This is a genomic window from Pelagicoccus sp. SDUM812003, from assembly GCF_031127815.1.
Lineage (GTDB): Bacteria > Verrucomicrobiota > Verrucomicrobiia > Opitutales > Opitutaceae > Pelagicoccus.
The window spans coordinates 344,355-530,217 of the sequence record NZ_JARXHY010000003.1; the positions used below are offsets into that span (position 1 = coordinate 344,355).

The following is a 185,863-nucleotide window of genomic DNA, read 5'->3' on the forward strand; positions in this document are numbered from 1 at the left end:
GAGAGCCAGGTCGCTCGCAGCTTCACCACCGGCGAGGACAAGCAGATCGAGCGTGAGACCAGCGGAGAGCAGGGCGGCGCGGCAGGCGTCACCGCCAATACGCCGGCAAACGCCACCGCCCCGAACGTTTCCAATCTAAAGGAGCGCGAGGACAGCAAGAAGACGCGAACCGAAAGCTACGAGATCAACGAGCGCGTGGTCAGCAGCGTGCAAAACCCAGGCTCCATCAAGCGACTGACCGCTTCCCTTCTGGTGGCCCGTCGCATGGAGGTCAGCGGAAACGAAAGCCGCCCCGTCGAGCGCACCCCGCAAGAGCTCGAGGAGCTTCGAGACATCGTGGTGAACGCTCTCGGCATCCAGCTCGCCCCTGGCCAGAGCTCGGCAGACTTCGTCACCGTCAAGGAAATGACCTTCGCCGCGGATCCCTTCATGATCAAGGAGGAGGTTCTGGAGCAGGATGCCAACATCCAGCGTTGGATCGAGATCGGCCGCAGCGGCGTCGGCGCCATTCTCGGCATCGGGGTGATCCTCTTCTTCCTGCAGATGCTCAAGCGCCACAAGCCGGAAAAAATTTCCATCGAAGTCATGCAGCCGGAGCAAATGCTGCAAAGCCGCAAGATGGAGGACACCAGCGTGGTTACTCCGGAGATGCTCAACGAGCTCATCCGCCAGAAGCCGGCCAACATCGGTGTCTCCCTCCGCGAATGGATCGATCAGGAGGTCGCTAAAAAGTAGTCGCCATGCCAGCTCTTGAATACAAAGGAATGAATCGTATCCAGCGTTTGGCGACGTTTCTCGTCGTCATCGGACCGGAAGCGGCCGCTCATATTCTCAAGGAGTTCGACGACGAATCCATCGAGCTGATCTGTAAGGAGATGACCTCCATCAGCGCCATCGAGGAATCGACGCAAAAGGCCGCGGTGGAGGAGTTTTCCAGCTTCATCCTTTCCAGCTACGGATCGCTTTTGGGCGGACCGCTCTACACCCGCCGAGCGCTGGAAATCGCCAAGGGCGACTTCAAGGCGACCAGCATTTTGGAACGTATCGCTCCGACCAGCAACTCGGCGGAGGTGATCAAGGAAATCGAACAGATGGAGCCGCGTCAGATCTTCAACATGATCAAGACCGAGCAGGCTCAGACCATCGCCTTCGTGCTGTCCTACCTGGAACGCGACAAGGCGGGCCCGATCATTGGCATGTTCAACCAGGAGGTGCGCGAGGAGGTTATCGAGCGCTTGGGCATCATGGAGCCGACCTCGCTGGAGCTGATCAACAAGGTGGCGAACACGCTGAGCAAGAATTTGGATACCAAGCAGAAGACCACCCTCAACAAGAGCGGCGGCATTCGCATGGTGGCCGACTTGCTCAACACCTTGGAGAAGGAGGACAGCAAGCACATCCTGGCCAACATCGAGGAAAGAAATCCAAGCCTCGGAGCGGAGATTCGCAAGAAGATGTTCAGCTTCGAAGACCTGGTCCGCCTGGAGCTGCCAGACCTGCAGCGCATCATGCGCGAAGTGGATTCGGGAGATCTGATCATCGCCCTCAAGTCCGCCACCGAAGCCCTCAAGGAGGCAGTCATGGGCGCGGTTTCCAAGCGGGCCGCGGAAACCTTGGCGGAAGAACTCGAAATGATGGGCCCGGTCAAGCTGACCGAAGTCGAAGCAGCTCAGGAACGCGTGATCCAAGTGGTGCGCCGCCTGGAAGAACAGGAGGAGATCAGCCTAGATGGTGGCGGAGCAACAGTCTAAGATGCATCGATTGGTGCTCGATCAGCCGCTCGTCTCCTTGTCCATCAGCTATGATGGTCAGGAGAAAGTCGCGACCGCCCGTCACAAGGCGGAAGTCGACGCGTCCTACAAGTCTGGATACGAAGACGCGAGCTCGCAGTACAATCAGCAGATCCTCGACTTCCGTTCCGAGATCAACGCCCTGCGCGAAGGAACGTTTTCGCAGCTCGAACAGAAGTTTCAAACCATCGTCTCCGAAGCTCGCGAAGCTCTCATGACGCTGACCTACGAGTGCGTGAAGCAGACGCTCGGCGGCTTCGAGATGGTGCCGGAGGCAGTGGAGAAGATCGTTGAATCCGTAGTGGAGGAATCCGGTCTAAACGAAGAGCAGATGATCGTGCGTCTCCATTCCTCGGATATCGCTTTGCTGGAGGACCTCGAGAAGGACCTAAAAGCTCGGCACCCAGGTCTCGAGTTTGTAGCAGACGACACGCTTTCTCGCGGGGATTGCATGCTCAGCAGCCGGTTCGGAAAGATTGACGGGCTGATGTCCACCAAGCTCGAAAAGCTGCAAGGAGGGCTGACCCCATCATGAACCGCATGCTGCCAACCTGGGCCTCCGACATCGGAATGCGGGTCGGAGCCGTGGAAAGCCTCAACCATCTAGGCAAGGTCGCTCAGGTGACGGGCTTGATCATCGAGTCCGAAGGTCCGCAAGCGAGCTTGGGCGACATCTGCGAAATTTCCTCTCCAGGGGCCGCGCTGAGCGTGATGGCGGAGGTGGTCGGGTTCCGCGAGCACCGCATCCTGCTCATGCCGCTTGACGATATGGCGGGCGTGCATCCGGGATGTCATGTGAAATTGAGTACAGGGCTGAACAAGGTGCCGATGGGCAACGAGGTGCTGGGCCGCGTGCTGGATGGCATGGGCCGCCCTATCGATGGCCTCAACTCCATCCACTACCGCCAGACCAGTAGCATGAAGGGAAACGTGCCCAATCCTCTGCTACGCAAACGCATCACCGAACCGTTCAACACCGGCGTCAAATCCATCGACCTCTTCTCGCCAGTGGGCGAGGGACAGCGCATGGGCATTTTCGCCGGTTCGGGTGTGGGCAAGTCCACCTTGCTCGGCATGTTGGCCCGAGGATCCAATGCCGATGTCAACGTCATCGCCCTGGTGGGCGAGCGTGGTCGAGAGCTGCGCGAGTTCATCGAAAAGGATCTCGGACCGGAAGGCATGGCCCGCACCGTGGTGGTGGTGGCGACTTCGGATCAATCGGCGCCCTTGCGTCTGCGAGCCGCTAATCTGGCCACCAGCATCGCTGAAAACTTTCGCGACGCGGGCAAGCGGGTGCTGCTGCTCATGGATTCGGTGACTCGTTTCGCCATGGCCCAACGCGAGGTCGGCCTCGCGGTCGGGGAGCCGCCTGCCAGCCGAGGGTACACGCCATCGGTTTTCTCGACGCTGCCACGTCTGCTGGAACGCTCCGGCAACTCCGAGCACGGCTCCATCACCGCTTTCTACACCGTGCTGGTGGAGGGGGACGACTTGAACGAACCGATTTCCGATACCGTTCGCGGTATCCTCGACGGACACATCGTGCTGTCGCGGCAGCTGGCTACCGCCAACCATTTCCCGGCGGTTGACGTCCTAGAGAGTATCAGTCGTTTGAGGACGGATATCTCGTCGGAGCGGGAGCTCGAAATCGCCGCGGTCGCTCGCGACTTTCTCGCTCTGTATCGAAAGAATGAGGACATCGTGAATCTCGGAGCCTACGCCCCGGGCACCAATCCTCGCATCGATGCGGCCATCCGCGTGAACGAGCGCGTCATGTCCTATCTGAAACAGGGCCACCTAGAGATGGTCGCCCGCGATGAAAGCTACCAAACCCTGGCCAAACTGCTGAAATGAAGAAGTTTCGATTCAATCTGGAATCCCTCCTTCAGATCCGTGAATGGGAGGAGCGAAAGGCCCAGCAAGCGTTCGCTGAGGCCATCGCTCGCGTCACCGAGGCTCAACGAGCCATCGAGTCCGCTCAGGGAGAAAAGGAAAACGCCTACCTTGCCTGGCAAACCGTAGGCGATCGCCGTTTCTCGCCGGCGGAACGCATCGCTTTGCAAGCCCAGGTCGCGGAGGTCGAAGGGCGCATCGCCCAGGCCGAGCAGCGCCTGGCCGAGCTGGAGGAAGCCCGCAGGGAGACGATGGAGGCTCTGAAGGTGGCCTCGCGCAACAAGCGGGTTGTGGAGAATCTGAAGGAAAAGCGGTTGCAGGAGTATCGAGCCGAATCGCTGAAACAAGAATCGATGGAGATTGAAGACATCTTCAATGGGCGGAGGAGCGCCTAGTAGTTATCATGCAAATACTATCGAAACCATGGTTCATCGCGCTTTTAGGCCTGATCCTAGCGATCGGGACCCAACTGATTGCCCTCAAGCTTTCCTGGCAGGAGCTCTTCCCGGAGAAAAAGCACAAGGCGGTGGTGGTGACGCGTGAGGAGCCGAAAGCCTACGAGTGGGGCTTTTCGTCAGACTACATCATGCAGCTCAAAAACGAGCTGGAGAACCGTTTGCTGGCCTTGGATGCCCGCGAGCAGGATCTGGTCGCCTACGAAGGACGCTTGGCCGCCGACCGGGCGGAGATCGAAGACATCAAGAAGCAGGTCGAGCTGATGCGCGACGAATTGATGGACGGGGTGGTGAAGCTCGAGGCGGACGAGCAGGACAACCTCAAGCGTCTGGCCAAAACCTACTCCACCCTGACTCCCGACGCCGCGGTTAACATCTTTCGCGAACTCGACGACTCCACCGTGGTGAAGATCCTTTTCTTTATGAAAACCGACACCGTGGGCGCCATTCTGCAGGAGATGGCCACCGCGAACGGTGCCACCGCCGACCAGCTGCGTCGGGCGGCCAAAATTTCGGACATGCTGCGGCTGTTTACCGATAATACCAAAAACAATCTTCAACAAAACATATAATGCCAATAGAGCCATCCAGCGTATCGAAACCGGTGATACGCGAAGTTGAACAGACAGCCGGAAGCGCAGCTTACCGGAATTCGATGCAAGGAAGCTCTACCGGAGGCAAGGATCGCCACCTTAGCAGCATCTGGGAAAAAGCCATCTCCGGCGCCCAGAAGCTTTTCGGATTGGATTCGTCCAAGCCGCAGGAAACGGACGAACACGCGGATCGCGAAGACCAAAGCGAAACAACCACGCGAAGCGCCCGTCAGGAATCTCTGAATACGACGCCTGGCTTTGCGAACCACTCCTTTGGCCGATTTGGACGAAACTCGTTTTCAAGCAGCGCGTTTAGCTCTGTATCCGCAAACCAATCGCGCTACAGCGCGGAAGACGGCGCGGGCGACGATCTGTCCTTGCCCTCGTTCGAGGCCAGCGAGCAGCGCCCTCGCGAAGGCGAACGAAGCGATTTCGCGGCAGCCAAGGAGTCGCCCCAGCCCAAGGAGAAAGCGAATGCCGATACCGAGCTGGAAGACGAGGCGGACGAAGAAAGCAAGGCTGCCAAGAGCAAGCCGGTGGCTGCTCCTTTGCCGGCGATGAGCGCCAGCCGAACCCATCTTGCCCAGGCCACTCAGGCCGCCGCATCCTCCACCGTTCAGCAATCCAGTTCGGAGACGCCGGTTCCGGCCGCCGCCGATGCGAGCGCGGCTTCTGACGCGACAAAGGCGAACGTGGCCAACGCCCCAGCGGCTACCCCAAATCAATCTCCGAGCGCGACTCCGGCAGTCGCGACCGCCCAGCCGACCGCTTCCAACGCTGGTCCCGCGTCGGCCCAAGCCGCCGCCCAAGCCTCAGAGGCAAGCGCCAACGTCGTCCCGACGCCGGCCGCTTCCGCTCAGGCCCTCGCCGATGGCAGCTCCACCGCGAAAGTCGCTCGCGAGTCGACCCCCAGCCGTTCGACGTTGGACAAGCCTTTGGTGGACGCCAAGCCCATCGCCCCGGCGCCAACGGAGTCCAAGCCTGCTGCTCAAGCGTCCGTTCCTTCTGCCGCTGCTGATGCGGCTCTGAAGACCGACGCTACCGCGAAACCGGCTCCTGTTTCGGGCCAGACCGTGGATGCGGGCGCGAAGGCTGCGGATGCGAAATCGGCTAGTCTCTTGGCCGCTGATTCGCTGAGCATCGACGCCGACAAGGCGAAGGGAGCGATCTCCGCCGCCATGGAACGCGGCGCCGCCAGCACGAGACCGCAGGCTGCTCCGGCGAGCGAAACCCCATTGCAGACCGCCCAGTTCGGCCAGCCAGCGAACGCTGACGCCAAGGCCCCTGCCTCCGCATCGGCGCCTCGCGTAGGCGCCCCGACTGGTGAGGCCGCGCGTGCCGTGGAAACGAATACGACCGCAGAGACGGCCAAGGATTCCGCGACCGCCGCAGCGGACGCTTCGCGCAAGGAAGCATCGGCCCACGGAGCATCCCGGGCCGCTGCCGCTCGCGCTCATGTTTCTGAAAACGGCTTGGCGAATCGCTCTCAGACCGCTGCGGAAAACGCTGCAGCGGGAGAGGCGGCGAATGCTGCCGCTAACGCCAAAGCTCAGAGTTCTGCCGCCACCGGTTTGCGTGACGCTATTGCAGGCGCCGCCAATCGCCCTGTGGCAAACGGAAACGCCGCTCGTTCCGCCACTCCCAACGGAGCTGCGAACGCCGGCCAAGTGAATGGCGTTTCAAATGCCCAAGGGGCGACTGCCCAAGCGGCTCCGGGCGCCATGAACGTCACCCCAGGGCAGCAAGGTCAAGGACAGTCGGGCCAGCAGGGTGGATCTGACACCGCCGCCAAGCAGGAGCTCGGCGCCGCCATGAAACAGGCCGCCTCGGCCAAGGGGGGCGAAAAGCTCTCCGGCGACGATTCGCAAGCCTTTGAATTGAAGTCGAATGCGGCCGATGGCAGCAGACGAGCGGAAGCCGCGGCCAAAACCAAGCAGACGTCGTACGTCAGCAAGACCGCCGAGGAGATGAAGGAGGTGATCAGCGCCATGACCAAGAGCATCGATCGCCTGACCAGCAACAAGGCGGGCGTGATGAATCTGCGCATCAACTTCGACCAGGGCGGCAGCATGACGCTGAAGATTTCCATGGAGGGCGGTCAGGTGACCACCAACATGCAAACCGACGTGCAAGGACTGGAATCCGCGATCAAAGCCCATTGGCCTGAGCTCGCCAACGACTGGAGCCAGAAGGGCGTTCGCCTGAACATGCCTCACTTCCAGCAGGCCCCCGGCCAACAGCAGAACGGTCCCGGCGGCAGTTTCGAATCCTGGAACGACGCCAATCAGCAGCAGGATCGCCAGTACGCGTCCTTCAATTCCAACGAACGAGGAGCAAACGGCCAGTCCGGCTCCGGAAATCGATCCGCCACAGGTCGCGCCAACCCGTCCGCTGGAGCGGAAACGGAGATCGCTTCCCAGCCCGCACAGTCCGATGCGGACGAGGCGAGCGGCGAACGCGAACTGAAGACCTACGCATAGAAACCAGCTTTCAAACGACGCTTTTCGAACACGCGTACACTGTTCGAGACAAGAAGCGAGTCCCGGTTAGGGGCTCGCTTTTTTGCGTTCTGACGCCGCCCGGTCCCTAGCTCGATCGACTGCGTGAAGACGCATGGCGGAGCGCGCTCGCCTTGCAGCGGCGCAAAGCTTTCCCGGCGCCGGGGGCAAATATTGCCGTGCCCGATTAGCAGGGTAGGCGAGGAATAAAAAACGGTTTTTATAGCGTTCAAGAACAACGACTTAAGCTGCGGTGTGGTTGGATTGGCATCGCCGTTGCTTAGATGGGTCCTGTCTCGAAACAAGTACGCGTAACTCAGACAACCCAAACCGATCCAATCCCATAAATGGCCATCGAAGCGACAAGCACCGGAGCTCAAGGACTCGAGAACGTTATCACGTCGAGAGACCCGCGGTCGACCGAACAAAGAGTCGAGCAAAAGCAGCTCGGACAGGAGGACTTCTTCAAGCTCCTCACCACCCAGCTCTCCTCTCAGGACCCTCTCAAGCCGATGGAGGACACCGCTTTCATCGCCCAGATGGCGAACTTCAGCCAACTGGAAATGACTTCCCAGCTCACCTCGAGTTTCGAGAAGTTCACCAGCATCCAGCAGTTCGCCGCCGCCCAGAACTACATCGGCAAGACGGTGAGCCTTTCCACCGGCGAGGTCGGGCAGGTGACGGCGGTCGAGAATAAGGACGACCAGACGCTGCTCTTCTTTGACGGCAAGAACACCGATGGCCGCGATGTGAATACGGTCTACAAGGTCGAGGCTGGCAACGCCTCCAGCGACGGCGGATCCAACGCCGGCGGCGACGACGGCGCTTCGGACGATACCACCGCCGACGGCTAACCCAATTTCCTCCCACCCATTTCCAACTAAAAACCAATTTAAGAGAGACTAAACTATCATGGCATTCGGAGCACTCAGCAGCGGAATCAGCGCCCTCACCAGCTTTTCTAAGGGCATGGAGGTGATCGGAAACAACATCGCGAACGTGAACACGGTTTCCTTCAAATCCTCCCGTATCAAATACTCGGAAACCTTCAACCAGGTGCTGCAGCAGTCCGCGCCATCGCCAAACGGCACCGAGGGTTCCAACGTCCAGGCCTCCCAAGTCGGTCTCGGTGTGCAGGTTGAGGGTATCGTGGGCCAGTTCCACCAGGGCGGCCTCTCCGCGACCAACCAGCTCACCGACCTCGCCATCTCCGGCGAAGGCTTCTTCCTCGTCAACGATCCGCGAAACAACGATGCCGAGTACGCCACCCGCGGCGGCGACTTCCGTATCGACGACAACGGCTACCTCGTCACTTCCAGCGGCATGCGCGTCCAGGGCATGACTGGCGGATCCATCGGCTTCGAGGTGGACGTCAACGCGGACGGCGAATGGTCCTTCGTGCCGAATCTCGACTCTCAAACCGGCACCATCGATCCCTTCGAGATCGGCGACATTCGCCTCGACTACAACAAGGACGACGCCGGCGTGGTTGGTTCCCAGCACTTGGAAGGAAACATGCCTCGCGAAGCGGTCATGTTCACCAACGAACTCATTTCCCACAACGCTAACGAAGTGGCCACCTGGGGCTCCATCGGCGTTGACGACGCCACGGGCGACATGAAATTCATCTACGGCGCCGACGAGCTCTCGGCCCATCGCGTGGGCGCTTTCGTCATGAGCGAAGACGGCGGAAACATCGAAGGCGTCACCGGCTGGCACGCCTTCATGGAAAGCGCCGTGGCGGACCTGACCGCCTTGCGCAACAAGAGCGTGGAAGGCGTCAACGGCGGAGGCGTGGTCACCGACGCCGAGATCAAGCAGGCCGTGAGCAGCGACTTCTTCTACCGCATGTTCAGTGGTCAGATCGAAACCCAGAACACCGCCAACGCGGCCAACGCAGACAACGTGATCGCGGCCTACAACGCGGCCAACGGTACCACGCATACCGCCGCCGACATGCTGGCCGACGCCAGCTTGGAAACGGCCGCCCTGGCAGCTTACAACCCCTCCGAGGCCAATCTCGCCGCGGCCTACAACACCGCGAACGGCACCAGCATCACCGCCGCGGACTTCGCCACCGATCCCTCTCTTCGAGCCGGGGCCATCACCGCCTGGAACGCGGCCAATCCCGGTTCTCCCTACCTGTCGCAGATGAACGTGCGACCCATCGAGATCGACGGAAATGCCGTGCAGCACCTCTTTGTGGACAATGGCGACTTGAGCTGGGACTCGACCATCGATTTCCAAGGCACCGTCAACAACGTCGTCTCCACCTACCCGAATAGTCTGAGCGAGGCCGAGGCCCTCATCGCCCAGGTCCGGGCCGACAAGACGCCTGACCTGAGCCGCTTCGCCATCGACTCCGAAGGCAGCATCAAGTACTTCCTTTCCAACGGTGACAGCTTCGAGCGCGGACGCGTCATGCTGGTCGACTTCAACGACAAGACCGCCCTCATCCGCGAAGGCCAGAACCTCTACAGCAGCTTCGGAGCGGCCGGTCTGAAGGCGGCGGCCGACAACAACGACGGCTTGCACGTGGCGGGCCGCAACGGTCTCGGCCTCATCAAGCAGGGCGCCCTCGAGCTCTCCAACGTGGATCTCACCAACGAGTTCGCCAACATGATCACCACCCAGCGTGGCTTCCAGGCTGGCTCGCGCATCATCACCGTTTCGGACGACATCCTGCAGGAAGTCGTGAACCTGAAGCGATAGGCTTTCCCAACCAACTAACCTAGTAGTAAGTAGTAACTAACCCGCAACGACTGAGAATATGGCAGAAGAAACAGAAGCTTCAGAAGCCCCAAAACAGTCCGCGAAGGGTGGAGGAGGTAGCGGGATGCTTCCCGCCCTCCTCGTTATCGTGCTCATGCCGATAATCTCCTTTGCGATGTTTAAGTTTATGATCATCCCCATGATCAAGGCTGAGCTGCCTGAACCGGGCATGGAGCCGGAGTTGACGGCGGAGGATTTGGATATCTCCTACGACACCTCGGGCGAGGAGTACAAAGTGACCTTCGAGCCGGTGGTGACCAACGTGAAAGGCACCAGCCAGACCCGCTTCGTGCAGGTGATCTTTTCGGTCTACAGCGCCAATCCGCACCTTCAGGAAGAGGTCGACAAGAAAACCGACCGCATGAAGGACGTGGCGATCAGCGTCTTGGGCAACCTCACGCTGGCCGACTTGGAGCGACGCGAGATGAAGAACATCGTGCGCAACCAGCTCAAGCAAGGGTTCAACCACGTGCTGGGCGAGCCGCTTGTCGAGGACATCTCCTTTTCCCAATTCGTAGTTCAATAGGATTCCTGTCATGAGTGGCGAAACGGACGAGAACGGGGAACTTCTAAACCAAACCGACATCGACGCTCTCATCGCGGAGGCGATGGAGGAGCCCGAGGAGATCATCTACGATCCCGAAGGCAACAAGGTGAAGGCTCCCAAGGGCACGCGCATCGAGCCCTACGACTTCCGCAACCCCATCTTCCTCACCGAAGTGGAGCTGCGCCGCGTCCGTATCCGCCACGAGGAGTTCATCCGCTACCTGGCGGCCCGACTTTCCATCTTCCTGCGCCTGGAATACTCGCTGAAGATGTCGCGCCTCTCCACGCTGACCTACAGCAAGTTTACCGAAACCATCCCCAATCCCGCCCACGTGGTGCTCTTCAAGATCGAGCAGCTCTTCGGGGTGGGCGTCATCGACATCAACCCCCGCCTGGCCCTCACCATGGTGGACCGCATGCTAGGCGGCAAGGGCCACTCCGTGCAGGGCGAGCGCTACCTCACCGAGATCGAGACCAACCTGGTCGACGACGTGGTGGGCATCGTGCTGGAGGAATGGTGCCGCCAGTGGAAGACCGAGCAGGAGCTCGACACCTCCATCATCGGCCATGAGAGCAACGGCCGCTTCCTGGAAACCTCGCCCGCGGACGCCATCATGCTGGTGCTGTCCATGGAAGCTGGAGTGGGGGACTGCTCCGAAACCATCCAGATCGGCCTGCCCTACTACACGCTCGAGCCCATCATCAAGAAGATGCACGAGGCCAAAGAGCGCGATCTGGGGCTCGACAACTCCGGAGCCGAAAGCTCCTGGCAATCCAGTTTCAACGACATCAGCATCCCGGTGCAGGCTGAGTGGGACGGCGACAGCCTCACCACCAAGGAAGTGCTCAATCTTCGCCCCGGGGATGTCATCCGTTTTCCCAAGACAGTTTTGAAAAACACCCGCGTTCGCTTGGCCAACACCGTCCGATTCACCGGAGAGATCGGCCTGGAGAACAATCGGGTAGCCGTGAAAATTAACAAGAAGGTGGAGGAAGAATCCGAAGAATGAACATGTTGGAAGAGACAAAGGACCTTGGGCTCCTGATGGACGTGCGCGTCAAGCTGACGGTGCGTCTGGGTTCCTGCAGAATGCCCATGAAGGAAGTTATGGAGCTGACCCCCGGCTCCGTCATCCAGCTCAACCAGGAAGCCAAAGATCCTGTCGGGCTGTACGTGAACGAGAAGCTCATCGCCTACGGCGAAGTAGTGGTGGTCGAGGACAACTTCGGCATCAAGATCACCGAAATGGCCAGCGGCTAGCCGCTTGCCGAGCTCTCAGAGGAATTTGGAGAGCAACTGACTTTAGAGAAAAGGCCGCCCTGCGTTTGGGGCGGCCTTTTTTCATGCTCCCGGACCCCGAGGGCCGGATCTCCTCGATGTCCGCCCCGACCTACCCCGTAGGGAAAATTAGGAATTTGAGGACTAGACCCCAGTGGGAAACTTCTGCCTAGTCGGCAGGCGGAGGGGGAACTTAAATAAAAAAAGCACTTTTATCGCTTTGATCTACAGTGGCTTACGTTCGGTGAAAACTCGTTGGCACCTAGGTTGCTAAGTTCGAGGCGCACCAACCACCGCTTACATCCTATGTCCACTCGTACCATTCTTGCTGCCCTTTGTTTCCTCGCAGCGACCGCTTTCGATGCCCCGCTCTGGGCAGCCATCGATGCGGACCAGATCATCGAGCCGCGTCAGTCGACGGAGGCGGCCGGACAGGGGGCTCAAGACGACGAAGCGATGCAGGGGCTCTTCTCCAATGGGGACGCCTCTTTCGGAGCGATGATTTCCATCCTGGGTTACGTTCTGATCGTAGGGGCGCTCGCGGTGGCGGTTTGGTATCTCTTCAAGCGCGGCATGATCCGCAAGCCCTTCGCCAAAGGAGAGGGCAAGCTGAAGATCGCGGAAACCCGCATGCTGGGCAATCGCCAGTTCATCATGGTGGTGGAATACGAGCAGCAGAAGCTTCTGCTTGGAGTGGGTCCGGGCAAGATCGACTACCTGACCAACCTCAGCGGCGTGCCGGCGGACTTCTCGCAGCTCGATCAGATGCAGGTGAAGAACGAAGGAGGAGCTCAGTGAGCCGCCTCGGAGCAATCGTTTTGCTTTTTCTCGGCCTTTCGTGCTTCGGCGTGAACGCGGTCGCCCAGACGGCTCCCGCCGCTCCCTCGGGGCCAGGTCTGCAGCTGAGCGTGAACATGGGCGGCGAGGACTCCCAGCAAGATGTAGGGGCCGCCATTCAGGTCGTCCTCTTGATGACTCTGCTCACGCTGGGACCCTCCATTGTGGTTCTGATGACCAGCTTCACCCGCATCATCATCGTGCTGGGCTTCGTTCGCACCGCCATGGGCGTACATCAGGCGCCCTCCAATCAGATCATCGTCGGTCTGGCGTTGGTCATCACCTTCTTCATCATGCAGCCGATTCTCACCGAGGTGAACGAGAACGCCCTGCAGCCGCTGATGGCCAAGGAGATCACCACCGCGGAAGCCTTCGAAGTCGGAGCCGCTCCGCTGCGCGAGTTCATGCTCAACCAAACCAAGCTCAGCGACGTGGAGTTCTTTCTCGACCTCTCTTCCGCCGGTCCCACCGCCGCTTCCGAACTGCCCATGCGCGTAGTGGTGCCCGCCTTCGTGATGAGCGAGATCCGCACCGCGTTCCAGATGGGCTTTCTCATCTTCCTACCCTTCATCATGATCGACTTCCTGGTCGGCACCACGCTGATGGCCATGGGTATGATGATGATGCCTCCGGTGGTCATTTCCCTTCCTTTCAAGCTGCTGCTCTTCGTTCTCGTGGACGGGTGGACGCTTGTAATCAAATCCTTGGTACAAAGCTTCAACATATGAATCTCGAAACCGCTATCGAACTCTTCCGCCAGGCGGTGACCAACGCCCTTATGCTGGTGGCTCCTATCTTGATCACCACCATTGTGGTCGGTCTGGTCATCAGCCTGTTCCAATCGGTCACTAGCATCCAGGAGCAGACCCTGTCGTTCGCTCCCAAGCTCTTCGCCGTCGGCGGCGTGCTCATCGTCGGGTCGGCTTGGCTGATGCGCACCCTCATGAGCTTCACCATCGAGGTGTACCAGAAGATTCCCGAAATCGGATTCTAATACCTTTCACCGACGTATCCAAATGTTCACTATAGGAGACATACTCGTTTTCATGATGGTCCTGGCCCGAGTGCTGGGCATGTTCATGATCGCGCCCGTCTTCTCGCATAAGACCATACCAGCCATCGCCAAGGTCACTCTCGCGGCGGCCTTCGGCTTCATGGCGATGCCGCTGGTAGGGGATCTGGATACGCAACCGATATCGATTCTCGAACTGGTTGTTTGGACCGCCAAGGAGATCGCGGTCGGGCTGAGCATCGGCATCGCCATCCGCATGATCTTCTTCGTTCTGGATTTCGCGGCCCATGTCTTGACCATGCAGATCGGCTTGATGCCAGGGCCTGAGTTCGACCCGTCCAGCGCCTCCAGCCAAGGCAATCCACTGGGGACCATCATCTATTTCTTCGGATTGATGATGCTGCTCTCCGGCACCGAATACGACATCCTGCGCGCCTTCATCATGAGCTTCGAAGTCGCCCCGATCGGCTACTTCACTCCCAACAGCTTCGCCGCGGATACGCTCGTGCTCAAAACGGCCGACATCTTCAAGATCGGCGTGCTCATGAGCGCTCCGGTCATCGCGGTGAACTTCCTTATCAATCTCATTTTCGCCACCCTAGGAAAGGTGGTGCCCAAGCTGAACGTTTTCATTCTCAGCTTCTCGGTGAGAATCTTCATCGGAACGTCGGTGCTGGTGGTGACGATCGGACTGATCGCCCACTACGCGATGAACTACCTGCACGAAACCCCTGAGATGATGCTGCGCTTCATCTTCTTCAGACCGGAGGCCTAGACGACATGGCAGACGCTGACAAAGAATCGAAGACAGAGGATCCAACAGCCAAGCGCCTCAGCGAGGCCATGAAGGAGGGTAACTTCGCCAAGGCCCAGGAGATTGGCACGACCTTTACCCTGCTTGCCGCCTTGCTGGTGGTGATGCTGGTCGGGGAACGCGTGGCCTCGGGCGCCTTCGATATCAGCTCCTTGGTTTGGGGAAATCTGGGAAATATCAGCCTGCGGGCCGACAACATTGCCTTCTTCTCGAAAGAGGTCCTCATCGCTCTGGGCAAGCTCAGCGCTCCCTTTCTCATCGCAGGTTTCGTCGCCGCTGTATTGGCTGGTGGTCTACAGTCCGGCTTCCGTCTTACGCCCAAGGCCCTGAAGGTCAGCTTCAACAAGCTCAACCCCATCAACGGCGCCAAGCAGCTCGTTTCAAAGGACGTGCTGGTCAAGTTTGGCATCGACCTGCTCAAACTCGCAGCCATCGCTCTGGTGCTTTGGGTGGCCATCAAGAAGATCGTAGCGGACCCGATTTTCTACGCGGCCATCGATATCCGCCACGTCGGGGAGTTTATCACCGAAACCTTCATCTACGTTTTCATCCGTCTCACCGCTTTGGTCGGCATCATCGCCATCATCAGCTTCCTCTACCAGAAGCACAAGACCAAGGAGCAGATGAAGATGACCAAGGAGGAAGTGAAGCAGGAGCGCAAGGACCAGGACATGAGCCCCGAGGTGCGCAAGGCCCGTATGCAGATGGCCATGCGTTTGATGCAAGGGCAGATGCTGGAGGATGTTGAGACTGCCGATGTTGTAGTGACAAATCCAACACACTACGCCGTGGCCTTGAAGTACGAGCGTGGCGTGGATCAGGCTCCGGTGGTTTTGGCTAAGGGCGAAAACGCCTTCGCTCGAAGAATCAAGGAAGTCGCTGCCTCGCATGGCGTGCCCGTCGTGGAAAACAAGATGGTCGCTCGCATGCTGTACAAGGTGGCTCAGGTCGGCTCGGCCATTCCGGTCGAGATGTTCCAATCGGTAGCGGAGATTCTGGCCTTCGTCTACAAGACCCATCGTTACTATTTCCACCAGCTTAAGCGCCGCCGCGCAGAAAAGAGGGCAGCTAAATGAGTGACTCGAATGGGGTAAGTTTCAAGGGCGTCTTCTCCATGATGAAGCGCGGCGAAACCGCGGTGGTTTTCGGCCTCTTCGGCACTATCATGCTGTTGGTCCTGCCGTTGCCCGCGATCATGCTGGACATGCTGCTGGCGGCGAGCATCGGCTCCTCCTTGCTGATTCTTTTGATCATCGTCTACGTCAAGGAACCGTCAGAGTTCTCCGGCTTTCCAACGGTTTTGCTGGCGATCACCCTGTTCCGGCTGGGGCTCAACGTGGCGTCGACGCGACTTATCCTACTGGATGGATACGCGGGCAACGTGATCGAATCCTTCGGCTCCTTTGTAGTGAGAAACAACTACGTCGTGGGCACGGTGGTCTTCCTGATCCTTGTCGCCATCAACTTCATCGTCATCACCAAGGGTTCCGGCCGTATCGCGGAAGTGGCCGCTCGCTTCACCTTGGATGCCATGCCGGGAAAGCAGATGGCAATCGATGCCGAGTTGAACGCCGGTATCATCGACGAAGTCAAGGCCACCCAGCGCCGCGAAAAGGTGCAGAAGGAGGCCGACTTCTACGGTTCGATGGACGGCGCCAGCAAGTTCGTGCGAGGCGACGCCACGGCGGGTATCTTGATCACTGTGATCAACGTGCTGGGAGGTATCGCCATCGGCATGTGGCAGCAGGAGCTCGGCTTTCAGGAAGCCCTGCAGAAGTTCACCTTGCTCTCCATTGGAGACGGTCTGGTCAGCCAAATTCCGGCGCTGATCATCTCCATGGCGGCTGGTTTGCTGGTCACGCGCAACTCTGGCGAGGACGAGGATCTCGGCTCGCAAATCGGTGGGCAAGTCGCCGCGTATCCCAAGGCTTTGGGCGTGTTGGCGGCCATGCTCGCGATCTTCGGTCTTATCCCAGGCATGCCGCTGCTGCCGTTTCTCGCGATGTCGCTGCTGTGCGGCGGCGGGGCCTACGCCATGCAGCAGCTGCAGGGGAAGCGCAGGATCGCGGAAAAACAGAAAGAGCTGGAGGAGGCGAATCGAGCGAAAGCCGCTGGCCGCTCCCAAGGAGCGTCGGGCGGTGACCCGCAATCGGATTCCAAGCACCTTCCGGCTGAATTTGAAAAACTAATCGAAGTAGACGTGTTTGCTCTAGAAATCGGATTCAATCTTCTCTCATTGGCGGACAAGGCCCAAGGCGGCGATCTGCTGGAACGTGTCACCGGCGTGCGCAAGACCATCGCTGGCGAACTGGGCATCGTGGTGCCGCCCATCGCGGTGCGCGACAACATGGAGCTGGAAGGGCAGGAGTACCGCTTCCTGCTGCACAACAAGGAGATCGCTCGCGGCGAAGTGGTGACCAGTCGCTGGATGGCCATGAACGTTTCCGGCAGCGAGGTGGAGCTCAACGGCATCCCGACCAAGGAGCCGGTCTTCGGTATCGACGCGGTCTGGATCGACGAAGACGAGAAGAAGACGGCCGAGATCAATGGCTATTCCGTGGTGGACGCCGCTTCGGTTTTGATCACCCATCTCTCGGAAGCCCTCAAGAATCACGCCCACCACCTGCTGTCTCGTCAGGATGTGCAGAAGCTGGTCGACCACGTGCAGGAGTCCCACCCAGCTCTGGTGTCGGAGCTGATCCCTGATCTTGTATCCGTAGGGATAATACATCGCGTGTTGCAGAACCTTTTGAAGGAAAACGTCGGTATCCGAAATCTCACGCTGATCCTGGAGGCCATAGGCGACTTCGCTCACATTTCCAAGAATCCGGACGATCTTTCCGAATACGTGCGTCGCCGCACGGGCGAGTTCTTCGTCTCCGACTATGAAGCGGAGAAGGGCGTGTTGAAAGCGATCACCATGGATCCCCGTCTCGAGCAGATTCTTGCTACGAAGATCCAAAGAACGAATACGGACTACACGCTGTCGCTGGATCCCCAGATGGCCCAATATCTTCTACGGGAGCTAGCCATCAAGGCTAACGATCAGATCGAAAACGGCTACCTGCCCATCCTGGTGACCGCGGCCGAGATCCGTCTTCCCTTCAAGCGCTTCTTCGAGCCGTCGCTGCCGAAGCTGAACATCCTTTCCTATCAGGAGCTCCCGTCGAGCACCGAGATCAACAACCACGCGATCATCCTCTTCCCGGACTTCGCCCAGCAGAACTTGCAGAAGCAGATGAGAGCGGAAGGGGCCTCGGCCTCGGCCCAGGCAGGTCCTTTCGCCGCCGCCCAAGCGAACTAGCCGAAGTCCATAGAGTCACCGAATTTCCATGAGCCAGAATCAGCCCAGCCCAACCACACAGATAAAGCTTCTCGTGAACAGCGCCAGCGAAGCGGTGAGCGTGCTGCGTGAACGCTACGGCGACGCGGCTCGCGTGCTCTCGGTGAAGCAGGTGGAAGTCGGGGGGCTGAAGCGACTCATCAGCAAGCCGCGCCTGGAGGTCATTGTCGAAGTGCCTTCGCAGGAGAAGGCGGTTCCAGCGACCAAGCCGCAGAAAGCGTCGACCCCAGCTCCCTCCCAGCACGCCGCTCCCAAGGCCGAAACTCCCAAGCCCGCTGAGGCCAAGGAGCAGCGACCTGAGCAGGTCGGCCAGGGTGACGAGAGGTCGCATGAGGATGCTCCTCAGCCCAAAGGCAAGGCACTGGGAAACCTTTACGCCAAGCGAAACGTCCCGGAAAAGCCCGCCAGCAGCGGCTATTTTTCCGACTTCGAAGACAGCGCCCCGCCAGCGACCGAGGAGCCGCAGGCGAGCGCGGCCAGCCCTGCGGAAGCCCCGCTAGGCAGCGCCGCCAATCCGGTGAAGCGCGGAACCTTGGACGCGGTCAAGCGCGCCACCTCCATGCTGGAGTCGGTCGGCTTCGATCGTACCTTGATCGAGCGCATGCGCAGCGAGATCGATTTCAAGGATGTCGGATCCCAGTCCGCCATGGATCTCTATGCCAAGATCTGCGATTGGCTACGTAGTCGTTTTCCGAATACGAAGAACGATGCAGTCGGGACGCGACGCGCGTTTTTCGGTTGTAGTGGCGTGGGTAAGACAGCGGCGTTGAGCAAAATGCTTTCAGGCGACGTTTTCGCCAGAGGATTGACGCCGACGGTGCTCAAGGTGGATTCCGATCTGCCCAATCCCAGCGATGCGCTGGAGGTCTTTTGCGAGATCATGGGAGCCACCTTGGCCCGGTCTTTGGAAGAGGTGGAAACGGTGTCCGAAGAGTCGCCTCTCCTGATCGACATGCCAGGCTTTTCGCTCTCCAGTCAGGACTCTATCAATACATGCAGAGATACCTTAGACGAGCTTGAGGTCGATGAGCGCATCCTCGTGGTCAATGCTGCCTACGAAGCGGAATTGATTGCCGAGATGATGTCGGCAGGCGAGATGGTCGGCGCGACGCGCGTGGTCTTCACTCATCTAGAGGAAACGCGGAAGGTGGGCAAACTGTGGAAGTTTTTGTTAAACGGAAGGATCAAACCGCTTTTCTTTTGCGTAGGTCCGAATCCAGCTGGTGAATACACCATGGAACCATTCAGCTACTTGCTCGAGCGTTCGTTTCCGAATGGACGTCAACTCGCTTCGGCGGGGCGGCGCGGCAGGAGCGAGGCGGATCGGTCGGAGGCCCGGGAGGCGCCGGTTAGTCGATGAAATATATGATGTTACTTGGAGGAATGTTCGGATTCGTCGGCATGTTCGTCGTCGGTCTGGCAGTGGGAAAGCATCCGCTTTCCGCTCTGACGCAAGCGAGCGTGGGAAGCGTCGCTGGCGGGCTGCTGTTCTTCTGGGTCTCAGGAATTTGGATAAGGAATGTAAGGCAAATGCTCATGGAGAAGCGTCAGGCTGCCGTCGCGGCGGTGGCAGAAGCCGAAGAGAGAAAACGGCATGACGCTAAAGAGCGCGGATCGAAACCCGTATAAATACCCAACCAACCATGAATGATGTTAGCGTGAAGGAGAGAAAGAAGGACAGTTCAAATGGAAAGAAGGCCCGCGCCGCGAAAGCGTACGCGGCGTCGGATGCGTCCAAGCCCCCTGTCCAGCAGGCGGAGCTTTTCGAGACGTACATGCCCTTGGTGCGCTCGATTGTGGCCCGCATCAAAATCAATCTCCCCCCTCATATCGACGAGCAGGATCTGCACAGCGTCGGTATCACTGGCTTGATCAACGCTCTTAAGAAGTACGACCCTGCCCAGAAGAAGTCTTTCGGTTCCTATGCCGCCATGCGCATTCGAGGAGCCATCCTCGACGAGCTGCGCCGCATGGACTGGATGCCCCGCAACGCCCGTACCAATTTCAAGAAGCTGCGCAAGACCGTCGACGAGCTGGAGCAGCGCCTTGGCCGTCCAGCGAAGGAGGAGGAGGTCCGCAAGGAGCTCGGTCTCACCCACAAGGAGTACGAGGCCCTCATGGCGGAAACTCGTCCAGTGAGCTTCCTGCCGCTCGACAACCCGGCCTCCGCCGGCGGCGACGATGGCGAAGGGGCGGACCTCTACGAGGTGATTCCCGACGATTCGGTGGTGCCGGTGACCTCCAAGATGGAGAAGGACGAGGTGACTCGTCTGGTGGCGGAGCGCATCAACCAGTTGCCCGAGACGCCGAGAAAGGTTTTGGCCATGTATTACTTCCAGGACATGCGCCTGGCGGAAATCGCGGAAGTCTTTGGCCTGACGGAATCTCGCATCTGCCAGATCCACTCACAGGCCATCATAAGCCTTAGAAGCTACATCACCAGCGTGATGCATAAGTAATTTTCTCCACCGAGAGAGTAAAGTTATCCCGCAAGACTCCGATAGCAGAGTCCTGAAGTCATGTTTGTAATCATAGGAGGTGTAATTGTTGTCGCCGCGGCCATCGGAGCGTTTCTGATGTCCGGAGGAAGCTTGCTGCTCCTGTGGCACCCTGCGGAAATCATCGCCATCGGCGGGATCACGGTTGGGGTGGCGATCATCAGCGCTCCGAAGGATGTGCTTATCCATACCATTCATGCGGTGCTGGGCACCTTGAAGGGAAACGGTCCCGGCAAGGATGACTACCTCGATCTGATGAAGATCATGTACGAGCTCTTCATGCTCGGCCGCCGAAACGGACTGCTGGCTCTGGACGAGCACGTGAGCTCCCCCGAATCGAGCTCCATCTTCCAGAACTACCCCAAGTTTCTGGCCGACAAGGACAAGGTGACCTTTCTCTGCTCGGCCCTGCGGCCCATCATCGACGGCAAGATCAAGCCCGACCAGCTCGAGCCGCTGCTCAAGGCGGAAATCGATGCCAAGAAGCAGGCGGCCCATGGCCCCATCAACGTGCTCCACCTGTTGGGCGACTCCCTCCCTGGAATCGGGATCGTGGCGGCGGTTATGGGTATCATCCTGACCATGAGCTTCCTTGACCAAGGGGTGATGGTGATCGGTGGCAAGATTTCCGCGGCTCTCTCGGGTACCTTCCTGGGGATCTTCGCAGCGTACGGATTTATTAACCCGCTCTGCAACATCATCGAGTTCGGAAACGAAGCCGAAGAGGCCTACTACATTTGCATGTCCCGCTCCATCGGTGCCTTCGCTCGCGGACTGGCCCCCATCATGGCGGTCGAGCTCGCTCGTCGCAGCCTCGAGGCGAGCCTAGTGCCGAGCGCGGATGATTTGGAAAACATCCTCAAGTCGTCGACCTCCTAGTTGGAATCGAGCGTATGAAGCAGCTTGGCACACACCACGGCGGAGCATGGAAGGTGGCGTACGCGGACTTCGTGACCGCGATGATGGCTCTTTTCATGGTGCTTTGGCTGACCTCGCAGGACGAGAGCCTCAAGCGCGACCTGGCCAAGTATTTCCAGGATCCCTACAATACGCCGATGGACAACTCCATGGGGGTCTTGAACAACAAGGCCAACGACGGAGGTGTGAAAAAGGAGCAGGCCGGCCAGGCCAAGGGCAAGGCGGAGATCTCCGATTTCAAGGTGCTCTACGAGATGGCTCAAGAGTTCATGCGCCTGCTCAACATCGACAGCGTCAACCCGGACCAGAAGCCGGTGGACCTGGATGTGACCAGCGATGGCCTGCGCGTCACGCTCTACGACCGCGACGCCCATCCCTTTTTCGTGGAAAACACCGCCGACTACACGCCCTGGGGCTCTTTCGTGATCGAGACGCTCGCTTGGCTGGTGCAGCGACACAATTTCATGGTGCGGGTCGACGGCTACGTTTCCGAAGGATTTCAAGGCGACGGCTGGGAATACACCGCCTGGGAGCTTTCCAGCGACCGAGCCAATAGCACGCGCCGCCTTCTGGAGCGCTACGGGGTGCGCGCCGGCCAGTTTAAAAGCGTCACCGCTCACGGCACGCGGGAGCCGCTGCCATTCATGCACCCCACTGCTGAAGCCAACGACCGCGTCTCGATAAGCCTTGTCTTGTCGGAGGTCTTCAACATCTTGGATGCCCGCCAGAAGGAGGCCGAGGAGTTCGGCCGGTAGACTTTCAAATGGATAGCTATCTATCAGGTAGAGAACGTGTTGGAGATTCCCCGAAATCGAGGGAAGACCCCAAGCAACTCGGGCAGAAGCCCCTGGGCGAGCTTGTGCTGCCCGAAGCGGCCGACGCCGAGCTCAAGGAGGACTGCGGAGAGGGCGGCAGTCGCGTGGCCTACGTCACCGAAAACGGCCGCGTGACCAAGATCGTGGTCACCTGCAACTGCGGGCAGGTCACCGAAATCGATTGCCGCTACGAGGACTAGCTCCTGCAGAAGCTGCCCCACGGATGGAGGCAATATTTGCCCCACGACGAGATGTGTTTTGTAAGGCGATGCTTATGAGGTAGTTGTGCAGTTGGCATATGCGATGCTTTGGAAGCGTCCAAATGCTAAACGGTGTCTATCAGAATGCGGCTGCGATGACGGGTCTTGAGGCCTGGAACAATTCCATCGCCCAAAACATCGCCCAATCTTCGACTCCTGGCTACAAGAAGGCCGAAATCTCCTTCGATGGCGTGGAGAGCGGAAAGATTGGAGTGAAAGGCGCTTTCGGCGACGTCTTGCAGCGCGCTTCGATCCAGACCCGCGGGGTCAGCTCGGTGGACTTCACCAGCGGAAACATCAAGATCACCAACAGCGAGTTCGATTTCGCTCTAGAAGGAGATGGCTTCTTCGAACTCCGCGCCCCCGATGGCCAGCTCGTCTACACTCGCGATGGTCAGTTCAAGCTCAACGACGACGGAGAGCTGGTCAGCAAGCAAGGTTTCCACGTCATGTCGGACACCCGCAACATCATCCAGCTCGTGCCCGACGGAGGACGCCTGCAATCCGCGAAGGACGGGACGCTTCGCCAAAACGGCCAGAAGATCGCCGAGCTGAGCATTCGCGGCATCTCCGATCCGGAAAACCTGATCCGTTCCCACGGAGGTTTCGTGCTGGGACCGAACAGCAACCAGATCACGCGCCACCTGGAAGATCCCTTCATTCGCCATGGCGCCCTCGAGCAGAGCAACGTCTCCTCCACAACCGAGATGATCAACCTGATCAACGTCTCGCGCTCCTTCCAAGTAAACCAGAAAGTGATCCAGGAGCATGATTCCGTACTCGAAAAAGCGATACGAGCCCTAGGAGCTTCCTGATAGGCTGTAACCATTTACCTGATACTAAATTCAACGGAACTAAACGACTATGAGCATCTCACTTTACTCGGCAGCCAGTGGCATGGAGGCCCAGCAGACAAACCTCAACGTCATTTCCAACAACATCGCCAACGTGAGCACCACCGGCTTCAAGAAGAGCAAGGTGGAGTTTCAGGACATGTTCTACCAGGTGCCCAAGTCGGTTGGAGCGGATTCGGGTGGCAACATTCTTCCCACGGGCATTCAGGTTGGTACCGGTACTCAAGTCGTATCCACTTCTAAAGTATTTACCCAAGGCCAGGTCAGTCAGACCGGCGACCAGATGGACGTGGCCATCGTAGGTGACGGCTTCTTCCGCATGACCGGTCCGGAAGGCGAAACGCTCTACACTCGCGACGGCGCCTTCAAGATCGGGCCGGAGGGCACCATCACCAACAGCCAAGGCATGGCCGCGCTCGACTTTCCCACGCCTCCCGCTGGCGCCACCAAGGTGGTGATCAACGAGTCCGGCGGCATCACCTTCCTCTCCGACAACGGCGAGGTGCAGGGCCGTGACCAGATCCAGCTGGCTCGATTCAGAAATCCGTCCGGCCTTTTGGGGCTGGGAGGAAACCTCTTCCGTGAAACCGAAGCCAGCGGCGCTCCCACCATCCAGGATCCAGGCGCCGATGGAACGGGGACCCTGCAGCAGGGCTATCTCGAAACCTCCAATGTCAATATCGTGGAGGAGATGGTTAACATGATCCTCGCTCAGCGAGCATATGAAATCAACTCCAAGTCCATTCAGACTTCCGATTCCATGATGCAGCAAGTCGCTCAGCTCAAGCGCTAGTCATGAAAAACTCGATACAGTTCAGGCTCATCTTCGGCGTCTGTCTCGCTTTCGCCATCTACGCGGCCGTTGCTCGCGCCTCTCTCGACGATATCCTCGCTCCGCTTCCAGTGGAGTCCGTGGCGCCCATCAGCAAGCAGTCGCTTTTCGTTCAGCGCGCTCAGCAGCCTGCCAAGGACGAGCTGGTAGAACGCCAGGTGGCCGCTCAGGAGCAGAATCCGAATTTCAGCGCCATCCTCACCGCCGACGTGCACGAGGCGGTGACTGTGGCCTTGGAGGACCGCCTTCGTCCCAATGGAGACATCACGCTGATCCCATTGCGCGACCTGCCGGACCTGACCAAGTACTCGCATCCTTTCAACGTGAATCTGATCAACATCCCCAGCCGCCTCAACCGTGGAAACGTGCTCATTCGCTTCCAGGTGGAAAACGAGGAAGGCGTGCTGGGCGAATGGAGCATCCCGTTCCGGGCCCACCTCTACACCGACGTTTGGTTTCCTCGAGCTCATCTGCGTCGCGGCGACATCGCTTCCGCCTCCGATTTCGAGGCCCGTCAGATCGACATGCTGGTCGAGCCGGACGCCGTGCCGGCCGCTCTCGAGTACCTGCTCCGGCACGAGTACGGACGCGACATCGTTCCGGGCAAGGCCTTGCAGTGGAACGACCTCGTCGAGCGCTCGCTTATCCGAAAGGGCGAGCTGGTCGAGGTGGTCGCGGTGAATGGACTGCTATCGATCTCCATGCGAGCGGTGGCGCGTCAGGATGGATCGAATGGAGATCTCATCGTGCTGCGAAACCTCGAGTCGTCCAAGGAGTTTTCAGCGAGAGTTGTCGGCGAGAATCGCGCCGAGGTCGTATTTTAAGCAATCAATCCAATCCATCTCATGCGTATTTCAATTCTACTTACACTCGTACTCGCTTTTGCCGCGACAGGCTCTGCCAAGTCGCTTTGGACTTCCAAGAAGAACAACGAAGCTGGCATGTACGCCGATCGCCTCGCCACCCGCATCGGCGATATCCTGATGGTTCAAATCGACGAGGAGACCATCGTGAATCGTAGTTCATCCAAGAATACGTCTTCGACGACCAACGTCTCTCATGGCCTCTCCTCTCTCGTCATTCCAAACACCGTCAACGTGCCCGATCCAGCCGAAGGCGGCGCAGATCTGCCCAAGATCGCGTTTTCGCCCACCGACTCCTTCAGCGGTACCGGCAGCGTGGCGGACTCCAACGTGATCGAAGCCAAGATCGCAGTCCTGGTGGTTGACGTGCTCCCTAACGGGAATCTGGTCATCGAAGGCGCTCGCAAGATGGAAACGTCAAAGGAAACTCAATACATCGTGATGCGCGGAATCGTGCGCGGCGATGACGTTTCCACCAACAACACCGTCATGTCGTACAACGTCGTGAACGCTTCCATCGAAGTGATCGGCGACGGCGAGCTCATGACCGCCCAGCGCAAGGGTTGGATCAACCAGCTGCTTGACGCGGTGAACGTATTCTAGCCCGCATTCCTACAACCTACCTCATCTTTCTGCACACAGTGAACTTTCTAGCCCGCGCCATTGTCATTTTATGCGTATCCGCCAGTGTCCTACACGCGGCTCGCGTCAAGGATCTGGTAACCGTCGAAGGAGGCCGAGACAACCAATTGGTCGGTTACGGTCTAGTGGTCGGTCTCGCCGGCGACGGCGATAGCGCCTCGCCCATGACCATAAACGCGGTGGCGAACTCTTTGAAGCGTTTCGGCCTCACGGTAGACCCCGAGGAATTGAAGGCGGACAACGTGGCTGCGGTGATGATCACAGCGGACATCCCTCCATTCGCTCGCGAGGGCACCCGCATCGACGTCACGGTCTCCTCCATTGGAGACGCCGAGAGCTTGCAAGGGGGCGTTCTTCTGCAGACCCCGCTGGTGGGCGCGGACGACGAAGTGTACGCGGTGGCCCAAGGGCAGATCGCGGTCGGCGGCTTCATCGGTGGAGCCGCAGGTCCTGGAGGGGCCACGGTGCAGAAGAATCATCCGACGGTGGGCATGATCGCCAACGGGGCCATCGTGGAACGGTCCATTCCCATGGAAGTGGGAGAGGGCGGCTTCGTGCGCTTCCTCTTGCGCAACCCCGACTACAGCACCGCGTCGCGTCTGGCGGAAGCCATCAACGTCATTTTCCCCACCAGCACCATCGCCTTGGACTCCGCTGCGGTGCAGGTGACCATCCCCGAGATCTACTTGGGTCGAGAGGTCGATTTCATTTCCTCCATCGGAGGCATCAACGTGGATCCGGACACGCCCGCTCGCATCGTGATCAACGAGCGGACCGGCACCATCGTGGCCACCGCTGGGGTGCGCATTTCGACGGTCGCGGTCAGCCACGGATCGCTCAGCATCACTATCGCCCGTTCGCAAAACGTCTCTCAGCCAGGGGCCTTCGCGAACGTGGGCGACACGGTGGAGACCGAAGGTACCGAGGTGGAGGTGACCGAGGAGCTGGGCGCGTTTCACGTGATCCCGGAGTACCCGACCATCCAGCAGGTCACCGCGGCCCTGAACGCCATGGGCGTTTCCACCCGCGAGATGATGTCGATCTTTCAAGCCATGAAAAGCGCCGGCGCCCTGCAGGCCGAGCTTGTCATCAAATAATCACTACAAGGAACGAGAAAACGAGACTATGGACGTAACAACTTCAGCGATGGCCGGTCTGACCGGTCAGCAGTGGAAGGAGCAGATGCTGACCGGCAACGCTTCCCGAAAAGAGCAGGTTGACCAGCTCGCTGCCGAGTTTGAGGGCGTCCTTATTCGCAACTTTCTTGACGAAGCATTGAAGCCCATGACCGAGGAAGCGGGCTTTTTCGGAGCCAAGGGCAGCCCGATGTACGAACATTTGATCAAGGATTCGCTGGCCAACAGCATCACCCAGTCGGGCTCGCTCGGCTTCTCATCGGTGCTGCAAGCCACGTTGTTTCCAGAAAATCTAAACGCGGAGGGAAACGATTCCCATGAGTAATGTAATTGAAGAAAAGGATTGGGATCCTCTGGTCGAGCTTTTGCGCCACGAAGTGCAGGAGTATGGAGGTTTGTATAATTTGCTGGAGCGTCAGCAGCAGGAGATCTTCAAGCGTGATCCGGAGCTGGTGATGAAGACCAACGAGGACATCGAGTCCTACATGACCAACATGGGCGTCTTGCGCGAGCAGCGCGAGACCATGGTGCGCGGCATGGCTCGGGCTTGCAAGGTGGACGAGGAGCAGCCGCTCTCCCAGATGCTCGCTCACTTCCCGGATTTCATGCGCCCCATGCTGCAGGCCTTGGTGGACGAAGTGAACCACATGGTGCGTCGCACCCGCCAGAAGGCTCGACAGAACTTCATGCTGCTCTCCCGCACCATGGAGATTTCCCACGAAACCTTCCAGTCGCTGCAGCCGGAGAACTACAACAAGACCTACACCAAGAAGGGACGAGTCGGGGTCAAGACCGCCGCTCCGCCTTCTCGCTATCGAGCTTTTGTATAAGCTTTTTCGCTACACCTGCACGCAACGACCCACTAACCCATGTCCAACAACATTTTTGGCCAACTTTCAAACGCTACCAAGGCGCTCACCGCGCACCGGTACGGCGTGACGACTGCTGGTAACAACATGGCGAACGTAAACAATCCTGAATACGCTCGCCAGCGTGTCGTCATCGGCGAGGACGGGGTTGTGCAGACCTTGGCCGGCCCTCAGGGGACTGGTGTGGAGGTGCAGGGGTTCGAACACATGCGCGATTTGGTCCTGGACCGCGAAGTGATGCGCGAAACCAGCCTGAACGCCTCGCTCGAAGCCCAGCAGTCAGCTCTGGCCAAGGCGGAAAGCGCCATCGGCCAGGAGATCACGCGATCCGGCGACTCGGCGTTCATCGACGGGGCGACCTCCGACGGTGGCGGCTCGGGTGGCATCGCGGAAACGCTGAACAATTTCTTCAACGCCATGCACTCGCTCTCCGCCAATCCCGGTTCGGACGCGGAGAAGGAGGCCATGCTGCAGAAGGCCCAGATCCTTACGGAAAAGCTCAACGTCACCGCGGAGCGCTTCACCGACCTGCAGGACGATCTCGAGCTTCAGATCAGCACCGATCTCGGCGAAGCGAATCAGTTGATCGAAGAGATCGCCCGTCTGAACACGGAGATCGCTCGGGCCGAATCCACCCAGCAGGGACAGGCCCTCAGCTTGCGCGACCATCGCCAGGCCCTTCTGGAGGACCTGTCCAGCAAGATGCAGGTGCGCTCCGAGGAGATCCCGGGAAGCAGCGGTCAGATTCGCGTCTACATACCCACCGTGGGCGGCAAGTCGCCCACCATAGACCTGGTGGAGCGAGGCCGCTTCAAGCAGGTTGAGATGGATCTCAGCGGCATTTCTCCCAAGTTTGGCATCGTAGACGAGAATGTTGAGATCGACGTCAGAGGAGGAAGTATCCACGGATCCATACAAGCGATGGAAGGACCGATCTCCACCTATGCGCGCGGCCTCGACGACCTTGCGCTCGCGTTGGCTACCGAAGTGAACGGTCTCTATACCGGGGGAGATGTGACGCGCTCGAATTTCTTCAACGAGACCAGCGTCGCCAGCATCGCGGAAACCATCGCCACGGAGCTCGGTGAATCCGTATCCGCCAGCGACCTGCAAACTGCCATCGATGCGGATGGCTCGACCGATGTGGACGGCCAAGTGGCGGCGGCAGCGGCTTACATCGTAGCCAACACCACCACCTCCTCCTCGGCGTCCACCATCGAGGGCATGATCTCCAGCGTCCGCCGCAAGGAGCTCTCGGCCGCGAACATCCGGCTGGATGACGGACTCTCCGCCAGCACCATGCGCACGACCAACGACTCCGCCCAGGAGAAGGGCGACGGCTCGCTGATCCTCGCCATCGCGGAGCTGGACGAGACCCGCCTCGACGGAAGCAGCAGCCGCGGCAGCGATTTGCAGAACCGGACCATGAGCTCCTTCTATCGTTCCATCGTCACCGATATGGGCGAAAGCTCGGCCAAGGTGGAAAGCCGCCTCGATGACGAGAAAATCGTTTTCAATCTGCTCAAGGAGCAGCGCGACTCCGTCTCCGGCGTCTCCCTCGACGAGGAAATGACCGACATGATGAAGTTTCAGCGCGCCTACGAAGCGACGGGTAAGCTGATCCGGGCCATCGACGAGATGCTCGATGTGATCGTGAACCGGCTGATCTAATCCATTTTCTGAATACGCAAGAACCATCTATTCCCACTAAAGATGAGAGTCACCACCAACACCTACCCTGATACGCTGCTGCGCCACCTGCAGCGGGTCACGAAGGACATGAATCACCTCAACGAGCAGGTGGCGACGGGGCAGCGCTTTTCCAAGGTTTCGGAGGACTCCGCGTCCGCCAACCGAGTGCTCGACATGCAGGAGGAGAAGGGAAAGATCACCCAGTTCTCTCGCAACGCAGCTCGAGCTCAGAACATCAACAACACCACGATTTCGCAGCTGCAGAACTTCATCGACATATCCGACCGAGTGAGCGAGATCGCCACCCTTGCGGACGGGATCAAGGGGCCGGACGGCCTGAGGGCCTACGCGGAGGAAGTCGACGAGCTGATCGAGCACGCCATGCAGAGCGCCAACGCCAGCTTCAACGGGGAGTTCATCTTCGCTGGCACCGACAGCGACAACCGGCCGTTCGAAGTGGTCGACATGCGCGACGACAGCGGCAACTCCTACTCGAAGAACCTCGGAACGGGAGTGATCACCATGACCGATTCAGGCGGCGCCACCTCCACCGTCGCCAGCTTTCCGGACGACGGGGAAATCGTCTCGGTGGAATATGTCGGGGCGGCCGAAGGCACAAAGTTTCACGTTTCCGAGTCCGGAACCATCAAGCCCTTCACTGACGGAGCCACCAATCAGAAGTTCAGGGACTTCATCAACCGCATGATTACCCTGAGAGACGAGCTGGCAGCCGGCACTCCGTCCGGATCCGCTACTCGGGAGAGTCTGGAGAGTTCGGAGGATGATCTCATCTTCGCCCTCAGCCGGCAGGGTTCGGTGCAAATGCGCATCGAATTCGATCTGAAGCTTAACGAACAGCGCTTCACCGACCTGGAAGAGAACATCTCTGCCGAGGCCGATGTGGACATCGCTCAAACTGTGGTTAGGTTAACCCAAGTGCAAAACGCGTACCAAGCCTCGCTGAAAAGCGCCGGCCAGGTGCTCAACCAGTCGCTGCTGGACTACCTCTAAAGCCCGCCTAACCACCAAGACCGAATAGGAAATGAAAGTCGCACCTGAAACACAGTCCAAAAAGGACGTCTGGATCAAGCCCATGGAGTTCGATCTGCCCAGCGGATTGATCGGCATCGAAGACGCCACCCGCTACGAGCTCCTCATCAACGAGGAAGAGGCTCCCTTCATGTGGATCCGAAGCGTGACCCACCACGAGCTCGGCTTCGTGGTGGTGGAGCCCCATCAGATCGTGTCCGACTACGATGTGGAGATCGGAGACGAGGACGCCAAGACGCTCGGCATCGAAAACGCCGACGACGCGCTGGTGCTCAACATCGTGACGCTGCGGGACAACGATATCGAGGCCGCCACGGTCAACCTGATCGCGCCCATCGTGATCAATCGAAAGACGGGGCAGGGCAAGCAGGTCATCGCGGTCAACTACATGAAGTTTTCAGCCCGACATCCGCTGCTCGCGGACAGCGCTGTGAGTTCATCCTAAATCGAAACAGAGAAAACCAAGGAAGGACTCTCAGATGCTTATACTTTCCCGAAAAGTGAACGAGGCGATCGTGATCGCCGACAATATCGAGATAAGAATCACCCGTGTCGACGGAGACACGGTGAAGCTCGGAATCGACGCTCCGCGTTCGATCCCGATCGTGCGCAAGGAACTCTTCGAGGAGATGCAAAAGGCCAACAAGGAAGCGATCGCGACGCCGACTCCGGTGGCAGCGGGTGTGGGAGCCCCTGCAAAACCGAAGCTCAGCGGACTCGCTCAGAGCCTAGCCTCCAAGAGGAAGCCAAAACCTAACGCGGAGTAGGGGGCGCGGCGCGGCGTCTACGCCCGCCTGTCGAACCGCTTCGCACAGCTTGAGAAAATCCTAAAGGAATAGGTCGTAGTATGGTTATCAATACAAATTCGAATGCAGTGGATGCAGCCGCGAGCTTGCAGCGAAATTCCGCGATGCTCAGCCGCAGTCTTTCCCGCCTCAGCGCCGGATCGAAAATCATCAAGCCTTCCGATGACGCCGCAGGGCTGTCCATTTCGGAAAAGCTGAACGCTCAGTCGTCGCGCATCGCCGCGGCCAAGACCAATACGCAAACCGCCATGTCTCTCTTGCAGACCTCGGACGGTTTCATGGAGGGCATGTACAAGACGCTCAACCGCATGAGCGAGTTGGCGGTGATGGCTCAGGACGTGACCACCACCGCGGACGACAAGGCGCTTTATCAGACGGAGTTCGATTCGCTCAAGGATCAGCTGCGCAGCGTGATCGGCGATGGGGACACCTGGTCGATCGGCACCGCGGAGCCCATGGGCACCTTCAACGGCATTTCGCTTTTCAGCGGCTCGCCCAATCTCACCACGGTGGTCGGAGCCTCGAAAGGCCAGGAGATGACTATCGAGATGATCGACCTGACCGGCGCTCCCATGTCGGAGATTCTGGACGAGTCCTCCCCCATGACGCTTGGAGGTCCTAATGTTTTGGATACGATCGATCAAGCCGTTCGCCTTATCGCCGAGGAACGCTCGAAGGTAGGATCGGTGCAGTCTCGCATCGAACTTGTGAACTCGCAGCTTAACGTGCAGAGCGAGAACCTGCAGGCGGCGAACTCGCGCATCCGCGATATCGACGTGGCCGAGGAATCGACCCAGCTGGCGAAGTATCAGATCTTGAACCAAGCGGGCACCTCGATGCTGGCACAGGCGAACTCCCTGCCGGAAACGGTGCTCAGATTGCTCGGGTAGAGAATTCGATAGCGTATTCGAATTTTCAGACAAATCAGCGACCCCACCGAACCCACCCACAGACAATGATTTCAGCCGTCGAAAAATACCTCGAAACCCTACTCGCCTTCGTGCCACGCCAAACTGGAGGGCGTTTTTCGAAGGATTACATCTCCTTGATTCACGTGCCCGCTCACGGACCGGAGAAGGTGTATTCACTCGTCATGGACGAACAGCGTCCACTCTTCACGCTGGCCCAGTACAAGGAGACGGTTTGGGAGCTGGTCGAAGCCAGTCAGGGCGAGATGAAATCCCCGCAGATCGACGCCTTGCAGGCGGAGGTGACTCCGGATCATCCCGCGTTCATCTTTCTGGATCACGACAGCGTCAGCCGTTGCGAGACCTATGGCGATGGCGGGGCGGGCCTCGACTACTACCTCATGCTCTGGCAGATGGACGGCGAATCGGGCGTGGTGGAGTGCTACGAGCCGTACGTGCGCGACAATCAGGCGTGGCTGACCGTAGTCGGCGCATTGCAGGTTTTGTCGAGCGAATTTGAATACGCTCTGCAGGAGCGAGAATAAGGAAGGAGGGAGCTCCAATGACTCAGCAACACTCAACTCGACGCACCCTAAACGGGAAAAAGTTTCTCGGAGTACGTTTCGCTAGCTGCGCCTGCTACGGGCGTCTCTACATGAACGACGCAGGTACGGCCTATGTGGGGAACTGTCCGCGCTGCAATACGCCCTATCAGGTGCGCATCGGCTCAAACGGCACCAGCTCCCGCATGTTCATCGCCCAGTGCCGCTAGTAGATCCCGCTTGCTCAAAGGCGCTTCGAACGCTTTGCTCCTACTCCAGTGGCGATTCTCATAGTTGGACTTGTTGCGGCGCTGTCGCTATTGATCCTGCCTCGTTTCATTGGGACGAAGCTGGATAAGACCTTGGTCCAGTACGGTATCCTGGAAAAGCGCTTCGGTCTGAGCCAGAAGGTGACGCGAAGCGTCTGGGGAAAGGGTATCGGAGAACGCCATACCCTAGCGGGTCACTATCGCGGATACGACGTTTCGCTCTATCACCACTTTCATGGAAAAGGGAAACGTCGCCAGGAATGGACCTCCCTGGTGTTCGAAACGCTTTTCGCCGGAGGTTTCGAGCTCCGTATCGGTTTTAAGGATACGTCGCCTCAGGCCCGCTTCGCCTCGCTCGAAAATGGAGCCTCTCGCGAGCTGCCTGCCGGGGTCTCGCTAGCGTGCAATGACGACGCGTTTCTGGAGGCGCTTGCAAGGGAGACGGTTGCGGATCGTCTGGCGTCGTTGAGCTCCGCCGGGATTCCTGGAGCGATTCTCTTGAGCAAAGGGTTTCTCGAGTATCGCGAGGCCGGCCAAATGGTGGACGAGGCGATGCGTCTTCGCTTCCAGCAAGCCTTTCTGGTCCTGGCAGAGCTTGCGGACGCGCTTTCGGTGCATTTAGCCAAGCGTCAGAAAGGATGAGGACAAACAGACGCGCCGTGCTGGGCGCGGATCTGTTTGTCCTCAACTGGCTAGCCTAGGCTAGGGAAACGCGGATGCCGCCGTTTTGAGCGGATTTGTAGATCGCTTCGATGATGCGCATGTCCTGCAGCCCTTCCTCTCCGCCGGTGGTGGTGGGGATGCCGTCGTAGATGGAGCGGGAAATGGCATCCATGTGCGCGGCTTGCTGCGAATGGTCGCCGAAGTCGAAGACCTCCTTGCCGAGGTTGCCCTCGATGCCTCGGTAGTAGTAGGCGGGCGAGAGCTCTGCTGTATGATAGTTTGAATACGCGACGTAGAGCCGCTCGCAGCGATAGTTGTAGGAGCTGTGACAGGCTGCTACGACGCCGCTTGGAAACTCCATTTCCCAAAGGATCGTTTCCTCCACGCTGTAGTAGGTTTCGGGATCGGTCTTGTATTCGCGAGCGGTGACGGCGATCGGCTCTTCGTCGGTGCAGTAGCGAGCGGCCTGTATGCAATAAATCCCTACATCCATCAAAGGCCCTCCTCCCGATAGCTCCTTGTGCAAGCGCCAGTGGCTCAGGTCCTTCATACGGAAGCCGAATTCGGACTGGATGGAGGTCACCGGGCCGAGAGGCAAGGTTTTGGCGGCTTCGCGAAGGGCGTCGTGGTGCGGGTCGTGGTGCAGGCGGTAGCCGACATTGAGTGTGACGCCATTGGCTTTGCAGGCGTCGATCATCTTCTCGCATTCAGCGACCGACACCGCCATGGGCTTCTCGCAGATCACATGCTTGCCCGCTTCCGCGGCGCGAATCGAGTACTCGGCATGCATGGCGTTTGGCAATACCACATATACAGCGTCGATGGCGTCGTCGTCAGCGATCTGGTCGAAGGTTTCGTAGGTGTAGATGTGCTGATCGTCGATCTGGTACTCCTTGCCGTACTTCTTCCGTTTGCTTGAGGTGCCGGATATGAGGCCAGCGAGGTGGCTGCGCTTGGTTTGCTGCAGGGCAGGCGCGAGCTCGCCGATGGCGTACATGCCGAGGCCGGCGAGCGCGATTCCCAGCGAAGGGCCCGCTTCGGGGGCCGTTTGCAGGGCTGGGTTCTTGGTTTCCTTTTCGTTTCGTGGCCAGTTGTAGTAGAGGGCGGCGAGGCCGAGTCCGGCTCCGGCGGCTCCTACGAAATGGCGACGAGTGAGTTTGTTGGATTTTGGGTCAGGCATATTAGGGGGTTTCTAGGGAAAATCCACTGCTTGGGAAGTGGAATCGACCTCTGGCTCATTAGTCGGAGTGGCAAAAGCGGTTGCTTCAGGGAGGGCATTAGCGATGGTTCAGCGTTTCGCTTATTTCGATGCGTGCGCTCAAGCTCCAGTTTTTCCTTCTTTTCGGCTCCTTGGCGTCGGTGCAGCCTTATGTGGCCTTGCTTTTCAGGGAACGCGGCATGGACGCGGAGGATATCGGCTACTCCCTCGGCATGGCCGGATGGGCGATCGTTTTGAGCCCCGCGTTGATCACTTTGATCGCCGATACTCGGATGTCGCCGCGGCGGCTGGTGACGGTCTTGAGCCTTTGCACGGGCTTTGCCTTGCTCGCTCTGCTCTGGGCCCAGACCTACTGGGCGCTCACGGCGTTCTACTTTCTCTACTCGCTCGGGGTGACGGCCATGATTCCGCTGCAGGACGGCATCACCTTCGGCGTGCAGAAGATGCGTCAGGAAGAGGCAGGGCCGGAGCTGCACTACAATCAGATCCGGGTTTGGGGCACGGTGGGCTACATGGCCCTGCTTGTGATGCTGTTTTATCCCATCAAGCTCAGCGGCTCGGTGACGCTGGGCGTCTGGTTTGGCATCGGCTGCTTCGCATTGCTGGCCTTTAACGCCATGGCCTTGCCGGATCGCGGGAGACGGGAAACTGCGAAGCGGGCCCAGGGCCTGCCCACGAGCGACGCCTTGAAGGCCCTGCTGGGCAAGGACACGCTGTTCTTTTCCGCCAGCATGTTTCTGCTGCTGGCCTGTTCGGCGGCCTATCACACCATGTACCCGGTCTACCTGGCGGAAGATCTGGGGCTGGCCCGCCACTGGGTGGGCATCGTCATCATGTCCGGGGCCTTGCTGGAGGTGTACTTCATCGTGAAACTATCCACCTGGCAGCGTCGCTGGGGGCATCGAGCGGTCATGCTGGCCGGCATCTGGCTCACTATCCTCCGCTTCGCCCTGATGTTCGCATTTCCCAATCTGCCGGTCGCCATCGGGACTCAAGTCTTTCACGGGGCGATGATTTGCTCCATGATGGTGATACCGCCGACCTACATCAACGGTTTGGCGACGGAGTCGAATCGCAATTCCATCCAGGGCGTCTACACCATGTTGATCATCGGCGTCTCGCGCTTCGTGGGCACCGCTCTGTCCGGGCATGTGGCGTCGGTCGATCAGCGCCACGTCTACCTGCTTTGCGCCGCGTTGAGCGTGGCGGCCCTCGGTTTCATGTGGAAGGGATTTCGCCCCGAGGTGGTGCAAGAGCCGGCGTAGGTCCGGGGGCTTGCTCCGGGGGGAGCGCTTGGAGGCGTAGCTCCTCCATTGATGATTTGGGATACGGGAAAGGCGTGGCTCGGCGGCCACGCCCTACTTTTGAAGTGAATGAAAGGGAATCGCTCAGGCTTCCTGCTTGGGCTCCTCTTCCTTGGGGGCGGGGGCTTCGACCTTGGCCAAGGTTTTCTTGAGCACGTTGGCGACTTCGCTGTCGGCGGCGTCCGCCTTTTCCATGCGGGAGAGCGCCTCCTTGATGGTGCGCTCCGCGGATTCGCGCATCACTTGGTCCGGTTCTTCCAGATTGAGGTTTTCGTTCACGAACTCGGGCAGGAAGTGGGGCTGCTGGGTGCAGTAGAAGGCGCAGCCTAGGTGGAAGAGGTGCTGGGCGGAGGGGCGAAGGCCGCGAGCTCCGCGGCTTTCCCAGGTCTTGACCAGCTTCAGTCCGTCCTCGAGCAGGTCGGATGCCTTGTCGTGGATCTCCTGCTGCTTCTCGGCGCTCTGGCCGCCGATGATGAGCCCGAACGCGTGGCAGAGGGAGCGACGGGCGCTGAGCGATACCTCCGCTGCCAGAAGGTTGTTTTCCTCGTGTCCCTTTACGATGCGCAGGGCGAACTCGGAGGAGGAAATGGTCTCCTGGATGGATTCCTTGGACGGCTGGGCTCGGCTGAGCAGGTTGGCCCGGTTGGCGTGGGCGGACGCCATTTCCATGGCCAGGCGCGGGTCGTCCTTTTGCTTGATCTTGGCCAGCACGCGAATGGTTTCGTCGAAGGAGGCGACCGCCTGCTGCAGGTTGCTCTTGTCGGAGCTCCACATCAGGGCCCGACCTACGCTGGATCGGATATTCGCCACCAGGGAGCCGATGGCGAACTCCTCGACCGGCTGATCCTCCAGAATGCGCAGGGCGGCCTCGAAGGCGTTGATGGTGCGGACTTCCGGTTTCGCCGGGTTGCTCTGGCGAGCGAAGGCGTTTCCGAGGTTCAGGTAGGTGGCGGCGAGCTGGTGGCGGAAGCGGGCGTTCTCCTTCCAGGGGAGTTTCTCCAGGATGCTGATGGCCTGGTGAAAGCAGTTCTCCGCTTGGGCCAGGGCTTCCTTCTGTCCGGTGCGGAACTGGGTATGCCCGATGTTTCCCCAGACCGCGGCGATGTCCGCCAAGTGGGAGGGATTGGGCTCTTTGATCGCTTCGAAGTGCTTGAGCGCTTCCTGGTAGCCTTGGATTCCAGCCTCGATGCCCTCCTTGGTATGGGTGTTCACCTGGGCGTTGGCCTTGCCCATCACGGCCCAGCCGCGCAGGTGCTGCTTTTCGGTCCCCTCCTCTAGGGAGGCGTCGTCGAGCAAGGCGAGGGCTTCGTCGAAACCTTTGATGGCCTCTTCGATGGCGCGAGGATCGCGCTGGGCGGTGGCGTCCGCCTTGGCGATGGCTTTGCGTGCGGGTTCGAAAGGAGAGGGCGTTTCGGGGCTTGGGTCTTCGTTTTCTGCTTTATCCACCATGGTATGAAAGAGGGTTTTGTTCGGGACGGTTTTAGAAAGCCGCGTAGGTTGAGGAAGGCGGCCCTTCATGGCGAGGATTAGTTGGGTTGAGGCCCGGCTCTGGCGTTTTATCGAGCGGGAATCTTGTGGATTTCCACCGTGGCGTGCACCACGTTGAGGGCCTTCGGTATGCGTTGCTTGTACTGTTCGGGGGCCAGCGGACTGGCGCTAGCGATCGTGATCTGGGCGTTGTTGAGACCGGGACCGATGGACCAGAGGTGCAGGTCGGTCACGCTGGCGTCGGCGCCTGCCACCGCTGCCCGCAGGGTTTCGAGTCGCTCGTCGCTCGCTTGGTGATCGAGCAGGGTTTGGCTGGTGGAGCGTATCAGGCCGAGGGACCAGTTCGCTACCAGAAGCGAACCGACGATGCCCATCAAGGGATCCATCCAAATCCAGCCGAAGTACTTGGCGGCCAGCAAGGCCACGATGGCGGTGACGGAAGTGAGGGCGTCGGCCATGACGTGCAAGTAGGCCGAGCGAAGGTTGTGGTCGTGATGGTGATGATCCCCTTCGTGATGATGATGATGGCCGTGCTGGTGGTGGTCGTCCTCGTGGTGGTGATGCTCCTCTTCGCCATGGTGGTGGTGATGGTGGTGCCCTTTTTCTCCGAGCAGCAGCATGCTGGCGCCGTTGACCACCAGTCCGATGATCGCTACGGCGATGGCCCAGTTGAAGGCGATCGACACGGGGTTGAGCAATCGTTCGACGCTTTCCCAAGCCATCATCACCGCGAAACCGGCGAGCAGCAGGGCGCCTGTGTAGCCACCGAGGGCGTTCACTTTTCCGGTGCCAAAGGAAAAGCGCGGGTTGGCGGCGTTTCTGCGAGCGTAGATGTAGGCGAAGGCGTTGATGGCGAGGGCGGCGGCGTGCGAGGCCATATGCAAGCCATCGGCTAGCAATGCCATGGAGCCGAAGTAGACGCCTGCTCCGATTTCGATGATCATCATGGCGAAGGTGATCGCGATGACGATCAGGGTGCGGCGTTCGCCGTCCTGGCGTTCTTCCTGTCCGAAGGTGTGGGAGTGCTGAAGGTCTGATATGCTGCGCATGGAAAAACCGACCTTTTACGGACCTTCGCAGCTGCAGGCAAGCATTGCGCTGAACGGTTTTTTCGTCAGATGCCTAGGCGTTTCGTTGTTGGGGAAAACTCGATACAGGCAAGTCGGCTTCAGTCGCAGACCGCTTGGGGGCGGGTAGAAACGCACCAGCGATCGACCGCTTTGGCGAGGCTCTCGAACTTGAGCGGCTTGGTTAGGTAGTCGTCCATGCCAGCTTCCACGCAGACTTCGCGGTCGCCTTCCATGGCGCCTGCAGTGATGGCTACGATGGGCACGCGGGTCTGGGAGCTTTGCTTGCTTTCGTAATCCCTGATCGCGCGGGTCGCCTCCAGGCCGCTCATTTCCGGCATTTGGCAGTCCATGAAAATGGCGTCGTAGGGCAGCGTCCGCGCCATGTCGACCGCTTCGATTCCGTTGGCGGCGATATCGACGCGGCAGTTGAGGCGTTCCAGCAGACGCGTGGCGAGCTTCTGATTGATGGCGTGGTCCTCCGCCAGCAGCACCCGAAAGGGTTTCGTTTCGCTGGCCGGTTCGCTTTGCTTGGATCCGGAGTCTAGGTGGGCGGGACCTTGGGGGAGGGAGGGCTGGTCGGCCTCCTGTTTCGGGGTGTAGTCCAAGGCTTGGGTCAGGGCGGCGTGAAGCAGCTGCGGGCGAATGAGTGGCTTGAGAAGGTGGGACTGGAACCCGTCGGAGAGCAGTCGCTTCAGCTTTAGACGATGAGCCGCGGAGCCTAGGGCGATCAGGCGCGGTGGTGGGGTCGAACCGGACTGCTGGATGCGTTTCCCCAGTTCGGCGCTGTCCATGTCGGGAAGGAAATAGTCGAGGATCGCCACCGTGAAGGGCTGCCCGGCGCGTTGCGCTTCGGCTAGGGCCGCCAAGGCTTCGTGTCCGTTTTCGGCCACCTCGCAAGGGATGGACCAGTCCGCCAGCTGGTGGCGCAGAAGGTCGCGGTTGATCTTGTGATCGTCCACCACCAGTATTCTCTGCTGGCGCAGACTGGCGGATAGTTCGAGCGTCTGCGGCGGTCTGGCTTGGGTCTTTCGGGGCAAGGTGAACCAGAAGGTCGAGCCTTCGCCTTCCACGCTGCGCAGGCCGATTTCTCCTCCCATCAGCTCCACCAGCTTCTTGGAAATCGCCAGCCCCAGGCCGGAGCCGCCGAATCGCCGAGTGGTGGAGGAGTCCGCCTGGGTGAAGCTGGAGAAGAGCCGGCTTTGCTTTTCGGCAGGGATGCCGATGCCTGTATCCTCCACTTCGATACGGATGAATTCGCTATTCTCCGGATGCGCGCCGATGCGGGTGAGCACGTGCCCTTGGTCGGTGAACTTGATGGCGTTGTTCGCGAGATTGAGAATCACTTGGCGCACGCGCCCCAGGTCTCCCACCATGTCGCGGCAGAAGTCCTTTTCGAACAGGACCGCGATCTCCACGCCCTTCTTTTCCGCCACTGGCGAAAGCAGGTCGGCCACTTCGTCGATGGCTTGGCTCAGATCGTATTCGATGTCTTCGATCTCCAGCTTGCTCGCCTCGATCTTGGAAATGTCGAGGATGTCGTTGATGAGTCCCAGCAGCACGTGGCTGGAGTTTCGGATCGACTCCGCGAAGTCGCGCTGGTCGTCGTCGAGACGAGAGTCGAGAAGCAAGTTGGTGAAGCCGATGACGCCGTTCATCGGAGTGCGAATCTCGTGGGACATGGTGGCGAGAAACTCGCTTTTGGCCCGGTTGGCGGATTGAGCTTCCTCTTCCAGCCGCTTGGCCTCGTTGAGCGATTCCACCAGCAAGGCGTTGGCCTCTTCGACCGCTTCCTTGGCGGCTCGCAGCTCGGACTCGGAGCGCTTGCGATCGGTGACGTCGATCATGACGCCTCTCAGTTGCGTCGGTTTTCCGTCCTTGGTTTCCACCGACACCAGATCCTGCAGCCAGATCTCTTGGCCGTCGCGGGTGATCATTCTGTATTCGAATTCGTGCGACAGGCCTTTTCTCGTGTGTTCTTCGCAAAACGCCAGCACCCGCTGGCGATCGTCCGGATGGAGGTGGTCCTTCCAGAAGTCTGCTTGGGTGGTCCAGTCCTCGAGCGGGTAGCCAACCAGTCGGGCCGCTTGCTGGCTGACGAAGGAGAACTGGTAGTTTTTCGGATCCGCTTCCCACACGATGCCGTCCACCTGGTTCACCAGTTCGGAAAAGCGCTGCTCGCTGCGAGCGAGCTCGGAGGTGCGCTGCTGCACGATGCGCTCGGTGCGTTCGTTGGCTTGTTCCAACTCCGCCTGCTGGCGGGCTTGCACCTTGAGCTCGCGCACGCTTTCCAGGCAGTTTCGCACGATGAAGATGTCCTCGAAGACCACCCAGGCCGCGTGCTCGATCCAGCGCCACGGGCTGGAGGTGAGCACGCCGAAGACCGAGGCGGGCCACCAGACCCCGCGCACGAAGTGGTCCAAGGCCACCACCACGGTGGCGGAGGCGATGACTTTCCAGTCTCGGTAGAAGCTGAGAAAGGCGATGGAGCCGAAGACGTGGAAATGCGTCTCGATGCGACCCCCGGTCAGGTGGATGAGAAGGGCGGAGAAGAGGGCCTGCGAAATGGCGATGACATGGCGAGTGACGCTTTCGCCCGGTCGCGTCACGCTGAGATAGATCGGCAGGCTGGCGATGGCTCCGCCGAGGAAGATGGCCGCCCAGACGTTGAGATGGATCGAGGGAGTGGCGCCGCTCCATTCCAGCGGGGTGAAGAAAAGCGCCGCCGCGATGCCGCCGACCCATTGCGCTGCCATGAGCTTGGCGAACCAGCGGTCGGTGCGGGCGTGAATGGTTTCGCTTCGATGCTGAAAGATCTGCTGGGCCCGGTGTTCCAGGCGATTGTCGAGAAGATGGAGAGGCATGAGGGGAAGAGGTAGTGGGGATCAGGGATCGGGCGTTTCCAGCGAGCAGCCGAAGACCGGGGTCTGGCACAGCTCGCGCGGCTCGAGGGTGCGGGCGATGCGCTGCAGATCGGAAAGCCCCACGCTGGAGCCGGAATGCCCGCGCGAGGAGGTGATGCCGCCTTCGAAGCGCAGCTGGTTGTCCGCGTCGTAGAGGGCGATGGAGCCGGAAAGGCTCGCCCCGAGGTGTCGGGCGATGGAGCCGTCTTCGTCGGACAGAATGGTGGTATGAGGAAGCTTCGCCAGGGCTTCCCGGTAGCTGCGACCCTTCGAGGCGAGTTCGCTTCCTTGGGCAAGCTGCTCCGACAGCACGGCTACGATCTGGATGGAATCGGGATTTTTGGCCAGCAAGCGGTCGATCTGCTCGATGGTCGCTCGGGAGCAGGCGCATTCCGGATGCAGCGAAAGCGCCAGCAAGTAAGGCAGATCCGGGGAACGATGGTCTTGAAGCGCTTCAGGAAGAGCGGCTGGAGCCCGGTAGAGGGCCCCGGTGTTGAACTCGTGGTTGAGCAGCAGCCATGACCCGGAAGCGATTCCGACGCTCCATAGAAGGACCATTCCGAGCAGCGAGGCCCGGGCTTTTTTGCTTTGGATAGACATTTCTTGGCGATACGGAGCCAATGCGAGGGATACCCCTCATTTGGATCCGTATCTCCTTGTTTCGGAGCTGGGGCCGCCTTTTTAAGAATTATTTTGCGAATGCGGGTTCGTGTTTTGAAACAGTCCAGCATAAGCCGAATCGATCGATCTAGTGTGTTTTCGTAGGTAGGTTCATGCGTGGCGGAAAGCTCGTAGTATTGTCTTGTCAGGCCTTTTTTCGGTCCACAGTTTCAAGCTTCCATGCCTGATCCAGCGTTTGATTCCCTGAGCGAGTTTTTGTCTGTCGCCACAGAGGTATCGCTGTTGCTGGCTTCGAATCAGCTGGGAGATGTGGACGAGACGGTGACCGAGGCCTTGGCCATTTTAGGCCGCTACGCCAACGTGGAGCGCTCCTACGTATTCACTTTCAATTACGACGAGCATCTCAGCTACTACGATTTCGAGTGGTGCGCCGATGGAGTGGAGCCGCAGATCCAGCAGATCCCCACGGTGGAGATGGATATCCTAGCGGACTGGATCGCGGCCTTTCAGAAGGGAGACTACGTGTACATCCCTTCGGTGCCGGAGATGGAGCGAGGCGATCTGCGCGAGGTGCTGATGGAGCAGGAGATCAAGTCGCTGGTGGTGTATCCGATGTTTCATGGCGAGGATTTGCTGGGCTTCGTGGGCTTCGATTCGGTAGGCAGCTTCCGTCAGTGGGACAAGGAGCATTTCGACCTGTTGAAGATCGCCTGCGATACCATTGGGTCCACCTTGAGCAACGCTCGGTATCGGGACGAGCTGCTACGCTCCAAGCTGGAGGCCGATCGGGCCACCAAGTGCAAGAACGAGTTTCTCGCCAACGTGAGCCATGAGCTGCGTTCCCCGCTCAACAGCGTGATCGGCTTCAGCGAGTTGATCGAGCTGGAGCTCTCGGCGAAGCGCTACGAGAACATCCCCGAATTCATCAACCTGGTGAAATCCAGCGGCAAGCACCTCTTGAACCTGATCAACGACATTCTCGACCTGTCGCGGGTGGAAACCGGGCAGATGCTTCTGGACAAGCAGCTCACCGACCTGCGCGAGCTGGTGGGGCTGGTCTGGGACCTGGTTAAACTGGAGGCGAAGCAACGCGGGATCAGGCTCGTCTATGATCCACCCGAAAAGCCGGTCTACGCGGAGGTGGATGCGACTCGAGTGAGGCAGGTGATCTACAACCTCTTTTCGAACGCTCTCAAATTCACCAAGGCGGGCAAGTCTGTAGGGATATCGCTGATACAGGACCCTGGCAGCGTGTTGATCGAGGTCTGGGACGAGGGCAGAGGAATCCCGCACTCGCACCTCGAGCAGATTTTTGAACCTTTCGAGCAGGTGACGCCCGAAGATTCCAGCGTGCACTCCGGTGCCGGACTCGGGCTCGCGATCGTGAACAGCATCGTCACGGAGCATCAGGGAGAGATTTCGGTGGAGAGCGAGGTGGGAGTGGGCACGCGTTTCTCGGTGCGTCTGCCGGCGGGAAACCTCAGCCTGGTGGAGGATCAGGTCGCGAAATCCGCTCCAGTCGGCGGCGGACTGCCGAGCGAGGATGGAAATGGGAAAGCGGTGCTTTGCGTTGACGATATCGAGGCGAACCGCCGCCTGATCATCGAGAGCCTCGGACGGGCGGGCTACCGGGTGGAGGCGGCTGGCACCGGACGGGAAGCGTTGGAGCGGATCGAGTCCGATCGCTTCGACGTGGTTCTGCTGGATCTGAAACTGCCGGACATCAGCGGGTTCGACGTATTTCGTTTCATCAAGCGTCGCTGGAGCTCACTGCCGGTTTTGGCGGTCACCGCTTCATTGACCGACGACGTTCGCGAATCGATCAACCAGGCCGGCTTCGACGGCTGCCATGCCAAGCCCATCGTGATCGCGGACTTGCTTAGCTCGGTCAATCGATTCGCCTCCCGAGAGGGCAGAAGCGCCTGCTAGAGCGCCGACGCTTCGGCCCTGATGTGGCCGGGAAGGAGCCTAGGCCTCGTCGCCTTGCTGGCGCTCGCCGGCCAGCCGATCCAACAGCATCATCGCTTCCGGGTTCGCGTTGGCTCGCTTGATCTTCTCGATCATGTCCGAAACGGTTTTTTCCTCCTCCACTTGTTCGTCCACGAACCACTTGAGGAAGGAGACGGTCGCGTAGTCGTCGCAGTCGTGGGCGATCTTGTAGAGGCGATTGATCGCGGCGGTCACCTTTTGCTCCTGAGCCAGGCTGGCCTTGAAGACCGCGAGCGGCGAATCGAAGGTGTAGGCTGGGGCCTCGATGGCGGGCAGGACGATGGTGGCCCCGCGATCGAGCAGGTAGGTGTAGAACTTCATGGCATGCTCGCGCTCTTCGCCGCTTTGCATGGCCATCCACTGAGCGAAGCCGTCCCAGGCGTTGGCCTCGAAGTAGGAGGACATGGAGAGGTAGGAATAGAAGGCCTGGAACTCCATGCCGATCTGAGCGTTGAGAGCGTCGCGTAATTCTTCGTTGAGAGTCATGCCGCGCAGCTTGGGTACCTTTGGGGCCGTCTGCAACCGTTCTGCGAAAGCGGGCTCCTCTTTTGCTCTTTTGCGGAATCGGACGGCGGCCGAAGCGGAATCCAAGGCGATTTTGTAAAGCTCTGTTAATCTCTGTCTATTAGTTGCTAAAACGGGCAGATGCAGCGCCTTTCCCTCGAACCCGCTCTTCTCCTTCCGATTTTAGGGTTCGACTCATTATGCCCGACCCGGATGCACCCACCACGCCAGACGTCGATCGCTGCATCGACTGCTATCTAGACTCCTTCCTGAATGGCGTTCGAAAGGAGGACTACCGGCATTTTCTGGCGGTGTTCGACTACCCGGATATGCGCTGCCTATACGTGAACGGCACGGCGCATGTGTTGCTCAGCCCATGCAGCCAGGAAGGTATCGTGGGGACCTTTTGCCTTCACGACATCGTGGCCTTGGACGATCAGGCGAGATTCGACTCGGCGGTCTACCCGCGTCTGCGCATCCTAGGCGCTTGGAGCGGCCAAATCGGCTTGAGGGACCTGTGGGGCAGCGAACTGACAGCCAAGGTCGAACTGTCCATCAAGGCCCATACCGGCAGCTGCTCCGGCAAATACGTCTGCATGAAGGCGGAGCCGGTGGGAGCGGCCAGCTTCGACGCTATGGCGGGCTGGATGGATCGCGAGCTGTTGGCCGCTCTGCTGGAGAACAGCCAGGACGCCATCTACTTCAAGGACCGGCATAGCCGATTCATTCGGGCCAGCCGCATGCTGATCGAGCGATTCGGATTGGAGCATCCGCACGAGGTTATCGGAAAGACGGACTGCGACTTCTACGACCTGTCGCACGCCGCCGACGCCTTTCTGGACGAGCAGCGGATCCTGGAGAGCGGTGTGCCGCTGCTGGACAAGATCGAGACCGAGACCTGGCCGGACGGCTCCGAAACCTGGGTTTCCTCATCCAAACTGCCCTTGCGCGACTCCCGCGGGGAAGTGATCGGCACCTTTGGCATTTCTCGCGACATCACGCTACGGAAGCTCAGCGAGGACAAGCGAAAGGAGTTGGAAACGAAACTCCTCGTTTCGCAGCGCCTCGAGGCTATCGGCTCGCTGGCGGCCGGCGTGGCTCACGAAATCAACACCCCGACGCAGTTCGTTTCGGACAACATCGCCTTCATCCGGGATTCCTACGACGAGATGGAGAAGCTCTTTTCGGCCTTCGACGCTTTTCTGGAAAAGGCCAAGAGCATTCCTGAGCTGCAGGAATGCTGCGACCGCATCGACGCTCTCAAGGAAGCCACGGAGATCGACTACATTCGGGAGGAGATGCCCGAGACCATCAATCAAACCGCTTCAGGACTCCACCAGATCGCTCGCATCGTGCGCTCGCTCAAGGAGTTTTCCCATCCCTCGCAGCCTGGCAAATCGAAGGCCGACCTCAACCGGGCCATCGAAAACACTGTCAACATCTCGCGCGGCGAGTGGAAGAACGTCGCGGAAGTGAAGCTGCAGCTCGACCCGGACTTGCCGGAAATCGATTGCGTGGTCGACGAGATCAACCAGGTCGTGCTCAACCTTATCGTGAACGCGAGCCACGCGGTCGAAGCGGCGGATAGGGGAATGGGAACGATAGAAGTCAGGACCATGAGGGATGAGAATTATGCGTGTATCGAAGTTAGCGATACGGGCACGGGAATTCCGTTCGAGATCAGGGATCGGCTCTTCGAACCGTTTTTCACCACCAAGGGGATCGGGGAAGGCACCGGCCAAGGGCTGGCCATGGCTCGAAACATCGTAGTGAAGTCCCACCATGGGCGAATCGATTTCGAGTCCGATCTCGGGCACGGCACCACCTTTCGCGTCCATCTGCCCATTCAGCAGACGAACAAGGTCGCAAGCGAAGATCAGGAGGAAGTCGGATCATGAAGGTACTGTTTGTTGATGATAACAAGAGCGTCCTTGCGGCGTTTCGTCGAAACCTGCGAAAGCGCTACGACGTTGCGACCGCGGAAGGCGCGGCCGAGGCTTTGCGCATGCTAGAGAACGATGGTCCCTTCGACATCATCGTCTCGGACATGAAGATGCCGGGCATGGACGGGGTGAGCTTCCTCGAGAAGACCATCGAGATCTCGCCGGGCTCGGTGCGCATCATGTTGACGGGAAACGCGGAGCAGGACACGCCGGTCGAAGCGGTGAACCGTGGCCATGTCTACAAGTTTCTCAACAAGCCATGCTCGGTCGATGACCTGGTGGTGGCTCTCAAGGAGGCGGAAGGACACCACAAGGTGCAGCAGGTCGAGCAGCAGATGCTCGAGCAGACGGTATCGGGCTGCGTCAAGGTGCTTACCGACGTGCTCGGTCTGGTGGCTCCGTTCGCCTTGGGCAGAGGTCAACGACTCAAGGATTGCCTCGTTCCGTTTCTCAAGGTCATCAAGCTCAAGGGGCTTTGGCAGTACGAGGTCGCGGCTCTGCTTTCTTCCGTTGGCTATACCTCAGTACCCAGCGAGTTGATACTGAAGCTGGAGCGAGGGCAGAAGCTGAATGTGCACGAGTCCAGCGTTATCAGAAAGATACCGGAAATTGGATACGAGCTGGTGTCCGCCATACCTCGTTTGGAACGTGTCGCGAAAATGATCCGCTACCAGAGGAAAAGCTACAATGGAAGCGGTTTTCCGGAGGACAATGTATCGGAGCAGTCGATACCGCTCGGGGCCCGTTTGCTGCGCGTTTTCGAGGATCGTATCGATCTCGAGCGCGATGGCATTTCCGGTCAGGCTGCTTTTGACATCATGAGCAAAAGCCATGGCCTGTACGACCCGAAGATTCTCGGGCTTTGCTTCAAGTACTATCCCAACTACCTGACGACCTCCATTTCCAAGGACAAGGATGTGCTGACGGTGGACCTTAAGAGCTTGAAGCCTGGCATGTGCATGGTGTCGGATCTTTCCACCAAGGATGGAATCCTGCTGGTGGAGGCTGGCAACTGGCTGACCGGAGCGACGATCCAGCGTATCCGAAACTATCATACGCTGGAGCAGGTTGACGGACCGTTCTACGTTCAGTTGCCCGACGAGGCTTAGGACGGTCTCGAAACGCGAGAAGGCGGCCCGTCTAACAAGGCCGCCTCCTACAGACTGTGTGTTCCGAAAGTATGGCAAGACTCTACCAGTCTTTCGGAATCTCCGCCACCCCGAGAGGGATTTCCTCTGCTCTGAGAGGGATTCTTGTAGATGTTTCGTCGGAGACCGGCTCTAGCGGCGCTATTGACAAGCATCGCTTCCATGCTCATTAGCCTGTACCATAAGAAACCGATTCTCATTTGCTCTGCTCTGTTTGATCACGCTGTTCGCGGCCGCGACCCAGCGAGGCGACAGCCACGAGCTTAGAGACGAATCGGACTCGACCTTGCTCGTCGCCGCTTCTAGCGACTCGGAAGAGGCGGTAGTCAACCCGCAAACCAGCGCCCTCGTCCGTCAGGCGCTTAGCCGTAAGCAAGAAGAGCCTGTCGACGATCTTGGCGACGCGCTCCCTTCCGAATCCGTACAGTCGCCCTCGCGCCACGGCATTAGCATTCGGGGCTTGCGAGCGCCTTGTCTCCAGAATCTAGGCGAGCGGATTTCCAGAACCTTAGCCTGTCGTTCTCCTCCGACTCCGGTTAGCGAGTCCGCTGGGTCGCATTGCGCTTAGCGATGCGACGTCTGACAGCGTCCTGCAGCCTGTTAGCTGCGATTGCCAGTTAGAATCTATCCTGACAAAGGAAGCTCCGAACTGGCTGAGTTTCTCCACGCAGGCGAAGTGACTACCTTCGACCTGGGAGCGACCGAGGCTGAGCATCTTGGCGAGACGCCTATTTAGACTTCGCGTCTCGACGAATCGCATCATTCACCAACGCCGCAAGCTGAGGGGAATGCGCACGTTGCCATTCAAGAAATGGGCGCCGAAGGGATGTCGATCGATAGGCAGCTTCGATGCGTTCCGGCACCCAAATGAACACCGTATACGGATAATCAATACATCAATGAATTTTCATCGCATCCATCACTTTTTTCTTTCGCTTCTAACTCCTCCCGTGAACAAGGAAAACCTCACGGCCTACTACTCAAGCGCGTCCGACGGAGAGCTTTCTAGGCTAAAGCCATCGGAGCTCACTCCAGAAGCCCTGCCTCTCTGGAAGGCTGAAATGGCGCGCCGCCAGGCTGCTCGCCGCACGAAGGCGATGGTGAAATGAGCGCCGCCAGATCCCCCACCCAACGCCGCGCCTTTGCGTCTGCCGCCCCGGTTTTAGGGGCGGCTCCTGTCGAGGAGCAAAAGGAAGAATCGCCAAGCCCGGCGCATTTGGCGGGGCAAGACATCGCGAAGGGTATCGAACGATTGGCAGACCGAGCCAACGATGGCGATCTCACCTTGCAGCAGGCGATGGACCAGCTCAATCCCGCTCCTCCGCTTCTGGTTTGCGCGTTGTTCGCGCTGCCGTTTTGTCAGCCGGTTCCCACGGTCGGGTTGGGTCTGCCGTTCGGTTTGGCAATCGCCTGCGTGGGAGTTGCCTTGGCTTTGGGAAAGGAGCCTCGTCTCCCTCGTTGGCTTGCCCAACGTCAGTTGCCCAGCCAAGTCTTTCCTGCGATCTTGCGGTTCGCCGCCCGGCTTACGCGATGGGCGGAGTCCAAGCTCAAGCGGCGGGGATCCTGGCTTGTGGCTGCTCCGCTAGCCCGAATATGGGCGCTTGCCCTCGTCCTTGGCGCTGTGCTGCTGTCGCTTCCCTTGCCGATCCCTTTCAGCAATTTTTTCCCCGCGGCTAGCATCCTCGCCATCAGCCTTGGCTGGCTCAAGGGGGATGGGTTGGCCATCGGAGTCGGCCTCGTGTCCCTGCTCCTAGCGGTCGTCTTTCTGTTGGCTTTGGCTCTTCTGGGGAGGATCGGCCTCAGCCTGGTTGATTCCGCTCGATCCGTTCTTTTCGAAGAAACCATCGCCACCGCGTTTGTCCTTCATGGGCAAACACCGTTTTGAGACAAGATGTCATGGAAAACCTGATACTTTTTCCGTTGTCGGAGTACTGGTGGCTCTACGCCGGGTTCTTGTTCTTCGTGGTGGCGATGCTTGCATTGGATCTTGGAGTGTTTCACCGGCATGCGCACGTGGTCTCTCTCAAGGAAGCGACCGCTTGGAGCCTGACGTGGATTTCGTTGGCCTTTCTCTTTTGCATCGGCCTTTGGCGGTATGCTCATTGGAAGTTTCCGCAATACGAGCCTCTGTTGACGACCTTGGCCGATTCGGGAGTGACGGGAGCTGCGGCTTTGGAGGAGAGCGCGAGGCTGGCAGATCAAGTCGCTCTCGAATTCCTTACGGGATTTGTCGTGGAGAAGGCTTTGTCGGTGGACAACATTTTCGTATTTGCGGTGGTGTTTTCCTTCTTCGCAATCCCCGCTAAGGATCAGCACCGCGTTTTGTTCTACGGAATTTTCGGAGCCCTGCTGATGCGGATGCTTTTCATTGCCGCTGGTTCGGCTCTGATGCAGTACCATTGGGTAGTGTGGGCGTTCGGTGGGCTCCTCACGCTTACCGGAATCAAGATTCTCCTTTTGCCGGAGAAACCGCTGCAGCCGGATCGGAACCCGCTGATACGTCTCACGAAGCGATTTTTCAGGATCACTCCCCAACTGGAAGGCGAACGCTTTTTCGTCCGTCGCGATGGCAAGCTCTTCGCCACTCCCTTGTTCGTGTGTCTGATCTTTGTCGAGGCGACGGACATCGTTTTTGCCTTTGACTCCGTGCCAGCGATTTTCGCCATCACGCGAGAGCCCATGATTGTGCTGACCTCGAACGTATTCGCAATTCTAGGACTTCGAGCCCTGTTCTTTCTGCTAGCGGGCGTCATGGACCGATTTCACCTGCTGCGGTACGGGCTAGGACTGGTACTGGTCTTCGTAGGCCTTAAGATGGTGTGGCTCAACGAGGCTTTCGGTGGAAAGTTTCCCATCGCTTGGTCCTTGGGGATCATCGCGGTGATTCTGACAAGCTCCGTCGCTGCCTCGCTGCTTTTTCCGCCTCGTCGCGTCCATTGCCCGAAACCTGTGACTCCCGAAACAGGTTCTTGAGGCGGGTTATTTCAGAGCGCCGTAGATCGTTAAGACTCCCATGGTCAAAGTCATGATGCCGATCACGATCTTGAGGGTGTCTTCTCGCGTCTTCTTAATCGCAAAGACAGAGAAGGGCACTGATGCGAGAGCGCCAGCGCGCATCGGTATCAGCAAGCGATACCCGCTTGATCGCGACGCTATGTTGTCTCGCACGGGATACGCTGTTGTGATGGTCGGGATGGCTGGGCGGTGGCGGTACGTCGCCCTTTTTTCCTCCTGCCGCGTTTTATATAGATGAGCGTGCCGGAGAGGCTGAGGATGGAGGGGCTGAGTCCCGCGAGACACCAGAGAACCTGTGTCGTCACGCCGCCGAAGCTGCCGAAGTGCAGCGGCTCGAAGGCGTCCGTCACCTGGGCCCAGAATCCGGCTTCCCGGAGGTCGGAGGAGTGGGTCACTTCACCAGTTTCGGCTGACACCCAAATGGTGCTGCCGTAGAGACTGCGGAAGGAGCTCGCCCCAGGGTGTTGTCCGTAGAGGTAGAACATCGGTTCCTCCTCGGTTGGGAAGTAGATGTAGTTGAGGGCGTAGCCGGGGATGCTTTGCTCGGCGATGGCGCTCAGGGAGTCGATGCGTTCGGTGGTGCCGGCGTATTCGTTTGCCATGGGCTCCTCCTCTTCGTGAGCGTGTTCGATAAGCTCGTGGGCGATGTGGGCGATGTTCCAATAGGCGCCGGTGATGCCCAGTATCAGGTTCATGGGCACGGTAGCGATGCCGACGGCTTTATGAATATCCGAAAAGAGGATCCGAGCGCTCGCGCCCCAGCGAAGGCGAAAGAGCGCCTTGAAGAACGGACGATGTAGATAAATGCCGGATACGCCGAGAATGATGTATCCCAGAGCGAAGAAAGCCGCGATGCCCATGCCCCAATGGTCTGCGAAGAAAGTGTAGTGGAGTCGGACGAACCAACCGTAGATCGTTTCATCGTAGGGCAGAGGGCGCTCCGATGTTTTCGCAGTGTAAGGATCAATATAGAGAACGTACCAGTCGTCGGTGTCGCGCTTCATCAGGTAGGCGCGGTCTCGGTATTCGCTATCGGTGTTGAACAGCCAGCCGCGTATCCAAAAGTCGGGGAAGGCTTTCTCGACCCTCGTGGTGAGTTCCGAGGTGGCGAGACGCTGGGAATCGGACGAGAGTGGCGCGTTGAGTACTTCGTCCGGATGGAGCGTTTTCGCGATTTCCTGGTGGAAGACCAGTACGCTGCCAGTCAGGCCGATGACCAGAAGACCGAGACCGCAGACAAGTCCGAGCCAGGAATGGAGTTTCCAGAATTTCTTTCGCATGGATGGAAAAGGGGAAGTCCACCTGCGCCGGAGACGCAGGTGGACGGTGTTTGTTTTTTATTATGGGAAAGGGTGGGCCTGGGAGGTCGCCTCAGCGCGGCGACCTACAGATGGTGCTGCTGTAGGACCGGGCGCCGACCGGACAGATCGGGTCAACGCTAGTACTTCCACTTCAGGGAGAAGATGACGTTGCGCGGCTCGCCGTAGTTAGGGTAGTCGAGGTTCGCGAGGTAGATCTCGTCGAAAGCGTTTTTGGCGCTGAGCGTGGCGGAGAAGTTCTCGTTGAACTCGTAGTTGAGGTGGATGTTGGCCAAGGCGTAGGCGTCTTGGGTCACGATGGCGCTGCCTTCGGTCGGATGGGTGCTGCTGCCTTGGATCTCGCTCTGCCATGTGAGCCCGCCACCGATGGCCAGGCGACGCCACTTGCCCGGGAACTGGTAGTGGCTGGAGAACTGGAAGAGGTGCTTCGGCAGGTTAGTCCAGATAAGATCGGTCTCGTGGCGAGATGTGTCGTTGAGCGTGTATCCGAAAATCACTGACCAGTCCTGGTTGACCTGTCCCGAGAGCTGCAACTCCACGCCTTCGCTCTTGGTGCCGTCGACGCCGTAGTACACGTACTTGCCGTTGGGAAGCGGGTCGATGTAGCTAGGATCGCGAACCGCGTAGTTGTCTTGGGAGGCTTCGAAGAGGGCGGCGGTGAAGGTGGCTCGCCCGTCGGCGAAGCTGGACTTTATGCCGACTTCCAGGTTGGTGCCCTCAACCGGATCGAGAATGGCGCCGTTTTCGTCGACGTAGCTTTGCGGTTCAAAGATGGAGGTGTAGCTCGCGTAGAGCGTGGTGTTTTGATTGAGGTCGTAGGTGAAGCCGATGTAGGGCGTGAACTCGCCGTCGACGTCGTATTCTGAGGAAACGCTGGTGACGACGCCATCGATGTCGCGCTGGAACTCCTTTGTATCCCAATTTGAAATACGGCCGCCAAGAATCGCGGAAAGCGAATCTGTGAGGCGGAGGCGAGTGGAGGCGTAAACGCCAAGCTGCTCGGTTTGCTCGATGGTGTAGCTATCGAGGTAGTTGAACGTGAGCTCGGGGGCGGAACCGTCCCAAGTGTAGAAATTAGGAATGAAGTAGGTCCAGGTGTAGCCAGCGTCATTGTTGCGAGAGACGCCCTCGTATTCGGAGTAGCTCGCGCCAAAGACCAGATCGTGTTCGCGTTCGAACAATCTGAATACACCGTTGGTGTAGAGATCCAGGCTGTCGCGCACGTCGTCGCCGTCCCAGTAGGTGCCGCTGAGCATGACCCCGCTGCCGTCCTCCTTGTCGAGCCAGCTGCCGCCGTAGGTGTTTTGATAGACGCTCTTGCTGACCACGTCGCCGGTGGTGTGGTTGTAAGCCGCCTTGAGCTGCCAGTCGCTGCCGAACTGCTGCTCTAGGTTGACGAAAGCGGTGTTGGACTCGCGCTGCCACTTGGCCCAGTTGGTGGCGAAGTTGGTGGTGTGAGGAAGGTCTGATGTCGAGCCGTCAGCGGAGAAGTAGGGAATGGTGCCCCAGACCGAGGCGGTTGGATCGTTGTCCTGCGTCTGGTAGCCGAAGGTGAGTGAGGTGGTATCGGTGATGTCGCCCGTGAAGGTGGCCAGCAGAGCGAGCTTGTCCTCGTGGTAGCGATCGCGGAAGCTGTCGCGGTCGGTGTAAGCGGCGACCACGCGGCCGCGGTACTGGCCTTCCGAAGAGAGCGGCGTGTTCACGTCGACCTCGGTGCGGTAGTAGTCCCAGGATCCGACGGTTTGGCGAACCGATGCGGCGAAGCTGCGCTCGGCCTGCTTGCGGTGAAAGTTAACGGTGCCCGAAGGCTCGCCGGAGCCGCTGAAAAGTCCGTTTGCTCCGCGTAGGATTTCCACGCGTTGGTACAGGGCGGTGTCGTACTCTTGGTTAGTATCGTTGCTGTAGGTCGGAATGCCGTCGACCTGGAAGTCGGTGATTTGGAATCCGCGGGAGAAGTAGAGCGGGCGCTGCGTATCGTAGAGAGAAACGTTCACACCAGTCACGTTGCGCATGACGTCGTCCATGCTGAACATGGATTCGTGCTCTAGCCGCGAACTATCGATCAGGCTGATCGACTGTGGCGTCTCGCGTTCGCTGAGGGGCAGCCGCGTGGCGGCCCCGATGGTGTCGTAGTGGTCGCCGAAGACGGTGAAGCTCGAGAGGACAACGTAATCTTCCTCGCTCTCGCTTGTCTGAGCCAAGACCCCAGCGGGTAGGCTCAAGGCGCTGACGGAACATCCCAGGATGAGAGTTTTGAAGTGGTTCATATCTGAATCTCGTTTGTACTTGCTAAGCGGCGACTGCCCGAACGCGGGCGGCGCCATCATGCGCAGAATAGCGCTTCGGACGGTCGCGGCGCCGCTCCCATACGGATTCTTACGACCCCCAGCGGGATAAAAGCGGGTCTGGCGACGCTGGGGTGACGCCTAGTTGACGGGTGGCGGGTGACGGTAGAACGGGCGGCTGGAAGAGGTTTTCGCCTGTCGCTATTGGTGACAGAGCAGGACGAATATCAAGAGCAGCAGCAAGGGACCGGCGAAACAAATGAGTAGACGGAATCTTTCGGTAGCGCGTTCTGTCATGGGGATTCTTGCGCGTTTCGCGGTACGCAGTCAGGTCGAGAGCTTTCCTAGTGTCTGCGAGAAAACCGCTTCCGAATAATGGTCCGTGGCTGGTTCGATTGCGAGGAGCTGAGCGTCGTCGGGGCCTGCAATGTAAAGAATGGGGCGCTTGGCGGAGCGTGCATCGCAGTGGAGGCTGCGAGCGGCCCTGAGTCCGAGTTGGAAGGAGGCGAGCTCGGAATAAACTCCGATCGCGTCGTCGCTGAGTTCGATGGTTTCTATTTGAATCCGGCGTCGATGAGTGGACTCGCAGTTGGCTAGGGTGACCTCGATGGCTGCGTCATTCTCGGCGAGGAGTTGGAGGAATGTGGCAAGGGAATAGGGATGAAGCGAAAGCAGCGTCGCGGTGTCGGGAACGGCGGGGAACTGATCGAGCGCTAGGTGAACGGCCTCGTCTTCTTCTGGAGATTCGATGAGCGTTTTGATGTAGTGTGCCCATTCGCTAGGAGGAACTGTCTGCGGGGCGCAGATTTGGAGAAACTCTTGGCCGTGGGGATTGCGAAACTCGATGCGTCCCGGGGAGCTGCAGCAGTCGCAAGTTTGCACGCGTCCGGCTAGAGAAGCATGCGAGTCGGGACGAATCAGCAGCCGATTGTCTCCCGATCCCGCGAAACCTCTCTCGTGGTTCCAATTAAGAATAGGCGGCTTGGTGAGGGCGACCAGACGAGCGAAGGCGTGCTTGGTCTGGAGGTAGATGGATTCAAAGTTCTCGGCAGAGAGGTCGAAGGTGTGTATCCAGTTTCTTGGGATCGTTATTCGTCCATCCGCATCGGTCCGAAAGCAGATCGGCGCGTGGGCTTGTTGATGGCTGGCCGGGGCAGGTGTTGTCGGGAGTCGGTCCATTTGTGAGTCGGAGTGCGAGTGGGGAGGATCTGAGCGCAGACGTTTGCCTGAGGGCAGAAGCTCGCGATGCGACCTGCGAGCTTCCAAGCAGCGTCGCAGGCGAGAGCAGCTTCGATGGGGATGCAAAGTGTGATGCAGGTGCCCTCGGATGCGGGTTTCTGGGCGATCGAGAGGGAGACCGGAAGCTTGAGGTCCACAGCGCAGGCGCGGGCGATTTTTGCTAGATCGAATCCTGGGTGTTCGCGAGAGTTGGCGATTTCGCAGCGTATTTGATGAATGGATGCATTCATGGTTCTTGTTAGCTGCGGGGAGTTGGCAGCCCGCAGAATTGGGGATATCATAGCTGAACCAAGCTCGTTTCGCTGCCCCGAGAAGGATTCATAAGACCCTGAGAAGGATAAAAGGAGAGATCGGCGTCGCTGGAGCGCCGCCTAGGTGGCGGGTGACGGGGTGGCGGGGTGCGGGCGAAAAGCGAGCCCGGAGGTCCCGCTCCGCCGTGTTTCGTTCAACCGAAAAAGCGGCACCAGCTGAGGGCGAAACCTGTGTATACGAGAATCAATGACGCGGCGGTGGCAACGGTAGCGATGATTTTGCCGATGAGGCCAAAGGCTTCTCCGGTGTGAAGGAAGCGCACCCAGACGCGGGCTTGCATGCCAGCGCTGCGCTCTTCGAAGCGGGTGGCTTGCAGAATGTCGCCAGTGATGGGGTCGACCGATATCGGAGTGTAGCCGGCGCTCTGAAAGGGAGCAGGCAGGTAGACGGCTACATTGAGCGGCTGCAGGCCTTGTTCTGGCTGGCTGGAGTGAGGCAAGTTTATCCAGAGCAGATTGTATTCGGGAAATGCGGATGCGATCTTGTCGGCGATTTCCTGATACGGAAGGGGAGTGGCGTCTACGGGATGGTCCGGCAAGGCGGGCGGCTTGACCATGAGCATGCGAAAGTCTCGGAACTGCGGTGGCTCCTCTCCGAGGACTTGGAATACTAGCTTGTGGCCCCAGCCGAAGGAAATGACCACGGCGGTGCCTACAAGGACGATTAGCACAGGAAGGTTCCAGATTCCGAATACGTTGTGCCGGTTGAAATCGCGGGCTTTGCCTCGGACCTTTTTGTTGAAGAAGAGGGCTTTTTTGAAGAGGCGCGACTTCATGGCCCGCGGGAACCAAAGATAGAGGCCGGTGAGGCAGAGGATGAGGAAGGCGAGGTTGGATACGCCGGTTATGAGGCGTCCGGTGGAAGTGGGGCCTTCTTTGGCTCCCAGCCAGCGGTGCCACTCCTCGATGGTGTGCAGCACGTGGTGGGCGGGACCGGCTTGGGATTCGGCGAAGGCGCCGGTGTAGGGATTCGCGTAGATGAGGCGATCGCGGCCTTGCAGGATCTTGTAGGCTTTGTCGGCTTCTGGAAAGGTTTGAATGGCGGTCGCCTTGAAGTCGGGGAACTCCTCCGACAGGCGGGCCAGCAGTTCGTCGATGCTGAGAGCAGGAGGAGCGTCGGCGGGGACCTCTACTGCGCTTAGATCTCGATCCATCCAGTCCAAGATTTCCGCTTCGAAGGCGATGGCGATACCGGTAGCTGACATGATGGCGATGACGGTACCCGCTGCGATGCCTGAGAGCAGATGTATCCAGAATATGGTTTTTCGGAACATAGGTTAAGAGAAGAAAGCCCACGAATCTCACGATCGGTCACGAAAAGGTTTTTGTTTGAGTTCCGTTCGTGGTTGACCGTGTGATCCGTGGGTCGGTTATTTAAGTGGCGCCTACTCTCAGAATTTGATCGAGGTGGAGAGGCGTATGTCGCGGCCAGGGGCGGCGAGTCCGGCCACTCTCTCGAGTTGTCCGTTGTAGCCAGCGGTTGCCTGGTCGACGTAATATTTGTCGAAGGCGTTGTCGATGGTGAGCGTTACGGCGATATGGTCTTCCTCGCCGGTCACCCACTGGGCGTAGAAATCGTGCACGGCGTAGGACGGCTTGTAAGCGAGGGGCTCGGGGGACTCGTCGTACTCTTCGACGAAGTTGAGGGACCAGCCGACGTTGAGCTGCAGCTCGGAAAACGTATAGCCTGTATTGGCGTTCCAAGTACGACCGTAGGAGCTACCGAGGCCGAAGTCTGTATCGACGAGCGCTTCTCCATCGAGCTCCGGATCCGAGTGCGAGACTCCGAGGCTAGAGGTGAAGGCGCCTTGGCGTAGGCCGAAAGTGAAGTCGTAGCCCTCGACTTCGAGGTCGCCTGCGTTGTCGCGAACACCACTGGACACGATGACGTCATTGATGGTCTGCTGGTAGAGCGTGCCGTTGGCGAAGTAGGTTCCATTGTCGTACTGGAAGCCGATTTCCGCGTTCTCAGCCCACTCAGGATCGATGGATGCGTGGTTGGTGACGCCACCTTCGTTGGCTGTGATGAGGTCGATCGGCGTGACGCCGCGAAAGGCGGTGCCGTAGCTTACGTTTAGATCGAGCTTCTCCGTCGCGGCGAAGCTGATCCCGAGATTGGGGCTGAAGCCAGCATCCCTAAAGGTTTGGCCGTCCTTGTCCTGGTATTTGTATTCGTCCCAGCGGATACCGAAGGATGCTTGGACCTGTTCGGTCACTTGCCACTCGTCTTGAGCGTAGAAGCCGAGGATCTCGATGGTCTCGTCTGGAATGGTTTGGTAAACCAGTGGCGGTAGGCCGATGGGCGAGGAGAATGGAGGGCGCAGAGTGGTTTGTCCCTTCCCGGTGAAGTACGCGGTATCGTCGCGGAAGTTGAGGCCGTAGTTCACGGTGTGGTCGCCGTAGGCGGAGGTGTTGGAAAGGTCGAAGCCGAGGCTTTCGTAGCCCATCTCGTATTGGCCGGTGCGGTCGATGCTGTTGTCTGTATGGTAGAGCTTGGCGTTGAGATCGACGTTTCGGTCTGAAGCGACGAATCCGTAGCCAAGGGTCGCGGTCTGGCGGTCGAACTCCATGTAGACCGGGTCATTCGGAGCTCGCGGGTGATTGAAGTCGCCGTAGAAGTTGGGGCGATGGCGGAAGGTGCCCTCGTTGCTGCGGTCTTCGAAACTGAATTCGAGCGTTTGATTTGCGTCGATCTGCCCATCGAGCTTGAGGAAGGCTCGGTTGGTGTCGCTGCTGGTGAGCTCCACCGTGTCTCCGTTTCCATCCTTGTAGTCGTTGGATTCTGAATACGTGTAGGCGAAGACGCCCGAGAGACTGGCGCTGAGCTGGCTGTAGAGGGCTCCGGTGAGCTTGAGTTGGTCGCCGTTGCTGCCGTAGCTGGCTTTGGTGAAGGATCCGAAGGTGTCGCTACCCTCAAGGAAGTCGTTGGCTCCCTTGTTCTCGAAGCGGATCGCTCCCGCAAGAGCTCCCGGTCCGACGGAGGCTGCTCCAGCGCCCGGCTCCGCTTCGGCGAACTTGAGCAGTTCCGGCTCGATGGAGTACTGGCCCTGGTGGTGGGAAAGGTAGCCCGCTTGGGTGGCTCCGTCGACGGAGACGGCGAGCATCTTGTCCTCGATGCCGCGCACGTAGATCTTCTCCGCGGCGGATATACCGCCCCCGACCATGATGGAAGGATCTTGGGAGAAGATGTCGGAGAGGTCGTTTGCCTGAAGGCGCTCCAGGTCCTTGTCGGTGACGTGGACGATCTTCTGGGCTCCGAAGGCGTATGTTTCGCCGGATACGACGAAGGGAGTGAGGTCGAAGACCTCGTCCTCATCCGACTGGGCGAAGGAGAGAGTCGCGAAGCCGAAGCAGGAAACTGCGGCCAGCGATTTGAATAGGAGGTTTGTAGTCATGAGCTTATCGCTTTGGAATTCGAGCCCGCGACTATGGCCGATCAATTACATTTCCGCAGCCCCGAGAGGGATTAGTTGCGCCCGAGGAGGGATTTTCATAACGGGGACTGTGACGTCTAAGCCGCTCGGTTTGGTCGGATCTTGCCCGAGATCCAGCTGACGAGGCCTATGAATAATAAGGACGCTCCAACGGTAGGGAGGAGGACCGCGAGGGCGATGGTGAGCCAGGCCATCCACTTGGGCGCGGTCTTCGGAGGAGTTTTTCTGGGAGCTCCCGTCGCGCCGCTCGGACGCCGTCGCCACCACATCCAAATCCCGGTGACGCACATGGCGATCAGTATCAGGCAGCTCAATACGGCCAGTATCTTCGTGCCCAATCCGAATATGCTTCCCACGTGGATAGGATAGAAGAGCAACAGGACCTTTGACATGAACGGCAGGTCCTCGCTGGTGGCGACTAGGAGCAGCTCGCCGGTGTACTGGTCGATGAAGGTGGCTCCCAGCTTGGCGAAGGGAACTGAAATGTCGGTTGTGATGCTAAAGGCGTCGTCGGTATCGTGGTGGGGAAACTCCATGCCGTAGCCTCGTCCCTCGTAGGAATAGGCGTCGTTCGCGGTCTTCCAGACTTCGTCAGCGGATATGCGGGTTTGCAGGCTGTGGTCCTCGACGTGAGCGGATTTGGGCGGGCTTATGTAGAACTCGGGAAAGCCTCCGGAGAGCGCGGTTCCGATTCGCAAGCCCGTTCCCCAGATGTTGGTGAAGAAAAGTCCCGTGCCCATGATGGCCAGCAGGAAGAAAGAGAGGTATACGCCCGGGATGGTATGCCAATCGCGCAGGAGGGTTCGCTTGGACCCCCTGGAGCGTGGGATCCATACGCCTTTGATCTTCTCTTTCTTGCGGGGCCACCAGAGATAGAGTCCTGAAAGAACGGATACGATGCCCCAGCAGGTGGCCGTTTCCACGACCAATCGCCCGATTGTGCCGCTCATGAGACGGCGATGAATGTCGAGAATGACGCGAAAGAAACCCTCGTCGCTGGGATGGTGTCCGAGGATTTCCCCTTTGTAAGGGTCGAAATAGACGTAGCTCGTTTCCTCGGCTCCGTCGGCCTTGTGGGTCTCGACGTAAGCGATCCATGCTCTGTCAGGTTCTTTGGATACGCTGAGGTAGTGCAGCTCCGCCTCAGGGAGCTCTGCTGCGATCGCTGATTCGAGGGTCGAGTGAGGGACTGCGGAACCGCCCGGCTCGACGAAGAGCGTTTCGGAGTGAAGGAGTCGCTCGATCTCGTCCTTGAACACGTAGAGGGCGCCGGTGATGGCGACGATGATAAGAACAGGCGAGACAAGCAGGCCCGCCCAGAAGTGCCAGCGCCAGACAAGCTGGTAGATCTTGCCGGGCCGGCGCTTTGGCTTCGCGAGTTCGGATGCGGAGGCGGTGTCGGAATACATGACTGCGGGTGGAGCGGCTGCTCGATGAGATGGTCGAAGAATACCGCTGTTGTTGGATGTAGTCCGCCCCTGGAGGGATAACGTTTGCTCCGGGAAGGATTACTTTTCGCTTCGTCTTCCGAGACTGAGGGGTGGTGGGGCGCCAGCGAAGCGTGCCCTTCCTGTCCGCTTCCCCGTAGGACTAGGATCTTTGAGTTTATGCGCTCGTTCTCGAGTCCGGAAGTTGAATGAAAAATGAAATAAATCCGAGAGGTGGAGGTACTTGCCTTCTGTGAGCTAATAAACACCGCGCGAACAACCTGTAACCTCGAACAGGAAGAATTATAACATCATGAAAATATGGATACGATGATTTGCGAATCTTGCCTTTGCCGCCTTAACCCCTTAGCCCCGCATGGGCAGGTAAGAAGTACGAACAAGGAGCTGTATTACGTGCTCTCTTTTACAACGGAGAAACCTTGGGCACGGTCGCGACCCCGACTTCGATGCCTGGACGTGGCGTGGATGTCATCTAAGTGATTTCGAATGGCCAGGTGGAACAGCTGAGGGTGACCACGGTGGCTCCGGGTGATCGCAACTACCATGGAGGCAAGTGGAAGGTCTACGTGGTTACAAGGGAGGAATCTGGACCGGCCTCCCTCTTCACATCCGCAGAGGAGTCCGAAGCGTCTTTGGTCGCTGGAGAACTTTCGATGCTGAGAAGGCCGGATGCCGACTTCCAGTGTCTGGTGCTCCGAAAGACCAAGAGCTGAAGCGGAAGGTCCGAGTTTTAGAGAAGCCAAACACTTTCGCGTGTTTGGCTTTTCCTGCTGAACGGGGCCCAGGCGGGAGGCAGGTTTGTCACCTGCCTCGACTATTCGGTCTGCGCGATTCGTCCCTAGGACGCCAGCAGCTCCGCAAGGTCTTGATCCGGAGTGGTGATCGGCTTGATGCCGTAGTTTTCGACTAAGAAGTCCAGCACCTTCGGCGAGATGAATGCTGGAAGGGAGGGGCCGAGACGAATGTCCTTTATGCCGAGGTAGAGCAGGGTCAGCAGAATGGAAACCGCTTTCTGCTCGTACCACGAGAGCACCATGGACAGCGGCAGATCGTTCACCTCGCAGTCGAACGCCTTGCTGAGCTCCACCGCGATTTGGATGGCGGAGTAGGCGTCGTTGCACTGCCCAATGTCGAGCAGGCGGGGGATTCCTCCGATATCGCCGAGCTGTTGATTGAAGAAGCGGAACTTACCGCAAGCCAGGGTGAGGATCACCGAATCTTCCGGCGTCTTGGAGACGAATTCCGAATAGTAGTCGCGTCCGCCTTTGGCCCCGTCGCAGCCCCCGACCAGGAAGAAATGCTTGATGGCGCCGGACTTCACGCCTTCCACCACTTTGTCGGCCACGCCGAGCACAGCGTTGCGGGCGAAGCCCACGGTGACCGAGCCAGCGTCGAGGTCCTTGGTGTATCCGTCCATCTGCAGGGCCATTTCGACGACTTCGGAAAAGTCGTCCTCCGCCACGTGCTTGATGCCCGGCCAGCCGACGAGGCCGGTGGTGAAAACGCGATCTGCATAGTGCGCACCCGGTTTTTGGATACAGTTTGTGGTGAAGAGGATGGGGCCGGGGAAGTCGCCGAACTCCAGGCGCTGGTTGTGCCAAGCTGTTCCGAAATGCCCTATGAAGTGAGGGTACTTTTTTAGCTCGGGGTAGCCGTGGCAGGGCAGCATCTCGCCGTGGGTGTAGACGTCGATGCCTTTGCCCTCGGTTTGCTTGAGCAGCGTCTCCAGATTTAGCAGGTCGTGCCCGGTTATGAGGATGCATTTGTTCCTGCGATATCCAAGCGGAACGGAGGTGGGAACCGGGTGACCGAAGCGGCTCGTGTTGCCGGCGTCCAGGATCTCCATGGCCCGGAGGTTGATCTCCCCGGCTTTGAGCGCTGCCTGCACGCAGTCTTCGAGCGTCAGGTTTTCCGCTCCCAGAGCGGCGAGGGCTTCGTAGACGAAGCCGGAGATCGCGGCATCGCGTTGGCCCAGCTTGGCCGCGTGGTCCCCGTAGGCGGCGATTCCCTTGACGCCGTAGAGGAGGATCTGCTTAAGAGAGCGGATGTCCTCGTCAGTATCCAATTTCTGGATAAATTGCAACTGTTTCCCTTGCTCCGCGAGCGCCTGCCAGTCCTCCATGGGGACGAAGCGAACGGAAGGGTGATCGAAATCGGCCGCTCCGGCGCGCTCCCTGAGGCGCTCCATCAGGTCATCCCTTCGCTGGACTGTCTCATGCACCAGGGCGGCGATGCGCTCCGGATCGAAGTCGACGTTGGTCAGCGTCGAGAAGATCCCCCCAAGCACGAAGGTATCGAGCTCCTCGTCCTGGATGCCCACTCGTCGCGCTTCGAGGGCGACCGGTGCGATGCCCTGCAGGGCGTAGATCAAGGCGTCCTGCAAGGAGGATACGTCTTCGCTTTTTCCGCAAACGCCGGCGATGTTGCAGGCGAGTCCGCGGGATGTCTGTTCACACTGATTACAAAACATTTCTTTTGCTATACTTTGGATGGTTGGGAGGGAGTGGCGGCAGAATAGGGGTTGGGGTGGGAAAAATCCTTGATCTCGGTCAAGAAACGCGAATCCGTCGCCGGAAAGTGGAGCGAAGCCTGGGTTGCCAAATGGGGCGTCTTTGGCATGAAACTCGCGGTCAATTCATGCAGATGGCAAATTTGGAGAAACAGATCGCCCGTAGCGCCCTTTTCCAGGGCTTGAGCGAGTCGGACCTCGGACGCTTGGCAGGTATCTGCTCGCCGAAGACGGTGGGCAAGGGAAAGCTCGTGGTCGTAGAGGGACAGGCCGCCTCCGGCTTCTATCTGGTGGCCAAGGGGCAGGTTAAGGTGTTCAAGAGCAGCAGCGAAGGACGGGAGAAGATCTTGCACGTCTTCGGCCCTGGGGAGAGCTTTGGCGAGGTGACGGTGTTCTGCGGAAAGCCTTATCCGGCCTCCGTGATGGCGATGGAGAACTCGACGCTGCTGCTGGTGCCGCGCAAGCGTTTCGTAGAGCTCGTGGAGGGCGACCCTTCGCTCTCGCTCAACATGATGGCCAATCTCGCCCTGAAGCTTCGCCGCTTCTCCTCCCAGATCGAGGACCTGGCCTTGCGCGAAGTGCCGGCACGCATCGCCTCTCACCTACTGTTCCTGTCGGAGTCGCAGGGTGGAGCCGAAACGGTTATCCTCGGCATGCCCAAAGGGCAGCTGGCCAACCTGCTGGGAACCACTCCCGAGACTTTGTCCCGGGTCTTTACCAGTCTAGGCAACTCCGGCCTCGTCCGGGCCGAGGGACGCTCCGTCCACCTGCTCGACCTGCCCGGGCTGAGAAAAGCGGCCAAGCCCTAGTCGTGATCCTAAGGGAGGTCGCCGCAGGCAGAGGTCAGTCTTGCACGGAGCCTTGCCCCCTTTCGACTCTACTAGCTGCGGAAGCGTCGGTAGGCGAGGGCGAACCCGGTGTAGACGAGGACCAGCGATGCGGCGCTCGCGAGGGTCGCGACGATTTTTCCGGGAACTCCGTAGCCCGCTCCGGTGTGGAGAAAGCGAGCCCAAACGCGGGCTCGGAGACCGGGGCTGCGATCTTGGAAGCGGGTGAACTGGAGGATTTCGCCCGTATAGGGGTCGACCTCGACCGGCGTCCATGCTCGACTGGGCATGAAGTCGGGACGGGTGAGGTAGAGCTCTATGGGCTCTGTGGCTGGAGGTCGATCGGGGGCGGCTGTCATTGGGATGCCGATACACTGCCAATCGGGGAACCTCGCTTTGGTGGAGGCGATGAGCTGGTCGTAGGGAAGGAGGTCGGCGTCCGCGGGCGGAGTGGGAAGGCGGGCGGGAGGCGTGGCCATCATGCCAAAGGTTCGCGATTCGGTGGGCGTCTCGCCATGCAGAAGAAAGGGGAGATTATGCCCCCATTCATAGGAGATGACGACTGCGGTGCCGGCTAGGATGACGAGAAAGGGGAGACTCCAGATTCCAAATACATTATGCCAATTGAAGTCGCGGGCTTTGCTGGCGTTTTTCTTTTTGAGAAGTAGGGCATTTTTGAAGAGTCGCCACTTGAGCGCTCGCGGCATCCAGAGGTAGAGGCCAGTGATGCAGAGGAGGAGAAAGGCGAGGTTGCAGGCTCCGTTGATATGGCGTCCGATGAGCCAGGTGTCCTCGCCGTCCATGCCGAGGAATCGGTGCCACATCTCGAGCTCGTGAAGAATCAGGTGGGCGGTTTGGGCTCTCGTGTCGGCTATTTCGCCCGTGTAGGGGTTGATGTAGAGCGGGTCTTCCCAGTCGAGGAGAAACTGGTATGCCTCGCTGGGATCGCTGGGGACGCGAAGGAAGTTGAAGGCGTAGTCGGGACGTTTGGCACGGACGATGGCTTGTAGTTGTTCGATGGATAAAGGGCTTGCGTCAGGAGGTGGGACGATTTGGGAGACTTCGCGATCGGCCCAAGCTAGGATCTCCTCTTCGAAGGCTATGCCTATGCCGGTGATGGACATGATCGCGATCACCGTGCCAGAGGTCAACGCAGAGGCGAGGTGTATCCAGAATATGGTTTTCCGGAGCATGAAATGGAAGCTCGTAAGTTGTTTTGGGGAGAGGTTGGGGCTGGACGGGAGAAGGCCGCCTCGACGGGCGAGACGGCCTTGAGATCAATGAAGGGAGAGTTTTTAGAATTTGTAGGAGGCGGAGAGTCGGACGTCGCGACCTGGCTCGTAAGCCCCGATGATGGACTCGTAGCCGGGGAGGGAGGAGAAGTCCTCCATGCTGCCGTGGCTGCGGTAGAGCTTGTCGAAGACGTTTTTGACGGTGAGATTGAACGTCACGTTTTTGACCCGTTCGGGTGACCAGCGCAGATAGAAGTCGTGAGTGCTGTATCCAGGTTTGTCGATGCTACCGGTTGTGTCTCCGTACGCGGCGGACGGGATAAGAATGTCGATGTCGTCGACCCCTTCAACAAGACGGACGTTCCAACCGAGGTCTAGCTGAGTGTTGACTTTCCAGAAGGCATCGAGGACCCAAGCGTTGCCCATGGTGGCAGCGATGGAGCCGTACTGGTATCGAGTCGCTTGGTGTCCGTTTACGGTTGTATCCGAATTGTCATACAACAGGCTAATGTTGTAGGCGTCCGCGCTGTAGCTCGCGCGGGCGTAGAAGCCTCTGGTTTCGAGTTCGCCGAGGTTGGTATAGAAATTGCCCCAAGGCACGGAACGTTGGGCATCCTTGCTCGCTTCTTCGGTGTTCACGATGATGTCGTCGATCGTGTTGTTGAATAGGCCGAGCTCGAAGGAGATGCCGTCCCGATAGTAGTTGATGGCAATCTCGTTGTTGCGAGCGGATTCGCCTTTGAGGTTGGGATCATTGGCAGATCCGAGTCTGGAGCCAGCTTGCCAGAGCTTGAAGGCGTCGTTGATTTCCGGTCCGCGGTAGGCGCTGGCGCTGCCGGCAGTCAGCGTGATTTCCGGAGTGATTGAGTAAGCGACACCGAGGTTTGGACTGAACCCATCGTTGGAGAGCGTCTGGCCGACGAGGTCGTTGAGCTCGTAGTCGTCGAAGCGGGCGCCCAGGGTGATGACTAGGTCTTCGGATGCTTGGATGCGGTCCTGGGCGAATACGCCTCTCACCTTGGCCTGCTCTCGACCGGCGTAGGCTTCGCCGACGGTGCCGGAGACGATATGGTCTTCCCGGTAGTCGACTCCGTAGGTAATCTCGTGGTTGGATAGGTTTTGGGTGTTTGCGAGGTAGAGCTGGGTGCTCTCGATGTTGCCCATGTAGGGATCTTCGTCTCCTTGGCGGATTTCCCCTTCGGTGAAGCTGAGGCGCGTTTCGAGGTTGAGCCAGTCGACGTTGTCGGAATCGAGCTGATAGTTGAGTACGGCGGTGTCGCGTTCGGACTCGAGGTAGATGAGGGGGTTGTTGGGCGCGATGAAGGACCACTCGGGCCGACGGAGATGGTCGCCATCTTCTTGTATGTTTTCGAAGCTAAGCTCTATGCGTTGACCGTTGCTGAGTTCGCCGACGAGCTTGCTGAACAGGACCTCATGATCGCTGTTTGAGCCCGGGGAGACGTTTCCTTTCGCATCCTCGAGATCATCGTGTTCGGAAGTGACGTAGCTGACGAGACCGCTCCATGTGTCATTGAAATTTCCATACAGCGTTGCGCTGGCCTTGAAGCCGTCGGTGTTGCTGTAGTAGCCGGATTTGAGGAGGGCGCCGAAGCGCTGATCTTGACGGAGCAGGTCGGAAGGATCTTTGGTAACGAAACGGATGGCTCCTCCGAGGGCTCCCGGACCGTCGGTTGCGTTTCCGATGCCGGACTGGATTTCGATTCGTTTGAGGAGCTCTGGCTCGAGAAGGTTTCGCCCGAGGTGGTGGAAGAGGGCGCCTGATTGGGTAGCTCCGTCGACGCTGACGTTGAGCATGGCTTCGCCGATGCTGCGCACGTATATCTTTTGGGCCACTGCGGTGGAGCCGCCGACGGTGATGCTCGGGTCGAGGGAGAGAGCGTCCTCGAGATCGGTGGCCTGGCGTTGGGAAAGATCGCGCTCGGTGATTTGCAGCGTGTTGCGCACGCCGTCGGCTTCGACGGTGAAGGGAGCAAGCTCGACGATGGTGTCGGAGCTTTGAGCCGAGAGGGGCGAAGTAAGGGCGAGCGCTCCTGATGCGGCTGGGAGCAGGACGCGTTTAGCGTTTTGAAAAAGGCTATTGTTCATGGGAAATAGATTTATGAATACAGAGACGCGAGTCGTAGGGCTCGGCCGGTGTAGGCAGCGAAGCTTAGCGCTTTGAAGGTTTCGACTCCGCTCTGAGACGGATTTTTGAGACCCCGAGAGGGATTAAGGAGAGCGCTGCTTGAAGGTGCAGGGAATCGCCCTCATTCCTGTGACTTCGCATTGAAGGGCAGTCCTGAAGAGGTGAAAGGGGACGGAGCGAGCGTCGTACTCTACACGTTGGCTCTTTGGCGAAGAAGAGCTGCCGTCAGAAAAAGCGTACCTGCGAAGAGGACTACGGATCCAGCTATAAGAAGCTCGGAGAGGTAGGCGACGGGTGGCTGGGCCAATTTCGTAAGCAAGGCCTGAAGAAAGAGGGCGCCTTCGGTGATGGCGAAACCGATCAGCAATCCGCAAATGCCGAGAGCGCTGGCTTTTCCGCGTTTCATCCAACGGTTTTGCAGAGCCCATAGAATGAGGGCGGGGGTGACGATGCCAAGAAACACCAGATGGAGGAAGCCGATGGCGGAAAAGCGGTCGATGGAAAAGCTGATGAAACCCGGCAGACTGGCGAAGAGCTGTAGGAAAAACTTGGCTACAAAGCAAACCATGGCTAGGAGGGCGAGGGCGCGAGCCAGCGGTTGGAGGTCTGCTTGGCGATAGGCTGCTATGATGCTTGGTAGAAGGGTGGACAGGCCGATGAGCTGGGCGCAGCCGCTAAGCAAGGCGACGGCGCCGACCCAGATGGGGACCTGTATCCACAATGCGGATAAGGTCACGTTTCCTGCGGTTCCGATCGAAAGCCACCAGAGAGCCTTATTGAGGCGGTTTTGCGGTAGGGATGGTGACAGGTTTTCTATCGCTTTGAGTAGAGCTGCGATGAGGAAGAAGAGGAACCAGCCGTTGTATTGGAAGTGAAGATAGAAGTAGATGGCGAAGGTGTACCAAGGGGATTCGCGCAGGTCCATGGCGGCCATCGGTCCAAGCGCGAGCGGGCCTAGGGACGAGAGCAGCATAAAGACCAGACTGGTCTTGAGAAAGCCGCTGGGGGCCTGGCCAGGAGGAGCGTCTTTCCAAAGCAGGATCGCGAAGCAGGCGGAGCCAGCGAGATGGAGAGTGGAAAACGAAATGCTCGCGGCGGCGTAGCCTTGGAAGGGGAAGGATGCGAGCATGCCGAGGTTCGCCACCTGCAGGACGATGAAGAGCTGGCGTATTTGGCGATGTCTCGACGGGTGGAGGAAGAGAACGATGGCTATGCCGATAAAGGCGTTGAAAACCCAGCCGAGGAACGCGATGTGCGAGTGGGCGTGCAGCAGGTAGCGATAGGTCACTCCGAGCTGCGGTGAGATGGCGTACCAACGCAGGTAAAGCCCGATGCCTGCAGCGATCACGAAGAACACCGCTGCGACTTGAAACGCTCTGCGGGCCAATGCTTCGGAGGGGCTGGGATCGGGTTTGGGTGCAGCGCTCATTTTTGTCACTGTCTCTGGGAGAGCTTCGGATTGCAAGGTGTCGCTCGATTCTGGATACGCCAATGGCGAGTCGGCGGACGAAGCGCGAGCGGTCCCGACAGCAGGCTTGTTTCTCTACGGGAGGGCGAATTCCCTGAGCGTCGGGTGGCTGGCCGGCCTAAACGGTGAGCTTGCGGGCTCGGCAGAGATTGCCGCTGTGGGCGGCCACGCGAGCGCACTTGCCGCAGATGAACTTCGGTTTGCAGACGATCAGCTGGATCTCGTCGAGGTGTTCCTTGATGGCGACTTTCTTCAAGCCGCAGAGCGATTTGCCTTTTAGTTTCATTGGGCTTTTTGGCGAAGAATGGATTCCTGTCGAAGCAGGACGCTTGGATTGATGCCGTACGCCTCCTTGAAGGCGCGGGCGAAGTGACTGGGGTTGCTGTAGCCGACGGCGTTGGCGACTTCTATCACGCTGGAGCTACCCGCTTGCAGAATGTCGCGGGCACGCTCCATGCGCACTTGTCTTAGATATCCGAATACGGTGGTGCCGAAGCGTTCCTTGAAGCCGCGCTTGAGCTTGAACTCGTTCAGATGGGAGGCTCGGCTGAGCTGGGCGATGCTGTGATCCTCGTGGTAGCGCGTTTCGAGGATGCGGGCCACTGTGTTGAGAGACGATTCCTCGCGGGCCATCTTCGCGTTGGAGACCGCAGCGCAGGGAGAGAAGATCGGCTGGTCGAGCAGCATGGCGAGCCATTCCAAGGTTTTTGATTCGATCAGGAGCCGGCTGCGTGTAGTCGATCCGTCGATACTCGACAGCTCCTGGCCCAGCGCTAGGAGCCGCCCGCTCGCCGGCTCGCTCGCCATGAACGGGCGATCCTTGTCGAGGAGCTGGGGCGACACGGTGTGGGAGAATCCGGTCAAGCTCTCGGTCGCTTGAAGATCGCACTCGATCCAGATCAGCCGGCAGTTCCCCGCGCGAGTGAAGCTGGTCCGGCAGCCGGCCGGCTTCAGCAGCACCCAGCTGCCCGATTCGATCCGCTGGTGGTTCCGCCCGTCGATGCTTAGACCCAAGATACCTTCGGCCAGGTAGAGGATTTGCAGGTGCTCGGCAACCGGCCAGAGGCTGCTAGCGTTCGAGGCGCCATCCGGCAAGGTGGTCCTCAGCAAGCTCATGCCCGGACGCTGCTCGAATCGGTCCACGGCCGCCAAGGCGTCGCCGAACGCGACCATCGGCCGCGAAGGGGCCTTGAACGGACAGTAGGTCGTTTTTCGCTGAGCCTCGGCGCTGCTTTGCGGTTTCATGGTGCGACATCTTTTTGAGAGGAAGTCGCAATAAGCCCGGCTCAGGGCATCCTGTCAAACGTGAAAATGAGACACATTCGCAAGAAATTGCCTGAGCGGTGAGGCCCTGGGTTCTTGCGGGGGACGCTGAACCGCTGGCGCTTGGGCTGTGGTTTAGGGTGAAAACGGCATGTTTTCCGAGGAAAGGGTCCACTTTCGATTTGCCCCGAAATGCGAAACACCAATGCTTTGCGTTCCTTTCGAAACTCCAACACGAAATAACGACAGATATGGCAATCGCGACCGGCACCAAGGCACCTGACTTTACTTTGAAAAGCAAAAACGACGACGGTTTGGCCGACGTCACTCTCAGCGAAAACTACGGCAAGACCGCCACGGTCCTCCTTTTCTTCCCCTTGGCATTCACCAGCGTGTGCGAATCCGAACTTTGCGGCATTCGCGATTCGCTGGCCGATTACGAGGGGCTCAACGCAAAGGTTTACGGCATCAGCGTGGACAGCCCGTTCTCCCAGGAAGCCTTCGCCAAGGCGAACGGTCTGAATTTCCCGCTGTTGAGCGATTTCAACAAGGAGGTCAGCAAGGCCTACGACGTGCTCTTCGAGGATCTGCTCGGCTTCCAGGGCGTGTCCAAGCGGGCGGCCTTCGTGATCAGCAAGGATGGCGAGGTGGTCTACAGCGAATCGAGCGACGATCCCAAGAAATTGCCTGACTTCGAGGCGATCAAGGCGGCTCTCGCCTAGGGGGCCACGACACTTTCGGGGACGGCGTCTTGGGGCGGCGTCCTCATTTCCTACACAGACTGCAGAATCTCACCGATAGACCGCGGCGTGGCGACGCTCGCGGCGTGTTTACGAAAAGACAGATACGACAAATGAGCGAACTACCAAATCCGCTGAATTCTCTGAAAACGTTCGATTCCGGCCTCGAGGGCGAATCCTTCTACTACTCGCTTCCTTCTCTGGAAGAGAGCGGAATCGGTCCGATTTCCAAGCTGCCGGTATCCATTCGGGTGGTACTGGAATCGGTCTTGCGCAATTGCGATGGCAAGCGGGTGACGGAGGAGGATGTGAAGACCTTGGCGAACTGGAACGCCGAGGACCCTGCCAACGTGGAGATCCCGTTCGTGCTCTCTCGTATCGTGCTGCAGGACTTCACCGGCGTGCCGCTGCTGGTGGACTTGGCCGCCATGCGCAGCGCGGTGGCGGAAGTGGGCTCGGACCCGTCGATGATCGAGCCGCTGGTGCCGGTCGATCTCGTGGTCGACCACTCGGTGCAGGTCGACAAGTCGGGCACGGCGGATTCGTTTTTGCAGAACATGGCCATCGAGTTCCAGCGCAACATGGAGCGCTACGAGTTTCTCAAGTGGGGCCAGCAAGCGTTCGAGACCTTTCAGGTGGTGCCTCCTGGCATCGGCATCGTTCACCAGGTCAATCTCGAGTACCTCGCCAAGGTGGTTCATGCCAAGGAAGTCGACGGCGGAAACGTCTTCTACCCGGACACCCTGGTGGGAACCGACTCCCATACCACCATGATCAACGGCATTGGCGTCGTGGGCTGGGGTGTGGGTGGCATCGAGGCGGAGTCCGGCATGCTCGGCCAGCCGGTCTATTTCCTCACGCCTGAAGTCATCGGAGTGAATCTCACTGGAGCGCTCAAGGAAGGCGTCACCGCCACCGACTTGACCCTTCGCATCACCGAGCTGCTGCGCAAGGAGAAGGTCGTCGGCAAGTTCGTGGAGTTCCACGGAGAAGGCGCTCGCCAGCTTTCGCTCGCGGACCGCGCCACCATCGCCAACATGGCTCCGGAATACGGGGCTACCATGGGCTATTTCCCGGTCGACGAAAAGTCGCTGCAGTACCTCGAAGCGACTGGCCGCGATCCCAAGCACGTGGCGTCGGTCAAGGCTTACCTCGAAGCTCAGGGCCTCTTCGGCATTCCGGAAGCGGGTTCCTTGAACTACACCAAGGTGGTCGAGCTCGACATGAGCACCATCGACCCCAGCGTGGCGGGACCCAAGCGTCCGCAGGATCGTATCGACGTGAAGGACCTCGGAAACGCCTTCGAAAAACTCTTCACCCAGAGCGGATCCGAAGGTGGCTTCGGTCGCGCTTCGGAAGACCGCGCGACCAAGGTGACGGTCGAGAGCGACGACGCTATGAACGGTCAGGAGATCGGCCATGGCTCCGTGCTGATCGCGGCCATCACTTCCTGCACCAACACCTCCAACCCCAGCGTGATGCTGGCGGCGGGACTGCTCGCCAAGAAAGCGGTCGAGAAGGGGCTCACGGTCAATCCCACGGTGAAGACCAGCTTGGCTCCGGGCTCCCGCGTGGTCACCGACTACTTGAACGAAACCGGCCTGCAGGACTACCTCGACAAGATCGGTTTCAACCTGGTGGGCTACGGCTGCACCACCTGTATCGGAAACTCCGGCCCGCTGGCCGATCCGATCGAAGCGGCCATCGCCAAGGGCGAGCTGGTGGCGGCTTCCGTGCTTTCGGGAAATCGCAATTTCGAAGCCCGCGTTCACGGCTCCATCAAGTCGAACTTTCTCATGTCGCCGCCGCTGGTGGTGGCGTACGCTCTCGCGGGACGCGTCGATCTGGATCTCACCAGCGACCCCATCGGAACCGGCAGCGATGGGCAGCCAGTCTACCTCAAGGACCTCTGGCCCAGCAACGCGGAGATCGAGGCCGCCATCGTCAAGGGCCTCAAGCCGGAGATGTTTCACAAGCAGTACTCCAGCGTGGCCAATGCCAACCCGGAATGGCTCAAGATCGAGTCCTCCACCGGCGAGCTCTACGAGTGGAACGACGAATCGACCTACATCCACCAGCCCCCGTTCTTCGATGGTTTCTCTATGGAAGTGGGCAAGATCGAGCCCATCGTGGGCATGCGCCCGCTGGCCATCCTTGGCGATTCCGTCACCACCGACCACATTTCTCCCGCGGGGGCGTTCAAGCCGGAAACCCCTGCCGGAAAGTTCCTGCTCTCCAAGGGCGTGGAGCCGAAGGATTTCAACTCCTACGGCAGCCGTCGCGGAAACGACCTCATCATGACCCGCGGCACCTTCGCCAACGTGCGGGTGAACAACCTGATGGCCGATGGCAAGGAAGGCGGATTCACCAAGATCATGCCGGAGGGAGCTCCCTCTACCATCTTCGACGCCTGCCAGGAGTACAAGAAGCGCGGCACCCCGCTCATCGTTTTCGCCGGCATCGACTACGGCATGGGCAGCTCGCGCGACTGGGCGGCCAAGGGCACCAATCTCCTGGGAGTGAAAGCGGTCGTGGCTCGTTCCTACGAGCGTATCCACCGCTCGAACCTCATCGGCATGGGCGTGCTTCCGCTCGAGTTCCTCGATGGCCAAAGCGCTCAGACGCTCGGCCTCGACGGTTCCGAAGTGGTTTCCCTGCCGCAGCTCGGAGACGACCTGAAGCCGGGCCAGACGCTCACCGCGGTGGTGGAGCGCTCCGGCGGCGCCAAGGAGGAAATCGAACTCAAAGTGCGCGTTGATACCGCGATCGAAGTAGAATATATTCGCAACGGTGGTATTTTACCTTACGTCTTGAGGGACATTCTTAAATCCTCGAAATAGGTTTCCTTTTATCTGCATCCGAAAGACCCAAGAGCTTTCATTCACATGCCCGACGAAACACCCGTTTTTCTAGTCGATCCGTACTCCAATCCGGTTGCGATTCGCATCTCGGGTCGAGCGTCGTTTCAGAACGTGGTCCCGCTGAAGGAGTTCCTCAAGAATGCCTACGCCAACGGCAAGCGGGATTTCGTTTTCGATTTCAGTCAATGCGCCGGCATGGACAGCACCGTGCTCGGCGTCTTGGCGGGTTGCGCTCTGGAGCTGAGGCGCCTGACTCCCAAGGGGTCGCTGGTGCTCTCCCGCTTGAGCGACCGCAACCTGGAGCTGGTCAAGAACCTCGGCCTGCACCGCATCGCCACAGTGGATACGGGAGGCGCGGGCAGCGGCTCCGGCGGGGCGACCACCGCCCTGTCAGCTGAGCAGCTGACCGAGTTGGAAAACGCCCGACTTTGTTTGGAAGCCCATGAGAATCTGGTGGAAGCGGATTCGGAAAACCGAGAGAAGTTTCAGGACGTCATCGCATATCTAAAGAACCGGGTCGAAGACGAATCCTAGATGCTCGCGCTCCTGCTTGGCCTGGCCACCCTCGCTGCACTCTTCTTCGTCTGGCTTTACTTTCGTGAGCTGAAGCGAAGCGCGGAGTACCTCGAGCGGTCGCAGCTGGTGCAGCAGGAGAAGCTCATCGTGGTGGACTTCATGCACGACATGGTGCAGGCCATCGGCGAAGGGCTCGGCAAGGAGGAGCTGTTTCAACGCATCGCCCATGCCTCCATCGTGAGCACCGGCGCCCTGAGCGCTTGCGTCTTCGAAAAAGGGGAGGACGGCAAGCTGCGCAGCGTAGCGGTCGAGGGCCTCTATCCACCGCACGGTCCGTTGCCGGAACCGGAAACGGCGCGGGCGTCCACCCGAGCCCGCTTCATCGAGCGCGTCATGCGCTCGGAGGAATTTTCCGTGGGAGAGGGGCTGATCGGAGGCGTGGCCAAAAGCGGTCGGGCGGTGCTGGTGGAGGATGGACGAAATGATCCGCGCCTCACGCGCCACGACGATCCGTCGTTGGCGGTTTCCACCATCATCTGCGCCCCCATCACCTTCTCGGGCGAGGTGCTCGGCGTGCTCTCGGTCTGCAATTCGGCGGACGGTCTGCCCTTTTCATCCACCGACTTTTCGGTGGTGAAATCGCTGGCGGAACAGGCGGGCGTGGCCATCAACAACAACCAGTTCGTGACGCTGCAGCTCGAGCGCAAGCAGATCGACGTGGACCTGGCCATCGCTCGCAACGTGCAGCAGATGCTGCTCCCGCAAAGGCTGCCGGAGCTGCAAGGACTGGATCTGGACGCTCGCTACCTGTCGTCGCACAGCATCGGTGGAGATCTCTTCGACGTGGTGCGGCTGGATGAAACGACCTTGGGAGTGGCGGTGGCCGATGTATCGGGAAAAGGGATACCTGCGTCCATCATCATGGCGATCTGCCGCACCAACCTGCACCGCGTGGCGCAGATCGAGCGCTCTCCCAAGACGGTTTTGCTGGAAGTGAACGAGGCCATGTCGGGCGAGCTCCGTCAGGGCATGTTCGTCACCGTGCTCTACGCGGTGATCGATCTGGCCAAAGGCTGCATCACCTACGCGAGGGCGGGGCACGAGCGGCCGCTGCACTGTCGCCACGATCGTCAGCGTGACATCTTCGTGACGGAGTATCCGACAAGCGAAGGCATGCCGGTCGGCATGTTCGATCAGGATCTCTTTCGTGAAAGCCTCGAAGAGCGCACCTTGCCCTTCGAGCGAGGCGAGGTGTTCGTGGCTTACACCGATGGGGTGATCGAGACCATGAACGCGGTGCAGAAGGAGTATTCCGCCTCGCGCCTGGCCGATGTGGTGAAAGGCTCTCGCAAGCGAAGCGCATTGGAGATCAACGATGCCATCATCGGAAGCCTAGGGCGCTTTAGCGGAAAGAAGACCTACGGCGACGATGTGACGATGGTCACCGTGAAACGCTTGTAGACGCGCGCATCAGGAAGGTTGATCGAGCGGGGCAAAACGCTTGTGCGGGATGCGGACATCGATAGGGTTCGGCTCATGCCCCATAATCCTGCGCCCCTGACAAAGGATGGCTCCAAGCTGTCCCTGACCGAGTACGTCGGTTTCGCTCTTGGCGATACCGCGTCCAACTTCTTCTTCAAGTTCTTCGGCTTCTTCCTGCTCTACTACTACACCGATGTGTTCGGCATCGACGCGAAGGCGGCGGGCACCATGTTTTTCGTCACGCGCTTGATCGATGCCATCACGGATCCCGCCATGGGCGCTTTGGCGGACCGAACCAAGACCCGCTGGGGCAAGTATCGTCCCTATCTGCTGTGGATGGCGGTACCGTATGGGATTTGCGGATACCTGCTGTTCGCGAATCCGGACTTGAGCGAAGCGGGAAAGCTCGTTTACGCCTACATCACCTATTCGCTCATGATGCTCGTCTACACGGCGATCAACGTGCCGTACTCCTCGTTGATGGGAGTGCTCAGCCCGTCGCCGCGGGTGCGGACCATCGCCTCGAGTTTCCGCTTTGCGGGCGCCTTTGGCGGAGGCCTTTTGATCACGACCTTCGTGCGACCGCTGGTGAAGGCCTTGGGGGGCGAGGACGAGGTATTGGGATTTCAATACACCATGATTCTGTTCGCGGCCCTTTCCATCGTGCTGTTCTGGATCACCTTCGCCACGACACGAGAGCGTGTGCAGCCGCCTGAGGATCAGGAGAACAATCTTAAGGAGGAGCTTGGGGAATTGCTGAAGAACAAGCCCTGGCTGCTGCTGTTCGTGGCCGCGGTCTTTTCCACGACCTTCATCGTGATGCAGAATATGGTGACGCTGCACTATTTCAAATACAACGTGGGAGCCGACGATGTCCCGGTCTTTTGGATCCTCGATCGCTCGTCGCTCTTCATGAGCGTGGGCATGCTTATGATGATGGCTGGGGCGATCGCCATGGGGTTCGTCAGCCAGTACCTCGACAAGAAATGGCTTTCGGTCTGGTTGACGGGGCTGACCTCGCTATGCTTGGTCGGATTCTATTTTGTTCCAGAAAGCAACTACGGTCTGCTGCTTGGTCTGAATGCTCTCACCTCGTTCATGATGGGACCGACTTCCGCCTTGGTCTGGGCCATGTACGGCGACGTAGCGGACTACGGCGAATACAAGTACCGCAGACGGTCCACGGGACTGATCCACTCCGCGACCCTGTTCTCGCTGAAAACCGGGAGCATGATCGCTGGGGCCTTGGCGGGTTGGATGCTGTATTCCTTTGGTTTCGAGGCGAACCAGGTTCAGGGTGAGCGCAGCCTGCTGGGCATCAAGCTCATGTTTTCCATCATCCCGGCCATTTTCGCTTTGGGGAAAGCCGCGGCGCTCTTCGTGTATCCACTGGATGCTGCCTACATGAAAAGGATTGAGATCGAGCTGGCCCAGCGCAAGGGAGGATGACTTCCGATTTGCGAGCACTCGAGGGTTGTATCCAGCAATGCCGCCTCCTATGAGCTGGTACATCATGAGATTTCGCCTGTCCCTGATTGCAATCGTCCTGCTCTGCGCGTCCGCCGCTCGAGGCCAGGACGCGATCGTTCAAAACAGCGAGGAGGAGGCTCCGTCCTGGAAGGACGTGGTGCGTACCTACGAGCCCATCTACGTCGGCTACACCTTTGACGAGGATGATCAGGCTTTCATGGACTTCTCGTTGTCGGTCATGACGCCGGCTTCGATCCTTTTGCCGTGGAGGTCGTGGAATCCGCAAAACAAGTTTCCCGACCGCGTCGGGTCCTACCAGCGCACCGCTAGCAAGTGGCAGCCGCGCATGTACATCGCATTCAGCGGACGAGCGGGCCAGTACATCGGTACGCGAGAGTCCTCTCCGGTGGTGGGCAAGCGTTTCAATCCGCTCTTCAGCCTGCGCTGGTGGCAGGAGGACACGGAAAACCGTTCGCCTGAGAACGCAACCGGACGGGAATTGGGGTTGTACGACTACTTCGAGCTCTCCTACGGACATGAGTCGAACGGTCAGAGCATCGGCGATGTCGAGGACCCTCAGACGCCGGAGGAGATGGACCTGGGGCGCTTGCGCTACGAGGCTCGCCGTCGCGAGGCCGAGATCGTGGACGGCGATACGGACATCGCTCGGGACGACTTGAGCCGTGGCTGGGACTACATCGGAGCCCGCTGGGCGAACAGCTGGAAGCATGATAACCACACCTGGTACCTCCAGCTCGACGGGCGCTACTACCTCTCCGATGGCCTGTTGCAGGGAGAGGCCGAAGAGTACAACCTTTGGGAAAACGACGGCGATTGGCTGGCCCGCTACGATGGCGAAATCACCCGCAGCAAGGTGGACGGATTGAGGGCCACTCTGCGCTACCGCTCGCAGAGTTTGAATCGAATCCTTGATGCCAACGAGGCGTCGATCGAAGTGCGCACTGGATACGAGGATCCTTTCGAACGTCTCACGGTGAAGCTAGAGCTTGGGTTCAAATACACGTCCTTGTGGTACCGATATGGATACAACAGCGATCTGGTAAACTACTACCACAAGGACGAGAGCTGGGGCATCGCCATTCGCATCCGCCAGTTCTAGGGCTGAGGCGAGGGCTGCTGCTCAGTTTTCGTCGGCCGCGGAAAAGGTGGTCCGAAAGAAGATGGGAAAGACCTCCTCCTCGAACGTGATCGTGGTATGAGGCTCGGCGGGAAAGAATGCTCCTGAGCTCTGCCAGGTTTGCAGGTCGTACGAGTGTTCTATGCGGTAGTCGTATTCAGAACGCGGAGTCGAGACGGTGATCGTTGGCGATTGGTTGGCAGTTCGGAGCAGCGTCACCGGAAAGTGGGGCTCATCGGCTTTCAGATCGTAGGCGTACTCTTCGCGCAACGTGTATCCATCGGAGTCGTGGTCCAGATCGGGCGGGGAGTCGAGCGGAAGCCGGATGCTGCCTAGCCACGCTTGAAACCGTTCTTCCGCATTAGCGATCGGGTAAGCGCGGTCGCCTGCGGGGTAGATGTCGGGCCATGCGGGAGGTTGCATTCCCTCACCGAGGTAGAAGCTAGGATGAGGCGGCTGGTTGTATCCAGAGTTTTGCCACGCGATGGCGACGCGATACTGTCGATCGTGCATGAGGGTGACGAAGCGATGCTCCGTCGGTTCGGTGGTGGTGTAGATGCGAAGCTTTGCATTGTCTTCCGTTCGCCAGACGACCTCCTCGCGCCAGTCGCCGAATAGGTCGGCGCTTAAGGCGGGAGTGGCCTTGGTGCCATTGTTGGAGGTGGCCCCTTGAGCCACGAGCAGGGCGTCCAGGCTTTCGGTTTCCCAGTTCCACTTGGAGATGACATTGCGGTCCAGCATCTCGCGCAGCAGGTCGCCGTCCCAATAGCAGGCGAAGTTGACCGCGCTGGGGCGCCGCTCGGAAATGAAGGTCCCGCTGGCGTTGTAGAGGCCGCTGCGGGTGCTCCATGTCTCGTATCCGAGGTGGTTCGGGTCGATGTCCGATGCCATGCCGCGACCTACGTCGTCGCCGCCGGCATCGATGCTATAGATGATTTCGCCGGTCGCGGCATCGTGCAGTTCGGAGCCGTGACCGTTGTATTGGCTGGGGGATTCGTGCACCATCCAGATTTCGAGACCGTCGCGCGTCGGATCCATGTCCGATAGATGCAGGGCGTCTCCGTGCCCGAGCGTCGTGTTGTAGAGGCCGGTGCCGTCATGGTCGATGCTGCAGGCGCCGTAGACGATTTCGTCGAATTGGTCCCCATCCAAGTCGCCGATGGTCAGGCTATGGGCGCCTTGGCTTGCGTAGTCGGAAAACGCTTCGTCGGTATCGAAGGTCCATCGATTGACCAGTTCGCCATCGCTCCAGTCCCAGGCGGCGACCACGGTACGGGTGTAGTAGCCGCGGCACATGATCAGGCTGGGGCGTTCGCCATCCAGGTAGGCGACGCCGGCCAGAAAGCGATCCACGCGGTTTCCGTAGCCATCTCCCCAGTCGGTGACGCGTCCGCGTTGCGGCACGTAGTCGACGGATTTAAGTATGCTGCCGTCTTGCCCGTTGAAGAGGGTGAGAAACTCCGGTCCCTCCAGGATGCGCCCGCTGCCGTTTCGGTAGTCCGCTTCGGCGTCGCCGATGACCTCTCCGGTTCCGCTGACGGTGGCGTCGGCAGTTTTGCAGGCGATTTCGGCGAAGCCGTCACCGTCGAAGTCGTAGGCGATGAACTGCGTGTAGTGGGCTCCGGCTCGGATGTTGCGTCCGAGGTCGATGCGCCAGAGTTGGGTTCCGTCCATTTCGTAGGCGTCCAAATAGACATTGCCGGTATAGCCGTCCCGGGAGTTGTCCTGAGCGTTGGAGGGGTCCCATTTCACGATGATTTCGTATTGGCCATCGTTGTCGAGATCGGCCGCCGAGCAATCGTTTGGCGAGTAGCTGTAGTTCTGGTTGTCTGGCGTCACGCCGCCAGCCGGTCTCGAAAGCGGGATCTCCAGATACTGCTGCGTGGGAGCGTCCTTGGGAAGCGAATACGCCTCGGAAGGAGGCTGCAGCGTCGCCTGGCTGATGGGGCGCACGAAGTACCGGGTGTCCTTCTGCCCATCGTAGTCGTTGTCGATGAAGCAGGTGGCGTTCTGGAGGGGATGCTCGCTGATGCGGGTAGGCAAGCCGCCGTCGACTGCTCGGTAGACGTGAAATTGGGTATCCTCTTCGTCGGTCGCGAGCAGGCGCCAGCTGAGGAAGCTGCGGTCTTCGGCCGTCTTTACGGCGATCAGTCCTCGGTCGAGAGCTTCCATCTGGTGAGCAGCGGCTTGGCTGGCGGTTGGCAGGTGGGTGCAGCAGATCAGCGCGAGCGTGCTCGCCAGAGGTCGGGGGCGCAGTGAAGGCATAGTCGAATGGTCGGTGGTTGAGGTCCGAGCAGCGATGGGGTGAGAGGCGAGCCTGCGGAGCCGAGCGTGAAGCGCCAGCCCGGTTCCCTTTGACTGTCAACCTCGGTCCGGGGCGCGGGCGATGAACTGCGCGACTGAAGCGAGCCCGGTGTGCAATCGCCCTTCGTTCACCGGACGCTTGACGGTCCGGCTCAGCAGGATTTCGCAACCTTCGAAGTCCTCGCGCAGGGAGTCGAGCGTGACCAGAAGATCGGGATCCTTGGGGCCTCCTGTGCCGAGCTCGAGCTGCTCGGGCGTATAGGCTTCCAGAAGAATGATGCTGCCAGGGCGCAGGGCGGCGAGGCAGCGCTGGTAGAGCCCTTTGCGCCAGGCGCTAGGGAAGTGGGCGAAGATGGAAACCAGCGATCGGTAGCGATCCTTTCCCAGGTCGCAGTCGCTCAAGTCCGCCACTACGGTTTCGATGGAGACGCCCTCCTGCTCGGAGAGGGCCTGAGCTTTGCCCAGTCCTACCGAGGAGCTGTCGATGCCGGTGACGCGCAGCCCTTGCTTGGCCAGGAAAACGGCGTTGCGCCCCTCGCCCTCCGCTAGACTGAGGGTCGGGCTCGCTAGCCGGTACGCGTTTTCCGCCAGGAAGGCGTTCGGCTCGATGCCGTAGGCGTAGCCCTCTTGGGCGTAGCGTTGGTCCCAAATGGAAGTCATAGCGATGAGGGAGATTGGTCCGCGGTAAAATTCGAGTCAATCGCCGCGTGCAGGGGGAGGGGCGAGGATTTGTTTTTGAGAGAATCGGCAAAGCGTGCAGGTTGAAGGCGCCAAGCGACGATGTTTAGTGAATTCGAAGAGCGTTTCAACCAAGCGATCGAGCTGATCGGGGACCTGCATGGAAACATGGCGGTGTTGTCCCGGATCGATGGTCTTCTGAAGGACTACAACTCCAACCTGTCCGAAATCGAAACCTTGATCGAGTCCGACGGGGCCATCGCGGGATCGATCATCAAGATCAGCAACAGCGTGCTCTACGGGCTAGCTCAGCCCAACGACTCGGTGGGGGAGGCTCTGCAGACGGTGGGCTTCGATCAGGCCTTGAAGCTGGTGAGCATGGCCCTCTCCAAGCAGGTGTTCATGCGCGACTTGGACGCCTACGGAGTGAGCGCCAACGACTATTGGCGGCAGAGCTACTTCACCGCGATTTTCATGGAGAACGAGGCGAAGCGCTTCGGGTTGGAGGAAAGCGACGCCTATCTGCTCGGTCTGCTGCACGGAATCGGTCGCGTGGTGATCAACGAGCTGCTGCACGTCAACGAGGTGGAGGTCTTCTGGGATCGCTACCTGCCGCTTTCGCAATGGGAGCGCTCAATGGTGGGCTTCACCAACGAGATCGCCGGTTCGCTGCTGCTGAAGAACTGGGAGTTTTCCACTGCCGTCTATGGCCGCATCGGAAACCAGTTTCGCAAGGAGGAGATCGCGAAGGATACCTTGCTGGCCATGCTGCACTACACGCGGCAGATGTCGCTCAACGTGGACGACGAGCAGCGCTTGCGAGACTATCTCGTTCCGGAAAACCATTTCTACCTCCGCCGTACGAGAAGCACCAGGGCTCAAATCAAGGGAGCGGTGCGCAAAGCTCGCGAAGAGATGAACGCGGTCTACGAAAGCATAAGGGATTGTTGAGATGGAACTTCGAAATTTGAACGAGCCGGAGCGGCCTGTATTTAGAATTTTGATACTCGACGACAGCGCCTCGACGAGAGGTCTGGCCAAAGCCGCCATCGAACGCAACCTGCCGTGCGAGGTCATGATGTGCCGCACGTTCGAGGCTTTGCTCGAGGCGACCAAGGAACAGGCTCCGGATCTGTTTCTGCTGGAGGTTTCCATGGATGGAGTCTCGGGGGAGGAGCTGGCCAGGAAGCTCAAGGACGACCCGCTCACCGCGGAAATCCCCATCGTGTTTCTCTCCGCCCTCAAGCAGCCCGCCCGCCGCGTGGCGGCTCTCAAAGCCGGTGGCGTAGACTACATCGACAAGCCCTTCTATCCGGAGGAGCTGGTGGCTCGCCTGCGCAATCACATGAACATGCACCGGCTTCGCTTGGAAAAGCAGGAGCAGATCGCGGAGCAGCAGGCATTGCTTCGGGTGCTGTGCCATGACCTGGTGAATCCGGTTTTCGGGGCCCACAGCCTGTTGGATCTCAAACGTGAGCTCGGCAAGGTCGACGACCGCACCCTTAAGATCGTGCTGGATTGCTGCAAGAGCGCCATGGACATCATCGAAAACGTGCGAGCCGAGCACAAGCTGGTGGCCGCCGACAAGCAGTTTGGAGAGGAAAGGGCCATCGCTTACCTGCGGGAGTGTTTCGAGGAATCTCAGCGCACGCTGCAGGGCAAGTTCGAGAAGAAGGACGTGACCTTGCGGGTGGTCTACAACATCGACGCCGCCTTGCCGATCAAGCGCGTGGTGCTGGTGCACAGCGTGCTGAACAACCTGCTGACCAACGCTCTGAAGTTCTCCTATCCAGGCTCCCTGGTTTCGATGGCGGCCCGCTTGGAGCAGAGCGAGGACGGCAGGCAGTGCGTGATCGAAGTGAAGGATCAAGGCATTGGCATGCCGCCGGAGATCCTCGAAAAGGTTTTCCAGGAAGGGGCCAAGGTTTCTCGAACGGGCACCGCCGACGAAAAGGGCACCGGATTCGGCATGCCGCTGGTCAAGCGCTACGTCGAACGAGCGGGCGGCTCGGTGCGCATCGAATCGAAGGCTGCGGATCCGGCCCTGCCGGAGCTCAAGAGCGGCACTACCGTCTTCCTGACCTTTCCGGTGGTCGAGTAGGCGGTGCGGGCCGGTCGAACGCTGAGCTAGATCTTTAGTTTCACGCCGGCTCGGTTGATCAGGCCGGTGATGGCGATGATCATGAGAGCGAAGAAAAACGATTTGAGCAGGCCGATCGCTCCATGGGTCAAGGAGTCCGGCAGTTCGATTCCCAACCAGTGCGAGATGGGATAGACCAGATAAGGTACGAGATAGCAAGTGAGTGTGGCCACGCCGGCGGGTCGGATCCAGCGGTACCATGCGGAGATGTTTTTTGTATCCATAAGCCAATACATGAAAGCGAAGGCGAGGGCGGTGATCCCCGTGCAGATCTGAGTCCAAGCCGGAGTTCCTAGTATTTTTGAGATGCCCCAAAACGGCCTAAAAGCGAGACCGGCGACCAAGGCGAGGACGCCGAAAGTGACGAGGAAACCGATAAACGCGGCGGATCCGCGTTTTTGGAGAACCTGCAGGTAGAGTGTCGATACCAGAACGCCAGCCGTAGTGAGGGCGGGGAGCGCTCCATCGGTTATGATCCAGACATGATCTCGAACTAAGGCTGCCGATTCCAGCATCCCAGCAAAGGCTGCGATGTTCAGCAGAGACAGGAATGCCCAGCCCGTTGCCACCCAAACGGTTTTTCCACCGGATAGGAGATAGAGAAACGCGGCTAGCAGGTAGGACCATCCGATGAGGCCTAGGATCCCCCACCAATGCGGCTCGAGCCAGTTGTATCCGTTTTCCGGATCGCTTCGAAATGTCGCGGCGAGAAACGCGAGCAGCAGCAGGCCGCCCGCTTTGAGTCCGAGGATCGTTTTCTGGCCAAGCCCCCGTTTCGGATAGACGTTCCAGATCAGAAAGAACCCGATGGTCATCAAGACCTGCCAGAGCGGTTTGGGAAGCGGGGCGCTTGGCGCGTGGTAGCTGTCGAGATTCACCATCAGAATACCCATCACGAGCAAGGCAGCGCTGCGGCTGGCGATGTGCCGGGCGATGCTGGTTTGGCTTTCGCCCTTGCGTTTGCGCTGGTCGATCGCGAAAGGAATCGAGAGCCCTACGATGAAAAGAAAGGCGGGGAAAATGACGTCGGAAAAGCCAAGCGCATCGACGTCCGCGGGCATGTGCTCCAGCCAGTGCGGCACGGCGCTGAGCGTCCAGAAGTCGTTCACCCAGATCATGAGCAGCATAGTGATCGCTCGCAGAGCGTCGATGGATTGTATTCGAAAAGTGGATGTCATGGATGAGGGCTATTTCTATGGCTTAGGGAAAAGCGTGTTCAATGTATCGATCGGACCGCGCTGCTGCTGCTCGACCGAATCGGGGTCGGCGTAGATCTCCATGAATCGCTCCGCGGACGACCAGTAGGTGAGAAGGATTCCGAGGTGGCGCTCGGCGAGGACTGGGTTTGAGCGCTTGCGAAAGCTCAGGGCTTGCTCCAGCTGGGCTAAGCCGACCTGGGGCTTGTTCCAAGGACAGGCCAAGACGTGAAAGCCTTTCAGGGCGAAGTAGGGTGGCGTGGCTTCGGCCCGCTCGTAGTGCCAGTCGCAAATAACGACATCCTTCGGGATGAGATCGATGGCGGGATGCGTGTCGTTGGCGCTCGCTTCCCACATGCCAAGACCGGTTGTATCCGCATTGAGGAGACGGTCGCCCCATATCCAAAGGGAACGGCCGGATGCGGCGAGGTGGTCGCGCACACGAGTGACCTCGTCGGCAAAGAGCTTCGCTTTGTTCTTTCCTGCGCAGCGCGGGCAGCGCTCGTCGCCGATGTAGAAGACCTCGTCCATGCCAGCGTGAAAGCTGCTGGCCTCGAAGGCCTCCATCAGCTCGTCCACCAAGGCGAATACCACGTCGTGGACGTCCGGGTGAAGAGGACAGTAGCTTTTGCAATAGAGCCCGTCCTCGTTTGGCCACTCATAGGTTTCCGGCATTTTCACGTGCGGCGTCTCATCGAATTCTGGATACACGGCGAGCAGTCGACCTGTCGTTTCGGCCCAGGATTGATGGCCTAGCAGGTTGATTTGCGGAATCAGCTCGATATCGTTTCGCCGTCCGCATTCCACCAGCCGCTTCACATGCTCCAAAGTGAGAGGGTTCTCGGACTGAAGTTCCGGGTGGCTGGTGTAGGCGAATCGGTAGTCGATGCGAAGCACGAGCGTGTTGAGGCCGCGCGGGACCAGCTCTGTCTCCACGAATTCGATGAATTGGCTCAAGCTGGCAGGATTCGGAGCTGCGATCGCCAGTCCGCGAACGGGCAGCGAACGGCTGGTTTCGTTTGCCCAGAGCGAAGCGAAGCTAGCGACGATGAGCGCGAGTGAGGCGAAAAAGCGCATGGTAAAAACGGGGTTGGGGCTGTGCGATGAGACGGCGTCGGAGGGAAGTATAGCAGAATCGAGTAGGAAAAGGATATGCGATATCGGCGTAGGATTTAGCGGATCCGATCTTTATTTGGGTGCAAAAAAGGCGAGCCGTGGCGGGCTCGCCTTTGCAAAGCAGATCAAGTCGCGCCGAAGCGAGCGCTCGCCTCCGCTTATCCGATGATGGACTTGAGCGAGGCGACGAGGCGTTCCAGATTCGCGCTGGTGATGCCTGCCACGTTGATGCGGCCGCTGTTCACAATGTAAATCGCGTGTTTTTCGCGCAGTTCCATGGCTTGTTCCTTGGTGAGTCCGGTGAAGGAGAACATGCCTTTTTGCTTGATGAGAAAGCTGAAGTCGCGGCTCACCCCGGCAGCTTTGAGAGCGTCCACGAACTGCTGTCGCACCCCGGCGATGCGGCCGCGCATGGCGGCCACTTCCTGATGCCATTTTGCAGTTAGGGTTTCGTCAGAGAGAATGGTGGTGACGATGCCGCCGCCGTGGGCCGGAGGATTGGAATAGTTGGTGCGCACCGAAACCTTTAGCTGGCTGGCCACCTTCTCGGTAGCGGCGCTGTCGCCCGTGACCACGTGCAAGGCGCCGACGCGATCCTGGTAAAGGCCGAGATTCTTGGAGAAGGATTGGCAAACGAAGACCGGAAGGCCGCTCTTTGCGATGATGCGGGCTGCGGCCGCGTCGGTGTCGATATCGATGCCGAAGCCCTGATAGGCGAAATCGACCAGAGGTATCCAGCCTTTGGATGCGGCGATCTTGGCGACTTCCTCCCATTGTTCCGGCTCAAGGTCGGCGCCAGTCGGGTTGTGGCAACAGCCATGCAGTACCACTACGTCGCCTGCGGGGATCTTGGAGATGGCGTCGATAAACGCGGCGTAGTCGAGGCTGAGGCTAGCGTTGTCGAAGTAGGTGTAGCTCTCCGTTTGCAAGCCTGCTGAGCCGAAGATGCCGCCGTGGTTGGCCCAGGTGGGGTTGCTGAGCCAGACTGTTTTCGTATCCAGATTTTTAGCGATGAAGTCGGCGGCTACCCGGAGAGCTCCGGTACCGCCAGGGGTTTGCAGGGAAACCGTCTGGTCGCGAAGCTGCTTCGCCAGCTCGCTGCCGAAGCAAAGGTTTTGCGTTAGCCGAGCGTATTCGGGGCTGCCGGTGATCGGCAGGTAGCTTTTCGTTTTGGAATTGGTCAGCAGACGTGTTTCAGCCTCCTTCACGGTGTCGAGCACTGGAGTGACGCCATTGTCGTCGACGAAGACGCCGACGCTCAGGTTGATCTTGTCCGGATTTGCGTCTGCCTTGAAGGCCTCAGTGAGGCTGAGGATCGGGTCGGCCGGAGCGAGGGAGACTGAGTCGAAGTAGGACATTGTCTGATAGGTTTCGTTAGATTGCGGAGCGCTTGGTCAGCGTCCTGCGGCAATAGGCAGCGGAGGAGGCTAGGGCTTGGCGCGCAACTGTCAATGTCGAGGGAGCTAGAGAATGCGAGGCAAAATTCGCTCGTTCCGATAGGCGCGATTTGAGGAATTAGGGAGCGCTGATTTTGTGGAACGCAGGGTAGGTTTCGGGGGTGATTTGGATGCGAACGCGATCGCGTTCGGAGTCGATGGGGCTTCGTGAGACGCTGAGATCTGGGCTGTCTAGACTCTTGCTGATCCAGTTCTGCAGATCGGAGCTCTCCGATAGGGCGAACGTGGCGGCGAGTTCGTCTTTAAGCATGGGGAACGAGTAGACGAAAGTGGGCTTGTTGTTCTGGAGGACTATCTCGATGCGAATGGGACTTGAAGCGTTGGGGGCATTGGGATCGAAGCCTGCGATGAACTCGACCAGATTGGGAAGTTTGTCCTGATCGGGATCTGCCTGGGGGCCCGAAATGCTATCGTCGGCCCGTTCGCTTTGGTCGCTCCAGTGGGCGGCCCTCCAGCTTTCGTAGGGATCGTAACCCTCTTCGGCCTCGACCGCGACTTCGTACCAGAGGGACTTTGTCGCTTCGCCGATGACGAGCCGGCTGCTTGTTTCGTCGACCTCGGAAAGCGAGATTTCGGTGGTCCGCTGCCCCTGTTCGTCGAGGGCCCACGCTCGGACCCGTGCCGTGGGATAGGGGAGGGTGTGCGAAGCGGGAATGGCTTCGGTGAGCGAGGGAGCTTGCCCCCAATTTTGACCCACGGAACGCTTTGTTTCGTCGGTCCATTGCATTCCGGTGTTTTCGGTGAGTCCCGTGGCCACGATCAGAATGGAGGCGCTTGCTGCGGTTTGATCGAAAGCGCCTTTTCGGGTGGTCAAGGTCAAGGTAGCCCAGTCCTCTTGCGTATCTCCGAACTGGATACCGATATTGCCAAGTTCGAAATCGCGACCCGCGATGTAGCCCACTACGCTGCGGGTCTGAGGGGTGTTTATGGTAACTACGCCTTTATCAGAGCGGGATTGGTCCCAGCGAAGCTGTTCGGTGTCAGATGCGTAGATCGGACCGGAGGGCGCTTCAGGCGGTAGATCAAGTCCGGTGGCGCCTTCACCAATGGAGAGGGCGATGCGTTGCGTGGCCACGAGTTCCGGAGGGATGCCGAGCTTGCGTCCGTCGCCGACGTTCCAGGCCGCGCCTTGAGTGGCGACGATGTTGGCTTCGATCTCCGGGGTGAACGTCATGAGGAGTTGTGTTTGGGCCGCGGATACGTGACCTTTTCTAAACATGGCGGCAGCGGCCATGGCGTTCGCCATGGAGCTGGGGTGGGCGTTCATGTTGAAGTAGTTGTTCCAGTAGCCTTGGTCCCACGAGTCGCCCCTGGCGTAGTCGAAAAAGTAGATGCCATCCCAGTCCTGCAGGGCCCCATAGGCTCCCGCCAGCAGCGGTCCCTCCGACGCGAAGGGGTTCGGGTAGGCGTGCCGGTATTCTGATACCGTGTGTGGATAGCCGTCGACGCGTTGTCGGGCTAGGTCGGCAAGAGTCGAGTCGGCCAGGGAGTTGACCATGGAGACAGGGTTGACGTACCAGTTTTGCGGATCCCAATCGGCTCCCGGAAATACCGGGTGCTGCCAGTAGGCATGCGTATCCACTAAATCGTACACGCCTTGGATATTTGGCGTGGAATTCATAATGGTGGTGCCGTTGACCAAACCACCATAGTCGAGGTCATCCTTCACGTAGTTCCTCAAATCGGTCCAGTAGTCGGTGGCGAGGTCAGTGAGGAAACGAGTCCAGTCCAAGGAGCGATTAGGCAAGTAGGAGCCGCCGTGCTGGTTTATGCTAATGTTGCTTTGTTCGAGGGATTCTCCTTCGGGGAGCGAAGCGCTGAGGTCGGCCCCGGTTTTCAATGAAATGCCGGAGAAGTAGATCGTTCCGGTTCGTTCGACGAAGTTGGAGAAGCTGACTCGTAGGTTTTGGTCGGATACGTTTGCAATGAATGGATAGCTGTATTGTTTCCATTCGGTAGTGACTTCTAGATTGTTCCACGAATGAACGCCGGAGTATGGATCGTAGTTTAAGCCAATAGTAGCGGCGATGGTTCGCATTTCATCCGCGCGTATCCAGAAACTGAAAGTGTAGAGTTGGTCTTTCTCGATCGATATGTCGGTTTGGTTTAGCTGGGCGTGCCAATCCGTACTGGAGGTGGCGTCGATATTGAAGCGAAGGGCCTGTCTACCCTCGAATTCTCCCGTTGATACCCTTGCTTGGGCGACGTTGCCATGGGTGCCGGCGAACCAGCCTTCGGTGCTGGACTGGAAGGTCGGATTCGTGAGAAGTTCCGGGCCGAGGTCTTCGCTTTGGCCTGACCAGGCTTAGAGCATATCGGCGGTGGATGCATAGCGGTTTTGCAGCCACTCGTTCCACTTGGTTTGTAGTTGGTTTTGATATACGTCTGGCCAGAGTTCGACGGCTCCACCGAAGTATTGGTGGAAAATGCCGTTCTCATTGTTTATTTCCACCACTGCGATTGCTGGGTCTTCCGAGTAGGTGAGTCCGGTATAGGGATTTCTGTGCGTAAGGAGCTTTTGGATATACTCCTTCTCTAGGTCACGAAAGGTGGGATCGACGAAGCCGAGAATATGGCGTTGCTTCCAATCGAGGTCGGATTCTACATTCGGATCGAGTCCATCCGCGACTTTGAATTCGCGGGAGTTGATCATATTGAGATTGGAGTAGATGCCGTGGGCTTTGAGCTGGGCGATGAAGTAGTCGAGCTTCTCGAGGTTTGCAGCGTGCAGGTTGCGCGAGTTGCCTTGGCTGTAGTCGATGATCGATCCGCCGCCCCAGTTGTTGTCCATATGGTGGAAGCGTACGATGTTGAAACCGAACTTGGCGAGGCGACCCGCGATAGCCTCGGCTTCCTCGTGAGTAGGGAAGCAGGAGTCTGCGGTGATGTTGACGCCCCAGAAGCGGATGCGTTCGCCGCCAGCGGAGAAATGGGCGTTTTCGTCGACCTCGATGTAGCCGAATTTTCCGGCGGGGGTGTGATTTAAATTGGAGAGGTCGGTGATGCCTGGGGCCTTGTCGTCCCACGGCAGGGTGAAGGGGATGAGCTCGCCGCCGCGAGCGAGCGCGACGATTGCGCATGCGACGAGGGAAACGATGCAGGGGGTGGTTCTCATGGGGTTGTTTTGGGATTGTCGGGTCTTTGGGGTGGTTTCATACTGAAAACGCCACGCGGCCATGTGAAGGGCAAAAGATCGCGAGCGTCAGACGGGTTTGGAGCAATCGATGCTTTACCTATCGAACCAGAGTCCTACGTTGCGGGATTCACTCGAAAGTACCAACAATCAAGACCCCCTAAAGAACATCATGGCAAGAGCAAGCGCCCGTCACATTCTCGTAGCGACTGAAGACCAGTGCAACGATCTGAAATCGAAAATCGAAGGAGGCGCCAGCTTCGCTGACATGGCGAAGGAGCACTCCCAATGTCCTTCTGGCAGCCGAGGCGGCGAGCTGGGCGAGTTTGGCCGCGGTCAAATGGTGCCTGAGTTCGACAAAGTGGTATTCTCCGCTCCGGTGAACGAGGTGCAAGGCCCGGTGCGTACTCAGTTCGGCTACCACCTGTTGGAGGTCACGGCTCGCAGCGAATAGCGGCGACAAGACTTTTTCGAAGAAGCGATCTCGCCGTGGCGGGGTCGCTTTTTTCGTCTCAGCTCTCGTTCCCCTCGAAAGCGATGGGGAGGGTGAGGATGGCAGTCGCTCCCTTTCCAATCCCGTCGCTTCGGATCGAGATGTATCCGCCGAGCACGCGGGCGGTGTTGGCGCAGCTGTGCAGACCGAAGCCGTGACCGAGTTGCTTGGTCGTGAAACCGTGGCTGAAAAGGCGGTCGATGTTTTCCGGAGCGATGCCGATACCGTTGTCCTGAATCATGAGACTGAGCCGATTGTTCGCTTCGTCTCTTTGGTAGGATAGAGTGAGGACGCCCAGATCGGGTGATTGTTCGCGGATGGCGTCGAGAGCGTTGGAGATGAGGTTGAGCACGATTTCCAGCACGCGGTGCTTGTCGTTCACAACGATCAGCCGCTCCGGGAGCTCGCTGTTGATCTCCAATCGCTGAGCGTTGGGGTCGCGGCCGAGGATGGTGAGAGCGGTCTCGCAGGTTTCCACCAGATCAAACTCCTGAGTGAGGCTCTGGGTTTTTGCGTGGGACTGCTGGGCGGAGATGATGCGCTTCACGTGATCGACGTCCTGCCCCATGATGTTGACTTCGCAGATGAGTTCGGACACCTCGTTTTGCAGCGCTTGAGACAGCTGTATCAAGTAACTGGGCACGTTTTTCCCTTTCGGGTTCTTCGTCAGAAAATCATCGATATCCTGAGCGTTGGCCTCGAGCAGCGTCGCCAGTCGGGCCAGTCGCTTCACTTTCGATTGCGACAGCTTGTCTGAGAGCACGTTCAGGCTCACGTTGATGCTATTGAGCACGTTGCCAACGTTGTGCAGCACGTTGGTGGCGATTTCCGCTTTGCCCGCGGTGCGGGCTGTTTCCATGAGCTGATCTTGCATGTCCTGCAAGCGATGGAGCGTATCGCTGAGCGATTTGGTGGTGCTCTGGAGTTCTACCGTTTTCACCTCGAGCTCGCTGTTTTGCGCCTCCAGGCGCTCGGCTTGTCGTTCCAGCTCCGAATTCTTCTCTTCCACTTCGCGCGTGCGCTCCTTGACCACCTGCTCGAGATAGCGGCTGCGCTCGATCTGGACTCGGTTGTAGTAGCGCACGATGGCGATGACGAGAACGATGAGCGCGCCTGTGAAGGAGGCGATGGACCAAGGGCGCTGGTACCAGGGCGCTTCGATCACAAAGTGGTAGTGGTTGCCGTAGGCGAAGTGACCGAGAGCGTCGCTGGCATTCACTTGTATGGTGTAGCGTCCGGGATCGAGGTTTGTTATTTCACGTTGGGTGACGTCGTTGAAAGGGCCCCAATCGCGATCGAAGGGTTCGACGTGGATCTGGTACTGATGGTGCAAGCTGGCGATCAGCGAAGGGTAGGTGACGGATATTTTGAGCGAGTTCTGGTTTGGACCGAGAACGATGGGCTCGTTCTCGTCGGGGCGGAAGATGGGGAGTCGTTCGCCGTCGTTGAGTGAAACGAGCTGGTGGAGACGTGGACGGATATCGGTCTCGGTATCGGCTTGGTAGGGATCGGCCGAGTAGATGAGTCCGAAGGTTCCTCCAGCCCAGAGGTGTCCTTCGTCGTCGATGAGGATGCACTGGGCCCGGGTATCCAGAGCGTTTCCAATGCTGGAAATGTCCCTGATGATGGGCGGGGCAGGCCGTTTCACGGTTTGGCTGCTTCGGGCGTTGAGGGCGACCACAGCGGATTCCGGGTCTTCTCCATAGACTTGTTCAAAGCCGAAAGGGGGACCTCCGACATAGTAGTCCATCTCCGGATCGGGTTCGAAGCGCCTGGCCTCCGGATCCCATTTCAAGCAAGGGTGTCCGTTCACATAGATGTGGTCGCCGATGCGCACGGGAGTTCTCCACATGCCGCTTTCGTCCGTGGGCAGGTCCATGAGCTGGTAGCTGCCGCCTGATTCGTCCAGATCGATCAACGCCAGCTGAGGGGCGCTGCCGAGGCTTCCGAAAAGCTGACCGCCCCTTGATTCGGCGATGGAGAAGACTTCTACGGTGGGTCCTTCCAGCTGGCTGGTTTTCTCCCACTTGCCATTTCGTAGTTCGAATCGCCCGACTCCCCGAAAATTTGCTGCGAGCATGACGTCAGGATAGTCGCTTGGTTGATGGAAGTTAGCGGCCCCGAAGGCGTCGAGGGCGGAGATGGCGCCGTCGCTATCCATGACATGGCTGGTGGCGCCGGCGATGAACATGTGATCGCGGTAGACGGCGAGGTCGCGAACTTCCTCGTTGTCGATAACGATCTGGAAGAGCTCGTCCATCTGGGTCGCTTGAGAGTTGCTGACGTAGAGCCCCTTGCTGGTGCCCAGGTAGATGCGATCGCGAAACTTCACCACGGACAGGACCTCGTCGTTGAGGCCATGGTGCTCATTGAGCAGCAAGGTGGCCGGGTTGAAGGGGATGCGGGTGATGTTGTTGACCGTTTTCACCCAAAGACCTTTTTGCGAGTCGACTGCGAGCTGCTCGATGCTGGCGTCATCCAGTCCGTGTTCCTTGCTGAATTGAAGCAGGCTTTCTCCTTGCTCGTCGATAACGATAACGCCTTTCGACGTGGTGCCGATCGCGAGGGTGTTGGGCGACGTCTCGATGACGCTGGCGATTCGGATCTGGTGGTTCTCGACGGATTGCAAGCCCCCCCATCTCCAGGTGCTTTGGCCGTCGAATCCGATGATGCTATACTCCTTGGTCAACATCCAGACCCCGCCTTCTGCACGAGGCGTGATATCGGTGACCCATTCGTAGACTCCGGAGTTGTCTAGAAAGTGATCGGCGTCGACCAGCTGACCGGTTTGCCAGTCCCATCGGTTGAGGAGGTTATCATTTCCCCCGGTGACGAAGAGTTCGTCTCCAATGCTGAAACAAGTGGTCGCCCAGTTGGGCAATTCGTGCAGTTGGACGTTTCTGTCGGAATCCACTTCCACCAGTTTGGTTCCGTGCAGTCCGAAGAAATGACCCCGCGTATGGGCCACTGTTCTGAGTCCGTCGATCCCGGGAAAGTAGCTCTCCGGAGGCGTGAGCAGGTCTACGCGGTAGCCGCCAAGCTCGTCGGGTTCAAGTGTGGCAAGCCCTTGCGAACAGCCGACGAGCATCCTGCCTTCGGGTAGCGAAATGCTGTGGTAGGCCCACTGGATTTCGGAGACGTGATCCCAGTGGGTGCCATCGAAAATGTATACTCCCGTGCTGGAAAGCACCGCCATGCGATTGTCGGGAAACCCTGCCAGCTGAAAAATGTCGCCCCGAATTCCGCTGTAGCGTGGAGAGAAGTTTTCGGTTCTGGGAATGCCCCAACGCGATAGCTCTTCTCCGAGCGTGTTCTGGGGAGCGGCGTAGGAGATGCTGTCGCCGCTGAGGGCAGCGGTGAAGAGGGCGCCAAGGATCAGCGTCCGGAAAACGAGGGGTTTGCAATACCGGTTGATATGGAAAGTATTGGCTGAAATCAGGCCTAGTGAAGCGCTAGCGAGCCGCTTTCTAGGCTTTTGACGAGAGATTCAAAAAATCGTCGGATCGTTGGGGCTGGGTCGGTTTTTGGGTGAGCGGAGACTGGGGGCTAGTTACGAGATATAGTTGGAAGCGCTCCTTGAGGCGAGTCGTCGGCGCGTGATCCGTTTCCCATTTGCAAACAATGCTGCGCATGCTGGCTGAGCAAGCGTTTAGGTGTTGTAGGCGATGGGCAGGGTGAGGGTGGCGGTCGCCCCCTTGCCGAGTCCTTCGCTGGTGATGGTAAGGTCGCCCCCCAGCACTCGGGCGGTGTTGGCGCAGCTATGCAGACCGAAGCCGTGTCCGTGCTCCTTGGTGGTGAACCCGTGGTTGAAGAGGCGATCGATGTTTTCCGGGGAGATGCCTACGCCGTTGTCCTTCACGATGAGGCGTACGCGCTTGTTGGTCTCGTCGAGCTCGTAGGAGAGGGTGAGGATTCCTAGCTCGGGCGATCGCTCGCCGATGGCGTCGATGGCGTTGGAAATGAGGTTGAGCACGATTTCCAGCACGCGGTGCTTGTCGTTTCTTACGATGAGCTGTTCGGGGAGCTCGTTGTTGATTTCCAGGAGGTGGGCGTTCTGGTCTCGACCGAGGATGGTGAGGGCGGTTTCGCAGGTTTCCACCAGGTCGAATTCCTGGGTGAGGCTTTGGGTCTTGGCGTGGGATTGCTGAGCGGCGATGATGCGCTTCACGTGCTCGACGTCCTCCTCCATGGTGTTGAGCTCGTAGGAAACTTCGGAAACCTCGTCGCGCAGCGATTGGGCTAGGTGTATCAGATAACTGGGTACCTTCTGTCCGCGAGGATCCTGAGTGAGGAAGGATTCGATGTTTTCGCTGTTCGCCTCGAGCAGTTTCGCCAGCTTGGAGAGGCGGTCCACCTTGGAGTTGGACACTTTGTTGGAAAGCACGGTGAGGCTGACGTTGATGCTGTTGAGCACGTTGCCCACGTTGTGCAGCACGTTGGTGGCGATCTCCGCCTTGCCTGCGGTGCGGGCGGTTTCCATGAGCTGGTCCTGCATTTCCTGCAGGCGGTGGAGGGTTTCGGTGAGCGATTCGGTGGTGCTCTGCAGCTCTTCGGTCTTTTCTCCCAGCTCCTCGTTTTGCGTTTCCAGCTTCAGGGCCTGCTCCTTAAGGGCTTCGTTTTTCTCCTCCACTTCCTTGGTGCGCTCGCGAACGAGCTGCTCCAGCTGATGGCTGCGCTCTATCTGAAACCGATTGTAGTAGCGAACGATGCCGACCACGATCAGGATCGCGCCGAACAAGTAGGCGGCGTAGGCCCAAGGCTTTTGGTACCACGGGGCCTTCACGGTGAAGTGGTAGGTGTGCGAACTGGAGGAGTGTCCGTAGGCGTCGCTGGCGTTGGCGTAGATGAAGTAGTCCCCTGGGGGAAGGTTGTTGATCGAGCGTCGAGAACTGTCCGAGAAGGGGGGGGATTGTTCGTCGAGGGGCTCGATGACGATCTGGTACTGGTGGTGCGTGGTGGCGGAGAGGGAAGGGTACTCGATCGCGATTTCGAGAGAGTTCTGGTCCGGTTCGAGTATGAGCGGATTATCGGCAAAAGCGGAAACCCGGAAGGTCTGCTGATCGTTCGTTGAAGTGATTTTGTGGATACGTGGCCGGATTTCCAGAGAGGATTTTCCTCGAAACGGATCGTTGGAAAACACGAGCCCGAACTCGCCGCCGGCCCAGAGGTTTCCGTGATGGTCGTAGAGGATGCTGACCGCTCGCGTGTCGATTGCGTTTCCAATGCTGGAGATGTCGCCGAAAATGCGACGTGTCGGTCGGGGCACGGTTTTGCTGCTTCGACCGTCGAGGGCGACCACTGCGGTTTCCTCGTTTCTCCCGTAGACATGTTCGAATCCGTATGGCGGTAGCCCGACATAGTAGTACATTTGCGGATCGGGCACGAATTCTCGGGAGGCGCTGTCCCATTTCAGGCAGGGATGACCGTTTGCGTAGACTTCGCCATCGATGGTCACTAAGGCTATCCAGATGCCGCTTTCGTTTATGGGGAGGTCGATCATGCGGTAGCTCCCCACCTCCTCTTCGAGCTCGATGAGAGCGACCTTGTTGAAACCGGTGCTGGCGAAAAGTTGACCGTCTTCGGATTCCGCGATGGTTAGAAAGTCCCTTTCAGGCCCTTCCAGGCGGCCGATTTTTGTCCAGCGGTCGTTTCGTTTTTCGTAGCGCGTGATGCCGCGGAAATTCACGCCGAGCATGACATCGGGGTATTTGCTCGGCTGGTAGAAGGAGGTGGCTCCGTCGGGATCGAGCAGGTAGATCGAGCCATCCGAGGTCATTGCGCGCGCCACGGCTCCGGAGATGAAGAGGTGCTCGTCGTAGGTGGAGAGATGGTAAACCTCTTCGCGATCGAGCACGCGCACGAAAAGCTCGTCCATGGATCGCGCTTCGTCATTGCTGGTATACAGGCCCGTGCTGGTGCCGATGTAGATCCGATCTCGGAATTCCTCGAGCGTGAAGATGGGGTCGCTCAATCCGTGTTCTTCGTTGAAGAGCACGGTGGGGGGATGCGACGGGATGCGGGTGATGCTGTTGGACGTCCTCACCCAGAGCCCTTGCTGGGAATCGACGCCGATCTTTTTCACGTTCACGTCGTCCAGGCCCTGCTGCTTGGTGTGCTGCAGAAGCACTTCGCCGTTTTCGTCGATGAGCAAGGCGCCGAGGGAAGAGGTGCCGATCGCCAAGGTATTGGGGGAGGCCTCGACAAAACAGGAGATGCGGGCGTCCATCTTTCGCAGGGTGGTCGAACCTTTCCATCGCCAGGTGCGAGTGCCGTCGAAGCCGATGATGGTGTCCTGCTGACCGCGGATCCAGACTCCGCCTTCCGCTCTAGGCGTCGTTTCGAGAAACCACTCGTAGACGCCGGAGCTGTCGAGGTGGCGCGAATCGTCGATCAGCTGCCGCGTTTCCCAATCCCACCGATTCAACAGCGAGGTGAGCCCGCCTGTGACGTAGACGTCGTCGCCGATGGCGAAGATGCTGGTGGCCCAATTGGGGAGCTGGTGGTACTGGGTCTCTCCCTCAGGGGTGGCGATGATGAGGTGGGTGCCGGCCAGCCCGAAACAGTGGCCCTTCGCGTACGCCACATGCTCCATGCTCGGAAGGTTGGGCGGGTAGGTCTCCTTCGGGGTCAGTATCTCCACGGCGTATCCGCCAAACTCGTCCGGCTCGATTGTGGCCAGTCCCGCTGCGAAGGAAACCAAGGTGCGCCCGTCTGGAAGCGTAAGGCTGTCGCTCGTCCAGGAGAGGTCTGGCACGTGTTCCCAGTGGGTTCCGTCGAAGGTGTAGATGCCGATTGAGGTCAAGGCGCTGAAATGTCCGTTCGGCAAGGTCGACAGGTTGAGAATGTCCCCTCGGATGCCGGTGAAGCGCGGGTAGAACGTTTCGGTTCTGGGGATGCCCCACTGGGCGAATTCGTCCTCCAGTAGTTCGGCCGCCTGGGTGGCGACCGATATCGGACCGCACAGAAGCAGAACTAGCTGCAAGAGGTAGTTCGGCAGCAGGCGCTTGCGCGAAAAGCCATGGTTCTGATCGATAGGCAAGTATCAGCCGTTTGCGCTGCGGATAAAGCGTTTCGATAGGGCCAGCGGTCATTTTAACAGCGGATTTAAGCTAGGCCTCGCTGAACAAGTTCAAGCGGGCCATCGGCGATGGCGTCGATCCGCCATCAATGGCTGTGCCAGTATGACGCGCCCGTGCCAGCCCGGTGTGAAATCCTGTTTCACCGCTGGTAGAGGTTTGGTTTGTAAAGCGTTGATGTCCAGGGTATAGCTCTGGCGATTTCGGATGGCATCCTCCATGCACCAAGGCAGGTAGTTTTTTAACCCTGAAATGAGGAGGAATTGATTATGACACTTGTACGAAGAAACACTTGGCCCAGCGATCCGTTCTTCGAAATGGACCGCCTTTTCAATCGCGCCTTTGGCAACAGCGACCTTTGGCCGAGCGCCTTCAAGGCCCCAGCCGAGCGCGATTTTCCGCTGGACGTTTACGGCGACGAGGAACGCTACTACGTGGTCGCCGAGATGCCAGGCGTCGCTAAGGACGCGGTCGACCTGAAGGTCGAGAATTCGGTGCTGACCATCTCGGTCAAAGCCGAAAGCAAGGGCGATGGTTCGGAGAGCGTGCGCTACTTGAGCCGCAACATCACGGTGGGCGAGGATATCGATATGGATCTGGTCTCCGCCAAGATGGAGAACGGACTGCTGACGGTGACCTTGCCGAAGGCGGAAGAGCGCAAGCCCCGCAAGATCGCGATCAAGTAACCCGATTGGAAAAGGAGGAAATGATGAACCAGGAAATCACTCGCGCCCAGGATTCGCAGAGAGAGGAAAGCAAGCCTCAGTATCGAAAGCCTCGATACACTGTTCTCAATGAGGAAAACGCTTATCGCTTGGACGTCCAACTGCCGGGCGTCGCCAAGGACGCGGCCCGCATCACCTTGGACGGCAACTTGCTGACGGTGGAAGCGGACGCCCCCTCGATTGGCGAGGAAGGCTGGCAGGCGTTTCGTCGCGAGATCCCGCAAGGCGGCTTCAAGCTGAGTTTGGAGCTGAACGTGGACATCGACGGAGACGCGATTTCCGCCAAGGCGTCTGAAGGCGTTTTGACGGTGATGCTTCCGCTGGCGGCCAAGGCTGCCAAGCGCACCATTGCTATCGACTAGCTGAAGTCGGACGCGCCTCGCAGAGTCTTTCCCCGCGAGGCGCTTTGCAGTTTGGGAAAGAAGGAAAACGAGCGGCCGACTGCGTCCGGTCCCGGTGAGGGCGGGCGCGGCGGCTGTTCCAATTGTTTACCATGTCGGTTGCGTTCAAAGACTACTATTCGATTCTCGGCGTGGCCAAGACCGCTTCTGCTGAAGAGATCAAGAAAGCGTTTCGCAAGCTCGCTCGCGAGTGTCATCCGGACCTGGCGAAGGAAGCTGACAAGGCGTCGGCGGAGGCTCGCTTCAAGGAGATCAACGAGGCTTACGAAGTGCTGAAGGATCCAAAGAAGCGCGCCAAGTACGACCAGCTCGGCGCGGATTGGAATCGGTATCAGGATAATGGAGACGCTGATGCGGGCCCTGGCTTTGGAGCGGGTAGCGGCGGTCGCCGCTACGAGTACCATTTTGGCGGTACCGGATTTAGCGACTTCTTCGAACGCTTTTTCGGCGGGCGGGGCATGGACCCGTTCGAGGACATGGGGTTCGGCATGAGAGGGGCGGACTTTTCTCGTGGCGAAACAGGGCGACGTCGGGTTCGCGGTCAGGATGTGGAGGCCGAGATTCTCGTCACCTTGGAGGAGGCCAACAAGGGGTCGCGGCGCCGCATTTCCCTGCGCAAGCAGAAAACCGATACGGGAAAGTCGGAGATCGAAACTTTGAACGTGCGCATCCCGGCCGGAGTGCGCGATGGCCAGCGCATCCGTCTGGCGGGACAGGGAGAGCCGTCTCCAGCTGGAGGGGAAGCGGGCGACCTGTTTTTGAAGGTGCGATTCGCCCAGCACCCGTATTTCAGCATCGAAGGGGATGATTTGATCTACGAGCTCAAGCTGGCGCCTTGGGAGGCCGCCCTAGGCGCGGAAGTCACGGTGCCGACCTTGGGCGGATCGGCGAAAGTGCGGGTCAAGAGCGGGGCCCAAAACGGTCAGCGGCTGAGGCTGCGCGGCCATGGCCTGGCCCGTTCCGGCGGCGGAACGGGGGACTTGTACGCCGAGATCGCTTTGAGGATGCCCGATCGGATCTCCGAGGAGGAAAAACGGGTCTGGCAGAAACTGCGCGACACGTCGCGTTTCAACCCGAGAGGATAGGACTGCATTATGGATGGAGATGGACAACTGATTCCGAAATGGAGAGCGCCAGGGGCGACCGACGAGGTCTACGATCACGTGTCGGCCGCCCGACTGGCCGGCGTTTCCACGCGCGTCTTCCTGAAGTATTGCCGCATGGGGCTCTATCGACCTTTGGGTGACGTGCAGCGCTTTGGCTACACCTTCGACTGGGAAGCCATTTATCTAGCCCGCCAAGCCGAGCGGGTGCGCTATCAGCTCAGCGTCGACATGCGAGCGGCCATCCTGGTGGTCAAGCTGCGGCAGGAAGTGGAGTCGCTGCGCGAGGAACTGCGTTTTTGGAGACGATGAAACGCAATCGCGCATTGCCTTTTTCTCGTCCAACCATACACTATTCTAATGTCATGAAACGAACGAAACAGCAGTCATACGAAGGCCGTGTCGTTCAGAGGAACGATAGGAACGATAGGGATGATAGGGAATTCGAAATCTCTCCGGAAGCGCTCGCGGAGCGAGCTGCGAGGGTGGAGGAGGCGCTGTTGAGCGAGACTTGGCTGCCCATGGGGCTTCGGTCTCTGTTGGCCTGCGATATGCCCTGGATCCGCCGGCGACTGGCGGAAGGCAAGCGCTTCTGGCAGAGCAAGGTAGCGGAGCGCGTGCACGAGCTCGCCTTGACGAGTTTTCGCTACGGGCCGGAGCTTCTCGATTCGGAAGCGGTCGCTCAGCTAAGGGTGCTGGATCTGGAGCTCAATCCGGTGCACCACACGGCTGACACGGTCGAGACCTGAGCGGGCTGTCCAGCGTTTCGAGAGGCCGAAGATGCCTCCGCCGGGCCCGATCGGCGTCTCCTTTCGCGAAGGAGGCGGGCCTACGGGCGTGCCCTCGCCTAAGCAATTGTCGCCCAGTCCGACGCGGGGCTTTGGCGAGGAAAAGGTCGGCTGGCGGCTCGTTCCTAAGGCCGTTTGGGCGCTGCATGAGCAGGCGCTGCGAGCTTGGGCAACGCGACTAGGGTATTAGCCTTAGGTGAGGGAATTAGTTATTCTCAAATTCTCTAAAACTATCTCAAATAACTCACACAAAGGCTTGAAATTCCGTAATACACCTGTGATCTGTTGGGGGTTAATATTTAACTCATGGGTAAGGAAAATAAGGAAGTCTTCGCAATCGGAATTAACCCTGTAGCAGGGGGTGAAACGGGTCTTGATCGACCGGCTTCGCGCGGCCGGGCCGTCGATGCCTGCCGAGAGACGGTCATTCCCCGTCTGAAGACGATCGAGAGTTCCTTGGTTCGCGAGAGCTGGCTTCCGATTTCCATTCGCAGCCTGCTCGCCCAGGAGATTCCGGCCCTGCGCAAGGAGTTCGACCGTCAGCCTCGAGGTTGGCGGGATCGCGTGCGCGAGCGGCTCAATGGCTTGAAAGCCCTGGTGGGAAGCAAGGACATCGGTTTCAATGTTTCCCAAGCCTTGGCCGAGCTCGATGCGATCGACAGCGAGTTCAGCAAGGAGGAAGATTTCAGCAGCCTCCAGTCCGCCTGAGGCGACTCCGAGGCGCGATCCGTTTCTTGATAAGCGGCGTTTGGTTTTTTTCGACTGAGGGCGAGCCTATGAAGGCCCGCCCCTTTTTTTGCACCTGCGCTTGGCGGCGAAACGAGAGGGGGGATCGCAAGCGTGGCGGGGCTTCGCGGAGGTTGTAACGCGCGCCAAGAAGCGGCGTTTGAAGTCTTGAGGAGCGCTCGCGTATTCCCTTTTTTACGTCTGACACCTCCTCGACGCGTCTTGCACCCTTTATGAAACTCCCCTTTCGAACTGGCCCCTCCTGGTTGCCCAAGCTGATTCTTGCTGTCGTTTCTCCGTTGGCTTTTCTTGGGACCCTCGAGCTCGCCTTGCGAATCGCTGATTACGGGCGGGATTCGCGTTTTTTCATCGCCGACCAGCAGGGTCCAGACGGGGCGTATCGAACCAACCCACGATTTACGGAGCTCTTTTTCCCCGCGTCTTTCGGATTGAAGCCGTTCAACTTCCGTCTTCTCAAAGAGAAACCGGCGGGCGAGGTCAGGGTTTTTCTGATCGGCGAATCCGCTGCGATGGGAGTGCCTCAAGCGGGATTCGGCATGGCTCCTCAGCTTGAGTCGATCCTGCGCCAGCGCTTTCCCGGCCAAGTCGTTCAGGTCTACAACCTTGGCATCACTGCCATCAACTCCCATGCGATCCTGCCCATCGTAAAGCAAGCCGTTCGTTTCGATCCCGACCTGCTGGTGTTCTACATGGGCAACAACGAGGTCGTTGGGCCCTACGGACCAAGTTCGGTCGCCACCGAGCGCATGCCACCGCTCGCTCTGGTTCGTGCCAGCCTTTGGTTGAAGAGCACGCGAATCGGACAGCTGTTGTCCAACGCGATGGGAGCGGCCGCCGGGCGCGATCGCGATTGGCGTGGCATGGAGATGTTTGTCCAGAAGTCGGTCGCGCCCGATGATCCGAGATTGCATGCGACCTATCGGAACTTTTCGGCTAATCTGTCCGAAATGCTCGAGCTCGCTTCTCAGGCGGGGATTCCGTCGGTGGTCTCCACGGTAGCGGTCAACCACTTGGATTGTGCCCCGTTTGTCCCGATTGAAACCGATGGCGGACGCAGCGCGGACGAATTGTTCTACGAAGGACGAGAGCTGACGCGGAGCGGCCGTGTCGAGGAAGGCGAGCAAGCCTTGCGCCTGGCGCTCCAGTACGACGCTCTGCGCTTTCGAGCGGACCAGCGTATGAATCAAATCATTCGGGAGGCTGCTGCCGGTCGAAGCGGTGTGACGCTGGTCGATTCAGCGCAGGCTCTTTTCCCCGCTGGAAGAGAGAGCTTTTTCGAGCATGTCCACTTCACCTTCGAAGGGAATTTCAGAGTCGCTCGCTTGCTGGCCGATGCTGCGGGACCGCTGCTGTTTCCAGGAGCGGGCGAGGCTTGGGACGAAGCGTCTGCGGAGGTCGTCGCTCGCGATATTGGCTTTAGCGACCTCGGTCGATTGGAGCAGTGGAAGGTGATGAATGATCTGGTGACGCGCCCCCCATTCACCGGTCAGTCGACCTACTTGGAGGATCGGCGCTACGCGCTCGAAACGATGGATCGACTGGGCGAGCGCTTGGCCCAAGGTGGCGTTGCCAAGGCTGCTAATTCCGTAGCGGATGCTCTGAGCTCCAACCCGCGGGCTTGGCTTTATCTCTACCAAGCGAAAATCGAGCTGCAGCGATCCCGCTTCCAGGCCGCTCTAGACGCCTTGGACCGCCACGATGCGCTGGCGCCTGAAGTCGCGGAATCGATGGTGGTGCGGGCAATCGTTCTCGCTCAATCCGGAAAGCCGGAACGAGGTCTGGCGCTTTTGAGGTCGGTGGTCGAAAAGGAGCCCCACTATCCGCAAACCTATCCCTTGCTGGCTTCGCTCTGGATTGCCATGGGAAAGGCCTCCGAAGGCGCCGCCGATTTCGCCGCCTGGGTGGAGAGCATGCCGGCGAACCGTGGAATCAGGCTGGCCTACTCCCAACTCCTGGCGGCTCAGGGTTTGGTGGAGGAAGCCGCCGGGCAATGGGAAGCCGTCTTGCAAATCGTGCCTGACGACGAACGAGCGCTGCTGCCGTACCTCCAGTACCTGTTTCAGCAAAACCGTAGCGACGAAGCGATTGACCGCATGCTCGAGGCGCACGCTTACAATCCCCGGAACTTCTCCAACAACGATCGCTTGGTGCAGTTGTATCAACAAAAAGGAGACAAGGAGCGGACCTTGGAATTCATGCGGGACCTGATGGCGAGCGGTCCAGTCAGCGAGGAGTTGGAGCGGGAGTACGAGCGTCTGGAAGCGGCGCTGGCGGGAGGCAAAGCGCCATGAGCGCCAGGATCCTCGGCATCTCGGCATTCTATCATGATTCCGCGGCGGCGCTCGTGGTGGATGGCAAGGTGGTGGCGGCGGCCCAGGAGGAGCGTTTCACGCGCCGCAAGCACGATGCGCGTTTTCCTCAACGGGCCATCGAGTACTGCTTGAGCGAAGCGGGCATTGAAGCATCCGAATTGGACCACGTCGTATTCTACGAGAAGCCCTTTTTGCGATTCGAACGGCTCCTGGAGACTTACCTCGCGGTCGCTCCGAGCGGTTTCGGGTCCTTTCTGAAAGCCATACCTCAGTGGATACATCAGAAGCTGCAGCTGCCACGGGAAATGGACAGAGGCCTCGGTGGCAGGTACGGCAAACGATACGTTTTCGCGGAGCATCACGAATCGCATGCCGCCAGCGCGTTCTATCCTTCGCCTTTCGAAGAAGCGGCTATTTTGACGGTGGACGGCGTAGGGGAGTGGGCGACCTCGAGTCTTGGATACGGTACGTCGAATCGAATCACGCTTACTCAGGAGCTCCGGTTTCCTCATTCGCTAGGACTTTTGTATTCAGCGTTCACATACTTTTGCGGGTTTCGTGTGAACTCGGGTGAGTACAAGCTGATGGGGTTGGCTCCGTATGGAAAACCTAGATACGAGAGCCAGATACGAAGCAAGCTCATCGACCTGAGGGAGGACGGGTCGTTCCGGCTCGATCAAAGCTATTTCAACTACTGCCAGGGCCTCACCATGACATCGCGAAGGTTTGACGACTTGTTTGGCGGCCCTCCTCGAAAGCCCGAGTCCGAGCTGACGCAGCGAGAGCTGGACCTGGCGGCCTCCGTCCAGTTGGTCGCGGAGGATGTCCTGCTGAGGATGGCGCGTCATCTGAGCAAGGAAACGGGCTCTTCGAACCTCTGCCTCGCGGGAGGCGTTGCTCTGAATTGCGTGGCAAACGGTCGGCTCTTACGCGAATCCCCGTTCGAGCGCATCTGGATCCAGCCCGCTTCTGGCGATGCGGGGGGAGCCTTGGGCGCGGCGCTGTTCACCTGGCACCAGCTACTCGGAAAGCCCAGGCGGCCCTCGATTCCCGACAGCCAGAGCGGATCGCTGCTGGGCCCGTCGCTGGAGGCTGGAGAGATCGAGTCCGCTCTCAAAGCGAGAGGGTTGGCCTACCGCAGGATCGAATCGCCAGACGTCCTCTGCGCCGAGGTGGCGAAGCTGCTCGCAGAGGGGCAGGTGGTTGGCTGGGCCCAAGGGAGGATGGAGTTCGGACCGAGAGCGCTTGGATCGCGGAGCATACTTGGCGATGCGAGGAATCCGGAGATGCAGCGCAAGATGAATTTGAAGATCAAGTTTCGCGAGTCCTTTCGTCCCTTCGCTCCAATCGTGCTTCGCGAGAAGGCGAGCGCGTTCTTCTCTCTCAAGCCCGAGGAGGACAGCCCGTACATGCTGATCGTGGCGCCGGTGAAAGAGGATCAGCGAAGAGGTGGCAATGCCGGAGCGGAAGGGCTCGATCAGATCCGAAACGTTCGTTCCACGGTTCCGGCCGTCACTCACGTGGACTACTCGGCTCGTATACAGACAGTGGATACGGAACGCTCGCCGCTGCTGCGTCGATTGCTAGAGGAGTTCGAGAGGCGGACGGGCTGTCCTATGCTTGTGAATACGAGCTTCAATATCCGAGGAGAGCCGATTGTCTGCACCGCCGAGGATGCGGCGCGTTGCTTTTTGGCGACGGAGATGGATGCTCTCGTCGTGGGTGAGTTCCTGTTGCTCAAGTCGGAGCAAGGCGACGTAGCGAGCGACGAGAGGAGCGACTACCTGGCCCGTTACGGGGATGACTAGAATCGCGTCTTCCAGAATCACGCATCGATGGAATTAGTCTGCAACAGCGCCCACCAATGAGCTTGCTCCGTATCAACCGAAACCCATCCGCCAGGGACTTGCGATTGTTCGCGGGGTTGTGGCTGGTTTTCCTATCTGGCTTCGCATGGATTGCCTATGGCAGAGGCTACCTCGCGGTTGCCGGCGTCCTATTGGCGCTTGCTCTTCCATTCGGAGCGCTAGGCTTGGCGGCGCCGCGGGCGATTCGCTGGCTGTACGTCGCTACAAGCCTGGCGACCTATCCCATCGGGTTCGTGATCTCGCACCTGCTGCTTGCCGTGATCTACTACCTCGTGGTTACGCCGATCGGGCTGCTTCTGAAGCTTTTGGGCAAGGATCCGTTGCAGAGGCGTTTCGAACCTGTTGCCAGGCGACCGAGCTATTGGGAGAAGCGAGGTCCGCCTCGATCGCCCGCGAGCTACTTCAAGCAGTACTGAGCTCGCTTTGGGTCGAATGCCCTGGCTGCGTCTCTTTTCGGATTTTGACTTTCGGGGCGGGATTTGGTCTTGTGCGCTGGTGAGCAAGAAAGACCGCACCTTTTTGGAAGCTTCGCAGGAAAAGCAGCAGGGAATGTTCGCGGAGTTCTGGGATTTTCTGAGGAACAACAAGAAGTGGTGGCTCACGCCGATCATCGTCTCGATTCTGATCATCAGCGCCTTGATCGTGATCGGCGGCTCGGGCGCGGCGCCTTTCATCTATTCGCTTTTCTAGGGAGTCTCTCGCGGCGGCCCTTTCGGTAAGAGCGAAAAAAGGCCTCGCCGTTAGAGGCGAGGCCTAGAGAAGAGTGATAATGGCGAAGGTCTATTCGATGCGAAGGGGCAGGTAGCCGCGACGCCCGCGATCGTAGACGAAGAGCTTGTTCACGCCATTGCGCAGGGCTTCGCGAGCTTGGTTGATGGTTTCGATCTGCTGATCGTTGACCTCCTGTATGACCATGCCCTCCCGCAGCGTGCGGGCGTAGTTCGATTCCGGATCGACGGACAATACGATTACTCCATCTATGTTTTCCGGGATGCGATAGCGTTCCGCGGTTTCATCGCTCAGCTTGGCGATCTCCACGCCGGTGACGAGCTCGTTGGCGAGGCTGGCGAATCGCCCTGAGGCGCTGCCCACTTCGAGGTTGAGCGTTTCGCGTTTGCCGTCGCGGAAGACCTCCACCTCGATCTCTGTGCCGGGAGCGGTGTGTCCGATGCGGATACGGAACTGGTTGAAGGACTCGATCGGCTTTCCGTCGAGGGAGAGAATGATGTCTCCTTGCTTGATGCCGCCGTTTGCGGCTGCGGAATCTTCCTCCACGTCGTTGACCACCACGCCTTGCACGGTATCGAGGCCGAAGGCTTCGGCGAGTTCGGGGGTGACGTCATCGAGGCTGACTCCTAGGAATCCGCGGCGCACTTCGCCGGTGTCGGCGAGTTGCTGGGAAATGCTGACGGCGAGGTTGGATGGAATGGCGAAGCCGATGCCGATGTTTCCGCCGCTGCGGGAGATGATGGCCGAGTTGATGCCGATAAGCCGGCCTGCGGAGTCGATCAAAGCCCCTCCCGAGTTGCCCGGATTGATGGACGCGTCGGTTTGGATGAAGCTTTCGTAGCCGCGTTCGCCGTAGATGCCGATCTTGCGGTTGGTAGCGGAGATGATGCCTTGGGTGACGGTGAGGCCGACTTCCATGGGGTTTCCGATGGCGAAGACCACGTCGCCCACTTTGATGTTGTCGCTGTCGGCGATGGTGATGGCGGGAAGGTCATCTGCGTCCACCTTGAGAATGGCGACATCTGTCAAGGGGTCTCGGCCCACGATGGTGGCGTTGAGCTCGCGGCCGTCGTTCAGCTGGACGAGGATCTCGTCGGCGTCTTCGCCGCGCTGGTCGCTGACCACGTGATTGTTGGTGAGGATGTAGCCGTCTTCGCTGACGATCACTCCGGAGCCGATGCCTTGCGGCATGCGTCGTTCCTCTGGCTCGCCCTGGGGCTCCTGGTAGCGTGGGCTTGGCATGCCGAAGAATCGCCTCAGCAGCTCCTCCTCCGGGGAAAGCCCTCCGCGTCCTCCGCGGGCGACTTTCACGATGCGCGCGGTGTGGACGGAAACCACTGAGGGCGTGGCTTTTTCGAGCATGCTGGCGTAGCTTTGAGGCATCAGAGCTTCGCCGCGTTCGATGGTTTGAGAGTCGACGGACAGATCGAGCTCGTCAGCCTGCAGGGGAGCGAAGGCGAGAGCCGCGATGGTGGCGACGACGAGTGGTACGAGTTTCTTCCTATTCATAGTGTGAATTGGCGTGGCGGTTTCGGTTTGGCCCTGAATCCGGGCAGGTTCTTCGGTGTTTAACTAACGCTCGGCAGCCGAGGAGCCACGTTCTATCGTCTCTGCTTAAGCGTTTGGGGGGTAGTAAGATGAAATGTACGCGTCTTTGTTCCCAATGGAAGGGCCGGGGCCGGAAAAAAGGTGGATTCGCGGGAGGCGACCTTGCGCGAACCCGCAAAAAAAGCGCCCGAGAACGTTCGGGCGCGAGTGACGACAACTGCTTGGGCCAGCCTTGTTTAGGACCGTTCCGGTAGGCCGTACTTTTCCACGATGAAGTCGATGTCCTTGTCGCCGCGGCCGCTGAGATTGACCAGGATGGACTGGCGCGGCTTTTCCTTGGCCAGCTTCATGGCGAAGGCCACGGCATGGGCGCTCTCCAGGGCCGGGATGATGCCTTCGAGACGGCTGAGCTTGTAGAAGGCGTCGATGGTTTCCTGATCGTTGGCGTCGCCGTAGGTCACGCGCCCGCTTGCCTGCAGCATGCAGTGCTCGGGGCCCACTCCCGGGTAGTCCAGTCCGCTGGCCACGGAGTAGACCGGAGCGGGTTCGCCGTTTTCGTCCTGCAGCATCTGGCACTTGAATCCGTGGATGATGCCCGGTTTGCCGAACTTCATGGTGCAGGCGTGGTCGCCGGTTTCGTAGGAGCGGCCGGCTGGCTCCACCCCGTAGATGGAGCACTGATGGTCCTCGAGGAAGGCGGAGAAGATCCCCATGGCGTTGCTGCCGCCGCCGACGCAAGCCACTATGTTGTCCGGAAGCTCGCCGGTCATTTCCAGAAACTGCTCGCGCGCCTCGATGCCCACCACCCGCTGAAACTCGCGCACCATCATGGGGAAGGGGTGCGGACCTACCACGGAGCCGATGCAGTAGATGGTATTGACCGGATCCTTGAGGTAGGACTGGAAGGCGGAGTCGACCGCTTCCTTCAGCGTTTTCAGCCCGTGGCTGACCGGCACCACCTCGGCCCCGAGGATCTTCATGCGCACCACGTTCGGGTGCTCCTTGGCGATGTCGACCTCGCCCATGTGGATCTCGCACTCCAGCCCGAAGTAGGCCGCGGCGGTGGCGAGGGCCACGCCATGCTGCCCGGCGCCCGTTTCGGCGATCAGCCGCTTCTTGCCCATGTGTTTCGCCAGCAGGGCTTCGCCCATGCAATGGTTGAGCTTGTGGGCTCCGGTGTGGTTGAGATCCTCCCGCTTCAGGTAGATGCGCCCGCCGAGTTCGCCGGAGAGCCGATCGCAGTAGTAGACCGGGGTGGGGCGTCCCTGGAAGTGCTTGCGGATGCTGCGCAGTTCGGAAATGAAGGCGTGCGACTTGGATATTCGATAGTAGGCATCGGTGATCGTGTCCATTTCCGCCTGCAGCTCAGGCGGAATGAAACTGCCGCCGAATTCGCCGAATCGGCCGTCCGTGTCGGGAGTGGTTTTGAAGTAATCGCTCATACTGATCCTTGTTTGGGGTTGAGCGTCAAATCAAGGCGAGGCGGCGGCCGCTGACAAAGATGTAAATCGATCGCGGGAAGGGGTATTAGCGCCGCTGCTCGCGGACAGAAGACGTCGTGATCGCCGTGGTTCAGCGCGCCCATCGATTGAGTTCGATGATCATGGCGGTGGCGGAGAGGAGGCAGTCTTCGGTGAGGGGGAGGGCCTCGAGGGCGAGCGTCAAGGTCCAGCCCAACGGCGGTTCGCGGCGGGTCCATTTCCTGGGCAGTACGGCTTTGAGGCCGCGGGCCAGCAGGTGGGAGGGGGGCTGCGGGGGCGGGTCGGGATAGAAGGCGAGGCGCTTCTTGACCAGCGTGCCTACGGGAGAGCTTTCGCTGGCGATGACGTAGCGGTTGACGATCGACCCGCCTGCGGCGTCTCCGGTGCCGAAAATGATGTCTCCGATCCCTCCCACGATGCCCTCTTTCAGCTTGTCCTTCCACGGGGTTGGATCTTCGAACTGCAGCAGTTCCTGCTCGCTGGGGGTCAGGATCTTCTTGCTGCGTGTGACGATGGCCAACGGTTGACCGGAGCTGTCGAGCAGGTCGATTTTTCCGCTGAGGGCAAAGGTCTTGCGGAGTTTCAGTTCGAAGCAGCGAGGCGGCTCGCGGTCTGTGAACTGCAGGGTAAGGGCTTTGCTTTTTCGGGTTCCGACTCCGCGCCCGAGCAAGGTCTGATTTGAATCGTAGATCCGGTATTGCTCGCCCGAGACGCCGTCGCGTTGGCCGTAGCGATGGTAGAGGTGGTAGGTCTGCAGGGAGCTTTCTGGCATGGCGAGTTGTGGATTCCTTTTAGAGAACGGTAGGACCATCGGCTGATTTAGATAAATCGCGCCTCGTCCGAGAGTGGTGTTGGATCGAAAAAGACGCGACCCCCGTTCGGAGGTCGCGTCTTGCTTGGCGTGAGTTGGGCCCTCGAGCGTTGCTATCGAAAGAAGAAACGGCGGGTGTCGTTGAGACTGATCTTCACGAGAACCGGGTCGTGATCGGACGAGCGCTCCAGAACGCTGGCGTCTTGCATGAATTCGTCGAGATAGGCTGCGTTGATGTGCGCGATCTCGGCTTTCGCCACTCGCTTGGCGAGTTTCTGGCTTACGAGGAAGTGGTCGAGCGCCTGGCTGTTGCCTTCGTAGACGTAGGTGAAGCGACTGTATTCAGGGATTCGAGACACGATGAGATTGTCCAGCGGATGCTTGGTGCCGTCGCCTTCGATGATTCCTAGGGTATGGTTTTCGCCCTCGCCCGGTTCGGCGAATTGGAAGTCGTTGAAGTCGCCAGTCACGATAAGGTAGGCGTTTTTCTCTTTTTCTAGGATCAGGTCCGCGAAATCGCGAACGACTTGGGCTTGCAGCTTGCGCTGGATTTCCGACTCGCGAACGGCGGGCTGGTTGGCTCCGTAGAGCGGTTCGTCGCCTCCCTTGCTCTTGAAGTGGTTGTTGACGATGGTCAACTCCTTGCCGTTGGCTTTGAAGACTCCGACCAGCGGTTCGCGGCCTTTGCTGGCGCTGGTTGCTCCGAACGCTTCTGAAACGCCTGGCACGATGTCGTCGCTGATCTGGTAGTGGTTTTTCAACGACACTCGACGTTGGTCGAATAGGAAGCCGGTTTCGATGCCGCGAGCATCGCTGGTCTCCAGGGAGACGGCGGTGTAGTCGACGAGGTGGTGAAGCTTGCCGTTGATGCGATCTGCGAGGAGTTGCAGCACGGCTTGGTTTTCCACTTCCTGGACGCAAACGATTTCCGGCAGGCCGAGCCCGATGCCGATGGTGGCGGCGAGTTTGTCGAGTTTGGTTTCAAGATCTTCGGTAGCCGGTGTCGAACCTTGGTCGTTCTTATCGGGGTTGTCCTCAAGGTCGAAGAGGTTTTCCGTGTTGAGGGTCGCTACGTCGATGTGCTTGCGATCGATAAGCGCTTTCAGATAGGCGACCCACCAGTGGAGAGGTCTGATTTCCGTGGCGGTCTGTTCGATGGTAGCGTTCCCTGTATCCGTAGGCTGGATACGGTAGTTGGAGAATTCGTAGTGTACGACTCCGGTGAGGTCTTCGAACGAATCTCCAGGCATCACTACGAACGGTTCGTCGAGAGTGAGGTCGTCGACAAGGATCCGCTCGGGATTGTAGTCGACTTCCTGATCGCCGATGGGGCGCAGTATCATCTGCCCGTACCAGGGGGAGAAGCCGGATCCTGGCTGGGCGTCTGCGCCGGTGACGATGTGGAACTCGCCGTAGCGGTTGGTTGAAGCCACCACCAGGCCGAAGGGGATCTTCACCCGCATGCCTTCGAGGGATTCGAGCAAGGCGATGGCCTCGGGGATGGACTCGTTTGGCATGTCGCTGATCACGATTGGGGCTGGCAGCGGGTTGCCGCTGGAAAGAACTTCCACCTTCGCAGAGGTAAGTTCTGTCACTGGAAGATCGGTCGGTCGAGAGCCGCTGGCGTACTCGGTGACGCTTGCTTGGAGACGAACGAGGTCTCCCGTTTCGGGCACGATATCCGAGCTGTAGACAAAAATGCCGTCGGACGTGCGGTGGTCTCCGTCGCCATCGGAGTCTTGTATCCAAAAACTGTTGCGGTCCGCAGTCACCGCAGTCACGACGCCTTCGGTGACGATTCGCTCGCCGATCAGTGGAGAAATCTCCGACGCTCCTTGGATATCCATGATGGTGACTTCTGGGATGGTCGGCTCGGGGCCGAAACGGATGTTGTCGATATAGATTCCTTCCGAGGCAGCGTTGCTTTCGAGCGAGAACTTTACGGCTGCGTAGCTGGCGCCAGTGAGGTCTGTGGAAAGGGTGATCCAGCGACCTTCGATATCGAGGTCGTCAATGTCCTGCCCGGTGGAGTCGAGCAGGGGAGCTACTCCGAGGTCGCTCTCCACCCACACTTTGATGCGATCGGAGGATTCCCAGCTCGTCGAATTGACATAGACATCCACGAGCAGGGTCGGGATGGCTTCTACCAGAGCCATGTCGATGACGTCTAGCTCGACGCGCACGATCCCGTCCACGTCTGAAAGCTGGTACCCTTGGCTCCCATCGGGGAATGCTCCCACGTCGCCAGTGTATGAGCTGACTCCGATAAAGTCGCCGTCGCTAAGCCCCTCGCCCCCGGTGCTTTCGTAGAACGAGCGGAATCCGACCTCGTTTCCACCTGCGTAGTAGACGCTCGCTTGTCCGGCGTTGTTTGCAAGCTGGTGGTCGGTTGCCGAGTCTGGGTCGGCGTACTTGCCTCCGGTCGCGGGTTCTTCGAAGCTGGTGTAGGTGGAGTCGGAAAAAACGACCTCCGGATCGTCGCCGTCGCCCGGATTTCCGTCGATGGCTTGGTCGGTGAAACGGATGTTGTCGACGTATAGGTTTTCGCTGCCGGAGTTGGAATCCAGCTCGATGCGCAAGGTGGCCCAAGCGGAGCCGCTCAGATCCTGATCGAGGGTGAACCAAAAGCCTTCGATGCCAAGGTCGTCGATGTCGGAGCCCGCGGTGTCGAGCAGGTCGTAGGTGGCGCTCTCCGTTTCGGCCCAAATGCGGATGCGATCGTTCGACTCCCAACCGGTGTCGCTCACGTAGAGGTCGAGAGATAGGGTCGTTTCTGGGTGGGAGGACAGGTCGACTGTGTCGATGGTCAGGCGCATGACGCCGTCCGGATCGTTGATTTCGAATCCGTTCGTTCCGTCCGGGTAGCTCCCAACTTCGCCGGTGTAGCTAGTGACTCCTACGAAGTCGCCGTCGGTGAGTCCGACGTCGTTCCGGGTGTTGTAGTAGGCGGAGCTGAAACCGAGTTCGTTGGAGCCGGTCAGATTGACCAGAGGCTGATCCGGATTGTTGACGAGGGGGTGGTCGTCGCCGGCGTCGCCGGTGTCGGTGTAGTTGCCCGAGAAGACGCTGGCCTCCTCGAAGCTGGTATAGGCGATGGTGTCCGCCTGCGAGCTGGCGGCGAGGAGGAGACTGCCAAGCGCCAGAGTCCTCCGAATCAGTGAGTTTGTCTTGAGCATTTGCATGGTTGGATCGTTTTGTAGTTGAAACGCAGATACCAAGGAGCTGCGTCTTTCGATTAGACCGAAGTAGCAATAGGACGCTGGCGGGTTTCGACAAAGGGATTAACCTGATTGAAACCTTTGAGGGAGATTTGTGACGAAAGCGTGGATACGGAGTTTGGCGGCTGCACGATTTGACATCCGGTCGTGGTCCGAAGGGGAGCGCAATCCGAGGGACCGGCGCATTGACAATCCCAGTGGCATGTGGATTGCTAACCCACGGACTATGAACGGGATTCTCCATCTCAGCTTTGTTTTGGCGCTTGTCTGTTTCCTCGGAGCCTGCTCTTCCGAAGGGGACAGCCCGCGTCGTTTGACGCTGTTCGTGGCGGCTAGCATGACTGATGTGATTCAGGAGGTCGGGGCGGCATTCGAAGCGGAAAGCGGAGCGAAGCTCGTTTACAATTTCGCGGGCTCTGGAGCCCTGGCCCAGCAAATCATCGCCTCGCCGCGGGCGGATCTTTTCATCAGCGCTAGCGAACGGTGGATGGATGAGGTGCAATCGGCCGGTCGCATCCTGGAGGGGGGGCGAGAATCGCTGCTTTCAAATAGCCTGGTGGTGGTGGCGAACCGCGAATCCGACTACAGGCTGGATGCGATCGAGGAGCTCTGTTCGCTGCCCTTCGACCTGTTGGCCACTGGTGACCCGGCGTTCGTGCCTGCTGGCGGCTACGCCAAGCAATACCTTTCGGGCGTTGCCTGTTCGGATGGGGCGCAATCCGTTTGGCAGAGGCTGGAGGGGCGGATCTCGCCGGCGCCTGACGTGAGAGCGGCGCTGTCGCAGGTAATCGGAAGCGAGGATGTGATCGGCATCGTGTATCGCACCGACGCGCTGGCTCGTGGTGACGATGTTGATACGATCTTTGAAATCGCTCCGTCGCAAGGTCCCGAAATTCTCTATCCGATCGGCATTTTGCGGCAGAGCCAGCAACTGGAGTTGGCCAGGGATTTCGTAGCGTTTCTTCGCTCGGACCGAGCCAGGCGAATCTTTGAAGCAGCTGGTTTCATCATGGCGCAATGAAGCGGGAAAGGGGCAGTCCAGCATGAACTCAGTGGCGTCGGTGGTCGCATCCACCCTGCTTTGGGCGTGCATCTCGACGCTGGTAGCGCTTGGGCCGTCTCTTTTGATCGCCTACCAGCTCGCCAAGCGGGAGTTCTGGGGGAAGAACGCGGTGTCGGCTCTCGTGAGCCTGCCATTGGTCCTGCCGCCAACTGCGGTGGGCTATCTGCTGCTCACCCTTTTGGCGGACGATGGTCCCCTGGGCCGCCGCGCCTTAGGCGTGGATCTAGATTTGCTGCTCAATTGGAAGGGCGTGGTGGTGGCGTGTTCGGTCATGTCGATGCCGCTGATGGTACGCACGGCGCGAGTGAGCTTCGAGGCGGTCAATCCTCGCTTGGAAACCATGGCTCGCACGCTTGGGTACGGGCGTATCCGCACCTTCGCTACGGTGACGTTGCCATTGGCGTACCGAGGGCTGATCGCCGCGGCGGTGCTCGGCTTGACGCGAGCGATGGGTGAATTCGGGGCTTCGGTGGTGCTGGCCGGAAACATCCCCGGACGTACGCAGACCCTGTCGTCGGCCATCTACAGCGCTCAGCAAGCAGGCAATGAAGGGCGGGCCAACGCGTTGCTGCTCGTCGCCTTGACGGTCGGATTTCTGGCGGTGTTCTTGACGGAGTGGTTGTCCCGTCCCTCGTCGAATTCGGCAAGCGGAAAGGGGGCCCGGTGAGCGATCCGGTTTTCGAAGTCGATCTGACGCTGAAGCAGGGCTCCTTTCTGCTGCAGCTGGATTTCGAGTCCCGTTCGCGAGTGCTCGGCGTTTTCGGGCCATCCGGCTCGGGCAAGACCACCTTGCTTGAAGCGATTGCGGGGTTGAGGCTAGGGGCGTCAGGCGTGATTCGAGTTGGCGGTCATGAATGGTTGAATACAAGCGAGAAGTCTATCGCTGCTGCTGGTGTTCGAAAAATCGGATACGTTCCGCAGGATCATCTTCTGTTTCCTCACTATTCGGTCAGGCAGAATCTGGAGGCTGGGTTTCGGCGGGCGGCGAAATCGGGCGTCGATCCCGGCCGTGTATTCAAGGAAGTGTTGCGCGTGCTGGAGTTGGAGCCATTGCTCGAGCGCATGCCGCACGAGCTATCTGGCGGGGAACGCCAGCGCGTGGCCCTGGGCCGTGCGCTCTGCTCGGGGCCGAGTCTTCTGCTGTTGGACGAGCCGCTCGCTTCGCTGGACATGAAGCTGAGGCATCGCATCCTGCCGTTTCTTGTTTCGGTGAAGGAGAGCTTTGATCTTCCGATCCTGATCGTCTCCCATAATCCGGTGGAGTTGCTGGCTTTGTGCGACGAGGTGGTGGTATTGCGGGATGGCTCCAGGGTGGCGCAGGGCCTTCCGACCGAGGTGTTCTCGCGGTCCGACGTTTATGCCACGGCGCGTTTGGACGGGTTTGAAAACATTCTGCACGCGGAGCTGATCGAGCAAGGCGAGCACGCTTCCAGGCTTCGAGTGGGGGATCCCGATCGGGGACAGGTGATCACGACCGAGCGCGTCGATGCGGAGGTCCACCAGGTCGTGACGCTTGGCTTGGCTGCGAATGAGATATTTGTCGCCAAGGAGCAACTACGCGGCGTATCGGCCCGGAACTTTCTTTTTGGCGCCGTGGATTCGCTGGAGTTTTCCGAGCACCGCTATCTGCTGGTGGCGCGTCTGGCCAGCGACCCCAGCGTTTCGGTGGTGGTCGAGCTGACCCGCGACGCGGTGGAAGAGCTGGGCATCGGCGTAGGCGACGACGTCTGGCTGTTTTTCAAGTCCAGTTCGGTCGCGGTGTACGCCTGAGAAACGAATGCTGCGCTAGCGAGGTTCGCCGAATCGGGAGCGAGCCAGTTCGATGGCGCTTTTCAAGCAGATCGCGAGTCCCGCTTCGCGTTTCTCGAGCGGTTGAGAGCTGGGGGCCTCGAAGGTGTAGGAGAGCGCTGGGTGGTGCTTGCTGATCCAGATCGCTTCGGGCCAGCCCTCCGGTTCGTCCGCTTCGCAGCGGTGCACGATGAGACCGGGAGCGTCGAGCTCGTGATCGTCGATGGGGCCTTTCGCTTGCAAGGTGATGTGCTGGGCGAGCTGGCGCTGCAGATCGTGAGCGAAGCAGCGCAGCGGACTGGAGTTGATTGCGTAGAAGTAGAAGCCGCTAAACTCCCAGTCCTCGTGCAGCGAGAAGTGCAGGGCGCAGCCCTGGGGCATATCTCGTCGCCACCAGCGGGTGAAGGCCTGGATCTCTTGGCTTTGCAGGCGCAGGAAGTCGCGGTTGAGGTCGATGCCGTCTCGATTTTCGCGAGTGCCGAGTCGCAGCCCGCTGGGATTGAGAGCTGGCAGCAGGATCCATTCGAAATCCTTAGCGAAGGCGTCGCTCTCAAGCAGGGACAGCAGGGCCAGAGGGCCAGCAGGTTCGTCGCCGTGCACTCCGGCGGAGACGAAGACGCGTTTATCGGTTTCGCCAGCGGCGGCGGGTTTGCGCCAGAGCGCGATGTCGTCGCCATCCACCCGCAGCAGCGAGGTTTTTTGAAACCCGTTTTCCCGGGCGCGGAGGTCGAAGCGTTCGCTGAAGCGCCCGTAGTCGAAAGGGGTTGGCGACGACGATGGAGGGGGTTCGTTGCGGGAGGAAGAGCCCATGGGGCTAAGCTTAAGCCCGCCAAGGCATTTGCAAGTGGTATTGCGTCCGCACCGCATTCTGACGGGCAACGCGCAGCGAAGCGGCCAGTGGACAGGCGTTTCGCTTTTCGCGAAGGGTTGCTCGAGGTGGTTAGGTAAATTCTCTGGGGTTTTCTGACTGTATGAGGCCTGATCGGTTGGCGGAAAGGTCGGCTCGGGCGAGATTTATCGAACCACCCCAAGGTTCTGTGTACGAATCAGGCCCCAAATCTGCTCCATGAAATTCTCCCTATCGCAACCTCCACTTTCAACCTCGTATCGCTGTCGTTCTGCGGGCTCGCCCTCGGATGTGGACAGTGGTGAAAATCGCAACGCTCCGCATCCATGAAGCCGCCGTTTTCAACATCGCTCGGTTATTACTTCGACGAGTCGCGTTGCATGGCGGAGCTGGCTTCGGATCGTCCAGAGGAAACGCTTTCCGTGATCGCCCGTCGCTTCAAGGAGCTCAACCCGCGAGCGCCGGTGAGCTATCGAGCGTTTTGCACTCGAGGCATCCAGCGGGCCAAGGACTACCGCTACGAGGCTGATTTCAATCGCTTTTTTCCGGAGGCCCAGAACGAGGAGTACGTCTTCGCCTGGTCCAAGATGTGGTCGGCGCTCGATGCGGAGATGATGTTCGACATCAATTGCTACGGTCCGATCGTGGTCTATCTCAACGGCAAGGTCGCTTGGGAGTCCAACATCTTCACGGAACGCTATCCGAACAAGCACAACCGCTTCACGTTGACCCTGCGCAAGGGCTGGAACCAGTTCGTCATCCGGGCGAAGAAGACCCGGGGCGGCTTCGGCTGGAAGTTCGGCTCCTGGCTGGGCAAACACCCCTATGTTTTCATGATGCCCTCCGCCGAGCGGTCCGGCCAGGAAGGTTGGCTGTACACGGATCCGTTTCCAGCCAAGGTCGAGGTGAAACCCGCGCTGGGGCAGTCGGAAGCGGACTCCAGCCACCGCTGGCACCCGTGCAACCGATGGGAAGCCTCGCCCCAGGAGAAGGGCGTTTTCGCCCGGATTTTCGGCCCGAAGGAGGGTAAGACCGCTCTGGGGTGGACCAAGCTGGAAAACGCCTCCGGGTGCTCGCTGCAGGTCGTCGCCAAAGGCCGGGCTCAAGGGAGCGTTCGCATTTTGCTGGATGGAAACGACGTCTGCGAGGTTGAGTCTGGGGAGACGATTCACGCCGAGTTTTCCGTCGAGCCAGGACGCCATGACCTGGTGGCGTTGTGCGTGGGAGACCAGGGCGGTTGGGGGTTCGACCTGGAGCTGAGCTCCGACGGTCCTGTCGCCACGAAGAGTCCCTGCGACCTGAAGGGAAGCTCGGAAACCTGGCTCTACGCGGGTCCGTTCGACGCTGAGCGCCCGCCTCGCTTCGACGACATGCGGGATTTCTACTTCGTGCATGAAACCAGCGATGGCCCGGGCTACTGGCGCTTGGACGCGCCGGACACCTACCTGCGTCTCTACAACGAGAATCCGTTGTTCGGGCGCTGGAACTACCCGCTGGGGGTCACGGTGTACGGCTTGCTGCACGCTGGTCTGGCCTTGGGGGATGAGGAGATCTGCTCCTACGTGCGCGACCACGTGCAGGTCTGTTGCTCGAGCTATCCCTATTCGCTCTGGGACCGGTCTCAGTTTGGCGGCCCGACGCACATGCACCGGCTGCTCTCAAGCATCGATAGCTTGGACGATTGCGGCTCCTTCGGCTCCAGCATGCTGGAAGTCGCTCAGCATTGCGACTTGAAGGGGTACGAGCGCATCGCCCATTTCGTGGCCGAGTTCATCGCCAACAAGCAGGATCGTTTTCCCGACGGGGCTTTCTATCGGCGGGAGATGATGCACGAGTTTCATGAGAACACCATGTGGGCGGACGACCTCTACATGAGCGTTCCGTTCCTGTGCCGCTACTATCAGCTCACGGGCGATCGGCGCTACGTGGACGATGCGGCCCGTCAGTTCCTCGGATTCCGCAAGCGCCTCTACATTCCGGAGGAAGGGCTGATGTCGCATGTCTACGACCTGCGGCGCGAGATGGCCACTGGCGTGCCCTGGGGTCGCGGAAACGGCTGGACCGTATTCTCTCTGGCCGAGCTGCTCGGCGTGCTGCCGGAGGATCACGAGAACCGGGAGGAGCTCCTTTCGTTCTTCCGTGAGCTCTGCGCGGGCATTCTCGCCCTGCAGGACAGCGAGGGCTATTGGCATCAGGTGCTGACTCATCTGGACTCCTATCCGGAGACCTCTTGCACGGCCATGTTCATCTTCGGCTTTTCGCGTGGCATCCGCCACGGCTGGCTGGAGGAGCCGGCTCCCTATTCCGAAGCGGTTTTCAAAGCGTGGACGGCCCTCAACCGGGCCTCGATCGATCGAGATGGAAACGTGTACGGCGTCTGCCGCGGCTCGGAGTTTTCCTTCAGCCCTGAGTACTACAAGAAGGACCTGCTTCCTCGGCTAAACGATACGCACGGCATCGGCATCGTGCTGTTGGCAGGGGTGGAAGTCATTCGACTCCGCGACTTCCAGGAAGCTGAAAAATCGAACCAATTGCTGGCATGAAACGAATCGGAGCGCGCGCGCACGACTTTGGAACCTGCTCGGCTCAGGAACTGGCTGAGCGACTGAAAAAACGGGGACTTTGCTGCGCCCAGCTGGCTCTGAACAAGGCCATCGCGGGCTTGGCTCTCAAGCCCGGCGACCTCAATCCGGGGCTGGCCTGGGAGGTCGGTGAGGCGTTTCGAGCGAACGGCGTGCAGATCGCGGTGCTTGGCTGCTACATCAACCCCGTGAATCCCGACGACGCTCAGCGCGGGGAGCTGCTGCGGTTTTTCAAGGACCACCTGCGCTTCGTGGGCGACATGGGCGGTAGCTTGGTCGGGCTGGAAACCGGCACCCCAAACGTCGACTACGCTCCGGATCCAAACACCGGCAGCGAGCAAACGTTTCAGGCGCTCGTGCGCAGCATCGCGGAGCTGGTGGAGACCGCGGAGGCGGTCGGCGCCAAGGTGGCAGTGGAAGCGGTGACGCACCACACCATATCCACTCCGGAAAGGATGAAGCGACTGATCGACGAGATCCGTTCGCCCGCCATGGTGGTGATCCATGATCCGGTGAACCTTATCAACGCCGAGAACTATCAGGACGAGGCCCGCATGATCGAGGAGCCGTTTCAGCTTTATGGCGATCGCATCGCCATCATCCATGCCAAGGATTATTCAGTCGAAGGCGGCGAGTATCGTCAGCTCGCCACCGGTCTCGGTCAGCTTGACTACGGACGCCTTTGCGGCCTGATCGCCAAGGACAAGCCGGGCATCAGCGTGCTGCTGGAGGACTCGGGACCCGATACCATCGAAGGCTGCCTCGCCCACATCGACAAGTTCTGGCCCGCCTAATAGCTTTTATTTGTATCTAGAAAACGATTACGAATCGCCGGCCGTCAGGCGATGTGAGACCCTAGCTGAGTGGCGGCATCCTGAAGGATCTTAGCGAAGCCCTTGATCTTCCTTCGCGTGAAGCGGTGCGTCGAGGCGGTGATGCCGATGGAGTAGGAGGCGGATTGAGCGTTTTCGAAAACCGGAACCGCGATGCAGCGAATGCCTTCGTGATATTCCTGCTCATCGATGGCGTATCCAGCCGAGCGGATACGTTCCAGCTCGCTCTCGAAGGCGCTGCGATCGGTGATTGTTTTACCGGTGTGACGCTCGAAGCTGAGCGACCCCAGCACCTTTTGCGTATCGGATTCGCTGCCAAAGGCCATGAGAACCTTGCCGGAGGCCGAGCAGTGGATGTCGGCCTCCGTACCGGGCCGCGAATGGGCCGCCAGCGGGTGAGGGCTGTCCTCTACCTCGAGGATCACAGTTCGCTTGCCGCTGAGCATGGCCAGTTGCGAAGTCTCTCCAGTGAGTTCGGTGACCTCCTTGAGAAAGGGGCGGGCGAGCTGATTGATGGTCGACGAATTGATGGCCTTTCGTCCGAGCCCGATCAGAGCGCCTCCCAGACGATAGGACTTTTCTTCGCGAAAGAGCCACCCTTGCTCGCAAAGCGTGGTGAGGATCCGAAACACGGTGCTGCGTGGCAGGGAAAGCGTATCCGCGATGTGCGACATGGTCAGCGGCTGCTGGGAGTCCGCGATCATCTGCAGTACCTTGCAGGCGTTCTTGAGGTTGGGAATGGTGTATTCGGACATGGGGATTCGGATTTCATATATGAAATCAAAAGTCAAATATGGAATATAGCGTTGACTCGACTCGGGCGCAACGGTTTGTTTTGCGGCCTGCATTTACCCCTGAACGCGAACTCAACCCTGATACTGTTTTATGAAGTACGAAGTACGTTACGCATGCCATCCAGGTGATTTCAAAAGCTACGACACCAGTCGTATCCGCGATGAGTTTCTCATCTCCGACCTGTTTGAAGACAACGAGATCAAGCTCGTTTACTCCTTGCTCGATCGCTACATCGTCGGCGGCGTCAAGCCTACCACCGACACGCTCGCTCTGGAGCCTTTTCTTGAATTGAAGGCGGAGCATTTTCTCGATCGCCGCGAGCTCGGTTTGATCAACGTGGGCGGAGACGCCACCGTGGTAGCGGACGGCACCACCTACACCCTCAAGTTCAAGGAGGCTCTCTATCTCGGGGCTGGCACCAAGGAAGTGACCTTCGCTTCGGTCGATGCGGCCAAGCCGGCGTTGCTTTATCTCAACTCCGCTCCCGCTCACCAGGCTTTCCCATCGCGTCATGTCACGCTGGAGGATGCCAAGATTCTCAAGCTCGGCGCCTTGGAGTCTTCCAACGAGCGTCAGATCAATCAGCTGCTGGTGAAGGAAGTGGTGCAGACCTGCCAGTTGCAGATGGGAATGACCGAACTGAAGCCCGGCAGCGTCTGGAACACCATGCCAGCCCACACCCACCTGCGGCGCATGGAAGCGTATTTCTACTTCCAGGTGCCGGAAGGCCAGTCGGTTTGTCACTTCATGGGCGAGCCAGACGAGACGCGTCACATCTGGATGCAGAACCACGAAGCGGTGCTCTCTCCCTCCTGGAGCATTCACAGCGGCGCAGGCACCTCCAACTACATCTTCATCTGGGGCATGGCCGGTGAAAACCTCGACTACACCGATATGGATGTGCGCCAGCCCAACGAGCTGAAGTAGCTTTTTCGAATCACTCCTTAGTCCCTCATCTTATGAATAACGAACTATTCGATCTATCGGGCAAGGTTGCCCTCATCACTGGCGGCACGCATGGCATCGGCATGGCTATCGGCAAGAAGCTCGGTCAAGCCGGCGCCAAGATATGCGTGAACGACATCTCCGAGGAGAAGCTCGAGAGCTGCAAGGCGGAGTACGCCGAAGCGGGCATCGAGGTCTACACCTTGGTCTTCAACGTGACCGACGAAGCGGACGTGGACCGCGGCATCTCTCAGATCGAAAAGGAGGTCGGCGCCATCGACATCCTGGTCAACAACGCCGGCATCATCAAGCGTATCCCCATTTTGGAACAGTCCGTTGAGGACTACCGCACGGTGATCGACGTGGACCTCATCGCTCCCTACATCGTGGGAAAGCGCGTGGCTCCTGGCATGATCAAGAAGCGCGCTGGCAAGATCATCAACATGTGCTCCATGATGAGCGTTTACGGCCGCAACTCGGTTTCGGCCTACGCCTCCGCCAAGGGTGGCCTCAAACTGCTCACGGCCAACATGTGCTGCGAGTGGGCCAAGCACAACATTCAGGTCAACGGTATCGGCCCGGGCTACATCGCCACGGCGCAAACCGCTCCCATCCGCGAGGGCAACCATCCCTTCAACGATCTGGTCATGACCCGTACGCCAGCGGCTCGCTGGGGCGAGCCGGAGGACGTCGGAAACGCGGCGCTATTCCTGTCGTCGCAGGCCTCGAGCTTCGTCAACGGCCACGTGCTGTATGTCGATGGCGGCATCCTGGCTAACTTCGGCTATGTCAAGGGCGAGAACGATCTCCCGGACGCCGAGCTTATCGATAAAGCGACGCTTTAGTTTCACTCGCGTCGATGCGGCTACGGTTTTAAAACGGTGCCGCTGACACGACGGGATTTCAAAGCTCCAGCGGCCTTTCGGCTTCTGGGGCTTTTTTTGTGTTAGATATATGAATACGAATAGGGACCTGGGGCTTTCTGGACGCGAAAGAGCCACCGCGATGGGTGGCTCTTGTGTTGCGTATCGAAAATTCGGCTACGGAGTGTCCTAGTAGTCGTAGTCGTCTGCGCCCGCGGGGGCGGCTGCCGACTTCTTCTTTTCGGGCAGGTCGGTGATCATGCAGTCGGTAGTCAGCAGCAAGCCGGCGATGCTGGCTGCGTTCTGCAGGGCTTGACGAGTGACCTTTGTTGGATCGACCACGCCCGCCTTCACCAGGTCTTCATAGGCGCCAGTGGCCACGTTGTAGCCCAGGTTGCCTTTGAGCTTGAGCACTTCGTTGACCACGGACGCGCCTTCCACGCCAGCGTTTTCGCAGAGCTGACGGAGCGGGGCTTCGATGGCGCGGCGCACGATGCGAGCGCCTTGCTTCTGGTCGCCTTCCTCCATCTTGGACAGTGCGGCATCGAGATCGGCTGCGGCTCGTAGCAGGGCTACGCCACCGCCTGGCAGGATGCCTTCTTCCACCGCTGCTCGCGTGGCGTGCAGAGCGTCGTCCACGCGATCCTTCTTTTCCTTGAGTTCAGGCTCGGTGGCAGCGCCGACATTGATGACGGCCACGCCGCCTGCGAGCTTAGCCAAGCGTTCCTGCAGCTTTTCGCGGTCGTAGTCGGAGGTGGTTTCCTCGATCTGACGACGGATCTGCTTCACGCGTCCTTCGATGTCGCTCTTGGAGCCAGCTCCTTCGATGATGGTGGTGTCTTCCTTGGTGATGGTGACGCGCTTGGCTCGTCCGAGGTCCTCCATCTTCACGCTCTCCAGCTTGAGGCCCAAATCCTCGGTGATGAACTTGCCGCCGGTGAGGGTGGCGATGTCCTGCATCATCGCTTTGCGTCGATCGCCGAAGCCGGGGGCTTTCACGGCGGCGACGTCGAGCGTGCCGCGGATCTTGTTGACCACCAGGGTGGCCAGGGCTTCGCCTTCCACATCCTCGGCGATGATCAGGAGCGGTTTTCCGCTCTTGGACACTTCCTGCAAGAGGGGCAGCAGATCCTTGAGGTTGCTGACCTTCTTTTCGAAGCAGAGAATGTATGGATTTTCCAATACGGCCTCCATGGTCTCCGCGTTGGTGGCGAAGTAGGGGCTGAGGAAGCCCTTGTCGAACTGCATGCCTTCCACCACTTCGAGAGTGGTTTCCATGGACTTGGCTTCTTCCACGGTGATGGTGCCGTCCTTGCCGACCTTGTCCATGGCGTCGGCGATGATGTTGCCGATGGCGGTGTCCCAGTTCGCGGATACGGTGGCGACCTGACGGATCTCGTCGGTGCCGGACACTTTCTTCGAGAGCTTGTGCAGGCTTTGCACCAGAACGTCGGTGGCCTGGTCGACGCCGCGCTTCAAGTAGATCGGGTTGGATCCTGCGGCGACGGATTTGATGCCTTCTTTATATATAGCGTGGGCCAGCACGGTGGCGGTAGTGGTGCCATCGCCCGCCGAGTCGGCGGTCTTGGAGGCCACTTCGCGAGCGAGCTGGGCGCCCATGTTTTCGTAGGGATCGGAGAGCTCGATCTCCTTGGCCACGGTCACCCCGTCCTTGGTGGATTTCGGGGCGCCGAATTTCTTGTCGATGAGGACGTTGCGGCCTTTCGGGCCCATGGTGACCTTGACTGCGTTGCACAAGGTCTCGACGCCGCGAAGGATTTTCTTGCGAGCGTTTTCGTCGAACACGAGTTGTTTTTTGCTCATGAACTTTTGATCTCCTTAGGAAGGGTTAGTTTTCGATAAGCGCGAGAATGTCGTCCTCGCGAACCAGCAGGTAGTCTTCGCCGTCGTACTTGAGCTCGGTACCGCCGTACTTGCTGAGCAAGATCCGGTCGCCTGCTTTGACGGGGAGCGGAGTGAGCTGACCATCGTCCGAGCGGGCGCCCGGACCGACGGCGATCACTTCGGCCTGCTGTGGCTTTTCCTTGGCTGCGTCTGGAATGTAGATGCCGCCGACTTGCTGGTTTTCCTCGTCGACTCGCTTCACCAAGGCGCGAGCTCCGAGAGGTTTGATCTTAGGTTTAGTGACAACGGACATTTCGTTTTCTCCTGATGGTTTCAGATGATTGATTGAGTAAAGGTAGGCGATAGGCGGTGGCTCACGGCCAGTTTCTTAGGAGCGTCGCCAGCCTGGCTATCGCATTCGTCGCTGACGATTAGCACCCGTAGCGCCAAGGATCGCGAAGGCGTTGAGATGCGTTTATAAGTTATTATCAGATAAAGGAATATAGTAGACTGATACGCTGCGTCGACGGTCCGGAATGTGAGTCATGGCTCGAGGTAGTCGGGGCGAACTGAGTCAAGTGAGACACGTTTCGCTCGCCGTGTCTCAGGGCGTCGCGTAGATGGGGGCGGGGCGTGACGAAACGGCCCACGATCAGACCGTCCGTTTAGCTTATGAATTCTACAAGATATTGGAGGATAATCGCTTGCAGGGTTTCGAATCGCGAGCCCCTGAGCTGGTCCGCTTTGTGCGTCGGCTGCTTTGGAGGTTGGGAATGTGGATGATCGACAAAAACGAAGTGGAGGAGCAGCGCTTCTCCAACCGGATGAAAAGCTTCGCACAGGTGGGCGGGATCCTGCTCGTCTACCTAGGTGTGGCCTGTTTGTTCTTTGGTTTGGCGGAGTCTCTGCTGCTGGCGGCCCTCTCTCTGGCTTTGGTCGCGTTGGCTGGTACTCGGGGGATGGAGCTCGCCCTGAGGCTGCAAGGTGGGAGACCGCTGCCGCGTCGCGTGGCTCCGGACCTTTGGAGGAAAACGAGCGATCTGGCGTGGAAGGCGGGACTGCCCTGTCCGCCGGATATCTATTTCTCGAACAGCGCCATGCCGAACGCCTTCGCGATCGGTACCCGGAGGCGCAGCGCCATCTGCGTTTCCCGAGGCTTGCTTGAACTGCTGGACGATCGGGAGTTGCAGGCCGCGTTGGCCCATGAGGTGGCTCATATTCGAAACGGGGATTCCTTCTCCTTAGGGGCGTCCGGTCAGTTGGGGGATATGGCTCGGGTGTTCTCTTGGCTGGGCGTTGCGCTGCTGGCCCTGAGCTGGCCTAGCTACTTGGCCCAAGGTTTGGCGTTTCCTTGGGTGGGGCTGGTTGCCTTGCTGGCAGCCCCTTCTCTCATCACAATGCTGCAGCTGGCGTTTTCACGCTCGCGGGAGTTCGCGGCGGATATCGGAGCGGTGGAGCTGGCGGCGGATCCGATCGCCCTCTGTTCGGCCCTCGCCAAGCTGGAAAGGGCGTCCGGCTTCTTCTTGCGGCGGTACTTTCTGCCGATGGGGCAGTCCAGCTGGCTGAGCACGCATCCTGCGACTAGCGAGCGCATCAGACGACTGGAGTCCATGCGGCGCCGGGATTGGGGTCTTCCAGCGTGGGTAGGCGAAGCCTTGCGGGGATTCATGCGCTAGAGGATTTCGAAGATGAAGGTCCCCCTTCGCGAGAATCGATTGGGTTTTTAGAAGTGGCTTCCGGGCAACCGCTCTGCGGGGATCCTCCAAAGGGATCAGGCGCGCGCCGGTTTCCGGTTTCATGAATCGAAACTCGCGTCGGCAGAAGCCGATATCGAAAGCGACTGGCTTTTCGTCGATAGGCGCGAGCGATAGGCGTTAGGTTGAGCCGATTCAAAAAGGAATCCTAGGGTAATGGCCTAGATAACGCAAATTTGTTGCGAAAAGTGGTTGCGCTATTGCAAGGCGGTTGCGATACGAGATGCATGTGCAATTTCAAGTGGCGGTCTTTTTCGTTGTCTATCGGGCTTTCTCTCGGTGTTAGGCTATTCGCTCAGGAGGGTGTGAGCGACGCCATGAATACGGTGGAGCTCAAGCCGCATGTGGTGACGGCCAGTCCGTTCGTCACGGAGGTCGAGGAACTCGTGGTGCCGGTGAGCGAGCTCGCTGGGGGCGAACTGGACCGCAGAGCGGTGTCAAATCTGGGGGCGACGCTCGATGGCGAACCGGGCGTGCACTCCACTTATTTCGGCCCCGGAGCGGGGCGACCGGTGATACGCGGGTTCGATGGGGATCGGGTGCGTATCCTAAATCAGGGTACGGATAGCCACGACGTTTCGCAGACCAGTCCTGACCACGCGGTGAGCATCGAACCGATGTTCGCGTATGACATCGAGGTCGTGCGCGGACCTGCTTCGCTGCTTTATGGAAACGCGGCGATCGGCGGTGTGGTAAACGTCATCAGCAAGGAGTTGCCACGAGAGCGGGCCCTTCGTCCAATCAGCGGCGAGTTCGAGGCGAGCTATGGCTCGGTGGCGGATGAGAAGGTTGGGGGCATCGCTTTGCAGGGGGGACGAGGACGTTTCGCTTGGAGCCTCGGGTATATGGATCGCAGCTCTGGCGACATCGAAATCCCGGGCTTCGCAGAGTCAATCTACCAAATGGAGGCCGAGGAGCGCGACGAGCATGACGAACATGACGAGCATGAGGAAGAAGAGCATGAGGAGCATGAGGAGGAGGATGCGGCCTTTGGCGTGCTCGAAAACAGCTTTGTGGATACGCGTTCTGGCTACGTTGGAATGACCTGGTTCGGCGATGCTGGTTCGCTCGGTTTTTCGTATTCAAAATATGAAACAGATTACGGTGTTCCCGCGCATTCTCACGCTCATGAACACGAGAGTGAAGAGCATGATGACGGGGACGAATTCCACGAGGAAGATGAGGAGCATGAGCATGGCGAAGACGGCGTGACGGTCGACCTCGACCAGTCGCGCTTCGCCCTGCGCGGCGAGCTTATCAATCCGATCGATTTTATTGAGAGTGTGGAGCTGGATTTCAGCTACGGAGACTACCGCCATGCCGAAATCGAAGATGAGGTTGTGGGCACGGTTTTTGATCGTGATGGATACGAGTTGCGCCTGACCGCGGTGCATCGTCCGATCGGCGGCTTCACCGGAGCGTTCGGTCTGCAGGTGACGGACGAGTCGTTTTCCGCGGTAGGAGAGGAGGCGTTCATTCCAAGCAACGACACGTCGCAGTACGGCCTGTTTGCGGTCGAGCGCCTGAATCGCCCCTGGGGCGCTTGGGAGTTCGGGGGCCGTGTCGAGACTGTGGACGTCGATCCGGTCGATGCCACGATTTACGGCAAAAGCTTCACGACAGGAAACGCCTCCGCGGGCTTCGTGCGTAGGGTGGGAGAGAGCGCAGCGTTCGCGTCGAATCTGACCTATGCGGAGCGGGCTCCGAACGCGAGCGAGCTGTTCGCGTTCGGACCGCATATCGGTACGCAGAGCTTCGAGATAGGGGACTCCAGCTTGGGCGTGGAAAGCTCGGTCAATCTTGACCTGTCCTATCGCCTGACGGCTGGAAAGCTGACCGGAGAGTTTACCGTGTTTTACTCGGACTTTAGCGACTATATCTATATGCGTTTCCTCGATCACGAGCTTGTCGAGGGAATGTATGGAGAATTGGATACAGATGGGTTGAACGTCTTCCAGGCGACTCCTGCCGATGCCCGCTTCTACGGCTACGAAGTCGATTTGCGCTACCACATCATAGACGAAGCTGATCGCACGATGCACTTCGATCTGCTGATCGATCAGACGAGAGCGACGAACGAACGTTTTGAAACGAACATGCCCCGCATTCCGACTCGCCGAATCGGAGGACGCTACGAGTACGCCTTTGGGCCATGGGTGATGGGAGTGGAAGGTCGCTACAACGAAGCGGCGTCACATCTGGCCCCTAACGAGTTGCCAACCGACAGCTATTTTCTCTGGGGCGCGGACCTTCGGTACCGTATCCAGGCGACGGAAACGGTGACGGTTGATCTGTTCGCGGTGGGATCGAACCTTGGCGACGAAGAGGCTCGGCCCCATACCTCCTACCTCAAGGACTTGGCGCCGATGCCAGGCAGAAGCGTCAAGCTGGGCGTGCGGACACGTTTCTAGTGGTCGTTGGAGACGCGCCCCACCGGGGGATAGAGGGCCTCCAGTTCGAGACAATGCGAAAGGTAGCGGCATGAGCGAAAAGGATACGGTCAATCACTTCGACAAGCGGCAAGCCGAGTCCTATGACGCTCGTTGGCAAGCCTTGGCGCCGCTTAACGATAGCCTGCACTTGCAGCTCTCGCTGGTCCTGGAGGAAGCGCCGGAAGAGGCGCGTGTCCTTTGCGTGGGAGCGGGCACGGGAGCGGAGCTGATCGCTTTGGCGAGACGGTTCTCAACGTGGCGTTTTCTGGCGGTGGATCCTTCGGCGCCGATGCTTGAGGTTTGCCGGAGGAAAGCTGAAGCGAACGGCGTTGCGGATCGCTGCGCCTTTCACGTCGGGCATGTGTCTGACGTTCCCGAAGCTGAGGGGGTGTTCGATGCGGCGACCTCGCTCCTCGTTTCCCACTTCATCGTGAACCTGGAGGAGCGGCTGCGGTATTTTCGGGACATTCGCGAGCGGTTGCGACCTGGAGGGGTGCTAGTGACTTCCGACCTCTGCGAAGCGCCGAGAGGCCAGCAAGCGGAGCTGATGCCGGTTTGGCTTCGCATGATGCGGTACGCGGGAGCGACCTCCGAGCAAGTCGAAGGCATGTTGACGTCCTATGAGCAAAACGTGTCGATGCTGCCCGAGCAAGCTATGGAAAACCTGCTGATCGAGGCGGGCTTTTCGCATCCCACGCTCTACGCCCAATCGCTTCTCATTCGATCTTGGTTCGCTCGAGCCAAGCAAACTCACGCATAGTTCTAGAAGCGAGAACGCCAGATGGCGCGTTGTTTTCCGGAATCTTGGGAGCAGGCGAAGCGACACTCGACCGACGGGAGGCAAGGGGGGGCCGATCGTAGCGATTTTGCCTAAGGCAAAGTGGCGGAGAGAGAGGAATTGGTTGAGCGTTGCTCAAGTCCTGCGGACCCGTCTGCGGTCGCTGCGCTCCCTTCCGTCGAACCCTCTGCTCGGGTTCTTCATCCTGCTATCTCGCCATTCGACTCTACGCGTCGAATGGCGGAGAGAGAGGGATTCGAACCCTCGGTACGGTTACCCGTACACGCACTTTCCAGGCGCGCGCCTTCGACCACTCAGCCACCTCTCCGTGACCTTCTTTTCGCCGTTCCCCTAGGGGGCTGGCGTGAAGAACGGCCTAATAAGAGGATTCGGGTATCGTCGGTCAATTTCTTTTCTCAAAAATTCCGAAACGGCGAAATGCTTCTCTTCAAATGCCAAAAACCCGCTTGCATGTTAGAGGGCGCTGCCTAGGTTGCGTCGTTTGTAGTGTTCCGAGAAAAATGGTCTCTTCAAACGCAGACATAGGTTACAACAGCAAGGTCGAAGGGGGCGTGATCGTCTCCAAGGCGGATGCTGTGATTAACTGGATTCGCACCCATTCCCTTTGGCCGATGCCGATGGGGCTGGCGTGTTGCGCGATCGAGCTCATGGCCTCGGGCGCTTCAAAGTTCGACATTTCCCGCTTCGGGGCGGAGGTCATGCGGTTTTCGCCTCGACAATCTGACGTTATGATTGTGGCGGGCACGGTGACCTACAAGATGGCTCCGGTGGTGCGTCGCATCTATGATCAGATGGCGGAGCCGAAGTGGGTGATCGCCATGGGGGCGTGCGCCTCCTCTGGCGGCATGTACCGCTCCTACGCCACGTTGCAGGGGGTGGATCGGATCGTCCCGGTCGACGTGTATGTCAGCGGCTGTCCGCCGCGCCCGGAGGCGTTGTTGGACGCTCTTATTAAGTTGCAGGACAAGGTGATGACCGAGACCTCGACTTCGAATCTACTGAAGGCTAAAGAGGCCTGATCCGCTTACGCCGATGATTGCTCAAGATCTTTTAACCGCCCTGCAAGGAGTCAGCTCCGACGTGTCAGAGCGGGGTTCCGCTGATTGTCCCGCTTTCAACTGCCCGATCGAGTCCTTGTTCGAGGTATTGAAAACGCTGCGCGACAACCATGGCTACGACATGCTGGTGGACGCCACGGGAATCGACAATGGGGTGGAGGAGCATCCCCGCTTCACGGTTGTCTATCACCTGCTATCGACCAGCGCCCATCGCTACGTGCGGGTGGCCGCGGATTGCGCCGACAGCGAGAAGCCGGTCGCTCCCTCGGTGGTTTCGCTTTGGGAGGCCGCAAACTGGCACGAGCGCGAGTGCTTCGACCTTCTGGGAATTTCCTACTCCGACCATCCCGACCTTCGCCGCATCTTGATGTGGGACGACTATCCCTACCATCCGTTGCGCAAGGATTTCCCCTTGGCGGGTCACGAAGAGGACCTTTGGGACGAGGAAATCAGCGAACGCACGGGCACCAAGGTGATTTCCGCCCCGATGGCAGGCGGCCCGTTCGTCGCCAAGAGCTCGAGTTTCGAGGCCGAGAGGGAGCCTCGAGCCAAGGACGAGAGCTGGAACGAGAAGAAAGAGAAGCCGGGCGAATAGCTTGTCTCTCTCGCATTCGAAACCACACAGCTGACTTTTGCCCAATGGCTACCGAATCTAAAGAGTACACAATGCCGGATGCGGCCGCCCGCGCTTCGCAGGCGTCGGAGGAGTTCGAGACGGAAAAGCTCGACCTGAGCGTGGGCCCTTCCCACCCGTCCACCCACGGGGTGCTTCGCCTCAACATCCAGCTCGATGGCGAGATCATCCAGAATTGCGACCCGGTGGTCGGCTACCTGCATCGCGGGGATGAGAAGATCGCGGAGAACATGACCTACAATCAGTTCGTGCCCTACACGGACCGCTTGGACTACTTGGCCCCGCTGGCAAACAACGCCATCTACGCCATCGCGGTGGAGAAGCTGGCAGGCATCGAAGTGCCGGAGCGCTGCCAGGCGATCCGGGTGCTCACCAGCGAAATGGCCCGAGTCTCTTCGCATCTGCTCGGCCTGGGGGCCTACACCATGGACGTGGGGGCCTTGACGGTGTTCATGATCACCTTCACCGAGCGCGAGAAGCTTTACGATCTTTTCGAGGAGCTTACCGGAGCGCGTTTTACCACCAGCTACACCCGCGTCGGCGGTCTGCTCAAGGACATGCCGGATGGTTGGATGGACCGGGTGCTGAAGTTCTGCGACGAGTTTCTGCCGCTCCTGGACGACGTGGAGGAGCTGCTGACGCGCAATCGCATCTTCATCGATCGCACGGCGGACGTCGGGATCATCTCGAAGGAGGATGCCATCTCCTATGGATTGACCGGACCAAACGCCCGAGCGTCGGGACTGGATCTGGACCTTCGCCGCGACGCCCCTTACTCCGGCTACGAGAAGTATGATTTCGAAGTGGCGATCGGCGAAAACGGAGACTGCTACGACCGCTACCTCGTTCGCATGGTGGAGATGCGTCAGAGCATCCGAATCATCCGTCAAGTCATCGAGAAGATGCCCGACGGACCCTACCGCTCGGAAGACCAGAAGAAGATCATCCTGCCGCACAAGGATAAGACGCTGACCTCCATGGAGGAGCTCATCCAGAACTTCATGATCACCACCGAGGGGCCGCAGATCCCGCCCGGCGAAGTCTATTTCGAAGGCGAGGCCCCGAAGGGAGCGCTCGGTTTCTTCATCAACAGCCGGGGTGGAGGCGTGCCGTATCGCATGAAGATTCGCGGACCTTCGTTCTGCAACCTCAGCATCCTGCCCAAGCTCATGAAGGGCTGCATGGTTTCCGACATCGCCTCGATCCTTGGAAGCTTGGACTTCGTGATGGGGGAGTGCGATCGATAGAATTTTGTCGCCTAAGAACGACACGGATATTCACGAATTGGATACAGGTTATTCGAGTCAGTTTGTGAAAGACCGTGGTTCGAAACGACTCTTAAGAAAATGAACTTAAAGCCAGAGACACTAGCTGAAATCGAAGCGGCGATTCCGAAGTATCCGGATCCGCGCAGCGCGGTCATGCCTTTGTTGCATGCGATTCAGAAGGACCAGGGACTGCTGACGAACGAAGCGGCGGAGTGGGTCGCCAAGAAGCTGGGCATCGAGCCGATCAATGTGCTTTCGGTGATCACGTTCTATCCCTTCTTTCGTCAGCATAAGATAGGCAAGCGCCACATCCGCGTTTGCCGCACGCTATCCTGCGCCATGGCGGGCGGAGCCAAGGTCTGCGATACCATGCTGAAGGAGTTCGAGACGGAATTGAACGAAGTCTCCCCGGATGGAGAAGTGACCGTCGAATTCGCCGAGTGTCTGGCCAGTTGCGGCAGCGCCCCGGTGATGCTGGTGGACGAGGAATTGCACGAGAATCTCGACGTGGCGAAGGCCAAGGCTCTCTGCGAGAAGATCAAAGCGGAGGCGAAAGCGTAGTTAAAATGGCGATACATCCCAAGGAACAGCGCCTGATTCTCAAGTATGCTGACGAGGAAGGCTATACGCCGAAGATCGACAGCTACATGGCTCACGGCGGCTACGACATGCTCAAAAAGGCGGTCACTATGGAGCCGCAGAGCATCATCGACGAAGTCAAGAAGTCCGGCTTGCGCGGCCGCGGCGGAGCCGGATTCCCGTGCGGGGTGAAGTGGAGCTTCGTCGATCGCAAGTCCGGCAAGCCCATCTATCTGATCTGCAATTGCGACGAGTCGGAGCCGGGCACCTTCAAGGATCGCCAGATCGTGCACAAGGATCCGCACCAGCTGATTGAGGGCATGATGATTTCCTGCTTCGCCAACAATGTGGCGAAGGCCTTCATCTACATTCGCGAGGAGATGCCGCACGGCGCCCGCATTTTGGACGAAGCGATTTTGGAAGCGAAGGAAAAGGGCTTCGTCGGCGACAATGTATGCGGATCCGGATACAGCTGCGACATCGTCGTGCACCGCGGAGCCGCGGCCTACATTTGCGGCGAGGAGACGGGGCTCATCGAATCTCTGGAAGGCAAGCGCGCCAATCCGCGCATCAAGCCGCCTTATTTCCCTGCGGTTCTCGGTCTCTACAATTGCCCGACCATCGTCAACAATGTGGAAACGCTCTGCAACGCGGTACACATTCTGCAGATGGGGGCGGAAGGCTTCGCCAAAATCGGCCGTCCCAACAATACGGGTACGCGCATCTGGTGCGTTTCCGGCGGGGTGCAGCGTCCTGGCTACTACGAAGTGGCGGACGTCACGCTCGGCGAACTGGTCAACGACATCTGCGGCGGGCCGCTTCCCGGCCGAAAGATCAAGGCCATCATCCCTGGCGGCTCTTCGATGAAGATCTTGAAAAACGGCGAGCGCTACAAGGGCAAGAATCCGGACGGTAGCGAATACGACTGGGGTCTAGAGGACATTCCGCTCGACTACGATGGAATCGCGGCGGCGGGGTCCATGTCCGGTTCCGGCGGCATGATGGTGCTCGACGACAGCGTTTCCATCCCGGCGGCGTTAGCCAACCTGATGGCTTTCTATTCTCACGAGAGTTGCGGCCAGTGCACGCCGTGTCGCGAAGGCTCGCTTTGGCTCAAGAAGATTACCTCCCGCATGGTTCATGGCCAAGCCCGCAAGGAAGACGTGGATTTGATGCTTAGCGTGGCCGACCAGATCGCTGGCCGCACCATCTGCGCCTTCGGTTTCGCGGTGGCGTGGCCGGTGCAGAGCTACATCGCAAAGTTTGAAGAAGAATTTAGAGAATACGCCGAGCAGCTCAGCGATCCGAACGCTGACCGTGAACGCATAAAGGAACTCGCGTGCAATGGCTGAGGAAAAGAAAGACAATCTGATCACCGTCAACATCGACGGCATCGACCTGCAGGTGCCCCCGGGTACGAACATGGTCGATGCGGTCAAGATGCTCGGCAAGGAAGTCCCGCACTATTGCTACCACCCGAAACTCTCGGTGGCGGGCAACTGCCGCATGTGCCTGGTGGAAATGGGCATGCCTGGAAAGGATCGCGCCACTGGAGAGCCCATGCTCAACGAGGACGGCTCCCCGAAGATCATGTGGATGCCGGGTCCTGCCATCGCTTGCGGGACCAAGGCGGCCCCGGGGATGCACATCAAGACCAATTCGCCCAAGGCCGTCGAGTCGCGGGAGGCGGTCACCGAGTTTCTCTTGATCAATCACCCGCTGGATTGCCCCATTTGCGATCAGGCTGGAGAATGCAAGCTGCAGGAGTTTTCGGCGTCACACGGGCGTGGATACAGCCGTTTCATCGAAGCGAAAAACGTGAAGCCGAAACGCACGCGTCTCGGGCCTAGGGTAACGCTCGACGACGAGCGCTGCATCCTTTGTTCGCGCTGCGTTCGCTTTTCGCAGGAGATCGCCAAGGACGACGTGCTCGGTTTTATCGATCGTGGCAGCTATTCGACGCTGACCTGTTTCCCAGGCAAGGAGCTCGCGAATAATTACTCTTTGAATACGGTGGACATCTGCCCGGTGGGAGCGCTCACCAGTACCGACTTCCGATTCAAGATGCGCGTTTGGTTTCTTAAGGAGACCAAGAGCATCGACTTGGAAACTTCGGTCGGATGCAATACGGTGGTTTCTTCTCGCGAAGGAAAGATCTACCGCATCACCCCGCGTCAGAATGACGAGGTCAACGACACATGGATGCCGGATTCCGGCCGCGAGCTTTACAAGCAAGTGGAAGCGGAGGACCGCTTGACTGGTTGCGTCGCGGATTCCGTGGCCATCGAGCCTTCCAGGGCGATTGCCGCCGCCGCCGATGCGCTCAAAGGCGAGGGGATCGCCATCGTCGGCTCCGGTCGATGCACGGTCGAGGAGCAATTCGCTCTGAAAGCTATCGCCGATCAAGTCGGCGCTAAGGATGTGTATCTGGTTGCTCGATACGGCGAGGATGACGGCATCCTCGTCTCCAAGGATCGCAACCCGAACGTGCGCGGAGCCTTGGCGACCGGTTTGATTTCCGATCTGCCGACCGAGACGCTGAGCGATCTGGCGGCCAAGATCGACGCAGGCGAGGTCAAGACCGTGTTCGCAGTACGTGAGGATCTGGTGGCAGCTGGCTTGAGTGAGGACCAGCTCGCGAAAGTGACGGTGATCGCTCTCGACACGCGCGAGACTCCAACCACCAAAGCGGCGAAAGTGACCATCGCAGGCCTGACTCAATTCGAGAAGTCGGGGTCGGTGATCAATCAGCAGTTTCGTATCCAGAAATTTCATAAAGCTGTCCCGGGGCCATCCGGAGCGATCGACGATCTGGCGGCTCTGGCGGGAATCCAAAGCGCCTTGTCGAGCGACGCCTTCCCGAACTCGGTGGGAACCATCTGGGAAAGAATCGCCGCGTCGGGTAGCCTTTTCGAAGGCCTCAGCTTCAAGGGAATCTCCGACACCGGTGTCCTGCTCGATGGCAGCTCGTTCGAAGGGCTACCGTTCGTAGAAGGAAAGTCACTACACTTTGAACCCAAGAGCGAAGCCGTAGCAGCGGAATAGACGCCATGGAACTGACTGATATCATCATCAAATCGATCTACGCGATTGTCGTCGTGAGCGTGCTCATGGGCTTTTGCTCCTACGCGGTTCTCGCGGAGCGAAAGATCTCCAGTTGGATTCAAGGTCGTGTGGGTCCGAACCGCACCACGCTGCCGTTCATCGGATCGATCCCGGTGGTGGGCCGTTTTCTGACACGTCTCGGCGTGTTTCAGCCGGTGGCGGACGGATTGAAGTTCCTCTTCAAGGAGGACGTGCTTCCCGGGCACGTGAACAAGCTCTACTTCACGCTTGCCCCGGTCATCGCCTTGATTCCCGCCTTGACGACTGTGGTGGTAGTGCCCTTCGGCTACTACGAAAACGCGGCAGGGGAGGTGGTGAACCTGGTGCTGGCGGACTTGAACGTCGGCATCCTCTTCCTCTTCGCGGTCTCCTCGCTCGGCGTCTACGGAGTCGTGCTGGGCGGATGGGCGTCCAACTCGAAGTATCCATTTCTTGGAGGCATTCGCGCTTCCGCTCAAATGATCTCCTACGAGCTGGCCATGGGCATCTCGGTGCTGCCGATCTTCATGTGGGTCAACGCGCCGGGGACGGATGGCAGCTTGAGTCTGGTCGACGTGGTGAACGCCCAAGCGGGCGGGCTATGGTTTGCCATGTGGATGCCGTTTTCCTTCATCATTTTCGTGGTTTGCGTTTTTGCGGAAACCAATCGTCTGCCCTTTGACATGGCGGAGTCCGAGACGGAGCTCGTTTCCGGATTCCATACCGAGTACAGCTCCTTCAAGTTCGGCCTGTTCTTCGTGGGCGAGTACGCTCACATGCTGGTCGGCTCCGCGGTTGTGGCGGTGCTTTTTCTGGGGGGATGGCAGCCGCTGCCCTTCATGACTTGGGCCGACCTCGGCGTGACGGGCATTTGGGCGGGCATCTTCTCGGTGAGCACGCTGCTCGGGAAGTTGATCGGGTTCATGTTCTTTTTCATGTGGATCCGCTGGACGCTGCCTCGTTTCCGCTACGACCAAATCATGAAGCTTGGCTGGCAGATGTTGCTTCCCGCATCGATCGCCAATCTGGTGCTCTACACCTTCATCATCTATTTCATCGAGCGTCCCTAATCCGAATGCAGAATGAAGAACGGAGACTCAAACTCGCGCCGAACTCGGAAGACTCTTCATTCGTAACTTTCAACCTTTCGCTCAAAAATGGCTATCGTCGTTAAGAGAAAACCACTCAATCTACTAGAAAAGCTCTACATTCCCGAGATCATCAGAGGTCTTGGGGTCACCTTCCGCCGCATGTTTTTCGGGGAGACGGTGACCATGGAGTACCCGGAGCAGCGCCCGCCCATACCTGCGGGCTACCGCGGCGTGCCGACCTTGGTGCGCGATCCGGAAGGCCGCGAGAAATGCGTATCCTGCCAGCTTTGCGAGTTCGTTTGTCCGCCGAAGGCCATCCGCATCACTCCGGGCGAGATCACCGAGGATAGCCAGTACGCCCATGTGGAGAAGGCTCCCAAGGAGTTCGAGATCGACATGCTGCGCTGCATCTACTGCGGCATGTGTCAGGAGGTCTGTCCGGAAGAGGCGATCTGGCTGCAGAACCAGTATTCGACCTCTGGCTACACGAGAGCGGAGATGGTCAACGACAAGCAGAAGCTCTACGAGTTGGGCGGCACGCTGCCGGACGAGCATTTCAAGTGGAAGAAAAAGAAGGAAGCAGCCGAGCACGGCGGCGGGCATCACTAGGCCGGTCGCCGATGGTTAATTCATCATAGATCCTCCTCCATCCCATTTCCTCATGACTGAATTGTTTTTCTATCTCTTTTCCGCGATTACCCTTGGGTGTGGGATCGCGGTCGTGTTCAGCCGCAATCCGGTGAACGCGGCGATGTTTCTTATCCTGGCCTTCACGGGCATGGCGTCGCTGTTTGTGATGTTGGAAGCCTACTTTCTCGCGGTGATCCAGGTGCTTGTCTACGCGGGCGCCGTGGTGGTGCTCTTTCTTTTCATCATCATGCTTCTCGATGTTAAGGAGGAGTCGCGGCATCGCGTGAAACTGCTGACCATCGTGGCCAGCGTAGTGGGATTCGCCATCCTGATCCTCGGCGTGGCGACGGTGGTTTCCACGGACGCGGTCGCGGAATCGGCCCAGACGCTGCCAGCTGTCACCAACAACACGCTCAAGAGCTTTGGCTACGAACTATTCACCACCTACCTGCTGCCCATGCAGGTAACCGGCTTCCTCTTGCTGGTGGCCATGATCGGGGTGATCGTTCTCAGCAAGAAAGTGAAAACCGACTAATCCTCAAATTGAAGATTTCTGATGACTATCGGACTTGAACATTACATCGGCGTGAGCGCCTTGCTCTTCGCCATCGGATTTTTCGGAGTGCTCTATCGGCGAAACACGCTGGTGATCTACATGTGCCTCGAGCTGATGCTCAACGCGTGCAACCTGGGACTGATCGCCTTTTCCCGATATCACGGTGGCATGAGCGGCAACGTGTTCGTCTTTTTCACCATCACGGTAGCGGCGGCGGAAGTCGCGGTCGGCCTCGCCATCATCGTGGCCCTTTTTCGCAAACGACAAACGGTGCAGGTCAGCGAACTGAACGCGCTCAAGAACTAGTCTTTCGGCAGCAACCGGTACTACAGCAATTTCCCTCCCATGAGTTTAGACCCACAGCTTTACGCTTACGCTCTTCTGGCGTTTCCTCTGATATCGGCCGTGGCCATCGCTTTCTCCATGCGACGCAATGGGGCGCTCGCTGCAGGCGTCTCCGTCGGCGCCGCGACCCTCATTCTCGCCACGGCGCTGCATATCATTTTTCGAATCGATTCGATCGAGTACAATGCCAGCTGGATCGAGATCGGCCCGCTCTCCCTGGATTTCGGATTTCTGGTCGACGACCTGGCGAAGCTGATGCTCTTCGTGGTCGCCTTCGTGGGCTTCCTCGTTCATGTATTCAGTCTTGGATACATGAAGGACGATCCGAACAAGGCCCGTTTCTTCGGCGGCCTGTCCATCTTCATGTTTTCCATGCTCGGCCTGGTGATGGCCAGCAATCTGGTCACCCTTTTCATCTTCTGGGAGCTGGTCGGTTTCAGCTCCTACATGCTGATCGGTTTCTATCTGGACAAGCCAAGCGCCGCGGCGGCTGCCAAGAAGGCGTTCATCGCCAACCGGGTGGGGGACTTCGGTTTCCTCATCGGCATCATCATGGCCTTCTGGGCTTTCGGCACGGTCGATCTGGCGGAAATGCGCCAAGCGATCGTAAGTGGTACCATTGATTTGAATACTATCGGAGCTGCGACTGGCATCGGCCTGCTACTCTTTTGCGGCACCGTGGGCAAGTCCGGCCAGCTGCCGCTGCACGTCTGGCTGCCGGATGCGATGGAGGGCCCGACACCGGTCTCCGCGCTGATCCACGCCGCGACCATGGTGGCGGCGGGCGTCTTCCTGCTTTGCCGTACTGGTTTTCTCATGACGGTCGACGCCTTGCAGATCATCATGTGGATCGGAGTGGCCACCGCCTTGTTCGCGGGTTTCACCGCCATCGCTCAGCGCGACATCAAGAAGATCCTAGCCTACTCCACGGTTTCTCAGCTCGGGTACATGGTCGCGGCTTTTGGCTTGGGCACCATGATTTCCTGGGAGGCTGGTGTTGCGGCCGCCATGTTTCATTTGACCACGCACGCCTTCTTCAAGGCCCTGCTCTTCCTCGGGTCCGGTTCGATCATCCACGCCTGCCATCACGAGCAGGACATTTTCAAGATGGGTGGCTTGGCGAAGAAGATGCCCATCACCTTTCTCTGCTTCACGGCAGGTCTACTTCCTCTGATCGGCACCATCTTCACTTCAGGCTTCTACTCCAAGGATGCGATCCTCGCGATCGCCTACGAGCAGAACCAGGCGGTTTTCTATCTCTTGGTTCTTGGAGCGTTTCTAACGGCCTTTTACATGATTCGCCTTTGGAAGATCGTTTTCCTCGGCGAAACCAATTCGGACAATGCCAGCCATGCTCATGAAAACGGTCCGGTGTTCACGGTGCCGCTCATCCTGCTCGCGGTCTGCGCCATTCTCGGTGGCTTCACTGGCCTCTACCCGCACGCCTTGAGCCCGATCGTGGAGGCAGGTCACCATCTGGTAAGCGACGAGCTTCACACCACCATCATGATTTTCGGCATGGGCGCTTGGGCCGTCGGTATCGCGCTCGCTTTCGTACTCTACGGGGCCGGCGCCAAGGAGGATCGCTTCCAGAAGATGACCGGACCGGTCTACGCGGTGCTGGAAAGGAAGTTCTACTTCGACGAGCTCTACGCGTTTTACATCGAGAAGATCCAGCAACGGGTGGCTCTGACGCTCCACTTTCTCGAACAGATCGCTTTGGCAGGCTTGATCATTCGCGGGGCGGCAGGCGTGGCCGGACTGGTCGGCATGGGTCTGAAGGCCCTGCACGTGGGCAACATTCATCAATACGTCTACTGGTTCATCGCTGGGTTGGCTCTCTTCTGGGCCTTGGCTGGCGGCTTCTAGATGGGAAACTTGAAACAATAGACCGACCGATTTTCTAAAATGAACGATTCCGTTTCACTTCTGCATTTCACCATCGCGGTTCCGATCGTAGCGGCGTTTCTGACGCTGTACATGGGGCGTTTCGGCAGGCCCGGAGCTCAGACCGTGGCCATTGCTGGCTTCGCCATCCCTGCAATCCTGGCTTTGATCGCTTGGGCCATTTACCAGCCGTCCGTTCCGGGCGGATACGATTTCGTGACGCGTCACGACACCGGACTGGAAGTTGTCGGAATCAGTCTTCACCTCGGCCTAAATGGCGTTTCGCTTCCGCTTTTCGTCATGGCTGGCATCGTCGGTCTGGCAGCAGGCATCTACGCGGCCCAGTCCAAGGCGGAGAACCTACCGCGCTACTTGTTTTGCCTTCTCATAATGCAAGGCGGTTTGATGGGCGTTTTCGCTTCGATCGACATCTTCTTTTTCTACTTCTTCCACGAGCTCGCGTTGATCCCGACCTTCGTAATGATCGGAGTGTGGGGTGGACGTGATCGTGGCTACGCCGCCATGAAGATGACGATTTATCTGACCTTGGGAGCCATGCTTTCCTTGGCGGGATTGATCGCCCTCTATGTGAAGAGCGGAGCTGGATCGTTCGATCTCATCACCCTGAAGGCTCACCTCGCGGAAGCCCCGCTGGCGGAAACGGTGCAGCGCTACGCCTTCGGCCTGCTGTTGTTCGGCTTCGGCATTCTGGTATCGCTTTGGCCACTACACACCTGGGCGCCGCTCGGCTATGGCGCGGCTCCGAGCTCCGCCGCCATGCTGCACGCTGGCGTATTGAAAAAATTTGGACTCTACGGCTTGATTCAAGTCGCTGTTCCGCTGATCCCGGGAGGCGTCAGCCACTGGGAAAACTGGATCATCTGGCTCGCCCTAGGAAACGTGGTCATCATCGGATTGGTGACGATGGCCCAGCGCGATCTTAAGCAGATGCTCGGATACAGCTCGGTGATGCACATGGGCTACGCCTTCCTTGGCATCGCGGCTATGTCGGTGCTCGGCGCGGGAGCGGCAGTCATCATGATGGTTGCTCATGGGTTGACCGTGGCCTTGCTCTTCATGCTCGCCACGATGGTGCACCACCGCACCCAGACCTTCGAGATGGAGGAGATGGGCGGTCTTGCCAAGAAGGCTCCAGTGCTCTCGGCGTTTTTCGTATGCGGTATGATGGCCAGCATCGGCCTTCCCGGACCAGGCCTGGCGAACTTCTGGGGCGAGTTCGGAATCTTCCTCAGCCTTTGGCAGTTCAAGAGCTGGCTGGTTTTCGTAGCGGCGACCGGCATCGTGATTTCGGCGATCTACGGGCTGCGCGCCGTGGCCCGAGTGTTCTTTGGCCAGGAGAGCGACGAATTTCTCGAGTCGCAGAAGGAAGTCGCGGTCACCGATATGACCTGGGCGGAGCGCGTGCCAGCGATCATACTGATCATCATGCTTTTCTTCATCGGGTTCTTCCCGAAAACCGTCACCACGCCGCTCAACCAGGCTCTGGAGAGCGAAGCGGTCTACGCCTCCTCGGAGGTCGACGAATAGTCAATTTTTGGATACGCCATGGGAACTGAAACGATACAATCACTCGGCGAGATCGCTGGAACCAATACATGGGGGCTTATATTACCCGAGTTGACGCTGGGTATACTGGCGCTTGGGCTGCTCATGCTCGAAGTGTTCTTGCCCAAGTTCGCTCATGGAGCGATCCCTCGCCTCTCTATCGCCGGCCAATTGGTCGTGCTGGCCTATATCCTGTTTTGCCCGGCTGCAGTCGACGAGGGCAGCGTGGCGTTCGGCGGCATGATCGCCATCAATGGCGCGACCAACGCCCTGCGAATCTTCTTCCTGATCGCTTCGGTCTTCGTGACCTATCTCGCGATGGTCAGCTTCGAAAACAAGACGCTGGCTCGTATCGAGTATTTCGCGACGACTTTGGTCATCACCGGGGCCCTTTCGTTGATGTCGATGAGCAACCATTTCGTGATGCTCTTCGTCGCCCTGGAAACCGCCACCGTTGGATTCTACATCCTGGTTAGCTACTTCCGCACCAGCGCGCTTTCCCTCGAGGCGGGTCTGAAGTACTTGATCATGGGAGCGTTGAGCTCCGCCATACTGCTTTTCGGTATCGTGCTGCTCTACGGAGCTGCGGGAAATCCGATGCTGGAGGCCAGCACCACCGACGGCATGAACTTTCAGGAGTTGAAGGCGTTCCTCGCGGCGAACCCGACTGACACTCTAGCGGTGATCGGCATGTTGCTGGTGATTTCCGGAATCGCTTTCAAGATCGGAGCTTTCCCCTTTCAGATCTGGGTGCCGGACGTGTATCAAGGCGCCCCGCTGCCCACTACGGCGTTTCTCGCTATTTCCTCCAAGGCTGCGGGCTTCGCGGTGCTGCTAACTTTGACTGGCGTGTTCGCTCCGCTTTCCGACTGGTTGGTTCCGCTGCTGTCAGGCATCGCCGCTCTGACGATCCTCTTCGGCAACTTCGCCGCCTTGACCCAGCGCAAGCTCAAGCGAGTGATCGGACTCTCCGGTGTCTCGCACGCTGGCTTCTTGCTCATCGGCGTGGTCGCGGCCATGTCGATTCCTGAAGCCACGAATTGGGTGATCTTTTATCTCTTCGCCTACTTGCTTGGTTCGGTAGCGGTTTTCGGAGTCCTTGCTCACCTGCCTAAGGAGGTGGATGCGGAGCTCGATCTCGACGATTTGGGAGACCTCGCCAAGAAGAACGGCTTCCTTGGCATCGCCTTGGCGATCGGAATCGGTTCGCTGGCCGGCATTCCCCCGTTGGCTGGCTTTATCGGCAAGTTCCTGATTTTCGTGGCCGCTTTCAAGGCAGAGCTCTACACGCTGCTCGCGGTCGGTATCATCGGTGTGGTGATTTCGATCTACTACTACTTTGGCGTCATCAAAGCAGCCTTCTTCGACGTCTGGAATTTCGCCGACGAGGAGGAAGAGAAGGAGCCACAGGCTCAGCCGGGTGACTTCCTGACCACGCTCGGCAAGCTGGCCATCGGATTGGCGCTGCTCGGCTCGGTCGTTCTCGGTTTCTTCCAAGGCCCGCTTGGCGCCTGGCTCTCAGGACAATAAGTTGGTGCGGCTCAGTTTGTTTTAACGGGAAAGCCCGCCGAGAAAGGGCGGGCTTTCTTGCGAATTGAGTTGTCGTAGGCTTAGTTTCCGGTTCGTTTCCAGTTTACTGATTTTTGACAAACCCCGCCCTCGTTTATTCATGAAAGTTACAGGCATTGCTATCGTTCCCCCTAAGGAGGCCGAAGACGGCTTCAAAGTCACTCCGGAGCTTCTTGCCTCGGTGCTGGCTCGCTACTCGCGGAGCAACGAAGGCATCACCAACATCATGAAGAAGGTCGATTTGGACAACGCGGAGAAGTCGATCGATCGCATTCTCAAATTCGTCGACTATGGCCACGCCTCGATCGGAGGGTTGACGGGGGGAATAGCCATCGCGGTGGACGATGTTTCCATGTGGTTGGCCTTCAAGCTGTTCGAAGTTTCGCAGATGTGCGATGGCCAGGAGTCCAGCACCCGCTACATCGCTATGGATCCGCAGAACATTCCTACCCCCGACGAGGTGGGAATGCCTGTCGACATGGCGGAGGAATGGCTCGCTCTGGTGAGCGAGGCGTTCGAGTGCTACAATAGTGAATACGCGCGATTGGATCGAGTCGCGAAGGACGATCCCTCGATCGTGCGCGCTCCGGAGGGCACGCCGGAAAAGGTGCTCGCCCGCATGCGCAAGAACTACGCCCTCGACCGCGCCCGGTATTTCATCCCATTCGCGACCAAGACCAATCTCGCTCTGGTGATGTCGGCCCGCATGTGGGCCCAAACCATCAAGCACGTCGCGTCGCTTCCTCAGAAGGAAGCCCAAGTCGTCGCGGAAGCGCTGCGCAAGGAAGTGGCGAAATTCGCTCCACGTCTGGTCAAGCACAGCAAAGCGGAAAAGTCGTTTCTCGAGCAAGCCAATGCGGAACACAACCGCAGCATGGATCTGATGAAGTCGCGCCTGTCCATCGAGCATCTCGAAGACGAGGTTTGGGTGAAAGTGGACGACAGCGTGCCGCCGTTTCTCAAGGAGCGTCAGTCGATCGCCAATTCATTGAAGTATCGATCAAATCGATACGGCTACTGCGGCACCGCGATCCGTCGTATGCGCGTATCCTTCGCATGGAACAACATGGCCATCGCTGAATTGCGCGACCTGAACCGCCACCGCACCGGGCACCGCTATACGCCGTGTATCCAAGCGGGATACTACCTCGCTCCAGAGACGGACCGAGAAGCCTTTCGTCCCTTCCTCGAGCGTCAGAAAGCCTTTCTTGAAAAGCTGACCGAACGTGGCGAACCCGCCTACATCTACGGTTTGATGCTAGGAAGCCAGACCCCGTTCGAGCATTCCACCCATGCCGACAAGTTCATCTACGAAGCCGAACTGCGCACTGGGCTGGGGGCTCACTACCGCTACGCCGACCACCTAAGCAAGGCTTTGAAGCAATTCTACACCCAGGTGCCGGAAGCCCGCGATTGGGTGGTTGAAGGAACCGCGGAACCGGAATGATGAAGGGCCTGGTCCTAGGCTGCTTTATGGGAGTCTTGCTCTGTTTGGCTGGCTGCCGGTCAAGCGAGCCTCACATGGCCTACTCGGATAAGAAGGTATCCACCAGCGTGATACGGCCGAGCGAAGCGAAGTACGAATCCGCAACGGTGATTTCGGCGGACCGGATTCGGACCAAGAAGATCGAAGCGGACCTCCGGGAAAAGGCCGTGTTGCCGAGCCAAGAAGCGATCCAGCCGGACGCGGTAGCCATTTCGCCGAGGCAGCTTGACCAGAGGGCGATCATCGAACCATCGGAGCACGAACGAGAACCCGATCTGCTGCAAGGGGATGCGCCGGTGATCGAGGGAGCGAAAGCGATGGAAGCGCACCAGCCGGCGAGCGGCGACCGGCCGCTCGAAGCTGACGAGCCGCAGGCCGACTAGCCGCGGACCTTGTTCTTTTCCGCTTCTCGCTCCTCTTCCAGCCGAGCTTTCTCGAGGGAAAGCTGCTTGCTGATATCACTGGCGGCGGAGCGGTCGCCAGTGCGATGGGCCTCGGCAAGCTTTTGGTTGAGAAAGACTTCCCGTTCCGCGATCTTCGCTCGATATTTGTCGTCGATCGCGGCGAGCTTTCCCTTTTGCTCATCGGTGAGCGGTTTGCTCTCCCCTTCGCTGGCGGCGAGGCGTTCCATAGCGAGTTCGTAAGCGGATTTCATGGCTACCTTTAGTAGGAAGCCCAGTCCACAGGTCAACGCGATAGCTTGGGGAGGCCGGATTTCGCGAAGCTAGAAGAAGCAGAAATAGATCGCCGCAGCGGTCGCGAGCAGAGGGGTGGTTTGCCATCGAAGCGCTGACTTGGATCCGCCGGTGCGGGAGTAGGCGAAAGCCATTAGCAGAAAGATGGTCAGGAATGCGGGCAGGATCAATAGGTCGCGCAAGTGGCTTGGGGCGAGCGTAGCGAAGGGGAGCTTTTCGGTGAGCGAAAGGCAACCGTGAATGATCTTTATGATCAGCAAGGCTGCGTTATTGAAAAGCTCCGACAGAGGCAGAATAGGAGTAAGTGGAGAAAGGATCAGTGAGAGAAAACCGGATACGATCGCGAGCGATGCCAAAGGCAAGGCTATCAGGTTTGTGAATACGCCGTATACGGGCAGGATTTCGAAATAGAGCAGTCCGAGGATCGACGAGGCGATGTAGGCGGAGAGACTGATCGCGAAGCTGTTGAGAAGCCAGGTTTTGGATACAACCGCGGCTTTCTGGAACATGGACTGGGCGCTGCGTGGGATTTGCGAGAAGAGCGGGCTTATGCGATTGAGCGTTTTGGCCATGGGCAAACCGAAAAGCAGAATCGATGCGACGGTGAGGTAGGACATTTGGAAGCCTGCCTGGAAGAGTTGGTTGGGCAGAATGAAGAGGTAGATGATCGCGGAAAGGGCTAGGGCGCTGACCGGCGAACTTTGGCGCTGGCTGCCATGGCTAAGGTAGAGGCAAGCGATCATGAGCAGCGCTCGCCAGGACGAAGCTGAGCCGCCGGTCACCAGAACAAAGCAAAGAATCAAGACTAAGGAAAAAACCGGAAGAGCGGCGCCTTTGATTCGAAACACCAGCAGAAAATGGTGGATGCAGATGGCGATGACTCCGATATGCAGACCGCTGATGGCGAAGAGGTGCATCGCTCCGTTGGCGAGAAAGAGGTTTTTCTGCTCCTCGCTCAGCTCGCCTTTCTTGCCAAGCATGAGGGCCTTGTAGGCTCCACTGTAGGGACTGTCCGGGCGTCTATTGTTTTCGAGGACGCTGGAGAGTTTGTTCTGGGCGAGAAGCAGATATCGCCGAAAGGGGGAAGCGGCGCGAAGACGGGATTTGATGAACCCTTGCTTGATGGTCGCGGTGACGCCTTGGTGCTTCAAGTAGTCGATGAAGCGGGATTTGTCGTCTCGCTCGACCAACGGTCGCGCCACGCCGAAGGTCCGCACCGTTTCGCCTTCCAACGGAGGTGGACCATCGGGCGAGCTTTCGAGCGCGAAGTAGATCCGATGCCCGGCGAGTTGAGAGAGGTAGGCCGGCGCGTGGAGGGTTTCGGCCAGCCCGAGGTGGATGTCTGGATTGCTGGAATCGAAGAGACGGGTGATGCGCAGATCGAGCGTCGCTTCCCTCGGCGGAAAGGAGTCCACCTGGGCCTGAGCTGCTGGCAGGGAGTGGTAGCGAAGCATGCCGGCGCAAAGGACGGCTGCGACCAAGGCCAGGTGCCACAGTGCGGCGTTGCGTTTCGAAGCGAGGTAGGCGGTGAGGCTCGCGGAGGCAGCGATCCCAAGCAGGAGCGGCGTTAGGGCGGGGCTCACGGATCCCGCCAAAGCGATGCCGGTGGCGAAAGGGACCAGTATCCACAACAGGGGTACATGTCGTGGACGGGTCGAAAGGCTCATGCCGGATAGTGGTTGATGAAATTGGCTTCGGGGAGCTTGAGGGCGTTCTCCATGCCGCGCCGCAGGTAGAATCGCGCCTCTTCGATGGCAAGCAAGGCGGGCAGGCCTCTCGCGAGATTGGCGGCGGTGGCTGAGCTGAGAGTGCAGCCGCTGCCGTGCGTATCGATGTTGTCGATACGCGTTTGAGTGTAGCGATGGATCTTTCCGGTCGGCTCGGCGACGATGTCGATCAGCTGATCGCCTGCGAGGTGTCCGCCTTTCACCAGGACATGCGCTTGGTAGGCGGCAGCCAGCTCGCGCGCAGCCTGCTCCATGGCTTGCGGCGTCTCTATATCCCGGTCCAGCAGCAGCTTCGCTTCGTCGAGGTTGGGGGTGATGACCGAAGCAAGGGGAAGAAGCTCCTTTTTCAAGGTCGCGAGAGCGTCGGGCTCGAGCAACGGATGGCCGCTCGTGGCGACGGATACGGGATCGACCACCAGTTTCAGCTCGGGCCGCTTGGCCACTGTTTCCGCGACAGCGGCGATGATCTCCCGATTGAAGAGCATGCCCGTCTTCGCGGCCGCCACTGGGTAGTAGGCGAGCACTTGCTCGATTTGGGAAACCACTATTTCGGTCGGGGCGGCGTGAACCGCGGTGATGCCGGTCGGATTCTGAGCGGTGAGGCAGGTGATGGCAGTCGTGCCGTAGACCCCATGAGCGGCGAAGGTCATCAGGTCGACCTGGATCCCTGCGTTGGCACCCGAGTCGGATCCTGCGATGGAAAGGGCGGTAGGTATGGCGCGCGACATTTAGGACGAGGCTGGCGGAGCGGGGGCAAAGTGTGAAGCGGGAAATGCTGACGATGGTTTTGACGGAAAGCGGGCGAGGACTGTAGGCTGCTCAAGATGGACTCGCAGGGCAGTTTGTTTTCAGAGGATGCGGCATATCCCAGAGCGCCGGAAGAGGTCGATTTGAAGCGCCAGCCCTTGGCGGCTCGCATGCGGCCGCGGTCCTTGGCGGAGGTGGTCGGGCAGGATCATATTCTCGCTTCGGGGAATCTTCTGCCGCGCTTGGTGCAAGCCAACACCTTTGGCAGTTTGCTGTTCTACGGTCCGCCAGGCTGTGGGAAAACCAGCATGGCCGAAGCGATCGCGGCCGAGACGAAGAGCCGTTTCGTGCGGGTGAACGCGGTGATGTCGAACGTGGCGGAGCTGCGAGGGATTTTGGCCATGGCCCGCAGCCGCGACGACGACACGGTGCTTTTTATCGATGAGATCCATCGCTTCAACAAGTCCCAGCAGGACCTGCTGCTGCCGGATGTGGAAGCGGGCAATATCCGATTGATCGGAGCGACCACCCACAATCCGGGATTTTACGTGAACGCTCCTCTGCTGAGCCGTAGCCATTTGTTTCGTCTGAACGCGCATACCGTGGAGACGGCGACGCAGGCCTTGGAGGCGGCGTTGAGGGACGAGGAACGCGGCCTGGGCAGTCGCCACCACACCGCGGAGGAGAAGGCCTTGGAAGGGCTGGCCAAGCTTTGCGATGGCGATCTGCGACGCGCATTGAACGCCTTGGAGGTGATCGCTCTGGGACTGGAGCCCGGACAGCCAATCACGCCGGAGGCGATCAGCGTATTCGCCACGGAACGACAGATCCGCTACGATGCCAACGAGGACGACCACTACGATACCATTTCAGCGTTTATCAAAAGCATGCGAGGAGGGGATCCGGATGCTGCCTTGTATTGGCTGGCCAAGATGCTGGCGGGAGGGGAGGATCCGCGTTTCATCGCCCGGCGCTTGATCGTTTTCGCCTCGGAGGACATCGGCCTGGCCGATTCCCGAGCCTTGCCGTTGGCGGTGGCGACCCAGCAGGCCTGCGAATTTGTGGGACTGCCCGAATGTCGCATCAACCTCGCTCATTGCGTGGCCTACTGCGCCGCGGCGCCCAAGAGCAATACTTCCTACGCGGCCTTTGGGAAAGCTGCCGCCGCCATCGCCGAAGGGCCGGTGCAGGAGGTGCCGCTGTGGTTGAGGGACAAAGGCGGCAAAGCTTCCAAGCGACTGGGCAACTCCAAGGACTACGAATACAGCCATGGCTTCTCGGAGAACATTTCCGGGCAGGACTACATGGAAACGCCAATGAGCTTTATCGAGCCCAAGCGGGTGGGAGAGGAATCGGGAATCGCGGAACGGCTGGAGCGCTGGCGCAAACTGAAGAAGGAGCGTCGCGAAAAGGGAAATAGATAGTGGAATTACGTATATTTTCTTGAAATAAGAGTAATAGTTTACGTGATTTGTGGTTATGAAATTCCCCGTAGTCCCTATTGTTGTTTCCCTCCTTTCCATTGCTGTCTTTTCCGGTTGCGCCACGGTCACTCGCGGCACCAAGGACGTTCTCGTTATCGAATCCGATCCATCGGGAGCCTTGGTTACCCTGTCCAATGGCCTGACCGGCACGACGCCCACTTCCTTCAAGGTCAGCCGCAAGAAGCCGATTTCCGTGACCATTGAGAAGAAGGGTTATGAAACCGTTTTCGTTCAGGTTAATCCGGCGATCGAAGGCGCTGGAGCTGCGGGCATGGCGGGCAACGTTCTGGTGGGAGGAATCATCGGGGTTGGTGTCGATGCGATGTCGGGAGCGACCAAGAATCTTCGCCCGAATCCAGTGACGGTTAAGCTGGTGCCGGTCGCGGTTGGCGACAACAATGCGGAGGGAGAGGATCTCACCTTTCAGTTGTATTTGGAATCTGTAGACGGGGAGCTCTTTCTATCGATCAAGCCCGAGCTTTCATAGCCGCGCGCTCATTTGTCTTTCCTCGTCAAAAAGGCGTCCCATTTCGGGACGCCTTTGGTTTTTTCAGATCAGAGACTGAATCCAGTCTAGAAAACAGCGAGGCCGTTGGCGCCGTCTGGCAGACCATCAATTTCCTCGATGAGTTCGAGTTCGCCGCGGGGGCCTACGCTGAATACTGAAATGTTGTCGTCTCCCGCGTTGAGCGAGTAGAGAAAGTTGCCCGATCGGTCGAAGGCGAGGTCGATGGGGCCGGCTCCGGTGGTGGCGGATTCTCCGCCTTCGTCCAGCAAAGCGAGCTTTCCGTATCCACGAACGCTATACCCGCTGATAGAGTTGCTGGCGGTGTTCGTGGTGTAGGCGAAACGTTGATTCGGATGGAGCGCGATCCAGCAGGTAGCCGACTCGGTCGCGGCCACGGCGGGATCGACCTCGTAGAGCTCGTCGTCTCGCTTGATCCGGTAGCTGCTGACCGCTCCCGCATCTTGAGCTCCACCGGCAGCCTCCGTTACCAGAAGCAGCCCGTCGCGGCGAAAGGTGAAGCCGAAGGGAGTCGGGTGGGCTGATTCGGTGGATATGGGGGCCGGGTCGGCGTATCCATTATGGCATACGCTGAAAACGGAGATCAGGTTCGTCGCCTTTTCCGTGACTACGAGCTCTCGCCCGTTCGGGGAAAAGCCGATCTGAGCGGCGCCGACGCCTGAGCCGCTCAAGGGGCGCTTCGAGTAGTCGATGGGCAGGAGGTCTCCATCGTCGCCCAGAATAAAGCCAGCGATGCTGTCGTCGCCTGCGTTGAGCACGTAAACGAGGTCGTCATCGATGCTCAAGCTCACAGGCATGGATCCTTGGGAACTCTCTGTATCGGTCAGTTCGATACCATTGTAGGTGACTTCGAAGACCGAGATGGTGTCGCTGCCGGCGTTCACCGCGAGCAGCCAGTTTCGGTTTTTCGAGAGGATGACGCCGCCTTGGTTGCCGAGCCCGCCGCCATTCCCCACGCCTCCTGTCGACACGGCGGTAGGCGAGCCTAGCGTTCCGTTGGGGTTTCGTGGATACACGAGGATCTCGTTATCGTCGGTGGCGTTCGTCATAGTGAATGCCATGCCGGGCCCCGAGTGGTGGTGACGCGAGCCGCGAGCGGACGCGTTGGATACGAAGGTAGTGGTGATCGCCGCCAGGGCGATCGTTAGAATGAGTCGCTTCATGCTAGATGATATGTTAGGGTTTGGATCTTCTTAAGGTTAGAAGTCTGCAGCGCTGTAGACGAAACGATCGTGTAGGGGATGAGATGTCTGGGGTGGTCGTTTTATTCCGGCGAATCGAGAAAACTGTCGATTTTCTTGCGCCGGGATGCGGGAGCGGTAGTTGTTTCTTCGCATGATCGTTGACCACATCGAAAACTGGAAGGCATACGCGTTCGGGGAGGCTTGGCAGCAGGCGTTCTCGTTTTTAGAGAAGCTTGATGCGGAAGCGGAGGAAAAGGAGTATCCGATCGATGGAGACGAGATTTTCGCCCGCGTGATGAGCTACCCGACGAAGGAGGAAAGCGATCCGACTGCGGTATTGGAGGCGCACCGCAAGTATGTGGATATACAGATGGCTCTGATCGGTTCGGAGCGGATCGCGGTTTATCCGACGCATCTGCAGTCGACGAAAGACCCTTACGACGCGGAGCGGGACGTCACGTTTTTCCACTACCGGAAGCCGGCTGCCCTGCAGCTCTCTATCTATCCCGGCACCTTCACATGCTTGCTGCCGCAGGACGCCCATATGCCGCAGCTCTTCACCAGCGAGCCTGGGGTGGGGGTGAAGAAGGTGGTGGTGAAGATTCTTTTGGATCGACTGAGCATCTAGAGGATTCGTATGCGGATCCTCATTTTCACCTCAGGCAAGACCGGCTCCACCGCTTTGGCTGGCACGCTGCAGAGGACCTTGCCGGGGCATAAGCTGGAATTTGAGCCTAAGCGGCTTGACCAGCTCAGCGACGACGAGCCGAACCTCATCGTCAAGTCGATCGCGGTCCTGCACTGGGGCACCGAGGTGAAGAAATTCCCCACCTACGATCGACGCATCTTTTTGGCGCGACACCCCTTCGATCGCCTGGTCAGCGCGTTGCTCTACGCGCCCTTCAACGGGCAAGGCTTCGAAACCGACGAGGGCGCGGGGCGCTACGTGTCGCTGTTGCGGCGCAAGGTCGAGCGACCCGAATCGGTAAGCGTGATGGAGATCTGCGATCTTTTCGGAGAGCTATCCGGGATGGATCTGCGATTTCTGGTAGGGGAGGAAGTGCGGTGCCATGGCGAGTTCAAGTCCGCTCACGGAAGCGAGTTTCACACCTTGCTCTACGAGGACCTGGTGGCGAATCGGTGGCAGGGACTGGAGACCTATCTGGGCTTCCCCTTGCGCAAGCAGCTGGTGGTGCCGCCCGGTTTCGAGCGCGTGGCCCGCGGCAAGCGGAGCGGGGATTGGAAGCGCTGGTTTTTGCCCAGCGATCAGAAGGTTTTGGGCGAAAAGTGGAGCCGCTACTTCGAGCTCTTTTCGGATCACGATCGGCATGAGGCCTTGGAACGGCATCCTGTCATCTCGCATGAGGAATCGGTCGCCTACACCGTCCGCATGATCAATCAGTATCGCCGCGGCACCGGGTTGCCTGACTATCGGGACGAAACCGCTTAGCTGCCGAGGCCCTTAGTTCTCTCCGAAGTCGGAGTATCGGAAGAGGTGAAAAGCGGACTGCTGGTCGTGCTTGCTCTCGGTGATGCGCTGGTAGTAGGGCGGGAGGTGAGGCAGCTTGACGTCGGCGCCCACAGTGCGAATCAGCAGGAAGGTCGGTTTGTAGGCGTCAAAATCCATGCCTTCCAAGGCGTGGGCCTCGTAGCCAGGGAGATTGAAGACCATCAGGTCGAAATGCTCCTCGAAGTTGGCCCGCCCAAGGATTCCGGCCAAGCTGTTGGTGCTGACGTAGCTGACCCGCTTGGGCGGCTTGGCGCCCGGCTTTAGCGGCTGTATCGGCTTTCCTTCCGCTCGATCGCGAGCTTCCTGCATCAGCTTCCTGCGCACCGAGGCGGCAGGCGGCAGGCCTACCAGTTCGATGTAGGAGTCGCGTAGCTGGGGCTCAGTGGCGGCCACGTTGAGGCAGAGGCTGGATTTGCGGCGTTTGCGGCAGCGATGAAACAGGTGCGGCCAGGGCTCGATGAGGATTCCCTTCCAGCCGAGGGCCTTTTCCAAAAACGGGGTGAGGCTTTCTTTGACGCCGTCGCGAGCCCCGATCTCCACGAAGCGACCGCCAGGGCGGTTCAGGTAGGGAAGCAGCGACTTGGCATGCGGGCGCAGGGCCCCCATGGTGAAGGCTCTGTGGTAAGCTCGCGTGAAAAAGCTTTTCTGCGGAATGTTTCTTTGGTCTGCCACGTTTGAGGTTGGTCCTCTACTACTCCTTTTAGGAGTTTCGACCGGCCGTGTTGCAGGTTTAGCGCCTTGTGGGATATTTTCCTCCAGCCTGCTAAGTAGGGCTGCTCGGGAGCGTGGAGCATGGTAGACGCTGGCGCCTAGGGCCAAGGCTGAACAACCGCTCGCGTTTACACCCGATTTACAAATCCCGTCGCCTTGTGGTAGGATGTCGCCGGTTTCGGTTAGGGAAGCTTCCCTCTTCCGGGACGAAGAAGATTTTTCTCCAAGCAACACAGGGGACTCGTGGCGAATCAGCGGCGAGTCCTTTGCTTTTTTTGGAGGCTTGCTCGCCGGCGATGCGACGCTAGTTTCTGGTGCCTATGCAGAGCCCCATCGTAATGTCGGTCATCGGCCCGGATCGCCCTGGACTGGTGGAATTGATCGCCTCAACCGTGAAAGCCGCGGGAGGAAACTGGCTGGAAAGCCGCATGTGTCACCTCGGGGGACAGTTCGCTGGCATCCTGCGCATCGGAGTGACCTCGGAGGCCCATGACGAGTTGCTGAGGGCCGTCAACGCTCTGGAAGCCAAGGGCTTGAGCGTGGTGGTCAAGGATGCGGGCGACAGCGCCGAGACGGCGTGCAGCGAGGTGGCGGTAGTCGAGATCGTCGGCGCGGATCGTCCTGGCATCGTGAGTCAGATCTCCAACGCCTTTGCCAAACGCGGCGTGAATGTGGAGGAGTTGAGCACCGAATGCCGCAGCGCGCCGATGTCGGGAGAGCCGCTTTTCGAGGCACGGGCCCGGGTCTGCATCCCCGCCGACTGCGACAGCGATGACTTGAGAAGGGATTTAGAGCTTATAGCGGCCGACCTTATGGTCGATGTAAGCTTTGAATCCGCGTAACCCGAATCTGCTATGAGTTTTTCTTCCGCTTCCGTCTGCCGCTGCTGCGCGGCGTTGCTTGTCCTGGTCACGATTTCCGTCTTCCCCGCTTCGGCCCAAGAGAAGCCGGAGTGGAACTTCGAGGTGATCGAGAGCGAGGTGATGACCTTCGAAGTGCCCAGCTGGCACGCCAAGGACTACGGCTGGCTCATGACCGCTCGCATGCGAGTGGTTTCGCAGCGCTTGCTGCATCGTCTAGGCCGGGTCCGTTTGGAAGCGTGGACCTACGAGAGCGTCAAGGAAATGGAGAAGGCGCAAGAGCAGGGCAAGACGCCCCAGGCGATCTGGTCGAAGACGCAGCTGATCTACCGCAAGGATTTCGATGGATCGCTGAGCGGCGGCAGCACCCAGTTTCTGCGCATGACGCTCAAGGACGTTCCGGAGGAGGCCAAGCTGATCACGCTGAGCTTCGAAAACGGAAACGAGGGGTAGTCCGGCGATGTGAAGGAGTCGGCTGGCCGAGCATGGGCTGGCGCCGCGCCGCTCGCTTGCAAGTAAGTGAGCAGGAATTAATTGTAGGCGATCGGCATTTGTCGGTGTTACACTGATCGAGCCTTGCCATCGGGGCCGTCTGTTTCGTTTTCTGATCCCTCCTTTGTTGTCGATCGTTCCGTTTCCCTCTGACTGATGGAGCTGCAAGCCCTAGACTTTACCCTCATCGTTCTCTATCTGCTGGTCGTGCTGGTTTTCGGGCTCTACATGCGCCGGGAAGCGGGAGTGGATTTGGAATCTTACTTTTTGGGCAGCCGAAAGGTGCCGTGGTACTTTCTGGGGATTTCCAACGCCTCCTCCATGTTCGACATTGCGGGAACCATGTGGCTGGTGTCGGTGGTATTCATCTATGGCGCCAAGGGGGCGTGGCTGCCTTGGCTTTGGCCGACCTTCAATCAGGTGTTTCTCATGGTCTATCTCTCCCAGTGGGTGCGGCGATCGGGGGCCTTGACGGGGGGAGACTGGATGAGCACCCGCTTCAAGAGTCCGGTCGGACTGGAGCTTTCTCGTTTGATCGTGGTGGTCTTCGCTTTGCTGAGCGTGGTGAGCTTCACCGCCTACGCCTTCAAGGGACTGGCGGGATTCGCGTCGGTCTTTTTGCCCACAGAGGACATCTCTCCCACGGTGTATGCGGGCATCTTCATCGGGGTGACGCTGCTCTACGTGACCTTTGGCGGGATTCGAAGCGCCATCTTCACTGACTTCATCCAGTTCATGCTGCTGATCGCCTTGTCGGTGGTGATCGGCTACTACGCCATGACCTTGACGGACGCAGAGTCGATCGCCGCGGTGACGCCGGACAGCTGGGACAGCATCTGGTTCGGGCGAACGCTCGATCTGGACTGGTCGGGGCTCATTCCTCAACTCAACGACATCATCGCCCTGCAGGGCTACGAGCTGTTTTTCCCCTTCTTCATGATGATGATGCTCAAGGGCATCCTGGTCAGCCTAGCGGGTCCGGCTCCCAACTTCGACATGCAGCGGCTGCTGGCGGCTCGCTCGCCCAAGGAAGCGGCTTTGATGAGCAGCGTGGTTTCGCTGGCTCTGTTCCCGCGTTGGATTCTGGTGACCGCCATCGTGGCGCTGGCCTTGGTCTTCTATTCCACGGACCTTCGCTTGCAGGATCCGGCGTTCGACTACGAATTGGTGCTGCCGCACGTGGTAGCGGAGTTCGTCCCGGTCGGTTTGAAGGGGCTGATCGTGGTCGGCTTTCTCGCCGCCTTCATGTCGACCTTCGACTCCACCATCAACGCCGGGGCGGCGTACCTGGTGAACGACGTGTACAATCGCTACATCCGTCCGGAGGGCAAATCCGGCGACGACGTGAGGCTTTGCTACCTGGCGTCGTTTCTAGTGGTGGCGATAGGGGTGACCCTCAGCTGGTTCATGGACAGCATCAACGACGTGATGGGCTGGATCGTGGGCGGGCTCTGGGGCGGATACGCGGCTCCCAACATTCTGAAGTGGCATTGGTGGCGCCTCAATGGCATGGGCTACTTTTGCGGCATGATCGGCGGCATCATCAGCGCCTTCGCCCTTCCGGAGGTATTCGTCAGCTATTCCTTCATCCAGCTCTTTCCGGCGATCTTCGCAGTCTCTCTTCTGGCGTCGATCGTGGGAAGCCTGCTCTCGGCACCCGAGGACATGGAAACCTTGAAGACGTTTTACCAAACCGTTCGGCCATGGGGATATTGGAAGCCGGTGCTGGACGCCATTCGCCTGGACCATCCCCACCTGGAGCCCAATCGTGATTGGCCGCGCCATGTGTTCAACATCGTGGTCGGCATTGTTTGGCATTTCATGCTCGTGGTGGTTCCGCTCTTTTTGGTGATCAAGGCCTTCAAGCCGATGTGGATCTGCGTCGGCATCCTGCTGGCCACCTCGCTGGTGCTGCGCTCGACCTGGTTGAAGCGCTTGGAGGAGCAATGAGGGAAGAGTGTTCGTTTGGCCTCGTGGCGGATACGTTCGATTTCGTGAGGTAAAATGCGAAAAACTCTGAAGGGGTCGGAACTGGCGTGGGGTTTCGCTCGGCAGCTCGGTCAACCGAGCGTACCCAGCCGGCTGCCGTGAGGCGTCGGGCCGATGCCAGTTTCTTCAGAAATCCAAACCCAATCCCCAGAGTCCCTTTATCAAGGCGGACTGTTTCCGCCTCGACGTTTGTTCATGCCATGCGCTCGCTAGGACAGTCGCAGCGCTCGGAAAGAATCTTTTACAGGGGTGATGACACGCGGCCAAGCGAGCGGAAACGCAAGCTTGGCCGTTCTGTTTTCCGGGGCGTGCTGCCGTTTCGCCCCGTTGGCTCGTTCGAGGCGAAACCCCTAGGCTCAAGCTAATCCTGTTCGCAGGGAGGTATTAGAAGTCGACGCTTATCTGCTGTTTCAAGATAAGATTTAGTTGCCAAGCCTATTGGGAGATCTAACGTCCGGAGTATGCGTGTATTCGTACCTCGAGAACGTTCCGAAACCGAGAAGCGCGTTTCATTGATCCCTGAGTCGGTGAAGCGTCTGGTCGGCCTAGGCTTTGAAGTAGTGATAGAATCTGGCGCGGGCTCGCGAAGCAGCTTTTCGGACTCGGATTTCGAGGCGGCGGGCGCATCGGTGAGCGCGGATCGGGCTGCGGAGCTCGCGGCGGCTGACATCGTTTTTCGCGTCGGCAAGCCGAGTTTGCAGGAGGCCAGCTCCCAGAAGAGCGGCTCCTGGTCCATCGGCTTCCTGGATCCGTTCAACGAGACGGCCTTGATCGAGGCTTTCGCCAAGGCGGGTGTGACCGCGGTGAGCATGGAAATGATCCCGCGCACGACCTTGGCTCAGAAGATGGATGGGCTCAGCTCCCAAGCCAATCTCGCCGGCTATTTCGCGGTGATCAAGGCGGCGGAGCGGCTGGGCAAGATTCTTCCAATGATGATGACACCAGCGGGCACCCTTTCGCCAGCCCGCGTTTTCGTGATCGGCGTCGGGGTGGCAGGCTTGCAGGCCATCGCGACCGCGAAACGCCTCGGCGCCCGAGTGGAGGCCTTCGATACGCGCCCGGTGGTGGAGGAGCAGGTCAAGTCGCTCGGAGCGAAGTTCGTGAAGATCGACCTCGGCGAGATGGGACAGACCGATCAGGGCTACGCCAAGGAGCTCACGGACGAGCAGAAGGAGAAGCAGAAGGCTGGCATGGCGAAGGTCTGCGGCCAATCGAACATCGTGATCACCACCGCCAAGCTCTTCGGCCGCCCGGCCCCGCGCATCGTCGACGGCAGGATGCTTTCCGGAATGAAGAACGGCAGCGTGGTGGTCGACCTCGCCGTGGAATCCGGCGGAAATGTGGAAGGCTCCAAACTGGACGAGGAGGTGGTGACGGAAAACGGAGTCAAAATCATCGGCATTGGCAAGCTGGAGTGCGGCGTCGCCTCTGACGCCAGCCAGATGTATTCGGCGAATCTGCACAACTTTATCGAGCATTTCTGGGACAAGGAGTCCAAGACGCTGAAGGAAGACCTGGAGGACGAGATCCTCAAGGGCTGCATCATCACCAAAGGCGGGGCCATCGTGCACGAGCGCTTCCGCAAGGACTCCTAATCGCAACCTTTCAAACCTGCATAGACATGGATCTTGTACTCCTATTTTTCATATTCGTGCTTTCGGCCTTTTTGGGGCTGGAGCTCATCAGCAAGGTGCCCTCGCAGCTGCACACGCCCCTGATGTCCGGTTCGAACGCGATCTCCGGCATCACCATCGTGGGAGCGCTGCTGGCCACCGGGTCGGAAAGCGAAGGCTCGCTCGGCATGATCCTCGGCTTCGCGGCCTTGGTCATGGCGACCATCAACGTGGTAGGCGGCTACGCAGTGACGGACCGCATGCTGCAAATGTTCAAGAAGAAAGGGAAGTAGTCCGCCATGGAAGCGCTCATCAATCTCGCTTACGTGGCAGCGGCCACGCTTTTCGTATTTGGCATCAAGATGCTAGGTTCCGCCAACACGGCGCGCCGAGGAAACTTGATTTCAGGCGTCGGCATGTTGCTGGCGGTGGTGGTCACGCTGGTGGACCGCAGCATCCTGAGCTACACTTGGATTTTGGTCGGTCTGGCGATCGGCGGCGTGGTCGGCATCCTGGCCGCCCGTCTGGTCAAGATGACCTCCATGCCGGAGCTGGTAGCCTTGTTCAACGGTTTCGGTGGCTTGGCCAGTCTGCTGGTCGCCTGGGCGGAACTGGAGAAGATCCGGGCCATGGGCTGGGGGCCGTACGAGCAACTGATGCAATCCCATCCGATGTTCAGCAGCTTCGTCATCTACGCCGCGATGCTCATTGGCGGCGTCACCTTCACCGGCTCGCTGTTCGCCTACGGGAAGCTTTCCGGCAAGGTCAGCGGCCGAGCGATGGTGTTCGGGGGCCAGAAGGCCATAAACATCCTCATCCTGCTGGCGATTGTCGGCCTCGGGGTGTTTTTCACCATCACTTCCGACCTGGCGGTGGCGGAAAAGGTCTTTCTGGTGGCGGTCGCTCTCTCTCTGCTCTTCGGAGTGATGGGCGTCATGCCGATTGGAGGCGGCGACATGCCGGTGGTGATTTCCCTGCTCAACAGTCTGTCTGGCCTCGCGGCCTCGGCGGCCGGGTTCGTCATCTACAACAACGTGCTCATCGTGGCCGGCTGCTTGGTCGGAGCGAGCGGTCTGATCCTCACTGTCATCATGTGCAAAGCCATGAATCGCTCCCTGGCCAACGTGCTGTTTAGCGGCTTCGGAGCGAGCAGTCAGTCTGTGGGCGACGACGATGACCGGGAGCCCAAGGCCCTGTCGGTGGAGGACGCCTACTACGTGCTGGAGGCGGCCCGATCGGTGGTGGTCATTCCCGGCTACGGCATGGCGGTAGCCCAGGCTCAGCATGCGGTTAAGGAAATGGCTGGCTTGCTGGAGGAGAACGGCGCCGAAGTGAACTTCGCCATCCACCCGGTCGCGGGGCGCATGCCCGGCCACATGAACGTGCTGCTGGCGGAGGCGGATGTGGAGTACGAGAAGCTGTTGGAGATGGACACCGTCAATCCCATGATGCCGACGGTCGACGTGGCGATCGTCATCGGCGCCAACGACGTGGTGAATCCAGCTGCTGCGGACGATCCCTCGAGTCCGATCTATGGCATGCCGATCATCGAGGCTCACAAGGCCAAGACGGTCTTCGTGCTCAAGCGCGGCCAAGGCAAGGGATTCTCCGGCCTCGTGAACAAGCTCTTCGTGCTGGAAAACACCAACATGATCTACGGCGACGCCAAGGCCACCATCTCCTCGATCGTCAACGAGTTGAAAGGAGCCCAATAGAGGCCTTTGATAAGGCGGCGTTTTCCACCGAGGAAGCGCCGCTTTTATCGGGATGTAAAAGAGACGCTGCATGGGGGTGAGGTCTTGACTCTTTACTACAGGCGTAGTCTCCTTCGAAGGTCTCGAAATCTCTAATCATGGAAGAAGGCCCCAAAATTTCCGATGCCGAGTGGGAGGTCATGAAAGTCGTCTGGGATCATGCTCCCATGACGGCGACCGAAGTACTCGAACGTCTCCCTCACGACCAATGGAAGCAGAAGACGGTGAACACCTTTCTGGCTCGATTGGAAGCGAAGGGGGTAATTTCCTCCCAGCGGGAGGGTAGAGCCAACGTCTACTCGGTCGTCCTGAGCGAAAGCGAATGCTGCAGGACCGAGGGTAGCCATTTTCTCAGCAAAGTCTTCCGAGGCAAAGTCGCGCCGATGATGCTCCACTTCATCGAAAACGAGGAATTGACCGACAAGGAGCTGGACGAACTGAGAATGATCCTCGAGCAGAAGGCGAGGTAGCATGGCTGACTTATTCTGGTCTTTCTGGGACGCCTCGGTGCGTTTCGCTTTGCTCAGCGTTCTTTTGCTGGTCGCGGTGCCGCTCCTTCGTCGCTGGGTTTCGCCCAAGCTGCTCTGCCTCGCGTGGGCCTTGCTGGTGCTGCGCCTCTCGTTTCCCTTGGCTCTGCCGTTTAGCGGAAGCATCTTCAACCTGAACGAAAGCCTTCAGCCCTCCACTTGGGTGAACGCGCTGCGAAGCGGCGTGGTGGACGCCGGTTTAGGCGAGACGGTGCTGCCGGCCTTCCGCACCCAGGACGAGCTGGTGAAGAGCAGCCTGGTCGGGTTCTCTTGGGAAAACGCTTTGGTCACGCTTTGGGTGCTCGGCTTTGTTTTCTTTCTAGGCGGTCTTTTGAAAAACGCCGTGCAGCTGCATCGATTCTTCGCTCGGGCGGAGCGGCACAACTCCGGTCGTTTGTATGAGATCTTCAAGGACACGCGGCGTCGCTTCGGCATCCATGCCAACGTGCCGCTGCTGGTATCGGACGATGTGAAGACGCCAGGAATCGCAGGGATCTTCAACCCGCGAGTCGTCATCCCGCGTTTCTGCGCCGAGGATCTCAGCGACGAGGAGATCCGCTGCGTATTGCTGCACGAGCTCACGCACTACCGCCGGGGCGACCTTTTTCTTCACCACCTGCTTCTACTGATCTGTTTCGTGCACTGGTACAACCCGCTCGTTTGGCTGGTTTTCCGTCAGTTTAAGATCTCCATGGAGCAGGCCTGCGATGCGGACGTGGTGAACACCGAAAGCATCACTACGGTCAAGCAATATGGTTTGACCCTGCTGCAGGTGATGAAGCGCTCGCGCGGCGTTTCCGTTTCTCCAGCAGGCGCCCTTTGTCTGTTGGGAAACCGTCGCTCCAGCGCCTTGAAGGACCGCATTCACCTCATCGCTGCCCCGCGCCGACCGACCGCGCTTTGTCTCGCGTTGGGCTTGAGCCTTTTCGGGGTGTCGTTCGTGTATTCGATCACGGGCGAAGCCGAGTCCGAGAGAGAAGGCGAGCGCCTCCTGGGACTGACGCGCTTCGCGGGGCCTCTGCTTTTCGTTCAAGACAGGGAGAACCGCTATGGCGACCTCGACCTCGGACTGAACTCCGCTCATCTGCGCACGCCGCAAAGCTGGATTCAACAAGTAGATGTATCGGAGTTTCAAGGACAGGAAGTCCTGGTCCGTGTCTCCTACAGCGTGAACGCCTCGAGCGAGAGTCAGAACTTCTGGGTCAACATCAAGAACCAGAACGGGTTCGTGATCGCGAACGAGCGGCGGATCGGTTCGTCGACGGATGAAACGCGGTTGCAGCGCGTGGAGGTGCCGATTCGCTTGGCCTATACCGCGGTGGAGTTGGAATACGGACTCACGGCATCGGGAGGCGCCGGCGTTTGGATAGAGTCGTTCGAGGTGCTGACCCCAAGCGGTAGACCGAAGCTTTAGCCCCCATCGCGCCTATGGATCAACGGGCAATCGTTGTCACCGGCGGCGAGAGAGGAATCGGACGCGGCATCGTGGAACGTTTCGTTCGCGATGGTTGCGCCGTTTTCGTTTTAGGCCTCGATGACGAGAAGGGTGCTTTGCTGGAGCAAGCGCTTGCGAACGTTCGATGGCGCCATTGCGATGTGAGTGTCGAACGAAACGTCGAGGAGTCGATGGCTTGGGTTTTGGAGTCGGCGGGTGGAATCGACGCCTTGGTATGCAATGCCGGGATCGCCTCGCCACGGCGCGCTCCTTTGCAGGAGCTTTCGCTCGACGACTGGACTCGGGTGCTTTCGGTCAACCTGACGGGACCGTTCCTTTGCGCGAAGCACGCATGCGTCGGGTTGCAACGCCGACGGGGCAGCGTGGTGATGATCGCCTCGACGCGGGCCAGAATGTCGGAACCGAACACCTTCGCCTATTCCGCCTCCAAAGGCGGCCTGGTCGCCTTGACTCATGCTCTGGCCACGAGCTTAGGTCCGGAAGTGAGGGTGAACTCTGTATCTCCAGGATGGATACACGTAGGAGAGGGGGAGGAGCTCTCGGCCAGCGATCACAGCCAGCATCTCGTCGGCCGGGTGGGGACTCCTAAAGACGTCGCCGATCTGGTGGCGTATTTAGCGGGAGAGGTAAGCGGCTTCGTCACGGGTCAGGATTTCGTGGTGGACGGTGGAATGACGCGCAAGATGATTTACGAAGACTAGTCCTGCTCACGTTTTCGATACTGGAGCGCCGCTACCTTGCGTCGGCCGAGCGATAGGCTGAACCGCTTTTGCTTCTGATCAGAAGGCTGTGTCCGGGGAACTCCCAGCGAAGCTGGTTTATCATTTCGCGTAGCAGGTCATCGGAAACTGGATACAGCTGTTTCCAGTAGCCGCTTTTTGCGTTTTTGGGATTCAGGATCTCGAAACAGTGCGGCAGGTCGTTGGGGAGGGATCGCACGATGCGGCGAAGCAGGCCGATCTTGTGGAAGCTAGGAGCGAGTGTGGTGCGAAACTCTCCGCACGGGGCGGCCTGACAGAGCAAGTCCACCGAATCGCGGAGCCGGGAGATGTCGATCAGTCCGCCACCGGCGAAACTGTAGGCGCCCGCGTCGTCAATGGGCGCTTTTATCTCTAGAGCGACATAGTCGAGCAGCTTGCGATCCAGCAGATGCTTGAGTCGATGGGGGAGGGTGCCGTTGGTATCGATTTTAACAAGAAGCCCGAGGTCCTTGATCTTGGCGATAAACTCCGGCAATCGCGGTTGAAGCAGCGGTTCGCAACCGCTTAGCGAGACCCCGCGCAGTCTGTCCTTGCGCTGAGCCAGGGAACGAAGGCAGGCTTCTCCATCGAAATCCGTGGAGCGGCACGGCAAGACCTCGCCATCGACGCCTTTGTGGTAGCACCAAGGGCAGCGCAAGTTGCAGCCTTGGGTGAAGGTCACTGTAGCGATGCCATTCGGAAAACCGATGACGGATGATCGTGCTGACTCGGATAGCTCCCTGTCGTATGCCCTTTCCATCGTCTCGTAAAAACAGTTCGGCTGTCGCAGATGCGCCAGTGGAGTGTCGACTATAGCGTTCGGGCCATGGATAGCAAATTTCTATCGAGATCGTGCCGAGGGAATTTTGTCGCGTTATGCCTTCAAGTAGGGAGGCTAACGCGAGAAGTTTTTCGTGTATTTATAAATGGGATACACATTTAGTTGTCGAAATGGGTTGAGTCTAGCGAGGGGTTGAGTAGGGTATTCGTCTATGGATGCCCCCGCTCGCAGCTTGAGAGGCCGAGGTGCCTCGACGAACCCTGCCAACCGATTCGAGCCGTTTCTGGTCGAGCGGGTCGAAACGGGTTTGCAGGATGACGAGCCAGCGCTGACCACCACGTTTTACGAGGACGCCTCGGAGAGCATCATCAGCTACAACAGCAGTCCCGACATACCATTCGACGCCAGCGTAAATCCCTATCGCGGCTGCGAGCATGGCTGCTCGTACTGTTACGCTCGACCCTTTCACGAGTACCTGGGATTTTCCGCGGGGTTGGATTTCGAGACCAAAATCATGGTGAAGCGTCGGGCGGCCGCTTTGTTGAAGGAGGAGCTGAGCTCTAGCATGTGGCGACCGCAGCTTGTCGCCATGAGTGGCGTGACCGATCCCTATCAACCCATCGAAAAGCGCTTTGGCCTGACGAGGGCCTGCCTTCAGGTGCTGCTGGACTTTCGCAATCCGGTGGGCGTGGTGACAAAGAATCGCCTAGCTGCGCGTGACTTGGAAATCTACGGGGAACTTGCCCGAAGGGATCTTTGCCACGTGACGGTTTCCTTAAACAGCTTGGATGCTGAACTCGCCCGCAAGATGGAGCCGCGCACCAGTTCGCCAAAAGGTCGACTTGAAATGATTTCGGCTTTCGCGTCCATGGAGGTGCCGGTGGGAATCCTGATCGCTCCAGTGATACCTGGTCTAAACGACCATGAAATTCCGGCCATCCTGAAGGCGGCCAAGCAGGCGGGGGCTAGCTATGCGAGCTACATCCTGCTGCGTCTGCCGCTTGGGGTTAAGGACATCTTTTTCGATTGGGTGGAGCGCCTGTATCCGAGCAAGCGTCAGCGGATCGAAGATCGACTTCGCGATTTGAGAGACGGCCAGTTGAACCGCTCGACGTTTGGCGAGCGCTTTCGTGGAAGCGGCATTTTCGCTGATCAGATAAGGCAGCTCTTTGAGGTTAGCCGTCGCAAGGCGGGGCTGGCCGCTGGTCCGCCGGACTTAAGCGTTGCGGATTTCAGAAGGCCGCTATCGCCCCAACTCGAGCTGGGTCTATAGCGACGTTACTCCGGAAAATCCGGCACGACGAAGCGCCGCACCTTGTCTTTGTAGATGCGCACTTCGCCTTCGACCTGCTCCCCGCTTCCGTCCAGATCACCTCGGTAGTAGAAGATCTCGTCCGTATCCTTGCGCACGGAAAATTTTCGGTCGGTCGGTTCGCCGAGAGCGGCGATCACGTCCGCTGCGTCCATGCCCTTTTTTATCAGTTTCCAGGTTGACGCTTTGGTCCACGGGCCGCTGGCCCGGATCTCCGCCTTTTTCAGTTCCACGTTCATGTAGTCGAACCACTTGCGTTGGTTGCCTTCGCGCTCCGCGTTTTCGGGAGCCAGAGGAGCCGGTTGGTTCTCCAGCTCGGCGACGCGGGCTTCCAAGGCTTCGATCTGGACGCGCAAAGCTCTGAGCTCCGCGAGGATTTCCTCCTCAGCGCTTTTGGCGTTGATCGCGGTAGCAGAGAGGGAGGCGGCGACTAGGATTAGGGCAAAGGGTTTGGTGCGCATGCGTTCATTAGCTATGGCTTGCCGTGCGACCGCAAGCATCGATTTTTCCACGCTTGGGCTATTGGGATCTGGTTCAGGGGGGAGCGACGATACGTGTCTTCGCTGGAGAAGCGGACTTCGGGAGATGTAGTTAAAAACCTGTTACGATGACCGATTCCAAAGTCTCGCTCCGGCGCTCTTCAGGAGCTTTCTCGCTTTCAAGCGGCCAAACAAGGTGGCGAAGAAAAGGGGCGTTTTTCCGCCTCCGTTGTCAGCGTTGACGTCGGCTCCCGCGTCGATCAAGACCTGCATGATTTCCAGGTAGCCCTTAAAGGCGGCGCCGCCTAGCGGTGTTTGCCCTCGGTCGTTTCGCAAGTTGGGGTCCGCGCCCCGCTGCAGGATCGTTCTCGTCGTATCCACGTTCCCATTGTAGCTCGCCAGCATGAGCAACGAGTTTCCCTTTGGGTCCTGCAAGTTCACTGGCATGCCAGCGGCGAGCATGCTGTCGAGTGTATCCGATTCTCCGGTACGGGCAAGTTGGATCGCGAGGTCTTGCAGCTCGCGGTAGCGTTCGAGCTCGTCCTGGCTAAGGGATTCTGTTTGAGCAGTAGTCATGGTCATGGAATCGTTTTGCGCAGTGGATTATGAGCCCCGCCGATCCTCAGCGGCGGGACTCAACGTGGCGCACCCATCCGGCGCGATGAAAGGAGGCCAGCGAGAGAGCCTTCGCCCCCGCTCGCTCATTCAAGGCTTTTTTTCCGGAAGGCCGTGCTATGCCCCGAGGGACGCGAGCTCGTCATCCGGTTCGAACTCTATTCCTAGAGCGCGTGCCACGCCTTGAGCGTAGGCAGGGTCGGCTCGGTGGAAATGGTTGAGCTGGCGACGAACGATGTTTTCCGGGACGCCTTGCATGGCCGAGGCGATATTGCGGTGCAAGCGATCGCGTTGGCTGTCGTTGAAGAGTCGATACAGGTTTCCGGGCTGAGTGTAGTCGTCGTTGCCTTCGCGATGATCGTAGCGGTCCGCGTCGCCGGAGATGCCCAGCGGCGGTTCGGCGTAGGAAGGATCCTCGGCCGGGCCTCCGAAGGAGTTTGGCTCGTAGTAGAGGTCTGGATTTCCGGCGTCGTTTTGGAAGAAGCGCATGGCTCCGTCTTTGTGGTAGTGGTTGACCTCGTTCTTGGGCCGGTTCACTGGCAAGGCTTCGTAGTGAGTGCCTAGCCGGTAGCGGTGGGCGTCTGCGTAGGAAAAGACGCGAGCCTGCAGCATTTTGTCAGGCGAGTGGCCAATGCCGGGCACGATGTTCGAGGGCGAGTACGCCGCCATTTCGATTTCGGTGAAGTAGTTTCCCGCGTTGCGGTTGAGCTCCATGACGCCGACTTCGATGAGCGGGTAGTCCCCGTGGGGCCAGACCTTGGTCAGGTCGAAGGGATTGTAGGGCGTTTTCTCTGCGTCCTTTTCCGGCATGATCTGGACGCAGACGGTCCACTTCGGATAGTCCTTGTTCTCGATCGCTCCGAAGAGGGCTTCCTGATAGCTTTCTCGGGTCTTTCCCACCACGGCTTCGGCTTCCTCGTTGGTCAGGTGCTTGTGGCCTTGCTGGGTCTTGAAATGAAACTTCACCCAGTGGCGTTCGCCCGCTTCGTTCCAGAAGCTGTAGGTGTGCGAGCCGTAGCCGTTCATGAACATCGGGGCGGTGGGAATGCCTCGATCGCTCATCAGTATGGTGACCTGGTGGAGGCTTTCCGGCGAGAGCGACCAGAAGTCCCATGCGGCGGTGGCGGAACGAAGGTGCGTCTTGGGATGCCGCTTTTGGGTGTGGATGAAGTCGGGAAACTTGTAGGGATCGCGCACGAAGAAGACGGGTGTATTGTTGCCCACCAAGTCCCAGTTTCCCTCGTCGGTGTAGAATTTCAGAGCGAAGCCTCGCACGTCGCGCTCCGCGTCCGCTGCCCCAAGCTCGCCGGCCACTGTACTGAAGCGGGCCACCAGCTCTGTCCGCTTGCCCACCTCGGAAAAGATGCTGGCGCGAGTGTACTTCGTGATGTCGTTGGTGACGGTGAAGGTCCCGAAGGCGCCCCAGCCTTTGGCGTGCACCACGCGCTCGGGGATGCGCTCCCGGTTTTGATGGGCGAGCTTCTCGATCAGCTGGTAGTCCTGCATCAGAAGCGGTCCGCGCGGTCCGGCGGAGAGGGAATTCTGGTTGTCGGCGATAGGATTGCCGGCGGTCGTCGTAAGTTTAGGTGTCTTGTTCATGGGACTAGGCAGATCGTATCACGAGTTGACGATTTAGAAAAATCGAATAACTAGATCTGCCTTATAGACAAAATCTATGGAGATGACGCAGCTGAGATGTTTTATCGCCGTGGCCCGCGAGCGAAACTTCACGCGAGCCGCCAAGGCTTGTCACATGACGCAGCCTTCGCTGAGCTATCAGATCGGGCGCTTGGAGGAGGAGCTGGGGGAGGCCTTGTTCATTCGCAAGCCGAAGGCGGTGGAGCTCAGCGATTCCGGAAAGCTGCTTCTGGAGAGCGCGTTGCGCATCGTGGAGGAGCAGGAGGCGGTTGTATCGAAATTTCGGATGCGCGAGCAGCTGCTCAGCGGCGAGGTCAGACTGGGCATCATTCCGACCATGGCGCCCTATCTGTTGCCGCCGCTGCTGCAGGCGTTTCGACAGAGCTATCCCAAGATCAGTCTCGTGGTGCGGGAGTCGCGCACTTCCCAGCTGGTGAAGGAGGTGGTCTCGGGAGAGATCGAGTTTGCCATCGTCAGCGACGTGGAGGCGAGCTCGCTGAAAAAGTACTCGCTGCATTTGGCCCGCTTGTTTGAAGAAGCCCTTTTGTTGGCGGTACCCAACGCTCATCCTTTGTGTGGCGTGACGGATCTCAGCGTCAGGCATCTGCAGGACCAGGAGCTGATCTTGCTGAGCGAAGGAAACTGTCTGCGGGATCAAACCGAGCAGCTGTGCAGCCGACGGGGCGATGAGAACGCATTGGTTTGCGAGCAGTTGCCGACTCAGCTCTCGCTGGTGGCGGCCGGGCTCGGCGTGGCGGTGGTGCCGGAAATGGCGGTCCGTGAGAGCAGGGGGAGCGATTTGGAGTACCTGAGTTTTTCAGGGCAGCCTCCTAGGCGAATGATCGGTTTCCTGAAGAAGCGAGGGGGTAAGTTAAGCCTCGCTGCTCAGGAGTTTGTAATCCGCTTGCGCCGTCGCGTGGACGGCGTAGTCTGAGGGGCGATTCTCGGGTGAGCGAGCGATCATCGTTGTGTCGGACTTGGGAAACGGTTTTTTGGCTGGGGTGAACCGACTCCCTTTTGCGACTTTGCCAGCCAACGTGTGGGTGCTCGCTGGCTGCCAAGCCTTGGCCATGTGCTCAGTGCCGATGATGGTGCTGGTTAGCGGGTTGCTCAGCGCCCGCATCGCTCCTGACGAGAAGCTGGCCACGCTGCCGGTGGCGCTCGTAGTGGTGGGCACGGCTTGCTCCGCCGTGCCCGCAGCCATGATAAACCGCCGCTTCGGGCGCAAGCGAGGCGGATACTTCGGATTCGCCGCCGGGCTGGTCGCTTGCGCCCTCGGCTATATCGCTGCCAAGGAAGCCGTTTTTCCGTTGTTGCTCGCGGCCTCTCTCTGCATGGGCGCCGCGGTGGCGTTCGGTCAGCAATTCCGATTTGCGGCCCTCGAGAGCGTGTCCGATCCGAGCAACTACGGTCCGGCGATTTCCGCATTCATGACTGGAGGATTGGTAGCCGCGGTCCTGGGGCCGGAGATCGGGGCGTTCGGGCGGGATCTGATCGAATCCCCCCATGGCTTCGCTGGATCCTTCGCAGTGCAGGGGGGAGTGATCCTAGCTGCGGTTCTGCTGTATTCACTTTATCATGAAACGCCGCAAAGCGCCTCGCTCTCGGAGCCGAGAGGGCGACCCATGAAGGAGATCGTTCGATCGCCTGCGTTTATGGTGGCGGCTGGAACGGCGGCGGTGAGCTATATCGTGATGAGTTTCATCATGACCGCTACGCCGATCAATATGTATGAACTTTGTGGATTCACGTTGACCGATACCAAGCGCGTGATCCAGAGCCACATTCTCGCGATGTTTCTTCCCAGTTTGTTTAGCGGCTGGCTGATGAAGCGCTATGGAGCCCGCAAGCTGATGATCGCAGGTGTGGTGGCCTACGCGGTGGTGGTCGTAGTGGGAACGCAAGGACAGCGTCTCGTGCATTTCTGGGCGGCTCTGGTGGTGCTTGGGGTCGGCTGGAACTTCCTCTTCGCTAGCGGTACGGCGCTTCTACCTTTGAGCTATCAACCCAGCGAACGCTTTCGAGCTCAGGCGGCCAACGATCTGTGCGTCTTCGGCAGCCAAGCGGTCGCTTCGCTGTCGGCGGGCTGGTTCCTGTTCAGTTTCGGCTGGAGCGCCATGTTGTTCAGCTGCGCTCCTCTGCTGCTGGTGGCGGGCGTGCTGATAGGACGCAGCAGGTCGCTGCGGACCGCGTCCTGAGGCTGCTTGACTGAGGGCGCATTTCGAGATTTCGAAACCGCTTGTTGGGAGCGGGCGCGCAAAAGGCCCGCCTCCTTGTGTTGGAGGCGGGCCTTCGTATCTTGGAAAAGCGTTAGTTTGCGTCCTTTGGTCTTCGCTTAGCGGCTCTTGCGGGCCTTGCGAAAGGAAAGGGTGAAGCCGACCACGGCTGCCAGAGCGAGCAGGCAGACCATTGCGGGCAACCAGTTGGTGTGCGATCCTTCGTGGGTGTGAGGCAGGGCGTTGCTGTGGGCGAACAGCGAGCTGGCCAGGAAAAAGGGAGCGAAGAGTTTGATGAGGTTTTTCATGAAGATGTGGGTTTCGATCGTAGGACTAGGACGAGCGCTCGTCGAGCAAGCGTCGCGTTTCCGCCAGGGAAAGCGAGTGCTTTTGAGCGAGGGCTTTGAGGGATTCGTATTCCGCTTTCACGGTTTTCCTCCCTGAGGGCCTGATTGTTTCTTTAGCTAGAAGCGTACCGAGCTCGGTATCAATTTCAATTTTTCTCCGCTGTAGAACGCGGCGCCGCGCCGAATAGTAGCGCAGACCGATGGAGCTGGTGTTTTCGAGGATGAAATCGATGACTCGTTCCCGCACTGGTTCCGGCGCCAAGGCGCTCAGGGAAACGGCCGGGCGCCCTTTTTTCATTTGCGCTGGGGTGAGGACAACGTCGACCGCCCCGGCCGCCAGCAGCGCGTCCTGGAAGTCGCAGCCGAGCTCTTCAGGCGACATGTCGTCGATGTTGGTTTCGATGACCCAGATGCGATCGTTTCCCGGCTCCGCCGCGTCTGATTCGCAAAGGGATAGCCTCAGCACGTTGGCGGCTCGAAAGGTCTTTTGGCCCGGCCCGTAGGCGATGCGCGTGGCGGGCAAAGGGCAGCTTTCGAATCGGGGCGCGAGGAACTTCAGTATGGCCGCTCCGGTAGGCGTGCAGCGCTCGCCCGTTTCGTCCCCTTTGAAGGTGGGCATGCCGCGCAGGATGTCGGCGGTGGCGGGAGCGGGTACTGGGAGCAGTCCGTGCTGGGTCTGGACCGAGCCTGACCCGACGCAGATAGGGTCGCAGTAGCTGCGCGTGATCTCCAGTTGGTCGATGAGCACGGCGCAGCCCACGATGTCGAGAATGGAGTCCACCCCGCTGACCTCATGAAAATGGATCGTTTCGATTGGGATGCCATGTATCCGTGATTCGGATTCGCCGATGATAGTGAAGATCTCCTTGGCGATCCGCTTGGCGTTTTCCGATATGCGACCGTTTTCGATCAGCGAGACGATGTCGCTCAGGTGCCGGTGGTTGCCATGATGATGCGCGTGGTCTTGATGTGAATGCGAGTGGTGGTTCGCTCCTGTATCGACGATCTTGATATGCGTGCAGACGATCCCGTTTTTGTTGAGTTCTTGGAACTCGATTTTGCCGTCCGGCAGCCCGAGCTTTTCCGGGAGCGATTCGATGAGTGGATACGCCTCCGTCAAGGCGCAGAGCGCGCTGAGAAACATGTCACCGGCCACGCCGGAAAACGGTTCGATGTAGAGCGTGCGTTCCATTCGGAGTGATTGTCTAGGGCTTAGCTATGGTAGCGTCGGGCATGGGTCAAGCGATGCGTGTCAGGCGTCAGGACGCCCCGTCGACGAGCCTTAGGATGCGGTAGGCTGCCATGGCGGCTCCGTAGCCGTTGTCTATGTTGACCACCGTGATGCCGTTGGCGCAGCTGGCGAGCATGGTGTTGAGGGCGACGTGGCCGCCGGCGGCGACTCCGTATCCGACCGAAGCTGGAACTGCGATGATGGGCTGCGGCAGAAGTCCGCCGACAGCGGTGGGTAGCGCTCCCTCGAAACCGGCGACGACGATCAGCGCCCTGAAGCGTTTCAGCGATTCGACCCTATCGAGCAAGCGATGAATGCCAGCGATGCCGATGTCGTTGATGCGTTCGCTGGCGACGTTGAGGAAGGACAGGGTGTAGTAGGCCTCGTTGACGATAGGCACGTCCGATGTACCCGCGGAGAGGATACCGATCTGCGGTTCGCCGCTTGGCTTGGCTTGCGAGGCATCCAGCAGGAAGGCTCCGGAGGCCTCGTCGTAGAGACTGTCGGGAAAATGCCGTTTCAGCACCTTCGCCTTTTCCGGTTGCATCTTCGTGACCAAAGCTGGCAGCTGGCGTTGCCGATAAGCGTCCAGGATGCCAGCGAGAGCGTCCACCGGTTTGCTTGCTCCGTAGATCACCTCGGGAAAACCGAGTCGCCTCGTGCGGTCGAAGTCGAGATTGAAAGAGTCGCTCATGCGTTTGAGGAAAGGGCTCTGTTCAGTTTTCCGGATACGAATCCTTCTCGGTCCACGCTGATGGTTTCGAAGCCCAAAGCGCGCAGGGCGGCGGAAATCCTGTCCAGGCGCGAGGTCAGCGCCTCTATTTGCTCGAACGGCACTTCGATCTTCGCTTCCGTTCCAAAGTGGCGCACGCGCCCATCGGTGAAGCCGTAGCGTTCCAGTACGCTTTCAGCGGTTTCGATCTGCTGTAGTTTGCCTCTGGTGACGGGAGAACCGTAGGGGATTCGGGAGCTGAGGCAGGGGCTCGCCGGCTTGTCCCAGTTGGGCAATTCGAGGTGACGAGCGAGTTGGCGAACGGTCTGCTTGTCGACGCCGCATTCCGAGAGGGGAGAGCGGATGGCGTGGTCGGCGGCGGCTTTGAGACCGGGACGATAGTCTCCCAGGTCGTCCGCGTTGGTGCCGTTCAGTATCGTGCGCGTGGGGAAGCGTCGCTGCAGTTCGCCGAGGTCCTGATAGAGGTGGGACTTGCAAGCGAAGCAGCGATTGGAGGGGTTGCTTGCGTAGTTGCGGTCGTCCAGCTCGCGGGTGTGGATGATCTCCAGCTGGATGTCGAAGCGTCGGCAGAACGTTTTCGCTTCCTCCAGGTCGCGACGTTTCAGGCTGGGAGAGTCCGAGATGCAGCCGATCGCTCGTTCGGGCCCGAGGAAGTCGCGTGACAGCTTCAGGACGAGCGTCGAATCGACCCCGCCGGAGAAGGCGGTTATGGATCCTTCGAGCTGGGAGAACCAGCGTTCGAGGCGAGTGAGCGTGTCTTGCGTGGTCATCGCGTGGAGAAGTAGGCAGGTGAACGCTGGCCAACGGCGGAATTCAGCGCAAAGGCTTTCACGTATGACGAGGCGGATTGATTGGCTATTGCTAAAGAATGGCAGCGACTCAGGCGGATGCTTAGGTAGCCCGTAGATCGCGTTTCAGGAAATCTACGGATCCGCTTTGCGAAATTCGAAATTCTGCGTTTCTACTGAATGGTGGCTCTGGCGATGGACGTTGGGAAAGCGCCAAGCCTCGTCTGGGAAAGGCAAGCTCGGGAGGAGCGAACGAGGGATGTTGAAGACGAAAAGGACTGAAACAAGGGGGAAATGGGTGGTGAGCGAACGGTCGCCGGAATGTCGCGTCTTGCTGCTGACGGAGTCGAAGGGAAAGGGCTCCGAGCTGTTCGAGGCCTTGGCGACTCGCAAGGCTGGCTCGAAGTTCAGCCTGCGTCGCTGCGGGGACGTGAGCTCCGCCTTCGAGGCGCTGGAGAGCGGCGGCTACGACATATTGCTGCTCGATCTGGGCCAAGCCGATTCTCTTAACGTCTCCGCTCTGGTCGAGATGCGTGACCGCTGCCATTGCCCGATCGTGGTGCTGAGCGACTCCAACGACGAGCAGGTCGCGGCCTTGGCCATGCAGAACGGAGCCCAGGACTTTCTGGGAAAGGACATTCTCAACAGCGATCTGCTGGAGCGAACGATGCATCATTCCATCGAGCGGCACCGCATGTTGGCCGAGTTGGAGGCGGCCAAGCGAAAGGCCGAAGCGGCCAGCAAAGCGAAGAGCGATTTTCTCGCGGTGATGAGCCACGAGTTTCGCACCCCCATGAACGGCATTCTGGGAGGCATCAATCTGCTGCGCAACTTCAACTCCGATCCGCAAGCGATCGAGTTGCTCAACATGATGCGCCAGTGCGCGGAGAGCCAGTTGGATCTGATCAGCGACGTGCTCGATATCAGTCGGATCGAGGCGGGCAGCGTGCAGTTGACTTTCGAGCGGTTCAGCCCGCGCGATCTGATCGCCTCGGTCCTCTCCGCGGTGGCCTTCGACGCGAGGGAGAAGGGGGTTCGGCTGGCGGTCGATATCGATCCCAAGCTGCCGCGCGAGCTCGTTTCCGACGCCAGGCGGGTGCGTCAGGTGATGATGAATCTGGTGGGAAACGCCATGAAGTTCACCGAGCAGGGGGAGGTGAGAATCTGCGCCCGCAAGCTCAACGACCGCCTGATCGAATTTCGGGTGATAGACACCGGGATCGGCATCGCTTCGCAGGCCCTAGACTCCATTTTCGAGACCTTCACTCAGGTCGACTCCTCCTACAGTCGCCGCTATCAGGGCACAGGGCTGGGTTTGGCCATCTGCAAGCGCCTGGTGAAGCTGCTCGGAGGCGCGATTCGGGTGGAAAGCAAGGTCGGCGTCGGCTCGGACTTCCGTTTCACCATCGCTTGCGGCGAGCGGGAGGAGCTGCTCGGAAGCGAGGCCTGGCCACAGGACCCTACGGATCCCGGTTTCGCAGAGCGCTTCCCCCTGTCCATCCTGGTGGTGGAGGACAACGAGCTGGTGCGCACCTTTCTCATGGCGACTTTTGAAAAGCTCGGGTACGTGGCGCGACAGGCCGAGAGCGGAGCCCAAGCCCTGTCCCTGTCGGACGAGCAAGCCTTTGACGCGATCTTCATGGACGTGCGCATGCCGGACTTGGACGGATTCGAGACCGCTGAAATGATTCGGGACAAGCAGCTGGATTCGGGAAAGCCTCGGCCCTACGTCGCCGCTATCACCGCTTCGGTCACCGGCGATGTCGAGCGCCGTTGCGAGGAGGCCGGATTTTCCGCCCTTCTGGCCAAACCGATCGAAATAGAGGATCTTCGAGCCTTGCTCAGAGCCGCCTACCAGCAGACGCAGGGTTAAAGGCTTTGCGTTTCGAATGGGGTAAATTTCTGCCCGCCCGCGAAAGGCGTTTTTCGAGGGTGGCGTCTCGCAGCCCCTTTGCTCGCCGATCGTCCCGCCCTTATTCGTCGCTCTCGCCCTTGCTTCTTAGCCAATCCCATAGGTTGGCCAGATCGGGGTCGTCCACCGCTTCGGATTCGAAGCCCTCGTCCAGAGCGATGGCTTTGTCCAAATGCGAGGAAGCGACTTCGAGCTCGCCGAGCAAGGAGCAATAGCATGCGAGGTTGAACCAGAGCACGGCGCATTTGGGATGCGAGCGGAGGCCGATCTGGGCGACGCGCTTCGCTTCCTGGTTTCGGTCCATCTCCCGCAGGGCGTAGGCCCAGTGAACCCAGCCCACCACTTGCTTGGGATCGAGCTCGCACAGCTTCTCGCTCACCGCCTCCAGCAACTCCCAGTTTGCCATCTCCAGATAAAGACGCGAGCGCATGGCGAGCACGCTGGGGGACAGGCGATCGGAATCGTCGATCGCGTCCAGCTCATGGCTAGCTTCCTCGATCATGCCAAGATCGAGGTATCCGTTTGCGTAGGACAGCCTGTTGTTGGTGGGAATCATCGCTCGATGAAGTCGCTCCCTGCACGCGAACCGGTGCTCGGTGGCTTGTCAACACTAGGGCTCGCTTGTGGCGATCCGTAGATCCCTTCGAGGCGTGGTGAGTAGAACACCTTATGTCGCGTGGCTCATGGTCGGAGGCGTCACGGGGAATAGCAGGGAAACGCCTGCTGAAACGCTAGGGGCTTCTGGTAAATTGCAGATTTCGATACGAGAAAGATGGCGCCAGTCGATGTTATGGTGGATATTAGAACCCCCACTCAACATAATCGATGAAACGTGACAATTTCTTCCGGAATCCTTGCGCTCGACTGCTCGGCAGCGTGTTCGCGGCCCTCAGCTTAATCGTTTTCCTCGGCGCCGCTCCGGCGAATCTCGTCGAGTTTCGCATCGATTCCAACCGCGACTTCAAGCGGGTGGAAAAGGCCATGAACGCTAGCGACGCCGCGGCGGTGCTGGTCACGATCGCCGCCGGAGAGTACAAGCTAAAGGACAGCTTTCACATCAATCGCTCGAACGTGGCGCTGAAAGGCGAGGGGCAGGTCACCCTGCGCTTGGCCAATGGTGCGCAGCGTCCGGTCGTGGCGGTGGGGTCGCAGCGCGATTACCCGCTCGACGAGGAACGTATCCACGGCATTCGCATATCCGATTTGTCGATCGACGGGAATCGGGAAAAGCAGCGCAGCGAGTATGACCGTAAGCTTCCGTGGATACGCAACAACGGCATCGACGTGCGAGTGGTGACGGATCTGGTGGTCGAGCGCGTCACCAGCAACAGCAACCGCTCGGGCGGTCTGGTCATCAGCTGGCGTTGCCGCGATATCCTGGTGCGCGACTGCGTATTCGAAGACAACTACTTTGACGGCGTGGCCTACTACGACAGCGCCAAGGTTTTCACGGTGGACTGCGTGATGCGAAACAATCTGGGCGCAGGCATCAGCTTGGACAACGCCTTCGTCGACTCGCTCTTCATGGGCTGCGAGCTGCTGGGCAATCACGACGTCGGCGTCTTCGCTCGTCACAGCGAGCGCCTGGTTTTCTTCCAGTGCCGCATCGAGGACTCGGGCAACTGGGCGTTTTTCCTCGCCCACGACGAAAATGAACGCGGCGTATTCGATACGGACATCGCTTCGTGCAGCCTCGCTCGCAACAACGGCGGCGTGCGCATTGGATCGGTCACCGAACAGCAGTCGTCGCGAAACCGCCTCCTCTTGGCGCGCTTCGAGGCGAACGATGCCTCTGGACGAAAAGATGTTTCCACCGCGGGTTCGACTTTGCGGTTGGTAAACGAGGCCTGGAGTTCCACTGGCGAAGCCGAGTTGGCGGTCGACGACGTGACGCGGGACCCGGTTTACGATCGCGTCTATCAAGCGATCTCGAGCTTTCATGAGCTCAGCGGCGGTTGAGTTGCTCTAGGCCGCCGATGCGGGTAGCGTTTTTTTTCCCAACGCCGTTCTCGCTTGTTTTCTCGAGGAGTTGCCTGAAGCGGCGGACGTCGCGAAGGAAGCGTTCGCTTTTTGCCCAGCGTTTCGTTTCAGTCTTGGAAAATGAGCGCACCGAATCCTAAACAGTCGCAGTCGTGCGAATACGCGGATAAATCCTGCCCCTGCGGAACTGAAACGCCGTACGCGTCGTGCTGCGGTCCTTATCACCAGGGTAGCGCCTCGCCGGAAACCGCGGAGCAGCTCATGCGCTCGCGCTACAGCGCCTTCGCCTTGCGAAAGGTGGACTACCTGTTCGAGACGACCTTCCCCTCATCGCGCGGGGCTCACCTGCGTCAGGAGCTTGCTGAAGGTATCGATGATCCCGTTTGGACTTCGCTGAGCGTGCTGTCCACTAGCCAGGGGCGAAAGGGCGACAAGCAAGGCAAAGTGGAATTCGTCGCCCACTACCTGCTCGATGGCAAGCCCTGCGCCATGCACGAACGTTCGCGCTTCAAGCGCTATCAAGGCGCATGGAAATATGTCGATGGTGAGGACCTCTGAACGGGCAGCCGGGGGGCAAGGGCAACGGCGCTTGATCCGAGTCGACCGGCTCAAAACTCGCTTCTGACCAGCCTGAAGAAGCGACGGTCGGAGCTATCCAATCTGACTTCCCAGGCGTCTCCCACTCGGGTGGGCGTTTCCGGAACCGTTTCCCAGATCTCCGCCTTTGGCGTGGTCGCCTGTTGCAGCCATTGTTGTCGGGTGGCGCAGTCTGGCCAGGAGATCGAGAGCGCGCTTCCTCCGAAGGCGATTTCGGGAGCGGGTAGAAAGCTTCGCGAGTCGAGCGGGTTTGTATCCGAAAGATACTCCTGTCTTTCGTCGAATCCATCGCCATCCGTGTCGGAAAGGGTGGTGGTCAGGAAATGCTCTTGAAGCCACCAGTTCGGAGTGCCGTCCGACGCTCTGCCTGGTTCGCGTGGAGTCAGGGTGACTGTCGTATCAGTGTATTCGATTTTGAATACATAGAAGAGGTCTGGAGACTCGAAGAGCATGTCGTGCGGGTTTGCGAATCTCCCCTCGATCCCAGACGCTTCGAGCACGGTTAAGGTGTCGTCAATCGCGAGACCCGCTCGAGGGCTGATGTGAAGCGTCAGTTGGCCGCTCAGAGTGGCGATGCCATCGATCTCGTCGGATTCGTAGTGGAAGGCCACGGGAGCGCTTCCCGCTTGCAGCGCCCCGGCGAGGACGGACTCATGGTCTACCGGCAGTTGATGGAAATCGTCTCGTATCCAAGGTATGGATTCGGTGAGAAGACTCTGCTCGATCGTTGGCTCCGGCGCGTGAAAGCCGTTCAGGTCCGCTAGTTCGAGGCTGTGGAAGGCGTCGTTTTCGACTTCCGGCCGCTCGAGCCAGGCTGAGGGCGAGAGGAATTCGCCAGCGATGCGGAATGGCATGCCGGACGCGGGGGTCTGCCATCGGTTTCCGTGAAATGAGACGTTCGCCAGCGGTTCGTCGGCGACGATGAAATTCGGATCCCAGCTTTGGATCGATTGTCCCGCGAAGTTCGGCGCTACGATGAGATTGTTGGCGATGGTGTAGCGTTCGGTTTCCGCCGGGTTGCCTGAGATGTTCAGGAATTCGCCCGCGGTTCCCTCGTAAATGACGGTGTTGTGGGTGATCCAGACGCTGCCGACGCGATTGTCGTAGCCGTCGACGCCTGCTCCGGGCTGCTCCATCCGGATCCCGTTTTGTTCGCCTAAAAAGAGGTTGGCGCGTATGTGTACGTCGTCCGAGTCGGGCATGATGCGAATGGTCGGAAAGTAGTGATACGCCGCCCGTGTGAAGCGGTTGCGAGCGATCACCGCGTTTCTCCAGGCTGAAATGCCAAGGTGCGTCTCGTACCCGACGAACACGGCGTTGTTGAGATCGTTGTCGCCGAGGTAGGCGTAGCGCCCGTCCACTAGATCGACGGCGAAACCTGCCGCTTGTCCTTCCGATTCGCGCCGTTGCAGATGCGCGGAGTTGGTTTCGAATCGATTGAACAGGACGAATATTCTCTCCCCGAAAAGTCGTGCTGAATGTCCCGCGTAGGTGCCCTCGGTCTCGTTGTCCAAGAGCGTGATATTGTAGCCAGATCCATACAACAGGTAGCGACCTACTAGTCCCGCGGTGTTTCCCTGCATGAGGTACCCGGAGGGGCGCACGCCAGTGACGTGGTCCGAGGTCAATTGAGTGGAGAATCCGACGTTTCCAAAATGGCACCTGCGCACCGTGATGTTTTGAGTCGTTTCGCCAGTGGTAGCCACGCCTTTGAAAAGATCGGCGTCTTCGGGCCATTGCGGGGTCGAGGGTGAGGAGAAGACTAGGTCCTGCACCGTGATCCCTTGGGATTCGTCGATGCTGATAGCGGTGGGAGCGCTCTCGCTGATGAGGTCCGGTCCGTAGAGGACGGGACGATCGCCCTCGCCGTAGGCCCCAATAAGCACGTTTTGCAGTCCCACGAGCGAGAGCTGGGACAGGGAAAAGTCGTGTTGCTGACCTCTGTGAAATAGGATCGCTTGGTCGCTTGTGAGGAGTTCTTGGATACGGGCGGGACTTCTCACTGGAGCGCTGAAGCTCAAGCCATCGTTTCCATCGTCGCCCTCTGCGGAAACGTAAATGCGCTGGCGGTTGTCTCCCATCACCGTGACTTGGCGTGTGGCGATCGCCGTCTGGCCATCGTCCTGAGTCACGTTCAGAGTGATGGTGTAAACGCCAGGTGTATCAAAGGTATGAGCGCCACCCCAGCTAAGCAAGGTGTTGAAGTCGGCGCCTGAATCTCCGAAGTCCCAAGAGAAGCGAGTCGTCTCTATGGTGCCGCTATCGAGGATCGAATCCAGTCCGTGAACATGGATGGTGAAAGGGGCGGTGCCGACGGCTGTTTGGTTTTCTTCAAATCCGACGAGGCTTGCGATCGGAGTAGGACGCGCTTCGAGCGCGGGTACGAAGAGGGCGAAACTCAGCAATAGAGAAACGGAGCGAAACATGCCTCATCTATCGGCCTTCTCTTTTTCCGAGTGAGGACGAGATTTGAGGAGAAATAGGCTTTCGCGTAAAAATGCCATCAAGTTTTTCAAGCGTTTCGTTCGCTTTCGTATCCTGTTCTTGGACGAGCGTTTTGCCTGTGTCGGGACGTGAACTCTCAGAGGGTGATAGGAAGTTCGCTGGCTTGCTTTCGTACATGCAGGAGGGCGAGAAACTGCTGAGCATGGCTGGGATCGGTGAGCGGGATCGTTCCGGTTCGGATTCGATCGGGATGCGCTTGCGATTTGACGGTCGGATGTTCGGTTTCGAGGGATCTGGCGTAGTCGATCAAACCCTTCGCTCCGCTCTTTTTGAGCTGGGTCCGTGTGACGATTTGAAAAAGCCCGGCGGAGTTGGGTGCGATGTGCCGACCGGCTTCCAGAGCGATGCGTCCCATGGTGACTCGCGGATTCACTTCCACTACGCTTTTAAGCCTCAACCGCCCGTCGTGTTCCCGATAGACGAAGGCGTCTATTCCGATAGGACCTTGGAAATTCGCGGAAATCAGTTCATCGGAAAGGAGGGGATTGAGCGACGCCTCATACCATTGGTAGACCCTTGGTTTGCCACGCTCTCGCTGCATGAGGAAGCGAACGATCTCCTTGTCGAGCCCATGGGTAAAGGCGTTCAGGACGATGCCTTGGAACTGTCCACGCGCATTGTTTATCAGTCGAGTGAAGCCCACCGTGTCGAGTCTGCTTCCTCGCATTTCGAGTTGTAACGAGAAATCGAATACGCGATCGAGCCACGGCTCGACCACGAGGGATCCTTGTTCGGCGAGCGTGTTCTCCAGCCAATTACCTGTCGACTGAGGGATAGGTTCGCCACAGGCGAGCCGTCGCATAGCATTGGCTGCGGTTCCGAACGGGGCTTTGCAGACCAGATCGCGATAGCCTTGGCATTGCAACTGTTCCCATCGGTCCTCGACTTCCTCAAGCGAGAATACCGTATGCCCGTAGACTTCGCAAGGGGCTAGCCAATCAAGCGCGGTTTCCCTCGAGGCGAGAGAGCGTCCCCACTCGCTGCTCCACGATTTCGAGTACAGTCTGCGAAGGGCCTCCGTCCAACACGAGTCAACTTCTACGGGGCGGGAGAGCGCGGGGAACGTTGGCGTCAAAAAGGAGATGCTATCCGGAGCCCAGGCCCATGGGCGGAGAACTCCGAGCTTGCGATCAAGCGCGGGAGCACGGAGCGGAGACTTGCTTGTATCGACTATTTGGATCTCTGGCAGTGTGAAACCCAAGTCTTGGAGCCTTTGCAGAAACGCGACGCTAGGCTGGGCGCTTGTGATCAGAAGATCGTCTTGGCGGGCCAAATAAGCCGGTAGAAATTCGAGGTCTCTCTGCACACTCGATAGCTCCACCTCTGACGGAGTTCCTTGGTCCGCTGCGGCGTAGCGTTCCGCGTCAGGGTTAAACCAATACACGTCCGGAGTGCGGCCACGCGATTGGTTAAAGACTTGCATCTCGCGAATGAAACACGGATCGAATCCGACTTCGCGGCGCCCGTCCGCGTTGAAAGGGTTGCCCTTGGCTCGTGACGGAGACAGGGGAAAAACGAGACGTTCGCGGTAGGCCTCCCAATCGCTCTTGCCTGCCGCTTTCCATTTGCGAAACCATTTGAGGCCGAAGCCCACGTGATCGATCTCGTCGCGGTAGATGCGGTCGAGAATGTTGGCGGTGGCCTTGTCGCCCACTTGGTCGAAGATCCGTCCGTACTCGCGCGAGTAGTCCAGATTCGCTTGCTCGAAGGTCAGCGAAAGGCGCGTCACGTAGTCGAGTGGATCCTCCATGCTGGAGACGCTCTTCCAGAAGTAGTCGCTAAGCGGCAGCTCCCCGAACTCCACGCCGCATTGCTTCATGCGGTGCATGTAGATGCGGGTGTGGATCTGCTCGTCCTTCAGCGTTTCCAAGAGTCCGCGGCGGAAGCTGGCAGGGGCGTCGGGAAACTTCAGGATAGCCAGAGCCATGAGCTCAGTGGCCAGCAGCTCATGGTTTCCAAAGAAGTGCAGCAGACGGCCTCGTTCGCGCTCGTCGACGAGTTTCGCCTGGCTGGGATGGTTCGCTTTCACCCCGTCTTCCCGCAACGCGAGGTGGGAAGGCCGGGTGAGCTCGCCCGGCGTCTTGATGGCAGCCCCCGGCTTGGTGTCGATGATCTCCTCCCGCGGAAAGCTGAGCTTTTCCTCGATGGTGGTGCCGAAGAGCACCTGTTTCGCGAACTCCTGTAGTTGAACTGGCATCGAAAAGGGGGCCCGATACAAGACCCCGAAGCGATCATGCCGCAAGGTTCGATTTGAATGGCCCAAGGCTAGGAGAGCCCTGAGGAACAATCTTGATTTTTAGCGATCTAGTGTCAGGTTGCTCGATTCCTGTTCTTTGACTCTCAGTCAAGACGCCGCTCACGCGGCAAACCAAATTTCAAATCCGAATTCAAGATTCGCCATTTTGAATTCATCATTCGCGAGCCACGCTCGCTCATGGGGGTGTTCCGGATTCGACCTTAAGTTGGAGCGTCTGGCTGCATGCCGAGGATGATGGTTGGCCTCGTAAAACTCTCCATCAAAAACACAAATGGCACACATGAAGAAATGCCTCTAGCTGCTTAATAATGCGGCTACGTCCCACTGCTGATACTCGCTAGGCAGCTCGGGGCGACGACTAGCGAGCATAGCCGAGAACGGGCGCCTCTTGCGCCTCGGCCGTACTTCATCGAGAGGCTGGCCTCGAAGGTAGCGCGGTTTCGTCGCGACCCAGAGGCGAGATCAAAAACGAGAACAAGCATGTAGACGCCTTATGTGAAGGTTTAGGGGACGCGGGTTCGACTCCCGCCACCTCCACCACTGTTTATGCGGCTTAGAGCCGTTTTCGCTTAACTTCGCATTTAAAACGTGCAAAGTAAGCCTCCTCATGGGCAGAAAAAGGAAGTTCCACGTCAAGGAGATCGTGCATCCTAACGGCGAGAAAAGCTACGAAGCCTATGGTCGAGTCGGCAACGCAAAAGAACCAACTCGCAAGCGCTTCGGGACATGGGGGAAGGCGAACGCCTTCAAGGACGTTCTCGAAGCTCGTCACCGTGATGCGATGGGAAGCCGCAAAGCGGTCTACACCACGCTCACCGACCCCGAGGTAGCCGACGCGGAGTCCGCTATCAAGGAGCTGCGATCTCACGTTTCCGACAAGTCGCTTTCCTGGGCTGTCCACAAACTCTTCGAGTCTTACAATCCTAACATCGTGGAGAAGGACCTGATCTCGGCGGTTCGCGAGTTCAAGGCGGCAAAGATGGGCTTGAGCAAAAGGCAATATCGAGACTACGCCAACTTGCTGGATGGCCTGTTGGATTCCTTTGAGGAAAAAAGGCGGACGAGCGTGAAAGTCCACCAAGTCACAACGAAGGACATTCAAGCGTTTCTCGCTACTCGAGAGCTCAAGGAGGCCAAGAGCAGAAACAACGTGATATCGAACTTGGGTGCCTTTTTTCGCTGGGCAGCGTATACAGAAAGGAAATACATTTCAAAGCACGCGATACCGACGGATGATGTTGAGCGTGCAAAAACGAAGAAACCACGCAGGGAAATCATCACGGCTGAACAGGCAGCCGAATTGATGGAGTACGCGGAAAACTTTCGCGGCGGTGTTTTAGTCAACTTCATCGCCACAGCTCTCTTCGGTGGAATCAGGCCAGATGTCGACGGTGAGCTTGCTGATGAGGGACTCGACCCGAAAGTTGAAGAATTGTTTTCGGTAGAGCGTGGCACCATTGAGGTGACCGAACAGAATTCGAAAACAGGTTCATTTCGAGATGTTGTCATCCAACCGGCTCTCCGCTCGTTTTTTGAAACGTACCCGATGAGCAAATACCCGATCGTGCCACGAGTTCCGCCGGCGTCGAACGCAAAGGATAGAAGATCATACCTTCGATACCTGCTAAAGAAATTTCGGGAGGGGTGCCCGGTCAAAGTGCCGCACGACGGTCTGCGTCACAGCTATTGCAGTTATCACGTCAAAATCTCCGGATCGATTGCCGAGACCGCTTTGCAGGCAGGCGATAGCGAGGCTACCATCCGCAAACACTACATGCGCCGCGTATCAGATACTCAAGCCGATCTGTTTTGGGCGATCCGTCCCGTCAAGATGCCTGCCTAGCGTACAGCTCGGCCATCGACTCAACCCGTTGGACCTTGTTTTCATATTGTTCGATTTCGAAAGGGTCGACTAAGATCATCCCTTTGAGCCTGTAGTGCGGTATCGATCTATTCCGGATCTCGCGATAGCGTGCTTGGTAGTGGGCATCCTCGGTTTTTGCGTCAGCATTGAGACCAACTTCTTTCCGGGCCAAATCTCTCAACCCGATGTACGGAAACTCTCCCACCTGACTGTCTCGCAATCTAAGTTGATCGAGTAGCCAGCTTGGCAGCTTACCGTCAGCTAGCTCTACCCGGTTGTGCTTCCGAATGTGCTGGACCATTTCAATCGGGTCGACGACCTTTCGGGGGCCGTCTAAGTAATATGGTATGTAACGCCCTGCGACGAGCGTATCCACTGTTTTGCGCGACCAGCCTGTCCATCGCTGTATTTCCGCGATGGATACCCTGCGGGAATTTTCTCCCGAACCGAACTGGACGCTAGCCTTGATTCCATCTATATGATGACTGCTAGGGTTTAGCAAAACGGAAGTTGGATGCCGTCTCGATCAGGGTACGACGGTCCACGCTGCTATCCTTCGGATTCTCCAGAGGCTCGCTTCGGTCAGGGTTTCAGCGATCGGAACGGACGAAGAGGGCGGGTTGGCTGCCTCT

At 59.0% G+C, this 185,863-nt stretch carries 164 protein-coding genes, 1 tRNA gene, 1 other RNA gene and 1 pseudogene (1 of these 167 running past the window's edge); 113 read left to right on the plus strand and 54 right to left on the minus strand.

Translation table 11 applies throughout. The annotated features are described in order from the left end of the window. The 39 genes from fliF to QEH54_RS06035 all read left to right on the plus strand — a co-directional run. Positions 1 to 735, plus strand: the 3' end of a protein-coding gene (gene fliF, locus QEH54_RS05845) for a flagellar basal-body MS-ring/collar protein FliF (protein WP_309017707.1). Its footprint begins 840 nt before the window's first position; 735 of the gene's 1,575 nt are visible here — the last part of the coding sequence; the start codon falls outside the window, past its left edge; it ends in the stop codon at positions 733 to 735. Between the two features lie 5 nt (positions 736 to 740). Beyond that, positions 741 to 1,751, plus strand: a complete 1,011-nt coding sequence (gene fliG, locus QEH54_RS05850; protein WP_309017708.1) for a flagellar motor switch protein FliG — start codon at positions 741 to 743, stop codon at positions 1,749 to 1,751. Beyond that, positions 1,729 to 2,325, plus strand: coding sequence for a FliH/SctL family protein (locus QEH54_RS05855; RefSeq protein ID WP_309017709.1), 597 nt, complete (start codon positions 1,729 to 1,731; stop codon positions 2,323 to 2,325). The genes fliG and QEH54_RS05855 overlap by 23 nt, the downstream gene beginning before the upstream one ends. Then, the gene (locus QEH54_RS05860; protein WP_309017710.1) at positions 2,322 to 3,644 is read left to right on the plus strand and encodes a FliI/YscN family ATPase; all 1,323 of its coding nucleotides are present in this window, start codon (positions 2,322 to 2,324) and stop codon (positions 3,642 to 3,644) included. Before QEH54_RS05855 ends, QEH54_RS05860 begins: the two co-directional genes overlap by 4 nt. Continuing rightward, entirely contained in the window at positions 3,641 to 4,078 is a 438-nt protein-coding gene (locus tag QEH54_RS05865) for a flagellar FliJ family protein (protein WP_309017711.1), read from the plus strand. The genes QEH54_RS05860 and QEH54_RS05865 overlap by 4 nt, the downstream gene beginning before the upstream one ends. Positions 4,079 to 4,086: 8 nt before the next feature. Beyond that, complete coding sequence (locus QEH54_RS05870; protein WP_309017712.1) at positions 4,087 to 4,710, plus strand: hypothetical protein; 624 nt, start codon at positions 4,087 to 4,089, stop codon at positions 4,708 to 4,710. Beyond that, complete coding sequence (locus tag QEH54_RS05875; RefSeq protein ID WP_309017713.1) at positions 4,710 to 7,211, plus strand: flagellar hook-length control protein FliK; 2,502 nt, start codon at positions 4,710 to 4,712, stop codon at positions 7,209 to 7,211. Before QEH54_RS05870 ends, QEH54_RS05875 begins: the two co-directional genes overlap by 1 nt. Before the next feature lie 365 nt (positions 7,212 to 7,576). Further along, the gene (locus tag QEH54_RS05880; protein WP_309017714.1) at positions 7,577 to 8,083 is read left to right on the plus strand and encodes a flagellar hook capping FlgD N-terminal domain-containing protein; all 507 of its coding nucleotides are present in this window, start codon (positions 7,577 to 7,579) and stop codon (positions 8,081 to 8,083) included. Positions 8,084 to 8,141: 58 nt separating this feature from the next. Next, positions 8,142 to 9,941 (plus strand): flagellar hook-basal body complex protein, encoded by a 1,800-nt coding sequence (locus QEH54_RS05885; RefSeq protein WP_309017715.1) that lies wholly within the window; start codon positions 8,142 to 8,144, stop codon positions 9,939 to 9,941. Between the two features lie 124 nt (positions 9,942 to 10,065). Next, the gene (locus QEH54_RS05890) at positions 10,066 to 10,527 is read left to right on the plus strand and encodes a flagellar basal body-associated FliL family protein (protein ID WP_309017716.1); all 462 of its coding nucleotides are present in this window, start codon (positions 10,066 to 10,068) and stop codon (positions 10,525 to 10,527) included. 10 nt (positions 10,528 to 10,537) lie between these two features. Next, positions 10,538 to 11,557: a FliM/FliN family flagellar motor switch protein gene (locus tag QEH54_RS05895; RefSeq protein ID WP_309017717.1), complete on the plus strand. Its 1,020-nt coding sequence runs from the start codon at positions 10,538 to 10,540 to the stop codon at positions 11,555 to 11,557. Positions 11,558 to 11,559: 2 nt separating this feature from the next. After that, positions 11,560 to 11,808 (plus strand): flagellar motor switch protein FliN, encoded by a 249-nt coding sequence (fliN, locus tag QEH54_RS05900; RefSeq protein WP_309017718.1) that lies wholly within the window; start codon positions 11,560 to 11,562, stop codon positions 11,806 to 11,808. Between the two features lie 324 nt (positions 11,809 to 12,132). Then, a complete protein-coding gene (locus QEH54_RS05905) occupies positions 12,133 to 12,624 on the plus strand; it encodes a flagellar biosynthetic protein FliO (RefSeq protein WP_309017719.1) in 492 nt (163 codons plus the stop codon). After that, complete coding sequence (fliP, locus tag QEH54_RS05910; protein WP_309017720.1) at positions 12,621 to 13,391, plus strand: flagellar type III secretion system pore protein FliP; 771 nt, start codon at positions 12,621 to 12,623, stop codon at positions 13,389 to 13,391. The genes QEH54_RS05905 and fliP overlap by 4 nt, the downstream gene beginning before the upstream one ends. After that, complete coding sequence (fliQ, locus tag QEH54_RS05915; RefSeq protein ID WP_309017721.1) at positions 13,388 to 13,657, plus strand: flagellar biosynthesis protein FliQ; 270 nt, start codon at positions 13,388 to 13,390, stop codon at positions 13,655 to 13,657. The genes fliP and fliQ overlap by 4 nt, the downstream gene beginning before the upstream one ends. 22 nt (positions 13,658 to 13,679) lie before the next feature. Then, the gene (locus tag QEH54_RS05920; RefSeq protein WP_309017722.1) at positions 13,680 to 14,450 is read left to right on the plus strand and encodes a flagellar biosynthetic protein FliR; all 771 of its coding nucleotides are present in this window, start codon (positions 13,680 to 13,682) and stop codon (positions 14,448 to 14,450) included. A gap of 5 nt (positions 14,451 to 14,455) precedes the next feature. After that, complete coding sequence (locus QEH54_RS05925; RefSeq protein ID WP_309017723.1) at positions 14,456 to 15,565, plus strand: EscU/YscU/HrcU family type III secretion system export apparatus switch protein; 1,110 nt, start codon at positions 14,456 to 14,458, stop codon at positions 15,563 to 15,565. Beyond that, entirely contained in the window at positions 15,562 to 17,793 is a 2,232-nt protein-coding gene (gene flhA, locus QEH54_RS05930; protein ID WP_309017724.1) for a flagellar biosynthesis protein FlhA, read from the plus strand. Before QEH54_RS05925 ends, flhA begins: the two co-directional genes overlap by 4 nt. 28 nt (positions 17,794 to 17,821) lie before the next feature. After that, positions 17,822 to 19,192 (plus strand): hypothetical protein, encoded by a 1,371-nt coding sequence (locus QEH54_RS05935; RefSeq protein WP_309017725.1) that lies wholly within the window; start codon positions 17,822 to 17,824, stop codon positions 19,190 to 19,192. Between the two features lie 5 nt (positions 19,193 to 19,197). After that, positions 19,198 to 19,461: a hypothetical protein gene (locus QEH54_RS05940; RefSeq protein WP_309017726.1), complete on the plus strand. Its 264-nt coding sequence runs from the start codon at positions 19,198 to 19,200 to the stop codon at positions 19,459 to 19,461. Between the two features lie 14 nt (positions 19,462 to 19,475). Continuing rightward, positions 19,476 to 20,291, plus strand: coding sequence for a FliA/WhiG family RNA polymerase sigma factor (locus QEH54_RS05945; protein WP_309017727.1), 816 nt, complete (start codon positions 19,476 to 19,478; stop codon positions 20,289 to 20,291). A gap of 60 nt (positions 20,292 to 20,351) precedes the next feature. After that, on the plus strand, positions 20,352 to 21,209 hold the full coding sequence (locus QEH54_RS05950) for a motility-associated protein (protein WP_309017728.1): 858 nt from the start codon (positions 20,352 to 20,354) through the stop codon (positions 21,207 to 21,209). A gap of 14 nt (positions 21,210 to 21,223) precedes the next feature. Beyond that, a complete protein-coding gene (locus tag QEH54_RS05955; protein ID WP_309017729.1) occupies positions 21,224 to 22,003 on the plus strand; it encodes a flagellar motor protein MotB in 780 nt (259 codons plus the stop codon). 8 nt (positions 22,004 to 22,011) lie between these two features. Next, positions 22,012 to 22,263 (plus strand): hypothetical protein, encoded by a 252-nt coding sequence (locus tag QEH54_RS05960; protein ID WP_309017730.1) that lies wholly within the window; start codon positions 22,012 to 22,014, stop codon positions 22,261 to 22,263. Positions 22,264 to 22,385: 122 nt separating this feature from the next. After that, the gene (locus tag QEH54_RS05965) at positions 22,386 to 23,138 is read left to right on the plus strand and encodes a flagellar hook-basal body protein (RefSeq protein WP_309017731.1); all 753 of its coding nucleotides are present in this window, start codon (positions 22,386 to 22,388) and stop codon (positions 23,136 to 23,138) included. A gap of 49 nt (positions 23,139 to 23,187) precedes the next feature. Next, entirely contained in the window at positions 23,188 to 23,970 is a 783-nt protein-coding gene (gene flgG / locus QEH54_RS05970; RefSeq protein ID WP_309017732.1) for a flagellar basal-body rod protein FlgG, read from the plus strand. A gap of 2 nt (positions 23,971 to 23,972) precedes the next feature. Beyond that, positions 23,973 to 24,833: a flagellar basal body P-ring formation chaperone FlgA gene (flgA, locus tag QEH54_RS05975; RefSeq protein ID WP_309017733.1), complete on the plus strand. Its 861-nt coding sequence runs from the start codon at positions 23,973 to 23,975 to the stop codon at positions 24,831 to 24,833. Between the two features lie 21 nt (positions 24,834 to 24,854). Then, the gene (locus QEH54_RS05980) at positions 24,855 to 25,475 is read left to right on the plus strand and encodes a flagellar basal body L-ring protein FlgH (protein WP_309017734.1); all 621 of its coding nucleotides are present in this window, start codon (positions 24,855 to 24,857) and stop codon (positions 25,473 to 25,475) included. A gap of 38 nt (positions 25,476 to 25,513) precedes the next feature. Continuing rightward, the gene (locus tag QEH54_RS05985) at positions 25,514 to 26,611 is read left to right on the plus strand and encodes a flagellar basal body P-ring protein FlgI (protein WP_309017735.1); all 1,098 of its coding nucleotides are present in this window, start codon (positions 25,514 to 25,516) and stop codon (positions 26,609 to 26,611) included. 28 nt (positions 26,612 to 26,639) lie between these two features. Continuing rightward, positions 26,640 to 26,975, plus strand: coding sequence for a hypothetical protein (locus QEH54_RS05990; RefSeq protein ID WP_309017736.1), 336 nt, complete (start codon positions 26,640 to 26,642; stop codon positions 26,973 to 26,975). Beyond that, complete coding sequence (locus QEH54_RS05995) at positions 26,968 to 27,480, plus strand: flagellar protein FlgN (RefSeq protein ID WP_309017737.1); 513 nt, start codon at positions 26,968 to 26,970, stop codon at positions 27,478 to 27,480. Before QEH54_RS05990 ends, QEH54_RS05995 begins: the two co-directional genes overlap by 8 nt. 39 nt (positions 27,481 to 27,519) lie before the next feature. Beyond that, complete coding sequence (locus QEH54_RS06000; RefSeq protein ID WP_309017738.1) at positions 27,520 to 29,190, plus strand: flagellar basal body rod C-terminal domain-containing protein; 1,671 nt, start codon at positions 27,520 to 27,522, stop codon at positions 29,188 to 29,190. A 42-nt stretch (positions 29,191 to 29,232) separates the two neighbouring features. After that, positions 29,233 to 30,222 carry a hypothetical protein gene (locus tag QEH54_RS06005; protein ID WP_309017739.1) on the plus strand — a complete coding sequence of 330 codons (990 nt, stop codon included), beginning with the start codon at positions 29,233 to 29,235 and terminating at the stop codon, positions 30,220 to 30,222. A 31-nt stretch (positions 30,223 to 30,253) separates the two neighbouring features. Further along, entirely contained in the window at positions 30,254 to 30,706 is a 453-nt protein-coding gene (locus QEH54_RS06010; protein ID WP_309017740.1) for a flagellar assembly protein FliW, read from the plus strand. A 34-nt stretch (positions 30,707 to 30,740) separates the two neighbouring features. Beyond that, complete coding sequence (csrA, locus tag QEH54_RS06015; RefSeq protein ID WP_309017741.1) at positions 30,741 to 31,028, plus strand: carbon storage regulator CsrA; 288 nt, start codon at positions 30,741 to 30,743, stop codon at positions 31,026 to 31,028. Positions 31,029 to 31,108: 80 nt separating this feature from the next. After that, positions 31,109 to 31,957: a flagellin gene (locus tag QEH54_RS06020; protein WP_309017742.1), complete on the plus strand. Its 849-nt coding sequence runs from the start codon at positions 31,109 to 31,111 to the stop codon at positions 31,955 to 31,957. A 65-nt stretch (positions 31,958 to 32,022) separates the two neighbouring features. After that, on the plus strand, positions 32,023 to 32,520 hold the full coding sequence (locus QEH54_RS06025; protein ID WP_309017743.1) for a hypothetical protein: 498 nt from the start codon (positions 32,023 to 32,025) through the stop codon (positions 32,518 to 32,520). A gap of 17 nt (positions 32,521 to 32,537) precedes the next feature. Then, positions 32,538 to 32,747 (plus strand): hypothetical protein, encoded by a 210-nt coding sequence (locus QEH54_RS06030; RefSeq protein ID WP_309017744.1) that lies wholly within the window; start codon positions 32,538 to 32,540, stop codon positions 32,745 to 32,747. 48 nt (positions 32,748 to 32,795) lie between these two features. After that, on the plus strand, positions 32,796 to 33,428 hold the full coding sequence (locus QEH54_RS06035) for a hypothetical protein (RefSeq protein WP_309017745.1): 633 nt from the start codon (positions 32,796 to 32,798) through the stop codon (positions 33,426 to 33,428). Positions 33,429 to 33,483: 55 nt separating this feature from the next. Here the strand turns inward: QEH54_RS06035 and QEH54_RS06040 are convergent, their stop codons facing one another. After that, positions 33,484 to 34,629 carry a Gfo/Idh/MocA family oxidoreductase gene (locus tag QEH54_RS06040; RefSeq protein WP_309017746.1) on the minus strand — a complete coding sequence of 382 codons (1,146 nt, stop codon included), beginning with the start codon at positions 34,627 to 34,629 and terminating at the stop codon, positions 33,484 to 33,486. A gap of 128 nt (positions 34,630 to 34,757) precedes the next feature. Here QEH54_RS06040 and QEH54_RS06045 point away from each other — a divergent pair, with 128 nt between their 5' ends. After that, positions 34,758 to 35,933 (plus strand): MFS transporter, encoded by a 1,176-nt coding sequence (locus QEH54_RS06045; protein ID WP_309017747.1) that lies wholly within the window; start codon positions 34,758 to 34,760, stop codon positions 35,931 to 35,933. 123 nt (positions 35,934 to 36,056) lie between these two features. On the opposite strand, the gene QEH54_RS06050 is transcribed toward QEH54_RS06045, so the two are convergent. The 4 genes from QEH54_RS06050 to QEH54_RS06065 form a co-directional block, all read right to left on the minus strand. Continuing rightward, positions 36,057 to 37,421, minus strand: coding sequence for a tetratricopeptide repeat protein (locus tag QEH54_RS06050; protein WP_309017748.1), 1,365 nt, complete (start codon positions 37,419 to 37,421; stop codon positions 36,057 to 36,059). Between the two features lie 107 nt (positions 37,422 to 37,528). Then, entirely contained in the window at positions 37,529 to 38,509 is a 981-nt protein-coding gene (gene dmeF, locus QEH54_RS06055) for a CDF family Co(II)/Ni(II) efflux transporter DmeF (protein WP_309017749.1), read from the minus strand. 119 nt (positions 38,510 to 38,628) lie between these two features. Continuing rightward, on the minus strand, positions 38,629 to 41,391 hold the full coding sequence (locus QEH54_RS06060; protein WP_309017750.1) for a response regulator: 2,763 nt from the start codon (positions 41,389 to 41,391) through the stop codon (positions 38,629 to 38,631). 21 nt (positions 41,392 to 41,412) lie between these two features. Continuing rightward, positions 41,413 to 42,030: a hypothetical protein gene (locus QEH54_RS06065; protein WP_309017751.1), complete on the minus strand. Its 618-nt coding sequence runs from the start codon at positions 42,028 to 42,030 to the stop codon at positions 41,413 to 41,415. A 240-nt stretch (positions 42,031 to 42,270) separates the two neighbouring features. Between QEH54_RS06065 and QEH54_RS06070 the strand changes: the two genes are divergently transcribed. Continuing rightward, positions 42,271 to 43,980 (plus strand): ATP-binding protein, encoded by a 1,710-nt coding sequence (locus QEH54_RS06070; protein WP_309017752.1) that lies wholly within the window; start codon positions 42,271 to 42,273, stop codon positions 43,978 to 43,980. Between the two features lie 39 nt (positions 43,981 to 44,019). Here the strand turns inward: QEH54_RS06070 and QEH54_RS06075 are convergent, their stop codons facing one another. Next, positions 44,020 to 44,526 (minus strand): ferritin, encoded by a 507-nt coding sequence (locus tag QEH54_RS06075; RefSeq protein ID WP_309017753.1) that lies wholly within the window; start codon positions 44,524 to 44,526, stop codon positions 44,020 to 44,022. 218 nt (positions 44,527 to 44,744) lie between these two features. Here QEH54_RS06075 and QEH54_RS06080 point away from each other — a divergent pair, with 218 nt between their 5' ends. The 5 genes from QEH54_RS06080 (at position 44,745) to QEH54_RS06100 (ending at position 50,608) form a co-directional block, all read left to right on the plus strand. After that, positions 44,745 to 46,442: an ATP-binding protein gene (locus tag QEH54_RS06080; protein WP_309017754.1), complete on the plus strand. Its 1,698-nt coding sequence runs from the start codon at positions 44,745 to 44,747 to the stop codon at positions 46,440 to 46,442. After that, positions 46,439 to 47,596: an HD domain-containing phosphohydrolase gene (locus tag QEH54_RS06085; protein ID WP_309017755.1), complete on the plus strand. Its 1,158-nt coding sequence runs from the start codon at positions 46,439 to 46,441 to the stop codon at positions 47,594 to 47,596. The genes QEH54_RS06080 and QEH54_RS06085 overlap by 4 nt, the downstream gene beginning before the upstream one ends. 989 nt (positions 47,597 to 48,585) lie before the next feature. Continuing rightward, the gene (locus tag QEH54_RS06090) at positions 48,586 to 48,744 is read left to right on the plus strand and encodes a hypothetical protein (RefSeq protein WP_309017756.1); all 159 of its coding nucleotides are present in this window, start codon (positions 48,586 to 48,588) and stop codon (positions 48,742 to 48,744) included. Then, positions 48,741 to 49,520, plus strand: a complete 780-nt coding sequence (locus QEH54_RS06095; RefSeq protein ID WP_309017757.1) for an exopolysaccharide biosynthesis protein — start codon at positions 48,741 to 48,743, stop codon at positions 49,518 to 49,520. Before QEH54_RS06090 ends, QEH54_RS06095 begins: the two co-directional genes overlap by 4 nt. A gap of 11 nt (positions 49,521 to 49,531) precedes the next feature. Further along, a complete protein-coding gene (locus QEH54_RS06100) occupies positions 49,532 to 50,608 on the plus strand; it encodes a TerC family protein (protein ID WP_309017758.1) in 1,077 nt (358 codons plus the stop codon). Between the two features lie 6 nt (positions 50,609 to 50,614). On the opposite strand, the gene QEH54_RS06105 is transcribed toward QEH54_RS06100, so the two are convergent. From QEH54_RS06105 to QEH54_RS06140, 8 genes are all read right to left on the minus strand, one after another. Next, entirely contained in the window at positions 50,615 to 50,803 is a 189-nt protein-coding gene (locus tag QEH54_RS06105) for a hypothetical protein (RefSeq protein ID WP_309017759.1), read from the minus strand. Beyond that, entirely contained in the window at positions 50,788 to 51,930 is a 1,143-nt protein-coding gene (locus QEH54_RS06110) for a PepSY-associated TM helix domain-containing protein (RefSeq protein WP_309017760.1), read from the minus strand. The genes QEH54_RS06105 and QEH54_RS06110 overlap by 16 nt, the downstream gene beginning before the upstream one ends. 158 nt (positions 51,931 to 52,088) lie before the next feature. Next, positions 52,089 to 54,236 (minus strand): TonB-dependent siderophore receptor, encoded by a 2,148-nt coding sequence (locus QEH54_RS06115; RefSeq protein WP_309017761.1) that lies wholly within the window; start codon positions 54,234 to 54,236, stop codon positions 52,089 to 52,091. A gap of 345 nt (positions 54,237 to 54,581) precedes the next feature. Next, positions 54,582 to 55,433 carry a hypothetical protein gene (locus tag QEH54_RS06120; RefSeq protein ID WP_309017762.1) on the minus strand — a complete coding sequence of 284 codons (852 nt, stop codon included), beginning with the start codon at positions 55,431 to 55,433 and terminating at the stop codon, positions 54,582 to 54,584. Next, positions 55,343 to 55,723, minus strand: coding sequence for a hypothetical protein (locus tag QEH54_RS06125; protein ID WP_309017763.1), 381 nt, complete (start codon positions 55,721 to 55,723; stop codon positions 55,343 to 55,345). The genes QEH54_RS06120 and QEH54_RS06125 overlap by 91 nt, the downstream gene beginning before the upstream one ends. Before the next feature lie 215 nt (positions 55,724 to 55,938). Next, entirely contained in the window at positions 55,939 to 57,078 is a 1,140-nt protein-coding gene (locus tag QEH54_RS06130) for a PepSY-associated TM helix domain-containing protein (protein WP_309017764.1), read from the minus strand. Positions 57,079 to 57,195: 117 nt separating this feature from the next. After that, positions 57,196 to 59,199, minus strand: a complete 2,004-nt coding sequence (locus QEH54_RS06135) for a TonB-dependent receptor (RefSeq protein ID WP_309017765.1) — start codon at positions 59,197 to 59,199, stop codon at positions 57,196 to 57,198. A gap of 116 nt (positions 59,200 to 59,315) precedes the next feature. Then, positions 59,316 to 60,647, minus strand: a complete 1,332-nt coding sequence (locus QEH54_RS06140; RefSeq protein ID WP_309017766.1) for a PepSY domain-containing protein — start codon at positions 60,645 to 60,647, stop codon at positions 59,316 to 59,318. Between the two features lie 515 nt (positions 60,648 to 61,162). On the opposite strand from QEH54_RS06140, the gene QEH54_RS06145 reads away from it, so the two are divergent. Beyond that, positions 61,163 to 61,399 (plus strand): hypothetical protein, encoded by a 237-nt coding sequence (locus tag QEH54_RS06145; protein WP_309017767.1) that lies wholly within the window; start codon positions 61,163 to 61,165, stop codon positions 61,397 to 61,399. A 125-nt stretch (positions 61,400 to 61,524) separates the two neighbouring features. Here QEH54_RS06145 and hcp read toward each other — a convergent pair whose 3' ends face one another. Next, positions 61,525 to 63,156, minus strand: a complete 1,632-nt coding sequence (gene hcp, locus QEH54_RS06150) for a hydroxylamine reductase (RefSeq protein WP_309017768.1) — start codon at positions 63,154 to 63,156, stop codon at positions 61,525 to 61,527. Between the two features lie 167 nt (positions 63,157 to 63,323). Between hcp and QEH54_RS06155 the strand changes: the two genes are divergently transcribed. Then, on the plus strand, positions 63,324 to 64,004 hold the full coding sequence (locus tag QEH54_RS06155) for a Crp/Fnr family transcriptional regulator (RefSeq protein WP_309017769.1): 681 nt from the start codon (positions 63,324 to 63,326) through the stop codon (positions 64,002 to 64,004). 71 nt (positions 64,005 to 64,075) lie between these two features. Here QEH54_RS06155 and QEH54_RS06160 read toward each other — a convergent pair whose 3' ends face one another. The 5 genes from QEH54_RS06160 to QEH54_RS06180 all read right to left on the minus strand — a co-directional run bounded on the left by QEH54_RS06160 (position 64,076) and on the right by QEH54_RS06180 (position 70,113). Next, positions 64,076 to 65,215, minus strand: a complete 1,140-nt coding sequence (locus QEH54_RS06160) for a PepSY-associated TM helix domain-containing protein (RefSeq protein ID WP_309017770.1) — start codon at positions 65,213 to 65,215, stop codon at positions 64,076 to 64,078. Between the two features lie 102 nt (positions 65,216 to 65,317). After that, a complete protein-coding gene (locus QEH54_RS06165; RefSeq protein WP_309017771.1) occupies positions 65,318 to 67,360 on the minus strand; it encodes a TonB-dependent receptor in 2,043 nt (680 codons plus the stop codon). 230 nt (positions 67,361 to 67,590) lie between these two features. Continuing rightward, positions 67,591 to 68,829 (minus strand): hypothetical protein, encoded by a 1,239-nt coding sequence (locus tag QEH54_RS06170; RefSeq protein ID WP_309017772.1) that lies wholly within the window; start codon positions 68,827 to 68,829, stop codon positions 67,591 to 67,593. Positions 68,830 to 68,986: 157 nt separating this feature from the next. Further along, the gene (locus tag QEH54_RS06175; protein ID WP_309017773.1) at positions 68,987 to 69,154 is read right to left on the minus strand and encodes a hypothetical protein; all 168 of its coding nucleotides are present in this window, start codon (positions 69,152 to 69,154) and stop codon (positions 68,987 to 68,989) included. Further along, positions 69,151 to 70,113, minus strand: coding sequence for an AraC family transcriptional regulator (locus QEH54_RS06180; RefSeq protein WP_309017774.1), 963 nt, complete (start codon positions 70,111 to 70,113; stop codon positions 69,151 to 69,153). Before QEH54_RS06180 ends, QEH54_RS06175 begins: the two co-directional genes overlap by 4 nt. Before the next feature lie 269 nt (positions 70,114 to 70,382). Between QEH54_RS06180 and QEH54_RS06185 the strand changes: the two genes are divergently transcribed. From QEH54_RS06185 to QEH54_RS06210, 6 genes are all read left to right on the plus strand, one after another. After that, positions 70,383 to 70,853, plus strand: a complete 471-nt coding sequence (locus tag QEH54_RS06185; RefSeq protein WP_309017775.1) for a redoxin domain-containing protein — start codon at positions 70,383 to 70,385, stop codon at positions 70,851 to 70,853. Between the two features lie 131 nt (positions 70,854 to 70,984). Beyond that, positions 70,985 to 73,711 carry an aconitate hydratase AcnA gene (acnA, locus tag QEH54_RS06190; protein ID WP_309017776.1) on the plus strand — a complete coding sequence of 909 codons (2,727 nt, stop codon included), beginning with the start codon at positions 70,985 to 70,987 and terminating at the stop codon, positions 73,709 to 73,711. Between the two features lie 45 nt (positions 73,712 to 73,756). Next, the gene (locus QEH54_RS06195) at positions 73,757 to 74,266 is read left to right on the plus strand and encodes an STAS domain-containing protein (RefSeq protein WP_309017777.1); all 510 of its coding nucleotides are present in this window, start codon (positions 73,757 to 73,759) and stop codon (positions 74,264 to 74,266) included. After that, the gene (locus tag QEH54_RS06200; protein ID WP_309017778.1) at positions 74,267 to 75,709 is read left to right on the plus strand and encodes a SpoIIE family protein phosphatase; all 1,443 of its coding nucleotides are present in this window, start codon (positions 74,267 to 74,269) and stop codon (positions 75,707 to 75,709) included. A gap of 75 nt (positions 75,710 to 75,784) precedes the next feature. Next, complete coding sequence (locus tag QEH54_RS06205; protein ID WP_309017779.1) at positions 75,785 to 77,179, plus strand: MFS transporter; 1,395 nt, start codon at positions 75,785 to 75,787, stop codon at positions 77,177 to 77,179. 49 nt (positions 77,180 to 77,228) lie between these two features. Next, positions 77,229 to 78,320, plus strand: a complete 1,092-nt coding sequence (locus QEH54_RS06210) for a hypothetical protein (protein WP_309017780.1) — start codon at positions 77,229 to 77,231, stop codon at positions 78,318 to 78,320. Positions 78,321 to 78,341: 21 nt separating this feature from the next. Here QEH54_RS06210 and QEH54_RS06215 read toward each other — a convergent pair whose 3' ends face one another. Beyond that, on the minus strand, positions 78,342 to 80,603 hold the full coding sequence (locus QEH54_RS06215) for a rhamnogalacturonan lyase (RefSeq protein ID WP_309017781.1): 2,262 nt from the start codon (positions 80,601 to 80,603) through the stop codon (positions 78,342 to 78,344). A 96-nt stretch (positions 80,604 to 80,699) separates the two neighbouring features. Continuing rightward, positions 80,700 to 81,293: a class I SAM-dependent methyltransferase gene (locus QEH54_RS06220; protein ID WP_345785640.1), complete on the minus strand. Its 594-nt coding sequence runs from the start codon at positions 81,291 to 81,293 to the stop codon at positions 80,700 to 80,702. Positions 81,294 to 81,422: 129 nt separating this feature from the next. Between QEH54_RS06220 and QEH54_RS06225 the strand changes: the two genes are divergently transcribed. Together QEH54_RS06225 and QEH54_RS06230 are read left to right on the plus strand one after the other, a co-directional pair. Then, on the plus strand, positions 81,423 to 82,271 hold the full coding sequence (locus tag QEH54_RS06225; protein ID WP_309017783.1) for an HDOD domain-containing protein: 849 nt from the start codon (positions 81,423 to 81,425) through the stop codon (positions 82,269 to 82,271). A gap of 1 nt (position 82,272) precedes the next feature. Continuing rightward, positions 82,273 to 83,421, plus strand: a complete 1,149-nt coding sequence (locus QEH54_RS06230) for a hybrid sensor histidine kinase/response regulator (protein WP_309017784.1) — start codon at positions 82,273 to 82,275, stop codon at positions 83,419 to 83,421. A gap of 26 nt (positions 83,422 to 83,447) precedes the next feature. On the opposite strand, the gene QEH54_RS06235 is transcribed toward QEH54_RS06230, so the two are convergent. The 5 genes and pseudogenes from QEH54_RS06235 to QEH54_RS06255 all read right to left on the minus strand — a co-directional run bounded on the left by QEH54_RS06235 (position 83,448) and on the right by QEH54_RS06255 (position 90,344). Then, on the minus strand, positions 83,448 to 84,638 hold the full coding sequence (locus QEH54_RS06235; RefSeq protein WP_309017785.1) for a DUF5009 domain-containing protein: 1,191 nt from the start codon (positions 84,636 to 84,638) through the stop codon (positions 83,448 to 83,450). Positions 84,639 to 84,653: 15 nt separating this feature from the next. Further along, the gene (locus tag QEH54_RS06240; protein ID WP_309017786.1) at positions 84,654 to 85,733 is read right to left on the minus strand and encodes a family 20 glycosylhydrolase; all 1,080 of its coding nucleotides are present in this window, start codon (positions 85,731 to 85,733) and stop codon (positions 84,654 to 84,656) included. A gap of 197 nt (positions 85,734 to 85,930) precedes the next feature. Then, positions 85,931 to 87,130 (minus strand): amino acid aminotransferase, encoded by a 1,200-nt coding sequence (locus tag QEH54_RS06245; protein ID WP_309017787.1) that lies wholly within the window; start codon positions 87,128 to 87,130, stop codon positions 85,931 to 85,933. A gap of 157 nt (positions 87,131 to 87,287) precedes the next feature. Further along, positions 87,288 to 89,489 (minus strand): annotated as a pseudogene (locus tag QEH54_RS06250) (carbohydrate binding domain-containing protein); the annotation flags it as partial. A gap of 45 nt (positions 89,490 to 89,534) precedes the next feature. Continuing rightward, positions 89,535 to 90,344: a hypothetical protein gene (locus QEH54_RS06255; RefSeq protein WP_309017788.1), complete on the minus strand. Its 810-nt coding sequence runs from the start codon at positions 90,342 to 90,344 to the stop codon at positions 89,535 to 89,537. Between the two features lie 190 nt (positions 90,345 to 90,534). Here QEH54_RS06255 and QEH54_RS06260 point away from each other — a divergent pair, with 190 nt between their 5' ends. Further along, a complete protein-coding gene (locus QEH54_RS06260) occupies positions 90,535 to 90,816 on the plus strand; it encodes a peptidylprolyl isomerase (RefSeq protein WP_309017789.1) in 282 nt (93 codons plus the stop codon). 58 nt (positions 90,817 to 90,874) lie between these two features. On the opposite strand, the gene QEH54_RS06265 is transcribed toward QEH54_RS06260, so the two are convergent. Beyond that, positions 90,875 to 94,051 (minus strand): ATP-binding protein, encoded by a 3,177-nt coding sequence (locus tag QEH54_RS06265; RefSeq protein ID WP_309017790.1) that lies wholly within the window; start codon positions 94,049 to 94,051, stop codon positions 90,875 to 90,877. 453 nt (positions 94,052 to 94,504) lie between these two features. Further along, the gene (locus QEH54_RS06270; RefSeq protein WP_309017791.1) at positions 94,505 to 97,894 is read right to left on the minus strand and encodes an ATP-binding protein; all 3,390 of its coding nucleotides are present in this window, start codon (positions 97,892 to 97,894) and stop codon (positions 94,505 to 94,507) included. A gap of 306 nt (positions 97,895 to 98,200) precedes the next feature. Between QEH54_RS06270 and QEH54_RS06275 the strand changes: the two genes are divergently transcribed. The 10 genes from QEH54_RS06275 to QEH54_RS06320 all read left to right on the plus strand — a co-directional run bounded on the left by QEH54_RS06275 (position 98,201) and on the right by QEH54_RS06320 (position 106,565). Then, positions 98,201 to 98,617: an Hsp20/alpha crystallin family protein gene (locus tag QEH54_RS06275; protein ID WP_309017792.1), complete on the plus strand. Its 417-nt coding sequence runs from the start codon at positions 98,201 to 98,203 to the stop codon at positions 98,615 to 98,617. Positions 98,618 to 98,637: 20 nt separating this feature from the next. Beyond that, positions 98,638 to 99,018 (plus strand): Hsp20/alpha crystallin family protein, encoded by a 381-nt coding sequence (locus tag QEH54_RS06280; protein WP_309017793.1) that lies wholly within the window; start codon positions 98,638 to 98,640, stop codon positions 99,016 to 99,018. Positions 99,019 to 99,149: 131 nt separating this feature from the next. Then, positions 99,150 to 100,142 carry a DnaJ C-terminal domain-containing protein gene (locus QEH54_RS06285; RefSeq protein ID WP_309017794.1) on the plus strand — a complete coding sequence of 331 codons (993 nt, stop codon included), beginning with the start codon at positions 99,150 to 99,152 and terminating at the stop codon, positions 100,140 to 100,142. 9 nt (positions 100,143 to 100,151) lie between these two features. Next, the gene (locus QEH54_RS06290) at positions 100,152 to 100,472 is read left to right on the plus strand and encodes a hypothetical protein (protein WP_309017795.1); all 321 of its coding nucleotides are present in this window, start codon (positions 100,152 to 100,154) and stop codon (positions 100,470 to 100,472) included. Between the two features lie 53 nt (positions 100,473 to 100,525). After that, on the plus strand, positions 100,526 to 100,909 hold the full coding sequence (locus QEH54_RS06295; RefSeq protein ID WP_309017796.1) for a hypothetical protein: 384 nt from the start codon (positions 100,526 to 100,528) through the stop codon (positions 100,907 to 100,909). Positions 100,910 to 101,254: 345 nt separating this feature from the next. Further along, the gene (locus QEH54_RS06300; protein ID WP_309017797.1) at positions 101,255 to 101,656 is read left to right on the plus strand and encodes a hypothetical protein; all 402 of its coding nucleotides are present in this window, start codon (positions 101,255 to 101,257) and stop codon (positions 101,654 to 101,656) included. 251 nt (positions 101,657 to 101,907) lie between these two features. After that, a complete protein-coding gene (locus tag QEH54_RS06305; protein WP_309017798.1) occupies positions 101,908 to 103,986 on the plus strand; it encodes a hypothetical protein in 2,079 nt (692 codons plus the stop codon). Beyond that, on the plus strand, positions 103,983 to 105,815 hold the full coding sequence (locus QEH54_RS06310; protein WP_309017799.1) for a carbamoyltransferase: 1,833 nt from the start codon (positions 103,983 to 103,985) through the stop codon (positions 105,813 to 105,815). Before QEH54_RS06305 ends, QEH54_RS06310 begins: the two co-directional genes overlap by 4 nt. A gap of 56 nt (positions 105,816 to 105,871) precedes the next feature. Next, the gene (locus QEH54_RS06315) at positions 105,872 to 106,291 is read left to right on the plus strand and encodes an SxtJ family membrane protein (protein WP_309017800.1); all 420 of its coding nucleotides are present in this window, start codon (positions 105,872 to 105,874) and stop codon (positions 106,289 to 106,291) included. 79 nt (positions 106,292 to 106,370) lie between these two features. After that, a complete protein-coding gene (locus QEH54_RS06320) occupies positions 106,371 to 106,565 on the plus strand; it encodes a DUF5989 family protein (RefSeq protein ID WP_309017801.1) in 195 nt (64 codons plus the stop codon). A 90-nt stretch (positions 106,566 to 106,655) separates the two neighbouring features. Here QEH54_RS06320 and QEH54_RS06325 read toward each other — a convergent pair whose 3' ends face one another. The 4 genes from QEH54_RS06325 to QEH54_RS06340 all read right to left on the minus strand — a co-directional run bounded on the left by QEH54_RS06325 (position 106,656) and on the right by QEH54_RS06340 (position 113,620). After that, positions 106,656 to 108,113, minus strand: coding sequence for a Do family serine endopeptidase (locus tag QEH54_RS06325; protein WP_309017802.1), 1,458 nt, complete (start codon positions 108,111 to 108,113; stop codon positions 106,656 to 106,658). A gap of 275 nt (positions 108,114 to 108,388) precedes the next feature. Next, entirely contained in the window at positions 108,389 to 109,594 is a 1,206-nt protein-coding gene (trpB, locus tag QEH54_RS06330) for a tryptophan synthase subunit beta (RefSeq protein ID WP_309017803.1), read from the minus strand. A 130-nt stretch (positions 109,595 to 109,724) separates the two neighbouring features. Beyond that, a complete protein-coding gene (locus QEH54_RS06335) occupies positions 109,725 to 110,405 on the minus strand; it encodes a hypothetical protein (protein ID WP_309017804.1) in 681 nt (226 codons plus the stop codon). Between the two features lie 152 nt (positions 110,406 to 110,557). Beyond that, a complete protein-coding gene (locus tag QEH54_RS06340) occupies positions 110,558 to 113,620 on the minus strand; it encodes an endonuclease/exonuclease/phosphatase family protein (protein WP_309017805.1) in 3,063 nt (1,020 codons plus the stop codon). 268 nt (positions 113,621 to 113,888) lie between these two features. Between QEH54_RS06340 and modA the strand changes: the two genes are divergently transcribed. Genes modA through QEH54_RS06355 form a run of 3 tightly spaced genes read left to right on the plus strand, consistent with a single transcriptional unit; the run spans position 113,889 to position 116,495 of the window. Beyond that, complete coding sequence (modA, locus tag QEH54_RS06345; protein ID WP_309017806.1) at positions 113,889 to 114,683, plus strand: molybdate ABC transporter substrate-binding protein; 795 nt, start codon at positions 113,889 to 113,891, stop codon at positions 114,681 to 114,683. A 22-nt stretch (positions 114,684 to 114,705) separates the two neighbouring features. After that, positions 114,706 to 115,392, plus strand: a complete 687-nt coding sequence (modB, locus tag QEH54_RS06350; protein ID WP_309017807.1) for a molybdate ABC transporter permease subunit — start codon at positions 114,706 to 114,708, stop codon at positions 115,390 to 115,392. Continuing rightward, a complete protein-coding gene (locus QEH54_RS06355; RefSeq protein ID WP_309017808.1) occupies positions 115,389 to 116,495 on the plus strand; it encodes an ATP-binding cassette domain-containing protein in 1,107 nt (368 codons plus the stop codon). The genes modB and QEH54_RS06355 overlap by 4 nt, the downstream gene beginning before the upstream one ends. A 15-nt stretch (positions 116,496 to 116,510) precedes the next feature. Here the strand turns inward: QEH54_RS06355 and QEH54_RS06360 are convergent, their stop codons facing one another. Beyond that, positions 116,511 to 117,323, minus strand: a complete 813-nt coding sequence (locus QEH54_RS06360) for a M14 family metallocarboxypeptidase (protein WP_309017809.1) — start codon at positions 117,321 to 117,323, stop codon at positions 116,511 to 116,513. 363 nt (positions 117,324 to 117,686) lie between these two features. Here QEH54_RS06360 and QEH54_RS06365 point away from each other — a divergent pair, with 363 nt between their 5' ends. Both QEH54_RS06365 and QEH54_RS06370 read left to right on the plus strand, forming a co-directional pair. Beyond that, complete coding sequence (locus tag QEH54_RS06365) at positions 117,687 to 119,903, plus strand: glycoside hydrolase family 88 protein (RefSeq protein ID WP_309017810.1); 2,217 nt, start codon at positions 117,687 to 117,689, stop codon at positions 119,901 to 119,903. After that, on the plus strand, positions 119,900 to 120,736 hold the full coding sequence (locus QEH54_RS06370; RefSeq protein ID WP_309017811.1) for a sugar phosphate isomerase/epimerase: 837 nt from the start codon (positions 119,900 to 119,902) through the stop codon (positions 120,734 to 120,736). The genes QEH54_RS06365 and QEH54_RS06370 overlap by 4 nt, the downstream gene beginning before the upstream one ends. A gap of 44 nt (positions 120,737 to 120,780) precedes the next feature. On the opposite strand, the gene QEH54_RS06375 is transcribed toward QEH54_RS06370, so the two are convergent. Continuing rightward, positions 120,781 to 121,530 carry an IclR family transcriptional regulator gene (locus tag QEH54_RS06375; protein WP_309017812.1) on the minus strand — a complete coding sequence of 250 codons (750 nt, stop codon included), beginning with the start codon at positions 121,528 to 121,530 and terminating at the stop codon, positions 120,781 to 120,783. 130 nt (positions 121,531 to 121,660) lie between these two features. Between QEH54_RS06375 and kduI the strand changes: the two genes are divergently transcribed. Both kduI and QEH54_RS06385 read left to right on the plus strand, forming a co-directional pair. Continuing rightward, complete coding sequence (kduI, locus tag QEH54_RS06380) at positions 121,661 to 122,497, plus strand: 5-dehydro-4-deoxy-D-glucuronate isomerase (RefSeq protein WP_309017813.1); 837 nt, start codon at positions 121,661 to 121,663, stop codon at positions 122,495 to 122,497. Positions 122,498 to 122,529: 32 nt separating this feature from the next. Continuing rightward, complete coding sequence (locus tag QEH54_RS06385) at positions 122,530 to 123,360, plus strand: gluconate 5-dehydrogenase (protein ID WP_309017814.1); 831 nt, start codon at positions 122,530 to 122,532, stop codon at positions 123,358 to 123,360. 207 nt (positions 123,361 to 123,567) lie between these two features. Here QEH54_RS06385 and groL read toward each other — a convergent pair whose 3' ends face one another. Together groL and groES are read right to left on the minus strand one after the other, a co-directional pair. Then, positions 123,568 to 125,202, minus strand: coding sequence for a chaperonin GroEL (groL, locus tag QEH54_RS06390; protein WP_309017815.1), 1,635 nt, complete (start codon positions 125,200 to 125,202; stop codon positions 123,568 to 123,570). Between the two features lie 25 nt (positions 125,203 to 125,227). Then, entirely contained in the window at positions 125,228 to 125,536 is a 309-nt protein-coding gene (groES, locus tag QEH54_RS06395; RefSeq protein WP_309017816.1) for a co-chaperone GroES, read from the minus strand. A gap of 466 nt (positions 125,537 to 126,002) precedes the next feature. Here groES and QEH54_RS06400 point away from each other — a divergent pair, with 466 nt between their 5' ends. The 3 genes from QEH54_RS06400 (at position 126,003) to QEH54_RS06410 (ending at position 130,169) form a co-directional block, all read left to right on the plus strand. Then, positions 126,003 to 126,899 carry a zinc metalloprotease HtpX gene (locus tag QEH54_RS06400; protein ID WP_309017817.1) on the plus strand — a complete coding sequence of 299 codons (897 nt, stop codon included), beginning with the start codon at positions 126,003 to 126,005 and terminating at the stop codon, positions 126,897 to 126,899. Positions 126,900 to 127,204: 305 nt separating this feature from the next. Then, on the plus strand, positions 127,205 to 129,388 hold the full coding sequence (locus QEH54_RS06405; protein ID WP_309017818.1) for a TonB-dependent receptor: 2,184 nt from the start codon (positions 127,205 to 127,207) through the stop codon (positions 129,386 to 129,388). A 70-nt stretch (positions 129,389 to 129,458) separates the two neighbouring features. After that, positions 129,459 to 130,169, plus strand: coding sequence for a class I SAM-dependent methyltransferase (locus QEH54_RS06410; RefSeq protein WP_309017819.1), 711 nt, complete (start codon positions 129,459 to 129,461; stop codon positions 130,167 to 130,169). A 256-nt stretch (positions 130,170 to 130,425) separates the two neighbouring features. Here the strand turns inward: QEH54_RS06410 and QEH54_RS06415 are convergent. After that, a tRNA-Ser gene (locus QEH54_RS06415) sits at positions 130,426 to 130,515 on the minus strand. Between the two features lie 193 nt (positions 130,516 to 130,708). Here QEH54_RS06415 and nuoB point away from each other — a divergent pair. The 15 genes from nuoB to QEH54_RS06490 all read left to right on the plus strand — a co-directional run bounded on the left by nuoB (position 130,709) and on the right by QEH54_RS06490 (position 146,344). Further along, complete coding sequence (gene nuoB / locus QEH54_RS06420) at positions 130,709 to 131,227, plus strand: NADH-quinone oxidoreductase subunit NuoB (protein ID WP_309017820.1); 519 nt, start codon at positions 130,709 to 130,711, stop codon at positions 131,225 to 131,227. 13 nt (positions 131,228 to 131,240) lie between these two features. Further along, on the plus strand, positions 131,241 to 131,861 hold the full coding sequence (locus tag QEH54_RS06425) for an NADH-quinone oxidoreductase subunit C (protein ID WP_309017821.1): 621 nt from the start codon (positions 131,241 to 131,243) through the stop codon (positions 131,859 to 131,861). A gap of 44 nt (positions 131,862 to 131,905) precedes the next feature. Further along, entirely contained in the window at positions 131,906 to 133,147 is a 1,242-nt protein-coding gene (gene nuoD / locus QEH54_RS06430) for an NADH dehydrogenase (quinone) subunit D (protein WP_309017822.1), read from the plus strand. A 99-nt stretch (positions 133,148 to 133,246) separates the two neighbouring features. After that, positions 133,247 to 133,729, plus strand: coding sequence for an NAD(P)H-dependent oxidoreductase subunit E (locus QEH54_RS06435; RefSeq protein WP_309017823.1), 483 nt, complete (start codon positions 133,247 to 133,249; stop codon positions 133,727 to 133,729). A 5-nt stretch (positions 133,730 to 133,734) separates the two neighbouring features. Beyond that, a complete protein-coding gene (nuoF, locus tag QEH54_RS06440; protein WP_309017824.1) occupies positions 133,735 to 135,099 on the plus strand; it encodes an NADH-quinone oxidoreductase subunit NuoF in 1,365 nt (454 codons plus the stop codon). Then, positions 135,092 to 136,792, plus strand: coding sequence for a 2Fe-2S iron-sulfur cluster-binding protein (locus tag QEH54_RS06445; protein WP_309017825.1), 1,701 nt, complete (start codon positions 135,092 to 135,094; stop codon positions 136,790 to 136,792). Before nuoF ends, QEH54_RS06445 begins: the two co-directional genes overlap by 8 nt. 5 nt (positions 136,793 to 136,797) lie before the next feature. Beyond that, positions 136,798 to 137,901: a complex I subunit 1 family protein gene (locus tag QEH54_RS06450; protein ID WP_309017826.1), complete on the plus strand. Its 1,104-nt coding sequence runs from the start codon at positions 136,798 to 136,800 to the stop codon at positions 137,899 to 137,901. 87 nt (positions 137,902 to 137,988) lie between these two features. After that, positions 137,989 to 138,531 (plus strand): NADH-quinone oxidoreductase subunit I, encoded by a 543-nt coding sequence (locus QEH54_RS06455; RefSeq protein WP_309017827.1) that lies wholly within the window; start codon positions 137,989 to 137,991, stop codon positions 138,529 to 138,531. Between the two features lie 52 nt (positions 138,532 to 138,583). After that, positions 138,584 to 139,087, plus strand: a complete 504-nt coding sequence (locus QEH54_RS06460; RefSeq protein WP_309017828.1) for an NADH-quinone oxidoreductase subunit J — start codon at positions 138,584 to 138,586, stop codon at positions 139,085 to 139,087. Between the two features lie 21 nt (positions 139,088 to 139,108). After that, the gene (gene nuoK, locus QEH54_RS06465; protein ID WP_309017829.1) at positions 139,109 to 139,414 is read left to right on the plus strand and encodes an NADH-quinone oxidoreductase subunit NuoK; all 306 of its coding nucleotides are present in this window, start codon (positions 139,109 to 139,111) and stop codon (positions 139,412 to 139,414) included. Positions 139,415 to 139,453: 39 nt separating this feature from the next. After that, positions 139,454 to 141,322, plus strand: a complete 1,869-nt coding sequence (nuoL, locus tag QEH54_RS06470) for an NADH-quinone oxidoreductase subunit L (protein ID WP_309017830.1) — start codon at positions 139,454 to 139,456, stop codon at positions 141,320 to 141,322. Between the two features lie 39 nt (positions 141,323 to 141,361). Further along, complete coding sequence (locus QEH54_RS06475; protein WP_309017831.1) at positions 141,362 to 142,888, plus strand: NADH-quinone oxidoreductase subunit M; 1,527 nt, start codon at positions 141,362 to 141,364, stop codon at positions 142,886 to 142,888. Positions 142,889 to 142,906: 18 nt separating this feature from the next. Continuing rightward, entirely contained in the window at positions 142,907 to 144,436 is a 1,530-nt protein-coding gene (locus QEH54_RS06480) for an NADH-quinone oxidoreductase subunit N (protein ID WP_309017832.1), read from the plus strand. A gap of 139 nt (positions 144,437 to 144,575) precedes the next feature. Continuing rightward, positions 144,576 to 145,922, plus strand: coding sequence for an FAD-dependent thymidylate synthase (locus QEH54_RS06485; RefSeq protein ID WP_309017833.1), 1,347 nt, complete (start codon positions 144,576 to 144,578; stop codon positions 145,920 to 145,922). A 74-nt stretch (positions 145,923 to 145,996) separates the two neighbouring features. Continuing rightward, positions 145,997 to 146,344, plus strand: coding sequence for a hypothetical protein (locus tag QEH54_RS06490; RefSeq protein WP_309017834.1), 348 nt, complete (start codon positions 145,997 to 145,999; stop codon positions 146,342 to 146,344). Here QEH54_RS06490 and QEH54_RS06495 read toward each other — a convergent pair. The 3 genes from QEH54_RS06495 to thiD form a co-directional block, all read right to left on the minus strand. Beyond that, on the minus strand, positions 146,341 to 146,616 hold the full coding sequence (locus QEH54_RS06495; protein WP_309017835.1) for a hypothetical protein: 276 nt from the start codon (positions 146,614 to 146,616) through the stop codon (positions 146,341 to 146,343). The genes QEH54_RS06490 and QEH54_RS06495 overlap by 4 nt on opposite strands. A 69-nt stretch (positions 146,617 to 146,685) precedes the next feature. Further along, positions 146,686 to 148,323 (minus strand): ComEC/Rec2 family competence protein, encoded by a 1,638-nt coding sequence (locus tag QEH54_RS06500; protein ID WP_309017836.1) that lies wholly within the window; start codon positions 148,321 to 148,323, stop codon positions 146,686 to 146,688. Then, on the minus strand, positions 148,320 to 149,111 hold the full coding sequence (thiD, locus tag QEH54_RS06505) for a bifunctional hydroxymethylpyrimidine kinase/phosphomethylpyrimidine kinase (RefSeq protein ID WP_309017837.1): 792 nt from the start codon (positions 149,109 to 149,111) through the stop codon (positions 148,320 to 148,322). Before thiD ends, QEH54_RS06500 begins: the two co-directional genes overlap by 4 nt. Before the next feature lie 96 nt (positions 149,112 to 149,207). Here thiD and QEH54_RS06510 point away from each other — a divergent pair, with 96 nt between their 5' ends. Then, a complete protein-coding gene (locus QEH54_RS06510) occupies positions 149,208 to 150,554 on the plus strand; it encodes a replication-associated recombination protein A (RefSeq protein WP_309017838.1) in 1,347 nt (448 codons plus the stop codon). A 55-nt stretch (positions 150,555 to 150,609) separates the two neighbouring features. Further along, complete coding sequence (locus QEH54_RS06515) at positions 150,610 to 151,101, plus strand: PEGA domain-containing protein (protein ID WP_309017839.1); 492 nt, start codon at positions 150,610 to 150,612, stop codon at positions 151,099 to 151,101. Between the two features lie 86 nt (positions 151,102 to 151,187). Here the strand turns inward: QEH54_RS06515 and QEH54_RS06520 are convergent, their stop codons facing one another. Further along, entirely contained in the window at positions 151,188 to 152,303 is a 1,116-nt protein-coding gene (locus QEH54_RS06520; RefSeq protein WP_309017840.1) for a beta-propeller fold lactonase family protein, read from the minus strand. Positions 152,304 to 152,475: 172 nt separating this feature from the next. Between QEH54_RS06520 and QEH54_RS06525 the strand changes: the two genes are divergently transcribed. Together QEH54_RS06525 and QEH54_RS06530 are read left to right on the plus strand one after the other, a co-directional pair. Beyond that, entirely contained in the window at positions 152,476 to 152,952 is a 477-nt protein-coding gene (locus QEH54_RS06525; RefSeq protein WP_309017841.1) for a YhcH/YjgK/YiaL family protein, read from the plus strand. Positions 152,953 to 152,961: 9 nt separating this feature from the next. Beyond that, a complete protein-coding gene (locus tag QEH54_RS06530) occupies positions 152,962 to 153,774 on the plus strand; it encodes a hypothetical protein (RefSeq protein ID WP_309017842.1) in 813 nt (270 codons plus the stop codon). Between the two features lie 12 nt (positions 153,775 to 153,786). Here QEH54_RS06530 and QEH54_RS06535 read toward each other — a convergent pair whose 3' ends face one another. Then, on the minus strand, positions 153,787 to 154,506 hold the full coding sequence (locus tag QEH54_RS06535) for an FkbM family methyltransferase (protein WP_309017843.1): 720 nt from the start codon (positions 154,504 to 154,506) through the stop codon (positions 153,787 to 153,789). Between the two features lie 359 nt (positions 154,507 to 154,865). Between QEH54_RS06535 and QEH54_RS06540 the strand changes: the two genes are divergently transcribed. The 9 genes from QEH54_RS06540 to QEH54_RS06580 all read left to right on the plus strand — a co-directional run bounded on the left by QEH54_RS06540 (position 154,866) and on the right by QEH54_RS06580 (position 163,937). Continuing rightward, positions 154,866 to 155,387, plus strand: a complete 522-nt coding sequence (locus tag QEH54_RS06540) for an ACT domain-containing protein (RefSeq protein WP_309017844.1) — start codon at positions 154,866 to 154,868, stop codon at positions 155,385 to 155,387. Positions 155,388 to 155,399: 12 nt separating this feature from the next. Further along, positions 155,400 to 155,858 carry a hypothetical protein gene (locus QEH54_RS06545; RefSeq protein WP_309017845.1) on the plus strand — a complete coding sequence of 153 codons (459 nt, stop codon included), beginning with the start codon at positions 155,400 to 155,402 and terminating at the stop codon, positions 155,856 to 155,858. Between the two features lie 195 nt (positions 155,859 to 156,053). Then, positions 156,054 to 157,847: a sodium:solute symporter family protein gene (locus QEH54_RS06550; RefSeq protein ID WP_309017846.1), complete on the plus strand. Its 1,794-nt coding sequence runs from the start codon at positions 156,054 to 156,056 to the stop codon at positions 157,845 to 157,847. 500 nt (positions 157,848 to 158,347) lie between these two features. Then, positions 158,348 to 159,481, plus strand: a complete 1,134-nt coding sequence (locus tag QEH54_RS06555) for a Re/Si-specific NAD(P)(+) transhydrogenase subunit alpha (RefSeq protein WP_309017847.1) — start codon at positions 158,348 to 158,350, stop codon at positions 159,479 to 159,481. 26 nt (positions 159,482 to 159,507) lie between these two features. Beyond that, positions 159,508 to 159,792, plus strand: a complete 285-nt coding sequence (locus QEH54_RS06560; RefSeq protein WP_309017848.1) for an NAD(P) transhydrogenase subunit alpha — start codon at positions 159,508 to 159,510, stop codon at positions 159,790 to 159,792. A gap of 6 nt (positions 159,793 to 159,798) precedes the next feature. Then, positions 159,799 to 161,214 (plus strand): NAD(P)(+) transhydrogenase (Re/Si-specific) subunit beta, encoded by a 1,416-nt coding sequence (locus QEH54_RS06565; RefSeq protein ID WP_309017849.1) that lies wholly within the window; start codon positions 159,799 to 159,801, stop codon positions 161,212 to 161,214. A gap of 137 nt (positions 161,215 to 161,351) precedes the next feature. Then, positions 161,352 to 161,723: a BlaI/MecI/CopY family transcriptional regulator gene (locus QEH54_RS06570; RefSeq protein WP_309017850.1), complete on the plus strand. Its 372-nt coding sequence runs from the start codon at positions 161,352 to 161,354 to the stop codon at positions 161,721 to 161,723. A 1-nt stretch (position 161,724) separates the two neighbouring features. After that, on the plus strand, positions 161,725 to 163,194 hold the full coding sequence (locus tag QEH54_RS06575; protein WP_309017851.1) for a M56 family metallopeptidase: 1,470 nt from the start codon (positions 161,725 to 161,727) through the stop codon (positions 163,192 to 163,194). A 14-nt stretch (positions 163,195 to 163,208) separates the two neighbouring features. After that, a complete protein-coding gene (locus QEH54_RS06580) occupies positions 163,209 to 163,937 on the plus strand; it encodes an SDR family oxidoreductase (protein WP_309017852.1) in 729 nt (242 codons plus the stop codon). A gap of 31 nt (positions 163,938 to 163,968) precedes the next feature. Here the strand turns inward: QEH54_RS06580 and QEH54_RS06585 are convergent, their stop codons facing one another. Beyond that, positions 163,969 to 164,736 carry a radical SAM protein gene (locus QEH54_RS06585; protein ID WP_309017853.1) on the minus strand — a complete coding sequence of 256 codons (768 nt, stop codon included), beginning with the start codon at positions 164,734 to 164,736 and terminating at the stop codon, positions 163,969 to 163,971. 232 nt (positions 164,737 to 164,968) lie between these two features. On the opposite strand from QEH54_RS06585, the gene QEH54_RS06590 reads away from it, so the two are divergent. After that, complete coding sequence (locus tag QEH54_RS06590) at positions 164,969 to 166,030, plus strand: PA0069 family radical SAM protein (protein WP_309017854.1); 1,062 nt, start codon at positions 164,969 to 164,971, stop codon at positions 166,028 to 166,030. A gap of 5 nt (positions 166,031 to 166,035) precedes the next feature. Here the strand turns inward: QEH54_RS06590 and QEH54_RS06595 are convergent, their stop codons facing one another. From QEH54_RS06595 to QEH54_RS06605, 3 genes are all read right to left on the minus strand, one after another. After that, entirely contained in the window at positions 166,036 to 166,530 is a 495-nt protein-coding gene (locus tag QEH54_RS06595; RefSeq protein ID WP_309017855.1) for a hypothetical protein, read from the minus strand. A gap of 141 nt (positions 166,531 to 166,671) precedes the next feature. Beyond that, positions 166,672 to 167,124, minus strand: a complete 453-nt coding sequence (locus QEH54_RS06600) for an ankyrin repeat domain-containing protein (RefSeq protein WP_309017856.1) — start codon at positions 167,122 to 167,124, stop codon at positions 166,672 to 166,674. Positions 167,125 to 167,280: 156 nt separating this feature from the next. After that, positions 167,281 to 168,762: a catalase gene (locus QEH54_RS06605; RefSeq protein ID WP_309017857.1), complete on the minus strand. Its 1,482-nt coding sequence runs from the start codon at positions 168,760 to 168,762 to the stop codon at positions 167,281 to 167,283. An 82-nt stretch (positions 168,763 to 168,844) separates the two neighbouring features. Between QEH54_RS06605 and QEH54_RS06610 the strand changes: the two genes are divergently transcribed. Together QEH54_RS06610 and QEH54_RS06615 are read left to right on the plus strand one after the other, a co-directional pair. Next, a complete protein-coding gene (locus QEH54_RS06610; RefSeq protein ID WP_309017858.1) occupies positions 168,845 to 169,735 on the plus strand; it encodes a LysR substrate-binding domain-containing protein in 891 nt (296 codons plus the stop codon). Between the two features lie 91 nt (positions 169,736 to 169,826). Further along, positions 169,827 to 170,999: an MFS transporter gene (locus QEH54_RS06615; protein ID WP_309017859.1), complete on the plus strand. Its 1,173-nt coding sequence runs from the start codon at positions 169,827 to 169,829 to the stop codon at positions 170,997 to 170,999. A gap of 137 nt (positions 171,000 to 171,136) precedes the next feature. Here QEH54_RS06615 and QEH54_RS06620 read toward each other — a convergent pair whose 3' ends face one another. The 4 genes from QEH54_RS06620 to larE form a co-directional block, all read right to left on the minus strand. After that, positions 171,137 to 171,325: a hypothetical protein gene (locus tag QEH54_RS06620; RefSeq protein WP_309017860.1), complete on the minus strand. Its 189-nt coding sequence runs from the start codon at positions 171,323 to 171,325 to the stop codon at positions 171,137 to 171,139. Positions 171,326 to 171,350: 25 nt separating this feature from the next. After that, on the minus strand, positions 171,351 to 172,556 hold the full coding sequence (larC, locus tag QEH54_RS06625; RefSeq protein ID WP_309017861.1) for a nickel pincer cofactor biosynthesis protein LarC: 1,206 nt from the start codon (positions 172,554 to 172,556) through the stop codon (positions 171,351 to 171,353). 67 nt (positions 172,557 to 172,623) lie between these two features. Continuing rightward, positions 172,624 to 173,289, minus strand: a complete 666-nt coding sequence (gene larB / locus QEH54_RS06630; protein ID WP_309017862.1) for a nickel pincer cofactor biosynthesis protein LarB — start codon at positions 173,287 to 173,289, stop codon at positions 172,624 to 172,626. Then, complete coding sequence (gene larE / locus QEH54_RS06635) at positions 173,286 to 174,098, minus strand: ATP-dependent sacrificial sulfur transferase LarE (RefSeq protein WP_309017863.1); 813 nt, start codon at positions 174,096 to 174,098, stop codon at positions 173,286 to 173,288. Before larE ends, larB begins: the two co-directional genes overlap by 4 nt. A gap of 277 nt (positions 174,099 to 174,375) precedes the next feature. Here larE and QEH54_RS06640 point away from each other — a divergent pair, with 277 nt between their 5' ends. Continuing rightward, a complete protein-coding gene (locus tag QEH54_RS06640) occupies positions 174,376 to 175,989 on the plus strand; it encodes a response regulator (protein WP_309017864.1) in 1,614 nt (537 codons plus the stop codon). A gap of 100 nt (positions 175,990 to 176,089) precedes the next feature. On the opposite strand, the gene QEH54_RS06645 is transcribed toward QEH54_RS06640, so the two are convergent. After that, positions 176,090 to 176,584 carry a hypothetical protein gene (locus QEH54_RS06645; RefSeq protein ID WP_309017865.1) on the minus strand — a complete coding sequence of 165 codons (495 nt, stop codon included), beginning with the start codon at positions 176,582 to 176,584 and terminating at the stop codon, positions 176,090 to 176,092. Positions 176,585 to 176,853: 269 nt separating this feature from the next. Here QEH54_RS06645 and QEH54_RS06650 point away from each other — a divergent pair, with 269 nt between their 5' ends. Continuing rightward, positions 176,854 to 177,987: a right-handed parallel beta-helix repeat-containing protein gene (locus QEH54_RS06650; RefSeq protein ID WP_309017866.1), complete on the plus strand. Its 1,134-nt coding sequence runs from the start codon at positions 176,854 to 176,856 to the stop codon at positions 177,985 to 177,987. Positions 177,988 to 178,128: 141 nt separating this feature from the next. Further along, complete coding sequence (locus tag QEH54_RS06655) at positions 178,129 to 178,566, plus strand: YchJ family metal-binding protein (RefSeq protein WP_309017867.1); 438 nt, start codon at positions 178,129 to 178,131, stop codon at positions 178,564 to 178,566. A gap of 50 nt (positions 178,567 to 178,616) precedes the next feature. Here the strand turns inward: QEH54_RS06655 and QEH54_RS06660 are convergent, their stop codons facing one another. Beyond that, positions 178,617 to 181,031: a PKD domain-containing protein gene (locus tag QEH54_RS06660; RefSeq protein ID WP_309017868.1), complete on the minus strand. Its 2,415-nt coding sequence runs from the start codon at positions 181,029 to 181,031 to the stop codon at positions 178,617 to 178,619. Positions 181,032 to 181,186: 155 nt separating this feature from the next. After that, complete coding sequence (locus tag QEH54_RS06665; protein ID WP_309017869.1) at positions 181,187 to 183,307, minus strand: DUF455 family protein; 2,121 nt, start codon at positions 183,305 to 183,307, stop codon at positions 181,187 to 181,189. A gap of 239 nt (positions 183,308 to 183,546) precedes the next feature. On the opposite strand from QEH54_RS06665, the gene ssrA reads away from it, so the two are divergent. Further along, positions 183,547 to 183,907, plus strand: a transfer-messenger RNA (tmRNA) gene (ssrA, locus tag QEH54_RS06670). Positions 183,908 to 183,974: 67 nt separating this feature from the next. Further along, on the plus strand, positions 183,975 to 185,210 hold the full coding sequence (locus QEH54_RS06675) for a site-specific integrase (protein ID WP_309017870.1): 1,236 nt from the start codon (positions 183,975 to 183,977) through the stop codon (positions 185,208 to 185,210). The last annotated feature ends 653 nt before the right edge of the window (positions 185,211 to 185,863 follow it).

Coding starts and splice junctions, on each gene's coding strand:
- fliG (WP_309017708.1), top strand. CDS start 741: ATGCCAGCTCTTGAATACAAAGGAATGAATCGTATCCAGCGTTTGGCG.
- QEH54_RS05855 (WP_309017709.1), top strand. CDS start 1,729: ATGGTGGCGGAGCAACAGTCTAAGATGCATCGATTGGTGCTCGATCAG.
- QEH54_RS05860 (WP_309017710.1), top strand. CDS start 2,322: ATGAACCGCATGCTGCCAACCTGGGCCTCCGACATCGGAATGCGGGTC.
- QEH54_RS05865 (WP_309017711.1), top strand. CDS start 3,641: ATGAAGAAGTTTCGATTCAATCTGGAATCCCTCCTTCAGATCCGTGAA.
- QEH54_RS05870 (WP_309017712.1), top strand. CDS start 4,087: ATGCAAATACTATCGAAACCATGGTTCATCGCGCTTTTAGGCCTGATC.
- QEH54_RS05875 (WP_309017713.1), top strand. CDS start 4,710: ATGCCAATAGAGCCATCCAGCGTATCGAAACCGGTGATACGCGAAGTT.
- QEH54_RS05880 (WP_309017714.1), top strand. CDS start 7,577: ATGGCCATCGAAGCGACAAGCACCGGAGCTCAAGGACTCGAGAACGTT.
- QEH54_RS05885 (WP_309017715.1), top strand. CDS start 8,142: ATGGCATTCGGAGCACTCAGCAGCGGAATCAGCGCCCTCACCAGCTTT.
- QEH54_RS05890 (WP_309017716.1), top strand. CDS start 10,066: ATGCTTCCCGCCCTCCTCGTTATCGTGCTCATGCCGATAATCTCCTTT.
- QEH54_RS05895 (WP_309017717.1), top strand. CDS start 10,538: ATGAGTGGCGAAACGGACGAGAACGGGGAACTTCTAAACCAAACCGAC.
- fliN (WP_309017718.1), top strand. CDS start 11,560: ATGTTGGAAGAGACAAAGGACCTTGGGCTCCTGATGGACGTGCGCGTC.
- QEH54_RS05905 (WP_309017719.1), top strand. CDS start 12,133: ATGTCCACTCGTACCATTCTTGCTGCCCTTTGTTTCCTCGCAGCGACC.
- fliQ (WP_309017721.1), top strand. CDS start 13,388: ATGAATCTCGAAACCGCTATCGAACTCTTCCGCCAGGCGGTGACCAAC.
- QEH54_RS05920 (WP_309017722.1), top strand. CDS start 13,680: ATGTTCACTATAGGAGACATACTCGTTTTCATGATGGTCCTGGCCCGA.
- QEH54_RS05925 (WP_309017723.1), top strand. CDS start 14,456: ATGGCAGACGCTGACAAAGAATCGAAGACAGAGGATCCAACAGCCAAG.
- flhA (WP_309017724.1), top strand. CDS start 15,562: ATGAGTGACTCGAATGGGGTAAGTTTCAAGGGCGTCTTCTCCATGATG.
- QEH54_RS05935 (WP_309017725.1), top strand. CDS start 17,822: ATGAGCCAGAATCAGCCCAGCCCAACCACACAGATAAAGCTTCTCGTG.
- QEH54_RS05940 (WP_309017726.1), top strand. CDS start 19,198: ATGATGTTACTTGGAGGAATGTTCGGATTCGTCGGCATGTTCGTCGTC.
- QEH54_RS05945 (WP_309017727.1), top strand. CDS start 19,476: ATGAATGATGTTAGCGTGAAGGAGAGAAAGAAGGACAGTTCAAATGGA.
- QEH54_RS05950 (WP_309017728.1), top strand. CDS start 20,352: ATGTTTGTAATCATAGGAGGTGTAATTGTTGTCGCCGCGGCCATCGGA.
- QEH54_RS05955 (WP_309017729.1), top strand. CDS start 21,224: ATGAAGCAGCTTGGCACACACCACGGCGGAGCATGGAAGGTGGCGTAC.
- QEH54_RS05960 (WP_309017730.1), top strand. CDS start 22,012: ATGGATAGCTATCTATCAGGTAGAGAACGTGTTGGAGATTCCCCGAAA.
- QEH54_RS05965 (WP_309017731.1), top strand. CDS start 22,386: ATGCTAAACGGTGTCTATCAGAATGCGGCTGCGATGACGGGTCTTGAG.
- flgG (WP_309017732.1), top strand. CDS start 23,188: ATGAGCATCTCACTTTACTCGGCAGCCAGTGGCATGGAGGCCCAGCAG.
- flgA (WP_309017733.1), top strand. CDS start 23,973: ATGAAAAACTCGATACAGTTCAGGCTCATCTTCGGCGTCTGTCTCGCT.
- QEH54_RS05980 (WP_309017734.1), top strand. CDS start 24,855: ATGCGTATTTCAATTCTACTTACACTCGTACTCGCTTTTGCCGCGACA.
- QEH54_RS05990 (WP_309017736.1), top strand. CDS start 26,640: ATGGACGTAACAACTTCAGCGATGGCCGGTCTGACCGGTCAGCAGTGG.
- QEH54_RS05995 (WP_309017737.1), top strand. CDS start 26,968: ATGAGTAATGTAATTGAAGAAAAGGATTGGGATCCTCTGGTCGAGCTT.
- QEH54_RS06000 (WP_309017738.1), top strand. CDS start 27,520: ATGTCCAACAACATTTTTGGCCAACTTTCAAACGCTACCAAGGCGCTC.
- QEH54_RS06005 (WP_309017739.1), top strand. CDS start 29,233: ATGAGAGTCACCACCAACACCTACCCTGATACGCTGCTGCGCCACCTG.
- QEH54_RS06010 (WP_309017740.1), top strand. CDS start 30,254: ATGAAAGTCGCACCTGAAACACAGTCCAAAAAGGACGTCTGGATCAAG.
- csrA (WP_309017741.1), top strand. CDS start 30,741: ATGCTTATACTTTCCCGAAAAGTGAACGAGGCGATCGTGATCGCCGAC.
- QEH54_RS06020 (WP_309017742.1), top strand. CDS start 31,109: ATGGTTATCAATACAAATTCGAATGCAGTGGATGCAGCCGCGAGCTTG.
- QEH54_RS06025 (WP_309017743.1), top strand. CDS start 32,023: ATGATTTCAGCCGTCGAAAAATACCTCGAAACCCTACTCGCCTTCGTG.
- QEH54_RS06030 (WP_309017744.1), top strand. CDS start 32,538: ATGACTCAGCAACACTCAACTCGACGCACCCTAAACGGGAAAAAGTTT.
- QEH54_RS06040 (WP_309017746.1), bottom strand. CDS start 34,629: ATGCCTGACCCAAAATCCAACAAACTCACTCGTCGCCATTTCGTAGGA.
- QEH54_RS06045 (WP_309017747.1), top strand. CDS start 34,758: ATGCGTGCGCTCAAGCTCCAGTTTTTCCTTCTTTTCGGCTCCTTGGCG.
- QEH54_RS06050 (WP_309017748.1), bottom strand. CDS start 37,421: ATGGTGGATAAAGCAGAAAACGAAGACCCAAGCCCCGAAACGCCCTCT.
- dmeF (WP_309017749.1), bottom strand. CDS start 38,509: ATGCGCAGCATATCAGACCTTCAGCACTCCCACACCTTCGGACAGGAA.
- QEH54_RS06060 (WP_309017750.1), bottom strand. CDS start 41,391: ATGCCTCTCCATCTTCTCGACAATCGCCTGGAACACCGGGCCCAGCAG.
- QEH54_RS06065 (WP_309017751.1), bottom strand. CDS start 42,030: ATGTCTATCCAAAGCAAAAAAGCCCGGGCCTCGCTGCTCGGAATGGTC.
- QEH54_RS06070 (WP_309017752.1), top strand. CDS start 42,271: ATGCCTGATCCAGCGTTTGATTCCCTGAGCGAGTTTTTGTCTGTCGCC.
- QEH54_RS06075 (WP_309017753.1), bottom strand. CDS start 44,526: ATGACTCTCAACGAAGAATTACGCGACGCTCTCAACGCTCAGATCGGC.
- QEH54_RS06080 (WP_309017754.1), top strand. CDS start 44,745: ATGCCCGACCCGGATGCACCCACCACGCCAGACGTCGATCGCTGCATC.
- QEH54_RS06085 (WP_309017755.1), top strand. CDS start 46,439: ATGAAGGTACTGTTTGTTGATGATAACAAGAGCGTCCTTGCGGCGTTT.
- QEH54_RS06095 (WP_309017757.1), top strand. CDS start 48,741: ATGAGCGCCGCCAGATCCCCCACCCAACGCCGCGCCTTTGCGTCTGCC.
- QEH54_RS06100 (WP_309017758.1), top strand. CDS start 49,532: ATGGAAAACCTGATACTTTTTCCGTTGTCGGAGTACTGGTGGCTCTAC.
- QEH54_RS06110 (WP_309017760.1), bottom strand. CDS start 51,930: ATGCGAAAGAAATTCTGGAAACTCCATTCCTGGCTCGGACTTGTCTGC.
- QEH54_RS06115 (WP_309017761.1), bottom strand. CDS start 54,236: ATGAACCACTTCAAAACTCTCATCCTGGGATGTTCCGTCAGCGCCTTG.
- QEH54_RS06120 (WP_309017762.1), bottom strand. CDS start 55,433: ATGGACCGACTCCCGACAACACCTGCCCCGGCCAGCCATCAACAAGCC.
- QEH54_RS06125 (WP_309017763.1), bottom strand. CDS start 55,723: ATGAATGCATCCATTCATCAAATACGCTGCGAAATCGCCAACTCTCGC.
- QEH54_RS06130 (WP_309017764.1), bottom strand. CDS start 57,078: ATGTTCCGAAAAACCATATTCTGGATACATCTGCTCTCAGGCATCGCA.
- QEH54_RS06135 (WP_309017765.1), bottom strand. CDS start 59,199: ATGACTACAAACCTCCTATTCAAATCGCTGGCCGCAGTTTCCTGCTTC.
- QEH54_RS06140 (WP_309017766.1), bottom strand. CDS start 60,647: ATGTATTCCGACACCGCCTCCGCATCCGAACTCGCGAAGCCAAAGCGC.
- hcp (WP_309017768.1), bottom strand. CDS start 63,156: ATGTTTTGTAATCAGTGTGAACAGACATCCCGCGGACTCGCCTGCAAC.
- QEH54_RS06155 (WP_309017769.1), top strand. CDS start 63,324: ATGCAGATGGCAAATTTGGAGAAACAGATCGCCCGTAGCGCCCTTTTC.
- QEH54_RS06160 (WP_309017770.1), bottom strand. CDS start 65,215: ATGCTCCGGAAAACCATATTCTGGATACACCTCGCCTCTGCGTTGACC.
- QEH54_RS06165 (WP_309017771.1), bottom strand. CDS start 67,360: ATGAACAATAGCCTTTTTCAAAACGCTAAACGCGTCCTGCTCCCAGCC.
- QEH54_RS06170 (WP_309017772.1), bottom strand. CDS start 68,829: ATGAGCGCTGCACCCAAACCCGATCCCAGCCCCTCCGAAGCATTGGCC.
- QEH54_RS06175 (WP_309017773.1), bottom strand. CDS start 69,154: ATGAAACTAAAAGGCAAATCGCTCTGCGGCTTGAAGAAAGTCGCCATC.
- QEH54_RS06180 (WP_309017774.1), bottom strand. CDS start 70,113: ATGAAACCGCAAAGCAGCGCCGAGGCTCAGCGAAAAACGACCTACTGT.
- QEH54_RS06185 (WP_309017775.1), top strand. CDS start 70,383: ATGGCAATCGCGACCGGCACCAAGGCACCTGACTTTACTTTGAAAAGC.
- acnA (WP_309017776.1), top strand. CDS start 70,985: ATGAGCGAACTACCAAATCCGCTGAATTCTCTGAAAACGTTCGATTCC.
- QEH54_RS06195 (WP_309017777.1), top strand. CDS start 73,757: ATGCCCGACGAAACACCCGTTTTTCTAGTCGATCCGTACTCCAATCCG.
- QEH54_RS06200 (WP_309017778.1), top strand. CDS start 74,267: ATGCTCGCGCTCCTGCTTGGCCTGGCCACCCTCGCTGCACTCTTCTTC.
- QEH54_RS06205 (WP_309017779.1), top strand. CDS start 75,785: ATGCCCCATAATCCTGCGCCCCTGACAAAGGATGGCTCCAAGCTGTCC.
- QEH54_RS06210 (WP_309017780.1), top strand. CDS start 77,229: ATGAGCTGGTACATCATGAGATTTCGCCTGTCCCTGATTGCAATCGTC.
- QEH54_RS06215 (WP_309017781.1), bottom strand. CDS start 80,603: ATGCCTTCACTGCGCCCCCGACCTCTGGCGAGCACGCTCGCGCTGATC.
- QEH54_RS06225 (WP_309017783.1), top strand. CDS start 81,423: ATGTTTAGTGAATTCGAAGAGCGTTTCAACCAAGCGATCGAGCTGATC.
- QEH54_RS06230 (WP_309017784.1), top strand. CDS start 82,273: ATGGAACTTCGAAATTTGAACGAGCCGGAGCGGCCTGTATTTAGAATT.
- QEH54_RS06235 (WP_309017785.1), bottom strand. CDS start 84,638: ATGACATCCACTTTTCGAATACAATCCATCGACGCTCTGCGAGCGATC.
- QEH54_RS06240 (WP_309017786.1), bottom strand. CDS start 85,733: ATGCGCTTTTTCGCCTCACTCGCGCTCATCGTCGCTAGCTTCGCTTCG.
- QEH54_RS06245 (WP_309017787.1), bottom strand. CDS start 87,130: ATGTCCTACTTCGACTCAGTCTCCCTCGCTCCGGCCGACCCGATCCTC.
- QEH54_RS06255 (WP_309017788.1), bottom strand. CDS start 90,344: ATGAGAACCACCCCCTGCATCGTTTCCCTCGTCGCATGCGCAATCGTC.
- QEH54_RS06260 (WP_309017789.1), top strand. CDS start 90,535: ATGGCAAGAGCAAGCGCCCGTCACATTCTCGTAGCGACTGAAGACCAG.
- QEH54_RS06265 (WP_309017790.1), bottom strand. CDS start 94,051: ATGGCGGTGCTTTCCAGCACGGGAGTATACATTTTCGATGGCACCCAC.
- QEH54_RS06275 (WP_309017792.1), top strand. CDS start 98,201: ATGACACTTGTACGAAGAAACACTTGGCCCAGCGATCCGTTCTTCGAA.
- QEH54_RS06280 (WP_309017793.1), top strand. CDS start 98,638: ATGATGAACCAGGAAATCACTCGCGCCCAGGATTCGCAGAGAGAGGAA.
- QEH54_RS06285 (WP_309017794.1), top strand. CDS start 99,150: ATGTCGGTTGCGTTCAAAGACTACTATTCGATTCTCGGCGTGGCCAAG.
- QEH54_RS06290 (WP_309017795.1), top strand. CDS start 100,152: ATGGATGGAGATGGACAACTGATTCCGAAATGGAGAGCGCCAGGGGCG.
- QEH54_RS06295 (WP_309017796.1), top strand. CDS start 100,526: ATGAAACGAACGAAACAGCAGTCATACGAAGGCCGTGTCGTTCAGAGG.
- QEH54_RS06300 (WP_309017797.1), top strand. CDS start 101,255: ATGGGTAAGGAAAATAAGGAAGTCTTCGCAATCGGAATTAACCCTGTA.
- QEH54_RS06305 (WP_309017798.1), top strand. CDS start 101,908: ATGAAACTCCCCTTTCGAACTGGCCCCTCCTGGTTGCCCAAGCTGATT.
- QEH54_RS06310 (WP_309017799.1), top strand. CDS start 103,983: ATGAGCGCCAGGATCCTCGGCATCTCGGCATTCTATCATGATTCCGCG.
- QEH54_RS06315 (WP_309017800.1), top strand. CDS start 105,872: ATGAGCTTGCTCCGTATCAACCGAAACCCATCCGCCAGGGACTTGCGA.
- QEH54_RS06325 (WP_309017802.1), bottom strand. CDS start 108,113: ATGAATAGGAAGAAACTCGTACCACTCGTCGTCGCCACCATCGCGGCT.
- trpB (WP_309017803.1), bottom strand. CDS start 109,594: ATGAGCGATTACTTCAAAACCACTCCCGACACGGACGGCCGATTCGGC.
- QEH54_RS06335 (WP_309017804.1), bottom strand. CDS start 110,405: ATGCCAGAAAGCTCCCTGCAGACCTACCACCTCTACCATCGCTACGGC.
- QEH54_RS06340 (WP_309017805.1), bottom strand. CDS start 113,620: ATGCTCAAGACAAACTCACTGATTCGGAGGACTCTGGCGCTTGGCAGT.
- modA (WP_309017806.1), top strand. CDS start 113,889: ATGAACGGGATTCTCCATCTCAGCTTTGTTTTGGCGCTTGTCTGTTTC.
- modB (WP_309017807.1), top strand. CDS start 114,706: ATGAACTCAGTGGCGTCGGTGGTCGCATCCACCCTGCTTTGGGCGTGC.
- QEH54_RS06360 (WP_309017809.1), bottom strand. CDS start 117,323: ATGGGCTCTTCCTCCCGCAACGAACCCCCTCCATCGTCGTCGCCAACC.
- QEH54_RS06365 (WP_309017810.1), top strand. CDS start 117,687: ATGAAGCCGCCGTTTTCAACATCGCTCGGTTATTACTTCGACGAGTCG.
- QEH54_RS06370 (WP_309017811.1), top strand. CDS start 119,900: ATGAAACGAATCGGAGCGCGCGCGCACGACTTTGGAACCTGCTCGGCT.
- QEH54_RS06375 (WP_309017812.1), bottom strand. CDS start 121,530: ATGTCCGAATACACCATTCCCAACCTCAAGAACGCCTGCAAGGTACTG.
- kduI (WP_309017813.1), top strand. CDS start 121,661: ATGAAGTACGAAGTACGTTACGCATGCCATCCAGGTGATTTCAAAAGC.
- QEH54_RS06385 (WP_309017814.1), top strand. CDS start 122,530: ATGAATAACGAACTATTCGATCTATCGGGCAAGGTTGCCCTCATCACT.
- groL (WP_309017815.1), bottom strand. CDS start 125,202: ATGAGCAAAAAACAACTCGTGTTCGACGAAAACGCTCGCAAGAAAATC.
- groES (WP_309017816.1), bottom strand. CDS start 125,536: ATGTCCGTTGTCACTAAACCTAAGATCAAACCTCTCGGAGCTCGCGCC.
- QEH54_RS06400 (WP_309017817.1), top strand. CDS start 126,003: ATGATCGACAAAAACGAAGTGGAGGAGCAGCGCTTCTCCAACCGGATG.
- QEH54_RS06405 (WP_309017818.1), top strand. CDS start 127,205: ATGTGCAATTTCAAGTGGCGGTCTTTTTCGTTGTCTATCGGGCTTTCT.
- QEH54_RS06410 (WP_309017819.1), top strand. CDS start 129,459: ATGAGCGAAAAGGATACGGTCAATCACTTCGACAAGCGGCAAGCCGAG.
- nuoB (WP_309017820.1), top strand. CDS start 130,709: ATGGTCTCTTCAAACGCAGACATAGGTTACAACAGCAAGGTCGAAGGG.
- QEH54_RS06425 (WP_309017821.1), top strand. CDS start 131,241: ATGATTGCTCAAGATCTTTTAACCGCCCTGCAAGGAGTCAGCTCCGAC.
- nuoD (WP_309017822.1), top strand. CDS start 131,906: ATGGCTACCGAATCTAAAGAGTACACAATGCCGGATGCGGCCGCCCGC.
- QEH54_RS06435 (WP_309017823.1), top strand. CDS start 133,247: ATGAACTTAAAGCCAGAGACACTAGCTGAAATCGAAGCGGCGATTCCG.
- nuoF (WP_309017824.1), top strand. CDS start 133,735: ATGGCGATACATCCCAAGGAACAGCGCCTGATTCTCAAGTATGCTGAC.
- QEH54_RS06445 (WP_309017825.1), top strand. CDS start 135,092: ATGGCTGAGGAAAAGAAAGACAATCTGATCACCGTCAACATCGACGGC.
- QEH54_RS06450 (WP_309017826.1), top strand. CDS start 136,798: ATGGAACTGACTGATATCATCATCAAATCGATCTACGCGATTGTCGTC.
- QEH54_RS06455 (WP_309017827.1), top strand. CDS start 137,989: ATGGCTATCGTCGTTAAGAGAAAACCACTCAATCTACTAGAAAAGCTC.
- QEH54_RS06460 (WP_309017828.1), top strand. CDS start 138,584: ATGACTGAATTGTTTTTCTATCTCTTTTCCGCGATTACCCTTGGGTGT.
- nuoK (WP_309017829.1), top strand. CDS start 139,109: ATGACTATCGGACTTGAACATTACATCGGCGTGAGCGCCTTGCTCTTC.
- nuoL (WP_309017830.1), top strand. CDS start 139,454: ATGAGTTTAGACCCACAGCTTTACGCTTACGCTCTTCTGGCGTTTCCT.
- QEH54_RS06475 (WP_309017831.1), top strand. CDS start 141,362: ATGAACGATTCCGTTTCACTTCTGCATTTCACCATCGCGGTTCCGATC.
- QEH54_RS06480 (WP_309017832.1), top strand. CDS start 142,907: ATGGGAACTGAAACGATACAATCACTCGGCGAGATCGCTGGAACCAAT.
- QEH54_RS06485 (WP_309017833.1), top strand. CDS start 144,576: ATGAAAGTTACAGGCATTGCTATCGTTCCCCCTAAGGAGGCCGAAGAC.
- QEH54_RS06490 (WP_309017834.1), top strand. CDS start 145,997: ATGGCCTACTCGGATAAGAAGGTATCCACCAGCGTGATACGGCCGAGC.
- QEH54_RS06495 (WP_309017835.1), bottom strand. CDS start 146,616: ATGAAATCCGCTTACGAACTCGCTATGGAACGCCTCGCCGCCAGCGAA.
- QEH54_RS06500 (WP_309017836.1), bottom strand. CDS start 148,323: ATGAGCCTTTCGACCCGTCCACGACATGTACCCCTGTTGTGGATACTG.
- thiD (WP_309017837.1), bottom strand. CDS start 149,111: ATGTCGCGCGCCATACCTACCGCCCTTTCCATCGCAGGATCCGACTCG.
- QEH54_RS06510 (WP_309017838.1), top strand. CDS start 149,208: ATGGACTCGCAGGGCAGTTTGTTTTCAGAGGATGCGGCATATCCCAGA.
- QEH54_RS06515 (WP_309017839.1), top strand. CDS start 150,610: ATGAAATTCCCCGTAGTCCCTATTGTTGTTTCCCTCCTTTCCATTGCT.
- QEH54_RS06520 (WP_309017840.1), bottom strand. CDS start 152,303: ATGAAGCGACTCATTCTAACGATCGCCCTGGCGGCGATCACCACTACC.
- QEH54_RS06525 (WP_309017841.1), top strand. CDS start 152,476: ATGATCGTTGACCACATCGAAAACTGGAAGGCATACGCGTTCGGGGAG.
- QEH54_RS06530 (WP_309017842.1), top strand. CDS start 152,962: ATGCGGATCCTCATTTTCACCTCAGGCAAGACCGGCTCCACCGCTTTG.
- QEH54_RS06540 (WP_309017844.1), top strand. CDS start 154,866: ATGCAGAGCCCCATCGTAATGTCGGTCATCGGCCCGGATCGCCCTGGA.
- QEH54_RS06545 (WP_309017845.1), top strand. CDS start 155,400: ATGAGTTTTTCTTCCGCTTCCGTCTGCCGCTGCTGCGCGGCGTTGCTT.
- QEH54_RS06550 (WP_309017846.1), top strand. CDS start 156,054: ATGGAGCTGCAAGCCCTAGACTTTACCCTCATCGTTCTCTATCTGCTG.
- QEH54_RS06555 (WP_309017847.1), top strand. CDS start 158,348: ATGCGTGTATTCGTACCTCGAGAACGTTCCGAAACCGAGAAGCGCGTT.
- QEH54_RS06560 (WP_309017848.1), top strand. CDS start 159,508: ATGGATCTTGTACTCCTATTTTTCATATTCGTGCTTTCGGCCTTTTTG.
- QEH54_RS06565 (WP_309017849.1), top strand. CDS start 159,799: ATGGAAGCGCTCATCAATCTCGCTTACGTGGCAGCGGCCACGCTTTTC.
- QEH54_RS06570 (WP_309017850.1), top strand. CDS start 161,352: ATGGAAGAAGGCCCCAAAATTTCCGATGCCGAGTGGGAGGTCATGAAA.
- QEH54_RS06575 (WP_309017851.1), top strand. CDS start 161,725: ATGGCTGACTTATTCTGGTCTTTCTGGGACGCCTCGGTGCGTTTCGCT.
- QEH54_RS06580 (WP_309017852.1), top strand. CDS start 163,209: ATGGATCAACGGGCAATCGTTGTCACCGGCGGCGAGAGAGGAATCGGA.
- QEH54_RS06585 (WP_309017853.1), bottom strand. CDS start 164,736: ATGGAAAGGGCATACGACAGGGAGCTATCCGAGTCAGCACGATCATCC.
- QEH54_RS06590 (WP_309017854.1), top strand. CDS start 164,969: ATGGATGCCCCCGCTCGCAGCTTGAGAGGCCGAGGTGCCTCGACGAAC.
- QEH54_RS06595 (WP_309017855.1), bottom strand. CDS start 166,530: ATGCGCACCAAACCCTTTGCCCTAATCCTAGTCGCCGCCTCCCTCTCT.
- QEH54_RS06600 (WP_309017856.1), bottom strand. CDS start 167,124: ATGACTACTGCTCAAACAGAATCCCTTAGCCAGGACGAGCTCGAACGC.
- QEH54_RS06605 (WP_309017857.1), bottom strand. CDS start 168,762: ATGAACAAGACACCTAAACTTACGACGACCGCCGGCAATCCTATCGCC.
- QEH54_RS06610 (WP_309017858.1), top strand. CDS start 168,845: ATGACGCAGCTGAGATGTTTTATCGCCGTGGCCCGCGAGCGAAACTTC.
- QEH54_RS06620 (WP_309017860.1), bottom strand. CDS start 171,325: ATGAAAAACCTCATCAAACTCTTCGCTCCCTTTTTCCTGGCCAGCTCG.
- larC (WP_309017861.1), bottom strand. CDS start 172,556: ATGGAACGCACGCTCTACATCGAACCGTTTTCCGGCGTGGCCGGTGAC.
- larB (WP_309017862.1), bottom strand. CDS start 173,289: ATGAGCGACTCTTTCAATCTCGACTTCGACCGCACGAGGCGACTCGGT.
- larE (WP_309017863.1), bottom strand. CDS start 174,098: ATGACCACGCAAGACACGCTCACTCGCCTCGAACGCTGGTTCTCCCAG.
- QEH54_RS06640 (WP_309017864.1), top strand. CDS start 174,376: ATGTTGAAGACGAAAAGGACTGAAACAAGGGGGAAATGGGTGGTGAGC.
- QEH54_RS06645 (WP_309017865.1), bottom strand. CDS start 176,584: ATGATTCCCACCAACAACAGGCTGTCCTACGCAAACGGATACCTCGAT.
- QEH54_RS06650 (WP_309017866.1), top strand. CDS start 176,854: ATGAAACGTGACAATTTCTTCCGGAATCCTTGCGCTCGACTGCTCGGC.
- QEH54_RS06655 (WP_309017867.1), top strand. CDS start 178,129: ATGAGCGCACCGAATCCTAAACAGTCGCAGTCGTGCGAATACGCGGAT.
- QEH54_RS06660 (WP_309017868.1), bottom strand. CDS start 181,031: ATGTTTCGCTCCGTTTCTCTATTGCTGAGTTTCGCCCTCTTCGTACCC.
- QEH54_RS06665 (WP_309017869.1), bottom strand. CDS start 183,307: ATGCCAGTTCAACTACAGGAGTTCGCGAAACAGGTGCTCTTCGGCACC.
- QEH54_RS06675 (WP_309017870.1), top strand. CDS start 183,975: ATGGGCAGAAAAAGGAAGTTCCACGTCAAGGAGATCGTGCATCCTAAC.